This window comes from Aeromonas sp. 604282, from assembly GCF_049170575.1.
Classification (GTDB): Bacteria; Pseudomonadota; Gammaproteobacteria; order Enterobacterales; family Aeromonadaceae; genus Aeromonas; species Aeromonas veronii_A.
The window spans coordinates 1-230,686 of sequence record NZ_JAAKMV010000001.1; the positions used below are offsets into that span (position 1 = coordinate 1).

General features: G+C 58.1%; 201 protein-coding genes, 6 tRNA genes, 1 pseudogene and 1 other annotated feature (1 of these 209 cut by a window edge). Of the genes and pseudogenes, 113 read left to right on the plus strand and 95 right to left on the minus strand.

What is annotated here, in order from left to right:
- Window positions 1-247: 247 nt before the first annotated feature.
- Both G5367_RS00005 and yjjG read left to right on the plus strand, forming a co-directional pair.
- The gene (locus G5367_RS00005; RefSeq protein WP_421243516.1) at window positions 248-1,738 is read left to right on the plus strand and encodes a M17 family metallopeptidase; all 1,491 of its coding nucleotides are present in this window, start codon (window positions 248-250) and stop codon (window positions 1,736-1,738) included.
- Window positions 1,739-1,760: 22 nt separating this feature from the next.
- On the plus strand, window positions 1,761-2,444 hold the full coding sequence (yjjG, locus tag G5367_RS00010) for a pyrimidine 5'-nucleotidase (RefSeq protein ID WP_421243517.1): 684 nt from the start codon (window positions 1,761-1,763) through the stop codon (window positions 2,442-2,444).
- Window positions 2,445-2,518: 74 nt separating this feature from the next.
- On the opposite strand, the gene G5367_RS00015 is transcribed toward yjjG, so the two are convergent.
- The 3 genes from G5367_RS00015 to dusC form a co-directional block, all read right to left on the minus strand.
- Entirely contained in the window at window positions 2,519-3,226 is a 708-nt protein-coding gene (locus G5367_RS00015) for a substrate-binding periplasmic protein (protein ID WP_254204484.1), read from the minus strand.
- 158 nt (window positions 3,227-3,384) lie between these two features.
- Window positions 3,385-3,753 carry a TraR/DksA family transcriptional regulator gene (locus tag G5367_RS00020; protein ID WP_216978879.1) on the minus strand — a complete coding sequence of 123 codons (369 nt, stop codon included), beginning with the start codon at window positions 3,751-3,753 and terminating at the stop codon, window positions 3,385-3,387.
- A 97-nt stretch (window positions 3,754-3,850) separates the two neighbouring features.
- Window positions 3,851-4,795: a tRNA dihydrouridine(16) synthase DusC gene (gene dusC / locus G5367_RS00025; RefSeq protein ID WP_421243518.1), complete on the minus strand. Its 945-nt coding sequence runs from the start codon at window positions 4,793-4,795 to the stop codon at window positions 3,851-3,853.
- Window positions 4,796-5,013: 218 nt separating this feature from the next.
- On the opposite strand from dusC, the gene G5367_RS00030 reads away from it, so the two are divergent.
- The 5 genes from G5367_RS00030 (at window position 5,014) to nfo (ending at window position 10,430) form a co-directional block, all read left to right on the plus strand.
- Window positions 5,014-5,391: a YbaN family protein gene (locus G5367_RS00030; protein ID WP_421243519.1), complete on the plus strand. Its 378-nt coding sequence runs from the start codon at window positions 5,014-5,016 to the stop codon at window positions 5,389-5,391.
- A gap of 134 nt (window positions 5,392-5,525) precedes the next feature.
- A complete protein-coding gene (gene apt / locus G5367_RS00035; protein WP_005352403.1) occupies window positions 5,526-6,071 on the plus strand; it encodes an adenine phosphoribosyltransferase in 546 nt (181 codons plus the stop codon).
- 172 nt (window positions 6,072-6,243) lie between these two features.
- Window positions 6,244-8,823: a DNA polymerase III subunit gamma/tau gene (gene dnaX / locus G5367_RS00040; protein ID WP_337073822.1), complete on the plus strand. Its 2,580-nt coding sequence runs from the start codon at window positions 6,244-6,246 to the stop codon at window positions 8,821-8,823.
- Between the two features lie 114 nt (window positions 8,824-8,937).
- A complete protein-coding gene (locus G5367_RS00045) occupies window positions 8,938-9,267 on the plus strand; it encodes a YbaB/EbfC family nucleoid-associated protein (protein ID WP_041210739.1) in 330 nt (109 codons plus the stop codon).
- Between the two features lie 320 nt (window positions 9,268-9,587).
- Window positions 9,588-10,430, plus strand: coding sequence for a deoxyribonuclease IV (nfo, locus tag G5367_RS00050; RefSeq protein WP_216978875.1), 843 nt, complete (start codon window positions 9,588-9,590; stop codon window positions 10,428-10,430).
- A 96-nt stretch (window positions 10,431-10,526) separates the two neighbouring features.
- Here nfo and G5367_RS00055 read toward each other — a convergent pair whose 3' ends face one another.
- Window positions 10,527-11,432: a LysR substrate-binding domain-containing protein gene (locus G5367_RS00055; protein WP_335840825.1), complete on the minus strand. Its 906-nt coding sequence runs from the start codon at window positions 11,430-11,432 to the stop codon at window positions 10,527-10,529.
- 102 nt (window positions 11,433-11,534) lie between these two features.
- Here G5367_RS00055 and G5367_RS00060 point away from each other — a divergent pair, with 102 nt between their 5' ends.
- From G5367_RS00060 to G5367_RS00075, 4 genes are all read left to right on the plus strand, one after another.
- Window positions 11,535-12,527, plus strand: a complete 993-nt coding sequence (locus tag G5367_RS00060; RefSeq protein WP_216978873.1) for a TDT family transporter — start codon at window positions 11,535-11,537, stop codon at window positions 12,525-12,527.
- A 255-nt stretch (window positions 12,528-12,782) separates the two neighbouring features.
- The gene (gene lpxM, locus G5367_RS00065; RefSeq protein ID WP_337073821.1) at window positions 12,783-13,772 is read left to right on the plus strand and encodes a lauroyl-Kdo(2)-lipid IV(A) myristoyltransferase; all 990 of its coding nucleotides are present in this window, start codon (window positions 12,783-12,785) and stop codon (window positions 13,770-13,772) included.
- Window positions 13,773-13,921: 149 nt separating this feature from the next.
- Window positions 13,922-14,917, plus strand: a complete 996-nt coding sequence (locus tag G5367_RS00070) for a lauroyl-Kdo(2)-lipid IV(A) myristoyltransferase (protein WP_337073820.1) — start codon at window positions 13,922-13,924, stop codon at window positions 14,915-14,917.
- A gap of 195 nt (window positions 14,918-15,112) precedes the next feature.
- A complete protein-coding gene (locus G5367_RS00075) occupies window positions 15,113-15,973 on the plus strand; it encodes a PA4780 family RIO1-like protein kinase (protein WP_005346020.1) in 861 nt (286 codons plus the stop codon).
- A 143-nt stretch (window positions 15,974-16,116) separates the two neighbouring features.
- Here G5367_RS00075 and G5367_RS00080 read toward each other — a convergent pair whose 3' ends face one another.
- Both G5367_RS00080 and G5367_RS00085 read right to left on the minus strand, forming a co-directional pair.
- Window positions 16,117-17,349: a GGDEF domain-containing protein gene (locus G5367_RS00080; protein WP_337073819.1), complete on the minus strand. Its 1,233-nt coding sequence runs from the start codon at window positions 17,347-17,349 to the stop codon at window positions 16,117-16,119.
- A gap of 263 nt (window positions 17,350-17,612) precedes the next feature.
- Window positions 17,613-18,107, minus strand: coding sequence for a prolyl-tRNA synthetase associated domain-containing protein (locus G5367_RS00085; protein ID WP_421212381.1), 495 nt, complete (start codon window positions 18,105-18,107; stop codon window positions 17,613-17,615).
- A 166-nt stretch (window positions 18,108-18,273) separates the two neighbouring features.
- Here G5367_RS00085 and G5367_RS00090 point away from each other — a divergent pair, with 166 nt between their 5' ends.
- Window positions 18,274-20,700 carry a DNA polymerase II gene (locus G5367_RS00090; RefSeq protein WP_270904849.1) on the plus strand — a complete coding sequence of 809 codons (2,427 nt, stop codon included), beginning with the start codon at window positions 18,274-18,276 and terminating at the stop codon, window positions 20,698-20,700.
- A gap of 74 nt (window positions 20,701-20,774) precedes the next feature.
- Window positions 20,775-21,026: a DinI family protein gene (locus tag G5367_RS00095; protein WP_005333426.1), complete on the plus strand. Its 252-nt coding sequence runs from the start codon at window positions 20,775-20,777 to the stop codon at window positions 21,024-21,026.
- Window positions 21,027-21,203: 177 nt separating this feature from the next.
- On the opposite strand, the gene G5367_RS00100 is transcribed toward G5367_RS00095, so the two are convergent.
- From G5367_RS00100 to dcuC, 5 genes are all read right to left on the minus strand, one after another.
- The gene (locus G5367_RS00100) at window positions 21,204-22,067 is read right to left on the minus strand and encodes a DUF2927 domain-containing protein (RefSeq protein WP_421293775.1); all 864 of its coding nucleotides are present in this window, start codon (window positions 22,065-22,067) and stop codon (window positions 21,204-21,206) included.
- Window positions 22,068-22,093: 26 nt separating this feature from the next.
- Window positions 22,094-22,597: a M48 family metallopeptidase gene (locus tag G5367_RS00105; protein ID WP_421293776.1), complete on the minus strand. Its 504-nt coding sequence runs from the start codon at window positions 22,595-22,597 to the stop codon at window positions 22,094-22,096.
- A 125-nt stretch (window positions 22,598-22,722) separates the two neighbouring features.
- Window positions 22,723-24,366 (minus strand): hypothetical protein, encoded by a 1,644-nt coding sequence (locus G5367_RS00110; protein WP_421293777.1) that lies wholly within the window; start codon window positions 24,364-24,366, stop codon window positions 22,723-22,725.
- 186 nt (window positions 24,367-24,552) lie between these two features.
- Window positions 24,553-26,199, minus strand: coding sequence for a bifunctional metallophosphatase/5'-nucleotidase (locus tag G5367_RS00115; protein WP_421243521.1), 1,647 nt, complete (start codon window positions 26,197-26,199; stop codon window positions 24,553-24,555).
- Window positions 26,200-26,290: 91 nt separating this feature from the next.
- The gene (dcuC, locus tag G5367_RS00120) at window positions 26,291-27,643 is read right to left on the minus strand and encodes an anaerobic C4-dicarboxylate transporter DcuC (protein WP_158111151.1); all 1,353 of its coding nucleotides are present in this window, start codon (window positions 27,641-27,643) and stop codon (window positions 26,291-26,293) included.
- Window positions 27,644-27,838: 195 nt separating this feature from the next.
- Here dcuC and G5367_RS00125 point away from each other — a divergent pair, with 195 nt between their 5' ends.
- Together G5367_RS00125 and G5367_RS00130 are read left to right on the plus strand one after the other, a co-directional pair.
- Window positions 27,839-28,303, plus strand: coding sequence for a hypothetical protein (locus G5367_RS00125; protein ID WP_005345994.1), 465 nt, complete (start codon window positions 27,839-27,841; stop codon window positions 28,301-28,303).
- Between the two features lie 183 nt (window positions 28,304-28,486).
- Window positions 28,487-29,083 carry a DUF922 domain-containing protein gene (locus G5367_RS00130; RefSeq protein WP_337073813.1) on the plus strand — a complete coding sequence of 199 codons (597 nt, stop codon included), beginning with the start codon at window positions 28,487-28,489 and terminating at the stop codon, window positions 29,081-29,083.
- A 95-nt stretch (window positions 29,084-29,178) separates the two neighbouring features.
- Here the strand turns inward: G5367_RS00130 and mnmC are convergent, their stop codons facing one another.
- Window positions 29,179-31,197: a bifunctional tRNA (5-methylaminomethyl-2-thiouridine)(34)-methyltransferase MnmD/FAD-dependent 5-carboxymethylaminomethyl-2-thiouridine(34) oxidoreductase MnmC gene (gene mnmC / locus G5367_RS00135; protein WP_421243522.1), complete on the minus strand. Its 2,019-nt coding sequence runs from the start codon at window positions 31,195-31,197 to the stop codon at window positions 29,179-29,181.
- 90 nt (window positions 31,198-31,287) lie between these two features.
- Between mnmC and fabB the strand changes: the two genes are divergently transcribed.
- Complete coding sequence (gene fabB, locus G5367_RS00140) at window positions 31,288-32,499, plus strand: beta-ketoacyl-ACP synthase I (RefSeq protein ID WP_421212377.1); 1,212 nt, start codon at window positions 31,288-31,290, stop codon at window positions 32,497-32,499.
- A 300-nt stretch (window positions 32,500-32,799) separates the two neighbouring features.
- Here the strand turns inward: fabB and G5367_RS00145 are convergent, their stop codons facing one another.
- Window positions 32,800-34,485 (minus strand): aspartate:alanine antiporter, encoded by a 1,686-nt coding sequence (locus G5367_RS00145; protein ID WP_033115819.1) that lies wholly within the window; start codon window positions 34,483-34,485, stop codon window positions 32,800-32,802.
- A gap of 137 nt (window positions 34,486-34,622) precedes the next feature.
- Here G5367_RS00145 and G5367_RS00150 point away from each other — a divergent pair, with 137 nt between their 5' ends.
- Window positions 34,623-35,120 carry a hypothetical protein gene (locus G5367_RS00150; protein WP_005345978.1) on the plus strand — a complete coding sequence of 166 codons (498 nt, stop codon included), beginning with the start codon at window positions 34,623-34,625 and terminating at the stop codon, window positions 35,118-35,120.
- Between the two features lie 138 nt (window positions 35,121-35,258).
- Here G5367_RS00150 and G5367_RS00155 read toward each other — a convergent pair.
- Window positions 35,259-35,334, minus strand: a tRNA-Asn gene (locus tag G5367_RS00155).
- Window positions 35,335-35,467: 133 nt separating this feature from the next.
- Here G5367_RS00155 and uvrB point away from each other — a divergent pair.
- The 3 genes from uvrB (at window position 35,468) to G5367_RS00170 (ending at window position 38,560) form a co-directional block, all read left to right on the plus strand.
- Complete coding sequence (gene uvrB, locus G5367_RS00160) at window positions 35,468-37,480, plus strand: excinuclease ABC subunit UvrB (protein WP_421243523.1); 2,013 nt, start codon at window positions 35,468-35,470, stop codon at window positions 37,478-37,480.
- Complete coding sequence (locus tag G5367_RS00165; RefSeq protein ID WP_421243524.1) at window positions 37,477-37,734, plus strand: YkvA family protein; 258 nt, start codon at window positions 37,477-37,479, stop codon at window positions 37,732-37,734. Before uvrB ends, G5367_RS00165 begins: the two co-directional genes overlap by 4 nt.
- A 178-nt stretch (window positions 37,735-37,912) precedes the next feature.
- Window positions 37,913-38,560, plus strand: a complete 648-nt coding sequence (locus G5367_RS00170) for a DedA family protein (protein WP_040069761.1) — start codon at window positions 37,913-37,915, stop codon at window positions 38,558-38,560.
- A gap of 80 nt (window positions 38,561-38,640) precedes the next feature.
- Here the strand turns inward: G5367_RS00170 and dsbB are convergent, their stop codons facing one another.
- A complete protein-coding gene (gene dsbB / locus G5367_RS00175) occupies window positions 38,641-39,162 on the minus strand; it encodes a disulfide bond formation protein DsbB (protein WP_005336895.1) in 522 nt (173 codons plus the stop codon).
- Between the two features lie 98 nt (window positions 39,163-39,260).
- Window positions 39,261-40,841: a sodium/proton antiporter NhaB gene (nhaB, locus tag G5367_RS00180; RefSeq protein ID WP_042055887.1), complete on the minus strand. Its 1,581-nt coding sequence runs from the start codon at window positions 40,839-40,841 to the stop codon at window positions 39,261-39,263.
- Between the two features lie 333 nt (window positions 40,842-41,174).
- Here nhaB and fadR point away from each other — a divergent pair, with 333 nt between their 5' ends.
- The 6 genes from fadR to G5367_RS00210 all read left to right on the plus strand — a co-directional run bounded on the left by fadR (window position 41,175) and on the right by G5367_RS00210 (window position 46,736).
- A complete protein-coding gene (gene fadR / locus G5367_RS00185) occupies window positions 41,175-41,888 on the plus strand; it encodes a fatty acid metabolism transcriptional regulator FadR (RefSeq protein ID WP_026034983.1) in 714 nt (237 codons plus the stop codon).
- 265 nt (window positions 41,889-42,153) lie between these two features.
- The gene (locus tag G5367_RS00190) at window positions 42,154-42,294 is read left to right on the plus strand and encodes a TIGR02808 family protein (RefSeq protein ID WP_005345965.1); all 141 of its coding nucleotides are present in this window, start codon (window positions 42,154-42,156) and stop codon (window positions 42,292-42,294) included.
- Between the two features lie 188 nt (window positions 42,295-42,482).
- Complete coding sequence (locus tag G5367_RS00195; RefSeq protein ID WP_005336887.1) at window positions 42,483-43,040, plus strand: YaeQ family protein; 558 nt, start codon at window positions 42,483-42,485, stop codon at window positions 43,038-43,040.
- A 12-nt stretch (window positions 43,041-43,052) separates the two neighbouring features.
- Window positions 43,053-43,937 (plus strand): AEC family transporter, encoded by an 885-nt coding sequence (locus G5367_RS00200; RefSeq protein ID WP_005360972.1) that lies wholly within the window; start codon window positions 43,053-43,055, stop codon window positions 43,935-43,937.
- A gap of 215 nt (window positions 43,938-44,152) precedes the next feature.
- On the plus strand, window positions 44,153-44,617 hold the full coding sequence (locus G5367_RS00205) for a hypothetical protein (protein WP_421243525.1): 465 nt from the start codon (window positions 44,153-44,155) through the stop codon (window positions 44,615-44,617).
- Between the two features lie 283 nt (window positions 44,618-44,900).
- Window positions 44,901-46,736 (plus strand): sigma 54-interacting transcriptional regulator, encoded by a 1,836-nt coding sequence (locus G5367_RS00210; protein WP_421204961.1) that lies wholly within the window; start codon window positions 44,901-44,903, stop codon window positions 46,734-46,736.
- A 170-nt stretch (window positions 46,737-46,906) separates the two neighbouring features.
- Here the strand turns inward: G5367_RS00210 and G5367_RS00215 are convergent.
- The 7 genes from G5367_RS00215 to G5367_RS00245 all read right to left on the minus strand — a co-directional run bounded on the left by G5367_RS00215 (window position 46,907) and on the right by G5367_RS00245 (window position 49,280).
- A tRNA-Val gene (locus G5367_RS00215) sits at window positions 46,907-46,983 on the minus strand.
- A 38-nt stretch (window positions 46,984-47,021) separates the two neighbouring features.
- A tRNA-Val gene (locus tag G5367_RS00220) sits at window positions 47,022-47,098 on the minus strand.
- Window positions 47,099-47,124: 26 nt separating this feature from the next.
- Window positions 47,125-47,201 (minus strand) — tRNA-Val (locus G5367_RS00225).
- An 18-nt stretch (window positions 47,202-47,219) separates the two neighbouring features.
- Window positions 47,220-47,296 (minus strand) — tRNA-Val (locus G5367_RS00230).
- Between the two features lie 12 nt (window positions 47,297-47,308).
- Window positions 47,309-47,385 (minus strand) — tRNA-Val (locus tag G5367_RS00235).
- 159 nt (window positions 47,386-47,544) lie between these two features.
- Complete coding sequence (locus G5367_RS00240; RefSeq protein WP_005360967.1) at window positions 47,545-48,924, minus strand: MATE family efflux transporter; 1,380 nt, start codon at window positions 48,922-48,924, stop codon at window positions 47,545-47,547.
- A gap of 149 nt (window positions 48,925-49,073) precedes the next feature.
- On the minus strand, window positions 49,074-49,280 hold the full coding sequence (locus tag G5367_RS00245; RefSeq protein WP_005345813.1) for a YaeP family protein: 207 nt from the start codon (window positions 49,278-49,280) through the stop codon (window positions 49,074-49,076).
- 133 nt (window positions 49,281-49,413) lie between these two features.
- On the opposite strand from G5367_RS00245, the gene G5367_RS00250 reads away from it, so the two are divergent.
- Complete coding sequence (locus tag G5367_RS00250; protein WP_421243526.1) at window positions 49,414-50,037, plus strand: riboflavin synthase subunit alpha; 624 nt, start codon at window positions 49,414-49,416, stop codon at window positions 50,035-50,037.
- 174 nt (window positions 50,038-50,211) lie between these two features.
- Here G5367_RS00250 and G5367_RS00255 read toward each other — a convergent pair whose 3' ends face one another.
- The 4 genes from G5367_RS00255 to G5367_RS00270 all read right to left on the minus strand — a co-directional run bounded on the left by G5367_RS00255 (window position 50,212) and on the right by G5367_RS00270 (window position 53,630).
- The gene (locus tag G5367_RS00255) at window positions 50,212-50,415 is read right to left on the minus strand and encodes a CPXCG motif-containing cysteine-rich protein (protein WP_005336871.1); all 204 of its coding nucleotides are present in this window, start codon (window positions 50,413-50,415) and stop codon (window positions 50,212-50,214) included.
- 274 nt (window positions 50,416-50,689) lie between these two features.
- Entirely contained in the window at window positions 50,690-51,349 is a 660-nt protein-coding gene (hxpB, locus tag G5367_RS00260) for a hexitol phosphatase HxpB (RefSeq protein ID WP_047440653.1), read from the minus strand.
- Window positions 51,350-51,475: 126 nt separating this feature from the next.
- Window positions 51,476-52,654, minus strand: a complete 1,179-nt coding sequence (gene purT, locus G5367_RS00265; protein ID WP_421243527.1) for a formate-dependent phosphoribosylglycinamide formyltransferase — start codon at window positions 52,652-52,654, stop codon at window positions 51,476-51,478.
- Window positions 52,655-52,739: 85 nt separating this feature from the next.
- A complete protein-coding gene (locus G5367_RS00270) occupies window positions 52,740-53,630 on the minus strand; it encodes a DMT family transporter (protein ID WP_164461759.1) in 891 nt (296 codons plus the stop codon).
- A 225-nt stretch (window positions 53,631-53,855) separates the two neighbouring features.
- On the opposite strand from G5367_RS00270, the gene G5367_RS00275 reads away from it, so the two are divergent.
- A complete protein-coding gene (locus G5367_RS00275; RefSeq protein WP_042055909.1) occupies window positions 53,856-54,443 on the plus strand; it encodes an FMN-dependent NADH-azoreductase in 588 nt (195 codons plus the stop codon).
- Between the two features lie 168 nt (window positions 54,444-54,611).
- Here G5367_RS00275 and G5367_RS00280 read toward each other — a convergent pair whose 3' ends face one another.
- The 4 genes from G5367_RS00280 to G5367_RS00295 all read right to left on the minus strand — a co-directional run bounded on the left by G5367_RS00280 (window position 54,612) and on the right by G5367_RS00295 (window position 56,995).
- Window positions 54,612-54,791: a hypothetical protein gene (locus G5367_RS00280; protein WP_005336860.1), complete on the minus strand. Its 180-nt coding sequence runs from the start codon at window positions 54,789-54,791 to the stop codon at window positions 54,612-54,614.
- A 163-nt stretch (window positions 54,792-54,954) separates the two neighbouring features.
- Complete coding sequence (locus G5367_RS00285) at window positions 54,955-55,143, minus strand: DUF4250 domain-containing protein (protein WP_421243528.1); 189 nt, start codon at window positions 55,141-55,143, stop codon at window positions 54,955-54,957.
- A 2-nt stretch (window positions 55,144-55,145) separates the two neighbouring features.
- Window positions 55,146-55,610 (minus strand): MarR family winged helix-turn-helix transcriptional regulator, encoded by a 465-nt coding sequence (locus tag G5367_RS00290; protein WP_005345795.1) that lies wholly within the window; start codon window positions 55,608-55,610, stop codon window positions 55,146-55,148.
- A 170-nt stretch (window positions 55,611-55,780) separates the two neighbouring features.
- Complete coding sequence (locus G5367_RS00295) at window positions 55,781-56,995, minus strand: YecA family protein (protein ID WP_421243529.1); 1,215 nt, start codon at window positions 56,993-56,995, stop codon at window positions 55,781-55,783.
- Window positions 56,996-57,226: 231 nt separating this feature from the next.
- On the opposite strand from G5367_RS00295, the gene G5367_RS00300 reads away from it, so the two are divergent.
- Together G5367_RS00300 and G5367_RS00305 are read left to right on the plus strand one after the other, a co-directional pair.
- Window positions 57,227-58,105, plus strand: a complete 879-nt coding sequence (locus tag G5367_RS00300) for a CvfB family protein (protein ID WP_005345791.1) — start codon at window positions 57,227-57,229, stop codon at window positions 58,103-58,105.
- 1 nt (window position 58,106) lies between these two features.
- On the plus strand, window positions 58,107-58,418 hold the full coding sequence (locus tag G5367_RS00305) for a DUF1289 domain-containing protein (protein ID WP_005345788.1): 312 nt from the start codon (window positions 58,107-58,109) through the stop codon (window positions 58,416-58,418).
- A 55-nt stretch (window positions 58,419-58,473) separates the two neighbouring features.
- On the opposite strand, the gene G5367_RS00310 is transcribed toward G5367_RS00305, so the two are convergent.
- A complete protein-coding gene (locus G5367_RS00310; protein WP_005336851.1) occupies window positions 58,474-58,797 on the minus strand; it encodes an HI1450 family dsDNA-mimic protein in 324 nt (107 codons plus the stop codon).
- Window positions 58,798-58,944: 147 nt separating this feature from the next.
- On the opposite strand from G5367_RS00310, the gene G5367_RS00315 reads away from it, so the two are divergent.
- Window positions 58,945-59,073, plus strand: a complete 129-nt coding sequence (locus tag G5367_RS00315) for a hypothetical protein (RefSeq protein ID WP_019445852.1) — start codon at window positions 58,945-58,947, stop codon at window positions 59,071-59,073.
- A gap of 3 nt (window positions 59,074-59,076) precedes the next feature.
- Here G5367_RS00315 and mtgA read toward each other — a convergent pair whose 3' ends face one another.
- The 5 genes from mtgA to minC form a co-directional block, all read right to left on the minus strand.
- Window positions 59,077-59,868, minus strand: coding sequence for a monofunctional biosynthetic peptidoglycan transglycosylase (gene mtgA / locus G5367_RS00320; protein ID WP_419772922.1), 792 nt, complete (start codon window positions 59,866-59,868; stop codon window positions 59,077-59,079).
- Window positions 59,853-60,179 carry an HI1450 family dsDNA-mimic protein gene (locus tag G5367_RS00325; RefSeq protein WP_005352317.1) on the minus strand — a complete coding sequence of 109 codons (327 nt, stop codon included), beginning with the start codon at window positions 60,177-60,179 and terminating at the stop codon, window positions 59,853-59,855. The genes mtgA and G5367_RS00325 overlap by 16 nt, the downstream gene beginning before the upstream one ends.
- Window positions 60,180-60,374: 195 nt before the next feature.
- Window positions 60,375-60,644 carry a cell division topological specificity factor MinE gene (minE, locus tag G5367_RS00330; RefSeq protein WP_005345779.1) on the minus strand — a complete coding sequence of 90 codons (270 nt, stop codon included), beginning with the start codon at window positions 60,642-60,644 and terminating at the stop codon, window positions 60,375-60,377.
- A 2-nt stretch (window positions 60,645-60,646) separates the two neighbouring features.
- A complete protein-coding gene (gene minD, locus G5367_RS00335) occupies window positions 60,647-61,459 on the minus strand; it encodes a septum site-determining protein MinD (protein WP_005345776.1) in 813 nt (270 codons plus the stop codon).
- A gap of 18 nt (window positions 61,460-61,477) precedes the next feature.
- On the minus strand, window positions 61,478-62,197 hold the full coding sequence (minC, locus tag G5367_RS00340) for a septum site-determining protein MinC (protein ID WP_106843635.1): 720 nt from the start codon (window positions 62,195-62,197) through the stop codon (window positions 61,478-61,480).
- A gap of 107 nt (window positions 62,198-62,304) precedes the next feature.
- On the opposite strand from minC, the gene G5367_RS00345 reads away from it, so the two are divergent.
- Window positions 62,305-62,583, plus strand: a complete 279-nt coding sequence (locus G5367_RS00345) for a YcgL domain-containing protein (RefSeq protein WP_005360946.1) — start codon at window positions 62,305-62,307, stop codon at window positions 62,581-62,583.
- Between the two features lie 854 nt (window positions 62,584-63,437).
- On the opposite strand, the gene G5367_RS00350 is transcribed toward G5367_RS00345, so the two are convergent.
- From G5367_RS00350 to G5367_RS00360, 3 genes are all read right to left on the minus strand, one after another.
- Complete coding sequence (locus tag G5367_RS00350; protein ID WP_005336844.1) at window positions 63,438-64,808, minus strand: L-serine ammonia-lyase; 1,371 nt, start codon at window positions 64,806-64,808, stop codon at window positions 63,438-63,440.
- A 275-nt stretch (window positions 64,809-65,083) separates the two neighbouring features.
- Window positions 65,084-66,469 carry an L-serine ammonia-lyase gene (locus G5367_RS00355; RefSeq protein ID WP_407959417.1) on the minus strand — a complete coding sequence of 462 codons (1,386 nt, stop codon included), beginning with the start codon at window positions 66,467-66,469 and terminating at the stop codon, window positions 65,084-65,086.
- Between the two features lie 151 nt (window positions 66,470-66,620).
- Window positions 66,621-66,905 carry a pyrimidine/purine nucleoside phosphorylase gene (locus G5367_RS00360; RefSeq protein ID WP_167556500.1) on the minus strand — a complete coding sequence of 95 codons (285 nt, stop codon included), beginning with the start codon at window positions 66,903-66,905 and terminating at the stop codon, window positions 66,621-66,623.
- A 270-nt stretch (window positions 66,906-67,175) separates the two neighbouring features.
- Here G5367_RS00360 and G5367_RS00365 point away from each other — a divergent pair, with 270 nt between their 5' ends.
- On the plus strand, window positions 67,176-68,417 hold the full coding sequence (locus G5367_RS00365; RefSeq protein WP_421293778.1) for a dicarboxylate/amino acid:cation symporter: 1,242 nt from the start codon (window positions 67,176-67,178) through the stop codon (window positions 68,415-68,417).
- Between the two features lie 1,591 nt (window positions 68,418-70,008).
- On the opposite strand, the gene pfkA is transcribed toward G5367_RS00365, so the two are convergent.
- The 3 genes from pfkA to elyC all read right to left on the minus strand — a co-directional run bounded on the left by pfkA (window position 70,009) and on the right by elyC (window position 72,791).
- Window positions 70,009-70,980, minus strand: coding sequence for a 6-phosphofructokinase (gene pfkA / locus G5367_RS00370; RefSeq protein ID WP_005336840.1), 972 nt, complete (start codon window positions 70,978-70,980; stop codon window positions 70,009-70,011).
- A gap of 149 nt (window positions 70,981-71,129) precedes the next feature.
- Window positions 71,130-71,885 carry a triose-phosphate isomerase gene (tpiA, locus tag G5367_RS00375; protein ID WP_120414341.1) on the minus strand — a complete coding sequence of 252 codons (756 nt, stop codon included), beginning with the start codon at window positions 71,883-71,885 and terminating at the stop codon, window positions 71,130-71,132.
- Between the two features lie 135 nt (window positions 71,886-72,020).
- Entirely contained in the window at window positions 72,021-72,791 is a 771-nt protein-coding gene (gene elyC, locus G5367_RS00380; protein ID WP_421243530.1) for an envelope biogenesis factor ElyC, read from the minus strand.
- 101 nt (window positions 72,792-72,892) lie between these two features.
- Here elyC and cmoM point away from each other — a divergent pair, with 101 nt between their 5' ends.
- From cmoM to G5367_RS00410, 6 genes are all read left to right on the plus strand, one after another.
- The gene (gene cmoM, locus G5367_RS00385; RefSeq protein ID WP_421243531.1) at window positions 72,893-73,669 is read left to right on the plus strand and encodes a tRNA uridine 5-oxyacetic acid(34) methyltransferase CmoM; all 777 of its coding nucleotides are present in this window, start codon (window positions 72,893-72,895) and stop codon (window positions 73,667-73,669) included.
- 100 nt (window positions 73,670-73,769) lie between these two features.
- The gene (gene mukF / locus G5367_RS00390; RefSeq protein ID WP_421243532.1) at window positions 73,770-75,104 is read left to right on the plus strand and encodes a chromosome partition protein MukF; all 1,335 of its coding nucleotides are present in this window, start codon (window positions 73,770-73,772) and stop codon (window positions 75,102-75,104) included.
- The gene (gene mukE, locus G5367_RS00395) at window positions 75,085-75,804 is read left to right on the plus strand and encodes a chromosome partition protein MukE (RefSeq protein WP_005345759.1); all 720 of its coding nucleotides are present in this window, start codon (window positions 75,085-75,087) and stop codon (window positions 75,802-75,804) included. The genes mukF and mukE overlap by 20 nt, the downstream gene beginning before the upstream one ends.
- Window positions 75,805-75,807: 3 nt before the next feature.
- Window positions 75,808-80,235 (plus strand): chromosome partition protein MukB, encoded by a 4,428-nt coding sequence (mukB, locus tag G5367_RS00400; RefSeq protein ID WP_421243533.1) that lies wholly within the window; start codon window positions 75,808-75,810, stop codon window positions 80,233-80,235.
- Window positions 80,236-80,482: 247 nt separating this feature from the next.
- Entirely contained in the window at window positions 80,483-80,872 is a 390-nt protein-coding gene (locus G5367_RS00405) for a septal ring lytic transglycosylase RlpA family protein (RefSeq protein WP_216978845.1), read from the plus strand.
- A gap of 158 nt (window positions 80,873-81,030) precedes the next feature.
- Window positions 81,031-81,558, plus strand: a complete 528-nt coding sequence (locus G5367_RS00410) for a DUF6979 family protein (RefSeq protein ID WP_254204482.1) — start codon at window positions 81,031-81,033, stop codon at window positions 81,556-81,558.
- A gap of 36 nt (window positions 81,559-81,594) precedes the next feature.
- On the opposite strand, the gene G5367_RS00415 is transcribed toward G5367_RS00410, so the two are convergent.
- From G5367_RS00415 to G5367_RS00425, 3 genes are all read right to left on the minus strand, one after another.
- The gene (locus tag G5367_RS00415; protein WP_236348320.1) at window positions 81,595-82,221 is read right to left on the minus strand and encodes a heme-binding beta-barrel domain-containing protein; all 627 of its coding nucleotides are present in this window, start codon (window positions 82,219-82,221) and stop codon (window positions 81,595-81,597) included.
- Window positions 82,222-82,519: 298 nt separating this feature from the next.
- A complete protein-coding gene (locus tag G5367_RS00420; RefSeq protein ID WP_005345744.1) occupies window positions 82,520-82,723 on the minus strand; it encodes a hypothetical protein in 204 nt (67 codons plus the stop codon).
- A 479-nt stretch (window positions 82,724-83,202) separates the two neighbouring features.
- Window positions 83,203-84,441, minus strand: coding sequence for a lipase family alpha/beta hydrolase (locus tag G5367_RS00425; RefSeq protein ID WP_421243534.1), 1,239 nt, complete (start codon window positions 84,439-84,441; stop codon window positions 83,203-83,205).
- A 216-nt stretch (window positions 84,442-84,657) separates the two neighbouring features.
- Between G5367_RS00425 and G5367_RS00430 the strand changes: the two are divergent.
- Window positions 84,658-85,636: pseudogene (locus tag G5367_RS00430) on the plus strand (Wadjet anti-phage system protein JetD domain-containing protein).
- A 41-nt stretch (window positions 85,637-85,677) separates the two neighbouring features.
- Here the strand turns inward: G5367_RS00430 and G5367_RS00435 are convergent.
- Window positions 85,678-86,271, minus strand: a complete 594-nt coding sequence (locus G5367_RS00435; protein WP_106843647.1) for a hypothetical protein — start codon at window positions 86,269-86,271, stop codon at window positions 85,678-85,680.
- A 602-nt stretch (window positions 86,272-86,873) separates the two neighbouring features.
- Here G5367_RS00435 and ygeW point away from each other — a divergent pair.
- The 7 genes from ygeW to G5367_RS00470 all read left to right on the plus strand — a co-directional run bounded on the left by ygeW (window position 86,874) and on the right by G5367_RS00470 (window position 95,664).
- Complete coding sequence (ygeW, locus tag G5367_RS00440; protein ID WP_139429878.1) at window positions 86,874-88,061, plus strand: knotted carbamoyltransferase YgeW; 1,188 nt, start codon at window positions 86,874-86,876, stop codon at window positions 88,059-88,061.
- Window positions 88,062-88,198: 137 nt separating this feature from the next.
- A complete protein-coding gene (gene dpaL / locus G5367_RS00445) occupies window positions 88,199-89,398 on the plus strand; it encodes a diaminopropionate ammonia-lyase (RefSeq protein ID WP_421243535.1) in 1,200 nt (399 codons plus the stop codon).
- Window positions 89,399-89,538: 140 nt separating this feature from the next.
- Window positions 89,539-90,756 carry a YgeY family selenium metabolism-linked hydrolase gene (locus tag G5367_RS00450; RefSeq protein WP_040070003.1) on the plus strand — a complete coding sequence of 406 codons (1,218 nt, stop codon included), beginning with the start codon at window positions 89,539-89,541 and terminating at the stop codon, window positions 90,754-90,756.
- 114 nt (window positions 90,757-90,870) lie between these two features.
- Window positions 90,871-92,295, plus strand: coding sequence for a dihydropyrimidinase (gene hydA / locus G5367_RS00455; protein ID WP_421243779.1), 1,425 nt, complete (start codon window positions 90,871-90,873; stop codon window positions 92,293-92,295).
- Between the two features lie 95 nt (window positions 92,296-92,390).
- On the plus strand, window positions 92,391-93,323 hold the full coding sequence (gene arcC, locus G5367_RS00460; RefSeq protein WP_421243536.1) for a carbamate kinase: 933 nt from the start codon (window positions 92,391-92,393) through the stop codon (window positions 93,321-93,323).
- Window positions 93,324-93,494: 171 nt separating this feature from the next.
- Window positions 93,495-94,418: a DMT family transporter gene (locus tag G5367_RS00465; protein ID WP_421243780.1), complete on the plus strand. Its 924-nt coding sequence runs from the start codon at window positions 93,495-93,497 to the stop codon at window positions 94,416-94,418.
- Window positions 94,419-94,578: 160 nt separating this feature from the next.
- Window positions 94,579-95,664, plus strand: coding sequence for a calcium/sodium antiporter (locus G5367_RS00470; protein WP_421243537.1), 1,086 nt, complete (start codon window positions 94,579-94,581; stop codon window positions 95,662-95,664).
- 119 nt (window positions 95,665-95,783) lie between these two features.
- On the opposite strand, the gene yqeB is transcribed toward G5367_RS00470, so the two are convergent.
- Window positions 95,784-97,376, minus strand: coding sequence for a selenium-dependent molybdenum cofactor biosynthesis protein YqeB (gene yqeB / locus G5367_RS00475; RefSeq protein ID WP_421243538.1), 1,593 nt, complete (start codon window positions 97,374-97,376; stop codon window positions 95,784-95,786).
- A gap of 27 nt (window positions 97,377-97,403) precedes the next feature.
- Window positions 97,404-98,252: a selenium cofactor biosynthesis protein YqeC gene (yqeC, locus tag G5367_RS00480; protein WP_421243539.1), complete on the minus strand. Its 849-nt coding sequence runs from the start codon at window positions 98,250-98,252 to the stop codon at window positions 97,404-97,406.
- A 4-nt stretch (window positions 98,253-98,256) separates the two neighbouring features.
- On the opposite strand from yqeC, the gene mocA reads away from it, so the two are divergent.
- The 11 genes from mocA to xdhC all read left to right on the plus strand — a co-directional run bounded on the left by mocA (window position 98,257) and on the right by xdhC (window position 116,275).
- Window positions 98,257-98,916 (plus strand): molybdenum cofactor cytidylyltransferase, encoded by a 660-nt coding sequence (gene mocA, locus G5367_RS00485; RefSeq protein WP_421243540.1) that lies wholly within the window; start codon window positions 98,257-98,259, stop codon window positions 98,914-98,916.
- Window positions 98,917-99,391: 475 nt separating this feature from the next.
- A complete protein-coding gene (gene ygfK / locus G5367_RS00490; protein ID WP_421243541.1) occupies window positions 99,392-102,502 on the plus strand; it encodes a putative selenate reductase subunit YgfK in 3,111 nt (1,036 codons plus the stop codon).
- A gap of 30 nt (window positions 102,503-102,532) precedes the next feature.
- Complete coding sequence (gene ssnA / locus G5367_RS00495; RefSeq protein WP_064335991.1) at window positions 102,533-103,861, plus strand: putative aminohydrolase SsnA; 1,329 nt, start codon at window positions 102,533-102,535, stop codon at window positions 103,859-103,861.
- 80 nt (window positions 103,862-103,941) lie between these two features.
- Entirely contained in the window at window positions 103,942-104,718 is a 777-nt protein-coding gene (ygfM, locus tag G5367_RS00500) for a molybdopterin-dependent oxidoreductase FAD-binding subunit (RefSeq protein WP_064335992.1), read from the plus strand.
- A complete protein-coding gene (locus G5367_RS00505; protein WP_421293779.1) occupies window positions 104,715-107,612 on the plus strand; it encodes a molybdopterin-dependent oxidoreductase Mo/Fe-S-binding subunit in 2,898 nt (965 codons plus the stop codon). Before ygfM ends, G5367_RS00505 begins: the two co-directional genes overlap by 4 nt.
- Window positions 107,613-107,707: 95 nt before the next feature.
- A complete protein-coding gene (locus G5367_RS00510; protein WP_421243543.1) occupies window positions 107,708-109,231 on the plus strand; it encodes a nucleobase:cation symporter-2 family protein in 1,524 nt (507 codons plus the stop codon).
- Window positions 109,232-109,283: 52 nt separating this feature from the next.
- Window positions 109,284-110,600: a guanine deaminase gene (gene guaD / locus G5367_RS00515; protein ID WP_421243544.1), complete on the plus strand. Its 1,317-nt coding sequence runs from the start codon at window positions 109,284-109,286 to the stop codon at window positions 110,598-110,600.
- 390 nt (window positions 110,601-110,990) lie between these two features.
- Entirely contained in the window at window positions 110,991-112,292 is a 1,302-nt protein-coding gene (locus tag G5367_RS00520; RefSeq protein ID WP_162516894.1) for an NCS2 family permease, read from the plus strand.
- A gap of 311 nt (window positions 112,293-112,603) precedes the next feature.
- On the plus strand, window positions 112,604-114,922 hold the full coding sequence (gene xdhA / locus G5367_RS00525) for a xanthine dehydrogenase molybdenum-binding subunit XdhA (RefSeq protein WP_421293780.1): 2,319 nt from the start codon (window positions 112,604-112,606) through the stop codon (window positions 114,920-114,922).
- The gene (xdhB, locus tag G5367_RS00530) at window positions 114,915-115,793 is read left to right on the plus strand and encodes a xanthine dehydrogenase FAD-binding subunit XdhB (protein ID WP_421293781.1); all 879 of its coding nucleotides are present in this window, start codon (window positions 114,915-114,917) and stop codon (window positions 115,791-115,793) included. The genes xdhA and xdhB overlap by 8 nt, the downstream gene beginning before the upstream one ends.
- Window positions 115,790-116,275, plus strand: a complete 486-nt coding sequence (gene xdhC, locus G5367_RS00535) for a xanthine dehydrogenase iron sulfur-binding subunit XdhC (protein WP_421293782.1) — start codon at window positions 115,790-115,792, stop codon at window positions 116,273-116,275. Before xdhB ends, xdhC begins: the two co-directional genes overlap by 4 nt.
- A gap of 114 nt (window positions 116,276-116,389) precedes the next feature.
- Here the strand turns inward: xdhC and G5367_RS00540 are convergent, their stop codons facing one another.
- Entirely contained in the window at window positions 116,390-116,929 is a 540-nt protein-coding gene (locus G5367_RS00540) for a glycine zipper 2TM domain-containing protein (protein WP_031227576.1), read from the minus strand.
- Window positions 116,930-117,430: 501 nt separating this feature from the next.
- Between G5367_RS00540 and G5367_RS00545 the strand changes: the two genes are divergently transcribed.
- Window positions 117,431-117,619, plus strand: coding sequence for a hypothetical protein (locus tag G5367_RS00545; protein WP_005345660.1), 189 nt, complete (start codon window positions 117,431-117,433; stop codon window positions 117,617-117,619).
- 62 nt (window positions 117,620-117,681) lie between these two features.
- On the opposite strand, the gene G5367_RS00550 is transcribed toward G5367_RS00545, so the two are convergent.
- On the minus strand, window positions 117,682-119,208 hold the full coding sequence (locus tag G5367_RS00550) for a YfcC family protein (RefSeq protein WP_139432979.1): 1,527 nt from the start codon (window positions 119,206-119,208) through the stop codon (window positions 117,682-117,684).
- 666 nt (window positions 119,209-119,874) lie between these two features.
- Here G5367_RS00550 and G5367_RS00555 point away from each other — a divergent pair.
- Complete coding sequence (locus G5367_RS00555; RefSeq protein ID WP_319920233.1) at window positions 119,875-121,497, plus strand: acyl-CoA synthetase; 1,623 nt, start codon at window positions 119,875-119,877, stop codon at window positions 121,495-121,497.
- Between the two features lie 87 nt (window positions 121,498-121,584).
- Here G5367_RS00555 and G5367_RS00560 read toward each other — a convergent pair whose 3' ends face one another.
- Window positions 121,585-122,874, minus strand: coding sequence for a sensor domain-containing diguanylate cyclase (locus tag G5367_RS00560; RefSeq protein ID WP_421243547.1), 1,290 nt, complete (start codon window positions 122,872-122,874; stop codon window positions 121,585-121,587).
- A 354-nt stretch (window positions 122,875-123,228) separates the two neighbouring features.
- Between G5367_RS00560 and G5367_RS00565 the strand changes: the two genes are divergently transcribed.
- The gene (locus tag G5367_RS00565; protein WP_421293783.1) at window positions 123,229-124,695 is read left to right on the plus strand and encodes a KAP family P-loop NTPase fold protein; all 1,467 of its coding nucleotides are present in this window, start codon (window positions 123,229-123,231) and stop codon (window positions 124,693-124,695) included.
- A gap of 33 nt (window positions 124,696-124,728) precedes the next feature.
- On the opposite strand, the gene hisIE is transcribed toward G5367_RS00565, so the two are convergent.
- The 8 genes from hisIE to hisG are packed head-to-tail and all read right to left on the minus strand — an operon-like array spanning window position 124,729 to window position 132,000.
- On the minus strand, window positions 124,729-125,379 hold the full coding sequence (gene hisIE / locus G5367_RS00570) for a bifunctional phosphoribosyl-AMP cyclohydrolase/phosphoribosyl-ATP diphosphatase HisIE (RefSeq protein ID WP_421243549.1): 651 nt from the start codon (window positions 125,377-125,379) through the stop codon (window positions 124,729-124,731).
- Complete coding sequence (gene hisF / locus G5367_RS00575) at window positions 125,372-126,145, minus strand: imidazole glycerol phosphate synthase subunit HisF (RefSeq protein ID WP_270818196.1); 774 nt, start codon at window positions 126,143-126,145, stop codon at window positions 125,372-125,374. Before hisF ends, hisIE begins: the two co-directional genes overlap by 8 nt.
- Window positions 126,145-126,906, minus strand: coding sequence for a 1-(5-phosphoribosyl)-5-[(5-phosphoribosylamino)methylideneamino]imidazole-4-carboxamide isomerase (hisA, locus tag G5367_RS00580; RefSeq protein WP_421243550.1), 762 nt, complete (start codon window positions 126,904-126,906; stop codon window positions 126,145-126,147). The genes hisF and hisA overlap by 1 nt, the downstream gene beginning before the upstream one ends.
- 5 nt (window positions 126,907-126,911) lie before the next feature.
- Window positions 126,912-127,553: an imidazole glycerol phosphate synthase subunit HisH gene (gene hisH / locus G5367_RS00585; RefSeq protein ID WP_005345637.1), complete on the minus strand. Its 642-nt coding sequence runs from the start codon at window positions 127,551-127,553 to the stop codon at window positions 126,912-126,914.
- Window positions 127,553-128,683 (minus strand): bifunctional histidinol-phosphatase/imidazoleglycerol-phosphate dehydratase HisB, encoded by a 1,131-nt coding sequence (gene hisB / locus G5367_RS00590; protein WP_421243551.1) that lies wholly within the window; start codon window positions 128,681-128,683, stop codon window positions 127,553-127,555. The genes hisH and hisB overlap by 1 nt, the downstream gene beginning before the upstream one ends.
- Window positions 128,684-128,698: 15 nt before the next feature.
- On the minus strand, window positions 128,699-129,769 hold the full coding sequence (gene hisC, locus G5367_RS00595) for a histidinol-phosphate transaminase (protein WP_337072262.1): 1,071 nt from the start codon (window positions 129,767-129,769) through the stop codon (window positions 128,699-128,701).
- Window positions 129,766-131,091: a histidinol dehydrogenase gene (hisD, locus tag G5367_RS00600; protein ID WP_421243552.1), complete on the minus strand. Its 1,326-nt coding sequence runs from the start codon at window positions 131,089-131,091 to the stop codon at window positions 129,766-129,768. Before hisD ends, hisC begins: the two co-directional genes overlap by 4 nt.
- Window positions 131,092-131,103: 12 nt before the next feature.
- Window positions 131,104-132,000: an ATP phosphoribosyltransferase gene (gene hisG, locus G5367_RS00605; protein WP_421243553.1), complete on the minus strand. Its 897-nt coding sequence runs from the start codon at window positions 131,998-132,000 to the stop codon at window positions 131,104-131,106.
- Window positions 132,001-132,028: 28 nt separating this feature from the next.
- Window positions 132,029-132,153: a sequence feature (His leader region), on the minus strand.
- Between the two features lie 187 nt (window positions 132,154-132,340).
- On the opposite strand from hisG, the gene G5367_RS00610 reads away from it, so the two are divergent.
- The 7 genes from G5367_RS00610 (at window position 132,341) to rnd (ending at window position 139,973) form a co-directional block, all read left to right on the plus strand.
- Window positions 132,341-132,586, plus strand: coding sequence for a hypothetical protein (locus G5367_RS00610; protein WP_005336755.1), 246 nt, complete (start codon window positions 132,341-132,343; stop codon window positions 132,584-132,586).
- A 67-nt stretch (window positions 132,587-132,653) separates the two neighbouring features.
- On the plus strand, window positions 132,654-134,564 hold the full coding sequence (locus G5367_RS00615; RefSeq protein WP_421293784.1) for an ATP-dependent DNA helicase: 1,911 nt from the start codon (window positions 132,654-132,656) through the stop codon (window positions 134,562-134,564).
- Window positions 134,565-134,654: 90 nt separating this feature from the next.
- Complete coding sequence (gene tsaB, locus G5367_RS00620) at window positions 134,655-135,356, plus strand: tRNA (adenosine(37)-N6)-threonylcarbamoyltransferase complex dimerization subunit type 1 TsaB (RefSeq protein ID WP_180349466.1); 702 nt, start codon at window positions 134,655-134,657, stop codon at window positions 135,354-135,356.
- A gap of 118 nt (window positions 135,357-135,474) precedes the next feature.
- Window positions 135,475-135,990, plus strand: a complete 516-nt coding sequence (locus G5367_RS00625) for a Slp family lipoprotein (protein WP_041202708.1) — start codon at window positions 135,475-135,477, stop codon at window positions 135,988-135,990.
- Between the two features lie 8 nt (window positions 135,991-135,998).
- The gene (locus G5367_RS00630; protein ID WP_421243555.1) at window positions 135,999-136,877 is read left to right on the plus strand and encodes an alpha/beta fold hydrolase; all 879 of its coding nucleotides are present in this window, start codon (window positions 135,999-136,001) and stop codon (window positions 136,875-136,877) included.
- A 198-nt stretch (window positions 136,878-137,075) separates the two neighbouring features.
- Complete coding sequence (fadD, locus tag G5367_RS00635) at window positions 137,076-138,752, plus strand: long-chain-fatty-acid--CoA ligase FadD (protein WP_421243781.1); 1,677 nt, start codon at window positions 137,076-137,078, stop codon at window positions 138,750-138,752.
- Between the two features lie 108 nt (window positions 138,753-138,860).
- Entirely contained in the window at window positions 138,861-139,973 is a 1,113-nt protein-coding gene (gene rnd, locus G5367_RS00640) for a ribonuclease D (RefSeq protein WP_058059758.1), read from the plus strand.
- A gap of 804 nt (window positions 139,974-140,777) precedes the next feature.
- Here rnd and G5367_RS00645 read toward each other — a convergent pair.
- The 3 genes from G5367_RS00645 to selD are packed head-to-tail and all read right to left on the minus strand — an operon-like array spanning window position 140,778 to window position 143,594.
- Window positions 140,778-141,422: an MBL fold metallo-hydrolase gene (locus G5367_RS00645; protein WP_139408220.1), complete on the minus strand. Its 645-nt coding sequence runs from the start codon at window positions 141,420-141,422 to the stop codon at window positions 140,778-140,780.
- Window positions 141,423-141,444: 22 nt separating this feature from the next.
- Window positions 141,445-142,560, minus strand: coding sequence for a tRNA 2-selenouridine(34) synthase MnmH (mnmH, locus tag G5367_RS00650; protein WP_421243556.1), 1,116 nt, complete (start codon window positions 142,558-142,560; stop codon window positions 141,445-141,447).
- Window positions 142,557-143,594, minus strand: coding sequence for a selenide, water dikinase SelD (gene selD / locus G5367_RS00655; protein ID WP_139439055.1), 1,038 nt, complete (start codon window positions 143,592-143,594; stop codon window positions 142,557-142,559). Before selD ends, mnmH begins: the two co-directional genes overlap by 4 nt.
- Window positions 143,595-143,999: 405 nt before the next feature.
- On the opposite strand from selD, the gene G5367_RS00660 reads away from it, so the two are divergent.
- Entirely contained in the window at window positions 144,000-144,440 is a 441-nt protein-coding gene (locus G5367_RS00660) for a GNAT family N-acetyltransferase (protein ID WP_421243557.1), read from the plus strand.
- A gap of 34 nt (window positions 144,441-144,474) precedes the next feature.
- Here G5367_RS00660 and G5367_RS00665 read toward each other — a convergent pair whose 3' ends face one another.
- Window positions 144,475-145,659, minus strand: coding sequence for an acyltransferase family protein (locus G5367_RS00665; RefSeq protein ID WP_421243558.1), 1,185 nt, complete (start codon window positions 145,657-145,659; stop codon window positions 144,475-144,477).
- Between the two features lie 341 nt (window positions 145,660-146,000).
- On the minus strand, window positions 146,001-147,194 hold the full coding sequence (locus G5367_RS00670; RefSeq protein WP_201989465.1) for a class I SAM-dependent methyltransferase: 1,194 nt from the start codon (window positions 147,192-147,194) through the stop codon (window positions 146,001-146,003).
- Between the two features lie 293 nt (window positions 147,195-147,487).
- On the opposite strand from G5367_RS00670, the gene G5367_RS00675 reads away from it, so the two are divergent.
- Window positions 147,488-149,056: a flagellin gene (locus tag G5367_RS00675; protein WP_421212340.1), complete on the plus strand. Its 1,569-nt coding sequence runs from the start codon at window positions 147,488-147,490 to the stop codon at window positions 149,054-149,056.
- 126 nt (window positions 149,057-149,182) lie between these two features.
- On the opposite strand, the gene G5367_RS00680 is transcribed toward G5367_RS00675, so the two are convergent.
- Window positions 149,183-150,613 carry a methyl-accepting chemotaxis protein gene (locus tag G5367_RS00680; protein WP_421212339.1) on the minus strand — a complete coding sequence of 477 codons (1,431 nt, stop codon included), beginning with the start codon at window positions 150,611-150,613 and terminating at the stop codon, window positions 149,183-149,185.
- Between the two features lie 82 nt (window positions 150,614-150,695).
- Between G5367_RS00680 and G5367_RS00685 the strand changes: the two genes are divergently transcribed.
- Together G5367_RS00685 and G5367_RS00690 are read left to right on the plus strand one after the other, a co-directional pair.
- Window positions 150,696-150,968 carry an acylphosphatase gene (locus tag G5367_RS00685; protein ID WP_194496408.1) on the plus strand — a complete coding sequence of 91 codons (273 nt, stop codon included), beginning with the start codon at window positions 150,696-150,698 and terminating at the stop codon, window positions 150,966-150,968.
- 27 nt (window positions 150,969-150,995) lie between these two features.
- A complete protein-coding gene (locus tag G5367_RS00690) occupies window positions 150,996-151,742 on the plus strand; it encodes a CHAD domain-containing protein (RefSeq protein WP_421293785.1) in 747 nt (248 codons plus the stop codon).
- Between the two features lie 109 nt (window positions 151,743-151,851).
- On the opposite strand, the gene metG is transcribed toward G5367_RS00690, so the two are convergent.
- A complete protein-coding gene (gene metG / locus G5367_RS00695) occupies window positions 151,852-153,885 on the minus strand; it encodes a methionine--tRNA ligase (RefSeq protein ID WP_201932064.1) in 2,034 nt (677 codons plus the stop codon).
- 186 nt (window positions 153,886-154,071) lie between these two features.
- On the opposite strand from metG, the gene apbC reads away from it, so the two are divergent.
- The 4 genes from apbC to G5367_RS00715 all read left to right on the plus strand — a co-directional run bounded on the left by apbC (window position 154,072) and on the right by G5367_RS00715 (window position 158,400).
- Window positions 154,072-155,154, plus strand: a complete 1,083-nt coding sequence (gene apbC, locus G5367_RS00700; RefSeq protein ID WP_421243560.1) for an iron-sulfur cluster carrier protein ApbC — start codon at window positions 154,072-154,074, stop codon at window positions 155,152-155,154.
- A 110-nt stretch (window positions 155,155-155,264) separates the two neighbouring features.
- On the plus strand, window positions 155,265-155,909 hold the full coding sequence (udk, locus tag G5367_RS00705) for a uridine kinase (RefSeq protein ID WP_005345570.1): 645 nt from the start codon (window positions 155,265-155,267) through the stop codon (window positions 155,907-155,909).
- A gap of 63 nt (window positions 155,910-155,972) precedes the next feature.
- Window positions 155,973-156,554, plus strand: a complete 582-nt coding sequence (gene dcd / locus G5367_RS00710) for a dCTP deaminase (protein WP_005336719.1) — start codon at window positions 155,973-155,975, stop codon at window positions 156,552-156,554.
- 376 nt (window positions 156,555-156,930) lie between these two features.
- The gene (locus G5367_RS00715; protein WP_005345566.1) at window positions 156,931-158,400 is read left to right on the plus strand and encodes an inorganic phosphate transporter; all 1,470 of its coding nucleotides are present in this window, start codon (window positions 156,931-156,933) and stop codon (window positions 158,398-158,400) included.
- Window positions 158,401-159,395: 995 nt separating this feature from the next.
- Here the strand turns inward: G5367_RS00715 and rne are convergent.
- Window positions 159,396-162,491 carry a ribonuclease E gene (gene rne / locus G5367_RS00720; RefSeq protein ID WP_421243561.1) on the minus strand — a complete coding sequence of 1,032 codons (3,096 nt, stop codon included), beginning with the start codon at window positions 162,489-162,491 and terminating at the stop codon, window positions 159,396-159,398.
- Between the two features lie 413 nt (window positions 162,492-162,904).
- Between rne and rluC the strand changes: the two genes are divergently transcribed.
- Both rluC and G5367_RS00730 read left to right on the plus strand, forming a co-directional pair.
- Entirely contained in the window at window positions 162,905-163,849 is a 945-nt protein-coding gene (gene rluC, locus G5367_RS00725) for a 23S rRNA pseudouridine(955/2504/2580) synthase RluC (protein ID WP_005351815.1), read from the plus strand.
- Window positions 163,849-164,511: an HAD-IA family hydrolase gene (locus G5367_RS00730; protein ID WP_421243562.1), complete on the plus strand. Its 663-nt coding sequence runs from the start codon at window positions 163,849-163,851 to the stop codon at window positions 164,509-164,511. Before rluC ends, G5367_RS00730 begins: the two co-directional genes overlap by 1 nt.
- A gap of 100 nt (window positions 164,512-164,611) precedes the next feature.
- On the opposite strand, the gene G5367_RS00735 is transcribed toward G5367_RS00730, so the two are convergent.
- Window positions 164,612-165,193: a Maf family protein gene (locus G5367_RS00735; RefSeq protein WP_421243563.1), complete on the minus strand. Its 582-nt coding sequence runs from the start codon at window positions 165,191-165,193 to the stop codon at window positions 164,612-164,614.
- Window positions 165,194-165,311: 118 nt separating this feature from the next.
- On the opposite strand from G5367_RS00735, the gene yceD reads away from it, so the two are divergent.
- The 15 genes from yceD to G5367_RS00810 all read left to right on the plus strand — a co-directional run bounded on the left by yceD (window position 165,312) and on the right by G5367_RS00810 (window position 177,494).
- Window positions 165,312-165,833: a 23S rRNA accumulation protein YceD gene (yceD, locus tag G5367_RS00740; RefSeq protein ID WP_005345553.1), complete on the plus strand. Its 522-nt coding sequence runs from the start codon at window positions 165,312-165,314 to the stop codon at window positions 165,831-165,833.
- Between the two features lie 19 nt (window positions 165,834-165,852).
- Window positions 165,853-166,020 carry a 50S ribosomal protein L32 gene (rpmF, locus tag G5367_RS00745; RefSeq protein ID WP_005300935.1) on the plus strand — a complete coding sequence of 56 codons (168 nt, stop codon included), beginning with the start codon at window positions 165,853-165,855 and terminating at the stop codon, window positions 166,018-166,020.
- Window positions 166,021-166,029: 9 nt separating this feature from the next.
- Window positions 166,030-167,049: a phosphate acyltransferase PlsX gene (gene plsX, locus G5367_RS00750; RefSeq protein WP_005351844.1), complete on the plus strand. Its 1,020-nt coding sequence runs from the start codon at window positions 166,030-166,032 to the stop codon at window positions 167,047-167,049.
- Between the two features lie 7 nt (window positions 167,050-167,056).
- Window positions 167,057-168,016: a beta-ketoacyl-ACP synthase III gene (locus G5367_RS00755; protein ID WP_040065495.1), complete on the plus strand. Its 960-nt coding sequence runs from the start codon at window positions 167,057-167,059 to the stop codon at window positions 168,014-168,016.
- A 71-nt stretch (window positions 168,017-168,087) separates the two neighbouring features.
- Window positions 168,088-169,023, plus strand: a complete 936-nt coding sequence (gene fabD, locus G5367_RS00760) for an ACP S-malonyltransferase (protein ID WP_421243782.1) — start codon at window positions 168,088-168,090, stop codon at window positions 169,021-169,023.
- 13 nt (window positions 169,024-169,036) lie between these two features.
- Window positions 169,037-169,771, plus strand: a complete 735-nt coding sequence (fabG, locus tag G5367_RS00765) for a 3-oxoacyl-ACP reductase FabG (protein WP_005351850.1) — start codon at window positions 169,037-169,039, stop codon at window positions 169,769-169,771.
- 158 nt (window positions 169,772-169,929) lie between these two features.
- A complete protein-coding gene (gene acpP / locus G5367_RS00770; protein ID WP_005300909.1) occupies window positions 169,930-170,166 on the plus strand; it encodes an acyl carrier protein in 237 nt (78 codons plus the stop codon).
- A gap of 82 nt (window positions 170,167-170,248) precedes the next feature.
- Window positions 170,249-171,490 carry a beta-ketoacyl-ACP synthase II gene (gene fabF, locus G5367_RS00775; RefSeq protein WP_421243564.1) on the plus strand — a complete coding sequence of 414 codons (1,242 nt, stop codon included), beginning with the start codon at window positions 170,249-170,251 and terminating at the stop codon, window positions 171,488-171,490.
- A 68-nt stretch (window positions 171,491-171,558) separates the two neighbouring features.
- Window positions 171,559-172,365: an aminodeoxychorismate lyase gene (pabC, locus tag G5367_RS00780; protein WP_421243565.1), complete on the plus strand. Its 807-nt coding sequence runs from the start codon at window positions 171,559-171,561 to the stop codon at window positions 172,363-172,365.
- The gene (gene mltG, locus G5367_RS00785) at window positions 172,355-173,356 is read left to right on the plus strand and encodes an endolytic transglycosylase MltG (RefSeq protein ID WP_005333156.1); all 1,002 of its coding nucleotides are present in this window, start codon (window positions 172,355-172,357) and stop codon (window positions 173,354-173,356) included. Before pabC ends, mltG begins: the two co-directional genes overlap by 11 nt.
- Window positions 173,356-173,997, plus strand: coding sequence for a dTMP kinase (tmk, locus tag G5367_RS00790; RefSeq protein WP_407956251.1), 642 nt, complete (start codon window positions 173,356-173,358; stop codon window positions 173,995-173,997). Before mltG ends, tmk begins: the two co-directional genes overlap by 1 nt.
- The gene (holB, locus tag G5367_RS00795) at window positions 173,982-174,929 is read left to right on the plus strand and encodes a DNA polymerase III subunit delta' (protein ID WP_421243566.1); all 948 of its coding nucleotides are present in this window, start codon (window positions 173,982-173,984) and stop codon (window positions 174,927-174,929) included. Before tmk ends, holB begins: the two co-directional genes overlap by 16 nt.
- 25 nt (window positions 174,930-174,954) lie before the next feature.
- On the plus strand, window positions 174,955-175,734 hold the full coding sequence (locus G5367_RS00800) for a TatD family hydrolase (RefSeq protein ID WP_421243567.1): 780 nt from the start codon (window positions 174,955-174,957) through the stop codon (window positions 175,732-175,734).
- Window positions 175,735-176,107: 373 nt separating this feature from the next.
- A complete protein-coding gene (locus tag G5367_RS00805) occupies window positions 176,108-177,049 on the plus strand; it encodes a site-specific integrase (protein ID WP_265344088.1) in 942 nt (313 codons plus the stop codon).
- A 172-nt stretch (window positions 177,050-177,221) separates the two neighbouring features.
- Window positions 177,222-177,494, plus strand: a complete 273-nt coding sequence (locus tag G5367_RS00810) for a RepB family protein (RefSeq protein ID WP_407842925.1) — start codon at window positions 177,222-177,224, stop codon at window positions 177,492-177,494.
- 226 nt (window positions 177,495-177,720) lie between these two features.
- On the opposite strand, the gene rsmF is transcribed toward G5367_RS00810, so the two are convergent.
- The 4 genes from rsmF to G5367_RS00830 form a co-directional block, all read right to left on the minus strand.
- Window positions 177,721-179,151, minus strand: coding sequence for a 16S rRNA (cytosine(1407)-C(5))-methyltransferase RsmF (rsmF, locus tag G5367_RS00815; protein WP_421243568.1), 1,431 nt, complete (start codon window positions 179,149-179,151; stop codon window positions 177,721-177,723).
- Window positions 179,152-179,297: 146 nt separating this feature from the next.
- Complete coding sequence (locus G5367_RS00820) at window positions 179,298-181,850, minus strand: MlaD family protein (protein WP_421293786.1); 2,553 nt, start codon at window positions 181,848-181,850, stop codon at window positions 179,298-179,300.
- A 55-nt stretch (window positions 181,851-181,905) separates the two neighbouring features.
- Entirely contained in the window at window positions 181,906-182,508 is a 603-nt protein-coding gene (locus G5367_RS00825; protein ID WP_216978796.1) for a paraquat-inducible protein A, read from the minus strand.
- Window positions 182,492-183,118 (minus strand): paraquat-inducible protein A, encoded by a 627-nt coding sequence (locus G5367_RS00830; protein WP_005345516.1) that lies wholly within the window; start codon window positions 183,116-183,118, stop codon window positions 182,492-182,494. Before G5367_RS00830 ends, G5367_RS00825 begins: the two co-directional genes overlap by 17 nt.
- 147 nt (window positions 183,119-183,265) lie before the next feature.
- On the opposite strand from G5367_RS00830, the gene prpB reads away from it, so the two are divergent.
- Genes prpB through G5367_RS00845 form a run of 3 tightly spaced genes read left to right on the plus strand, consistent with a single transcriptional unit; the run spans window position 183,266 to window position 186,747 of the window.
- Window positions 183,266-184,153 carry a methylisocitrate lyase gene (gene prpB, locus G5367_RS00835; protein ID WP_201951410.1) on the plus strand — a complete coding sequence of 296 codons (888 nt, stop codon included), beginning with the start codon at window positions 183,266-183,268 and terminating at the stop codon, window positions 184,151-184,153.
- Between the two features lie 10 nt (window positions 184,154-184,163).
- Window positions 184,164-185,291, plus strand: coding sequence for a bifunctional 2-methylcitrate synthase/citrate synthase (prpC, locus tag G5367_RS00840; RefSeq protein WP_421243570.1), 1,128 nt, complete (start codon window positions 184,164-184,166; stop codon window positions 185,289-185,291).
- 10 nt (window positions 185,292-185,301) lie between these two features.
- Window positions 185,302-186,747, plus strand: a complete 1,446-nt coding sequence (locus G5367_RS00845; protein WP_139743056.1) for a bifunctional 2-methylcitrate dehydratase/aconitate hydratase — start codon at window positions 185,302-185,304, stop codon at window positions 186,745-186,747.
- An 86-nt stretch (window positions 186,748-186,833) separates the two neighbouring features.
- Here the strand turns inward: G5367_RS00845 and G5367_RS00850 are convergent, their stop codons facing one another.
- Complete coding sequence (locus G5367_RS00850; RefSeq protein ID WP_421243571.1) at window positions 186,834-187,562, minus strand: FFLEELY motif protein; 729 nt, start codon at window positions 187,560-187,562, stop codon at window positions 186,834-186,836.
- Window positions 187,563-187,822: 260 nt separating this feature from the next.
- On the opposite strand from G5367_RS00850, the gene G5367_RS00855 reads away from it, so the two are divergent.
- Both G5367_RS00855 and G5367_RS00860 read left to right on the plus strand, forming a co-directional pair.
- Window positions 187,823-188,155 (plus strand): polyhydroxyalkanoic acid system family protein, encoded by a 333-nt coding sequence (locus tag G5367_RS00855; RefSeq protein ID WP_216978792.1) that lies wholly within the window; start codon window positions 187,823-187,825, stop codon window positions 188,153-188,155.
- A gap of 255 nt (window positions 188,156-188,410) precedes the next feature.
- Window positions 188,411-189,841 (plus strand): wax ester/triacylglycerol synthase family O-acyltransferase, encoded by a 1,431-nt coding sequence (locus tag G5367_RS00860; RefSeq protein ID WP_216978791.1) that lies wholly within the window; start codon window positions 188,411-188,413, stop codon window positions 189,839-189,841.
- A gap of 115 nt (window positions 189,842-189,956) precedes the next feature.
- On the opposite strand, the gene G5367_RS00865 is transcribed toward G5367_RS00860, so the two are convergent.
- The 4 genes from G5367_RS00865 to G5367_RS00880 all read right to left on the minus strand — a co-directional run bounded on the left by G5367_RS00865 (window position 189,957) and on the right by G5367_RS00880 (window position 193,268).
- Entirely contained in the window at window positions 189,957-190,745 is a 789-nt protein-coding gene (locus G5367_RS00865; RefSeq protein WP_421243572.1) for a hypothetical protein, read from the minus strand.
- Window positions 190,746-190,770: 25 nt separating this feature from the next.
- A complete protein-coding gene (locus G5367_RS00870) occupies window positions 190,771-191,412 on the minus strand; it encodes a TetR/AcrR family transcriptional regulator (protein ID WP_201956796.1) in 642 nt (213 codons plus the stop codon).
- 1 nt (window position 191,413) lies between these two features.
- Window positions 191,414-192,601: a patatin-like phospholipase family protein gene (locus tag G5367_RS00875; RefSeq protein ID WP_421243573.1), complete on the minus strand. Its 1,188-nt coding sequence runs from the start codon at window positions 192,599-192,601 to the stop codon at window positions 191,414-191,416.
- Between the two features lie 94 nt (window positions 192,602-192,695).
- Window positions 192,696-193,268 carry a phasin family protein gene (locus tag G5367_RS00880; RefSeq protein ID WP_139462516.1) on the minus strand — a complete coding sequence of 191 codons (573 nt, stop codon included), beginning with the start codon at window positions 193,266-193,268 and terminating at the stop codon, window positions 192,696-192,698.
- 248 nt (window positions 193,269-193,516) lie between these two features.
- Between G5367_RS00880 and G5367_RS00885 the strand changes: the two genes are divergently transcribed.
- On the plus strand, window positions 193,517-195,490 hold the full coding sequence (locus G5367_RS00885) for an SDR family oxidoreductase (RefSeq protein ID WP_421211029.1): 1,974 nt from the start codon (window positions 193,517-193,519) through the stop codon (window positions 195,488-195,490).
- A 90-nt stretch (window positions 195,491-195,580) separates the two neighbouring features.
- Here G5367_RS00885 and G5367_RS00890 read toward each other — a convergent pair whose 3' ends face one another.
- Window positions 195,581-196,456, minus strand: coding sequence for an esterase/lipase family protein (locus tag G5367_RS00890; protein ID WP_204383173.1), 876 nt, complete (start codon window positions 196,454-196,456; stop codon window positions 195,581-195,583).
- Window positions 196,457-196,626: 170 nt separating this feature from the next.
- Here G5367_RS00890 and G5367_RS00895 point away from each other — a divergent pair, with 170 nt between their 5' ends.
- From G5367_RS00895 to fabA, 4 genes are all read left to right on the plus strand, one after another.
- Window positions 196,627-196,929, plus strand: a complete 303-nt coding sequence (locus G5367_RS00895) for a YebG family protein (protein WP_042055032.1) — start codon at window positions 196,627-196,629, stop codon at window positions 196,927-196,929.
- A 375-nt stretch (window positions 196,930-197,304) separates the two neighbouring features.
- On the plus strand, window positions 197,305-198,552 hold the full coding sequence (locus G5367_RS00900) for a tyrosine-type recombinase/integrase (protein ID WP_005345479.1): 1,248 nt from the start codon (window positions 197,305-197,307) through the stop codon (window positions 198,550-198,552).
- A gap of 1,496 nt (window positions 198,553-200,048) precedes the next feature.
- Window positions 200,049-202,025: a Lon protease family protein gene (locus G5367_RS00905; RefSeq protein ID WP_227342906.1), complete on the plus strand. Its 1,977-nt coding sequence runs from the start codon at window positions 200,049-200,051 to the stop codon at window positions 202,023-202,025.
- A gap of 76 nt (window positions 202,026-202,101) precedes the next feature.
- Window positions 202,102-202,662 carry a 3-hydroxyacyl-[acyl-carrier-protein] dehydratase FabA gene (gene fabA / locus G5367_RS00910; protein ID WP_124929438.1) on the plus strand — a complete coding sequence of 187 codons (561 nt, stop codon included), beginning with the start codon at window positions 202,102-202,104 and terminating at the stop codon, window positions 202,660-202,662.
- Between the two features lie 84 nt (window positions 202,663-202,746).
- Here the strand turns inward: fabA and rmf are convergent, their stop codons facing one another.
- The 16 genes from rmf to G5367_RS00990 form a co-directional block, all read right to left on the minus strand.
- Window positions 202,747-202,926, minus strand: coding sequence for a ribosome modulation factor (gene rmf / locus G5367_RS00915; protein WP_005315693.1), 180 nt, complete (start codon window positions 202,924-202,926; stop codon window positions 202,747-202,749).
- 158 nt (window positions 202,927-203,084) lie between these two features.
- The gene (locus G5367_RS00920) at window positions 203,085-204,998 is read right to left on the minus strand and encodes an ABC transporter ATP-binding protein (protein ID WP_201989435.1); all 1,914 of its coding nucleotides are present in this window, start codon (window positions 204,996-204,998) and stop codon (window positions 203,085-203,087) included.
- Between the two features lie 72 nt (window positions 204,999-205,070).
- Window positions 205,071-205,301, minus strand: a complete 231-nt coding sequence (locus G5367_RS00925) for a glutaredoxin family protein (protein ID WP_227342904.1) — start codon at window positions 205,299-205,301, stop codon at window positions 205,071-205,073.
- Window positions 205,301-207,496 carry a bifunctional 23S rRNA (guanine(2069)-N(7))-methyltransferase RlmK/23S rRNA (guanine(2445)-N(2))-methyltransferase RlmL gene (gene rlmKL / locus G5367_RS00930; protein ID WP_421243574.1) on the minus strand — a complete coding sequence of 732 codons (2,196 nt, stop codon included), beginning with the start codon at window positions 207,494-207,496 and terminating at the stop codon, window positions 205,301-205,303. The genes G5367_RS00925 and rlmKL overlap by 1 nt, the downstream gene beginning before the upstream one ends.
- A gap of 141 nt (window positions 207,497-207,637) precedes the next feature.
- Window positions 207,638-207,763, minus strand: a complete 126-nt coding sequence (ykgO, locus tag G5367_RS00935; protein WP_421243575.1) for a type B 50S ribosomal protein L36 — start codon at window positions 207,761-207,763, stop codon at window positions 207,638-207,640.
- Window positions 207,764-208,027, minus strand: coding sequence for a type B 50S ribosomal protein L31 (locus tag G5367_RS00940; RefSeq protein ID WP_005345445.1), 264 nt, complete (start codon window positions 208,025-208,027; stop codon window positions 207,764-207,766).
- 372 nt (window positions 208,028-208,399) lie between these two features.
- Window positions 208,400-208,936: a cell division protein ZapC gene (locus G5367_RS00945; RefSeq protein WP_421243576.1), complete on the minus strand. Its 537-nt coding sequence runs from the start codon at window positions 208,934-208,936 to the stop codon at window positions 208,400-208,402.
- A gap of 90 nt (window positions 208,937-209,026) precedes the next feature.
- On the minus strand, window positions 209,027-210,037 hold the full coding sequence (gene pyrD / locus G5367_RS00950; RefSeq protein WP_005336601.1) for a quinone-dependent dihydroorotate dehydrogenase: 1,011 nt from the start codon (window positions 210,035-210,037) through the stop codon (window positions 209,027-209,029).
- Window positions 210,038-210,114: 77 nt separating this feature from the next.
- Window positions 210,115-214,953, minus strand: coding sequence for an NAD-glutamate dehydrogenase (locus tag G5367_RS00955; RefSeq protein ID WP_421243577.1), 4,839 nt, complete (start codon window positions 214,951-214,953; stop codon window positions 210,115-210,117).
- 278 nt (window positions 214,954-215,231) lie between these two features.
- The gene (locus G5367_RS00960) at window positions 215,232-215,453 is read right to left on the minus strand and encodes a DUF2835 family protein (protein ID WP_407958945.1); all 222 of its coding nucleotides are present in this window, start codon (window positions 215,451-215,453) and stop codon (window positions 215,232-215,234) included.
- Window positions 215,454-215,521: 68 nt separating this feature from the next.
- On the minus strand, window positions 215,522-218,146 hold the full coding sequence (pepN, locus tag G5367_RS00965) for an aminopeptidase N (RefSeq protein WP_421243578.1): 2,625 nt from the start codon (window positions 218,144-218,146) through the stop codon (window positions 215,522-215,524).
- A 143-nt stretch (window positions 218,147-218,289) separates the two neighbouring features.
- Window positions 218,290-220,305: a carboxy terminal-processing peptidase gene (prc, locus tag G5367_RS00970; RefSeq protein WP_005345439.1), complete on the minus strand. Its 2,016-nt coding sequence runs from the start codon at window positions 220,303-220,305 to the stop codon at window positions 218,290-218,292.
- A gap of 8 nt (window positions 220,306-220,313) precedes the next feature.
- Window positions 220,314-220,952, minus strand: a complete 639-nt coding sequence (gene proQ / locus G5367_RS00975) for an RNA chaperone ProQ (protein WP_005345438.1) — start codon at window positions 220,950-220,952, stop codon at window positions 220,314-220,316.
- A gap of 102 nt (window positions 220,953-221,054) precedes the next feature.
- Window positions 221,055-221,513, minus strand: a complete 459-nt coding sequence (locus G5367_RS00980) for a GAF domain-containing protein (RefSeq protein ID WP_421243783.1) — start codon at window positions 221,511-221,513, stop codon at window positions 221,055-221,057.
- Between the two features lie 93 nt (window positions 221,514-221,606).
- The gene (locus G5367_RS00985) at window positions 221,607-222,068 is read right to left on the minus strand and encodes a hypothetical protein (protein WP_421243579.1); all 462 of its coding nucleotides are present in this window, start codon (window positions 222,066-222,068) and stop codon (window positions 221,607-221,609) included.
- A 110-nt stretch (window positions 222,069-222,178) separates the two neighbouring features.
- Window positions 222,179-222,358 (minus strand): hypothetical protein, encoded by a 180-nt coding sequence (locus G5367_RS00990; protein ID WP_148344940.1) that lies wholly within the window; start codon window positions 222,356-222,358, stop codon window positions 222,179-222,181.
- Here G5367_RS00990 and ccoN point away from each other — a divergent pair.
- The 10 genes from ccoN to uspE all read left to right on the plus strand — a co-directional run.
- Window positions 222,350-223,774, plus strand: a complete 1,425-nt coding sequence (gene ccoN / locus G5367_RS00995; protein WP_005336616.1) for a cytochrome-c oxidase, cbb3-type subunit I — start codon at window positions 222,350-222,352, stop codon at window positions 223,772-223,774. The genes G5367_RS00990 and ccoN overlap by 9 nt on opposite strands.
- Before the next feature lie 16 nt (window positions 223,775-223,790).
- Entirely contained in the window at window positions 223,791-224,405 is a 615-nt protein-coding gene (gene ccoO, locus G5367_RS01000) for a cytochrome-c oxidase, cbb3-type subunit II (RefSeq protein ID WP_108571825.1), read from the plus strand.
- A 10-nt stretch (window positions 224,406-224,415) separates the two neighbouring features.
- Window positions 224,416-224,595: a CcoQ/FixQ family Cbb3-type cytochrome c oxidase assembly chaperone gene (locus G5367_RS01005; protein ID WP_005336620.1), complete on the plus strand. Its 180-nt coding sequence runs from the start codon at window positions 224,416-224,418 to the stop codon at window positions 224,593-224,595.
- Window positions 224,595-225,575 (plus strand): cytochrome-c oxidase, cbb3-type subunit III, encoded by a 981-nt coding sequence (gene ccoP, locus G5367_RS01010; protein WP_421243580.1) that lies wholly within the window; start codon window positions 224,595-224,597, stop codon window positions 225,573-225,575. The genes G5367_RS01005 and ccoP overlap by 1 nt, the downstream gene beginning before the upstream one ends.
- 141 nt (window positions 225,576-225,716) lie before the next feature.
- Window positions 225,717-226,217: a FixH family protein gene (locus tag G5367_RS01015; protein ID WP_005345427.1), complete on the plus strand. Its 501-nt coding sequence runs from the start codon at window positions 225,717-225,719 to the stop codon at window positions 226,215-226,217.
- A gap of 68 nt (window positions 226,218-226,285) precedes the next feature.
- Window positions 226,286-228,670, plus strand: coding sequence for a heavy metal translocating P-type ATPase (locus G5367_RS01020; protein WP_421243581.1), 2,385 nt, complete (start codon window positions 226,286-226,288; stop codon window positions 228,668-228,670).
- 138 nt (window positions 228,671-228,808) lie between these two features.
- A complete protein-coding gene (gene ccoS / locus G5367_RS01025; protein WP_005336630.1) occupies window positions 228,809-228,997 on the plus strand; it encodes a cbb3-type cytochrome oxidase assembly protein CcoS in 189 nt (62 codons plus the stop codon).
- Complete coding sequence (locus G5367_RS01030; protein WP_421243582.1) at window positions 228,981-229,667, plus strand: sulfite exporter TauE/SafE family protein; 687 nt, start codon at window positions 228,981-228,983, stop codon at window positions 229,665-229,667. Before ccoS ends, G5367_RS01030 begins: the two co-directional genes overlap by 17 nt.
- Before the next feature lie 68 nt (window positions 229,668-229,735).
- Window positions 229,736-230,491 carry an FNR family transcription factor gene (locus tag G5367_RS01035; protein ID WP_005336632.1) on the plus strand — a complete coding sequence of 252 codons (756 nt, stop codon included), beginning with the start codon at window positions 229,736-229,738 and terminating at the stop codon, window positions 230,489-230,491.
- Between the two features lie 151 nt (window positions 230,492-230,642).
- Window positions 230,643-230,686 carry the 5' end (the start) of a universal stress protein UspE gene (uspE, locus tag G5367_RS01040; protein WP_245096637.1) on the plus strand. 904 nt of this gene lie beyond the right edge of the window, so only the first 44 of its 948 coding nucleotides appear in the window; its start codon is at window positions 230,643-230,645; the stop codon falls past the right edge of the window.

Sequence of the window (230,686 nt, forward strand, 5' to 3'; positions counted from 1 at the left end):
GCGGGGTGGAGCAGCTCGGTAGCTCGTCGGGCTCATAACCCGAAGGTCGTCGGTTCAAATCCGGCCCCCGCAACCAATTCTCTGAACGTTACCTTCCTGCATTGCCAATCATTGAACAATCCTTCTTGATGCTCGTCACCATCTGGTGATTGCTGCTATTTCTGACGCTTTTTCAAGACCAAAACTGGTCGTATCAACCATTTGTTGGGTATCATCAGGTATCTCTTCATGGATGAGGCTCTCGCCTGTGATCACACCCTTCACTTATCTTCCTCCTGCTATTGAAAGCCGGGATGCCACGCTGGCCGAAGCCCTTGCCCAGGGACTGCCGTTGCAACTGCTACTGATCGCCGAAGAGCAGAAGGAGGCATTACTGTCGTTACCAGCCCTGTCGGGGATCAACACCCAGTTGGCGCTTGGGCAAAAAGCACCCTTCACCCAGATGCATGGTTCCACCCTGTTGCTGGTCATATTTGTGGCTGGCAATGTGACGCGGGATCACCGTCTTTATAAGCAGGTCAGAGGCTGGATAGCCCCTCTTTCCGGGCTCAAGGTTGAACGGCTCGGGCTGCATCTGGAAGGTTTTTCCCCCTCCGAGCGGGTGATGCTGGCAGAATTGATGTTGTCCGCTCTGTTGGCCGCCAACCTTTCGTTGCCGACCAGCAAAAGCCGCAGCGGAAGTGGCTGGAGCTATCAGCAGTTGTCTGTTTCTCCTGCGGTGGTGCTGGATCTGGCTCGTATCTATAGCGAAGCGGGGGGCAATGGATTGGCCCGTCATCTGGCGGTGTTGCCCGCCTCCGAGCTGACGGCGGCCAGCTATCGCGAGTTTGTCAGCCAGCTTGCCCATGACGAAGGTTGGCAGTGCCATCACTATGATCAGGCACAGTTGGCCGAGCTGGGGGCCGGCGCCTTTTTGGCCGTCGCCCGTGGCTCGGAAGATAATCAGGGTGCCATGGTCAAGCTCAGCTACTACCCACCCAAGCCGGTGCGCCGTATTGCGCTGGTGGGCAAGGGGATCTGCCATGACTCCGGGGGCTATAACCTCAAAGTTTCCGGCAGCATGTATGGCATGCATCTCGATATGGGGGGTAGCGCAGTGGCGCTGGGTGCTCTCTACGCCATCAGCCGTGCTCAATTACCCTACGAGGTGCACTGCTGGCTGGCCATTGCCGAGAACCATATCGGCCCTCACGCCTATCGTCCAGGTGAAGTGGTGACCGCCATCAATGGCATCTCCATAGAGGTGGTTGATACCGATGCTGAAGGGCGAATGGTGCTGGCCGATACCCTGGTAATGGCGGCGCAGGATACCCCTGATCTGCTGATCGATTATGCGACCCTGACCGGGGCGTGCAAGCGGGCGCTGGGCAGCCGCTATAGTGGCGTCTTTACCAATCGCAGTGAATGGCTGGCATCACTGGTCAAGCTGGGTCAGCACAGTGGCGAGCGAGTTTGGCCCTTCCCGCTCGATGAGGATTACGATGACAACATCGAGAGCGAGTGGGCCGATCTGTTGCAGTGTGCACCAGGTAGCTCGCCGGATCATATCGATGCCGCCCGCTTTCTAGCTCACTTCGTGCCCGAGCAGACCCCCTGGCTACATTTTGATCTGAGCGGTTTTCGCAATAAGGGTGGGAACGGGGTGGTATCCAGTGAAGTAACCGGTTTTGGTGTGCGGCTCACGCTGGATCTGCTGGCTGGCCCACTGGGTCGAGTGGGACATTCAGCTTGCGAATAATCTAACTGATACAAGGATTTCTGTGAAACAACCAAGCTATGACTGGGTGCTGTTCGATTTGGATGAAACCCTGCTCGATTTCCCGGTGACACAGGCGCTGGAGCAGACCCTCTGCTTCTATGGCGTAGAAGTGGATGAGGCTGGCATGGCCGCCTATCACACTCTCAACCACGGCCTGTGGCAGCAGTACAACAATGGTGAGATAGACGCTACTGCGTTGCAAGAGACCCGTTTTTCCCGCTTTGCAGAGCAAGTCAATGTTGACCCGATGGTAATGAACAACACCTTTCTGGCGCAGATTGTGGCTTTGAGTATGCCCCTTGAGGGAGTGGTGGAGACGCTGCAGCAGCTGAAGGATAAGGTGAAGATGGGGATCATCACCAATGGCTTCAGCGTTCCCCAGCGGGGACGGCTCGGTAAACTGGGTTGGAGCGAATGGTTCGAGCCGCTGGTGATCTCCGACGAGATCCGGGTGACCAAACCAGCGCCAGCCATTTTCCAGCACACCCTCTCGCTGATGGGGGCTCCGGATCCTGCCAGAGTACTGATGGTGGGTGACAATCCCAAGACCGATATTGCCGGTGCGGCTGCACAGGGGCTTGCAACCTGTTGGTATAACCCGCGCAAGCAGGGTGACGAATGTGATGCCACCCACGAGATCCATCACTTCTCCCATCTAACTGACATCGTGCTCGGTCAGGATTGAAGATTAAGTTGTGCATGATGTGTCGTTGAAAGGAACCTGCTTAGAGAACAGGAGAGCCATCGGCTCTCCTGTTGTTATTCTGCGAGCGAGGTATGGGTGTAGCGGGTCAGGATCTGTTGATATTCTGGACTTTGCTTGAGTTGGTCAATCGCCTGATTGAGTCGATCCAGCTGTGCTTGCGATGTGCTCTTTTTGCTGAGCATAAGATGGACCGGGGTGCGCTCGATACGAAGCAGGATATGGAGCTGTTTCAAGGTAATGCCCTGATCTTTCCACTCTTGCAAGCTGTTCGGGTCGAGGATAAACCCCTGGATCCGCCCGCCATTGAGCATCTTGAGCAGTTGCTCCAACGTGAACCGTTCCTGCAGCCGAGTTTGAACTTTGGGGTCGGCGACAAGGCGGCGGAACGCCTCACCGTAGTCAAACCCCTTGAGCAGGCCGATATGAAAATCGGGAGTGTTGATCAGCTGCTCCAGAGTCGTGATCTTGCGCCAGCGCGGTTCATCCTCTTTGCGGATGATGATGACCGTTTCCTCTTCCCGATAGGGGTGGCTGAAGCGGGCATATTGCTGCCGTTCGATGGTGATGTTGGCTGACATGGCCAGTTGTACCGTGCCAAATTCTAATTCGTGCAGTACCCGGGTCCATGGCATTTCAATGAAACGGGGTTGATAGTCAGCCCGCTGCAGGATGGCGTTGAGCAGTTCGATATCCAACCCTTGCAACTGATGCTGTTCGTTGCGATAGCTGAACGGTTGCCAGTTGCTCCAGCCAACGACCAAAGACTCCTGTGCATTAACCTGGCAGCATAAACACCATAACAACAAGAGTCTGTACACGACTCATCCCCTCGAACCGGCTCATATAGTCGAGTATTGGACAGGAATGGGAGTGTCACCAGTGATACGGTAAAGAGAGGATGCACCGGCAGGTGCATCTTTCAGAGCTCGTGGGCGTGGAATCCCTTGCGATAACGGGCTTCGCAGCGCGGGCAGCGTTGCAGGGTCGGATCCTGTTCCAGCTGTTCAATGGCCAGCGGCTCTTCACAATCGGAGCAGAGGCCATAGAGGCCGAGATCCATCTGGCAGAGTGCTGCATCGATCCGCTTGAGGCGGGCCACGCTCTGCTCTACCTTCGGCAGATCAAGCCGACTGGTCAGTTCTACAAGTTGATCCTGCTCGCAGTGACCGACCTGTTCGGCCCATTCATCACGGCGGCAGGCTTTGAGCTGACCGATCAGCGTTTCTCGTTCTTGGGCCCAGTCGGACAGCAGGCGATTACGCCAGACAGCCAGCTGTGCTTGCGTCATTTCACACACATTATCCCCCACAGGACAGACAGCAGTTTCGGGGCAGTATAGGGATCCGATAACTCTATCAAGATGACATGCGTCAAGTTAAACGTGGTTAGCCGTGGCTTTTGGCCGCTTGCAGCAGGGCATCGCGGATGGGGTCGGTCTCTTTGAGTACCCTGATCTCCTGAAACAGCAGGTCCGCTTCGGGATATTCCCGCTTGAGATAGCTGAACCACTGCTTGATACGGCTGGGGTAGTAGTCGGCTTTTTCGCTGGCCAGATCCTGCTCGGTGTAGCTCACCATCAGCTGCAGCACCTCGGCCCAGCTCATGTGCGGGCAGCCGGTTTTCATCACGTTGGCCAGATTGGGCAGAGAGATGGCGCCGCGCCCGACCATCAGGGCATCGCAGCCGGAAACGCGGGCGCAGGCGAGGGCATCCTGATGATCCCAAATCTCGCCGTTGGCGGTGACGGGGATGGGCAGGGCGCGGCGAATGGCGTCCACATACTCCCAGTGGGCGGGGGCCTTGTACCCTTCGCGCTTGGTGCGGGCATGGACGGCCAGCTCGTTGGCACCTCCCTGGTAGACCGCTTGGGCGTTCTCCAGGTAAAGATCCTTGTCATCGTAACCGAGCCGAATTTTGGCGCTCACCGGCAGATGGGTTGGCACAGCGTCCCGCACCGCCTTGACGATGCGGTAGATGGTCTCGGGCTCTTTGAGCAGCACTGCGCCCCCCTTGCTCTTGTTGACCGTGGGGGCGGGGCAGCCGAAGTTGAGATCGACCCCGGGGGAACCGAGCTCGATGGCGCGCACAGCGTTCTCGGCCAGCCACTCGGGATGTTGCCCCAGCAATTGCACCCGCACCGGGGTGCCTGCGCGGGTTTTGCCATCTTGCAGCAGTTCAGGGCAGAGGCGATGGAACACCTTGGCGGGCAGCAGTTGGTCGACCACCCGGATAAATTCACTCACGCAGAGGTCGTAATCATTGACGGAGGTGAGTACCTCCCGCATCAGGTGATCCAGCACCCCTTGCATGGGGGCCAAAATAACGCGCATAACCGGTTCCGAAGGACAAACATAGAAAAAAGAGCGCAGATTGTAGTGGTAACGGGTCAGGTTGTCAGCCGTCACGCCATGGGAATGGGCAGGTTCAGGCCATTACTGGTTCACAAGCCCCGTGATCCGGGGCATCAGTTGCCGTGATAATGGGAGTCGTTGTCAACATGGGGGCGGATCCTGTTAGGATGGCGCAAGAGCATGCAAGAGGGGCTGCGATGAAACGTTGGTGTTTGATGGGGTTGGGCTGGCTGGCATTCGTAACTGGCATCATCGGCATAGTGCTGCCCCTGTTGCCGACCACGCCCTTCATGCTGCTGGCGGCGGCGCTATTTGCCCGCTCGTCCCCCCGTTTTCACCACTGGCTGCTGGCCCATCCCTGGTTTGGCCCACCCATTGCAGACTGGCAGCAGTATCGCGGTATTCGCCGTCATGCACGGCGGCGCGCAATTATCTTCATTCTGCTCACCTTCTCGGTGTCGCTGGCGGTGGTGCCGTTGTTATGGGTCAGGGGGCTGCTGCTTCTCATAATGGTGATCCTGCTCACCTGGTTAATGCGTCTGCCGGTGCTGGAGCCAGTTGCAATGGAGAAGTGAAGTCCCTAAGCTATTGCGGCAATAATGCTATGGAGTCGGCCTGTCATTCTTGCGTGACAGGCTTTTTTATTTCCCGCTGGCGGGAAGACTAAGATAAAACGGCCATCCTGGGTCGAAAAACAAACGGTCAAACCATGAATCCGGAAACCCTGAAATTTATCGAAGCGAGCATCAAGACCATTCCCGACTATCCGAAGCCGGGCATTCTGTTTCGTGACATTACCAGCCTGATCGAGAACGCCGAGGCCTTCAAGGCCACCATCGATCTGCTGGCCAATCATTATCGTGATCAAGGGATCACCAAGATTGTTGGCACCGAAGCTCGCGGCTTCATCTTTGGCGCACCGGTTGCCTACGCCATGGGACTTGGCTTTGTGCCGGTCCGCAAGCCGGGCAAGCTGCCGCGCGAAGTGATCGAGGAGTCCTATGCCCTCGAGTACGGCACCGATACTCTGCAACTGCACACCGATGCCATCGTGCCCGGTGACAAGGTACTGGTAGTGGACGATCTGCTCGCCACTGGCGGTACCGTCGATGCCACCGTCAAGCTGATCCGCCGTGCCGGTGGTGAAGTGGCCGATGCGGCCTTCATCATCTCCCTGCCCTCTCTGGGGGGGGATGCCCGCCTGACTGCCGCTGGCATCAAGGTGGTCTCACTGGTCGAACTGGCTGGCGAGTAATGCCTCTTCGGCCCGATCCTCTGCATCGGGCCTGCGTTGAACCGATGCCTATGTGGGCATCGGTTTGAAAATCAAGCGATCCCTCCCGCTCTGACCGATAGCCGATACAGCCAGCCCGCCATTTGTGTTAGCATCCGGCCTCAATGCCCTGTCTTCCCTGCATGATGGATTTATGAGCTATCAGGTTCTGGCGCGTAAATGGCGCCCCCATACGTTTGAACAAGTGGTTGGTCAGCAACATGTGCTGACTGCCCTGACCAACGCCCTGGATCAGGGACGGCTGCATCACGCCTATCTGCTGAGCGGCACCCGCGGCGTCGGCAAAACCACCATCGCCCGTATTCTGGCCAAGAGCCTCAACTGCGAGCAGGGGATCAGCAGCCATCCGTGTGGCGTCTGCGATACCTGCCGCGAGATCGATCAGGGCAACTTTGTCGACCTGCTGGAGATTGACGCGGCGTCCCGCACCAAGGTGGAAGATACCCGCGAGCTGCTCGACAACGTGCAGTACCGTCCGGCCCGCGGTCGCTTCAAGGTCTATCTCATCGACGAAGTGCACATGTTGTCGCGCCACAGCTTCAACGCGCTGCTGAAAACCCTGGAAGAGCCGCCCCCCTATGTGAAGTTTCTGCTGGCCACCACGGATCCGCAGAAGCTGCCCATTACCATTCTCTCGCGCTGCCTGCAGTTTCATCTGAAGAGTCTGGATCAGACCCAGATCGCTAAGCAGCTCGAATGGGTGCTGGATCAGGAGGGCCAACCCTTCGAACCGCGCGCCCTGCTGGCCCTGGCCAAAGCGGCTGACGGCAGTATGCGCGATGCCCTGAGCCTGACCGATCAGGCGTTGGCCCACGGTAACGGCAGCGTGCGCCTCGACAGCGTGCTGGCGATGCTGGGCACGCTCGATCACCGTCATCTGCACCAGCTTTTGGAAGCCATTTTGCGGCAAGATGCGCCGGCAACCATGGCCAAGATCACCGAGATCGCCACCCTTGGTCCCGATTTTGATCAGCTCCACGCAGAGCTGGAAGGCTTGCTCCATCGCATAGCCATGGCCCAGCTGCTACCTGCCAGCGTGCAGGAGCAGGGGGCGGATGCTGATGCCCTGCTGCAACTGGCCAAGGCGATGAGCCCGGAAGAGGTGCAGCTCTGCTACCAGATTGTGCTGGGTGGCCGCAAAGATCTGCCCTGGGCACCTGATGGCCGCACCGCGCTGGAGATGACCTGCCTGCGGATGCTCGCCTTCTCGCCAAGGCGCGATGCCCTGCATCCTGCCAGCCTCACCGCATTGCCCCCGTCAATGACAAGCAGTGCAACTCCGGTAGTCTCTTTGCCGGGAAAGCGCCCGGCCGCTGAATCGGCCGCTCCGGCACCGATCAGCGGCGCCGTGCCTGCACCGTTAGCCAGCCCTGTTGCTACCAGTGCTGTGCCCGTGGTGGATCTTTCCCTGCCTGCGATGACTGATGACACCGGCAACCTCGCAGACAGCGAGGAAGAGGCGCAAGCCGCCGAGCTGTTCAGTCAGCAGGATGAGCTGCTGCGCGAGGCGACCGGTATGGGTTATCAGGCCGAGTCGGCCACGCTCTCTGGCGTGAATAGCGGCATGGCGGTTGACGCTGCGAGTTGGGGAGAGAGGGCTGCTGCAAACCCGACACTTTCGGTACCAAGTGACGCCGCTCAGATGGCTGCAGGGGAGATGGCGCCTGTACAGATGAATTGCGCTTCGACTGCGCCAGCTCCGGAAGTGCTTGAGCCAGTCTCGGCGGTGTCGACCATGCAGAGTCTGCTGGGCAAGCGCAATATGCTGCGTAGTCGCCAACGTGGAGAGAGCAGCGCGCCAGCACCTGCGCCCCGTGCGGTGCCGGTTGTGCCTGTGCGTCAGGCTGCTGTCCCTGCGCCAGATGCGAAGCGTGCAGCGTCGTCTGCTATCAGTCAGGCTGCAACCCCAAGTGGCTCCGCCATGGGGCAGTTTGGCGAGCAGCCACCGGTGGATCTCTATACCGACAGCTACGACGAGTCCAGCGATAACGGGGATTACGAGGAGTACCTCAGCCAGAGCTTTATGGCCTCGCCAGTGCCGGATCCTGTTCGTAGTTCATCCAATCACACCACACCTACTGCGATCCAACCCGCGCAGCCGACCGATCTGCCACCCTGGGATCTGGAGGGGCAGCCTGCTTGGCATGATAGCGTTCGTCAGGAACCAGCACCGCTGGCACCAGCTCTACTGCCCCAGGTTCAACTCGAGAGTGAGCCTGCTCCTCCTCAGCCGGTGATGGAGACCATCGACTGGGATGAGCTCGAGAGCGACAGCGAGCCGCAAGAGGGGGAGGCGACCCGCCTTATTCCCTCCTCGTTGCTCAATGGTTGTGGTGACGCTTGGGCCGAGTTGATTGCTCACACCCAGGTGGGTGGTCGGCTGCGCCAGCTCGCCATCAACTCGGTGATGACGCGGGAAGGGGATAAAGTCCTGCTAACCCTCAAGCCCGAGCAGCGCCATCTGGTGAGCGACAAGGCGCGCGCCGATCTGGCCGAGATCATCGGGCCTGCGCTGGGGCAACCGGTACAGGTCGAGGTAACGCTCGGTGTGGTGCCTGACAAGGAGACTCCCCTTGAGATCGAGCATCGCCTTTATCTCGGGGTACGCGAGCAGGTGACCCGGGATCTGGAGCAGGATCCCAACGTACAGTTTTTAGTTCAGCGGTTTGGTGCCGTGCTCCATCACGAGAGCATCGAGCCCCTCAACCGCTAAATTCCGTGGCCGGGAGCTGGCTCCCGGTTGAAAAGCAGTTTGGCTGTCCCCATCTAGGACAGACAAGCCCACAGCCCGGCGCTGGATGCCGGATTTCAAGACGAGAGACGACATATGTTTGGTAAAGGTGGAATGGGTAACCTGATGAAACAGGCCCAGCAGATGCAAGAGCGTATGCAGAAGATGCAAGAGCAGCTTGCCCAGATGGAAGTGACCGGTGAAGCCGGTGCCGGCATGGTCAAGGTCACCATGACTGGTAGCCACAGCGTCCGTCGCATCGAGATCGATCCCTCCCTGATGGAAGATGACAAAGAGCTGCTGGAAGATCTGGTTGCCGCCGCTTGCAACGATGCCGTGCGCCGCGTGGAAGAGCAGAATAAGACCAAAATGGGCGAACTGACCGGTGGCATGCAACTGCCGCCAGGGTTCAAGATGCCGTTCTAAGGCGACTCTCCCCGCGCATTCTTGCTCCCTTGTCGCTAGCCATTCTGGCCATGGCAAGGGATACGTCCGAGGGACCCCAAAACGCAGCAGTTATCGCCCGTGCGATAGCGCTGCGTTTTTTATGCATGCTATGCAGGTATGGACCGGATGGATCAGCCCCCTTGTGGGGAGAGGTGGCCACCACACAGGTAAATTACGTCGTGAATTGCTACGCCTCGCAGAAGGGGGCGCTATTTGTCGATACCTGCTATCGGATATCCCGGTTTGGCCCGGAGGGGCGGGATCGGCATAATGGCGGCTTGCCGTATTGAGGAGATTGTATGAAATATATCGGAGCCCACGTCAGTGCGGCCGGCGGGGTGGAGAATACCATCGCCCGTGCCCAGGCCATCGGGGCCAACGCGTTTGCCCTCTTTACCAAGAATCAGCGTCAGTGGCAGGCGGCCCCCTTGTCGGATGCCACCATCCGCGCCTTCAAGGCGGCCTGTGACAAGGCCGGTTTTCTGCCGCAGCAGATCCTGCCCCACGACAGCTATCTCATCAACCTGGGCCACCCGGATCCCGATGCTCTGGCAAAATCCCGCGATGCGTTTCTCGATGAGATGAAGCGCTGTGAGCAGCTGGGGCTTTGCTATCTGAACTTCCATCCAGGTAGCCATCTCAAGCAGATCCCAGAGGCGGCCAGCCTCAAGCTGGTGAGCGAGTCGATCAACTGGGCACTGGAGCGCAGTGAAGGGGTAACGGCGGTGATCGAGAACACCGCCGGGCAGGGGACCAATCTCGGCTGGTCGTTCGAGCACCTCGCCACCATCATCGAGGGGGTGGAGGACAAGAGCCGGGTCGGGATCTGTTTCGATACCTGCCACGCCTTTGCCGCCGGCTACGATCTGCGCACCGCCGAGAGCTGTGCCGCCGTCTTTGCCGAGTTCGACCGCACGGTGGGTTTTCACTATCTCAAGGGGATGCATATCAACGGTGCCAAGTGCACCTTCGGCAGCCGGGTCGATCGCCATCACAGCTTGCGCGAGGGCAATCTGGGGGAGGCGGTATTCCACCACATCATGAATGATGATCGCTTCGATCGCATTCCGCTTATCCTCGAAACTATAGACGAGTCCATCTGGGGTGAGGAGATCAGCTGGTTGCGCAGTCTGGCGCAGTGATACCGAACAGGTGAATCAAAGAGAGGGAGCCGTGGCTCCCTCTCTGCTTTTTCCGTCATTGGCGGGCGGGCCGGCCAGCGGCGCTCCGAGCGGGCGTTACTCTGCGTGGCTCACCTCGGCATCCTTCACCTGAGCTCGGCAGAAGTGGATAAAGTGGCGCAGGGAGGTGGAGTGGTACTTCTGCTTGTGCCAGATAAGGGAGAGCTGGCGCGGGAAGCGACGGGAGAGGGGCAGGGCGATCAGTCGCCCATCTGCCAGGCGATCCGAGGCTGCCAGCCGGGAGATAAAGGAGATGCCAAGCCCCTTCTCCACCGCCAGCATCACCGCCTCCAGGGTGTTGAGTTCAAGCCCTGGTTGCCAGCGGGGCAGCTCGGGCTGGATCTGCTGGATAAATTGCTCGCGACTGCCCGATTGCGCTTCACGCAATACCCAGGTCTCGCCCCCCAGACGGGAGAGGGAGAGCTCCTTCTTGTTGGCAAGCGGGTGACCGGGTGGGGCCACCACCAGCATCTCGTCCTGCAGCCAGGGTTCGGCGAGCAGGTCGGGGTGGTGGTTCTCCCCCTCGATCAGCGCCATATCCAGCTCGAAGTTGGCCAGCGCATGACAGAGCAGGTGAGTGTTGTTGATGGTCACCTTGGGGGGGAGCCCCAGCTCCTGTTTGCTGCTGGCGAGCAGGGTGGGGAGCAGGTAGTTGCCGATGGTCTGGCTGGCACCAAGGCGCAACTGGCCGCTCGGCTCGGCATCGGGGCTGAACAGGTTCTCGATATCCTGCATCCGGGTCAGCAGCTCTTCGGCGGCCGGTTGCAGCAGGCGCCCCTCGTTGTTGAGCTGCAATCTGGGGTGAATGCGGTCAAACAGCGGGGTGGAGAGCTGGCGCTCCAGCTCCTGCAGCGACTGGGAGACAGCCCCCTTGCTCAGGCATAGCTCGTTGGCGGCAAGGCCAAGATTGCCATAGCGGGCAATGGTGGCGAACACTTTCAGCTGCTGCAGGGTCAGTTTCATTGTGTTTGGTTTTCCTGAATGATTGATTCAATTCATTTAGATATCGTAAACGATAAGGGGCCATTATCCTATCGCCATCGTCATCAATAGAAAGGTGTCATCATGATCGCAAGAACCCGTAAATCACTGGCTGCCGCCCCAACCCCTATGGCGGGTTTGGCGCTGGGCATCGCCAGCCTTGGTTGGTGTTGGGAAAATGCCGGTCACTTCGATGGCCGGATGCAGCTGCTGGGCGCCGCCATTGCGGCCGTGCTGCTGGTGATCCTGACCTTCAAGTTTCTGCTTCACCCCCGCCTGCTGTTGCAGGATCTCGCTCACCCCGTGGTGGGTAGTGTGGTACCGACCTATGCCATGGGCACCATGGTGGTCTCGAAAGCGCTGGGTATGATTGCACCGCAAGCGGGCGAAGCCCTCTGGCTGTTTGCCGTGGCAGTTCACCTGCTGTTCCTGGCCACTTTTATCTGGCATCGCGCCAAAGAGTTTGAAATCCACCACATGGTGCCGAGCTGGTTCGTGCCGCCGGTGGGGATCATCGTGGCTGACGTCGCCTTCCCGGGCGGTCAGTTTGCCCCGCTGGCCAACGGTCTGCTCTGGTTCGGGATCATCTGCTACGGCCTGATGCTGCCGCTGATGCTCTATCGCCTGATCTTCAGTCATGAAGTGCCGGATGCCGCCAAACCGACCATCGCCATTCTGGCTGCCCCTGCCAGCCTCTCTCTGGCCGGTTACCTGACCGTCAACCAGGAGCCGTCACTGCTGCTGGTGGCCGTGCTGCTGGGGATTGCCATTCTGATGACCGGTATCATCTATCTGGCTTTCATCAAATTGCTGCGTCTGCCCTTCTCGCCAGGTTATGCTGCCTTCACCTTCCCGCTGGTGATCGGTGCCACTGCCCTGTTCAAAGTAGCCCATCTGGTTGAAGGGTTTGCGCAAGGGAGTCACTACGTTGAGCAGATAAGATTGCTGGCCCACTTCGAGCTTGGGGTTGCTACCGTGATCGTCGGGTATGTGGCGCTGCGTTACCTGATGTTTTTTCTGCCGCAGCGTGATACCGAAATGAATAACGGCATTACCCGCCAGGGTGCTCACCGCTGACGCTTGACGATGTGATATCGAAAAATGGTCAAGCAGTGCGCTCCGAGAGCGACGGGATAAACGGCCAGTCATACGATGGTTGGACCAAGAGCCACCACTCTGGTTGTGTAACGAACAAAATGCCCCGTAGTGCGGGGCATTTTTTTGTGGTTCTTTGACCTCGCGCTCGTGCCGGGCTGCTGGCCATGGAATTAACTGGTATTACCTGTCAGGATGACTACAATGCAGCACAACTTTTTTGCTTGACCCCGAATCATGTCTCCCCAAGATCCCGTATTTAATTCCTCCTTTGAAACCCGTTTTCTGCATCCCCGTTACTGGTTCAGTTGGCTGGCCCTCGGCGTATTGATGCTGCTGGCGTTTGTGCCGGTACGATTGCGCGATCGTTTGGCCGATGCCCTGGCGCCGCTGGTGTTTCGCGTCTCTAAAAAACAGATCTATATCGCCAGAACCAACCTGGAAATCTGCTTCCCGGACAAGAGCCCGGAAGAGCGGGATGCCATTGCGCTGACCTCGATCCGGGTCGGCCTCAAGAGTTTGCTGGGATTTGGCGAGTTCACCATGCGCAGTCAGCGTTATCTGATGAGCCGGATGCAGGTGAGTGGATGGGAACACATCGAGGCTGAGCGGGTTGCCGGTCGGCCGGTGATCCTGGTGGTTCCCCACACCTGGCCGGTGGATGCGGCCGGTTATTGCTTCACCCAGCGTGGGGTGCCGATGTGCACCATGATGAAACGGGCGCGCAATCCGGTGTTTGACTGGCACCTCAACCGGGCGCGAGCCAAGAACGGTTGCCGCGTCTATGAGCGCAGCGCCGGGATCAAGGCGGTGATCCGAACCATCAAGAGTGGTCGCAGCTTCTTCTACTTGCCGGATCAGGATCATGGCCGCGAGAAGAGCATCTTTGCCCCTTTCTTTGGCCACCCCAAGGCGACCCTGCCAGCTTTGCCCCGTCTGGTGCAGGTGAGCGGCGCCAAGGCGGTGCCGCTACTCGCCTGCTATGACGAAGAGCACCACTGCTACCGGTTGGAGATAGATGCGCCGTTTGACAACTATCCCACCGAGGAGGTGATGGCCGATACCTGTCGGATGAACGATATGGTGCAACAGCAGCTGACGCGCCATCCGGGCCAGTACATGTGGTTCCTCAAGATCTTCGATACCCGTGAAGATCAGGAGGGGCCGGATGGCCTCTACGAAGCGGGGATCCAGCGGATCCGCAAGGGATTGTCGCCCCATGGTTGACCCTGACACCGGATTTATTGAAATGGCCCGTTGTGGGCCATTTTTTATGGTCACTCGTCTGATCAGTACCTGCTGATCGGCGGACAGCCTGCTCAGGGTAGAAAAAAATGTCAGGATAACTACAATAACCGCTTGTTTTTGATGACTTGATGGCCGCCATGTCCCCGTTAGATCCGGTATTTGATACCTCATTTCATATTCGCCTGCTGCATCCCAAATGGTGGGGCAGCTGGTGCGCGCTGGGCCTGCTCTCCCTTTTGGCATTTACTCCTGCAAGGCTGCGGGATCGTTTTGCCGATCTGGTCTCTCCAACCCTGCTGCGTTTCTCGAAAAAGCAGGCCTATATTGCCGACACCAACCTCAGGATCTGTTTTCCCGAGCTGGACGCCGCCGCACGGCAGGCACTGCTGCTCAAATCGATCCGGGTCGGTCTCAAGACCTTTATGGGCTTTGGCGAGCTCAGCTGGCGCAGCAAGGCTCGCCTGACCCGCCGCGTCAAGGTGAGCGGCTGGGAGCATGTGCAAGCGGAGCAGACCGCAGGCCGTCCGGTGATCCTGGTGGTGCCTCATACCTGGGCGGTCGACATGATTGGTCGCTACTTCTCCATGATGGGCATCGAGATGTGCACCATGATGAAGAGCCCGAAAGATCAGGTTTTTGACTGGTACATCAACCGCGAGCGGGCCAAAGGGGGCAAGGTCTATGAGCGCAGTGTCGGTATCAAGCCGGCGATCAAGTCGATCCGCGCTGGCGCCAGTTTTTTCTATCTGCCGGATCAGGATCACGGCCGCGAGGCGAGCGTGTTTGTTCCCTTTTTCGGCCGCCCCAAAGCAACCCTGCCGGCGCTGCCCAAGCTGGTGAAGCTGACTGGCGCCAGAGCGGTGCCCATCTTCGCCAGCTATGACGAGGATGAGGGGTGCTATCTGTTGGAGATCGAGCCGCCGTTTGACCCTTATCCCACCGCCGATCTGCTGGCAGACGTCAACGCCATGAACCGGGTAGTGGAGATGCAGGTGGCACGTCATCCCGAGCAGTACATGTGGTTTCTCAAGATCTTCGAAACCCTGGAGCATCAGGAGGGGGATGACGGACTCTATGAAGCGGGTATTCAGCGTATTCGTCAGGGCTTGCCGCCCGAGCCTTGAAAATTGGCCCGCTTGCGGGCCAATTTTGTTGGCATCGAGATCTTTCGTATGTGGTCTGTTGCCGGTGGTTTTTAAGGTGAACGGGTGGACAAAAACAGCGCAAACAGGGGATAACAGGGTGTCTTATGTCAGGGATAGGCAGGTGCGTGTGCGCGGAGCTATCTTCGAGAGCGGAAATAGGGTAAAAGGGCGGCCATGAAAATTCCAAATCGAATCCAACCTCTGGTTGATGACGGCCTGGTCGATGAGGTCGTCAGCCGGTTGATGAGCGGCAAAGAAGCCGATGTCTATGTGGTGCGCTGCGGCGACGAGATCCGTTGCGCCAAAGTTTATAAAGAGGCATCCAAGCGCAGCTTCAAGCAGGCCGTGGTCTATCAGGAGGGGCGCAAGGTGCGGGGCAGCCGAGATGCTCGCGCCATGGAGAAGGGCTCCAAGTACGGTCGCAAGCAGCATGAAGAGGTGTGGCAGAACACCGAAGTCGATGCCCTGTTCAAGCTGGCGGCGGCCGGTGTGCGGGTGCCACAGCCTTATATCTGCCTCGATGGCGTCCTCTTGATGGAGCTTATCACCGATGAGGATGGCAATGTCGCGCCACGCCTCAACGATGTGGCGCTCACTCCCGAGCAGGCGGTCATCGATCACCACAAGGTGATCCGCTATGTGGTGCGGATGCTCTGCGCCGGCCTTATTCACGGCGATCTCTCGGAGTTCAACGTGCTGGTGGATGAACATGGCCCTGTCATCATCGACCTGCCCCAGGTGGTGGATGCCGCCGCCAACAACCAGGCCAAGGCGATGCTGGAGCGCGACGTCAACAACATGCGCAACTACTACGGCATGTATGCACCCGAGCTGCTCAAGACCCGTTATGCCCAGGAGATGTGGGCGCTGTTTGAAGATGGCAAACTGACCCCCGAGAGCGAACTGACCGGTCACTTTGAAGAGAGCCGCGCCGCCATCGATCTCGATTCGGTGCTGCAGGAGATCGAGAGCGCCGAAGAGGAGGCCTATGCACGTCAGGCCAGGCTAAAGGCTGAGCAGGAAGACAGCTACTAACGGTTTTGCCACGTTCGCAAAAAGAGCGCCTCCGGGGCGCTCTTTTTATTGTGCTATCTGCCTGGTTGACTCCTGTCGGGGTGATGGCATGACAGAGAGTTGGCAATATGGTGGAGACATCTATTCTATCCGGCCAGCAGGGCTCATGAGAGAAGATGATCGGGCTGCAGTGGCTGCGGTTCGCTGTGGTGGGGCTCCTGCACACAGGCCCGTTGCCTTCCTGTCTGTTTGGCGGCGTAAAGCGCACGATCGGCCCGCAGGTAAGCGTGCTCGAATCCCTCGTCAGGATGCAGCGAGGTGAGGCCGATGCTGAGGCTGATGGGGCCACCGGCCAGCTCCCGCGTCGCATCGGCGATCTGTTGCTGCAGGGTGTGGCAGTAGTGAGTGAGATCCAGTGGCTGCGCGAGCAGCAGCGCCAGCTCATCGCCGCCAAGCCGACCGGCCACCCCCTCGGCAGGCAGGGTATTGGCGATCACCTGCCCCACGGCCCGCAGCATGTCATCACCGGCGGGGTGGCCGTGGCGGTCGTTGATCTGCTTGAAGTTGTCCAGATCGATCAGCAGCAGCTGGCAAGGGGATGTTGTGCCGCCGCGCTGTGCCACTTGTTGTTCGAAATAGTGGCGGCTGAACAGGCCGGTCAGTTCATCCTGATTGGCGCGCAGCTCCAGTTTGCGCTGAGCCTGCATTAACGCGTGCTGTTGGCGTGTATGAACCAGGCTCAGCAGCAGATAACTGCGGGCGATGGTAAAGAGCAGGCTGAGCAGTATCACCGGCCCGAGCAGGGGGTCGGTGAAGGTATTGGCCGCCAGTTCGGGGTACCAGAGGTGTTTGGCGATCCGCAGCAGTTGCAATAACAGTTGCAGGCCGAGCAACAGGATGGCAAAGCGCAGTACCCGATAGACAGGGACCAGCCGCTGGTAGCGCCAGAGCTGCCAGATAAGCAGCGCAATCTGCAGCGAGAGCACGCCGGAGAGTACGATGATCCGGCTGTGAACATCAGAGAGGGGGTGCTGCAGGGCGGTCAGGGCAAACAGGGCGAAACCGCCGAGGGTAACGGCGGGAAGCAGCCAGCCCAGCTGGTCCGCTTCACGTCGAAAGAAATGACGCATCCCCCTTTCATAGAGCGGGATTGTCGTCATCAATAGCAAGTTGGTGCAGAGAATATTGGCAAGGGAAGCATCTCCCTCAAGGGGGCGCAGCAGCAGGCAACTGAATGCCCCCGCGATTACAAGTTCCCCCGCAGACCAGTAGCTCAACGCTCGGATATGGCGATGGGAGTGCCACATGGCGGCGAAAATGGTGGCGACCCCCACATGTGACAGCGTGACAAACAGCACCAGACTCAACAACTGGGCCGAGGAAAACAGACTTGGCATCAAGGGGCTCTCTGGGAAGTCACCTGTGGACGAACGGGCGATGGGGTATCGCCCGCTGGCAGGATCCGATCACAACATGAATTCAACCTATGATCAATTGGTTAAATGGTCGAATCTGTTTGCTCTCTACTTCTTGCACGATGGCCACAGCTGACTCGATTTATCAGGGGATAAAGGGAGATCTTATTGTTTTATCGGGCAATTGTGCTGCGAGAAATATGGCCGTGTTGGCGACACTGTTGCCCCCACCGCCAGCCCTCGTGTTAATCGCAGGTTGCAGCAGGCAAGCGCATTACGATGGCCTCCCTGCCCAGATGGGTCAGCAGACGGCGCACGTCGTCGAGGCGGATGATCAGAGTGGCGGTGTTGACCAGCGGATGGCACTGCACCTGTTCGGCCTGCCAGATGGCTTCGTCTACCACCAGCTCTACCGCTTTTCCCCTATCGCGCACCATGGCGAGCAGGGTCACCGAGCCCGGGGTGAGGCCGAGCACCGCATCGAGTCGCTCGGGTGAGCCAAAGCTCAGCCGTTTGACCCCGAGCATGGCTGCCAGCCCCTTGAGGTCGACCCGGTTCTCCTCCGGACTCACCACCAGAAACAGCCGCTCGCTTTTCGGGTCGCGCAAAAAGAGGTTCTTGGTCTTGGCGGCGGGCAGGTCGGGCAGCAGCCTGCTCGCCTCCTCACAGGTATACACCGGGGGATGTTCAACACGCTGGTAGGGGATAGCCAGCTGATCCAGCAGGGAATAGATTGCCACAAAGACTCCTTTTGTCGGCGAAGAGTGGTCAGAACGGGATGGGCGGGAATAACGACCGGATCGAGCTTACCAGTTTGACTCCCGCCTCGCAGCCAGCGTGACGATTGCGAGCAGGTACTGTATGAACGTACAATGGTGCTATTCTCGGACAGCCCCTTTACGCTTCATGACTGCAACCCAGCCCACCGTACCCGCCACTCCGCCCCTCGACGGTTTTATCCTGACCCGCCACGGTCGGGACGTGCGCGGTCGCAACGGGCAGGCTGCAACCACCGAAATCGTGATGTGGCTCTGGAGCGCGCAGGGGCCGGTGCGGGTGGTGGTGCCGGGGCAGGAGCCGGTGTTCTTTTTGCCACAGAGCCATATGGCAGAAGCCGCCGAGCTATTCAAAGGGGCCGGGGTGAGCGGGCGGTTTCGCCGCCTGCCGATGCACACTTTCGATGGCCGCCCTGTGGTGGGCTGCTATTTCGCCACCCTGAGTGCCTTTCACCGCGCCATCGAGCTGCTGCTTATTCGCGGGCTGGAGCACTTTGAGGCGGATATCCGGCTGCCGGAGCGGTTTCTGATGGAGCGTTTCATCACAGCTGGTGTGCGTTTCGATGGCCGGGCGGTGAAGAAGGGAGGCAAGCAGGGCTACTGGGAGGTGAACGAGGCGCGCTGCGCGCCGCAGGCGGTGACGCCAACCCTCTCCTGGGTGTCGCTGGATGTGGAGTGCGCCATGGACGGGGCGCTGTTCTCGGTCGGCCTTTACAGTGAACAGGATGCGCGGGTCATCATGATCGGCACCCCGGAATCGGATGCCGAGAGCTGGGGCACTCAGGTCCAGTGGGTAGAGGACGAGAGCGCCTTGCTGAGTGCGCTGGAGAACTGGTTCAGCCTGCATGACCCCGACCTGGTGATTGGTTGGAACGTGGTCAATTTTGACTTTCGCCTGCTGCTACGCCGCGCCGAGCTTAACAAGCGGCGGCTGCGGCTCGGGCGGGGGCGCGAGCTCTGCTTCTGGCGCTCGTCACGGGGCGATCCCCAGACTGGCAACGTCATTATCCCCGGGCGCATGGTGCTCGATGGCATCGATACCCTGAAAAGCGCCACCTGGCAGTTTGCCAGCTATAGCCTGGATGCGGTGGCGAGCGAACTGCTCGGCCGTGGCAAGGATATCGAAGATGTGGCCAATCGGGGGGAGAAGATCACCGAACTGTTCCACTCCGACAAGGAGGCGCTCGCCCGCTACAACCTGGAAGATTGCAAGCTGGTGTGGGAGATCTTCGATTTCTGCCACCTCATCCCGTTTGCCATTGAACGCGCCTCCCTCACCGGCCTGGAGCTGGACAGGGTGGGGGGCTCGGTGGCGGCCTTTACCAACCTCTATCTGCCGCGGCTCCATCGCGGCGGCTACGTGGCCCCCAATCTGCCAGCCGACGGTGGGCTCGCAAGCCCAGGTGGCTATGTGATGGACTCCAAACCCGGTCTCTATCGCCATGTGCTGGTACTCGATTTCAAGAGCCTCTATCCCAGCATCATCCGCACCTTCTGCATCGACCCCATGGGGCTCATCGAGGGGCTGCAGCATCCCGAGCACGCTATTCCGGGCTTTCGCGGCGCCATGTTCTCCCGCGAGCGGCACTTCTTGCCGGAGCTCATCGCTACCTTGTGGGCGGCGCGGGATCGGGCCAAGGCCGCCAGCAACAAGGCGCTCTCCCAGGCCATCAAGATCATCATGAACTCTTTCTACGGCGTGCTGGGGTCGGGGGGCTGCCGTTTCTATGATCCGCGCCTTGCCTCATCTATCACCCTGCGTGGCCACAGCATCATGCAGCAGACCCGCGAGTGGATTGAGGCGAAGGGGTTCGAGGTGATCTATGGCGATACCGACTCCACTTTCGTTCATCTGGGGCGCGAGACCAGCCCCGATGAGGCGGACGAGATCGGTCAGCGACTGGCGCAAATGATCAACGATAACTGGGCTGCACTGATCAAGCGCGAGTTCGATCTGCCGAGCTATCTGGAGATCCAGTACGAGACCCACTACCGCCGCTTTCTGATGCCCACCATCCGCGGCTTGGAGAAGGGCAGCAAGAAGCGCTATGCGGGGCTGGTTGGCAAGGCCAGCGAGGGGAGTGAACAGCTGGTGTTCAAGGGGCTCGAATCGGTGCGTACCGACTGGACCATGCTGGCCAAGCAATTCCAGACCCGCCTCTATGAGCTGGTGTTTCACGATGAAGATCCCAGCGGCTATGTGCGCACCATGGTGGATGAGACTCGCGCCGGTCGTCACGACGATCTGCTCATCTACCGCAAACGGCTGCGCCAGAAGCTCGAGGAGTATCAGAAGAACGTGCCACCCCATGTGCGGGCGGCGCGGCTGGCCGATGAGGAGAACCTGCGTCGCGGTTTGCCCCTGCGTTATCAGCATCGGGGCTCCATCGCCTATCTGATGACCCTCAATGGCCCAGAGCCGCTGGAGTACCGGCGCAGCGCCATCGATTACGAACACTACATAGACAAGCAGTTGCGGCCCATTGCCGATGCCATTCTGCCCTTTATCGGCGAGTCGTTCGACCGGATCTGTGGTCAGCAGCTGGATCTTTTCTGATTGGTGCAAGATGGCACTTTACTTCCCATGAATACTGTATAAAAATACAGTTATAAATCATGGAGAAGTTTCCTATGCGTCTTGAAATCATCATCGACAGAAAACATCAGATCCCGACCTCGACCATGGAGGCGCTGCGTCAGGAGCTGCTCAAGCAGCTTGGTGAAAAATTCCCCGACATCCATGTGCGGGTCGCGCCGGGCAGTGCCATGGCTCTGACCGTCAGCCGTGCCAGTAAGGAAGACAAAGAGCTGGCCGAAGCCATGGTGCAGGAGGTGTGGGAGAACGCCGAGAGCTGGATGCCGGAAGAGAATGTCGCATCCTGATCCCGCTCGGTCAGTGGATAACACGGGCGTTGGATACATGGGCGGCGTATAAACGTGCATGCCCGATAACGCACCGTTGATCCTCGGATAACAAAAAACGCAGCCAGGTGGCTGCGTTTTTTGTGGGTGGTGAGAGGTTCGCGGTGGCTTGTCTGGCTCTGGGGTGAGCCAGGCCCGTTACAACCCCGCCCAGCTTTTCAGGCTCTGCTGCTGCACCCGGCGATTGGCTTCGCGGATCTCCCCTTTGGCGCGCAGATCCTTGATTGCGAGCGGCAGGGCTGCGCGTACCTCATCGCTGCTCATCCCGGCCTTGAGGGCTGGGTGATAGGCTAGCTTGAGCAGCACATAGTCGAGGCCGGTCAGGAAGCTGTCGATGCTGTTGTCATTGAAGATGGAGGGAAACACCTTGTCCGAGTCGTTGGGCAGCCCCATCACTTGGGTAAACTCCTCCACCACGCAGTCGAGAAAGCGCCCCTTGGCGCGGCTGTAATCAACCGGAATGATGATGGTGGCACTGCTGATCTCGTGCTGCTTGTTGGTCGCAAAGTGGCCGATGCAGAGCCCCTCCTTGAGCGCGGCGTTGACCGAAGGTGTGTTGCCCATGGTGCGGTTGGCCCAGCTTTTCATCCGCTGGTAGTCGGTCATGATGAGGGTGAGGTTGGGTTTGCTGGTCACCATGCTGATAGGGTGGCCGGTGATGCGGGCGAGGTGGGCGGCTTGTACCTTGACCACCTCCGCCTGCAGCGGCTTGTCCCCCGACTCGTTGATGAGCTGCAATCGCACCGGTTGCTGCCAGCGGGTGAAGCGCGGGTGAGCGGTTTCGTGATACTCCCGCTCCATGGCGATGGCCATAAAACTCTCGGTGAGATAGCTGTCGCTCTGCCAGCGCTCTGCTCCTTGTGAGAAGAAAGAGCAGAGCGTGAGCAGGGCCAGCAGCCCGTGTGACACGCACCGGGGAGGGCGGGCTGCGCGGCACAAATTGGCAATGACCACATTGGCAATAACGTGCGGGGCGCTAAAGGGGATAGCGGCAAATGACATGTTTCCTCCTTGAAACCACCGTCAACCTAGCGGTTGGCCTTGTCGATATCGCGCCAGGTGAGCCAGAGCCTCAGATCAAACTCCAGTTGATGATAGTCGGGCTCCATATGCTGGCAGAGCTGGTAGAAGCTCTTGTTGTGATCCTTCTCTTTGATATGAGCCAGCTCGTGCGCGACGATCATCTTGAGAAAGGGGGTGGGTGCCTCCTTGAACAGGGCGGCGATGCGGATCTCGTTCTTGGCCTTGAGCTTGTTGCCCTGTACCCGGCTGATGTAGGTATGCAGGCCGAGGGCATCCTTGATGACGTTGATCTTGCCGTCAAACACCACCTTTGACAGGGGGGCCGAGCTTTTGAGGTAGCGGTTTTTCAGCTCCATGGTGTAGGCGAGCAGCGCCTTGTCGCTCTGGATCTGGTGGCTCTCCGGATAGCGCTTGGCCAGCATCTCGCCAAGTTTGCCTGCCGCGATCAACTGTTGCACCTGCGCCTTGAGCGCTTCGGGATAGCCCCCGAGATAGGTCAGTTCCGCCATGTCTGTCACCCGTCACATCCAAAAGTGGGCCATTGTAGTCATCGCTGGCCTGCTTGCCTACCGGTGAGGAGTGAGGGGATGGAAAAAAGGCGGCCAAATGGCCGCCCTTTGCGTCTCAGCACTGGTTATCGGCGACGATAGAGACCCGGATCCACCTCTTCATAGTGGCTGGTCAGGTATTGATAGAAAGCGAGATGGGAGGGCGAGCTCGGCTTTTTCAGCTCCTCGCTCACCCGATCCGGCTTGGCGATGATGAATTTGGGGTTCTGGCGCTGGATGTCCGCCAGCACACGAGCCCGCACGTCATAAGGCGGGTTGACGTTGGCAAAGAAGAGATAGGCTGAGGCCGGCTGACGATCGGTCCAGAGATAATATTGCGGCTGGATACCATCGACCCAGATTTTGTCGCTCGGGCTGGTTTCGGCCTTGATGCGATCGACCCGCACCTGCGCGGCCGGGTTGAAGGGGCGCCCCTTGATCGTTCCTTCCCAGGCGTTGTTGATCATCAGCAGCAGCATGGCCAGGGTGGCGAGCCAGGGGGTAGCGCTGCGCACATCCCAGGCGCGCCACAGGGGCACCAGAATGAGTACCGGCAGGGCCCACAGCAGACTGGTGCCGAGCACCTCGTTAACCCGCTCGAGGGACCACTCCTTGGTGCTCCAGCCGAAGACCAGCTGCTGGGCCAGCAGCCAGCTGGCAGTCAGCACCACCAGCGAGATGCAGAGCAGGCCGAGGGCATCGGCCTTCTGCTCGCTGCGATCCAGCAGTACCGCCAGCGGCAGCAGAGCCAGCTGCAGATAGAGCACATCGTAGTGATCGAACACATGGCCGGAGACCGAGTTGGCGATCAGGGTAAACAGCACGCCAAACAGGGTTGCCAGCAGGGCGGGCAGATACCACTCCTGACGGCGGCTCAGCATTAGCAGGATGAAGGGGGGCAGCAGCATTACCAGACCGGTGCGCAGCAGGCCGACGGCGCCCACCATGGGGGAGAAGCCATTGCCGTAGCTGCCCTCGAAGAAGATGTCGAAGGCGTAGTATTTGAAGGCCGCCAGCAGATCATGTTGCTGGAAGTAGGCGTAAAGCGGGCCGCCAATCAGCGCCAACCCCAGCAGGCTGGAGATGAGCAGCAAGATGGCATCACGCCACTTTTCGTGCAGACACCAGTGGCAGAACAGCACCAGATACCAGGCCCCCCAGAAGGCGCCGTTGTTGGTGCGCATCCAGGCGACGATGGCGAAGGTGAGGGCCGCCACCAGCGCGGGCCACCAGCGAAATCCCTTGTCCAGCAGCAGGGTAATGAAGGCCCACTGGGCGATGAGGGCGAGGTGGAAGGTCCAGTCCTCGGTCATGTTGCCGTAGTAGTAACGGGTACCGTAGAGAGCCAGCACTGCCAGCATGGCGCCGAGCCGCGCCTTGAACGAGAGGCCAAGTTGGGCAAAGGCTTGCCAGCTGGCTAGCAGTCCGAGCCAGCATAGCACCCACTCCAGCGCCCAGATCCCGACAAAACCACCCATTCCATAGCCCAGCGCGTCGAGGGCGAAGATCATCGGCCCCTTGATGTCGATCATGTCGCGATAGAGCACACCCCCTTCGCTCCACATCTTGCCCATCACCGCGAACAGCGAGGCATCAAAGCCCGGCGCCATGGCGTAAACAAGCGGGTTGCGCAGACAGAAGAGCAGCGCCAGCAGGGCGGTCAGCAGCACGATGGCTGGCTTGATGCCCGGGTTGACGCGAGGGGGAGTGAAACGGATGGAGTGATTCATGAAGTCGCCTGTTCCTGCAGCTGGTCTTGAAAGCGGGCCTATCTTGCCGAGCTAGTGAGTACGATGCAATGGGGCGGGCCCGTGTGGGACAAATATTCTCGAAAAAGCCCGGTTCCTGGAGGGAACCGGGCGCTGGCTGCGGCAATATAGGCCATCAGGGGGATGTGGCAAAGGCATCCCCCGATATCAACTGAAGTACTCAACCAGAGGCGGCTGCGCTTCCAGCGCTGGCAGGTGGCGAGCCCAGCGGATAAAAGCATCGGCCAGGGTGATGCCGAGCTCCTGGTTGTGCTGGGTCAGGGTACGCGCCAGTGCGGTGTAACCCTCCTTGCCGGAGGCGGTATAGGCGCTCGACACCCCCCGATAGACCTGTTCGGCATTGACCGTTTGCCACTGGCCGGGGGCGGCTTCCCACTCCAGTCGGGTGATGCGCTGGCCCTTGGGCCGATTGGCCTGATAGGTGAATCGTATTCCCGCAGTGTAGGGGAAGCTGCCGTTACCATTGCCGACCACGCCGTTATTGGTGGCGTTGTCGATGGCATTCTCCAGTGCTTCCGCCAACTCGTGACCGTGCACCCGATAGAGGGTGAGGGGAATGGCAAAGGGCAGCAGGCGACCGGCGATATCCGCTTCGCTCAGGGGGCCAGGCTCCAGCGAGCAGCGCACGCCGCCAGCATTGTGCAGGGCAAAGTCTACCTCACCCACTTGTTCACAGGCGGCGGTCAGCATGGCGCGGGCCACCAGCGGGGCGAGTTGGCTGCCATGGGGCAAGGTGGCATCCGGCAGCCGCTGATGGTGCAGTGGCGCTGCCAGTCGGGTGACGATGCGCTGGCTCATGGTCTCGATCTCTGGCCGATAGCGTTTGGCCAGATGTTGTTCAAGCTGTGGATCCGGCTCGCAGAAGGTGAGCCCGGCGGGTGGCGTGGAGGCGAACGGCCAGGGTTGCCAGGGGAGCCACTCCAGCTGCCCCTCACTTTGTACGACACGGCCCGCCTTATCGAAGGTGAGCTCGCAGACGCCGAGGCAGAGGGCGCTGTGGCCTGCGTGCAAAATGGCCACCCCGTTGTTCATCAGCGGATAGCTGCCTTCGCTTGGCAGACCCAGCGGCGCGAGATCCCCCAGCAGGCTGTGGGTGTGGCCACCGATGATGAGGCTGAGCTCGGGGAAACGCTCGGCCAGCAGCTTGTCCTGATCCAGCCCGAGGTGGCTCAGCAGCACGATATGCTGGATCCCTTCGCTCTTTATCTCCCGCAGCACTTTGCTGAGGGTGTCAGCCACTGCGTGGAAACGGGTGTGGGGATCCGGGTTGGCGATGGCGGCCATCTGGGCGAGGGTGATGCCGAGCAGCGCAAAGGGAACCCCGTCGATCACCCGGCGATGCCAGGGCTGATGGGCATCGTAGAGGTGGGGGATATCCCACAGCCCGAGGGTTGTGTCGGCAGGCTCCTGGCTGTTGTCCAGATTGGCGGCCAGCACCGGAAAATCGAGCTGGCGCAAGAACTCCACCAGTGGGCCGTTGCCCAGATCGAATTCGTGGTTGCCAAGTACCATGGCATCGGGGGCCAGCATGGCGAGCAGGTCGGCGTTGGCGCGCCCTTTGAAGCGGTTGAAATAGAGAGAGCCCTGAAAGGAGTCGCCACCGTGCAGAAACAGAAAACGCTGGCCGGCTGCTGCGGCTTTGGCACGCAGTTGGGTCAGTCGGGTCAGGATCCGGGCATAACCGCCGCACTGGGTGCGCCACTGACTTTCACCGACAGGGGAGAAGCTCATGGGCGCGCCATCGAAGTGGGAGTGGCAATCACTGAAATGGGCAAGTTGAACCGTAATACTCATCTCGGTCCTCCTTAGCGGGAAAATGAGCACCGAGTCTACTGCAAAGGGGGGGGAGGATACCAGCCCGGCAGGGTGCCGGGCTGGTCTGCGATCAGGCGGGTACCATGATCTGGGTGGCGATGATCACCACCAGCAGGCCGACGGCGACCGGCATACTGGTGCGCTTGACCACCTCGAACGGCGAGAGTTTGCCCATCCCCGCACAGGCGACCACCACCCCGGAGACCGGAGAAATAGTGCGACCCAGGTTGGAGGCTTGCAGCATCGGGATCACCAGATAGGCCGGGTTGATGCCAAGGCTGCTGGCCAGGTTGGGGATCAGCTCCACGAAAGCGTAGAAGGGGGCATTACCCGAGCCGGTGGTAAAGGCTGCCAGGGTGGTGATCACCACCAGCGACAGCATCATGATCAGGCCGCCGGAGCCGAGATCCTGAGCGTGAGCCAGCAGGGTGTCGATAAAGCCGATGGTCATCAGACCCTGGGCAAATACGCCGGCACCGACCAGCAACATGACCACACCGGCAAAGGCGTCAGCCATGTTGCGCCAGCAGACCTGCAGACCGTCCAGCAGCTCCTTGCCATTGCGGATGCGGACAAGTTCCAGCAGGCTGGCCAGCACCATGCACATCACGATGATGGTGACGATGTCCAGCTGTGGACCCCATTTACCGTCAAACACCAGTACCCCGATGATGGGGGTGAACGGCAGGATGGCGTAGAAAGCGGGCGCAGTCGTCACCAGATCACCCGGGGCGACCGGCTCGTTGTGCTCACCGGATTTTTGATCAAGGTAGCGCTGCCAGAAGAAGTGGGTCACCGCCATGCAGGCGATCGCCACCAGCGAGATGGGCAGGGTCAGCTTGAAGGCAAAATCCAGCAGCGGCATGTTGGCGGCCTGGGCGGCCATCACCACGTCACCGGAGGTCGGTGCCAGAATGATGGCGGCTGGCGAGGCGCACACGGCGGCTGCCGCGCCACGGGAGATCCCCATGTTGACCATCAGCGGGAACAGGGTAGCCATCAACAGCACGCCGAGGCCGGTGGCGGAGCTCACCGCCAGCGACATGGCGCAGGCCACCAGATAGGCAGCCACCAGCAGGATATAGGGGGACTTGATGATGCCAAGCGGTTTGCTGGCCAGCTTGACCAGAATGGTGTTGGCGCCGATATGGCTCATGTAGCCGGCAAAGCCGCACAGCACCATGATCAGCATCCCCAGTCCACCGCCACGGTCATTGAGCAGGAAGCGGACGTATTCGAAGATATCGGTTGCGATATAACCGGTGCTGACTACCTTGCTCGGCAGCACCGGCTTGCCCATCATGGCGGTGATGACCAGCAGCAGCAAGCCGCCGCTCAGCAGCACCCCGGTCGCGGAGTATCCTTTGAAAATGGCACGGCCCACCACCAGGGTGACCAGGGTGCCAACGATGAGTTCCAGCATATGTTGCCTTCTGATTGGATGAGAGTGGAGGGAGTCTATTCCGATAGGGGTAGAGTGGCGACTGGAAACAGGATGTTGTGTGAACTAAATCAACGTTTAACCCCATGAACAGAATTAAAGAAAGGTAAAGGTACTTTACCCAGCGGGTTTGGCTACCTACCCTTGCCAGCCTTGGTTGTCTTTTGAGGCTTTTATATGGTGGTTGGTGATTTTTCAGGCATTAAACGCTCTCTTTTCCTGCTCGCGATGCTATTTTCACCTACTTGCGTGTTTGCAGTAACCAATGACGGTTTTCATCAAACCGGTCCTCATCAGGCGGTCGCCATGCGGCGTCTCATGGCTCCTCACTCTTACGGCGTACTGGTGGTTGCCGAGGGGAAGAAACCCCGTTTTGCCGCGCTGGCATCCAAAACCACCGAAGCAAACTGCCTGGCCCGTCATGCCATTCGGGTAGATGGGGTCGCGCTGCTGGTCACCCCGAGATTCTATGCCAAAGAGGAAAAACGGGGACTTTGCGAACTGTGGCTCAATGAGGGGGCAGATCAGGACTTTTTTGCCAATCGTCTTAAAAATGATCATTTTATTCAGATAGATGGTCATGACATCAATGTGAAAAACTATCACCTCAACTGGCAGCGCATCAGTCCTGCTGCTCAATAAAAATACAGTTTCATCCTTGTGCCATACTTTGCTCACGCAACCTGTGAGCTTGCTCTGATTTCTGGGCTCATCATTGTATTGCGCCGCCTCTTGGTCACACATAGGCTATACCCGTCATCTGTGTGGCGGTGGGTTTCACCAAGGTTGGTACTCCGCCCGTGCAATCAAGGAAGGTAGTCTGGCATGGTCAGCAAGGTTTATGGAGTAGTGGGGAGCGTGCTGTTGCTGTTACCCCTGATGAGTCAGGCTCAGCCGAGCCGGCCGCAAGTGGTGCCAGAGTCCCGCATCAATGTCCGTTTTTATGAGATAAGCGCTGCCCAGTCAGATCAACTGGCCCGAGCGATTGCCCAGAGTGCCCCCAAGGTGAATGGCAAGCCTGTTCTCGGCAAGGCGAGTTATCAGATGGAGTGGCAGTTGGAAACCGACCAGTTGCCGGGACGCTGCCAGCTCAAACGGGTTACGGTAACGACTCATGCCACCGTATTGTTGCCCCGCTGGCGTCAGAGTTCGGAGGGGAGTGACCCTGCTCGCCAACGCTGGGGGCGGCTGCTCTCCAGCATGTTTGACTATGAATCCCGTTTCAAAGAGATGGTGCTGCAAGGCGGAAATCAGGTGGGCGGGGCGATTGCGGCACTACCAGGCCATGCAGATTGCCAGGCATTGCGCTATGCCGCCTGGGCTGCGGGCAGTGGCGAATTGAACAAGGTTAAGGCAAGGGTAGACGATTTCCAGCGTCAGACTGGTTACGGCGAGCAGCTGGGTGTGCACTGGCCCAAGTGAGCGCTATCTCAAGACGCAATATCCAGCATCGCACGATTTGATAAATAGAATGGCCGCCCGATGGGCGGCCATTCTGTTTGTTTACAGAGTCCGGTTTAGACCAGCGCTTTGCCCTTGAGCAGCTTGCGTACCCAGTAACGGGCTGGGTGGAGCGCTTCCAGCAGATCGGCGGCCAGCGGCAGCGGAGCGCCGCAAATCTCGCTGGCGAGCAGCTCGCCACAAAGCGGCGCCGAGCAGAGGCCCCGCGAGCCGAGCGCCCCCAGCACATAGAGGCCGGGGTGAAGGGGGAGTGGCTGGGCATTGTGCTGATCATGCTGCAGCTGCGCATAGTGATCCGCCAGACCTTGCAATCTGGCCACTGGCCCCACCACCGGAAGGTGATCCCGACTGGCACAACGCACCCCTACGCGCGCCTCGTTGCCGCTCACATCCACTTCGGCGGGCCAGGTTTGCTCCGGCAGGCAGGCTTGCAACCGCACCTGATTCTGGATTTGCTCCTCGGCACGAAACTCAAGGCTGCTCTGGTTGCGGCCATAGCTGGCACCAATACAGTGTTGATCGTTGTGCATAGGTGTGAGGTAGCCATCGTAGCAGAGCACGGTCTCGAGCTGACGCAAGCTGGCCGAGGTCGGCACATGGCTCACCTGACCGCGCACCGGATAGAGCGGCAGCTCGGCAAAGGGGAGCAGTGCTGGCAACTTATGACCGGCAGCGACCACCAGATTGGGGGCCTGCCAGTGGCGGCCATCCTGGCTCTCTATGTGCCAAGCATCTGTCTGCTCGGCAATGGCAACCACCTCGGTGTTGAACACCACCTCAAGCAGGCCGCTGGCTTGTGCTTCTTTAATAGCGGCTCGGGTGAGATCGGCCGGACAGAGCCAGCCTCCCAGCGGATAGCTGACGCCGCTGTGGCCACAGGGCAGGCCAACCACCTGCTCTACCTCTGCTGTAGAGAGGGGATGCATCAGTTCGGACGGGAAGGGGCCCTGGCTCATTTTCACCAACTTGGCTGCCGATTTGTCGTCATAACCGAGCTGGGTCACTCCGCATAATTCGAAAGCGATAGGATGGCGTTCGGCCAACGCCAGCAGCCGTTGGCGGGCATAGCCAAAGGCGAGGGAATAGAAGCGTGACAGGGCATCGTGCTCGCCGTTGAGCAGCGGATAAAGCGCCCCCTGGCGGTTGCCGGAGGCGCCGGTGGCCTGTTCGCCATCTGCACACAGCAACGTCACCTTGCGACCCCGCTCCACCAGAGAGAGCGCCGTCATGGCCGAGGCGATGCCGCCGCCGATGATCACCACCTCGCCAGCGCGTCCGGCAGGACGGGCATACCAAGGGACTATGGTCTGCTGCGGCTGCTTGTCGGTGCGATCCCCCACCAGCATCTCCCGCTTGCTACCGTGGCCCTTCACCTTCTTCATGGCAAAACCGGCGGCAATCAGGCCGCGACGGACAAAACCGGCACAGGTAAAGGTGGCGATGGAGCAATCGGGACGGGCGAGGCGAGCGAGACCATCAAACAGCTCCTGTGTCCACATCTCCGGGTTCTTGGCCGGGGAGAAACCATCCAGATACCAGGCATCCACCAGCCCCTCTGCCCAGTGAGGCACTTGCGGCAGCATATCCTTGATGTCGCCAAACCAGAGATCGAGGCGAATGCGGCCATCCGCAAAATGCAGGCGGTGGCAACCGGAGACCGGCAGCGGCCACTGGGCGACAAGATCCTGACTCAAGTGGCCAAGTTCAGGCCAGGCGGCCAACGCCTTGCGCAGATCGTCCCGGGTCAGGGGGAATTTCTCGAAACTGATGAAGTGCAGACGGGAGCCGTTGCCGGATTGAGGCGCCTGTTCCAGGAAGGCTTGCATTGTCGCCAGAAAGTTAAGGCCTGTGCCGAAACCTGTTTCACCTATCACGAAACTGTCACTATCGTGGTGCGAAAATCGCGCAGGTAGCCGGTTTTGCTGCAAAAAGACGTAGCGGGTTTCACTTAGACCGTTATCATTGGAAAAGTACACATCCCCGAAGTCACTGGAGACAGGAGTTCCCGCTTCATTCCAGTCCAATCGGGCATGATGTAAGGATGTTTGACTCACGTTTTCCTCGGCTCGCGTCACAAAATCGCGGGCATTCTACGTGAAAGCAGACCAGTTTGGCAGCCGAAAGCGGGTAGACTTGGCGCCAGTTTTTCCAGACGAGATGAATTAATGAGAAGAGCAGTGATCACCGGTATCGGCGTCATCTCCAGTATCGGCAACAACAAGGAAGAAGTGCTGGCCTCCCTGAAAGCAGGTAAATCCGGCATCACCTATTCCGAGCAGTTCGAGCAGCACAACCTGCGCAGCCGTGTCTGGGGTAACATCAAACTCGATCCGTCTGAACTGATCGACCGTAAAGTCATGCGTTTCATGGGCGACGCTGCGGCCTACGCCTATCTCTCCATGCAGCAGGCCATTGAAGATGCCGGTCTGGCGGAAGATCAGGTATCCAACGAGCGTACCGGCCTGGTGGTCGGTTCTGGTGGTGCCTCCGGCAAGAATACCTCCGAATCAGTGGACATCGCCCGTGAGAAAGGGGTCAAGCGTGTGGGCCCTTACATGGTGCCGCGCACCATGTCTTCCACCACCTCTGCCTGTCTGGCCACCCCGTTCCAGATCAAGGGGGTTAACTACTCCATCAGCTCAGCTTGCGCAACCTCTGCCCACTGCATCGGTCACGCGCTGGAGCTGATCCAGCTTGGCAAACAGGATGTGGTCTTCGCTGGTGGCGGCGAGGAGCTGGACTGGTCCTCTACCATCCAGTTTGATGCCATGGGCGCGCTCTCTACCAAGTACAACGACACGCCGGAAAAAGCCTCCCGTACCTATGATGCGAACCGCGATGGTTTCGTTATCTCCGGTGGCGGCGGCATCCTGGTGGTTGAGGAGCTGGAACATGCTCTGGCCCGTGGTGCTCACATCTATGCCGAGCTGACAGGTTACGGTGCTACTTCTGATGGCTACGACATGGTTGCCCCGAGTGGTGAAGGTGCTGTGCGTTGCATGAAGATGGCAATGCAGGGTGTCGGCAAGGTTGATTACATCAACACCCACGGTACCTCCACCCCGGTTGGCGATACCAAGGAGCTGGAAGCTATCCAGACTCTGTTTGGCGCCAACGGTCCCAAGATCTCCGCCACCAAGGCGATGACCGGTCATGCGCTGGGCGCTGCCGGCGTGCACGAGGCTGTCTACTCCCTGCTGATGATGGAGCACGGCTTTATCGCCCCCAGCATCAACATCGAGACTCTGGACGAGAAAGCGGAAGGTCTGCCCATCGTGCGCGAGTACGAAGAGGCCGAGCTCAACACCGTCATGTCCAACAGCTTCGGCTTTGGCGGTACCAACGCTTCTCTGGTGTTCAGCAAGTTCAAAGGCTGATCATCCGGTTGATATGAAAAAAGCGCCTCAGGGCGCTTTTTTTGTTTCCGTGATCTGCCATCACTCATTGCAGAGCAGAGCAGAGCAGAGCAGAGCAGAGCAGAGCAGAGCAGAGCAGAGCAGAGCAGAGCAGAGCAGAGCAGAGCATCAACCATTGTGGGTAGGGGGCAGACAGCGCAGATGGTTGGTGTCAGGTGAGATCACACCAATGAGCCAGCTCCGCATCTTGGGAGAAAGGCAGATAGCAAGAAGGGAGCTTGAGGCTCCCTTCTTTGTTAGCGGTAACTTGATGGCAGTTGGTTAGAACCAGAAGCCGATGATAAAGGAGCCTGCCAGCGTCAGCATCACGTTGGCCACCGCATAGGTACCAGCGTAGCCAAGCGCCGGAATGGAGCTGTTGGCGGCCTCGTTGACCACATCCATGGCGGGGGCGCAGGTACGGGCACCTGTGATGGCGCCGAGCAGCAGGGCCGGGTTCATCTTCAATACCCAGACCCCGAACAGGTAGCCGACCAGTACCGGCAGGGTGGTGACCAGCATGCCGGAGAAGAGCACCACGGCACCCACTTCGCTCAGGTGGTCCAGAATGCCGCCACCCGCCTTGAGACCGGTGCTCACCATAAAGACCGCCAGACCAAGATCCTTGGCCAGTCGCAGGGCGCCCGGAGGCACGTAGCCGACCGTCGGGTGGTTGGCCCGCAGATACCCCATCAGAATGCCTGCCAGCAGCAGACCGACCGCGTTGCCGAGGCCAAATTCAATCTGGCCGAACACCAGCGAGACGGAACCGATCAGCAGCCCCAGCACAAAGAAGGTGGTGAACGCCACCAGATCCGTGGTCTGGCTGTGGATGCTGATAAAGCCGATCTTGTTGGCCAGCAGTTTGACCCGCTGTTTTTCGCCGCTGATCTGCAACACGTCGCCTTTTTGCAGCATGATGTTGCGATCGAACGGCATCTCGATTTGGGAACGCACCACCCGGTTGAGGAAGCACCCCTTCTCGGTCAGGTTGAGTTCCACCAGATGACGGCCGACCACGGAGTCGTTCTTTACCACGATCTCTTCGGTGACGATCTGCAGGTCGAGCAGGTTGCGATCAAACACCTCTTTACCGTTGCGGTAGTTAACGTCCAGCTTCTCGTGGCTCTCGGGATAGCCCACCAGAGCGATCTCATCCCCTTCCTGAATGACGGCATCGCCATCGGGACTGGCGAGAATGCCGTTGCGGCGGATCCGCTCCACATAACAGCCGGTGTGGGGGTAGATGCCGGTCTCGCGCAGGGTGCGGCCACCGATCCAGGCTGCCAATTCGGGGCCAACCCGATAGGCGCGGATGATGGGCAGGTAGGTCTTGCGACTGTCGCTGTCGGAGAGACCCCGCTCACGGGCAATTTTTTGCGCCTCGGTGTTGAGATCGAGCCGTGCCAGCGAAGGGAGGTATCGCACGACCAGCATCAGGCCAACCAGACCCACCAGATAGGTCAGGGCGTAGCCGATACCCATGTTGTCGAGCACCGCCTGCATGTCGGTTTGATGGGGCAGGTTGAGCAGACCGCTGCGCAGGGCATCCTGGGCACCGACCAGCGCAGGAGTCGAGGTGAGCGATCCCGCCAGAATGCCGGCCGCCATCCCGGGCCCCAGATTAAAGAACTTGGCCAGCCCTACCGTCAGAAAGAGGGCGGTCAGCAGGATCACCAGAGTCAGGGTGATGTAGTGGATGCCATCGCGCAGGAAGACGCTGAAGAAGTGGGGCCCGGCTTCGATCCCCACGCAGAAGATGAAGAGCATGAAGCCGACGTTCTCGGTCGTGGCGGTGAACTCGAAGCCCATCTGACCAAACAGCAGGGCGGTAAACAGCACACCTATGGTGTTGCCAATCTGAAAGTTGCCAATTCGCACCTTGCCAAGCAGCAGGCCAAAAGCCAGTACCACGAAGAGCAGCAGGGAGTCGCTTTGATGTAGCAGTGTCACAAAATCTATGGTCATGCCCGGAAAAACCGAGGAAAAAAGTGGGGCCGATATTGTGCCGGATCTATCCCCAATAAAGAAGCGCAAAGGGACGATTAATCGGTTGTTATTGGGCGCTATTTATGACGCTGGTGGCGTGATAGGGAGACACGCGAATGAAATCAGGGGATTTTTACTGCCATTGCCGATGTCAATTAGTGAAATATGCTGCCCGCTACCGAAGCTCTTTGGCGCAGGCAGATATTTTAGATTCTGCTGTCCAGCCGGTCGACAGGGATCAGTTTCAGCAGATTCAACCGATAGCAGTCATTGCTGGCAGAGGGCCAAATCAGGTTGATATCTACTCACCCGCCCTCGGGGAAAGGGTTGGCAAAAAGATACCTCCGAAAAGTGCCAATAGAGCCTGTCACCCCGCTGTTCCTGAGGGGGCAAAAAAACAGCATAAAATCAGGTTGGCCAGCAAAATGACTCTTCGTCGGGGGCTATCACGGGCAATCCCGCGTCCTGACAGGGTTTGCTGTACTTACCCACAGAATCTGTGGATAACCCTGTTTATGAATCTTGTTCATCGCCCTCAAAGCCGCGCCAGTACTGGGATGCAAGGGCTGTTCAAAAAATACCGGAAGAAAAATGTTTGCATAAAAATCAAATAGTTAGGTGTGACAGGAGAAAACTCTGTCGAGCCGGAACTGGTAACAAAAGGGAGCATCGGCAGCAAGAAGGAGCTTGTGCATTAAATTTGGCAGGAGAGGGCACTAAAGTGGATAACTTGCACCGAGATGGTGAGGAATTGGCTCCCCCGACTGGACTTGAACCAGTGACATACGGATTAACAGTCCGCCGTTCTACCGACTGAACTACGGGGGAACATCATGCAAGGAGGGGCATCATACAGAAGGTGTCCGAGGTGGTCAAGCCATTCGCGGGATGATGGCGCGGGTATACCGCTGCCAAACCCTCGGTTACACTGCTCCTCTGCTGTTTTGTGTCGGGAGTGTTCATGAGCAAATTGTTCAAGTTAGCCAGCCAGTTTAAACCCGCCGGGGATCAGCCTGCGGCGATTGCCCAACTGCTCGACGGCATCGAGTCAGGACTGGCCCACCAGACCCTGCTCGGGGTGACAGGCTCGGGCAAGACCTTCACCATGGCTAATGTCATCGCGACCCTCAACCGCCCCACCATGATTCTGGCGCCCAACAAGACCCTGGCCGCCCAGCTCTACGGCGAGATGAAGGAGTTCTTCCCAGATAATGCAGTGGAGTATTTCGTCTCCTACTACGACTACTATCAGCCCGAAGCCTATGTGCCGACCACCGACACCTTCATCGAGAAGGATGCCTCCATCAACGATCACATCGAGCAGATGCGATTGTCGGCCACCAAGGCACTGCTGGAGCGGCGCGACGTGGTGATTGTCGCCTCGGTATCGGCTATCTATGGTCTGGGGGATCCCCAAGCTTATCTGAGCATGATGCTGCATCTCAAAGTGGGGGATGTGATCAACCAGCGGGATATCCTGCGCCGTCTTGCCGAATTGCAGTACACCCGCAACGACATGGCCTTCCAGCGCGGTACCTTCCGGGTACGCGGCGAGGTGATCGACATCTACCCCGCCGAATCGGACAAGCTGGCGCTGCGGGTAGAGCTGTTTGATGAGGAGGTGGAGCGGCTCTCCCTGTTCGACCCGCTGACCGGCGCCATTGAGCAGACGGTGGTGCGCTACACCATCTACCCCAAGACTCACTATGCCACCCCGCGAGAGACTATCCTGGGAGCTATCGAACATATCAAGGAAGAGCTGCGCAGCCGCCGCGAGCAGCTGTTGTCCCTCAACAAACTGGTGGAGGAGCAGCGGATCAGCCAGCGTACCCAGTTCGATATGGAGATGATGCAGGAGCTGGGCTACTGCTCCGGCATCGAGAACTACAGCCGCTACCTTTCCGGCCGTGCGCCGGGGGAACCGCCACCCACCCTGTTTGACTACCTGCCGGGGGACGGCCTGCTCATCATCGACGAGTCCCACGTCACGGTGCCGCAGATCGGCGCCATGTTCAAAGGGGACCGCTCCCGCAAGGAGACCCTGGTGGAATACGGCTTTCGGCTCCCCTCGGCGCTCGACAACCGGCCACTCAAGTTTGACGAATTTGAAGCGCTGATGCCGCAGACAGTGTTTGTCTCGGCGACTCCCGGCCCCTACGAGCTGGAGAAGTCCGGCGGCGATGTGGTACAGCAGGTGGTGCGCCCCACCGGCCTGCTCGATCCGGAGATCGAGGTGCGTCCGGTGACTACTCAGGTGGACGATCTGCTCTCCGAGATCCGCAAGCGGGTTGCCATCGAGGAGCGGGTGCTGGTCACTACGTTGACCAAGCGGATGGCGGAGGATCTGACCGAATATCTGGCGGAGCACGGGGTCAAGGTGCGCTATCTCCACTCCGACATCGATACCGTAGAGCGGGTGGAGATCATCCGCGATCTGCGTCTCGGCAAGTTCGATGTGCTGGTGGGCATCAACCTGTTGCGGGAAGGTCTCGATATGCCGGAGGTGTCGCTGGTGGCCATTCTGGATGCGGATAAAGAGGGCTTCCTGCGTTCGACCCGCTCGCTGATCCAGACCATCGGCCGGGCGGCGCGCAACCTCAACGGCAAGGTCATCCTCTACGGCGATACCATCACCAACTCCATGAAGGTGGCAATCGAGGAGACCGAGCGGCGCCGCGCCTTGCAGCATGCCCACAACCTCAAGCACGGCATTACTCCCAAAGGGCTCAACAAGTCGGTGGGGGATGTGATGGACATGGGGGGCAGCCGCACTGCAGGCAAAGTGGGCAAGGGGAGTCGCAAAGCCGCCGAACCGCAAGGGGAGTACCATGTCCGCTCTGCCAGCGAGATTGCCAAAGAGATCAAGCGGATGGAGGAGCAGATGTTCCAGCATGCGCGAGATCTGGAATTCGAGCAGGCGGCGGCACTGCGGGATCAGATCCAGCGGTTGCGCGGCGAGCTGATCGAGTCATGAGCCGCAAACGCTGGGTTGTCTGGCAACGACTGTGTCGTCTCTATCATGGCTTTCGCCATCCCGCTACCCCCTGGTGGGCAAGGGGCCTGGTGATCCTTATCCTGCTCTATGGCATCAGTCCGGTGGATCTTGTTCCCGACGTGGTGCCCTTGCTGGGCTGGTTCGATGATGTGACCCTGCTGCTGGTGTTGCTATGGTGCTGGGAGCGTTGTTTGCCCCCCGCAGTGCGCAGCGATCTGGAACAGGCCTCCTAGTTCACCTTTTCAACACGGCGCTCGGCATATCTCCTTGTACTCCCACCCTCGAAGGAAGCAGAAAAACGGTTTCATTTGAAGGTGGGCTCTGCAGGATGAAAAAGAGGCTGGCCGGTGATTGTCGCCCGAATAGCATTGGCGTAGACTCCACGCCGTTCACTTTATGGGTATGGAAAAAATGGATCTGATCCTCTTTGCAATCGACTTTATCCTGCACGTTGACGTGCATTTGAAAGAGCTGTTCGAGAACTATGGCGTCTGGGTTTACGCCATCCTGTTTCTGATCATCTTCTGTGAAACCGGGTTGGTAGTGACGCCGTTCCTGCCGGGTGACTCCCTGCTGTTTGCCGCCGGTGCGCTTACCGTGGGCAGCGTGCTGGACGTTCATACCCTGGCGGCCGTGCTGATCATCGCTGCCGTGCTGGGCAACGTGGTCAACTACACCATTGGTCACTTCTTCGGCGAGCAGCTGTTCCGCAACCCGGACTCCAAAATCTTCCGCCGGGATTATCTGGAGAAGACCCACGCCTTCTATGCCAAGCATGGCGGCAAGACCATCATCATCACCCGCTTCCTGCCTATTGTGCGTACCTTTGCGCCGTTCGTGGCAGGGATGGGGGCCATGACCTATCCGCGCTTCCTGGCGTTCAACCTGGTTGGCGGTCTGCTGTGGGTACTCTCCTTCGTCTATGCCGGCCACTTCTTTGGCAATCTGCCGGTGGTGCGTCACAACTTTACCCTGCTGATCTTCGGCATCATCGGTATCTCCCTGTTGCCCATGGTAATTGGCGCGGTCAAGGCCAAGATGAGCACTGCCAGGGCGTAACCAGAAATACGGTCAGCCAGAACGAGAAAGGGGGGAGCCATCATGGCTCCCCCCTTTTTATCTCCACACGGGCATGATACTCAGTTGCAGCAACGCCCTTTCACCAGATTGCCGATGGCCACCACGGTGAAGACCAGCAGGTAAGCGGCGAAGATGACAACCAGCCACTGGGGCATGGAGTAACCGAAGAACTGCCAGGTGATCTGGGCACAATCCCCTTCCGGCATAAAGAGCCAGGGGAGCCACTGATCGAGCGGAGCCCAGCTCGGGAAGTCTGCAAACGGGCTGCAGACGTTGAACGGGGAGGGATTGACCTGATAGTCCACATGCTTGAGGGCCAGTTGGAAGCCGCGGAAGGCACTGTAGCCCCACAGCAACATGGCACTCCAGCGAACATACCACTTATCCGGCGCCACCATGCCGAGCAAACCGGCGGCCAGCACACCCAGGGTCGCCAACCGTTCGTAAACACACATCACGCACGGGGAGAGGCCCAGCACATGCTGGAAGAAGAGGGCGCACAACTCGAGGAACAGGGCTGATGCTGCCAACAGGCCCCAAGCCAGCCGATGGGCGGCGATACGGCGGAGAAACTCGATCATCTCATTGATCTCTCAGAAAAAACAGTGGCTGAATTAGAGCAGAGCGGGGCAGAAAAGAAAAGGGCCCTGAAAGGGCCCTCGGAAACCGTCGCAATGGATTAATGCAGCGCTGGCTGTACCGCTGGCAGCGCACTCTCCATCACCAGCCATCCGTGCTGATAGAACCACTCTGTGGCAGGGCCAAGCAGTAATTCGACAGAGAAAAAGCCGACCAGCCCCAGCACCAGGGTGTAGGGCAGCGCCATCCAGACCATGCGGCCATAGGAGAGGCGCAGCAGCGGAGCCAATGCCGAAGTGAGCATAAACAGGAATGCGGCCTGACCATTGGGGGTAGCGACCGACGGCAGGTTGGTACCTGTGTTGATGGCTACCGCCAGCAGATCGAACTGGGCGCGGTCGATGGCTCCATTGAGCAGGGCAGTCTTGACTTCGTTGATGTAGACGGTCCCGACAAAGACGTTGTCACTGACCATGGAGAGTAGACCGTTGGCTACATAGAAAAGCGCCAATTGTTGCTCTTGTTCCGCCGAAAGAACCCACTGGATCACCGGCTTGAACAACTGCTGATCGATGATGACGGCGACCACGCTGAAAAACACAGCCAGCAGGGCGGTAAAGGGCAGCGCCTCTTCAAAGGCCTTGCCCAGAGCATGCTCTTCGGTAATACCGGTGAACGAGGTTGCCAGCACGATAACCGAGAGGCCAATCAATCCTACCGCTGCAAGATGCAGAGCCAGGCCGACGATCAACCAGATGGCGATCAGAGCCTGTACCATCAGCTTGGCCTTGTCCTGCTGGGTGCGTTTGGCATTCTCATGCAGGTTGTACTCCTCCATGATGGCGCGCACCGACTCCGGCAATTTGGCGCCATAACCGAACCATCCCATCTTCTCGACCAGCACACAAGTCAGCAAACCGCAAATAAAGACGGGGAGCGAGACGGGGGACATACGAATGGCAAACTCGCCAAAGTGCCAGCCAGCCTGCTCGCCGATGATGAGGTTTTGCGGCTCGCCCACCAAGGTGCAGACACCACCCAGCGCGGTACCGATGGCGGCATGCATCATCAGGCTGCGCAGGAAGGCGCGGAACTGCTCGAGAGCCTGATAGTGGTCTTCCTTTACTTCCTGATCATGGGTGTGGTCATGTGTATGCCCAAATCCCTTGCCGGAAGAGACCTTGTGATAGATGGCATAGAAACCGGTGGCAACGCTGATCACCACGGCAATGACCGTCAGTGCATCGAGAAAAGCTGACAGGAAGGCGGAGACCAGACAGAAGGAGAGGGAGAGCAGGATCTTGGAGCGTACGCCGATTAGCAGCTTGGTGAAGACATAGAGCAGCAACTGCTTCATGAAATAGATACCTGCCACCATAAACACCAGCAGCAGCAGCACTTCGATATTGGCGACCAGCTCGTGTTTGACCTGATCGGCGGAGGTCATGCCGATCAACACGGCTTCGATCGCGAGCAGACCACCCGGTTGCAGGGGGTAGCACTTGAGGGCCATGGCCAGGGTGAAGATAAATTCAACGACCAGTAACCAGCCCGCAATGAAAGGATCAAGGTGGAAGGCGATCGGATTGATCACCAGAAATAGCAAGATGGCGTTTTTGTACCACTGTGGTGCATTGCCCAAGAAGTTCTTGGCGAATGCCTGCCCTAGGCTTATTGGCATGATAATGGGTCTCAACTTTGTTGTTAGGATCTGCTTCTATGCAGTCAAGGATGATTCGACCTGTGCCTCCGGATGTTGGCCTTTATCTGTCTGATTCCTCGTGATTTTAATCAAAAAGCGTGACGATTATAAATGATAGCCGATGGATCTTTGCCCATGTGTCTGTTTTATAACCACCTTGTCGGGGTTGGCTGGCTCCCTCGTGGCGATTAGATATATATTCCCAACACTATATTTGCCATATGTGAGCAGAGGACTGACCTTATGCTTGCCAGCCATCATCGCTTTGATATCATTCGTCAGCCTTTTTACGCATTACAACAGAGTCAATTCATGGTTATAAAAGCGCAGAGCCCAGCTGGGTTTGCCGAGGAATACATCATCGAGTCCATCTGGAACAATCGCTTTCCTCCCGGATCTATTCTGCCCGCCGAGCGTGAATTATCCGAGTTGATCGGTGTGACGCGGACGACCTTGCGCGAAGTGCTGCAGCGACTGGCCCGTGATGGCTGGTTGACCATACAGCATGGCAAGCCGACCAAGGTGAACAATTTCTGGGAAACCTCCGGCCTCAATATTCTGGAGACGTTGGCTCGTCTGGATCAGGACAAGGTACCTGATCTGATAGCTCAGCTGCTCTCAGCCCGTACCCACATCTGCACCATCTTTATCCGCGGGGCGATCCGTCACAATCCGGAGCAGGCCGCCGAGATCCTGCGTGGTGCCGATGGGGTCGAGAACAACGCCCAGGCTTATGCCGAGTTCGATTATCGCCTGCACCACCAGCTGGCGTTTGCTTCCGGCAATCCGATCTACGCTTTGATCCTGAACGGTTTCAAAGGGTTGTATAGCAGAGTCGGCAGCTACTACTTCTCCGACAAGCAGGCCCGCGAGACCGCAGATGCCTATTACAAGACCCTGCTCAATCTGGCGGAGACCAAGAACCACGAAGCCGTCTTTATGACAGTGCGTCAGTACGGTATCGAGTCCGGCAAGCTGTGGACACGTCTGCGTCAGGACATGCCAAGCGATCTGTGCGACAACTGATCCCTTGCCTGTGCTGTCCAAGAAACGCGCCATCCGGCGCGTTTTTTTATTCTGCCGTGTTCGTGTCTATCCTTGATTGCTGGTGGTAATTGCTTGAACTGCATGGATATTTGGCCAAAAAGCTTGATCCAGCGCAAATGAACCCTGCATTTATCACTTTGGTGGCATAGGACCCAACCGCTGATTGAGGTCAAATGGAGGCATCAAGAGCGGAGCCAATATCCGCCAGAAGGAACACACCTTTCACCGGATGAAGGACACAACAATGAGTCTTCTTGAACACACCATCTGGACAGTACTGGGATACGGGGCCATGCCCTTTATCTTTCTGAGCGGATTCGTGGCGGTGGCAGTGACCTGTTGCATGCTGCTGAATGCGTTCGGGGTACAGTCCGCCGAGAAGTGAGTCGCTTCTCCATGCCGCCAAATGCCAGTCTTCGGACTGGCATTTGTTTTTTGTGTTTTTTAAAGCACTTATCCCGGCAGGGAAGGGGAAATCTTTGGTCCGGATGGTCGAACCTGCCGCCGATTTTGATTACACTGGCGCCCGTATTTCCCACTCACCCTTCTCTTATCAGGTGTTCAAGGTTTTCTATGGCTCTCAAGGCAACCGTATTCAAGGCCCAGATCAGTTTGTCTGATATGGATCGCAATCTGTATCAGGACTTCTCCCTCACGCTGGCGCGCCACCCCTCCGAAACCGATGAGCGGATGATGATCCGGCTGGCGGCCTTTGCCTGGCACGCCGCCGAGCGACTGGAATTCACCAAGGGATTGAGCGCCGATGATGAACCCGAGCTCTGGTGCAAGAACTACTCGGACGAAATAGAGCTCTGGATCGAGCTGGGCCAACCCGATGAAAAACGGCTCAAAAAAGCCTGCAACCGCGCCCGTCAGGTGGTGCTCTACCTCTACGGCGGTCGTGGCACCAGCGTCTGGTGGAAGCAGAACCAGGGCAAGCTGAGCCAGCATGACAACCTCAGCATCATCGAACTCTCCGACAGCCAGACTCTGCCGCTCACCGCCATGGTCGAGCGCACCATGCAGCTCACCTGCACTATCTCCGATGGTCAGCTCTGGGTCAGTAACGGCGCACTGGAAGTGACGCTGGATCCGGTGGTGCTGATGGGCAAACCGGCCCGCGAACTGTAACGGACGCCGCCCATGTTCAGCGCCTTGCTCAATATCGTCATTCCGGTGTTCGGTGTGGTCGGGCTCGGCGCCCTCTACGGGCGATTGCGACCGGGGGCCGCGCTCGGTTACGTCAATCGGGCCAATATCGAGCTGTTTACCCCGGCGCTGGTCTTCTCCGCGCTGGTCAAGTATCCGCTGGCGCTGGCGGAGCATATGCCGCTGATTGCGGCGGGGGCGCTGGTTATTCTGTTACCCGGTCTGCTGCTCGCGCTGCTCAAACTCAAAGGAATTGAGCGGGCAGCCCTGATCTTGCCCGCCATGTTCCGAAATACCGGCAATCTCGGTATCCCCTTGATGGTGCTGGCATTTGGCGAGCAGCAACTGGGGGCCATCGTGATCCTCTTTGTGCTCTCCAATCTGCTGCACTTCTCGGTCGGCATGTTTATCCTCTCGGCCAATACCTCCCGCTGGCTGTGGCTGCGCAGCCCGGTGTTGTGGGCCGCGCTGGCCGGTTTGCTAGTGGCCAACCTGCATATCACGCTGCCGGAATATGTGGTGACCACGGCCTCGCTGCTCGGCCAGATCTCGGTGCCCCTGATGCTCTTTGCGCTGGGTATTCGCCTGATGGAGGGGGAGCTCGATCACCTTGGCCTCGCGCTCAAGTGCAACCTGCTCTATCTGCTGGCGGGGGGATTGTCGCTGCTGCTGGCGATCTGGCTGTTGCCGCTCAAGACGGAGTGGATCCCGCTGTTGATGTTGTCGGTTTCCTTGCCCCCTGCGGTCTTGAATTACATGCTCTGCGAACAGTATCACTGCCAGCCGGACAAGGTGGCCAGTATCGTGCTCGGCGGCAATGCCCTCTCTGTGCTGGTGATCCCGCTGGCGGTTTGGCTGGCACTTCATCTGCCCGGCTAAGTTAGATTGCATCGCTGCGGCGGTGCGACTCACTGGTCTATTGCTTGATCGAACCGAGCCGCAGTCGTTCGTATCTCATCCATGCCATCTCTGTCCATCATTGCCTCCGTAATATATCTGTCGTCCCCGTATCCGACCCTGAGCCTAACGGCGACAGCTATAGTTGAAAAAGAGCTGACTGACACTGTTTAACCAATGCCAGTGAGGGAAACCGGATGAGTACAAGTGAGCAATCTGATCCTGTGGGGCAGACAAAATCGCGCTATGACCCGACATTGCCTACCGGTTATGACTGGCGTAGACACCGCCGTTTTATCCTCAGTGGAGGCGGTTACAAGGCGGAATGTCGCCGTCGCAACTGGTTTCTGGAGCTGCTTAATCCGATACCCTATGTGGTGGTGCGTGATATAGCCATCGGCGGCATCGGCATTCTGGGGGCCATGCGGTTGAAAGAGGGGGATGAGCTGGTGATTGCCAGTCCCTCTGGCGAGATGCTGCGAGGTCTGGTCGTGAGATCCCAGCCAGACCCACTCTTTCCCAAACTCTATCGCACCGGTATTCGTCTGCATCGTTATCCGACGGCCGAGCTGTTTGCCCGCTGGCAAAGTTACATTCAGCCGCAAGATAAAGCGGATTTCGACCATGAGTGCCAAGTCCTGAAACAGGTACGCGGCGCGTGAACCAAATGCCATATCAGAGGTTGTTTTCCCCACATTCAGCATGATCCATCGATGGCGTCCGCAGATCAGCAGGCTTGGCTGTTCCGAGTGGTTTATCTTGCTGCATGTGTTTTCATCTTTATGTTTTTATTGAATTTTATCTGTACCTCTGAAGTCGTGGAGGATACGGATCATTTTCCCTTTTCGTGATCCCCCCCGAAGTAGTTCCCCCTGATATCCCTTAGTATCTGGCCAGCATGACTCCCTTTAGGGGGAAGATAACAAGAACAAAAAGGAATGATGGATGAGATCCGTGAGCAACCAGTGTCTGTTGATGCAGATCCAGCCGACCATCTTGCGCTTTGCCAAGATGCTGGCGAGTGTGCTGCAGCTTGAGGTCGAGATTGTGGATGCCGATATGGTTCGGGTGGCTGGCACCGGGCCCTATGGCAAGTTCTTCGGACGTCAGCTGGAGGGGGATTCCCGCCTGCTGCGCTATGTGATTGATAATCAGCGGGAGAAGATCGTTACCCACACCAGCGATGATCCCGTGTGTGACGGCTGTACCTGCAAGGAGAGCTGCCGTGAGCGCGCCTTCCTCGGGGTGCCCATCATGGTGGACGAGCGCTGCATAGGGGTGATCAGTCTGGTGGCCTTCAGCGACGAGCAGCAGGCGCGCCTCAACAACAATCTGCAGGATGTGTGCGACTATGTGCGCCACATCTCCACCATCTTTGTGGCCAAGTTGCTCGATTCACGCGGGCTGTCGGACGGGGTCAACAAGGTGTTCCTCAATCTGATGACCAATATGGATCAGGGTTGCCTGCTGCTCGATGACAAGAGTCAACTGCTCTACGCCAACGAGGCGGCACTCCATCATCTGGGTTGCCAGCAGGAACAGCTGCAGGGGCGCGAAGTGGGGATCCGCCCGCTCACCTTCTCCCAGCAGGGGCTGAGTGGTCATCTTCAGCACATCATCACTTTTGAAGGTCGTCAGGAGCTGATCATCGGCCAGCTACATCATGTGCAGGGCCAGCAGCTCTTTCTGATGGCGTTTCACCAGTCCCACTCCGGTCAGGTTCAGGAGCCGGATCCGGATGTGCGGATCGATCAGCTGATCGGCGAGAGCAAGCCGATGCGCACCCTCAAACGACTGCTGCACCGCATCGCCCAGAGTCCTTCCAGCGTGCTGATTTGTGGCGAGAGCGGTACCGGTAAAGAGGTGGTGGCCCGCGCTGTCCATCGCCTGAGTCCGCGGCAGGACAAGCCTTTTATTGCCATCAACTGTGCCGCCATTCCCGAACAACTGCTGGAGAGCGAGCTGTTTGGCTATGTGAAGGGCTCCTTTACCGGTGCCTCCAGCGGTGGCAAGCAGGGCCTGATCCAGGCAGCCCATCAGGGCACCCTGTTCCTTGACGAGATTGGCGACATGCCGCTCACCATGCAGGCCAAGCTGCTGCGGGTGCTGGAGCTGCGGGAGGTGACCCCCATCGGGGCCAGCCGACCGGTGCCGGTGGATATTCGCATCATCGCCGCCACCCACCAGCATCTCGATCAATACATAGCCGAGGGGAAGTTTCGCGAGGATCTCTACTACCGCATCAACGTCATCCCCCTCAACCTGCCGCCACTGCGGGAGCGGGAAGGGGACGTGGAGCTGCTGACCCACTACTTCCTTAACCTGCACACCAGCCGCATTGGCATTGTCTATCCCGGTCTGGCGCCCGAGGTGATGGCGCTGCTCAAGGGGTATCGCTGGCCTGGAAACGTGCGCGAGCTCAGCAACCTCATCGAATATCTGGTCAACGTCAGCCAGGCGGGCGAGGTGATTGACGCCAGCCTGCTGCCCCCCAACATCATCCGCAATCAGGAGCCCCATCGCGTCACCGCCCAGTCGATCCCGGTGACCAATCTGGATGCGGCGTTCAATGTGCCTGCCACCGCTCCGCTCGCCGCAATGCCGGAGAAACTGCCTGAACCCGCTCCGGGTGAGAGCGGCCTTGAGAGCATGGAGAAACAGATGATTGAAGAGACCCTGCAGCGGCTCGGCAACAAGAAACTGGCCGCACAGGCGCTGGGGATTGGGATTGCCACCCTCTATCGCAAGATAAAGAAGTACGAGATTGCCGTGCAGAGCTGAGGCGCTGGCGGCATCTATCCGGCCCGTGTCGTTCATCGGATGACACGGTTTTTTTATGGGAACAAGGCTTTGCGCCATTGCCGAACAGTGCTGAACGGATTGGCGGGGCAGGGGAGTGGCTGCATTGCAGAATGCAAAAAGCCCGCTCGATGAGCGGGCTTTTTATAATCTGGTGCGTCCTAGTGGATTCGAACCACCGACCCCCACCATGTCAAGGTGATGCTCTAACCAGCTGAGCTAAGGACGCAGGGTGCGCAATGCGACTTTTATTTCTTTATGCAGAAGTGGTGGGTTTAATTGGATTCGAACCAACGACCCCTACCATGTCAAGGTAGTGCTCTAACCAACTGAGCTATAAACCCACATCTGCATTTCTTTCAATGCTGAATGGTGCGTCCTAGTGGATTCGAACCACCGACCCCCACCATGTCAAGGTGATGCTCTAACCAGCTGAGCTAAGGACGCATAATCAGTATTCTGTAATGGTGCGTCCTAGTGGATTCGAACCACCGACCCCCACCATGTCAAGGTGGTGCTCTAACCAGCTGAGCTAAGGACGCATCACAGAAAAGTGGTGGGTTTAATTGGATTCGAACCAACGACCCCTACCATGTCAAGGTAGTGCTCTAACCAACTGAGCTATAAACCCACTTTCTCTTACTTCACTACGCCAGCGCTGCTGACGTGGTCGGCATACTACCCATGCCCCCCAAGGCTGTCAACAGGCCATATGCACAAAGGAGACTGTTTGCCCAGTTCTTGCGCAGCCTGTTGATTTTGCAGGCGAGTTGTCGCTTGCCAAGCCCTGTTACTGAGATCGCGACAGGGTAGTGCAGGCCTCCGGAGTGGCAAAACGGCCGTAGATGTAGCGCAATCTTGCCCCCAGCATCAGGGCCGCACTGGTGAGGCCGACGATAAAGCCGATCCAGAAACCCTGCGGCCCCATCCGTGGCACCAGCCAGTCGGTCAGACCCAGGATCATGCCGGTGGGCAGCCCCAGTCCCCAGTAGGCGACGATGGTGACGTAGAAAATCGCCTGGGTATCCTTGTAACCGCGCAGTGCGGCGGCCGCGACCACCTGTACCGAGTCGGAGATCTGATAGATGGCGGCGAAGAACAGCAAAATGGCCGCCAGAACGATCACCTGCTGATCATCGGTATAGATGGAGGCGATCTGCTCGCGCAGTAACACCGTCATGGCGGCAGTGGCAGCGGCAATGGCCATCCCCAGCATCAAGCCGGTGCGAGCCGCCACCCGAGCATGATGGGGCTGCCCTTCGCCGATGCTGTGACCGACCCGGATGGTGACACCCACCCCGATGGAGAGGGGCAGCATAAAGACCAGGCTGGAGAAGTTCAGCGCAATCTGGTGGCTCGCCACCGTCTCGGCGCCGAAGGGGGCCAGCATCAGGGCCACCACGGTAAACAGGGTCACCTCGCAGAAGATCGCCATGGCGATGGGGAACCCTAAGCGGAACAAGCGCCAGATCCGGCTGCCGTTGGGGCGAGCCAGCTGGGAGAAGAGCCGGATCTCGGTGAAGTGACGGGAGAGCTTCACATAGAGGATCATCGCCAGCAGCATGGCCCACAGCACGATTGCCGTGGCCACGCCACAACCCACCCCGCCAAGCTTGGGCATGCCGAAGTGACCGTGGATGAAGATGTAGTTGGCGGGAATATTGACCGCCAGCCCGACAAAGCCGATCACCATGGTGGGCATGGTGTGGGAGAGCCCCTCACTGAAGTTGCGCAGCACCTGGAACAGCACGAAGGCGGGCAGGCCCCACAGGATGGCGTGCAGGTAACCAGTGGTCTTGGCGGCCATCACAGGCTCCACATCCATGAACTGCAACGCCAGCGGGCTGTAATAGAGCGCAATCATCGCCAGCGGGGTGACGATCAGTGCCAGCCAGAAACCCTGATGAACGGCCGGGCGAATGGCTTCGCGTTTACGGGCGCCATTGAGCTGGGAGACGATGGGGGTGAGCGCCATGATGATCCCCTGCACCAGCAGGATCACCGGTAGCCAGAAGCTGGACGCCACCGACACGGCGGCCAGATCGACCGCACTCACCTGACCCGCCATCACGGTATCGACGAAGTTCATGGCGACCTGAGCCACCTGGGCGACCAGAATGGGGCTGGCTAGACGGACGAGCTGCTTCGCCTCGGACCAATAACGTTGCACTGACACCTCCGAGTGGATCAGATAAGAGTAAAAAAGAGCGGAAATCGGGAAGAGCCTTTGCACTTTCGGACGAAAGTGCAAAGGGTGGGGGAGGCATTCTAGCCTGAAATTCAGCCAGGACGAAATAGTTGCCACCCCAAGGGGCAGGATCAGGCGTCTTCGTGATCGCTGATCAGCAGGTTGGCAGCGGCATAGGCAGCCTGCTCGCGCAGCTCGGCGGGTACCCGCTCATCAGCGGCGACCGCGTTGAGGGCGCGGATAGTAGCGGCGATGGCGTTTGGCACATAGCCCTGCTCGCCGGAGCCAATCTGGTTATAGGCGATGCGGATCGCTTCACAACATTGATATACCTGCATTTCTTTTTTCCTTGTTTACCCGGATGTGAACGGCGTCACTATAGCGATCGGGCGCAAGCTTGTCAGCCTGTACCCTTGTCTCACCCTCTGCCCGAGGTTAACCTGCCCTTTTTGCCGTAGCAGGAGACGAGAGATGTTCACTGGCATAGTGCAGGGGACCGCCGAACTGGTGGCCATCGAGGAGCAACCCAACTTCCGTACCCATGTTATCCGCATGCCAAGCCCGGCGTGGGGGGAAGGGCTGGTCCTTGGCGCTTCGGTCGCCCACAACGGCTGCTGTTTGACCGTCACCCGGGTCGAGGGTGAGCTGGTCAGCTTTGATCTGATGCAGGAGACCCTGCGTCTCACCAATCTCGGCTTGTTGCAGGTGGGGGACAAGGTCAATGTGGAGCGGGCCGCCCGCTTTGGTGACGAGATCGGCGGTCATGCCATGTCTGGCCACATCATTGGCATGGCAGAGGTTACCTCGGTGATCGACACACCCAACAACCGTCAGGTGTGGTATCGCCTTGCTCCCGAGCTGATGAAATATGTGCTGACCAAGGGATACATCGGCATCGACGGCATCAGCCTGACCATAGGTGAGGTGCGCGAGCGGGAGCGGGAGTTTTGCGTTCACTTGATCCCCGAGACCCTGGCCCGCACCAACCTGGGTTGGGTCAAGGCTGGCTGGCAGACTAATATCGAGATCGATCCCCAGACTCAGGCCATCGTCGATACCGTGGAGCGGGGGCTGGCGGCGCGCGGGGGTCACTGAAAGGAAACGGCTCGGTTTCAATCGCCTCATAAGCAAGAGCCTGCAGTGTGCAGGCCCTTGTTATTTACATGGTGAAAATATCCACTCAACTTTCCATTACTCGCAGTCACAACATCTGCTCAACTCTTTGCGACTTGCAGGCAAAACAGCTGCTCGGCCTTTTGTGACTCGCAATCAAAACAGTTGCTCGTCGTCTGCATCCACAAACAACTGCAAACAGTCGCGGGCTTCGTCGCGGTGAAGCCGCAGGTGGATCGGATTGCAACAGGCCATGCAATCTTCGTAAAACTCCTGATCACCCTGGCTGGCATCCAGCTCGACCCGGGTATGGTGGCCGCAGTGGGGGCAGACGATGCGCTTGCTGGTGTACTCGATCATGATAACCTCCTCGGGCCCTGGGGCCGCCTATCTACCCTGATTCTAGTCGGGCTGCAGGGGGTTAACCGCGAGCAAACGCACGTTTATGACAGAGATCAAGCCTGAGGGATGGCAAGGTGCAACCGGTTGGACTGGTCGTGTGCGAGAGGAACAATCTGGTTGTGAATGACGAGTGAAAAGAGGAGGGATTGCCAACGGTTTTGTCTGGCAATAACAGGGGGCTGAAGCCCCCTGCGGGTATGAGGACGCGAGCGCAACAAGGCGCCGATAGGCGCTACTTGACCCAGCTGGCCAACATGTCGGCATTGAGCTCGGCCAGCGAGCTTAGCTGGTAGTTGGCGATGGCCAAACGTGGGTCACCCACTAAAGCCGGATCCGGCACGATCAGCGCGGTCATGGAGGCCGCCTTGGCTGCCAGCAGACCGGTAAAGCTATCTTCGATGGCCAGACAGTGTACCGGTTCCACCCCCAGCTTTTCGGCGGCGTGGATGTAGACATCCGGGTGCGGTTTGCCGAAACGCTCTACTTCAGCGGAGTGAACCGCCATAAAGCGATCGCGAATGCCGAGTTTGCCGAGCACCGCTTCTACCATCGCAAAGGGGGAAGAGGTGGCCAGACCCACTTTCAGGCCGCGGGCTTCGATAAGGTCGAGCGCCTCCAGCACACCGGCTTTGGCCTGACCTTCGGAGAGGATCAGGGCGTTGACCCGATCCAGAATGCGCTGTACTACCTCTTCCTGAGTTGGGCCGCTCCACGGGCGCAGGCGATACCAGTGGGCGACCAGCTGATCGATGCGCACGCCGATGGTCGATTCACAATCCTCGACGGTGTGGGGGTGACCCAGTTCGGAGAAAACGGCGATCTGGGCCCGTTGCCAAAAGGGTTCCGAGTCAATCAGAACACCATCCATATCGAAGATCACGGCAGCTAACATCTTGTACTCCTGACAAATTTGAAGAGGGGATTATAAGCCTGACGGGGAAATGCAAAAGGGGCATTGCCATGCCCCTTGCGCCCGATCACATCGGCAAACGTTTGTTTTGCTGTGGCAAAAAAGCCCTTAGAACAGTACTTCGACCTTGGCGGCCACGGCTTTGGCTTTTTCCACCGCATCCTGGCAATCCGCTGCGCGGGCCAGCGCCACGCCAAGACGGCGACGACCGGCGATCTCCGGCTTGCCAAACAGCCGCAGCTGGGCGCCCGGCACCAGCGCCAATGCCTCACCAATTCCCTGATAGCGGATGTCCGGGCTGTGCCCTTCGCGCAGTACCACGGCGGAAGCGCTCGGCCCATACTGGGTGATGGTGCCGACCGGCAGCCCCAGAATGGCGCGCACGTGCAGGGCGAACTCGGAGAGATCCTGCGAGATCAGGGTCACCATGCCGGTATCGTGAGGACGCGGCGAGACTTCGCTGAACCACACCTCATCCCCCTTGATGAAGAGTTCGACCCCGAATAGGCCGTAACCACCGAGGGCCTCGACCACCTTGGCCGCCACGGCTTTGGAGCGGGCCAGCGCCAGTTCACTCATCGCCTGTGGCTGCCAGGATTCGCGGTAGTCGCCATCTTCCTGACGGTGGCCGATAGGGTCGCAGAAGTGAATGCCATCGACGGCGCGTACCGTGAGCAGGGTGATTTCGTACTCGAAGGGAACGAAGCCCTCGACGATCACCTTGCCACGGCCGGCGCGGCCACCCTCCTGGGCGTAGGTCCAGCTCTCATCGATCTTGGCGAGATCGCGCAGTACGCTCTGTCCCTTGCCGGACGAGCTCATCACAGGTTTCACCACGCAGGGCAGGCCGATAGCCTCGACGGCGGCGACAAACTCCTCTTTGCTTTGGGCAAAGCGGTAGGGTGAGGTGGGCAGACCCAGGGTCTCGGCGGCGAGGCGGCGGATCCCTTCCCGGTTCATGGTGAGCTGGGTAGCGCGGGCGTTGGGCACTACCTTGACCCCTTCTTGCTCAAGGGCAGCCAGGGTATCGGTGGCAATCGCTTCAATCTCGGGGATGATGAGGTCGGGTTTAACCTCGGCAACCAGGGCACGCAGGGCGTTGCCATCGAGCATATCCAGCACGTGGGCTGCGTGGGCCACCTGCATGGCGGGGGCATTGGGGTAGCGGTCGGCGGCGATCACTTCGATCCCGAAGCGTTGCAACTCGATGGCGACCTCCTTGCCAAGTTCGCCGGAGCCCAGCAGCAGGGCACGGGTGGCGCCGGGGCGGGTTGCGGTTCCAAACATACGATCTCTCCTGATGTCGATGGTCATTGTTGATGATCGCTATCGCACGAATAGCGGACAAAAAAAGAGGCACGCATGGCGTACCTCAGGAAACGGGTTTGTGAGCGCGCTGCTCCAGATGGGTCAGCAAGGTAATGGCGCCAATGATGATGGCGGCGCCAAGCCACAGACGGCCGGGGGGCGCCCAGCCAAATACCAGCCAGCCCGCCAGCACGTTCATCGGCAGCTTGGCAAAATCGAAAGGTTGTACGAAGGAGGCCTCCGCCACGCTGTAAGCGCGGGCGATGGACATCTGGGCCAGTGCCGTCAGCACGCCGGAGGCGGCTACCAGCAGCCACTGGCTCTCGCTTGGCCACTGCCACTCCGGCAGGGCCAGCATGACGTTGAACGGGGTACTGAAAATAAGCAGATACACCACTATGGTGTGGGATGATTCGTTGGCCGCCTGATAGCGCACCATCAGGGAGTAGCCGGCCCAGAACAGCGCCGCTGCCACCGGCAGCAGGGAGGCCCAGTTGAATTCGTCAGTCCAGGGGGCGAGGATCAGCATGGCGCCGGCAAAGCCCGCCAGGGTGGCCAGAATGCGGGCGTGGCTCACCTGCTCCTTGAGCAGCAGGGCGGAGCCCAGGGTGGCAAACAGCGGTGAGGTCATCAGCAGGGCGATCCCCTGCCAGATGGGGACGGGGTACGCCAGTGCCCAGAGCCAGAGCTGGATGCCGATCACTGCCAACAATACCCGCAACAGGTGCAACCGGAACTGATTGGTCATCAGGGATTGGCGCAGGCCATGACGAACTAGCCAGGGCAGCAGGCAGATCAGGGCGATCAGGTATTGATGGAAAGCGACCTGGGTCGATGGGAGGCCGAGTTTGAAGCTGACATACTGGCTTAGGCTGTTGACGGCGGCGAAGCAGAGTCCTGCCACCATCATCCAGACTGCACCGGCCAAAGGAGAGTGCCTGCGCGAGGGTATCATGGGATCCTGGTCGCTGGAAAAAGTGCGGCGGATCATAACGGCAATCGTTTGTTCTGCCAAGGGTTGAAGCACGGCCGCAGGGCTGGCTGGCGAGGAAGTGGCCTTTCATCAAAAAATTTGAACAAGTTGAGCATCTATTTTCGCTATCAGCAAATAAGCACAATGTTTAGAGTGACCTCTATCGACAGCGCAGCTGTTCAACCGACAACCAAATGGAGTTTCACCATGGCCAATATCCTCGTACTCAAATCCAGCATCCTGGGTCAATATTCCCAATCCAACGCCCTGATCGACGGCTTCCTGGCTGATCATCAGGATGATGCCGTCACCGTGCGTGATTTGGCTGCCCTCAACCTGCCGGTGCTGGATGGCGAGCTGGCCTCCGGCCTGCGCGGTGGTGACAACCTCAATGAGCGTCAACTGGCGGTGATCGCCCAGTCCGACGAGCTGATCGCCGAACTCAAAGCGAGCGACTTGGTGGTGATTGCGGCCCCCATGTACAACTTCAACATCCCGACCCAGCTGAAGAACTGGATCGATCTGGTTGCCCGTGCCGGCGTCACCTTCCGCTATACCGAGACCGGTCCGGTCGGTCTGGTTGAAAATACCCGTGCGCTGGTGATCAGCCCTCGCGGCGGCATGCACGTTGGTAGCGCCACCGATCTGGTCACTCCCTACATGCGTACCGTGCTAGGTTTCATCGGTATCAAAGAGGTGGATTTCATCTACGCCGAAGGGATGGGGATGGGCCCGGATGCCCAGAGCAAGGGGATGGAAGCGGCTAAAGCGCAGCTTGAGGCTCTGGCTATTTAAGGGCTCTCTATCCCGTCAGGGGTTATCTCTTCAAGGGGTTGCCCCACCAGATACAAGAACGCAGCCATCAGGCTGCGTTTGTTTTTTGGCTCGATATGATTGTGACAGACGTTGCTGCTACAGAGAGTATCGCGGCAAGCGGTCGGTATGGACGCTCTGGCGGAGTCACTACTCCATCATAAAGCGGCGACAACCGCGCACCAGCAGCAGTGCCACCGCGACCAGCAGGCCAAGCAAGAGGGTGGTCAGCCACTGTTCGGTACTTTGCGGCAAGTGGGGCGTGAAGAGGCTGATCATCAACAGGGTGCAGAGCGTGATCAACAGGCTCTGTCGGGTCATCAGTATCATGGGGTCATCCTTGGTTTGCTCACCTGAAACGATTTTAATGCCCTCTTGTGACAGGGTGATGTATCCGTGCATCACCCTGTTGGGGCTCTTCAGACCATATCAGGTTTTTACCGCAGAGCCAGCGCCATCACTGGCGCTGTGATCCCGATCCCGCTAGCTCTCTTTATCTGAACTGTTTCTGCGCCGGCTGGTAGTGAAAATCGCCGCTGGCGAGCCGCGCTTTCAGTGCTGCTTGATCGATCTCCTGCGCCTTGCAGAGATCATCCAGGTCGTCATAGTGATCACGCAGCTGCATATTGACGACGCTCAACAGCATGTTGATATCCATGGTGGCGAACTTTTTCAAATCCATGATTATTTCTCCCGATCCAGTGATTGCAGCTGCTCGATGGCGGCGCTGACGCTGTGCAGATGCTGGCGGATCGCCTCGCGGGATTCGCTCGGCAGATAGTCGGTCAGGGTATGTTGCCAGCTGCCAGCTTCGCTCTTGAGCTGCAGGAAGAGTGCCTGGCCGGCATTGGTGAGGGAGACCAGGCTGATGCGTTTGTCCTGCTCGCTGCTCTCGGTGAAGATGATCCCTTTTTCGACCAGACGGCGGATCTCGCGGGAGATGCGCACCTTGTCCATGCCGCTCGCCTCGACCAGCTCTTTCTGGCTGATGGGGTAGTTGGGGCCGAGCACCATCATCAGGCGCCATTGCGGCACGGTCAGCTGGTAACGCTGTTCATAAAACTGTTCGAAGGTATCCCGTAGCATCTCGGCGGCATGTACCAACTGATAGGGCGGGTAGTGAGCGAGTAACGCTATGATTTTTGACATATTACACCCTGCTGTGACGGCTGCATCAGATGCAGTTTCTTTTGATACTTTGACATTGATGATACGAAACTCAAGCTGATTTGTCTGACCCGGTTGCGATGAAATGTGCGGTGGCGCACGCCCTCAAGGAAAAACCGGGTCTGACCGACGGGATTTTAAGCCAACGCTGTTCAGCCTTTACGCAACCAGATGAGGGCGTTCTGCTTGAGCCAAGCCTCGCGAGTGTGGATGGCGTAGAGCGCCGCCTCGTCACGGCTGCCCGCTTGCCAGCTTTGCGGCTCCTGTTTGGGCAGCTTGCGCTGACCCAGCAGGCAGGCAGGAATGTGCGGGTTGGCCTCGATGGCGACCAGCAGATGGGGCTTGGCTGCCTCGGCACCCTCGGTGGCAAAGACCATCAGCGCCTTGTTGTATAGCAACCAGCTGGAAGCTTCATCAAAGCGCACCAGCAGGGCGGCCAGCGCCTGCCAATCCCCTTGCAGTGCATAGAGAGTGGAGAGGTTGTAGCGGCAACCCAGCTCATCGGCCACGCAGATCGTCAGCAGATCCAGATACTCCGCTTTGGCTTCACCCAGCTTGCCAAGCCGCAACAGGCAGTCGGCGCGCCCGGCTCTGGCGGCCAGCAGGGGGCGCAGTTCGGGGGCACTCCAGCCGTGGCCAGCGATTTGCTGCCAAAAGGCTTCATCAAAGAGCGGAGTGGCATCGGCGATGATCTTCTCGAACCAGCCGAGGCGGGCCTGATGATCGCGGCAGCTGTCGGCCAGTTCGAACCAGGTCTGCCACTGTTGGGCCTGTTCGCCATTGAGGGAGACATCAGCGCTGGGAGCTGCCTGATACTGGTCGAGGTTGAGCAACTGGTTGAGGGCGGTTTTCATATTCTGGCGCTGTCGTTTGCAGAACTCGACAAAGGGGAGTTCGCTGGCGGCGGCGCTATAGAGCATCTGGGCCATCTGCTTGTCGCGAAACAGGCTCAGCTCGGCGGCCAGACTGAAGCGGTACTGGGTGGTCGGGTCGTTCAAATCCTTCGGCTTGGGCCAGGTGGCAAAGCCCTGGCTGAAACCGTAGCACCACTGACCGAGGGGATGGCTCTGCTCGAACACCTGCTCCGGGTTATCGCTGGGCAGGCGGCATTGGCTCGGCAGTGCCAGCTGGGCGTCGTCGGCCTGGGCTTCCAGCTCGGCGATCAGATGGTTGAGGGCTTCTGCGCTTTTTTCATCCAACTCGGCATCCTGTTCCAGCAATCCAGCCAGCGGGCGTTGCCAGTCAGGGGTCTCTGGCCCTACCAGACGGGCACAGAGAAAACCGTGCAGGGCCGGGTAGGTCATGTCTTGCTGGCTGTGGCTCTGGATCCATTGATTAAGATGGCGGGTACGAGTGGATGGGTTCATCGACAGTTCCTCTGGATTTGAACAGCCGCGAAGTCTACCTAAAAGTGGGGTTATTTGCAGCAAATGGCCGCCTGTTTGGCGATTTAATCACCATTGGCGGATAAGATAAGGGCGAAATGGCGGCCAGTGGTGGCTTGGGGACTAGGCCGGATCACCGCTCTTGAGGTAACATGCGCGCCCATAGGGGCCATGATCAATTGGCCCATCCGGGTAATGAGAAAAGAGAGCACCATGATACAGATTGGCAAGATGAACACCCTCACCGTTGTTGAACTCGAAGATCGCGGCGCCTGGCTTGCGGCCGATGAGTACGGTGAACTGCTGCTGCCCAAGCGTCAACTGCCGGAAGGGGTGAAAGAGGGGGATAGCGTGCAGGTCTTCCTCTATCTGGATGCCGATTGCGAGCCGGTGATCACCACCGACAAGCCGTTTGCCATGGTGGACGAATTTGCCGGTCTGAAAGTGGTCAATGCCAACAAGATTGGTGCTTTCCTCGACTGGGGCATGAAAAAGGATCTGTTTGTGCCCAGCCGCGAGCAGAACAAGCCGATGCAGGTGGGCCACGTCTATCTGGTGCGTCTGCAACTGGATAACGAAGGACGCATGGTCGGCACCAGCCGCATCGAGCGTTTCCTGACACCGGCCGGCAGCAACTTCAAGGTCGGTGACGAAGTGACCGCGCTGCCGGGGGAGCATTCTCCTCTAGGTATCAAGGTGATCGTCAACGGTCAGTATCCCGGCATGCTGTTCAAGAACGAAGTGTTTGGCCGAGTGATGACCGGTCGGCCGCAAACCGCCTGGGTCAAGCAGGTGCGCGAAGATGGCAAGCTCGATCTGACCCTGCAAAAGCCGGGTCTGGCGCGGGTCGATGATGCCGGTGAGCGCATTCTGAGCCGGATGAAAAAGCAGGGCGGCAGTCTGGCGGTGGGTGACAAGAGCGAACCCGAGCTCATCTACAAGCTGTTCAGCATGAGCAAGGGCACCTTCAAGAAGGCGATCGGCGGCCTCTACAAGCAGGGCAAGATTGTCATCGAAGATAACGCCATTACCCTGACCGACGCCGGTGCCGCGCAGGTACAAGCAGGTGAGCAGGCGCAGGATAGCGAATAAGATGCCGAGCCCCTGTGTTGGCCTCTGCAAGGCGAAAGACGGGCTTTGCCTTGGTTGTGGCCGCACCCTGAGCGAGATCGGCCACTGGTCGGCGATGGATAGCAAGGCCCAGCTGGCGGTGATGGCCGAGCTGAATGGCTCGAAAAGTACTCACCTCTGTCCGGGTTGTGGCGAACCGGCCTATTGCGCCGTCTCTGCCGGTCAGACCATTGCGCAGTGCTGGTGCAGCCAGTTGCCGGTTCTGCCAATGCAGGAGGCCAGTGCTTGCTGGTGCCGCCGCTGTCTGGCCAAGGCTATCGCGGCGCAGGATTAGCAGAGAACAGAAATAAAAGAGCATAGAAATAAGAAAGGCGCCGATGGCGCCTTTCTTATGCCTGCTGCTGGCGATGCCAGCGCACATGCACTTGATCTTCGGTCAGCAGACGGGGCAGCAGGAAGGTGGCGAAGATCACCTCAAACTCATCCTGATGATCCAGCAAACCGACCCACACTTCGACCCAGCGCTCCATATCGACCGGCTCACCCAGCTCGGTCGACCAGTCGGCATTGGGCAGTGTCGCCTCCACGGCGCCACGCTGCTCAAACTCCAGGGTGATGTCGACTATTTGTTCGGGGGCCAGCATATCGGCGGCCTGCTCAAGAAACTGATCATAGGCCCATTCGACCAGCTGATCCGGGGTACGCTGTTCCATGAAATCACTCCAGATACATCAAGGTTCGCTACTGTAACAATTATTGGCTGTGGCGGCCAGACCAGTGCGCCTGGGACGCCTGGCCTGTCCAAGTTGCCCTTGGGGGAGTATGGTTAAGGCGCGGATCAGCTGGCAGGGAGTGAGGGGATGAAACAGCGGGGACGGCGGCAACAGATCAAGCGACGGCGCGAGGCCTGGTGGTGGCACTATCTGCCGCTTCACCGCGAAACGGTAGGCGGCCATTTGGGCCCACCGGAGAAACCCGATGAGCCCTGAGGATCAGTCGGCCTGATGCACCCGATTGAGGGTGATCTGGCCAAGTTGCCCCATCTGACGGCGGATCCAGACCGAGCGCTTCTGCACATAGGGTGAAGGGGGCTTGACCCGATAGCGCCACGGGTTGGGCAGGGCGGCGGCCAGCAGGGATGACTCGTAGCGGGTCAAGCGGCTGGCCGGTTTGCCAAAGTAGGTGCGGGCCGCGGCTTCGGCGCCATAGATGCCGGGGCCGAACTCCACGATATTGAGATAGACCTCGAGAATGCGGGCCTTGTCCCAACCCAGCTCCATCAGCAGGGTAAACCAGGCCTCCAGCCCCTTGCGCAGGAAGCTGCGATCACTCCACATAAAGAGGTTCTTGGCGGTCTGCTGGCTGAGGGTGCTGGCACCGCGCACCCGTTCGCTGTGCTGGTTGTGCTTGAGTGCGGCGTTGATGGCATCCATGTCAAAGCCGTTGTGATCGGCAAAGCGCTGATCCTCGGCGGCGATCACCGCCAGTTGCAGCTCCTTGGAGATGGACTCCAGATCTACCCATTGATGGCGTACTTGGGTGATCTTGGCGGGCGGAAAGAGGGCCCGCTCGATACGCCAGCTCCACATCGGCGGATCGATAAAACGCAGCAAGGCGACCGAGCCGACCGAGCAGAGCAGCCCGGCCAGCGCGATCTTGCCTGCCCACCTCAACACCCGGCGCCCAAGGGATGCAGATGGGCGCACGGGGGCCACGGCAGCAGGGGCTGACTCCCACTGATAGTGGCTGGGATCATCGGGATCCGGAATTATTGGGGCAGCCATTCGATGTGGCAGAACTTCTCGTCAACACGGCGGGAGAGCAGCATGCGGGCAAACAGGTGCTCATACTCTTGTTCTTCATTGCCAAGGCCTACCCAGATCTCGGCATAGTCGGTGTCGCTCACCGCAAAACCCACGTCCGCTTCCCAGTCATCGGCCGGGTCGGTTTCGGCCAGCAGGCCGCGGTCGTTGAACTCCTGATTGAAACGGGCGATCTCCTGCTCCGGCAGGTTGTCAGAGGCCAGCTCCATAAAGAGTTCGAGGGCGGTATCGAGCAGTTCCTCGACGCTGTGCATTTCGTCATTCATAGACATAAGCGGTCTGTTCCAGAAAAGAGAAAAAGGTACCAGCACAGACACTGTCTGCGGGGCGGCGCTATTCTAGCTGTCGGCAGACCCCTTGGCGAGATGAGGCGAGCCGCTGTGACCTGTTTTTGTGCCAATAAAAAACCGGATCCTGCCAGGGGATCCGGTTTCATTGGGGGAAGGGGTCACGCATAGGGCGTCAGCTCATCCCTTCTTGTTGTCATCGGCGAAGGTGATGTTGAGCTCCAGCACTGACAGCTCATCACTCTTCTGATCCAGTTGAACGGTTATCTTCTCCGGATCAATGTTGACGTATTTGCGGATCACATCGAGGATATCCTGCTTGAGCTGGGGCAGGTAATCCGGCCCCCCTCTGGATGAACGCTCGTGAGCAACGATGATCTGCAACCGCTCTTTGGCCAGTTGTGCGGTGTTCTGTTTCTTGTTGGAACGAAAATAATCCAATAATGACATGTTTAACTCCCGAACAGTCGGCTAAAGAAGCCCTTCTTCTCTTCTTCCAGAAAACGAAATTCCTTGGTGTCACCGAGCAAACGGGAAACCGCATCGTCATAGGCCTGACCGGCATCGGACTCCTTGTCCAGAATGACCGGTTCGCCGGAGTTGGAGGCGCGCAGCACTGCCTGGGACTCAGGGATCACCCCGAGCAGCGGAATGGCCAGGATCTCCTGCACATCCTGCACGCTCAGCATGTCGCCACGGTTGACCCGGGTCGGGCAGTAGCGGGTCAGCAGCAGGTGCTCCTTGATGGGGTCTTCGCCACGCTCGGCACGGCGGGATTTGGAGGCCAGGATGCCGAGGATGCGGTCGGAGTCACGTACGGAAGAGACTTCCGGGTTGGTGGTGACGATCGCTTCGTCGGCAAAATAGAGCGCCATCAGCGCGCCCGCCTCGATCCCGGCCGGGGAGTCGCAGACAATGTAGTCAAACTTCATTTCGGCCAGCTGATCCAGCACCTTCTCGACACCCTCTTTGGTCAGGGCATCTTTATCCCGGGTCTGGGAGGCGGGCAGGATAAACAGGTTCTCGCAACGTTTGTCCTTGATGAGCGCCTGATTGAGGTTGGCTTCACCGTTGATGACGTTGACGAAGTCATACACCACGCGTCGCTCACAACCCATAATGAGGTCCAGATTTCGCAGACCGATGTCAAAATCGATGACCACTGTTTTGTGGCCACGCTGGGCTAAACCGGTACTCAGGGCTGCGCTGGTTGTGGTCTTGCCAACGCCACCTTTACCCGATGTAACGACTATGATTCGCGCCATTCTCGCTTCCTTGTAACTCTATTTGATACGGTCTATACGGAGTTGTTCATTATCCAGCCGGATATGAACCGGTTGCTGGATCAGGCCTGCCGGCAACGCATCGCTCAGCTGGAAGGTGCCCGCGATGGAGAGCAGTTCGGCCTGTAATTGCTGGCAATAGATCCGGGCTTGGGTGTTGCCCTTGGCGCCGGCTATGGCTCTGCCACGCAGGGTGCCATAAATATGAATGCTGTCATCGGCGAGCACTTCGGCCCCCGGACTGACGGATCCCAGCACTACCAACGAGGTGCCGGCGGCATAAATCTGCTGGCCGGAGCGTACTGGCCCCACATGTACCTTGCTCGGAATCAAGGGGGCGGGTTCGGGCTCACGAACTACCTCAGGGGCGGCTGGCGCGGGGGCTGGCTCGGGTTCCGGTTCGCTCTTGCGACTCTTGCCCGAGGCCATCACGGCCAATCCCACCGCCTTGGCGGCTGTCTTCATCTCTTCGCTGCGCGCACCCGTGATGCCGACCAGCACAAATTCTTCGGACTCCACCAGCTCCTTGAGCTGTTCGAAATCGGGAATATGTTCCAGTCGGGAAACATTGATCACCAGCGGCGCACAATTAAAAAAGTAGGGGGCCTGGGCCACTTTTTCGGCCAACAACTGACGTATCCGCTCAGGCTCGCCATCGCTGATATGCAACACAGAAATAGTGAAGGTGGTCCCTTTCAATTCGTTATCGCGCTCAACCATGAATCTTCCCCGAGGCAGAGATGCTAATCCGTTATTGTTATTCAATTCCTGATGTTATAGTTTGCCCCCATCAGAGGCAATAAACTCGTCGGATTATATCAATTTCCATGTTGTGTGCAGTCTATAAAAGTCGCAAAAAAGCCGAGACCTACCTTTTTGTTGAAAAAAGAGAGGATTTCTCCCGCGTTCCCGAGCCATTGCTGAGCGCATTCGGGCGTCCCGAGCTGGTGCTGATGACCAAGCTGGATCCGGCCAAGCCCTTGGGGCTGGCTGATGTCGGCAAGGTGATGGCCGCGCTGACCAACCAGGGGTTCTATCTGCAGGTGCCACCGCCCCCCGAGAATTTGCTGGAGCAGCACAAGGCCAGCCTGAAAAAACCATCCTGAATATCCAGCCCCGTTGTGCATTCTGCCGAGCGGGGCTAATTCTTTGTGACTCTGCATGACGCATTCCGGCCCCAGTGAGGTGGTGCGCGATAATCCTGTGACAGAAACTGGCCAAATTAAATCCCCCCTTTGGTGATATTCACTTTTCGCTGTTTAAATAGAAAGTCAATCTGCCCTCAACACCATATCGTCAACCTTTGCTGGCGCTCACAAAAATAGCGAGCAGCGCGCACTCATATCCTCCATTGCAGCGGCTATTGGCTCATTCATCGATTATTTTCTGCCTCTTACTTGGGATATCTTTTGGCCTCCACTGCGCAATGGGTTATCCATCGAATGGGGTTGTAAAGAGGGGGGGATCACTGCGCTAAAAGCAGTTTGTGCGATGCACTGCGGCCAAAATGATGAGCTAACCCCCTGTTTGTGTACTTGATTGTTTGCCCTGATCACGAAAGTGCCGAATAGGAGGCAATCAATGTGGCGGCGTGATAATCCGCAGGGTGAGCGGTAACCGCGTCTTGTCAAACAAGGGTATGACCAAAGGGGGATATTGAGATGAGGGGCCATCTCGATATCGATTAGTTGTGAAATCGTGGCTGGGGCAAGATAGCAGGTACAGGTTTCATGTAGGGGCGTAATGTCTCTCTCAATGCATTGAGAAGAGTTAATCAAGGTATGTAATTAGAGAGGTATGCAGACAAGGCAATCCGCATTGCGGTGGCGTAGCAGGGGTATATCAGCGACGCCCTACAGTGAAATGGTCGGTATGCCGGTATCAGTACCCAGCATCCCATTCGGGCAATAAAAAAGGCGGGATATCCCGCCTTTGTTCAAATGAGGGTCGCAAACCCTATTTATTCGCAGGCAACCTGCATCACCTTGATGGCCAGACCGCCACGGGAGGTTTCACGGTACTTGGAGTCCATGTCCTTGCCGGTGATGTACATGGTCTCGATCACCTTGTCCAGGGAGACGCGCGGCTTGGAGGTACGACGCAGGGCCATACGGGAGGCGTTGACCGCTTTCATGGCTGCGATGGCGTTACGTTCGATGCAAGGCACCTGTACCTGACCGGCAACCGGATCACAGGTCAGACCCAGGTTGTGTTCCATGCCGATCTCGGCAGCTTCGCAGACGTGCTCCGGGCTACCGCCCATCAGCTCGGTTAGACCGGCAGCGGCCATGGAGCAGGAGACACCCACTTCACCCTGACAGCCCACTTCGGCGCCGGAGATGGAGGCGTTCATCTTGTAGAGGATGCCGACGGCACCGGCAGCCAGATAGAAACGGGTGTACTCGTCACGGCCAACCGGCTGGATGAACTTGTCGTAGTAAGCCAGTACGGCCGGGATGATACCGGCTGCGCCGTTGGTCGGGGCAGTGACCACGCGGCCACCGGCAGCATTCTCTTCACTCACGGCCAGAGCGAACATGTTGACCCAGTCAACGATGTTCATCGGGTCGCTCGAGAGGTTCTCGTTGGTGTTGAGCTGACGGTAGAGCGGTGCGGCACGACGGGGTACGCGCAGCGGGCCGGAGAGAACGCCTTCGGTACGGCAGCCGCGCTCGATACCTTCGCGCATGGTGTTCCAGATCTTGCCGAACTTCTTGTAGATCTCTTCCGGAGTGTTGAAGCACTTCTCGTTTTCCATCATCAGGGCAGAGATGGAGAGACCGGTCTGGCTGCAGTGAGCAACCAGCTCGGCGGCGCTCTTGAACGGATAGCGTACGGACATGTCGCCGCTGTCAGCCTTGCCGAAGTTCTCTTCGTCAACGATGAAACCACCACCGATGGAGTAGTAGGTCTTGCTGTAAACCACTTCATCTTCGATCAGGGCAGTCAGCTTCATGCCGTTTTCGTGCAGCGGCAGGGCTTCATCGTGGAATACCATGGCGTCGCGCGGGAAGCTGACGGTGTGGCAGTGCAGGCCGATCGGCAGGCGCTCGGTCTGTTCAACACGGGAGATAAACTCGGGGATGGCATCGATATCGACGTTTTCCGGCAGGTTGCCAGCCAGGCCCATGATGATGGCGGTGTCGGTATGGTGGCCTTTGCCAGTCCAGGAGAGGGAGCCGTAGACATCGACATTGATCCGGGTTACATCGCGGATCTTGCCGCCCGCGCGCAGCTCGTCAACAAACTGTTTGGCCGCTTTCATCGGGCCAACAGTGTGGGAAGAAGAGGGGCCTACACCGATTTTGAAGATATCAAAAACGCTGATCATGTCACTATTACCTCAGGGTAGAAGGGGGCGGCATGCCCACTCACAGAAATTTGGGAGATCCATGGAACGCGCTGGTTTGCGCAGGTCACTGAACCAGATAACCGTAGTGTAACGGCTCACGACCTAAAAAAAGTTGAAACAGATCTATTTTTGTTGAGTTTGAGGCGCGAGTATAAAATTTATTTTGGTGCTTATCCATTTTGTTAAGCGTTTGCCCATAAAAATACCCGGCGATGCCGGGCATTTCGGAACCAAATGGAGTCAATTGCCGTTTTTTAACATTCGGTAATGTTAACGGCAAGGCCGCCGCGGGCCGTCTCCTTGTATTTGGTCTTCATATCATTGCCGGTCTCCCACATGGTTTTGATCACCTTGTCCAGTGACACCTTGTGCTCGCCGGTGCCGCGCAGGGCGAGGCGGGCGGCATTGATCGCTTTCACTGCGCCCATGGCGTTGCGCTCGATGCAGGGCACCTGCACCAGTCCCCCGATGGGATCGCAGGTGAGGCCGAGATTGTGCTCCATGCCGATCTCGGCAGCGTTTTCCACCATGGCTGGACTGCCCCCCAGCAGTTCGGTCAGCGCGCCGGCCGCCATGGAGCAGGCAACCCCAACCTCACCCTGACAGCCCACTTCGGCCCCGGAGAGGGAGGCGTTCTTCTTATATAAGATGCCGATGGCGGCTGCGGTGAGGAAGTAGCGGATCAGCGTCTCGTCATCCACCTTGTGAACGAAGCGATCGTAGTAGTGCAGCACGGCGGGGATGATGCCCGCGGCGCCATTGGTGGGTGCGGTCACCACTCGTCCGCCTGCCGCATTCTCTTCGTTGACCGCCAGCGCAAAGAGATCGACCCACTCCATCACCATCAGCGGATCCTTGTTGAAGTTAGTCTCGCAGCTTAACTGGCGGAACAGCCCCGGGGCGCGGCGCCGAACCTTGAGGCCGCCCGGCAGCACCCCTTCGCTCTTGCAGCCACGCTCGACGCAGCCTTGCATCGCCTGCCAGATCTTGCGCAGCCCCGCTTTTATCTGCTCATCGCTGCGAAATATCCGCTCATTGGCCAGGATCAGCCCCGAGATGGAGAGGCCGCTCTCCTGACAGTGGGCCAGCAGTTGGGCGCCGCTGTCGAACGGGTAGGGGACAGGGTGTTCGGCATCGGACTTGGCGGCCTCTTCCTTGGCGGTGGCAAAGTGGCTCTCTTCAATGATGAAGCCGCCCCCGATGGAGTAGTAGGTCTGGCTGAAGCGCAGGTTTTTCTCTTTATCAAAGGCGCGCAGAGTCATGCCATTGGTGTGGGCCGGCAGGGTCTTGCGGCGGTTGAAGATGATGGCACCGGTGCGGGGAAAATGGCTTGGTTGTTCGCCTGCCAGCGGCAGGCTCTGTTCCTTTTCCACTCGAGCCAGAATGGCGGGGATGGCATCGATATCGACCGATTCCGGTTCAAAGCCCGACAACCCCAGAATGATCGCCTTGCCAGTGCCGTGTCCTTTGCCGGTCTGGCCCAGCGAGCCGTAACACTCCACTTCGACCCGAGTGATCTGCGGCAGATGGCCTTGCAGCTTGAGCTGCTGAACGAAGGCATAGGAGGCACGCATGGGGCCGACGGTATGGGAAGAGGAGGGGCCAATTCCGATGGAGAACAGGTCAAACACGCTGATCATGACATCAATCCGGTGATGGTTTATGTCTGTTTATTCTAGGATTTTTGCCATGGATAGGAAGCGGGGATGTGCGGTGCTGTGACATGGACACAGATAATGGGGCTGGGGGGGCAATAAGGTTGAAGGGGCTGATCCCCTTCAACCGGCCTGATCAGTCGAGAAATTCGCACAGATAAGCTGTGGGGGTTTTCACTTCCAGTTTGAAGGAGGAGTGACCGGCCACCAGGAAGGATTCACCCTGGCTGTAGGTGTGCCACTCATCTTCATCAGCCAGCTGGATGGTGAGGGCGCCCTTGATCACTGTCATCCGTTCGGGGGCGGCGGTGTTGAACAGGTAGTCACCGACGTTCATCACCCCGACGGTTGATTTCTCGCCTTTTTGTTCGAAACCGATGGATTTTACATTTCCGTCGAAATACTCGTTAACTTTCAGCATCTTTACATCCCTGTGTGTACGTTTGTGCAGCCAAACTAGCACAATCTTTTGCCAGTTGTCATGGGGGATGAGGTAAAAATCGCCGAGACCGCTTTGAATCTTCACTTTTTCGCAAACTTATTAATAGCCAAGGTTAATGATTTGCTGATTTAAAACAGCAATTAAATGTGAGATAACACGCGCAAACAGGGGAATGGGCAGCCGCTCATTCCCCTGTTTGGTTAATTGCACTGGGAAAAGTGTGAATTTTGCTACATAAAGGAACATATTGTGTTAACTAAAGGACTCATTAAAAACATCGGCTTCCAGGTTGTGGTCGCCATGGTACTGGGCGCAGTGGTCGGCGCGTTCATGGGTGAACAAGCCACCGTGTTTGCACCGCTCGGTACCCTGTTTATCCAGCTGATCAAGATGCTGGTGATCCCGCTGGTGGCGGTAGCCATCCTCTCCGGCGCCGCCAATCTGGGCGCCAGCCCCGCTGCGGGCAAGATCGGCGCGGCTACGCTGGCCTTCTTCCTCGTGACCTCAGCGTTGGCCGTGTTGCTGGCACTGGTGATGGGGCAGATCTTCAAACCGGGTGTCGGGGTCGATTTCGCTTCCGTCGCTTCCATGTTTGGCGGTGACTATGCCGATAAAGGGGCGTTGCCGGATGCAGTCGCCACCTTGCTTGGCATGATCCCCTCCAACGTCTTCAACTCCCTCAACGAAGCGAACATCCTGCAGATCCTGGTGTTCTGCATGTTCCTCGGCATTGCGCTGGCCAAACAGCCGCGCGAGCGGGCCAAGCCACTGGTCGATGGGCTCAATACCCTGGTGGATGCCTTCGTCTGGATGATCAACAAGGTGATGATCATCGCGCCGCTCGGGGTGTTCGGTCTGATGGCGGAAGCCATCGGTACCTATGGCTTCGATGTGCTGACCCTGGTACTCAAGCTATTCGTGGTCTATGTGGCTGCCATCCTCATCTTCGGCTTCGTGGTCTATCCGCTGCTGGTGATGATGTTCTCCAACACGCCGGTGATGAAGTACCTCTCTGCCATGAAGAAGCCGCAGATCGTGGCCTTCTCCACCGCCTCTTCCATGGCGACCCTGCCGGTCAATATGGAGACCTGCGAGCATGATCTGAAAGTGACCAACGCGACCGCCTCCTTCGTGTTGCCGTTGGGTGCCACTATCAATATGAGCGGCAACGCCATCTATTACGGTCTGGTCGCCATCTTCTTCGCGCAGGTTTACAACATCGATCTGAGCGTCGGTGCCTGGGCAGCCATCATTGTGACCTCCACTCTGGGCGCGATCGGTCAGGCCGGTGTGCCGGGCCCAAGCTTCCTGGTGGTTGCCGTGCTGCTGGCGGCCGGGATCCCCATCGAAGGTTTGCCGCTGCTGTTCGCGCTGGACCGTCTGTTCGACATGATCCGCACCTCCCTCAATATCACCGGCGATGCGGCCTGTGCTGTCATTGTTGACCGCTTCAGCCCGGAATATGACCCAGAGCGCTGGAACAAGACATAACTGCTTTGAGCTGGGCTGAGATATAACAGCCTTAAGCTGACACTGCGTAACGCGAGCCCCTGCCATGATGGCGGGGGCTTTTTTATATCTGCCGGACAAGTATCAGAGCAAAGGTGTGCACAAGAGATTGCTGACGGATTTAGCTGTGTTGAATGGAGAGTACAGTAGGGGAAAACATCAGTTGTGGGCATGGGCCGTATGGCGTAAACCGGCCTGTTGTAGATGGCGGGGTAGGGGATTGTCAAACGGCGGGTAACAAAAAGGGGAGCCTTGCTCCCCTCGGATATGATCTGCTGCTGGTTCTACTCCATCAGGCCATATGGTTAAACCATCCTGGTTACACCCTTGTGGCGAAAGAAACAGCGTCAACGTGATGAAATCATATCTATGTTGACCATCTCGGCATTGTCACTGAAAAGCGCCAGTTGGTGGCGATTAAACAGACATGGCAAAGAGGGTCAGTCCGGATTGATGCCTCTCTATCCGGCTCAGAACTGTGACAGTGAGGGCAGAGAGACAGCAACCAGGGTGAAAAACACCGTGAAAACGGCAGTAACGACAAACTCTTTCATTTTTCTCTCCCTAAGTTGTTGGTTGATGTTGTCAAGATACCATAACAAGGGGGTAAAACAAGGTGTAAATTGATAAAATAGCCACTTTATGTTTTTGGTTGGTTGAAATGGCTGTTTTTGTCATATTGAGCTGATTTTATCACCTGTTCTGGCATGGTAGGCATTCAAGATTCTGTTTTTATGATTATTTCATTTAAATTCAATTGGTTGTTGAGATGCTGGTTGGCTTGGTGGTGGGTTTTGTATGGAGCCTTAGTGGCGTTTTATAAGTTTTCACCCTTGCAATAGTGCCATTGAGGCCATAAAAAGTGTGTAAGGCCATAGTTTGACGATTTCTGACGTAGATAGCTCATCCAAAAGAAGTCTATGGAGACAATCTGGTTGCCAGCCCTTGTCGCACCATCACTTTATCAGTCCGGAGTCTCCGCATTTTTACAGCAATACATGGGGGTATAGGGAGGAGAGCCGTGCATCGGGGGGATACAGAGTGGCAGCTGGCTGTTTTATCACCACCAATTTCCCCGTCGGCCTCGGAGTAGACATGGCCGCAGCAAGAGTGAGGTGCGCAATAGGCCAGAGGCGCACTCTCTGGCTGGGCGCGAGTAGCGATTTGCGTAGCCGGTGCATATGTGTGAGTCATGTGAGTGCAATACGAGCGCAGCGCCGGAGCATGGCTGGGGAAGATATCTGAATTCCTTCTACAAGATTGAGATATAAAAAGCGGCGTATGACGAGGAGGCTGAACAAGCTAGTTTCAGGGTCGACAGAGCACAGGTCAACGCAATCCGGTTTGCAGTGATAAAACATCCACGACAATACCGGAACTCTGTTCGTAGGCTGAAGCCGGTTGCTGTGAGGAGAGGAAGGCTAGTGATCAGTCAGATGGCGCAAGGGTTGGAATCAGGCAACCCGTATGGTGAGGGGCACACAGCGTGCCGATGCACCCGTTGTTGTAAGATATTAAAAAACCCTCCGATGGAGGGTTTTTGTCATCAACAGCCGGTTAAAAGCCGCGAGGCTTAGAACAGGGTGGTGGAGAGGTTGTAAAGCTCCTGATCGAACGGACGCTTCATGTTCTCGATGCAGTCGATGATGTCGTGGTGTACCAGCTCGTTGCGCTGGATACCGACGCAGCGGCCACCGTGGCCGGCCAGCAACTGCTCAACGGCGTAAGCACCCATACGGCTGGACATAATGCGGTCACGAGCAGTCGGGGCTCCGCCACGCTGGATGTGGCCCAGGATGGTGGCGCGAGTTTCACGACCGGTCAGGGCTTCGATGTCCTTGGCCAGCGCGTTCACGTCGGTAACGTGCTCGCAGATGGTGATGATGGCGTGCTTCTTGCCCTTGGCTTCGCCTTCCTTGATCTGCTTGAGCAGCTTCTCTTTGTCGAAGGCTACTTCCGGCACGATCACATACTCGGCACCACCGGCAACGGCGGCAGACATGGCCAGATCGCCACAGTGGCGACCCATGATCTCGACCACGGAGATACGGTGGTGGGAGCTGCAGGTGTCGCGCAGGCGGTCGATGGCGTCAACCACCACGTTCAGGGCAGTATCAAAGCCGATGGTGAAGTCGGTACCGGCGATGTCGTTGTCGATGGTGCCCGGCAGGCCGATGCAGGGGAAACCCTCTTCGGTCAGCTTCTTGGCACCCATGTAGGAGCCGTCACCACCGATGACGACCAACGCGTCGATACCGTGCTTTTTCAGGTTTTCGATCGCTTCGGCGCGCACTGCGGGGTCTTTGAAGGCAGGGAAACGGGCGGAGCCGAGGAAAGTACCACCACGGTTCACCACGTCGGAGACGCTGTGACGCTCTAGCTTGACGATGCGATCCTGGTGCAGACCGAGGTAGCCATCATAAATACCGTAAACTTCCAGGCCATGATGCAAACCGGCGCGAACCACGGCGCGAATGGCTGCGTTCATACCCGGTGCGTCGCCACCACTGGTCAAAACACCAATACGTTTGATTTGTTTGGTCATGAGTGCCTCTGGATCTGAGTTGTCAAATACGAATGTTTAAATAGACAAGCCACTTTTACTATATCGGCTTTCATATGGGATGCGGGGGCCACCATAGGAAAAGCGATACAAGAGAGGGGACGAGCCCCTCTCTTTGCCGTAATCAACGATTACTTGGCAGCGCCAGCGATGATCTGGGAGAAGTCGTCCACTTTCAGGGACGCACCACCGACCAGGCCACCGTCGATGTCCGGCTGACCGAATAGGTCGGCTGCAGTGGCGCCAGTGACGGAACCGCCGTACAGGATCTGTACTTTGGCAGCAACAGCGGCATCAAAACCGGCCAGGTACTGACGGATGTGAGCGTGAACGGACTGAGCGATCTCCGGAGTGGCAGTCTTGCCAGTACCGATGGCCCATACCGGCTCGTAAGCGATAACGGCGTTGTTGAAGGAGGCGATACCGCAACGGTCGATAACGGCTTTCAGCTGGGTCTCAACCACGTTCTTGGTCACGCCGGCTTCGAATTGCTCCAGAGTTTCACCGATGCACAGAACCGGGATCAGGCCGCCTTTCTGGATCGCTTCGTACTTGGCAGCAACCACGTCGTCACTCTCTGCGTGCAGGGTACGACGCTCGCTGTGGCCGACCAGAGAGTAGGTGCAACCAAAGGCTTTCAGCATGGAGGGGGCGTTTTCGCCGGTGAAGGCACCAGACTCGTGAACGTCAGCGTTCTGGGCACCGTAGGCAATCTTGCTGCCAGCGGTCAGTTGCTCAACCAGACCCAAAAAGATAACCGGCGGGCAGACGGCGACTTGCACAGAAGGATGAGCGGCAGCAGCCGGGGTCAGTCCTTTGATCAGAGCTTCTACAGAAGCTTTGGTGCCGTTCAGTTTCCAGTTACCCATTACCAGGTGCTGTCTCATCTTGTATATCTCCTAGGCATTTGATTGCGCGACATTATATGAATTGAACCGAGCCCAAGATAGCTGACCCGGCGGCAAATGACGTAATTTTTTTTCGCTTTCCTGATCCAAATCAGGAATGAAACGCTTGATCGCTCATTCGTTAACCTGCCCCCGCAAGCGAGCCCACCATACCCCAATCCATTCGTGGATGGCAGCTTCGGAATACATCAGATAACGCCCTTTGGGTAAATAACTGTAGAGGGGCTGGGGTACCTGGCTCTGCTTGGCGGTGTAGTCGGTGGGGGCCGGCACGGCATTGAGTCCCTGACCCTGATAGAGGGCCATGGCCCGGGGTAAATGGGTGGCCGAACTGACCAGCGCCACCTCTTTTCCCTTGAGGTGACGACTGATACTGACCGCCTCATCATGAGTGTCTTTGTTGTTTTCAAACAACGTCATCCGCGAACGGGATATGCCGAGGCTCTCGGCCATCCGGGCATTGACCTCGGCATTGGAGAGGGTATCCCCCGATACATAGCCGGAGAAAATCAGCTCGGCTTCGGGATAGGCCTGGGCGAGGCGAACCCCTTCGAGAGTCCGTGCCAGCGAGATATTGTTCTGCCAACTGCGCATCGGTACCGCCGGATCGCTGACATGGCCATTGCCGAGCACCACGATGGCGTCGATGTTGGGATGCTGGCTCACCTCGAACGGCGGGAAGGTCTGCTCCAGCCCGCGGGCCAGTTCGTAGCTCACCGGCCGCATTCCCAGCAGGGCGACCAGCAGCAGCGACAGAGTCGCCAGCAGCTTGCCGGTTTTCTGAAAACGGGTGAACCAGAGCAGCAACAGGGCAACCAGCAGCAGGGAGAGGGAGAAGGGGAGCGGCATCAACAGCTGACCAAGCCACTTTTTGAGCACAAACACGACAGACACTTCCTTGAGTTTTCAGCAAATTCGGGATGTGACAGAATACCTCTCTTTTTTGGGATGGCCACAACCCTGTGGCGCTAATGTTGAGTTTCTCCTTGAAGCACGATCAGAGTTTTGACGGGCGCGCCGACAAGTTCGCCCGCAACATTTACGACTCCACCAAGGGGCGCATCCGCACCACCATTGTCTGGAGCGACATCGAAGCCTGCCTGGCCCGCCTTGGCAACCGACCGCTGCGCATCCTCGATGCGGGGGGCGGGTTTGGTTATTTCGCCCAGAAGCTGGCGGCCATGGGCCATCAGGTGGAGCTGTGCGATCTGTCAGCAGAAATGCTGGAACTGGCCCGCAGCCAGATCGCCGAGAAGGGGCTGGAAGACAAAATCCATCTCATCCATTGCCCCATTCAGGATCTGAAGCAACACGTGACCGGTACCTTTGATCTGGTGCTCTGCCATGCGGTGCTGGAGTGGCTCGCCGAGCCGCGCCAGACCTTGCTGGGTCTGTTCCCTTTCGTCAATGCCGGGGGCATACTGTCGCTGCTTTTCTACAACCGTCATGGCTTGCTGTTCCAGAGCTTGGTGGTGGGCAATTTTGACTATGTGCGCCTTGGCCTTCGCAAGAAGCGGCAGACAGCGCTTACGCCCACCAATCCCCAATTGCCGGAGCTGGTCTATGACTGGATTGGTCGCGGGGGGCTGCGCATCATCGGCAAGACCGGGGTGCGGGTCATCCACGACTATATGCGTCACAAGCAGGATCAGGTGGAGAAGTTCGACGATCTGCTGGCCATGGAGCAGCAATATTGCCGTCAGGAGCCTTTTGTCTCCCTCGGTCGCTATATCCATGTGATGGCCCAGAAGCCGGCCAGCTGATTGCTCGCTGTTCACGTCGATGTGAACCATGTTTTCGATGCTACCGGATGTAGCCGCGCGCATGATTTTGCGCCCAATACAACAACGAGATGACAACATCATGATGAGTACATCCCGTACCCTGCCAGAGCGTTCTTTGCCGGAGCTAGTAGGGTGGGTCAGGCAGGAGGGGTTGGCGCTGAGCCTGCCGACCGACCGGCTGGCCTTTCTGATTGCAATCAAGACCCTGTCCGAAGATGAGTCGGACCTGTCGGAAGCGGCGCTGCACGATGCCTTTGGCTATGTCAGCAGCGCCTTCGGCCAGATGGACGAGACCCTCACCGGTCGCGCCAACAACGCCATCAACGATCTTATTCGCCAGCAGCTGCTGTCGCGCTTCAACACCGACATGGTGGCGGGGGAGAGCCTCTACCGTCTGTCGCGCCTGGGTGTGAGCATCGTCGACTTCTTTATGGATCAGCGTCAGGTTGACTCCATCAAGCTCTCCATTCTGCTCGAACACCTGGCTTCCGAGCTCGACACCGCCCGCAAGGCGGCGCTGGAAACCAACACCCGCGAGCAGTGGGATGCCGAGGTGCTGCCGCGCCTCACCTTCTCGCTGGAAGAGACGCTGGGGCGGATCGATCTCACCCAGCGCGCCATGGATGAGCAGCAGAATCAGGTCAAAAGCGAAATCGCGGCCCTGCTGACCCAGAACTGGGTCGATGCCATTCACAGCTGCGAAAAGCTGCTGCACGAGACCGGCCAGACCCTGCGCGAGCTGCAGGATACCCTTGACGCTGCCGGCCACCGCCTGCAGGCGGGTCTGCTCAATATTCAGGAAGCGGCACAGGGGCGCGATGACCTGTTTCACGTCGAGGAGCTGACTCACGCCTTGCAGGGGCGGCTCGACGTCATCACCAGCTGGGGTCAGCAGTGCATCGAGCTCTGGTCCCGCTACGACAGACACGTCCACAAATTTATCCGCAACGCCATCGACATGGACAAGAACCGCGCCTTCAGCCAGCGGCTGCGCGAGTCCATCCGCAATTTCGAGCAGCACAACTGGCAGCTGCGGGTGGCCGAAGAGCCCCGTCTGCTGGAGCTGCGCGACGAAACCATCGCCATCCACGACGAGGAGGTGACCGGTGAGGTGCCCCTCGAGATGGAGTACGTCGAGATGGTGGACATCAACCAGGAGCTGGCCGAGCGCATCGAGCGCTATCTGGCCCGCTACCCCGAGCAGGGGCAGCAGCTGGATCTGGCCGATGTGCTGCGGGAATACCTGCTGGACTACCCGGCTCATGCCCACTTCGATGTGGCGCGTCTTCTGATCGACCAGGCCGTGCGCCTGGGCCATGCCAGCGGCGAGCGCGAACAGCATCGCCAACCCGCATGGAAACCCATTAACCAAGCTGGATCCAAGGTTCAGGCCTATGTCATTGATCAATACTGAGTTTCCCTTGCCGCTGCGCCTTGCAGAGGCGATTGCCAACCCCTTGTTTCCGCGCATCGACACCGCCTTGCGCTCCGGTCGCCACATAAGTGCCGACGAGTTCGAGCAGCATTCGGCATTGGTCGAATATCACAGCGAGCTGGAGATCTTCTACGGCCGCTATCAGGTGGAGCTGATCAAGGCGCCGGAAGGCTTCTTCTACCTGCGTCCGCGCCCGAGCTCCGACATCGGCACCACTGTGCTCTCCGAGCTCGATATGCTGGTGGGCAAGGTGCTCTGCTACCTCTACCTGAGTCCGGATCGTCTGGCTTCCGAAGGGGTATTCGCCATGGCCGAGCTGCAAGAAGAGGTGCTGAGCCTCGCCGACGAGAAGCAGCTGCTGCGGATGGTCAACAGCCGCTCCGGCGGTACCGATCTCGACAAGAAGAAGCTGCTCGAAAAGATCCGCACCTCCATGCGCCGTCTGCGCCGCCTTGGCATGATCACCGCCCTTGGCAACGGAGATAAATTCCGGGTCAACGAATCGGTGTTCCGTTTCGCCGCGGATGTGCGCTCCGATGAAGATCCGCGCGCCGTCCAGCTGCGGATGATCCAGGAGGGTGAAGCCATCTTCCACGACGACGAAATGCCGAGCAGCGACTCGCTCTTTGATGACATCGAGGCGGATCTCGATGAAGAACAACTGGATCTGGAGGTATAACCGGTGCGAGGCAAGTTCAAATCCCTGACCATGGTCAACTGGAACGGCTTCTTTGCCCGGACCTTCGATCTCGACCAACTGGTCACTACTCTTTCCGGCGGCAACGGCGCGGGCAAGTCCACCACCATGGCGGCCTTTATCGCGGCGCTCATCCCCGACCAGTCACTGCTCCACTTCCGCAACACCACGGAAGCGGGATCGAGCAGCGCCTCCCGTGACAAGGGGCTCTACGGCAAGCTGCAGCGTGGCCACTGCTATTCCCTGCTGGAAGTGATGAACAGCCGCGAACAGCGGATCTGGGTCGGCGTGCACCTCGAGCAGGTGGCCAACCGTGACAACAAGGTCAACATCACCCCGTTTGCGCTGGTGGATGTGCCGGAGAATCTGGCGCCGACCGACCTGCTGCTGGAGAAGCTCGATGGCGGCAAGGGGCGGGTACGCGCCTTTACCGATCTGAAAGGGGCGGCCGCTGAGCTGGGGGCGCTGAAAGTCGCCAAATTCAATACGGTGACCGACTATCACAACTTCATGTTCGAGTTCGGCATCACCCCGAAGAAGCTGCGTGATCAAAAAGATCGCGGCAAGTTCTATCGCCTGATCGAAGCCTCCCTCTACGGCGGCATCTCCTCGTCCATCAGCCGTTCCCTGCGCGAATACCTGCTGCCGGAGAACTCCGGGGTGCGCAAGGCGTTTGCAGACATGGAGGCGGCCATCTATGAAAACCGCCGCACGCTGGAAGCGATCAAGGAGACCCAGGGTCAGCGGGATCTGTTCAAGAACCTGATCACCGAGACCACTCATTATGTGGCCGCCGACTATGTGCGCAACGCCGCCGAGAAGAGCCGTCTCTCCGAGCTGGCCCTCAAGGCGCGCCAGGAGCTGGCGGACAAGCGCCGCATTCTGGCCGAAGAGAAGCAGCGCGCCATCTATCTGGCCGACGAGGTGGAGCAGCTCACCAACCGTGAGAAACTGCTGACCGACGAGCTGGAGTCTGCCTCCGAGCATCTGGCCAAAGTGATGGCGGCTGTCAGCTTGCAGAAGAAGATCGAGATGTACCGCGCCGATCTGGCGGATCTCTCTGACAAATTCGAACAGCAGCAGGCAGTAGTGGAGGAGATCCACGGCCAACTGCTGGAAGTGGAAGAGCGCAAGGAGCTGGCACAGGCAGAAGTCGACAGCCTCAAGACCCAGCTGGCCGACTACCAGCAGGCGCTCGATATTCAGCAGACCCGCGCCATCCAGTACCGTCAGGCGGTGCAGGCGCTGGAGGCTGCCCGCGAGCAGTGCGAGCTGCCGGGGCTCACCGCCGAGCAGGCGAGTGACACCCTGCACCAGTTCCGCGCAGCCGAGCAGAGTCTCACCAGCCGGGTGCTGGGGGCCGAACAGCAATTGGCGCTGGCCAAGGCGGCAGTGGCCGAGCACGAAGCGGCGCTGGCGCTGCTTTTGAGCATCGCCCCCGAGACAGTGCGCGAGGCCGCCTGGCCTACCGCCCAAGCGCTGCTCAAGCGTCACATCGAAGACAAGGCCCGCATTGCCCAAGGGCAGGGGCTGCGCGCCGCGCTGGCTCGCCTCGAGAAAGAGAGCGAAAGCCAGAAGAGTCTCTTCAAGCTGCGTGACGAGCTGCAGCAGGCCTCTGGCCAGCTTATCGCCAGCAGCGATGAGCTGGAGATCTTCCTCGAAGCCCAACGTACCCGTCAGGAGGAGCTCTCCGAGCAGCAGGCGGAGGTGAACCAGCGCCGCGCCAGCCTTGAGCATCAGGGCGCCCAGCTCGGTCGCGATATCAGCGATCTCACCAAGCTGGCGCCGCGCTGGCTCAAATCCTTTGAAAAACTCGAGCAACTGCGTGAGCAGAGCGGTTTGCCGCTGACTACCGCCGAAGAGCTTTCGGCCGGTATGCAGACAGTGCTCGACAAGGAGCGCGAGTTCGAGCAGGAGAGCAACCGCATCGCGGCGCAGAAACAGGCGCTGGAGCTGCAAATTCGCAACCTGCAGCTGGGGGCTGGCGAGGCGGATCCCCGTCTTGCCCGCATCGCCGAGCAGGTGGGGGGCGTGCTGCTCTCCGATGTCTATGACGATATCTCCATCGACGATGCCCCTTACTACTCCGCGCTCTACGGCCCGGCTCGCAGCGCCCTGGTGGTGCTCGACCTCGAAGGCGCCATCGAGCGGCTGAAAAAGCTGGAAGATTGCCCGGAAGATATCTACCTGATTCAGGGTAACCCCGACTCCTTTGACGAGGATCTGGTGGAAGCGGACGAGCTGGGAGACGCCGTGCTGGTGCGCACCAGCAAGCGTCAGGTGCGCTTCTCCCGCTACCCCGAGCTGCCGCTGTTTGGCCGCGCCGCCCGGGAGAAACGGATTGAGCAGCTCGACCTTGAGCGAGAAGGGCTGATCGAGGGCTACGCCAAGGCCGCCTTCGAGCAGCAGAAGTACCACCGTCTCTACGGTCACTTCCGCGACTTTATCGGTCAGCATCTGGATATCGCCTTCCGCCCCGACCCCGAAGCCGAAGTGCAAGCCAAACAGGCCGAACTGCGCACGCTGCAAGGAGCCATCGGCGAGTGTGACAAGCAGCTGAGTGATGCCAAAGCGGCGGCCGCCCAGCTGACTCGCCATATCCAGCTGGTGCAGGGGATGCTGCCCTTTGCCCACCTGTTTGCCGAGACAGACCTAGCGGCCCGCCTCGAGGCGGCTCATGCCGATGTGGACGCCCTGAAACAGGCCGAAGCCTTTATCGCCAAGCACGGCAAGTCGCTGGAAAAACTGGAAACCATGGTGCAGGTGCTGCGTCAGGATCCGCAGGATCTGGCCGCGCTGCAGGCTGCCTATGATGAGGTGAGCGACCTGCTGGCCGAGCAGAAGCGCCGTTGCTACGCCCTCGATCAGCTGGTGGCCCGTCTGCCGCACTTTGCCTATCAGGATGCGCAAGATCTGCTGGGCAAGGCGTCTGAAATGAGCGAGCGACTCAAAGAGAAGCTGAAAGCGGCCGAGCTGGCGGCCCGCACCGCCGGTGAGCAGCACAAGCAGATTGCCCAGCGGCACACCGAGGCGTTGCAGCTGCGCACTGCGCTCAACTCCAGCGTCGAGGCCAAGCGCCAGACCCTGACCGAGTTCGAGCAGGAGCTGGCGGCCATGGGGCTGACCCTCTCTGACGATATGGAAGAGAAGGCGCGCGCCCACAAGAAAGAGATTGAAGAGCTGCTGATCCGCACCCGTTCCCGTCGCACCAGCGCCGAGGCCCAGTTGCAGGTCACCAAGCGAGAGATCGAATCCCTTGGCGGCCGTCTCAAGCTGGAAGGCAAGGATTACTACAGCGCCCGTAAATCTCTGGTGGGTCACAAGGCGAGCTGGTCGCGGGTGGTGCGTCTGGCGCGGGAGACCGACGTCGAGAAGCGCCTCAACAAGCGTGAGTTGGCGTATCTTGACAGCGACGAGCTGCGCTCCATGTCGGACAAGGCCCTCGGCGCCCTGCGGGTGGCGGTGGCCCACGACGAGGCCCTGCGCGATGCGCTGCGTCTCTCCGAGGGCAACCGCAGCACCGAGCAGAAGGTCGCCTTCTACGTGCAGGTCTACCGTTACCTCAAGGATCGCATTCGCAACGACATCATCCGCTCCGATGATCCTGTCGAGGCGATCGAGGAGATGGAGATCGAGCTGGCCCGTCTGGCTGATGAGCTCAAGCAGCGGGAAACCCATCTGTCGCTCTCCTCCCACGAGGTGGCGGCCAAGATCACCAACATCATCCGCCGCGAGCAGAACCGCATCCGGGTGCTCAATCAGGGCTTGCAGAACATCGCCTTCGGTCTGGTGCGCGGGGTGCGCCTCAACGTCAATATCCGCGAGGCCCACACCCGTCTGCTGACGGCGCTGGCCGATCAAACCGCCATGCACAACGATCTGTTCGCCGACAAGGAGCTCAGCTTCTCCGAGGCGATGGCCAAGCTGTTCCAGCGCCTCAATCCGCAGATCGAGCAGGGGGATCGTAGCTATCAGGTGATGGGCGACGTGCTGCTCGACTATCGCAACTATCTGGAGCTGGAGATCGAGGTGCAGCGCGGGGCCGATGGCTGGCTGCGTGCCGAGAGCGGCGCGCTCTCCACCGGTGAGGCGATCGGTACCGGTCAGGCTATCCTGCTGATGGTGCTGATCAGCTGGGAGGAGGAGTCCCGCCGTCTGCGCGGCAAGGATATCGCCCCCTGCCGTCTGTTGTTCCTCGACGAAGCGGCCCGTCTGGATGGCAAATCTATCGCCACCCTGTTCGAGCTGTGCGAGCGGCAGGATATGCAACTGCTTATCGCGGCACCCGAGAACATCAGCCCCGAGAAGGGAACTACCTACAAGCTCATCCGCAAGGTGCAGGGCAAGCACGAGCATGTGCATGTGGTGGGTCTGCGTGGCTTTGGCTTTAGCGATGACAAGCTGATTGCCTGAGAAGTCTCTGGCCCATCCCGACAAGGGATGACCGGTAACTAGTTGAAAGGGAGGCATTTGCCTCCCTTTTTGCATGGAAGATATGGCAAAGTAGCCGCGCGGTCGCTGTTGCCTGACAACAAGGCGAGTAACATGATGAGTGCCTTGGAGCTATGGCAAGGTGAGGTCTCCCGCCCGTGTCGCCAGCGTCACCGGCCGTATCGAAGAAGAAAAATTGCGCATAGCGAAAAGAAGAGAGGAGAGGGGAATGGTGCAATATATCCAGAAAGGGCTGCTGTTATCTCTTTGCCTGCTGCTGGCGGCCTGTAGCAGCCGTTATGACGAGAGCCACGGTGGCAGCTGGCGCGGTTATAGCGAGACCGGTTACGCCAGCTATTATGCCGACCGTTATCACGGCAAAAAGACCGCCAGCGGCGAGATCTATCGCAACAACCTCAACAGCGCCGCCCATATGGAATTGCCCTTCGGCGCTATGGTGCGGGTCACCAACCTCGCCAACGGCAAGAGCGTAGTGGTCAAGGTCAATGATCGCGGCGCCTTTAAAAGGGGGCGTATTATCGATCTCTCCAAATCTGCGTTTAGCACCATCGGCAATATTCGTGACGGGATTATCAATGTAAAAATAGAGGTGCTCTAGGCTGGGGGGACCTGTTTATACACGAAAATGGATGTTGATGAATGATATTGGGAGGCTGACATCGACCAGTCAGCCTTTCGGTAGATAAAGATATAACATTGATATGGATCAATATTTAATTCAGCTAAAAATGGATTTGTTATCAATGGAAAAACTCGATGGTCGTGATTGATATTTATTTTAGCCTATCTCGCCTGTTTGGCCTTACTATGTGGCAAACGGAGGGATTAGTGATGATTATCTATGGTAAATACGGTGGAGCAGCGCTGAGAGCTGTTCATCTGATGGTACAGAATAATTACGGTCATGTCACAGCCTGGGATATGGCTATTGCTGAAGCATTTGGTGATGATATCAGTACAGGTAAATTTAAAAATAATCCAAAGGTCACTTTTCTGACTCTTTGCAGTCTTGGTTGTATCAGTTGCATCATGCCAGTTCATTATGTAGCTGCGACCAAAACCAGAGCATATGTGTTGGCTGCCATTGATTTATTGTCACACAAGGATATTACCAAACCGATCAATCCCGAGCAGTTATGGCTGGAGGTGCTCTCGGCCTGTAAGAGCGGCAAGGTTGTGAAGCATAACAATCAGATGGATGTCATTCTGACACTCTGGTATGCCGGTGTACTCAATCCCGAGTGGGATAAGGATGCCATCAGGATAGACTATCGACGAATATAAAAAAGCCAAGATAATGAATACCTTGGCCATGAAACATCAATTGGTTCTGGTCAGGGATGCACTATCGGAGTGTGCGAATGGCTTGCCATACACCATCAGGTTGGTGGTTTGACTGTATTTGAGGAGATTTTTCTCTGAGAAGTCCAGAGTCATCGAGAAATCCGCGGTGGAATCATTAATGGTCATATAATTGCTTTCCGCAATACCGCGCTTGCCCGTCTTGAACTCGATTTTGTTACCCGCTTTGCCTTCAGTGACCACACAGACTGCACGAGGTATACAGTATGAGTTGTAAACAAGCTGATTGGTCTTGTCATAAATCAGATAACCGCGTTGGTCATGAAATTTCCCATTATCGCTTTTTCTGAATACTTCCTGCTTGTAATACATGGCTACCAGATATTGTTCGCTGGCATTTTTTGCATCGGCCGCCGGTTCAAAGGTGATGATTTCGTAAAAGGGTTCCACTGCTGGTCCCCCTTTTCCTACTTTGCTGCCCTCCTGGCCGGGTGCTACATCTACACCACCAGCATCGGTGCTTTTCCATGTGCCAGCCAACTGAGCTAATGGACCAAAATCCAGACCGTTGATAATAGTACTGGACTCTGCGTGAGCGAGCGTGGCACAGGTAATTAATGCTATGGGTAAGATAACTTTATTCATTGTGATAACTCCATCACTAATAATGACTTGCGAATAAATATGTTCAACAAAGTAATTGTTATAACGCACCAAGGGTGTGGTCAATGATATTGAGTGATGGTGATTTGTTTTTGTGAGGTATGATTTGTTTTTTCGTGGCTAAATAAATTTAATTTGATATAAGACAATGTTGGATTTTTTCATCGCGCTTCCTCAGATATATCGTGATAGAGATAAAGGAACGTTGACATGATGCGATGATTATTACGTCAACGGCGTGAATATTTCACCCAGCCCCATCAATTAAAGGCGATAGCCACTAACTCTGCGGTACCCTGACCCCTTTATCGAGATAGAGGCTGCTGTAGTGGGCGCGGTGGGTGACAAACATCACCTGATGGCGGCTGCCGTCGGAGAGGATAATAAAATCCCCCGCCTGAGCGGGGCTCTGCAAGGTAATCTCTTGCTCGGGGGCGGTCAGGCGATCGACATCTTCCCTGAAGGTGAGGGTGTAAGAGTACATATGGCGCTCCACTGCTGGCTCATATCAAACACTCAGTTGAAGGTAGTTGCTGGTAAGGATGGGCGCGGCGCCCGATTGGCGCTGTTAGACCAAATAGCGGTGATGAGAACGTGCGTGGTTTCAGCCGGGTTGTTTTGCTGATGTGCGCTTGAGGCGTTTACATCAAGGCCATTGGTATCAAAACGATGGTAAAGGGGCGAAAATCGGGATGAAAAAACCGCCAGCTGGCGGTTTTTCATATGCGGTGGGCCCTACTTCAGGGCCTTCTTCAGCTTCTTGATCTTGCCTTCATGCTTGGCAATTTTCTCAAGACGAGCGGCGATCTTCTTCTTGATCTCTTTCTTGCTTGCTTTGGCCATCGTGGCGCTCCTTTGCAGTGGGGACACATGAGGTATCAGTGTGGGTCTTCCCTTTGACGTCTCAGAGTGCCACAGGGATACCTTGTGAACCAGCACTCTGTTGCTTTAATAGCCAGCGCGTTATAGTTGCAAGGGGCTGAGCCAGCGCAGCAGTTGCTGGCCAACCTGCGGGCTGCCGAGCAGGGCCATATGACTGGTGTGATAGACTATCAAGGTATGGGCAGGAAGAAAAGTCAGCTGATGGCGCGCCTCGCTGTGCTGGCCGAGGGCGCTGCGAAGGGGCACCAGTCCATCGCCTATCAGCCGGTCGGCCAGCAGGCTGCGCTTGGCGGCAGTGGTCGCGGCAATGGCATAGCAGTTGACGCCACCGGGCAAGGGGAGTGGGATGCGGGGATCGCGCAAGGGCGCGGCGGGATCGGGTATGGCTACCTCATCGATCACCTTGCCGTGGCGCAGATCCCTGATGCCTGCACTGCGCAGCCGTGCCAGCCTGACGAAGGGCTCGCTGTAGGCGGTGGCGGGCAGCAACTGCTCCAGCCAGTGACCGACATGTTCGAGCGGCGCGCCGTGGTGTGGTGTGCCGAGAAATATCAGGTTGGCAAGGTGCGCAGGCCAGGTGAGCCCGGCCTGGCTGGCATGGTGGCAGGCGCTGCGGGCAACCAGTCCGCCCATGCTGTAGCCCATTATCGTTATCTCTTTGAGCTCTCCCGGCCAGTGGGCGAGCAACTGCTCCAGCAACAGGGCAAGTTGCTGCCCGTTTTGTACGATGGGCAGGCCCGAGTTGTAGCGCAGGTAAAGAGGCTGATAGCCAAGCGCGTTGGCAAGTTGCTCCCCGTGATTGACCGGCTTGCCTTGATGCTCGGTCTGCCACTGCCGATCGTTCATGCAGAGGCCATGGATCATCAGCAGCACCCGTCCCTCGCGGGGTAGATCCTTTGGCATCGCCTGCCAATCGAGGGGCTTGCCCTGATAGCGCAGGGTCATGGGGGTGGCGAGGGCATTGTGGTGCTCGACCAGCTTGTCCCCCAATACGCCGTTGAGGGTGGCGATCAGGGCTGCACGTTTCGGGGTTTCGGGGATCTGGTGGGGCGGCGGAGTGGCTGGCAGGCGGCTGAGCAGATGGTTGATACCGCTGCCCAGGGTGTTGGCGGTGCCGTGTACCCCCTTGTAGACCAGCCCGGTGATCCCGGCTGTTTTTCCCTCATCCCGTCCCTTGAGCCCCATACCGCTCAGTACCGCCTGATGTACCGCTTCGGTGATCTCTACCGCGGCGGGCAGCGCCAGAGTCAGCAGGTGCGCCAGCTCGCGGATATCCGAAAGCTGCCAGGAGGAGGGCGACTTATCGGCGGCATCGGGCATAAGCACTCCTTGCTGTGGTGGATAAAGTGGCCGGAGCCATGCTGCGAATGGTCTGCAGGCCAAACCAGCTTGCGCCCTTTGGCCTGTGTTTACCAGTTTCATCAAATGCATTGGCGGGCGCACAGGCGTTGAAAAGTTCTCTTGCGAAGCTGGTCACGGTAACAGCAAGGAAAATCACATCTACTTCCTCATATGACGCTGTCAGGGAGAGGTGAGATGTCGTTGTTTGATGAGATCCGGGTGCAGGAGCTGTGTGCAAGGTTGCTCGATAGCCGGAACGAAAAGGGCTGTTCTCTTGAGAGCAGACATGGTCGCGAGTTGAAGGAGCTGTTGCAGGCGGTGGGTGGGATCAGGCCGGTTGGACGTGGCGCACTCTATGTCTTGACCGATGATGGTCGGACGTATCTTGCCAGCCAGTTGGCGCAGGTGGTGCCACCGGAACCGAACAAGCGTGAGCAACTGGCGCTTCTTGGCGGGACGTTGCCGCGCGCTCTGGCATGGGGACAGCAAGCATCCGCGGTCAGCATCCCTTGCCGCGCCACTGCTTGCGGAATTGTCGCTCACGCAGGATGAGGTGATCCGCATCCGTACCCTCGAACCGCTCTCACTGGTCGATCTGCAGGGTCAGCAGCACGATATGACTGCAATGATGGCGTTGTTGGGAGAGTTGGCGTTGCCGGAGCGGACTCTGGGCATGCTGGCTGCCATCGGTTGGCAAGGGGAGCGGGTCATTACGGTGGAGAACAAGGGGGCCTTTGTCGACTACCCGCTGCAACCCGGGCAACTGCTGCTTTTTGCCCCCGGTCGCAATACCTCCCTGGCCAAACAGCTGATCCCGCTGCTGCCTGCGGGCGTGCAGTGGGCCCATTTTGGCGATCTCGATCAACGGGGTATCGATATTGCCATCGAGCTGGCGCGCGAGCTAAATCGACCGGCCATGCTCTGGCTTCCCTGTGAGCTGCAACCTTATCTGGATCACTATGCCCGTCCGGTACGCACCTTTGCGACGGACAGTGGCAAGGTGCTCTGGCGTGTGACTAAGCAGGCTGATCAGGTCGATAGTCATGGCGCGTTGGCAGGCGTTCCCTGGCTCGATAAACTGATCACAGACGGGACTTGGCTGGAGCAGGAGGTATTGATTCTGGCGCCTCGCTGGTGGAGCTGGTCATTGGAAGCGATGGGCAATCAGGTGTGAAACGGGGAGCCCGCGCTCCCCGTCATTTTGTGGTCAGCTGTTTACTTGGCGTTGATGGGCCCCTTGGTGCCGGCATCATTATCGACCCAGCCATCTTCACCCTTGATGCGGCGATCCCCCTGAATGGTGTAGATGACCATGCCATCCTTGAACACCAGCGCACCATCGGATTTCTTGGCATTGACCTTCTTGTCGTTGACCCACACCTGATCCTTGCCATCGATGCGGATATTAGCCACGGTGGCGCCGGTTTGGGGGAAGGTGGCGATCCAGTTGCCCGCATAGGGGCTGGCGCTGGTTGCCGCGGCCGGAGCATTGCCAACACCGGCAGCTGCGTTCTCAGCCTTGGTTTTGTTGATATCGCAGCCATTAAGCTCGCTCACCTGAGTGCAGCCCGAGCGCTCCAGCTTCTGCTCATAGCTGAGATTCAGACCGCCCTCCGCGGCTGGGGCGGCCGCGCTAAATCCCGCCTTGGCATTTTCCGCTTTGGTTTTGTGAATGTCACAGCCCTGCGCCTCGGTGACCTGGGTGCAGCCGGAGCGCTCCAGCTGCTCGGCATATTTGGCGCTGATGGCGTGGGCAGGGGCGATCCCGAGCAGGGTCAGGGTGATGAGCAGAGCAGCATTCCTGGACATAGATAATCCCTCAAAGATGTAAGTCATGCAGGTTCATCCGCGCAGTTGCGGTCGTGAACGTCGGCCTCTTCTGAGCATCCGATACAGATGCGCAGCTGGCGTATTCACGTTAGCACTTCGGGCCAACCTCGCCCAGAGATGTCACTTCGCGCCAGGTGATGCGGTGGGGAGTGCAGGGGAGGCAAGATGGCTGCAGTGTCACCGCAGGAGAGATCCCATCAAGAGAAAAGGTGCTGTACGGCATTATCATAATGATAACGGCAGCCGCAGTGATATCATTTCAGCCCCTGAAACTGACCTTTGATGATAATTCTCACCGACGTAGGGATATTGCCTCTAGTTATTATCAATCGGCTATTTTATGGCTTGGCTGATTCGTTCGCCTTTTTATGGAATAAATCGCTGAAATAGCCGCCGCTTTTGTGCTCTGCATCACATACTTTCGCCATTTATTAATATCTGCCTGCATTTTATTGGTTTGGCACGCTTATTGATTGCCTCATATCGACGCTAACCGATGAGCTCACCCACAACCGGGATGCTGGTGACATCGTGAGTGAAAGGGGAGCTATCCATATCTCATCCAATGATTGGGGCGAACGATGAAAGCAGTTAACGAATTAATCAAAGAGATCAGAGCACTCAAATCCAACCTGCATGAAAAAGATTTTCTGCTGACCTGGGAGCAAACTCCTCAGGAGCTGGAGCTGGTATTGAAACTGGCTGAATCCCTCAAGACCCTGCGTGCCGAAAATATTGCTACCAAACTGTTTAATAGCGGGCTCGGTATCTCGGTTTTCCGCGATAACTCCACCCGAACCCGCTTCTCTTACGCCTCTGCCCTGAACCTGCTCGGTCTGGCCCAGCAGGATCTGGACGAGGGTAAATCCCAGATCGCCCACGGCGAGACCGTCCGTGAAACGGCCAACATGATCTCCTTCTGCGCCGATGCCATCGGGATCCGTGACGACATGTTCCTCGGTGCCGGTAACGCCTATATGCGTGAAGTGGGCGCGGCACTGGATGAAGGGTTCGAGAAGGGGGTGCTGCCCCAGCGTCCGGCGCTGGTCAACCTGCAGTGCGACATTGATCACCCGACCCAGTCCATGGCTGATCTCGCCTGGTTGCAGGAGCACTTTGGCAGCCTGGAGAGCCTCAAGGGCAAGAAGATTGCCATGACCTGGGCCTACTCCCCGAGCTACGGCAAGCCGCTCTCCGTGCCGCAGGGCATCATAGGTCTGATGACACGCTTCGGTATGGATGTGACCCTGGCCCATCCGGAGGGGTATGACCTGATCCCGGACGTGATCGAAGTGGCCAAAGAGAATGCCAAGGCCTCCGGCGGCAGCTTCCGTCAGGTCACCTCCATGGAAGAGGCTTTCAAGGATGCAGATATCGTCTATCCCAAGTCCTGGGCTCCCTACAAGGTGATGGAGCAGCGTACCGAGCTGTTGCGTGCCAATGACCACGCCGGTCTCAAAGAGCTGGAGAAACATTGCCTTGAGCAGAACGCCAAGCACAAGGATTGGCACTGCACCGAGGAGATGATGAAGCTCACCAAGGGGGGCGAGGCGCTCTATATGCACTGCCTGCCGGCCGATATTTCCGGCGTCTCCTGCAAAGAGGGTGAAGTGACCGAAGGGGTATTCGAGAAATATCGTATCGCCACTTACAAAGAGGCGAGCTGGAAGCCCTATATTATCGCCGCCATGATCATGGCCCGTAAATTCTCCGCCCCGGCAGAAACCTTGGAAAATCTGATCAAAGAGGCACAAAAGCGGGTGAAATAAATAACGGCAGGGCAGGGTGAATATTCATCCTGCCCACACTGTCGAACCCATTATTTCGAGTTTTCTCCCCGCGGCATCTGAATAACGGATCTCCCGGCGAGGCAGCTCTTTGTCAGGTAACGCCTAGTGAGGTAAGCATGTCCCAATTTTCTTTGAAGATGGATATTGCCGATAACCGCTTTTTTACCGCCGAGCCATCACCGCTGTTTTCTCGCGCCGAAGCACAAAAGGCTCGCGCTTTTCATAAAAAACTGGCCGGTTATGAACCGACTCCCCTGTGCGACCTGAAAGATCTGGCCGCCTATATCGGGGTAAAAAATATTCTGGTCAAGGATGAGTCAAAACGCTTTGGCCTTAATGCTTTCAAGATGCTGGGTGGCGTTTACGCCATTGCCAACCTGCTCTGTGAAAAATACGGGGTGGCCGTCGAGGATTTCTCCTTCGATCTCATCAAGCGCACCATCAAGGAGCCGATGACCTTCGCCACCACCACAGATGGCAACCACGGTCGTGGCGTCGCCTGGGCCGCCAAGCAGGTGGGTCAGCATGCGGTGGTCTACATGCCCAAGGGCTCTGCCCAGGAGCGAGTTGATCACATTCTCAATCTCGGTGCCGAGTGCATCGTCACCGATATGAACTACGACGACACCGTGCGCCTGACCATGAAGATGGCCGAAGAGCGCGGCTGGCACATAGTGCAGGACACCGCCTGGGAGGGTTACACCAAGATCCCGACCTGGATCATGCAGGGTTACTCCACCCTGGCCGACGAAGCGGTCGAGCAGATGCAGGATATGGGCATCAAGCAGCCGACCCACGTGCTGCTGCAGGCCGGGGTAGGGGCGCTGGCGGGCGGTGTGCTCGGCTATCTGGTGGACTGCTTCGGGGCGAAAAACCTGCACAGTATCGTGGTCGAGCCGGATCAGGCCGACTGCATCTACCGCTCCGGCGTGGCGGGGGAGATGGTCAACGTGGGGGGCGATATGCGCACCATCATGGCCGGTCTTGCCTGCGGCGAACCCAATCCGCTTGGCTGGCCGCTGCTCAGGGGCTGCACTACCCAGTTCATCTCCTGCCACGACAAGGTGTCGGCACTGGGTATGCGGGTGCTCGGCAACCCCCTTGGCAATGACCCTCGCATCATCTCTGGTGAATCCGGCTCGGTCGGTACCGGTGTACTGGCGGCGGTGCGTCACCACCCGGATCGCGCGGCGCTGATGGCTCGCCTCGGGCTGGATAGCAACTCGGTGGTACTCATCATCAACACCGAAGGGGATACCGATGTGAAGCACTACCGGGAAGTTGTGTGGGAAGGCAAGCATCCTGCCTGCGAGTAATTCCGGCAGCGGGCCACTCCCTGCGAGAGCGGAGAGACGAATTGAAGAACTGATCGCGCCTCGCCAACGGGGCGCGGTAACGGGCACAGGGCGCTGCCGACGAACAGGCTGCGCACTCTCAGTTGTTATGGAGAATCACAATGAGCAAGCAAATTCCGTTTGAAATGGTGTTGGAGAAGGCCTACCAGTACAAGGCCGAGATGAGTCAGTTCCTGCGTGACATGATCGCCATCCCGAGCGAGAGCTGCGATGAAGAGCGCGTCGTGCTGCGCATCAAGCAGGAGATGGAGAAGGTTGGCTTTGACAAGGTCGAGATCGACCCCATGGGCAACGTGCTGGGCTATATCGGCCACGGCCCGCACCTGATAGCCATGGATGCCCACATCGATACCGTGGGCGTCGGCAACATGGCCAACTGGAAGTTCGACCCCTATGAGGGGATGGAAGATCACGAAATCATCGGCGGCCGTGGCGCATCTGACCAAGAAGGTGGTATGGCCTCCATGGTCTATGCGGGCAAGATCATCAAGGATCTGGGGCTGGAAGATCAGTACACCCTGCTGGTGACCGGTACCGTACAGGAGGAGGATTGCGATGGCCTCTGCTGGCAGTACATCATCGAGCAGAGCAAGATCCGCCCCGAGTTTGTGGTCAGTACCGAACCCACCGACTGCCAGATCTACCGTGGCCAGCGTGGCCGCATGGAGATCCGCATCGATGTGCAGGGGGTCAGCTGCCACGGCTCCGCACCGGAGCGCGGTGACAACGCCATCTTCAAAATGGGCCCGATCCTTGGCGAGCTGCAGGAGCTGAGCCACAACCTCGGCAATGACGACTTCCTCGGCAAGGGCACCCTGACCGTCTCCGAGATCTTCTTCACCTCTCCAAGCCGCTGCGCCGTGGCAGACAGCTGCGCCGTCTCCATCGACCGCCGCCTCACATGGGGCGAAACCTGGCAAGGGGCGCTCGACGAGATCCGCGCCCTGCCTGCGGTGCAAGCCGCCGGTGCCGAGGTCTCCATGTACCAGTACGACCGTCCGGCCTATACCGGTCTGGTCTATCCGACCGAGTGCTACTTCCCGACCTGGAAGGTGGAAGAGGATCACATCACCGTCAAAACCCTCTCCAAGGCTTATCGTGAGCTGTTCAACAAGGAGCCGGTGGTGGACAAGTGGACCTTCTCGACCAACGGGGTCTCCATCATGGGTCGCCACGGTATTCCGGTCATCGGTTTTGGCCCGGGTAAAGAGCCGGAGGCCCACGCCCCGAACGAGAAGACCTGGAAAGAGCATCTGGTCAAGTGCGCCGCCATGTACGCCGTGATCCCCATGCTCTATCTGGCCGAGCTGGACAAGTAAGGGGGCCGCCGGGTGGTGGCTGCCATCGCCGCCCGGCTGTTGCAAGTGTGGCAAGTGCCCCGTCTCCATTGAGGCGGGGCTTTGCTGTTTGAAGTGATGTTCGAGGTGGTGGGGATGAAACGGCTGCTCAAAAACGGTGTGCTGGTCGATGCACAGGGGGAATATCGTCAGGATCTGCTGATCGATAACGGGGTGATCCGCGCGCGGGCCACCGCTATCCAGCCCGATGGCGAGACCGACGTGATCGATGCCAGCGGCTGTTATGTGATGCCGGGTGGCATCGACGTCCATACCCACTTCAACATCGATGTCGGCATTGCCCGCAGTTGCGATGACTTTTTCAGCGGTACCCGTGCTGCCGCCTGTGGTGGCACCACCACCATCGTCGATCACATGGGATTTGGCCCGGCGGGGTGCAATCTGCATCACCAGCTGGCCCGCTATCACGACTATGCCGCCGATCAGGCGGTTATCGACTACAGCTTTCACGGCGTTGTCCAGCATGTGGATGACGCCATCCTCCACGAGATGGCCGCCATGGTGCAGGAGGAGGGGATCAGCAGCTTCAAGCTCTATCTCACCTACCAGTACAAGCTGGGTGATCACGACGTGCTGCGCGCCCTGGCCCGCCTCAAAGAGGTGGGGGCGCTCGCCACCGTTCATCCCGAGAACGATGCCGCCATCGCGGCGCGCCGGGCTGCCCTATTGGCCGCCGGTCACCATGAACCCTGGTATCACCCGCAAAGCCGCCCACTGGAGTGCGAGGCGGAGGCGATCGCCCGGATGATCAATCTGGCGGGGCTCGCTGGCAATGCGCCGCTCTATATCGTCCACCTCTCCAACGGCTTGGGGCTGGAGTATCTGAAACTGGCGCGCCGTCAGGGGCAACCGGTCTGGGTGGAGACCTGCCCGCAATATCTGCTGCTCGATGATTCCTGCTACTACCGGGAGAACGGGGTCGACTTCCTGCTCAGTCCGCCGCTGCGCTCACGCCGCGAGCAGGACAAGCTGTGGGTCGGTATCGCTGCGGGTGACATCGATACGGTAGCGACCGATCACTGCAACTTCTCCCACGCCCAGCGCATGACCCTCTCGGGCGGCGATTTCAGCCGCTGTCCCAACGGCTTGCCCGGGGTCGAAAACCGGATGCTGCTGCTGTTTGCCCACGGGGTATTGGGCGGACGCATCTCGCCGTCCCGCTTCGTGGCCCTCACCAGCGCCAACCCGGCGCGCCTGTTTGGCCTCTGGCCGCGCAAGGGCAACTTGCAACCGGGGTCTGACGCTGATCTGGTGCTGATGGATCCCCGTGGTGACACCCTCATTTCCCATCAACAGTTGCACGACAACGGCGACTACAGCCCCTACGAGGGGATGCGCTGCCCCGGCAGGATCAGAATGACCCTGAGCCGTGGCGAGATAGTCGCTCGCGATGGCGAGTTTCTGGGGCGGCGTGGTCATGGCCGGTTTTTGGCCAGAGCGCCCTTTGATCCGGCGTTGGCGCCGGAGCTGCACTCGCCTTGCCCCACAGTGGCAGGCTGACAATTCGTTCGAAATACGCAAATCAGCAAGGTTATGTGAACAACGAAAGGTGGGCCGGTATTGCGCCGGCTTGTCCCATCACTGGAGATAACAAGATGAAAAAGAGAATCGTACTGGCCCTTGGTGGCAATGCGCTGGGCAACAACCTGCCCGAGCAGATGAAGGCGGTGCAGAGCACGGCGGGCACCATTGCCGACCTGATCGCCCAGGGGCATGAGGTGGTGGTGACCCACGGCAACGGCCCGCAGGTAGGGATGATCCAGCAGGCGTTCGAGGTGGCGGCCCGCCACGACCCCAAGGCGCCCCATCTGCCCATGTCGGTCTGCGTGGCCCTGAGTCAGGGTTATATCGGTTATGACCTGCAAAACGCCCTGCGCGAGGCCTTACTGGCGCGTGGTATTCACAAGCCGGTTGCCACTTTGGTGACCCAGGTGGAGGTGGATAAAAACGATCCCGCCTTCCTCGACCCGAGCAAACCCATCGGCGGTTTTTTCAGCAAGGAGGAGGCCGAGGCGTTGATGGCCAAGGGCGAGCGGCTAAAAGAGGATGCCGGCCGTGGCTATCGCCGGGTAGTGGCATCCCCCAAACCCGTCGATATCATCGAGAAAGAGACCGTCTCTGCCATGCTGGCTGCCGGTCAGGTGGTGATCACCGTCGGTGGCGGCGGCATCCCGGTGCTGCGGGAGGGCAATCACCTACGCGGTGCCAGCGCGGTGATCGACAAGGATTGGGCCAGTGCCAAGCTGGCGGAGCTTATCGATGCCGACATGCTGATCATCCTTACCGCAGTAGAGAAGGTCGCCATCAACTTTGGCAAGCCGGATGTGCAGTGGCTCGATCAGCTGAGCGTGGCCGATGCCAACAGCTTTATTGCACAGGGGCAGTTTGCCAAGGGTTCCATGCTGCCCAAGGTGGAGGCGGCGCTCTCGTTCGCGACCTCTATGCCGGGGCGCAAATCCCTGATCACCTTGCTGGAGAAGGCCGCCGACGGCATTGCCGGCAAGACGGGAACCCTTATCAGCCGCTAGGCGTTCCAGCTCGGGTTGAGTGTGATTGCGGGGGCCGTCGGCCCCCTTGTTCATTTTGGGGCAGTCATGGTCAGCGGACGATGAGCGGCGTAAGATGGCCGCCTTCAAGCGCGGGCAAGACGCCGAGAGCAGACCAGGCGCAATGAGTGACAAGAGGTGAGTAGCAAACAAATGAGCGGAAAGATCAATATGGCGGCGCTGGTGGGATTGATCCTGCTCACCGCCATCTGGAGTTACAGCTGGATCGTGATGAAGCAGGTGATGCTCTACGCGGGGGCGTTCGAGTTCACCGCCCTGCGCTGCCTGTGCGGATCTCTGGTTCTGCTGCTGGTATTGGCCCTGCGCGGGCGCCGTTATCTCAAACCCACCCCGTTTCGCTATACCCTCGCCATCGCCCTGTTCCAGACCTGCGGCATGGTGGGGTTGGCTCAGTGGGCGCTGATCAGCGGCGGGGCGGGCAAGGTGGCTATTCTGAGCTACACCATGCCGTTCTGGGTGGTGATTTTCGCGGCGCTCTTTCTCGGCGAGCGGATGCGCAAGCTCCACTATCTGGCGGTCGGGGTGGCCGCCTGCGGCCTGCTGCTGGTGATCCAGCCCTGGCAGCTGCATCTCGATTCCATGAAGAGTGCGCTGCTGGGGATTGCCTCCGGCATCTGCTGGGGGATCAGTGCCATCATCGCCAAGCGGATGTATGCCCGCCACCCCGCGGTGGATCTGATGTCCCTCACCACCTGGCAGATGATCTACGCCACCATGGTGATGGCCGTGGTGGCGGCGCTGGTGCCGGAGCGACCCATCGACTGGCAGCCCTATGTGTTTGGCGCGCTCGCCTACAGCGCCATCTTCGCCACGGCACTGGCCTGGAGCCTCTGGCTGTTCGTGCTGAAAAAGCTGCCTGCCGGGATCGCCAGCCTCAGTACCCTGGCGGTGCCGGTGAGCGGCGTGCTGCTCTCATGGTGGCTGCTTGGTGAAAATCCGGGGCCGGTGGAGGGGAGCGGCATCGCCCTTATCGTGCTGGCGCTTATCGTCATCAGCCGCAAGGGCAAGCGCTCTGTGGTGTCGGTGGCGGGGGAAACCCGTATCAAGCACGGTTGAGTGGTGACTGGGCTGCCAGTGGCACGATAAACAGCACTCAAAAGAGCCCGCGACAGGGGACCAGCCCCTCGTTACAATGGCGTGGTCTGACTGTGCTGGAGCACAGGTATCTGATTTATTGTGATTATTTCAACGAACCTAACGGCAAGGATGAGACCGTATGATGACGCTGGTGTGGTTGGCTGTAGGCCTGGTGTGTCTGGTGGTGGGGGCCGAATCTCTGGTGCGGGGCGCATCTCGCCTCGCCACCATGATGGGGATATCGCCACTGGTGGTGGGATTGACCATAGTGGCCTTTGGGACCAGTGCTCCCGAGCTGGCGGTGAGCATCCAGTCTGGCCTCGAGGGGCAGGCAGGGATAGCGGTGGGGAACGTGGTCGGCAGCAATATTTTCAACGTGCTGTTTATTTTAGGTATTTCGGCACTGATCGTACCGTTGACCGTCTCCCAGCAACTGGTACGTCTCGACGTTCCCTTGATGATAGTGGTCTCTTTTCTGGTGTTGTTGCTGGGCTACGATGGCCGTATTGCGCCACTGGAAGGGGCGCTGCTGTTTGCCGGCATCATCGCCTACACCGGGTTTCTCTTTGTCCAGAGTCGACGGGAAAACAAAGCGGTGCAGGCGGAGTACGAGCAGGAGTTTGGTACCCGTGAAGCGAGTACGGCGGGCAACTGGTTGCGCAATCTGCTCTTTATTGCCGCAGGTCTGGGTCTGCTGATCCTCGGCTCCCGCCTGCTGGTTGGCAGTGCAGTGGAGATTGCCCACTACTTCGGGGTGAGCGATCTGATCATCGGCTTGACCATAGTGGCGGCCGGTACCTCCTTGCCCGAAGTGGTGACCTCCATCGTCGCAGCCCTGCGCGGGGAGCGGGATATCGCTGTGGGGAACGTGGTGGGCAGCAATATCTTCAATATCCTCTGCGTGCTGGGGCTCACCTCCATCGTCACTCCCGGTGGGCTTGAAGTGTCGGCCACCGCCCTTCAGTTCGATATTCCGGTAATGATTGCGGTGGCGCTTGCCTGCCTGCCCATCTTCTTTACCGGTTACACCATCGCCCGCTGGGAAGGGGCGCTGTTTCTGGCCTACTACATCGGCTACACCTGCTGGCTGATCCTCCACGCTACATCCAGTCCGCTGCAAAGTCAGTTCAGCGCAGCACTAACCGGTTTTGTATTGCCGCTCACCGCCATCACTCTGGTTGTGCTGGCGGTGCGAGCCTGGCGATTGCAACGAACCCGGTCGTGATGCAGGTTCCCCTGATGTAAAGGAGCTGCATCAACCGACAGGACGAAAAAAGCCCCACCATCATGGTGGGGCTTTTGCTTGGTGCTGAACTTGGTGCTGAAGAGGGACGCGAAGGGCCGTTATCTGCGCTGGGCCAGATGCATCATGGCTTCCAGCACGGCGCCGCCGATGGCGCGAGCCTTGTCCGATACCGTAGTGGCATCGGCCCGCTCGCCTCTGGGGTCGATGTCACCGATCTTGAAGCCGACGGTCACCTCGATGCCATCGCTGAGCAGACCTCGCACCATGCCGGAGAGCGGCGCGATAATGGGAGCGTCCCCCACATGGGCGATCACATCCCCCTCCTGCACCAGATCACCGAGCTTGATAATGCTCTTCATCACCCCGGCGACAGGGGCGCGCACCACCCGGCGGGCGGAGTGCCCCTCGATGACCCCGGGAATGCCGGTATTGGGCTGGGCAGGGCCCTGATAGATGACCCGGCCCAGATGATGACCGCGGTTGGTCTCAATGACCGCATCGCAGTCGCGCCCCGCCTCAAATCCCGGGCCAAGGGCCACCGTAATGGGGGCCATCTCCTTGTGGGTGCCGAGATTCTGCTTGGCGAGGATGGCATCCACCAGATAGCGGGGCTTGAGCTCGGCGAGGGTGGCACAGTCGGGGTCGACCAGCAGCGGAATGACGCCCCGATCCAGCTGCTCGAACGCTTGCTCAACGCTCTCGACCCGCTTGGCGCGCACACCCTCGACACTGGTTTCGCCGTCAAACATCCCTTGCGCGAAGGCGACGGTGCGACGGATCACCGTGGGCTTGTCGAGATCCAGCATCACCACCTTGAAGCCGGCATTGTGCAGGCGCAACGCCACTCCGGTGGCGATATCGCCGGAGCCGCGCATCACCACCAGTTGATCCCGCTTGAGGCGCACGTCATCCTGCATTAGCCCACCCGATTTGCCGTTTTTCACCTGCAGCAGTTCGGCGAGGATGCTGATGGCGATCTCCTCGGGGGTCTCGGCACCTATGTTGTAGCCGATGGGGGCGTGCAGCCGCTGCAACTGCTCCTGACTCACCCCTTGCTGGCGCAGCGCCTGGGTGAAGGTCTGCACCTTGCGCTTGCTGGCGAGTAGCCCCAGATAGGCGAGGGGACGACTGATGAGCCGATCCAGCGCCTCCTTGTCCTGATGGTTGGTGGCGATGATGACGAAGTTGGCGGGCTCGATGGCCAGTTTTTCGATCACCGCGCTGATGGTATCGGCCTGTTTGAGGTGAGTGCCGGTGGGGAAGTGATCGGGATTGAGGCTCCCTTCAAAACAGTCGCCCACATGGATATCAAAACCCAGCGGTGCGGCGGCATGGGCCAGCGCCCGGTTGACGTGACCGGCACCGATCAGTACCAGCCGTGGTCGCAGACCATAGACATCGATATAGACCGACATGGCGCCGCCACAGTCCGACCCGACCGCATGTTCGCCGTTGCGGGCCATCCGGCCGTGGAAGATACGCGGCTTGCGCACGGCAATGGCGGCCATGGCCTCTTCGATCACCAGCCGCTCGATCATGCCGCCGCCGATGGTGCCGAGGATCTGGCCATCGGCCATTACCAGCATCTGGGCCTGATGGCGGGGGGTGGAGCCACGGCTCTCGATGATCTGGGCCATGGCAAAGGGAATGTTCTCCTGTTCCAGTCGGGCAGCGTGTGCAAACAGATTCATAAGGTACCTCTTCTTATCCTTAAACCATCATGGGCGAGGCGGCTGAGCCTCATCCTGAGCGAAGTAACCGAGTGCGTGGCGAATGGGCTGTGGTTCGCGAACCGCCCCCTGCCAGATGGCGTTGATCTCGGGGTGGCGGCTATGCAGCTTTATCAATTCATCGAGCCACGACGCCTCATTTTGATAATCCCCATTGATAAACCAGATCCGGCGCGCCCCGGGCGGAGTGCCTTTGAACAGCCCCTCGGGGTGGGAGAGCAGCTTGTGAAACAGCGCCCAGTCGAGGGGGTCACCGGCCTCTATCCCGCACAGGGCTTGGAATTCGGCCCAGCGGTGGATCTGCTGCGGGTCGGCCTTGGTCCCCACCATGGCGCCGCCCGTCAGGGCGATCACCCAATCACTGTGCTGAGGAATGCAAGGTTCGTGCAAAGCGGGCACTTTCAATAACTTGTGATGAGCGCCATCCGCTTCGACCAGGATAAGATCGAAGCGCTGCTGTCCTTTGAGCAGGTCGATTTGGCGCAGATCCGGCCCTGCAACCTTGCCGGTGCGCTCATCGAGATGGCTGAACAGGGCAACCAGAGTCGGGCCATCCGGCAGCGCCTGACAGCGGGTAAGTTGACGAACGGGATCCGTCTCGATAATCAATTCCCGATAGTGTGACGGGGCTGGCAGAAACATCCGGGTGGTGGTGGTAATTAGCACCCTTTTACCCTGCTTATAAAAATATTCCGCCAGCCAGAACAGGGTGCTGGTTTTTCCGCCGGCACCACAAAGGCTAATTAGCGTGGTATGGTTGTCACTATTTTCAAGCAGTGGATTTAAAAGCGAACCAATATCCGGAAACGCGTGAATAACAGAGTGTGGCAAGGACATGGCAATGACCGAAATAAATAGCGAGGTGAATGAAAAGGTGCAGGCTCGGGGGCGTGAACAGTGTGACTGTATAATTACCGCAGCAGGTTTGTCATCCCGCATGGGGGCATGGAAAATGATGCTACCTTATGGCTCGGGGACAATTCTTGATGCAAGTCTCAAAAATGCCCTGGCCTTCTGCTCCCGGATTATTTTGGTCGTGGGTCATCGCGGGGCCGAACTCGCTGCCTGTTATGGGAATCGCCCCGACATTCTCATCGTCCATAACCCTGACTATGAGTTGGGGCTGGGCAGTTCCATCCGCTGCGCTCTGGCGGCCAGCAATGCTGACTACCTCTTTATCAGCCACGGGGATCTGCCCTGTATCCCGTGCGAGGTCTATCAGCAGTTGTGGCAGGCGCGCGGAGAGCTCGCCCTGTTCCCGAGCTTTGAGGGGGAGGCGGGTCATCCGGTCTTGCTGCCAAAATCCCTCGCAAGGGCGCTGGCTGCCGCGCCGGCACAGGGTTCGGTGCGCCGCTGGTTGCTGCAACGCGCACACCGAAGCATACCGGTCGAGAGTCCTGCCATCCTCTTTGATATCGATACCCCCGAGCGCTATCAGGCGCTGATCCGCGGCGAGCAGGATCTGCGTTCTGCCGACGCGCTTACGACCGAGCAGGGCTGAGTCGTATCGTTGGGGCCCAAGCCCCTCTGTGTGTAATGGCAGGCAGAGGGGCGGTAACGCCGAGCCATCTCGCAGCCTTTGGATAAACCGAAATAGCGACGACTGCCTTTTATATGGCAGTGACTTTTAAGCCAGCCCCGACCATATTGGCCGGGGCTGGCTTGCGATAATGCTGGATGATTTTTAACCCTATCAAAGTGATATTTATCGCTGCCGATTTGATACTTCTCTTTTTTTCTCTTGCATTGCCTTGAATAAATTTTCAAGTGAGTGAGAACCACTCTCATCAATCATAATGGCGACATGCCAAACAGCCTTCATTAATTCGAGCCATCTCACGCTTTTACCCTAAAAAATAGTTTTGCCGATGGAGTGGCCTGATAGTTGCTCCTCTCCTTGCCAAGGGGTAATGCCCGTGCGGGATACCCCATTTATTCATGCTGCCAATGCGCAGAACAGCTGCAAGGAGATAGCCATGGGCGATATTATGCGACCCGTTCCCTTCAAGAACCTTCTGACCCGTATTTTTGCGGAATATAAAGAGAGTCAGAGCATTTTCGGTATTCCCGCCGCACAATTTTATCGCAAGCAGGACGAGCGCAAGATCAAGGTGTTCGGTGAAACCTGCGAGACTCCCATTGGCCCGGCAGCCGGCCCCCATACCCAATTGGCCCAGAACATCGTCACCTCCTGGCTGACCGGCGGGCGCTTTATCGAGCTCAAGACGGTGCAGATCCTGGACCGTCTCGAACTGGAAAAGCCCTGTATCGATGCCGAGGATGAGTGCTTCAACACCGAGTGGTCCACCGAGTTCACTCTGCCCAAGGCATTTGACGAGTATCTTAAAGCCTGGTTTGCCCTCTACCTGTTAGAAGAGGTGTTCGACCCGCGGCTCGACGGAGAGGCCAAGTCCTTCATCTTCAACATGAGCGTGGGTTACAACCTCGATGGCATCAAACAGCCGCCGATGCAGCAGTTTATCCACAGCCTGATGGATGCAAGCCAAAGTCCGAAGTTTGCCGAGTACCAGCAGGTGCTGCGCGAGCTGGTGGTCGACGAGCAGTTTATCGCCGAGCTGGGGCTGGGGGCGCGGCGTGATCGTCTGCAACAGCTGGTGGATCGCATCCCGGCCAATCTGGTGCACGGTGTCACCCTCTCCACCATGCACGGCTGCCCGCCGAACGAGATCGAGGCCATCTGCCGCTACATGCTGGAAGAGAAGGGGCTCAACACCTTCGTCAAACTGAACCCGACCCTGCTGGGCTACCCGCGGGTGCGCGAGATCCTCGATACCTGCGGCTTTGATTACATTGGTCTGAGCGAAGCGTCGTTCGATCACGACCTCAAGCTGGATCAGGCCAAGGCGATGCTGACCCGCTTGATGGCGCTGGGGGCCGAGAAGGGGCTCACCTTCGGGGTCAAGCTGACCAACACCCTGGGCACCATCAACCGTAAGGGGGCGCTGCCGGGTGATGAGATGTATATGTCCGGCCGTGCGCTGTTCCCGCTCTCCATCAACGTGGCGGCCGTGCTGTCCCGCGCCTTCGATGGCAAGCTGCCCATCTCCTACTCGGGCGGTGCCAGCAAGTTCAACATCGCCGAGATCTTCGAGACCGGTATCCGTCCCATCACCATGGCCACCGACCTGCTCAAGCCGGGTGGCTACCTGCGCCAGATTGAGTGCCTCAAAGAGATCGACGCCTCTGACAGCTGGGGCATGAGTCAGGTAGATGTGGCCAAGCTGGAAGCGCTTGCCGCCAAGGCGCTCACCATGGATTACACCCAGAAGGAGTGGAAGTCCGAGGATCGCATCGAAGTGGGTGGCGGCCTGCCGCTGACCGATTGCTACGTGGCGCCCTGTGTCACTGCCTGCGCCGTGCATCAGGATATCCCCGAGTACATTCGTCTGATGGGCGAGGGAGAGTATGTGGCAGCCCTTGAGCTGATTTATCAGCGCAACGCCTTGCCTGCCATCACCAGCCATATCTGCGATCACCAGTGCCAGTACAACTGCACCCGTCTCGACTACGACAGCGCGCTCAATATCCGCGAACTGAAAAAAGTGGCGCTGGAGCGCGGCTGGGAAGGGTACAAGGCCCGCTGGCACAAACCGGCAGGCAGTGGAGACAAGCATCCGGTGGCGGTGATTGGCGCAGGCCCGGCCGGTCTCTCCGCCGGTTACTTCCTGGCCCGTGCCGGCCATCCGGTCACCGTGTTTGAGCGCGAAGCGGATGCCGGTGGCGTGGTTAAACACATCATCCCCGAGTTCCGCATTCCGGCCGAACTTATCCAGCATGACATCGACTTTGTCGCCGCCCACGGGGTCAAGTTCGAGTTTGGCTGCGATCCGGCGCTCACCGTCGACAAGCTGCATGCCCAGGGCTTTAGCTATGTTTTCGTCGGCATCGGTGCCGACAAGAATGGCGGCATGCGCCTCGAGGGGGGTCACGAGCGGATTTACAAATCCTTCCACTTCCTGCGCAGCTTCAATCAGGGCAAACCGCTGCCGCTGGGCCGCCATGTGGCGGTGATCGGTGCCGGCAACACCGCCATGGACTGTGCCCGGGCCGCCCTCAAGGTGCCCGGTGTCAGCGATGTAACCGTGATCTACCGTCGCAGCGAAAAAGAGATGCCCGCCTATCGCGAGGAGTATCTGGAAGCGGTGGAGGATGGGGTGCGTTTCTGCTTCCTCACCAATCCGGAGCGCTTTGACAAAGATGGCAAGCTCACGGTGCGGATGATGGCGCTGGGGGAACCTGACGAGCAGGGCCGCCGCCGTCCGGTGCCCACCGAGCAGACCGAAGTGATGCAGATGGATGCCCTGATCACCGCCATCGGCGAGCAGCCTGATTGCGACGTTTTGAAAGCGATGGGCATTCCCTTGGGCAGCGATGGCTGGCCCGAGGTGGACAGCCAGACCGGCGAAACCAGCCGTCGCAACGTCTTCCTTATCGGTGACGTGCAGAGCGGCCCGTCCTCCATCGTCGGTGCCATCGGTGGTGCCCGCCGCGCCGCGGATCTGGTGCTCTCTCGTGAGCATATCGCCAGCCAGCAGAGTGAAGTGACCATCCAGCCGTCGGGCAAGGATGAGATCTACCGCCGCAAGGGGAGCATCGCCGTCACCATGGTTGACAAGAGCGAGCGCGATGCCTTCGTGGCGCAAGAGGCGCACCGTTGCCTCGAGTGCAACTACCTCTGCAGCAAGTGCGTGGATGTCTGCCCCAACCGGGCCAACGTCGCCATCGCGGTGCCGGGCTTCAAAGACCAGTTCCAGACCCTGCACCTGGATGCCTACTGCAACGAATGTGGCAACTGCGCCCAGTTCTGCCCGTGGCAGGGCAAGCCCTATCAGGACAAGGTCACCATCTTCAGCCTGCCCGAGGACTTCGACAACAGCCGCAACCCCGGTTTCTATCTGGCTGACGGTGGCGAACTGCGGGTGCGTCAGGATGGCGAGACCTATCGCCTGACCATAGATGCCCAGAGCCGGATCAAGGATGCGCCAGCGGCCCTTGGCGACATGTGCCGGATCATCAGCCATGTCCATGCTCATCACCACTACCTGCTGGGGGCCGTCGAGGCCTGAGCGAACCACGAATAAGCGAAGGAGCAAACCATGTTTATTCTGAAAAACGTCACCGCTGTCCAGTTGGAGCCGACCCGGGTGCTGGAAGGGGTGGATATCGCCATCGAAGGATCGCTTATCAAAGCGGTGGGGCCCAATCTGCGGGCCCTCTACCCGGAGGCCAACTATCGGGAGATGGGGGGCAAGCTGGTGATGCCGGGCATCGTCTGTGCCCACAACCACTTCTACTCCGGCCTGTCGCGGGGGATCATGGCCAATATCGCCCCTTGCCCGGATTTTATCTCCACCCTGAAAAATCTCTGGTGGCGGCTCGATCGGGCGCTCGATGAGGAGTCCCTCTACTACAGCGGTCTCATCTGCTCGCTGGAAGCGATCAAGAGCGGCTGCAGCGCGGTGATCGACCACCACGCTTCGCCCAACTTCATCAAGGGCTCCCTGAATGTGTTGCGCAAAGGGTTTATGGAGGCGGGCCTGCGCGGCATGACCTGCTTCGAGACCACGGACCGCAACGGCGGCCTTGCCGAGCTGCAGGCCGGGGTGGAGGAGAACATCCTGTTCGCGCAGGCCATTGATGCCGCCAAGGCCAAGGGGAACGAACCCTATCTGGTGGAGGCTCATATCGGCGCCCATGCCCCCTTCACCGTGCCCGACGAGGGGCTGGCCATGCTGCGCGAAGCGGTGCAGGTCACCGGTCGCGGGCTGCATATCCATGTGGCGGAAGACCGTTACGACATGGCCCACGGCCACCACCACTATGGCAAGGAGCCCATCGCCCGGCTGGACGAGTTTGGCCTTGTCGACAGCAAGACCCTGATCGCCCACGGCATCTACCTGAGCCCGGCCGACATCGAGCTGCTCAACAGCCGCGATGCCTTCCTGGTGCATAACGCCCGCTCCAACATGAACAACCACGTGGGCTACAACATGCACCTGCCGGAGTATCGCAATCTGGCGCTGGGCACCGATGGTATCGGCTCCGACATGCTCGAAGAGCTCAAGTTCGCCTACTTCAAACACAAGGATGCCGGCGGAGCGCTCTGGCCCGACAGCTTTGCCCGGTTCCTCTGGAACGGCAACACCCTGCTGGAGCGCAACTTCGGCGCCAAATTTGGCCGCCTGGAGCCGGGTTACAAGGCCGACCTCACCATCTGCGACTACGCCGCACCGACCCCGCTGGCGCCGCGCAACCTCGGCGGCCATCTCGCCTTCGGTATGGGCTCATCCTCGGTCAACAGCGTGATGGTCGAGGGACGCATGGTCTATCAGGATCGCGAGTTCGCCTTTGACGTCGAGCCCATTTATCAGCAGGCCAGCAAGGTGGCGAGCCGCCTGTGGCAACGGATGGATCAGCTGGCCTAGGGCCACCCTCCACAGTTTTGGACCGGATTGCCCGCCCTGTGGATCTCCCCGGCGGCGGGCTGCAAGAGTAAGGACGACACATGATTGAGCAATTCTTCCGACCCGAACAACTGGGTCAGGCTTTGGAACTCAAGGCCCGCTTTGGCAACGACGCCGTCTACATGGGGGGCGGCAGCAAGCTCAACGCAGCCCCGACCCGCACCGACAAGAAGGTCGCCATCTCGCTGGACAAGCTCGGACTTGGCCAGATTGAGCAACAGCACGGTCAACTCCACATCGGCGCCACCGTCACCCTGCAAGCCCTCAAAGATGACCCCCGTACTCCGGCCGCCCTGTGCGAGGCGCTGGGGTTTGTCTACTCCCGCCATCTGCGCAATCAGGCCACCATTGGCGGCGAAATTGCCTGCCAGCAGCAGGACTCCCCGCTGTTGCCGGTACTGCTGGTACTCGAAGCCGTGGTGGTGCTGGAGAACAATCAGTTGCAACCCATCGATGCCTATCTGGCGGGCCAGCGCAAGGAGCTGGTGCTGGGGGTGGTGCTGCCGGAGCCCGCGCTGCGCTGCGCCACCCGTCGCATCAGCCGTAACGCCGATGGTCTGGCGGTGATGACTGCCGCAGTGGCCCTCGACGCCCTTGGCGAGATGCGGGTCGCCGTTGCTGGCGTTACGCCGCAGCCGATGCGCCTGCGTGATGTGGAGCGCCGCGATCTGCACGATGCCGCGCTGGAGGCGGCCGTGAGCGAGCTGGTTGCACCGCGCGAGGATCTCGGCGGCAGCGTGACCTACAAGCGCTATATCAGCGGGGTAGTGGTGGCGGATCTGCTGGTCGAGTGCCAGCAGCAGGAGGTACAGGCATGATGGAACTCAACTTCACACTGAACGGTGCCCTGCGCACCGTCATTACCCCGGCTGGCGAGAATGCCCAGCGGGTGCTGTTCAACCAGTGCCGGATGCACTCGGTGCGCAACAGCGACGACGGCTTTGGCTTTGCCGGCTCAGATGCCATTCTCTTCAACGGCAAGGTGATCAACGCCTCCCTGCTGATCGCCGCACAACTGGATGGATCAGAGGTGCGCACCGCCGAGTCGCTGGGCAGCTGGAACCAGCTCAGTCTGGTACAGCAGGCGATGGTAGATGTGGGCGTGGTGCAGTCCGGCTACAACGATCCGGCTGCGGCGCTCATCGTCACTGACCTGCTTGATCGCCATCCCAGCCCCAACCGTGATCAAATCGACGACGCGCTCTCGGGCCTGTTTCACCGGGACGGCGGCTACCAGCAGTTCTATCAGGCCATCGAGCTTGCCAGTTCACGGATGAAGGATCCCGATTATCTGTGCCAGATCGCCCCGGAGTTTCGCGACGATCTGCGCCATATCGGTAAGAGCTGCCCAAAAGTGGACGCCGCCAAGATGGTGCAGGCCAAACCCTGCTACGTGGAGGATCGGGTCACCGAGGATGCGCTGGTCATCAAGATGCTGCGCAGCCCCCATCCTCATGCGGTGATCACCAAACTCGACGTGAGCCGCGCCGAAGCCATGCCGGGCGTCGTGCATGTGATCACCCACCTCAACTGCCCGGATATTTACTACACCCCGGGTGGCCAGAGTGCGCCCGAGCCGTCACCGCTGGATCGCCGCATGTTTGGCCGCAAGCTGCGTCACGTAGGTGACCGGGTGGCCGCCGTGGTGGCCGAGAGCGAAGCCATCGCATTGGCCGCGCTCAAGCTCATCGAGGTCGAGTATCAAGTGCTGCCGGCGGTCATGAGCATTGACGAGGCGATGGCCCCCAATGCACCGCTGGTGCACGACGAGCCCATCGTCTACATGGCCGGGGCACCGGCGGATCTGGAGCAGCAGAACGCCTGCTCGGTGCGCCGCGGCGACGAGCACATGATCATCAACTTCCCCATCGGTTCCCGCCCGCACGAGAACCTGGCCGCCAGCGTCCATGGCCAGATCGGCGATGTGGCCAAAGGCTTTGCCGAGGCGGACGAGATTGTCGAGCGCACCTACGAATCGACCCAGGCCCAGCAGTGCCCGACCGAGCCACACATCTGCTTCACCTACATGGATGGCGATCGTCTGGTGATCCACGCCTCCACTCAGGTGCCGTGGCACGTGCGCCGTCAGGTGGCGCGCATCGTCGGCATGAAGCAGCACCAGGTGCATGTGATCAAGGAGCGGGTAGGGGGCGGCTTTGGCTCCAAGCAGGATATCCTGCTGGAAGAGGTGTGCGCCTGGGCGACCAAGGTCACAGGCCGTCCGGTTACCTTCCGCTACACCCGTGAAGAGGAGTTCATCAGCAACACCTCCCGCCATGTGGCTAAGGTGAAGGTGAAAGTGGGGGCCAAGAAAGATGGCACCATCACCGCCATCGAGATGGATTTTCGTGCCAACACCGGTCCTTACGGCAACCACTCCCTGACGGTGCCGAGCAACGGCCCTGCGCTCTCCCTGCCGCTCTATCCGTGCGACAACGTGCGCTTTACCGTCAACACCTACTACAGCAACATCTGTCCGACCGGCGCCTATCAGGGCTACGGTGCGCCCAAGGGCAACTTTGCCCTGACCATGGCCATTGCCGAACTTGCCGAGAAACTGGGCATCGATCAGCTCGACATGGTGGAGCACAACCGGGTGCATGAAGGGGACATCCTCAAGGTGCTGGGTGCCATCGGCGAGGGCAAGATGCCTACCTCGGTGCCCCACGCGGCCAGCTGCGCCCTCGAACCCATCCTCAAGCAGGGCCGCGAACTGATCGCCTGGGATAGCCCCAAACCCGCCGACGGGGATTGGCGCATCGGTCGTGGCGTCGCCATCATCATGCAGAAATCGGGGATCCCGGATATCGATCAGGCCAACTGCATGGTCAAGCTGGAATCGGACGGCACCTTTATCGTTCACTCCGGTGGCGCCGATATCGGCACCGGCCTCGATACCGTGGTGGCCAAGCTGACTGCTGAAGTGCTGCATTGCCCGCTCGGGGATGTGCATGTCATCTCCGGCGACACCGACCATGCCCTGTTCGACAAGGGGGCCTACGCCTCGTCAGGTACCTGCTTCTCCGGCAACGCGGCCAAGAAGGCGGCCGAGAACCTCAAGGAGAAGATCCTGTTCCACGGCGCCGCCATGCTGGGCGAGCCGGTAGCCGATGTTGAGCTGGCGTTCCCGGGCGTGGTGCGCGGCAAGCTGGGGGAGGTGAGCCTCGCCAAGCTGGCCCACAAGGCCGAGACAGGTACCGGCTTCGGTATCCTCGTGGGCACTGCCAGCTACATCACCTCTGAGCTTGCCTTCCCGTACGGGGCCAACTTCGCCGAGGTGGCGGTCAACGTCAGAACCGGCGAGATCCGGCTCGACAAGTTCTACGCCCTGCTCGACTGCGGCACCCCCATCAACCCGGAACTGGCGTTCGGCCAGATCTACGGGGCGACCATGCGGGCCATCGGCCACTCATTGACCGAGGAGATCTGCTACGACGGCAAGGGCATTCCGCTCACCCGGGATCTGAAGAGCTATGGCGCGCCCAAGATTGGCGACATTCCGCGCGACTTCCGGGCCTTCCTGGTACCGAGTGACGACAAGGTCGGCCCTTACGGCGCCAAGTCCATCTCGGAGATCGGGGTTAACGGCGCGGCGCCCGCCATCGCCACCGCCATCCATGACGCCTGTGGTGTCTGGCTGCGCAAGTGGCACTTCACGCCGGAGCAGATCCTGCGCGAGCTGGGCAAGCTGGAGCAAAAAGTGTCGGCATAACAAAATAAAAGGTGAGGGGCGGGCGCAAGCTCGCCCCCAGCGCCTGACGGCGGAATGAGTATTCCGCCTACATTCTGTGTGATGGGACAAACACGATGTCTAAAACAACACGCAAGCACTCGGATCTCATTTACGAGCTGGAAGACAAACCCCCGTTTTATCAAACCCTGATGGGTGCAGTGACCCATCTGCTGGCCATTTTTGTCCCCATGGTTACCCCGGCGCTGATCGTCGGCGGCGCCCTGGGTCTCTCCACCGAGATCACCGCCTATCTGGTCTCCATGGCGATGATCGCCTCCGGTATCGGCACCTGGCTGCAGGTGAACCGTTATGGCCCCATCGGGTCTGGGCTGCTCTCCATCCAGTCGGTCAACTTCTCCTTCGTCACCGTGATGATCGCGCTCGGCGGCGCCATGAAAAAAGATGGCATCCATGAGGAGCTGATCGTCTCGACCCTGCTCGGGGTCTCCTTTGTCGGTGCCTTTCTGGTGATGGGCTCCTCCTTTGTGCTGCCCTACCTCAAGCGGGTGATCACCCCGACCGTGAGCGGGGTAGTGGTGCTGATGATTGGCCTGAGCCTTATCAAGGTGGGGATCATCGACTTTGGCGGCGGCTTCTCCGCCATGAGCAGCGGCACCTTCGGCAAATACGAGAACATCGGGCTGGGGCTCTTGGTGCTCTGCGTCATCATCGCCTTCAACTGCAGCCGAAGCCCGCTGCTGCGGATGAGCGGCATTGCCATCGGCCTGATGGTGGGTTATGCGGTGGCCCTGATGCTCGGTATGGTGGATTTCTCCGCCCTTGAGAACCTGCCGCTTATTACGGTGCCTATCCCGTTCAAGTACGGTTTCTCCTTCGATCTGCACGCCTTTATGTTGGCGGGCACCATCTATCTGTTGAGCGTGCTGGAGGCGGTGGGGGACATCACCGCCACCGCCATGGTCTCCCACCGGGATATTCAGGGGCCTGAATTTCAAAAACGGCTCTCCGGCGGCGTGCTGGCTGATGGTCTGGTCTCGGTCATTGCCTCGGCACTCGGCTCTTTGCCGCTCACCACCTTTGCCCAGAACAACGGCGTCATCCAGATGACCGGGGTGGCCTCACGCCATGTGGGCAAGTTTATCGCCGTCATCCTGGTGCTGCTGGGGCTTTTCCCCGTAGTAGGGCGCTTCTTTACCACCATACCGTCACCTGTGATGGGGGGCGCCATGGTCATCATGTTCTCGATGATCGCCATCGCCGGTGGTCGCATCATCATCAGCCACGGCTTCGATCGGCGGGAGACTCTGATTGTCGCCACCTCGCTTGGCCTTGGGCTCGGTGTTTCCTATGACCCGAACGTCTTCAAGGTGCTGCCTGCGGGTATCTACATGCTGGTGGAGAATCCCATCTGCGCCGGCGGCATCACCGCCATCATCATGAATCTGGTGCTGCCGCAAAGCCGCAAACGCAAGGCGGCCGTCAGGGATGCCGAGGCGGTGGAGGTGATCCAGCTGAGCGACAAGCCGGATGTGATTTTTACCGCCCGCAGCGCGGGCCTGTCATCGGCCAGCAAGGGGGAGGGTTCACCAGAGCCAGTGCCCGGGCAGGCGGTGGCGCCACAAGTGGAACGGATCTGACGGTTAAACCGGCAAAAAACGTCAACAGAACAAGAAAAACAGGGAAACGGTTATGAAAAACGACAACTCTGTCAAAGCGGTACGCGGCAGCTTCTTCGATATCACCCGGGTGGTGGAGCAGCCCGAGGAGATTGAGTCCAACGCGCGCCTTATCGAGGATGGCCTGCTGATCATTCGCAACGGTTGCATCGACTGGTTCGGTGAGTGGGAAGAGGGGAAAGATCGCATTCCGGCCGAAGTGCGGGTGCGGGATTACCGCGGCAAGATGATAGTGCCGGGCTTTGTCGACACCCACATTCACTATCCCCAGAGCGAGATGGTGGGGGCCTATGGCGAGCAGCTGCTGGAGTGGCTCAACCGCCACACCTTCCCGGCCGAGCGGCGTTACAACGATCTCGAATATGCCCGCGAGATGTCCACCTTCTTTATCAAACAGCTGCTGCGAAACGGCACCACCACGGCGCTGGTGTTTGGCACCGTTCACCCCGAGTCGGTGGATGCCCTGTTCGAGGCGGCCAGCCGCATCAATATGCGGATGATCGCCGGCAAGGTGATGATGGATCGCAATGCACCCGATTATCTGCTCGATACCGCCGAGAGCAGCTATGTGCAGAGCAAGCAGCTTATCGAGCGCTGGCACGGCAACGGTCGACTGCTCTATGCCATCACACCACGATTTGCACCCACTTCGACATCCGAGCAGCTGTCGATGGCGCGGCGACTGCGCGAAGAGTTTCCCACCACCTATCTGCACACCCATCTGTGCGAGAACAAGGACGAGATCGCTTGGGTGAAATCCCTCTTCCCGGAGCACAAGGGTTATCTCGACGTCTATCACCAGCATGGGCTGACCGGTCACAACTGCGTGTTTGCCCACTGCGTCCATCTGGAAGAGCAGGAGTGGGATTGCCTGAAAGAGACCAATTCCACCATTGCGTTTTGTCCCACCTCCAACCTTTATCTCGGTAGTGGCCTGTTCAAGTTGCACAAGGCGTGGCGCAAGCAGGTGAAAGTGGGGATGGGCACCGACATCGGCGCCGGTACCACCTTCAACATGCTGCAGACCCTCAACGAGGCCTACAAGGTGATGCAACTGCAGGGCGAGCGTCTTTCTGCCTATCAGGCCTTCTATCTGGCGACCCTGGGCGGTGCCCATTCGCTCGGGCTTGATGAGAAGATCGGCAGCTTTGCGGTAGGCAAGGAGGCGGATTTCGTGGTGCTCGACCCGGTCGCCACCCCGCTGCAGCAACTGCGTTATGACAACTCCACCACCTTGCGCGACAAGCTCTTTGTGCTGCTGACGTTGGGGGATGACAGAGCCATCTACCGTACCTATGTAGATGGTCAGCTGGTCCACGAACGGGGTTAGGGAGAATAAACCGGGCAGGGCAGCAAGAGCGCTGCTCTGCCACGAATACGGAAGCTGGCGTGCCCGCTCGGGGCGCCAGCGCCGCGATACATCAGGGCGACCCCCTGATGACCAACCTGAAATGGCCCGGTTTTTTGATCAGTCAGGCAAACGTTTGAGTCAATTGCTGCCTCCTTGGTCAGTCGGTCTCTTTACACCAGCACATAGTGTGTTGGCGTGAGACTTGAAGATCCTGTTGCCATTTCGTGATGAAACACTCAGGCGCTTGTGAAGGAGTTGGGTATGACCCAAACAAACAGCAGGACAAACAGCGTGGAAGGGCTGGCCAATAGTGATGCCGGCAAGACCGCATCACAACAGCAACCGCTCACCGCTCTCGATCGCTATTTCATGATCAGCGAGCGGGGTAGCAACGTCAGACAGGAGGTGCTGGCCGGGCTCACCACCTTTCTCGCCATGGTCTATTCAGTGATCGTGGTGCCCGGCCTGCTCGGCAAGGCCGGTTTTCCACCGGGCGCCGTCTTTGTTGCCACCTGTCTGGTGGCGGGATGTGGTTCATTGTTGATGGGGCTCTGGGCCAAGCTGCCGATGGCTATCGGCTGCGCTATCTCGCTCACCGCCTTTACCGCTTTCAGCCTGGTGCTGGGGCAGCAGATCCCCATTCCGGTCGCGCTCGGTGCCGTCTTCCTGATGGGGGTGCTGTTTACCGCCATCTCGGTGACCGGGGTGCGTAGCTGGATCCTCGACAACCTGCCGATGGGGATTGCCCATGGCACCGGCATCGGGATCGGCCTCTTCCTGTTGCTGATCGCGGCCAACGGGGTAGGGCTGGTCATCAAGAACCCGCTGGAGGGACTGCCGGTCGCGCTGGGGGCCTTTACCTCAATGCCGGTCATCATGACCCTGCTCGGTCTTGCAGTGATCTTCGGTCTGGAGAAGCTCAAAGTCCCGGGCGGGATCCTGCTGGTGATCATCGCCATCTCCATCTTCGGTCTCATTTTTGACCCGGCGGTGAAGTATCAGGGATTGTTCGCTCTGCCGAGTCTCTCCGACGATCAGGGCAAGTCTCTCATCTTCAGCCTGGACATCATGGGGGCGCTCTCGCCGCTGGTGCTGCCGAGCGTGCTTGCGCTGGTGATGACTGCGGTATTCGATGCCACCGGTACCATTCGCGCCGTGGCGGGGCAGGCCAATCTGCTGGATAAGGATGGCCATATCATCAACAGCGGCAAGGCGCTGAGTGCCGACTCGGTGAGCAGCATCTTCTCCGGTCTGGTGGGGGCATCTCCGGCCGCCGTCTATATCGAATCGGCGGCGGGCACGGCGGCGGGGGGCAAGACTGGCCTCACTGCCACCGTGGTTGGCGGCCTCTTCCTGCTGATGCTGTTCCTGGCGCCGCTCTCCTATCTGGTGCCGGCCTATGCCACCGCTCCGGCACTGATGTATGTGGGTCTCCTGATGCTGAGCAACGTCACCAAACTCGATTTCAGTGACTTCGTCGGGGCCATGTCCGGTCTGCTGTGCGCCGTCTTTATCGTGCTCACCTGCAACATCGTCACCGGTATCATGCTGGGCTTCAGTGCGCTGGTGATTGGCCGCATCTGCTCCAAGGAGTGGCACAAGCTCAACACGGGCACCGTCATCATCGCCCTGGCGCTGGTGATTTTCTATGCTGGGGGGTGGGCTATTTAGGGATAACCCGCCCGTTTCGGGGCTGCCATCGGCAGCCCCGCTTTTCTTTGCCAAACCTGCATGTTTCTTTGATTTTCACCCCGTACCATTTTGATAAATCCCCTTACCAGATTGATAGCGCAGCGGGCTCTGGTTGCATCGGGGGCTGCAGATTCGTCTTCGGCAGGCACCTTGCCGGCCAGAAAAAGGGAGACAGATGGGATCCTCTTCACACTTCTTCCCATCGCCGGGGAGAGAGGGGGAAACAGGCGCATATCTTGCTGTTTTTTATCCCGGTTCTGGATTTTTCTTCCCTGAAAAAGGACTTGATCATGTCCATAGGATTACCGCTCAAGCGGGTGGATGCCGAGGCCAAGGTGACCGGCAGTGCCCGTTATACCGATGACAACATCATGCTCGGCATGCGCCACGCCAAGTATGTGCGAAGCTCCATCGCCCACGGCAAAGTGCTTGCCATCGACGCCAGCGAGGCGCTGGCGCTGCACGGGGTCGAAGCCGTGTTTACCCACGAGGATGTGCCCACCACCTGTTTTCGCACTGCCGGCCACGCCTGGTCCCTCGATGAAGCCAAGCGGGATGTAAAAGACCGCCGTCTGCTCACCGACCATGTGCGCCACTTCGGCGATGGCGTCGCCATCGTGGTGGCGCGCGATCCGCTGGTCGCCGAGAAGGCTGCCGCCCTGGTCAAGGTGACCTACGAGCCGCTGCCGGTGATGACGGATGCCCACAGTGCGCTGGCCGAGGATGCTTATCCCATCCATCCGAATGGCAACCTGCTGCGGCAAAGCCAGATCCGGGCGGGTGAGCCGGAACAGGCAATCGCAGCAGCGGATCTGCAGTTCAAGGCGCACTATCAGACGCCGGTGGTACAGCATTGCCATCTGGAGACGGTGACCTGCTACGCCTATATGGATCAGCCGGACCACATCATAGTGGTCAGCAGTACCCAGATCCCCCAGATTGTGCGCAGCCGGGTAGCCAAATCCCTCGGTCTACCCTGGTCCAGCGTGCGGGTGATCAAGCCCTACATGGGCGGCGGTTTTGGCAACAAGCAGGATGTGCTGGAAGAGCCGATGGCGGCGTTTCTGAGCTACAAGCTTGGCGGTGTGCCGGTCAAGGTTACCTTGAGCCGGGAGGAGTGCTTTTTTGCCTCCCGCACCCGCCACGGCTTTGCCATCGATGGCAAGATGGGCCTCAACCGCGATGGCACCCTCAAGGGGTATCAGCTCGACGTGCTCTCCAACACCGGCGGCTATGCCTCTCACGGCCACTCAATCGCCAGCGCAGGGGCCAACAAGATCAGCTACCTCTATCCGCGCAGCGCCTTTGGCTACGACGCCAAAACCTTCTACAGCAACCTGCCCACCGCCGGTGCCATGCGCGGTTACGGCGCACCGCAGGTGGTGTTTGCCCTCGAATGCATGCTGGATGATGCCTGCGCCGAGTTGGGTCTGGATCCGCTCGATGTGCGTATCGCCAACGTGGCGCGGGAAGGGGATGTCAATCAGGTCAACCAGAAGACCATCTACAGCGCAGGGCTCCCTGAGTGCCTGCGCCGGGGCGGCGAGCAGTTCCAGTGGGAACGGCTCAAGGCCGAGTGTCTGGCGCAGGATCCGGCGAGTCGGGTGCGCCGTGGCATCGGGGTGGCGTGTTTTAGCTACGGCTCCAACACCTACCCGGTGGGGGTCGAAATTGCCGGCGCCCGCATGCTGCTCAATCAGGATGGCACTGTCAATCTGCAGATCGGTGCCACCGAGATAGGGCAGGGGTCGGATACCGTCTTTGCCCAGATGGCGGCCCAGACGTTAGGCATCCCGTTTGAGCAGATCCGGGTCATTTCGACCCAGGATACCGACATTACCGCCTACGATCCGGGCTCGTTCGCCTCGCGCCAGAGCTATGTGGCAGCCCCTGCCATCCATCAGGCGGCGCTGCAGTTGCGGGCCCGCATTTTGTCGCTGGCAGCCCAGCTCTGCCATCAGGATGTGGGATCGCTGACCCTGATCGATGGCTACGTGGTGCTGGCCGGTGCGCCGGACAAGGTGCTGATCAGCGTGGCCGAGGTGTCGGTCAACGCCTATTACCACCTCACTATCGGCGGCCAGATCACCTCCGAGGTCTCCCACAAAACTACCACCAACCCGCCCAGTTTCGGCTGTACCTTTGTCGATCTCAGCGTCGATATCGATCTCTGCAAGGTGACCATCAATCGCATCATAAACCTGCACGATGCGGGCAAGATCCTCAATCCGCAGCTGGCGGAGGGGCAGGTGCATGGCGGCATGGGGATGGGGATCGGCTGGTCCCTGTTCGAGGAGATGATCATCGACGCCAAGACCGGCGTGGTGCGCAACCCCAACCTGCTCGACTACAAGTTCCCCACCATGCTGGATTTGCCCGAGCTCGAATGCGACTTCGTGCAGACCTATGAGCCCCAGTCGGTCTATGGCCACAAATCACTGGGGGAACCGCCCATCATCTCGCCGGGCCCCGCCATCCGTAACGCCATTAGAATGGCGACCGGGGTGGCCATCAACGAGTTGCCCATCACCCCCAAAACCCTGTTCCGGGAGTTTGTCGCGGCGGGTTTGATTGGCGAGGGATCAGGGGAGGAGCAACACCATGTTTGATATTGCCCGTTACTACAAGGCGCACAGCGTGGCCGAGGCGGTCGCCCTGCGTCAGGCCGACCCCGAGGCGCGCCTGCTGGCTGGTGGCACCGATGTGATGATCCAGCTGCATCACCTCAACGCCGCCTATCGTCATATCGTCGATATTCACGACTTGCCCGAACTCAAAGGGGTGAGCGAGCTGGCTGACGGTTCTATCCGCATCGGCTCCGGCACCACCTTTACCGAGCTCATCGAGAACGAACTGGTGCAGCGCCGCCTGCCGATGCTGGCCGAGGCGGCCGCTACCATCGCCGGCCCGCAGATCCGCAACGTCGCCACCTATGGCGGCAACATCTGCAACGGCGCCACCAGTGCCGACTCGGCGGCGCCTACCGTCGCGCTGGAGGCCGAGCTTGCGATTGCTGGTCCTAACGGCACACGCCGCATCCCCATCGCCGGTTTTCATACCGGCCCTGGCAAGGTGGCGCTGCAACCTGCGGAGATCCTGGTGGCGTTTCATTTCGCCCCGGATACTCACCCCCAGGTGGGCTCCCACTACTTCAAATACGCCATGCGCGATGCCATGGATATCGCCACCATCGGCTGCGCCGCCTACTGTCAGATTGAGGATGGTCACTTCAAGCGTCTGCGGCTGGCCTACGGGGTAGCGGCCCCGACCCCGGTGCGCACGCCTCACGCGGAAGCGGCAGCCGAAGGGCAACCGCTGACTCGCGCCACACTGGCCGCCATTGCCGAGGCGGTGGTGGCCGATGTGGCGCCACGATCCTCCTGGCGGGCAGAGAAGGAGTTTCGCCTGCACCTTATCAAAACCCTGGCGCAGCGGGTGGTCGCCTGCGCAGTCGAACGTGCCGGAGGGAAGATCCTATGATGCAACCGCAAAGCTGTCCCGCCGTGGAGATCCAGTGCGAGATCAACGGCAAGTCTTACTCCTATGCAGTGCCGCCCACCATGTCGCTGCTCCACTTCCTGCGTGGGCAGGGGCTGATCAGTGTGAAAGAGGGGTGCTGTGTCGGTGAGTGCGGCGCCTGTACCGTGCGGGTGAATGGCACCGCTATCGACAGTTGCCTCTATCTGGCGGTGTGGGCCGATGGCAAATCCATTCGTACCGTGGAGGGGGAACGCAAAGGTAACGAGCTCTCCGACGTGCAGCAGGCCTTTATCGACGAGGGGGCGGTGCAGTGCGGTTTTTGTACCCCGGGCCTCGTGATGGCGAGCGCAGCATTGCTCGACAAGACCGAACGCCGTCCGCTGACCGATGCGGAGATCCGCCGCGGGCTGTCGGGCAACCTCTGCCGCTGCACCGGCTATCAGAACGTGGTGCGGGCGGTGAAAAAGTGCTGCAAGGGGTAACTGACTGGGCGTAATTACCCTGAGTGCTGTTGTTTGAAAAAGGAAACAAGCCGCCCAAAAACACAGGCCCGTCTCGAAAGAGACGGGCCTGCTGCTGAGTGGGGCCAGGAGAGATCACACTTTTGGCTGATCGATCACCAGTTTGCCATCCTTGACCGGAATGGTGGCGCCGGGGGCTTGCTTCATGCGGATCACCCCCTCCTGACCTGCGAGGCGATAGGTCACGTCATAACCAATGGTGTTGACGCTCGTATCCTGCACGGTTTTGCAGCGCTGCTCGGTGGTGGTGTAGGTATCGCCCGCCTGCATATTGCCCTGCACCTGATTACCGGCATAGCCCCCCGCGACTGCCCCGGCTGCGGTGGCCACCTTCTTGCCGCTGCCACCGCCAAACTGGTGGCCGACCACGCCACCCAGCGCTGCGCCCACCACGGTGCCGAGGATCTTGTGCTCATCCTGTACCGGCTTGCGATGGGTCACGGTGACGTTGCGACACTCCTGTCGGGGAGTCTTGATGCTCTCGGTGATCGGCTTGCTGGCGATCACCTCGGCAAAGGTGGGCTGGGGTGTAAAGAGGGAGCCACTGGCCGCCGCCGAGAGTGCCAGGGCCGAGGCGATGCCAATACCGATACCTGCCATCATGGATCTGTTCATCTTGTTCTTCTCCTGCATACCCATACGGGCTGTTCCAATCTGGCGCCATCTTGTCACAACCGGCTGGCCGGACAAGGCGAGGGGGATGGGTCTGCGACAGGCGCTGGCGAGGTCAAAAAATAGCCACCATGAAAAAGTGTCTGACTTTGGCGACAACGGACTAAAAGTGACCGGTTTCCGGCGCATGGTGGACTGTGCCAGTGTAATAAGGAGCAATTCGAGTCGCGATTTGCAAGGCGGGCGGTGAGCAGAATGCCAGAGTGGCAAAGTGCTGACGGGGGCAGGTCAAGGGAGAGGTTTTGAACGGCGTGCTGTTCTTTGAGATGGCCACGCAAGTGGTTGATAAATGGCTCCAGCCCCATCGGATGTTGGCCGATAAGAGATCACGGCAAGCATTTTGCTTTGATTGGGTGAAGCAGAGGGTGAACGGGTCGGCAGACAACCGCGTAAGACCTGAAATGAAGACTTCACCCGAGATCACCGGATCAACGAGGGGGAGATATGTCAATGTTACCCAGCTGGATCACCCCGGCCATCCAGGCCAACATCATTACGGTGCAGCAGGCCGAACGTCTGCTCTCATCCCTCTACCGGCCCCTGGCCGAGCAGGGAGAGGAGCTTCCCGCCGATATCGCCGACATCAGCCTTAAACTCTACTGCTTCCGCCAGCAGGGGCGGGTGCGTCACTAAGGCTGACAAAAGAACACCCCGTGCCAGGCTCGGGGTGTTGTCACTCATGTATCACAGGCCTATCAGGCCAACATCACTTGCGCCACCAGCATCAGGGCGCCAAATCCCAGCACAAAGCCCACCATGGGCAGCACGAACTTGACCCACTTGTTGAATTGGATGCCGAGCATCTGCAGGGTGACCAGCACCAGTCCGGTGGGGGCCAGAAACAACATGGCGTATTGGCCCCAGTTGTAGGCCGATACCACGATATAACGGGGGATCATCACGGTATCTGCCAGCGGCGCCATGATGGGCATGGAGAGCACCGCGAGCCCGGAGGAGGAGGGCACCACCAGCCCCAGCAGGGTGAACACCAGCATCTGCGCCACCGCGAACACGGCGCCATGCATGCCGGAGACCAGATCGGAGGCGTAGGCCAGAATAGTGTCCGAGATCATCCCCTGATCCAGCACCAGATTGACCCCTCGTGCCAGCCCGATGATGAGGGAGACCGCCACCAGCTCCGATGCGCCCTGGGTGAAGGCTTCGACCGCCTCTTTCTCTTTGAGGCCCGAGATAAAAATGATGATGATGGCGATGGTCAGGAAGGAGGCCGCCATCTGCGGGAACCACCAACCCGCCATGGAGACGCCCCACACCATCAGCGGGAAGGCGAGGATAAACAGGGTCAGAATGATCTTGCGGCGCAGGGTGAAGGGCACCCCTTCGTCCATAGAGCCCTCTTTGAGAAAACGGGCGCGAAAACTCTCTCTGTCCTCATAGGTGTAGGAGAAGGCTGGATTGGCCTTGATCTTCTTGCAGTACCAGTAGAGATAACCGATCACCACCAGGGTGCCCACCAGACAGCCAATGGCGCGAAAGATCAGCCCCTCGGTAAAGGGAATGCCGGCGGCATTGGAGGCGATCACCACCGAGAAGGGATTGATGGTGGAGAAGGTGGTTCCCATGGAGGCGGCGAGGAAGATGGCCCCTACGCAGACGATGGAGTCATAGCCGAGCGCCAGAAAGATGGGTACCAGTATGGGGTAGAAGGCGACCGCTTCTTCCTCCAGTCCGCAGGTGGTGCCTCCCAGCGCCATCACGAAGCAGACCAGCGCCACAAACAGGAACTCGTTGCCCCGGGTCTTGTGTGAGAGGGCGACCAGCCCCGCACTGAATGCGCCTGTCTTGTTGATGACGCCGATCAGCCCCCCGAGCACCAGAATAAAGACGATGATATCCGCCCCCTCGATGGTGCCCTTGACCATGCTGACTGCCACGTCACCGAGCCCCTTGGGCGCTTGCTCCAGCCGTGCATAGGTGCCGGGAATGGCGATGGGCTTGCGGATGGTGCCGTTGGTAAATTGCTCTACCGCAATATTGATATTGAGTTTTGCCAAGGCATCCTGGGTTGCGGGAAGTCGGCTTATTTCCCCCTGTGGGCTATTGACCATCAGACTCTCACTGGCTGGATTATAAGAGAGTTTGGCATAGGCGCCAGCTGGAATTATCCAGGTCAGCGCAATGGCCAGCAACATAATAAGAAACAGAATGGTAAATGCAGTAGGGAATTGTCTGCGTGGTGTGGTATTCGGCACGGCACACATAAAATGCTCCTTGATAAAGCAGGTTTGGGCTCGGCGGAATATCGGGTCGATAGGGTTTCTGCGTCATACATCTAAGGTACGCAAACCCACTGTGGATTGCGTAGTGATTGGCGAGAAATCTGGCCTGATATTGAACATCCGGTAGATTGTTTCACGTTGTAACCGTAACCCGTGCGTGGCTGGATGAACATGGCGCCATGCTCGCTTTATGGGATGGCTCACAGAATTTATTTGTCATGGATTTAACAGCTGATATGAAATAAAAGTTATTATGCAATAACTATTTCAGTTTTCGCTTAACGTGGCTTGTCTTTAATAAAAGACATGAAAATAGTGCGCACCGAAATGAATGGAATGACATATAGAGCAGCTTTGGCGGGATAATATTCCACTATCGTCATTTTTCGTTATTCGCCAAAAACAGCCTGTGAAAAAAATGGCACGCTTTTCCGTAACAAAATATTTTTTGAAACGAAAACAGGGGACCCCTGTTGGCAGCAGGCTGTCCCTGTCTAAGACGTTTTGCTAATACCTGCCGCCACAGGCTCACTGTTAGGCTGTCATCCCCATAAGAGACCAGTGACGGGAAGGATGCCCATGTCGCTTGCTGATCTCTGAATCATCCCGAAACTGCCCGTTTTGTGCCACTTGTGAGGAAGGAACCCGATGACAGAGCAGAACATCTATCAGCGCGATCTGGAAAAAAATCCCGCCAATTACGAGGCGCTGACCCCCATCAGCTTTCTGGGACGGGCTGAGCGGGTCTACCCCGACTATCCGGCGCTGATCCACGGCCCGCTGCGCCAGAGCTGGGCTCAGACAGCCCGCCGTTGCCGCCAGCTGGCCTCGGCCCTGCGGCTTCACGGTATCGGGGAGGGGGATACCGTCTCCATCGTCGCGCCCAATATCCCGGCGATGTTTGAGGCTCACTTCGGGGTGCCGATGAGCGGCGCCGTGCTCAACACCATCAATACCCGGCTCGATGCCGAGTCGATGGCCTTTATCTTCCAGCATGCCCAGAGCAAGGTGGTGCTGGTGGACAGGGAGTTTGGCCCTGTGGTGCGCAAGGCATTGGATCTGCTGGAGAACCAACCGCTGGTCATCGCCATCGACGATCTCCTCTACCGGGAGGGGGCGCTGATCAGTGAGCTCGACTATGAGGCGTTTCTTGCAGAGGGGAATAGGGATGAGCCTGGCTGGTTGCCGCAAGATGAGTGGCAGGCCATCTCCCTTAACTACACCTCCGGCACTACCGGCAATCCCAAGGGGGTGGTCTATCACCATCGTGGCGCCCACCTCAACGCCATCAACAATGTGCTCTCCTGGGAGCTACCCAAACACACCGTCTATCTCTGGACCTTGCCGATGTTTCACTGCAACGGCTGGTGTTTCCCCTGGACGCTGGCTGCCACCGCCGGGGTGAGCGTCTGTCTGCGTCATGTGCAGGCGTCCGCCATTTATGAGGCGCTGCATGAGCACAAGGTGAGCCATTTTTGCGCAGCGCCCATCGTACTCAACATGCTCAACAACGCCGATCCGGCCCTCAAGCGCGGGCTGGATCACCCCATCAAGGTGATGACCGCTGGCGCTGCGCCGCCCGCCACCGTGATCGCTGGCATGGAGGTGATGGGGATAAACGTGACCCACGTTTACGGCCTCACCGAAACCTATGGCCCCTGCGTGTTGTGCGAACCGCAGCAGAGCTGGCAAGGGCAGGATGCCACCACGCTGTCGCGCCTAAAGGCACGGCAGGGTGTCGCGTCACCCCTGCAGGGGGAGATGCGGGTCATCAACCCGGTCAGCGGCGAGCCGGTGGCCAAAGATGGCAAAACCATGGGCGAAATCGTGCTGCGCGGTAATGTAGTGATGAAGGGGTATCTCAAGAACCCTTCTGCCAGCGCCGAGGCGATGGCCGAGGGGTGGTTTCGCAGTGGCGATCTGGCGGTGTGGCACCCGGACGGTTATGTGGAGATCAAGGACAGATCCAAGGACATCATCATCTCCGGCGGGGAGAACATCTCCAGTCTGGAGGTGGAAGATGTGCTCTATCGCCATCCCGATGTGGACGAAGCGGCAGTGATCGCCATGCCCGATGAGAAGTGGGGGGAGGTGCCCTGCGCCTTCGTGAAATTGAAAGAGGGGCGAGAGACCACCCAGGCGGAGCTGATCGCCTTTTGTCGCGAGCAGATGGCCCACTTCAAGGCGCCCAAGCGCATCATCTTCACCCCGTTGCCGAAGACCTCCACCGGCAAGGTGCAAAAGTTTGTGCTGCGCAAACAGCTGGGCTAGGCGCTAATCGGGCGTGAGTGAAAGCAGCGTGTGCAATATGGGATAAGTGCAAACAAAGGCGGTGGGAGAGCCTGACTGGTCAGCCAGCTATCGCACCTTGCACGCGACGCAGTTGCGGCCGGTCTGTTTGGCCTGATAGAGCATCTGATCAGCGCGGGCGTAGAGGCTCTCCATCAGCTCCCCCTCGCCATTTTCCACCAGTCCGGCACTGATGGTGATGACCAGCTCATCCCCATCGGGCAGGGGCAGCGTGCTTTGCATCACCTGCAGGCGCAGCCGTTCGGCCAGTGATGCGGCGGCCTGGAGGGAGGTGTTGGGCAGTAAAATGGCGAATTCGTCGCCGCCGATACGAGCCAGCACATCTTCGCTGCGCAGCACCGATTGCATCACCCTGCCCAGATGAACCAGCGCCCTGTCCCCCAGGGGATGGCCGAAGCGATCGTTGATGCACTTGAACTGATCCACATCCAGCACCATCAGCACCGAGGTGAGGTGGTGGCGCATGTCCAGACTGAGGTTCTTCTCGCACATCTCGAAAAAGAAACGGCGGTTGTAGAGACCGGTGAGGCCATCGCGCACCGACTGTTGGTGCAGCTGCTCCTTGAGCTGGTGCAGTTCGGTAATGTCGGAGGATATACCGATCAGGGTGGGGGTGCCATCCCCCAGCAGAAAGGGCACCTTGACCGACCAGTAGTAGTGCTGATTTCCTTCGGGATCGGTCAGCATCTCTTCCCCGGCTTGCAGCTCGCCGGTTTCGAATACCCGGTTGTCCAGTCGCCACAGCTGGCAGGCGCTGGCAGCCGGGATCACCTCATCATCGCGCCGATTGATGATCTGCTCGGCAGGAAGGCCCAGCAGATCGGCGACCTTTTGGTTGACGTAGAGAAAGCGGTGCAGGCTGTCCTTCATATAGATATGGGCATCCACGTTGGCGAGGATGATTTCCAGCAGCTGATGCTGCTCCGCCAGCCGCGCCTCGATCAGCTTGTGTTCGGTGATATCGGTGGAGATGCCGCATAGGCCGATCAGGTTGCCATCCCTGTCATACATGGGCTTTTTGACAGTCCAGTAGTAGCGCTTTTCCCCGGTGGTTTTGAGGTAGTTGACCTCCTCTTGGGCGAGGGCAAGCTGCTGCTCCAGTACCAGTTGATCGTTGCGCTGAATCGCATCCGAGAATTCGAGATCAAAAAAAGCCCGATCATCCTGTCCCTGCAACTCGGCGAGGGTGCAGCCAAAGAGATCCAGCACCGCCTGATTGGCATAGGTGTAACGGCCCGCCAGATCCTTGGTGAACATGTAGGCGTCCGTCTCGTTGAAGATGGCTTTGAGGTGATCCAGCTCATGCTGTAACTGGACAGAGAAGGGTTCATCCTTCATGGAGTTAACCATCCTTGGTTAAGGGCGTCGTTGTATACAGCGCTAATATATGTACCAACTGTTTAAATTAAGCACTTCACAGGCCATATTTCGCGTTTATTTCCGCAGGTTCTGCGCCATGTCACACGATTGTCATCGTTGGTGTGGTCAAAGGAAATCAACTGAGTCCGTTGCTATTCAGATAACCGTCCCACTCATATCGGCCCGGCATCGTGGGCCAGCAGCAGAGAAATTACCCGGCAATCAAATGCGCCACTCCGAGCGGTAGAAAGGGCAACAAACAGGTCTTTAATCAAACTATTTTCACTATGCCCCTGATATCATCCTCAGCAACGCAATATGGAGAGATACGAGATGGCAGTGGCACCGTTTAATTGGGATGACGCAGTTCAGTGGGACGGGCCGGGGGCCATTGCGGGTAGCGAAGAGATCTTGAGTGCCGATCGGCTTGATCGTGCCCGCTATGCCGAATTTCTGACCAACTACTTGGCCGCCGAAGGCAAGCAGCGCAACTATGTGCTTAACCTCAATGCCGAATGGGGGGCGGGTAAAACCTGGTTTATCAAGCGCTGGTATATGGAGCTGAAAGCGCACTATCCCACCGTCTATATCGATGCCTGGCAGCAGGACTTTTCCGATGATCCTTTATTGACGGTAATTTCGTCGATTATCGACCAGTTAAAAATGATTGCGGGAAAAGAAAACCCGATTCCAGAAGGAATGCGTCAGCGGCTGCTTGGATTATTTAAGGTCGGCGGCAAACTGGCGCTGAAAGCGGCAATCAAGAAGGCTGGATTGGAAGAAGATGATTTCTCTCTGGAAGGTGAGGAGGCCAATCAGCTGGTCGATGCTTTGTGTAGCAATCAGAAAGAGCGTTATGAATCTATCCAGTATCTTAAACAAGAGATACGGCAATGGGTTGAGGGAGCTGTTGGTTTAAGTGAAGGAGAACTGGACTATCCCGCCTTTATTTTGATTGATGAGCTGGATCGTTGCCTCCCCTCTTATGCAGTAGAGATGCTTGAGACCATCAAGCATATTTTCGATATTCCCGAAGTGGTATTTGTACTGGCCACGGATACCGAGCAGTTACAGCATTCTATCAAGGTCATTTATGGTGAAGGATTTCATGCATCTGCTTATCTAAGACGTTTTTTCAGGCGGCAATTTGCCTTAAAGGAAATATCAAAAGCGTCATTTATTGAAAGCTACATGAATCATGATGATGCATTATTTGAGTACCTTTTTCCAAGATTTAAAACAATAGGCGAATTTTCATTGTTGCTATCTGTGCTCGCAGATGCCTTTAGTCTTCAGCTTAGAGATATTGAACAATACATAGACAAAGTAAAGGCTGCAATATCAAACTTTAGTGATGGTTTTGATTTAGTAATTTTCTCCATACTTCTTTTAGCCAAAGAACGTGAGCCTGAGCTATATAGACAAATAGTTAGTTTAGAATTATCACTTAGAAATGATAGTAAAAAATCAGTCTCCAATATTGGGTTCTACGAGCGATTTAAATCTAATAAAGAATTAGGTTTTTATTTGCCTTGGGAGAACAATAGCTCAGAGCTTTTAAAAGCTGAAGTATGTATATCAAAATACATAGGTTGTTTCTTTTTCTCCATCAAAAACAAAGCTCAATTAGTTGCCGCAAAGGAAGCCATTTCGATAGGGGGAGTATTGGGTAAATATTCAATAGATTCGTTTTCCGAGGCTAGACATGAAGAAGCGCTACTGGCATATTATTTGGCAAATCAAAATGTCAACATTAATGATTATCAAGATCTTGTTGAGCTAGCATGCAATTTAAAATAGAAATGGGCATAAGCCCATTTCTAAACATGAATATTATTTTTGATGCCGCTCATAAAGCCGCTGAACGACATCCTGTAATCCCAGCCCTTCATTTTGCAGCAGTACGGTCAGGTGGTAGAGCAGATCGGCGGATTCGTTGATGAGCTCCTCCCGATCCTTGGCCATGGCGGCCAGTGCCACTTCGACACCTTCCTCACCGACCTTCTGGGCGATACGCTTGGTCCCTTTGCCGTAGAGGCTGGCGGTATAGCTGGTGGCCGGATCGGCCCCTTTGCGGGCGGCCAGCACCTGCTCCAGCTCTGCCAGAAAACCGAGGGGTGGCACTGGGTGGCCGTTAAAGCAGGAGGTTGTGCCCTTGTGGCAGGTGGGGCCGACGGGGTTGGCGGCGATCAGCAGAGAATCCTGATCGCAGTCGGTGCTGATAGCCACGAGTTGGAGCACATTGCCCGAGCTTTCACCCTTGGTCCAGAGCCGCTGTTTGCTGCGGCTAAAGAAGGTGACCTGACCGGTAGTCTGGGTCTTTTCCAGCGCTTCACGGGTCATAAAGCCCTGCATCAGCACCTCGCCGCTGGCGGCGTGCTGGACGATGGCGGGTATCATGCCGTCACACTTTTCCCAATCGAGCTGCTCGGCGAGGGGGCGCGAGTTGGCGGTTGTTTGTGCATTTTCAGAGAAGTTATTCACGGATGGCGACTCCTTCGGTTTTCAGCCAGCGTTTCAATTCGGGAATGGGGATAAGGCCCTTGTGGAACACAGATGCGGCCAGCGCCCCATCCACATCGGCGAGGGTAAAGGCATCGCGAAAGTGCGTCATGGCACCGGCGCCGCCGGAGGCGATCAGCGGCACCTTGCAGACGCTGCGCACCAGCTTGAGCTGGTCGAGATCATAACCCTGACGCATGCCGTCCTGATTCATCACGTTCAGCACGATTTCGCCCGCGCCGCGCTTTTGCACCTCCTGCACCCAGTCGAGTGTGTGCCAGGCGGTGGTGCGGGTGCGACTCTCGTCACCGGTAAACTGTTTGACCTGATAGTGGCCCGTCGCGGCGTCGAAGTAGGAGTCAATGCCCACCACCACGCACTGCACGCCAAAGCGCTCGGCCAGTCGGCTGATCAGAGTCGGATCGGCCAGCGCCGGAGAGTTGATGGAGACCTTGTCGGCGCCAAATTCGAGGATCTGGCGGGCATCCTCCACGCTTTTGATGCCACCGGCGACGCAGAAGGGGATATCGATCACCTCCGCCACCCGGCTCACCCAGCTCTTGTCTACCACCCGGGCATCGCTGGAGGCGGTGATGTCATAGAACACCAGCTCGTCAGCGCCCTCTTCGGCGTAGCGGCGTGCCAGTTCGACAATGCCGCCCATCACCTCGTGGTTGCGAAACTGCACCCCCTTGACCACCACGCCATCTTTCACGTCGAGGCAGGGGATAATGCGTCTTGCCAGCATCAGTTGCCTCCTGTGGTAACGGCCGCGGGGGCTTGCCAGCAGGCGATGGCGTCACCCACCGAGAACTTGCCCTCCAGCAGGGCGCGGCCAAGGATGATCCCCTTGACGCCGGAGCCCTTGAGCGCCTCGATATCCGTGATGCCGCCAATGCCGCCGGAGGCCTGAAAGGCGACGCTCGGGTAGCGGGCGCAGAGATCCCGATAGAGCTCGACGTTGGTGCCAGCCAGGGTGCCGTCACGGCTGATGTCGGTACAGAGCACATGCTTGAGCCCGGCGGGGAGGAAACGCTCGATCAGCGCTTCAATGGTCACACCGCTGTTCTCCTGCCAGCCTGCCACCGCGATATGGCGATTGCCCTGCTCATCGATGTTGACGTCCAGCGCCAGCACGATCTGCTCGGGGCCATATTTCTCCATCCAGCTCGCTACCAGATCCGGGGATTTGACGGCGGTGGAGCCAATCACCACCCGGCTGGCACCGGCGGCCAGCAGATCTGCCACATCCTGCTCCGTGCGAACGCCGCCGCCGACTTGAACCGGCGCTTCGGTGGCCGACAGCAGTTGGGTCAGCAGGGGCAACTGGCGTGCCTTGGCATCCTTGGCACCGTCCAGATCCACCAGATGGAGCTGCACCGCTCCCTGAGAGACATATTCATCGAAGCGGGCCTGCGGGCTGCTGCTGTATTCGGTCTTCTGCTCGTAATCCCCCTGATAGAGGCGAACTACCTGACCGTTGATAAGGTCAATTGCGGGAATGATCATGCTAGTCACAGCTCCAGAAAATTTTGCAGCAAACGGGCACCGGCTGCGCCTGAGCGCTCCGGGTGGAATTGGGCACCGAAGAAGTTGCTGTGCTCTGCAACCCCACCGACGATGGCGGTAAACGGCTTGCCGTAGTCGCAGGTCGCCAGCGTCGCCTCGGTCACCTCTAGCGCATAGGAGTGCACGAAGTAGAAGTAGCTGCCGCTCGGGATCCCCTTGAGCAGAGGATGGGTCTCGTCATGCTCAATCTGGTTCCAACCCATATGGGGCAGGCGCAGATTACCCACCTCCATCAGCCGGATCTTGCCCGGCACTATGCCAAGGCAGTCGATAAGCCGCTCTGACGAGTCATCCGTACCCATGCTCTCTTCGGAGGCCTCTGCCAGCATCTGCATGCCGAGGCAAAAGCCCAGCAGCGGCTGTTTGGCGGCGCGAATAAGGGGCACCAGCCCGCGCTCGTTGAGGTTTTTCATGGCGGCCACCGCGGTGCCGACACCGGGCAGGATCAGCTTGTCGGCCTGCTCGATATCGGCTGCCAGGCTGGAGACCAGCGGCTGCACGCCGAGGCGTTCGAACGCCATTCTGACCGAGGCCAGATTTGCACAGCCGGTATCGATAATGACCAGCTTCTGCTTGCTCACATCCATCACAGCACTCCTTTGCTGGAGGGGAGCTCGCTCCCTTCCACCCGAATGGCCTGACGCAGGGCGCGGCCAAAGCCTTTGAACAGCGCTTCCACCTGATGGTGGGTGTTGCCGCTGCCCACCTTCATCTGCAAGGTGATGGCCATGGCGTCCGACAAAGAGCGGAAGAAGTGGGGCACCATCTCGGTGGCCATCTCGCCCACGTTGTCGCGACCAAAGCCGCTTGGGCAGTCAAACACGAAGTAGGGACGACCGCTCAAATCCAGCGCTGTGCTCACCTCCTGCTCTGTCAGCGGGGTCTCTTCATCCGCACGCGGGCGGCCATCGATCACCGCCTGCACCTCGTCCATCGCCAGCACAAAGCCGAAGCGGCCGATGCCGCGCTTGTTGCCAAGGGCCTGACGCAGCGCCTGACCCAGCGCCAGCCCTACATCTTCTACCGTGTGGTGATCGTCGATGTGCAGATCGCCGCTCACGTTCAGCTTGAGCTGGAAACCGGCGTGGGTCGCTATCTGATCCAGCATGTGATCAAAGAAGCCGATACCGGTGGCGATCTGGTTGCCGCCGCTCTTATCCAAGTCAACTGCTACCTGAATGCGGGTCTCCTTGGTGTTGCGCTCAACCGAGGCTACGCGGCCCTTGGAGAGCAGCTGATCACGGATGGCGAGCCAGTCGTGATCTTGCGGGTGGTAGCGAATACCGCCAATGCCCATATTCTCGGCAAGCTGCAGATCGGTCTGGCGATCGCCAATCACGAAGGAGTTGGCAAAGTCGATGCGACCGGAGGCGAGGTACTCCTTCACCAGCCCGAGGTGGGGCTTGCGGCAGCTGCAGCCGTCGGTGGGGAAGTGCGGGCAGATCAGCACCTGCTCCCACTTCAACCCTTGCGATTCAAACAGATGCATCATCAGATCGTGGGGGGGCTGGAAGTTCTCCAGCGGCAGGCTGGCGGTGCCCAGCCCGTCCTGGTTGGTCACCATCACCAGCACGTAGCCGGCGGCCTGCAACTCGCGCAGCACCGGAATGACCATGGGCTCGAAGCGCAGCTTGGCGAGGCTATCCACCTGCTTGTCGGTCACCGGCTCTTCAATCAGGGTGCCGTCGCGGTCGATAAACAAAAACGGGGTCTTCATCGCTACATCCTTGTCTTAAAAAGAGGGAGAGGGCAGGTCACGCAATACCGCCAGCACGGCATCCATCTCGCCCTGATAGCCGATGGTGACGCGAATGCTGTTATCAAGTCCGGGTTTGGTCGAGAAATCCCGCAGTATGATGCCGGCGGCCTTCATGGCGTCAAAGACGGCGGCGCCATCCACAAAGCGCACCAGCACGAAGTTGCCCTTGTCCTCGAATACTTCCTTCACGCAGGCAAGCTTTGTCAGCTCTGCCTTGAAGGCGGCTTTTTGCTTGTTAAGCTCTACCACTCGCTCGCGCATCAGCTCCAGTCCCATGGGGGAGAGGGCCTGCGCCGCGATCTGGGCGATGGGCTCGGGGATGGGATAGGGGGCGATCACCTTGGCCAGCATGGCGATCACCTCTGGGCTTGCCAGCGTAAAGCCGCAGCGGATCCCCGCCAGGGCAAAAGCCTTGGAGAGGGTGCGGGTCACCACCAGATTGGGGAAGCGGGTCAGCAGGTCTACCACGGATGCCTCGGGGCAGAACTCGATATAGGCCTCGTCCACCACCACGATGGCGCGATCCCGGGCTTTTTCCAGCAGAGCGATAAGGCCGTCGCGACCCACCAGATCCCCGGTGGGGTTGTTGGGGGAGCAGAGAAACACCAGTTTCACATCGGAGAGGCGATCCGCGATGGCGGGCCAGTCCGGCTGGCGGCTGGCGGTCAGCGGCTGTTCGACGATGCCAACGCCACAGGTCTCGGCGCTGATGGCGTACATGCCGTAGGTGGGCGGGCAGATGAGGATCTGATCTTCACCCGCTTCGCAGAAGGTGCGAATAAGCAGCTCGATGGCCTCGTCGGCGCCACGGCTCACCAGCACCTGATCGGGATTGACTCCAGCGTAGGCGGCATAGCCGTTCACCACCTCGGCCGGTTGGCACTCGGGGTAGCGGTTGAGGCGGCTTCCCTCGATGGTGAAGGGATAGGCCTGTGGCGCCTCGTTGGCGTTGAGCCAGACGTGGCCCTTGCCGCCGATGCGGCGAGCGGATTGATAAGGGGTGAGGGCCCGCACCACGCGGCGCGCCAGATTGGCAATGCTCATGACAAATCCTTCTGCTGTGCTGTTGGTTGGGGCGCGGCGGCCAGGGCGTTCAACCTGAGGGTGACGGCGTTCTTGTGGCCATCAAGCCCTTCGGCCTCTGCGATGCGCTCGACGATGGGGCCAAGGCCCTGAATGCCGCGCGCGCTCAGCTCCTGCACCGTGTAGCGGCGCTGATAATCGGCGAGGCCAAGGCTGGAGCAGGTGCGGGCATAGCCATAGGTAGGCAGAGTGTGGTTGGTGCCGCTGGCGTAATCGCCGACCGATTCCGGTGTCCATGCTCCCAGAAAGATGGAACCGGCGTTCTCGAGTTTATCCAGCAGATCGCGGGGGGCGCGGGTCTGCACGATCAGGTGTTCCGGCGCGTAGGCGTTGGAGATGGCACACGCCTCGGCCAGATCGTCACAGAGGATCACCAGACTGCTGCCGAGCGCTTGGGCGGCGATATCGCGGCGGCTCAACTTGGCCAGCTGGCTCTTGATCTCCCCTGCGATGGCATCGGCCAGCAGCGGCGAGGTGGTGACCAGCACCACCTGACTGTCGGGGCCATGCTCGGCCTGGGAGAGCAGGTCCGCCGCCACGAAGGCGGGGTTGGCGCTCTCGTCGGCAATCACCAGCACCTCGGAGGGGCCGGCGGGCATATCGATGGCGGCGCCGCGCCAGTCGCGGGATACCTGCCCCTTGGCTTCGGTCACATAGGTGTTGCCCGGGCCGAAGATCTTGTCCACCTTGGGAATGCTCTCGGTGCCGTAAGCCATGGCGGCGATGGCCTGGGCGCCGCCGATGGCGAACACCTTCTCGACGCCGCAGGCGCGGGCGGTAAACAGGATCTCGTCGCTGGCCGGAGACGGGGTGCAGAGCACCACTTCACGGCAACCGGCGATCGCCGCTGGAATGGCCAGCATCATCACGGTGGAGGGGAGCGGCGCGCTGCCACCCGGCACATAGAGGCCGACCCGGCTGATGGGCTGGGTACGCAGCTCGCACACCACCCCGGGCTGGGTTTCCACCCGTACCACAGGCTGCACTTGGGCGGCGTGGAAGGTGCGAATATTGGCAATCGCCGCTTCGATGGCATTTTTGATGTCGTCATCCAGCCGCGCGCAGGCGGCTTCAATCTCTGCCTCGCTAACGCGCAACTGCTCACGGGGGGCGCGCTCGAAGCGCTGGCTCAGCTCGCGCAGGGCCTCATCGCCACGGCTACGCACTGCAGCGATGATGTCCCGTACCACGAGGCCGATATCGGCCTCGTCATTGAGGGCAGGGCGGGTCAGCACATCGGCTTGCTGGGCGGGGGAGAGGGTCTTCCAGATCAGGGTCTGCATGATTTCCCTTCCTTATTCCATCATCTTTTCGATGGGCAGCACCAGAATGGAGCTGGCACCCAGAGCCTTGAGCTGCTCCATGGTCTCCCAGAACAGGGTCTCGCTGGAGACGACGTGCAGGGCCACCTGATTGGTGTCACCGGCCAGCTGCATGATGGTGGGGCGCTCGGCACCCGGCAGCAGATCGGTGATGGCATCGAGCTTGTCTTTGGGGGCGTGCAGCATGATGTATTTGCTCTCGCGCGCCTGCTGCATCCCCTGAATACGGGGCAGCAGTTTGTCGATGAGTTGCTGCTTGGCATCGGACAAGGGGTTGGGGGACTGTACCAGTACCGCTTTGGAGCGGTAGATCACCTCTACTTCTTTGAGGCCATTGGCTTCCAGGGTTGCACCGGTGGAGACCAGATCGCAGATGGCATCGGCGAGACCCGCGCGGGGCGCCACTTCCACCGAACCGCCCAGCATCACGCTCTTGAAATTGAGCCCTTTTTCGTCAAAGAAGCGCTTGAGCAGCCCGGGATAGGAGGTCGCGATGCGTTTGCCGGCAAGGCTAGCTGGCCCTGTATAGTTCACATCTTCCGGCACCGCCAGCGAGAGGCGGCAGCCACCAAAGTCCAGCTGCTTGAGGGTTTTGACCTCGAAAGGCAGTCCCTGTGAGGCGCGAATAAGCTGCACCTCTTCCAGCACGTTCTCGCCGATGATGCCAAGGTCAACCACCCCTTCCATTACCAGCCCCGGGATGTCGTCATCACGCACCCGCAGGATATCGATGGGCATGTTCTCGACATGGGCGATAAGGCGCTGCTCGCGCAGGTTGATCTTGAGGCCACAGCTCTTGAACAGGGCTTGGGAGTCCTGGCTCAGACGACCGGACTTTTGCATGGCGATACGTAGACGTTGTGTTTCCATTGCTCGATTTCCTTCTAGTCAAAAACGAAAAAACCCTCGGAAGTGGGTGCTTCCGAGGGTTTATGAATCTTGCGGTCCTTTTGGAAGTCACCAGTTAAGTGTCCTCCAGCAGTCAACCTCCTGAAAGACTAGTCGGGATGATGATGGTGGTGATGAGTCTTCAGGGTGGTGAACTTCATGTAATCAATCCTTTACAAAATAAGATGTCGTAATTGACGCCTGATTTAAACTACCTGCCTTGACAGAAAATGCAACCCGAAATTGTGATTTGATCGATTAAAGTGGCGAAAACGGTTTTCTGGTCGATAACTAGACAATAACCCCTGCAGGAGTCGCCATCATGCCCAGCCAGGACCTGTTGTTCCCCATTTTGCCCCGGGCGCCCGCTGCGCCCGGCAGCGAAGAGATCAAGCGGGAAGTGAACCAGATCAGCAAAAAGCACCAGCTGCGCAAGACCAGCACTGACAACAGTGACTCCCAGCAGCGCCAGCAGGCGTATAGCACGCCAGCCAAGCGTGATCAGCCCAAGGCGGAGGAAGGTGATCACAAGCCGGACCCCGAGCATCAGATCGATCTGTTCGTCTAGGCAGATTATCTGTCCCGCTTTTGCCGCGCTTTTGGCATAATGGCCGCTTTTGCTGCGGGACGCCCTTTTGACCATCCAGACCCTGTTCAAGCCAGATGGCCCTCTGGCCAGCCATATCGACGGTTTCAAAGCCCGCGCTCCCCAACTGGAGATGGCCGAAGCGGTCGCGCGCGCCATCAAAAGTGGTGGCCGTCTGCTGGTGGAGGCGGGGACCGGTACCGGCAAGACCTACGCCTATCTGGTGCCAGCGCTGGAGTCCGGCAAGCGGGTGGTGATCAGCACCGGCTCCAAGAACCTGCAGGAGCAGCTCTTCTATCGGGATCTCCCGACCATCACAGGGGCGCTCTCCTACACCCCGCCGGTGGCCCTGCTCAAGGGGCGCAGCAACTATCTCTGCATCGAGCGGATGAACCGGCTCTTGAGCGAATCTCATCTGCAAAAGCCTGAAATCCTGAACGATCTGGTGAAGGTCAAATCCTGGTCCACTGCTACCGATAACGGCGATGTGGGGGATATTCCGGGATTGCAGGAGAACGCCGAGATCCTCGCCCACGTCACCAGCACCAACGACAACTGCCTCGGTCGAGACTGCCCCTATTACGACGACTGCCATCTGGTGGTGGCTCGACGCCGTGCCATGGATGCCCAAGTGGTGGTGATCAACCATCACCTCTTCTTCGCCGATATGGCGGTGAAAGACACCGGATTTGGCGAGTTGGTGCCGGAAGCACAAGTCTATGTGTTTGATGAAGCCCATCAGTTGCCGGAGATCGCCACCAACTACTTCGGCAAGTCGGTGGGTAGCCGAACCATTCAGGATCTGGCGCAGGATATCCAGCTGGCCTATCGGGCAGAGGCGCATGACATGGCCCAGCTCGGCAAGGCGGCGGACCGGCTCGCTATCGCCAGTCAGGATCTGCGTCTGGCCTTCGGGGTGGATGGCGGTCGCGGCAATACCCGCGACATGTTGCGCCAGCCGCTCTGGGGGCAGGCCTTGGCTCGTCTCAGCGATGCCATCGGGCTTTGCTACGAAGTGCTGAAACTGGCTCTCGGCCGTGGCGAGCAGCTGGATCACGTCTTCGAGCGTATCAGTGAACTGCGCACCCGCCTGGGTGAAGTGCTGGCGGTCAACCAGACCGGTTTCTCCTACTGGTACGACTGCTCACGGCTTCATTTCACCCTCAATCTGACGCCGCTATCGGTGGCCGAGCGATTCAGTGCCGAGGTGCAAAGACCGGAAGTGGCCTGGGTCTTCACCTCCGCCACCCTGACGGTGGATATGCGCTTTGATCACTTCAAGGCCGAGCTAGGGCTGGCGGGCAGCGCCGAGCTGATCCTCGACAGTCCGTTCGACTATGGCGAGCAGGCGCGGCTCTGTGTGCCCCGTTATCTGCCGGAGCCCAACGCCTTTGGCCGTGGCGAGCAGCTGGCCAATCTGATGATCCCGCTCATAAACAAGACGCCGGGGGGCTGTTTCTTCCTCTGCACCAGCCATCAGGTGATGCGTCAGGTGGCTGAGGTGCTGCGCCGGGAGATTGGCCGCACCGTCTTGTTGCAGGGGGAGGACAACAAGCAACGGTTGCTCAAGGAGTTTGTCGAGAATGGCCGTGCCGTGCTGGTGGCGACCAGCAGTTTCTGGGAGGGGATCGACGTGCGAGGGGCGGCGTTGTCGTGTGTTATCATCGACAAGCTGCCGTTTGCCAGCCCCGATGATCCGCTGCTCAAGGCGCGGGTGGATGATTGCAAGCTCAAGGGGGGGGATCCCTTCGCTGAGCTGCAGTTGCCCAAGGCGGTGATCGCCCTCAAACAGGGGGTGGGGCGGCTTATTCGTGATCGCAGTGATCACGGGGTGCTGGTGATCTGTGATCCACGGATGGTCAACAAACCTTACGGCGCCACCTTTATCAAGAGTCTGCCCGCCATTCCTCGCACCCGGGAGTTGGGGACGCTGGGGAGCTTTTTCGATCGCGGTGAATAAGTTTGCCGCCAGCTAACAGATTTGAACAACGGGTGAGCATATCTCGCTTGCCGGTTATGTAATTGACTGATTTTATAGAGATTGGAAAGCATGAACGAGTTGAAGATCCTGGCCGTTGATACCGCCACCGAAGCCTGCTCCGCCGCCTTGCTGGTGGGTGACAAGCTGTTCTCCCGCTGGGAGGAGGCGCCACGGGATCACACCCGAAAAATCCTGCCCATGGTTCAGGCTGTGTTAGAGGATGCCGGGATAAGTTTGAGTGACCTCGATGCCATCGCGTTCGGCCGCGGCCCGGGCTCCTTTACCGGGGTTCGGATCGGCATCAGTGTGGCGCAAGGTCTGGCGTTTGGTGCGGGTGTGCCTCTGATTGGCATCTCGACTCTGGCCGCCATGGCGCAAGGCGCCTATCGACTGGATGGCGCCCAGCAGGTGCTGACCGCCATCGATGCTCGGATGAACGAGGTCTATTTCGGCCGCTATGAGCTCATTGATGGCCGCATGCAGCTGGTGGGGGACGAGGTGGTGAGCGAGCCCGCGGCACTGGTTGACGTCCGTGGCAAGCTGGCGGGCCCTGTGACCTGCGTCGGCACCGGCTTTGAAACCTATGGCGAGACCCTGAGTGGTTTGGCTGATGAGCTGGCGGTGAGCCAGGTGCGTTTCCCGGCGGCAGAGGACATGCTGCCGCTGGCACGCGCCGCCTGGCTGGCGGGGGAGGCGGTGCCTGTGGAGCAGGCGACGCCGGTCTATTTGCGTGACAAGGTGACCTGGAAAAAACTGCCGGGTCGCGAATAAGGGCAGGAGCGCTGACGTCATGTCGCTCTTGCCGCTCATCAGCTGCAACACAAGCGGATGGCCCGACGGGCCACGCTGGCAACAGGAGAGTGACATGATGCGTAATAACAGAAGCGATATGATGAAACGCGGGATGGTGGTCGGGGCGCTAGCCCTGCTGCTTGGGGCCTGTAGCTCGGTTCCCAAGGAGCTGGCCTATGAGCCAGAAAACCAGCTGGTGGCCTATCAGCCCGCCCTTGGCGGGATGGAGGGCAAACCGGCCCGCTGGAGCGGCGTTATCTCGGCGGTGCACAACAAGGCAGATCAGAGCGTTATTGAAGTGGTCTATCTGCCGCTCAAGTCCAACGGTGTGCCGGAGCAGACCGAGCAGAGCCCGGGCCGTTTTCTGGCCATCATGAAGGGTTTTGTCGATCCGACTCTCTACGCCAAGGGGCGCAGCCTGACAGTGCTTGGCACCATAGGCAAACCGGTGGATAGCCAGATTGGCGAGCACAAGTACCGCTTCTCGGTGCTCAATGTGACGGGCAGCAAGCTGTGGCCGCCAGTCAAGGAGGTGGAGGTGCGCTATATGGACCCCTACTTCTACGATCCCTTCTATGATCCCTTCTGGCCGAGACGGCCGTTGCGTCGCTAAGGCTTGCCATGATCAACAGCATCAAAAGCACTCTGCACGAACGTCTGCTCACCTTGGCAGATGGGCGGCGGGTAGCCCTGCTGGATAACCAGTCTGCGGAGCATGATCAGCAGGGCAAACCCCTGCTGATTGCCCTGCACGGCTGGCTCGACAACAGTGCCAGCTTCTTGCCGCTGGCGCCGCATCTGGGAGATTTTCACCTCATCTGTGTCGATCTGCCGGGGCACGGTCACTCCGATCACAAGACCACCCCTTATGTTTTTGTCGACTGGCTAGACGATCTCTACCAGATCGTGCAGGCGGCAGGGTGGTCGCGCTTCACTTTGCTCGGTCACTCCCTCGGGGCGTTGATCGCCTCGACCTATGCCGGGGTGTTTCCCGAACAGGTGGAGCGGTTGATCATGCTGGAGGGGCTGGGGCCGCTGAGCCAGCCCGATGAGGAGGTAGCTGCCCAGCTGCGACGTGCGATTTTAAACCGCAGTCGCACCCGGGAGCGCAGTGCCAACGGCTTTGCCTCCATCGATGAGGCTGTCGCCGCCCGTTGCAAAGTGGCGGATATCACGCCGCAGGCGGCGCGTCTTATCTGTGAGCGGCAGCTTGAGATGAGGGCAGGGCGCTGGCACTGGCGCAGCGACCCCCGCTTGCGGGATCTTTCACCCCTGAGAATGAGCGAAGGGCAGGCCCGGGCATTGATGGCGGCTATCCGTTGTCCTGTGCTGTTGATTCAGGGGGAGCAGGGCTTTGCTGCACTTGAAGCCCAATGGCAGGCCCGTCAGGATGCCTTCCAGCAGATCGAGCGGGTCATATTGGGTGGGAACCACCATTTTCATATGGAAAATTCGGTTGATACGGCCGTTTGTATCGTAAAGTTTTGTCAAGTTCGGTAGAATCGCCAGCTTTCAATAATTCCAGGTTTGTTTTCTCCCTCACATTTTTCTGTTGTTAATTTGCTGTTAATTGATGTTGCGCTGTGTAAATATGTGCGGCATTAGAGCATCAGCTTAAAACAACCGATTAAAATGGATGTGAACCGGGACGGAGGCAACAGAGTGAGCGCACAGGTGCTAGTTATGCAGGAGAAGTTTGTGGAAAAAGTCTGGCTGAAACGTTATCCGGAAGGGGTCCCCGCCGAGATCAATCCAGACCAATACAGCTCCCTGGTCGAGATGTTCGAATCCTCGGTAACCCAGTTTGCCGATCAGCCTGCCTTCGTCAACATGGGCCAAACCATCACCTACCGCCGGCTGGAAGAGCAGTCCCGCGCCTTTGCTGCCTACCTGCAAAACGAGCTGAAGCTGGAGAAAGGGGATCGGGTTGCGGTGATGATGCCGAACCTGCTGCAATACCCCATCGCCGTATTCGGCATCCTGCGCGCCGGCATGATCGTGGTCAACGTAAACCCGCTCTATACCCCGCGCGAGCTGGAGCATCAGCTCAAAGACTCCGGTGCCAAGGCCATCGTCATCGTCTCCAACTTCGCCCATACCCTGGAAAAGGTGGTCTACGACACCCCGATCAAGCACGTTATCCTGACCCGGATGGGGGACAACCTGGGGCTGGCCAAGGGCACCCTGGTCAACTTCGTGGTGAAATACGTCAAGAAGCTGGTACCCAAATACAACCTGCCGCACGCCACCACCATGCGTCAGGCCCTCTCCAAGGGGCGTTTCCTGCAGTACATCAAGCCGGAGATCACCAACGACGATCTCGCCTTCCTGCAGTACACCGGCGGTACTACCGGTCTCTCCAAGGGGGCCATGCTGACTCATCGCAACATGATTGCCAACGTCGAGCAGTGCCTCGGCGTCTATGGCCCCATGCTGGAACGCGGCAAGGAGTTCGTGGTCACCGCATTGCCCCTCTATCACGTCTTCGCCCTGACCGTGAACTGCCTGCTCTTTATGCGTATCGGCGGTTACAACCTGCTGATCAGCAACCCGCGCGATATCCCGGGTTTTGTCAAAGAGATCAAGAAGTATCCCTTCACCTGCATTACCGGGGTTAACACCCTGTTCAATGCGCTGGTCAACAACGAAGAGTTTCAGGGGATCGCCTTTGACAAGCTCAAGCTCACCATCGGCGGCGGCATGGCGGTGCAGCGAGCGGTCGCGGAGAAGTGGAAGACGCTGACCGATACCCCGCTGCTGGAAGGCTATGGCCTGACTGAGTGTTCGCCACTGGTGAGCGTCTGCCCCTACGATCTGACCGATTACAACGGTTCCATCGGTCTGCCGGTCTGCTCTACCGAGATCCGTCTGGTAGATGACAACGGTCAGGTGATCCACGCCCTCGGCACCCCCGGCGAAATGCAGGTTCGTGGCCCGCAGGTGATGGTGGGCTACTGGCAGCGCCCAGAGGCCACTGCCGAAGTGATGCAGGATGGCTGGCTCTGTACCGGTGATATCGCGGTGTGCGACGAGCAGGGCTTCTTCAAGATCGTTGACCGCAAGAAGGACATGATCCTGGTCTCCGGTTTCAACGTCTATCCGAACGAGATCGAAGATGTCGTTGCCCTGCACCCGAAAGTGCTGGAAGTGGCCGCCGTGGGTGTGCCGCACAAGGTCTCCGGTGAGCTGGTGAAGATCTTTGTGGTCAAGAAAGATGCAAAATTGCATGAGGACGAGATTATTGCCCACTGCCGCAAACATCTGACTGCCTATAAGGTGCCGAAACTGGTAGAATTTCGTGACGAACTTCCCAAGACCAATGTGGGCAAGATCCTGCGCCGCGTACTGCGCGACGAGGAGATTGCCAAGGAATAACCGGACTGCGGCTGCAGAAGCCTCTGCAAACCAGCACCGTCGTTATGCAAAACCGTGGGTCATCCCACGGTTTTTTCTTTTTGGCCCTGATCAACCGCGCAGGCACAGATGCACTATCAACTTATCACTCAGCAAGACGAACTTGAGCAGTATCTCGCTTCTCTGGCCGACGTTCCCCTGGCTATCGATACTGAATTCGTTCGCACCCGTACCTACTACCCCCAGCTTGGCCTGTTCCAGATCTATGACGGCGAGCATCTGGCGCTGCTGGATCCGCTGACCCTGGATCTCTCCGCCCTCTGGCAGCGACTGGGCAGGGAAGGGCAGATCGCCATCCTGCACGCCTCTGGCGAAGATCTGGAGCTTATCCAGCATCAGGCTGGCCACCTGCCCAACCAGATGCACGATACCCAGCTGGCTACCGCCTTTCTCGGTTACGGCGTCTCGGTCGGCTTTGGTGCGCTGGTGAATGAATTCCTCGGGGTCGAGCTGGAAAAAGATCAGGCGCGAACCGACTGGCTGGCCCGCCCGCTTACACCGCGTCAGCTCGAATACGCGGCAGCGGATGTCTTCTACCTGATGCCGCTCTACGAGAAGGTGATGGCCAAACTGCGGGAAAGCGGCAAGTTTGCCTGGTTCGAGCAGGAGTGCCAGAACCACTCCGCCCGCAAGACCCAGGGTAGTGATCCCCGTCAGGCTTATCTTGACATCGTCAACGCCTGGCAGCTGGGTCGCCGCGAGCTCGCCATTCTGCGCGAGCTGGCCGCCTGGCGCCAACAAGAGGCGGTGCGCCGCGATCTGGCCCTTAACTTTGTGGTGAAAGAGCTGCACCTGTTCAAGGTGGCAGAGCGTCGTCCTGCCTCCCTGCGGGATCTCAACGAGCTCGGCCTCTCGCCCATCGAGATCAAGATCCACGGCAAGCGGATGCTCGATATTGTCGCCAAGGCGCAGCAAAGCGATCCTGACAGCTGGCCCGAGCCCATTCGTCGGCTGGTCGACTTCCCCCAGTACAAGGCCGAGCTCAAGCGCATCAAGGCCATGGTGGAAGAGAAGGCCAAGGCGAGCAATATTCCGCCCGAGCTGATTGCCAGCAAGAAGATCATTCACCAGTACTTCACCTGGAGCTGGCGGATGAACGACGAAGAGCGGGCCCGCAGCGACAAGCCGATGCTGCTGCAAGGGTGGCGTCATGAGCTGGTCGGTCACCTGCTGGCACAATAAGCCACCAGATGGTTGTACCGATAAATCAATCCTCACCCTCGGGTGGGGATTTTTATTTTCAGGGGGAATTTATGATTTAAAATGTCAGAATCTCTTGCGGTCGCTTATCAAATAATTGTGGCTCAAGAACAAGAGATCGAAATAAACGAACTTATTTTTCGTGACTGTGTTGGCAATAAAAAGCTATATATTATTAATTGTCTTGTTGAACTTGATAGTGAAAATTCTTACAAGATAGATAGAGGTAAGTCCGCTACCAATAAGACTGCAAACATGCAGATAGGGTGATGCTTCAATAATTCCATTTCGCATGGCAGATGGGCATACTATAAAAATAGTCAACAAGAAGCACATGGGGATATTGATTGTATGCTGTCTATTTATTGCATTTCTATCATCTGGCCATATGAAAAAACCATATCTATATGCCATAACTAAAAAAATGGTGATCAACAATAGGTAGTATATAACTTGAGGCAGTACATAGGTTAGTAAGCTGCTGTAACTGACCTGAATGGGGACAAACTCAGCTCTATATATTATTTCAAATGCAATATTAACGAGTAGTATTATTATCCCATGAATGATTGTTGGGCGTTTGTAATCTCTGATTCTATATCTGGCTCGTGATTTCTTCAGGAAAAAAATAAATAACAATATGGCAATAGCTAAAGCAAGATACATTTTTGTTCCCAAGTTTGGATGGTCGAGCCAAATCATGGTGAATTATAAAGACTCGCTTGTACCTATAGCAATGAGGACTTCAGAAAAAAAGGCAGCGACTAACACCGCTGCCTTTTTTGATCACCAGATAGGCTGGGTCAGGTAGGGGTTGCTTGCCTTCTCGCGGCCGAAGGTGGAGCTGGGGCCGTGGCCCGGGATAAAGACGATCTCGTCACCCAGCGGCAGCAGGGTCTCGGTGATCGACTTGATCAGCGTGCCGTGATCGCCACGGGGGAAGTCGGTGCGGCCTATGCTGCCGGCAAACAGCACATCGCCAACCCAGGCGAGTTTTTCGGCCTGACTCAGCAGCACGATATGGCCCGGGGTGTGGCCGGGGCAGAAGTAGACCTCCAGTTCGCACTGGCCAAGCTGCACCTTGTCACCCTGCTCAAGCCAGCGATCCGGCGTGAAGGCGGAGGTATGGGCGAAGCCGAACATCTGGCTCTGCTGGGGTAGCATGTCGAGCCAGAAGGCGTCCTCCTTATGGGGACCGGTAATGGCGACGCCGGTTTTTTCACGCAGCTCGGCGGCAGCACCGACGTGATCCAGATGACCGTGGGTCAGCAGGATGTGGGTCAGGGTCAGGCCGCGTTTGGCGATGGCCGCCAGCAGTTTGTCCGCTTCGCCGCCCGGATCGATCAGGGCGGCCTGATGGGTTTCGTCACACCAGATGAGGGAGCAGTTCTGAGCGAACTGGGTGACCGGGATCACCTCGAATTTCAACATAGAGTTCCTCTCTTGGGATGGGTCAGCCGCGCAGCGCGCTGGCATGCTGCTCGGCGAAATAGTCGAGACAGGCCTGTTTATCACCGCGAAACACGATGCGCTCCTGCTTGTTGCCAAGCTGATAGAGATACATGGGGTCGTAGTAGCGGGTCAGCAGCAACGTGATCCAGGCCAGATGCAGCGCGGTATCACCGCTCTTTTCCTGCTCGGTCAGGGCGGTCTGCATCAGGGCATCCAGCTCGCGGTGGGCCAGATCGCCAAGACGGCGCTTGAGACGGGCCAGCGCATCGGTGAGGTAGGCGGCAAACAGTGGCCAACCGGCTTCCTGGCCATATATGGCTTGATAGCGCAGCCAGAGATCGTGCACGTAATCTTCGCGGATCTGCTCGGCCCGATCGATTTGCGGAACATCTACCACCACCAGCGGTGCCTGACTCATGGCCTCATGGAGGGAGAGGGGCAGGCAGCAGCGGCCGATCAGGCGACTCTCATCTTCGACCACGAAGGCATGCTCGCCCTGATGGCGGCGCTTGAGCAGTTCGATGGCCATGTTGTTTTCAAAGTTGATGTTGCTGGGCTGGCCGCCGGGCAGCTGACCAAACGACGAGCCCCTGTGATGGGCGTGTCCTTCCAGATCGAGCGCCTGGGCCACATGGTCCAGCATATGGGTCTTGCCGGAGCCGGTCATGCCGGTCAGCACACTCCAGTGACACTCTGCAGAGGCCTTGTCCTGGGTGTCGATCAGGAAGCGGCGCAGCTCCTTGTAGCCACCGGCGACGCGGGGGCGAGTCACCCCGGCATCAGCCAGCCACTGTTGTACGGTTTGCGAGCGTAGGCCGCCGCGAAAGCAGTAGAGCAGGGCATCGGGCTGCTGGCGCAACTGCGCCAGCCAGCCTTCGAGTCGTTCGGCACGCACTGCTCCCCCCACCAGCTTGTGTCCAAGCTCAATGGCGGCGGCCTGACCCTGCTTCTTGAAGCAGGTCCCCACCTGGGCGCGCTCATCGTCTGTCATCAAGGGCAGGTTGGTCGAGCAGGGGAAGGCCCCCTCCTTGAACTCGATGGGGGCGCGCACATCAATCAACGGCACATCGCCTAAAAAAATCTGGGCGTAGTCCGTGGCCAGTGGCAATTCACTCATTGGACAATCTCGATAAAGCGGGAGCCCTCAAGGGGCTTGATCTGACCGATGGGGGAGAGCGCAAGGCCTGCTTCGCGCGCGATGGCGAGCAGCTCGGCTTCGCTCTCTTTACCCACGGCGACCAGCAGGCCGCCGCTGGTTTGCGGGTCGCACATGATGTTGCGGGTGCGATCGTCCATGGCATCCAGCTTGTGGCCGTAGGAGTCGTGGTTGCGCAGGGTACCGCCCGGAACGCAGCCCTCACTCAGGTAGTAATCCACCTCATCCAGCAGTGGCAGCGCCTTGAAGTCGAGGCGGGCACTGACATTGGATCCTTCACACATCTCCAGCAGATGGCCAGCCAGACCAAAACCGGTGACGTCGGTCATGGCGTGCACACCCGGCAGCTCGGCAAAGCGCTGGCCAATCTTGTTGAGGGTGCACATGGCGTTGGGGGCCAGCTGCTCGTGTTCAGGTTTGAGCTTGCCCTTCTTCTGGGCGGTGGTGAGGATACCGATACCAAGGGGCTTGGTCAGATAGAGGGTGTCACCCACCTTGGCGGTATCGTTCTGCTTGATGGCGTCAAGGGGCACGATACCGGTCACCGCGAGGCCGAAGATGGGCTCGGGGGCATCGATACTGTGGCCACCGGCCAGCGAAATTCCCGCTTCATGGCACACCTGACGGCCGCCGTCGATCACCTGCTGGGCCACTTCGGCGGGCAGGGTATTGATGGGCCAGCCGAGGATGGCGATGGCGACGATGGGCTTGCCGCCCATGGCATAGATATCGCTGATGGCGTTAGTGGCGGCGATGCGGCCAAAGGTGAAGGGGTCATCGACGATGGGCATGAAGAAGTCGGTGGTGGAGACAATGCCCTGACCGTTGCCGATATCGACCACGGCCGCGTCATCTTTGCTGCTGTTGCCAACGATCAGGGTCGGGTCGTTGAAGCCCGGGATCTGGCTCTTGAGGATGGTGTCGAGTACCTTGGGAGAGATTTTGCAGCCGCAGCCAGCGCCGTGGCTGTATTGGGTCAGACGAATGGAAGACATACTTACCCCTTTTATTTGCAAACAGAGCAGAGGCTCTGTGGAGCCGTCTTGGTCAATGGGCGGCCTTGTAGTGAGGAAGACAAGAAGCCGCAAATATGGGTGGCCTCGGTGCCAACAGGGGCAGCGATGACTGGCAGTTATGAAAGACCGCCAGGCCGGACGGGGAAGAAATGGGCGACAAGGTACGCCAGCGCAGCCCCGCCAAGGGCCACAGGACGGGGCATTATGCCACATTTGCCCCTTGGGGTTCGAACAGGAATTCACATAAACAGCAGGGAATTGCCCGCACTTGCCTGTCATCGGTCTGGATCCGGCGCTGGCTGATTGATTGCAGTACAGATGCAGCAAAAAGAACGCCAAAGAGACCAAAAGCACGCAACCGCCGATCTACAACAGGAGAGCTTAGTGTCCACCACATTTTTGGTTAACCACCCCATCACCACGCCGCAGTTTGCGGCGTTGTTGGCGCAGACCTCGCTGGGGGCGAGACGGCCGCTGGACCATCCGGACACCCTGCAGGGCATGCTGGATAACGCCAATTTGCTGATCACCGCTTGGCAGGGCGAGACCCTGGTCGGGGTGGCTCGCTCGGTGACCGATTTTCATTTTTGTTGCTACCTCTCGGATCTGGCGGTAGCTGAGTCAGTGCAGGGGCAGGGGCAGGGGCAGGGGATTGGCAAAGCCCTTATTCGCGAGACGTTTTTACAATTGCAGCCCGGCTGCAAGCTGATCCTGCTGGCCGCGCCGCAGGCGGTGGCGTACTACCCCAAGCTCGGATTTAGCCAGCACCCGAGCGCCTGGGTGATGAGCAGTCTGGATGAACTGGTACTGGATGAGTTGGCATAAAGCCGTCAACTCATCCAGACAGGGCGAGATTAGCTTATCCGGCTTGCTCCAGCACCGGCTGGCGAGCCTTGCCCCAGCGGCGCAGGCGCCGTTGCAGTGGCCGCTCCAGCAGGTTGTAGCTCAGCGCCGAGAGCCCGATCAGCACCGCCAGCATCAGTAAGGTTGCCACAACCCCCAGCAGCGGGTTGGTCTGGCCATACCACCACTCGGTGAGCCCCGGTGCCAGATAGTGGATGAGCTCGCAGCCGGTGAGCAGCACCAGCGCATGGAGCAGGTAGATGGAGTAGGAGAGATCCCCCAGCCAGTTGGTGAAGCGGTTATCCAGGAGGCGCAGCAGCGTGCTTTGGCGATTGCCTTGGCAGGCGGCAATCCAGATCAGCAGCACGTAGGAGGCGATCAGCAGCAGTGTCAGTGGTGGCGTCATGGTGAACTGCATCAGCGCGAAGGGCAGCACAAAGGCGACCAGCAGCGGCAGATCTCGCTTCATCATGGGCACGCCTTGCGCGGCCTTGACCCTCGGCAGCAGCCAGAGGCCGAGCACAAATTCACTCACCCCGCGCCCCACCGCTAAGGCGCCGCTGGTGACATCCAGGGTGCCGCGACTGTGCACGATAAAGGCCAGCACCGTCAGCGCCAGCAGGGGGGCGAGATGGCTCCAGCGACTGCGGGTGACTGCGAGGGGAATCAGCAGCGGGAACAGCAGGTAGCTGATCCACTCCACGCTGAGCGACCAGGCGGCGAAGTTCCAGGTCAGCCCGTGATCGGTCATCACCTGCAGCAGCAGGAAGGCGCTCGGCAGCGCCTCGGCCGGGGTGAAGGGGGAGCCGAAGGGGAGCATCCCTTCCCACTCCCACATCTTGAACAAGGGGCCGGCGTAGAAGCCCACCCCGTGCTGCGCCTTGTAAAGCTCCCAGCCGACCAGCAGCAGCAGGGTCACCAGATAGAGGGGGTAGACACGGGTCAGCCGCAGCCAGAGAAAACGGCCATAGCTCACGGTGCGGGGCGTGCGGGTGAAGGCCTCGCCATAGACATGGGCCAGCACCACGCCGCTCAAAATAAAGAACAGGTCGACCCAGAGGTAGCCATTCTCGATGAGCTGGGTGTGGCCTGCGATCGACTCCATCCACTGGGGAAAGAGCAGCAAGCGGGCATGGAACAGCACCACCATCAGGGCAGCGATGCCCCGCAGCGGCGTTAACAGCGGCAATGATTGATTCATAACGGGATCCCTTGTGATGTTCAGCTTGGCCTGACATCGGTTTTTGTTGTTGTACCGTCCATCAATCCTGATGGGTCGGTTGCCCCGGCTTGGCTGCCGCAGGCGGGATCACACTACGGGAAAGAGAGTCATTCGGGTGTGATTTAAATCATAAATGCGCAGTTTTTGTGCAAAAAAATTTAAACAGATAAAGACGTGGATGTTGGCAGGAGGAGAGAGAACACCCATAAAGCAGAGAGGGTTGTCATCGGGATGATGTCAGGCTCAGACCTATACGGCGCGAGCAAAACAATCAGGCCCGCAAGGGGCCTGATTGATCACAAGGGGAGGGTGGTTGCCGATCAGCGGGCGCGAACCACCAGACCCTTGAGGTAGAAGCCTTCCGGATAGGCGGTACCGATGGGGTGATCGGAGGCCTGGGAGAGCAGCTCCAGGATCTGGGCATCGCGACCGGCATCGAGCGCCGCATCGGCAACGATCTTCTGGAACAGGCTCTGCTCCATCAGGCCGGAGCAGGAGTAGGTCAGCAGCACGCCACCCGGCGCCAGCAGCTGGAACGCCAGCATGTTGATGTCTTTGTAGCCACGGCAGGCACCAAGCAGCTGGGCCTTGCTCTCGGCGAACTTGGGCGGATCCAGCACGATGACATCGAACTTCTCGCCCTTCTCGCGATATTCCCGCAGCAGCTTGAATACGTCGTGACGGACAAACTGGGTGTTGCTGGTATCCAGCCCGTTCAGCTCGGCATTCTGGCGGGCAATATCCAGCGCATTCTGGGAGAGATCGACGTTGACCACTTCTTTGGCGCCGCCCTTGAGGGCATAAACGCCAAAACCGCCGGTGTAGCAGAAGCAGTTGAGCACCCGCTTGCCTTCGGTGTACTTGGCGGCAGCCTGACGGTTGTCCCGCTGATCCAGATAGAAACCGGTTTTGTGGCCGTTGCGAATATCCACCAGGATCTTGACGCCACCGTTCTCTTCGATGACCACCGGCTCGTTCGGGGTCTCGCCATAGATGACGCCGGTGCGCTCTTTCAGCCCTTCCTTCTTGCGTACCGCCACGTCGGAGCGCTCATAGATGCTGCACTCGGGGTAGAGGGTACGCAGTGCCTGCTTTATCAGCTCGCGCTGGAACTCGGCACCGGCAGAGAGAATTTGGCACACCAGAAAATCGGCATAACGGTCGATGGTCAGACCCGGCAGGCCGTCGGATTCGGCGGCGCAGAGGCGATAGCCGGTGAGGCCCTGACGCTTGATCAGCGGATCGCGAGACTCCTGCGCGTATTTGAGACGACGGATAAAGAAGTCGAGATCGACGGTCTCATCCTTGTCGAAGGTCCAGACCCGGGCACGGATCTGGGAGCTGCCTGACCAGGCGCCACGGGCGAGCCACTTGCCATCGTTGGCATAGATCTCGACGGTATCGCCGTCAATGGGGTTACCCTGAACCCGCTCAATCCCCTTGGAGAAGATCCAGGGGTGGCGACGCAGCAGGGATTTTTCGCGGCCTTTGACGAGATAGATGGAAGCGCTCATGGATGTTTGCCGATGGTAGAAAGAAAAGGGGCCACATTCTATGTGTAATAGGGCGGCTAAGCCAGCCTTTGCTGGTATATGGCGGAGTGACGAATTGTACGTCTGGACAACGACCGAGTGTTGCATATGCAGGATTTGCAGAATCTCAATGTTGGCGTTTCACGCTGCTTATCTTATATGCTACAGCTGGTTATGCTTGTTTTGCGTTCAATAGTGGTTGTCATGTGCGCAAAATGTAGTCATTAAAGCGTTTTAACCTTACTTTATAGTGATTTTCGCTAAAGAGTCATTTGATGATGTCGATAGTGGGGAAGACCATTTTGAATCTTTCCTGTATCGAGCTGTCCATGTCCCTCTCCATCGCTACCAATATTTCTGCCGTTAATGCTTCTCGCCATCTTGGTCAATCATCCAACACGCTGGATTCGGTATATCGACGACTCTCATCCGGCTTGCGCATCAACAGTGCCACCGATGATGCAGCCGGCTTGCAGATCAGTAATCGCCTCACCAGTGAAGTGAACGGGGTCAACACCGCTATTCGCAACGCCAACGATGGGATCTCGGTGATCAACGTCGCCGATGGTGCGCTTGATGAGTCGATGAACCTGATGCAGCGGATGCGCACCTTGGCGCTGCAGTCGGGAAGCGGTGCCAATACGGCAGAGGATCGTGTTGCTCTTAATGCCGAATTCAAGCAATTGCAGTTGGAGATGGACCGGATTGCCACAGGCACCCGGTTTGCCGGGCAGGATCTGCTGGCGGGGAGTTACAAAGGCATCTTCTCGGTTGGTGCCTATGCAGGGCAGAATACCGTCATTACCGATCTCAATGCCCAGACCAAAAATCTGGGGGAGATGGAGTGGCAAGCGCGCAGTCCGGCAGGTAGCAAACCGGGGGCATATGAGATTGCAGATCTCAAGCTGTCATCTCAGCCGGTCACCCTCAATGGCGTGACCTTTGACAAGGACTATTCCACCCTGGAAGCGTTCGTGGCAGATATCAACGGGACTACTTTCCCCAATAATCAGGGGCCGGTAAAAGCGCAACAACTGCCATTTTCAGTCGCCTCCGCAGTCGATTTATCCGCATTACCCTCCTATATCGATGTGGCGGGCCACTCTGTGGATTTGACCACGGGCATTGATATGACCGGATGGGATCCGGTCAATCCTACGCCCGAAAACGGCGATCTGATGAGGGAGGTGGTTCGGCGTATCAACAATACTGCGCAATCGGCAGGACTGGGTTTTTATGTGAGTGCCTCCAACAACAGCAATCCCGCCAACAATGAACTGACCATACATAGCTCTCAGGGAAACAGCCTTGCACTGGCCAATGGCACAACCCCTCCTGCGCAACCCGCACCACCGGCGCCTCCGGTGATCAGCAATTCCTCTCTAACCTCTCTGTTGCCCGACGTCACACCGACGACATATATCGGTCAGATGGAGCTTCGTTCATCAGGCGACAAGTATTCCAATATTGACATGCAGGGATCGAGTTTGAATGCGCTTGGTTTTTATCAAGAGGACAAGAAGAAATACACCGTTGATAACATTGATGTCCTGAGTGACGACAACGCCAGCAGGGCCATCAAAACCCTGGATGTGGGTATGAAACAGCTGGGTATTCAGCGTTCTCGGCTCGGGGCCCAAGCCAACGCGCTGGATTCAAGGGTACGCAATCTGGCTAATGCCAATGAGAACCTCAGCGCTGCCCGCTCAAGGATCCGGGATGCCGACATGGCGGTAGAATCGGCGCGTTTGGTCAGCACTCAAATCTTGCAGCAGGCGAGCTCTTCGATTTTGAGTCAGGCAAACAGTCGCCCCAATGCGGCCCTGAGTTTGCTGCAATCCTGAGCGGTGCTGCCAGCCAGCATAGTAATTGGTCGCCATCCATTAGCACCATCAATAAAGAGAAGAGGCCACCCAGCGGGTGGCCTCTTCTCACATTGCCGCTTTTTACCGGACTTATTGTGGCAAGCGTCAGAGAGTGATCCCCTTGAGTGCCTGGGTCAGCTCGGTGGCGGTGGCTTTCAGTCCCTGAGTACCGGCTACCGAGGCGCTGGCAGACTCTTCCACCTGCGCCGCTTCATGGCGTACCTGATCGAGATTGTGGGTGATCTCGGCGGCCACCGAGCTTTGCTCCTCGCTGGAAGTGGCGATCTGGGTGCTCATCTCCAGCACCGCATCGCTGTGGTTGCTCAGTTTTTCGATATCCAGCCCCACCTCGCTGATGAGCTGCTGGCTACTAGCCGCGCGGCCCACGGTTTTTTCCATGATCTCGTTCAGCGCCCCGGTACCGGTTTGCAGCTCTTCGATCATCTGCTGGATCTCCACCGTCGCCTGCTGGGTGCGGCTGGCGAGGGTGCGCACCTCGTCCGCTACCACCGCAAAGCCGCGACCCTGCTCACCGGCCCGGGCCGCTTCGATGGCGGCGTTGAGCGCCAACAGGTTGGTCTGCTGGGAGATGGCGTTGATGACGTTAACTACTTCGTTGATCCGGTTGGCGTTGTGGGTGAGCCGTTCGACCGCGCCGGAGGCGTTGCCAATCTCGTCGGCTAGGGTACGGATCGCCTCTATGGTGCGTGCTACCCGGTTGGCGCCATTGGCCGCCTCTTCGCTCGACTGACGGGTCTGCTGCAGGGTGTCGTTGGCATTGCGCGCCACTTCGCGGATTGCCGCCGACATCTGCTCCATGGCGGTGGCCAGTGAATCCATGTGCTGGCGCTGGGAACGCGCCATGGTCTCGCCTTCGCGGGCATGGTCACGAAACTCGTCGGCGGCCATGGTCAGCGCCTCGGCAGACTCTTCGACCAGCTTGACGATCTGGTGCTGGCGGTCAGTAAAGCGGTCGATGCTGCCCGCCAGGGTAGAGAACTCGTCCCGTACCGGGAAGAAGTTGAGGCGGAAGGTGAGATCGCCGTCGGCCACGGTTTGCAGCGCCTTGTTGGTGGAGTACAGGGCGCCGGAGACAAAGGTCATCATGTAGTGGATCACCAGTGCCATCAGGGCAGCCAGCGCCCCAATCATGGTGAGCGTGGTGCCCTGATCATCCCACATTGAGGAGGTACTGGTGTCGAGCTCGCCGGTCACATAGCCAGCCTGACCCGCTGGTGCGGTGAAGCGGTAGCGATCGCCCTGTTGTTCGAGTCCGCTCACCCCTTGTGGCTGAATGCGCAGATCGGCTGGCAGAGTGAGCGTTGGCTGCTGGTTGACCAGTTGTGCCGTGGTCTCGACCCGCTGCTGCAACTGCTCAACCTTGAGTTTTATCTCCTGCTCGTGGCTGTTTGCCAGCAGATACCAGCTGAGAAAGGCGATGATCAGCAGGGGAAGCCAGAAGGCGATGTGGAATTTTTCACTGATGGTGAGGTGAATGAGATAGCGGTCAACCCACCGGAATTTAACTTCTTTCATAATGGAGCTGCATCCTGCAGAGATAGAGTGTCGGGCACATTATCATCTCGGGAATTTTTTTCTTAAGCAGAAGGTGTGAGAAATGGGAGAGCAATCGTTTGTCATTCGGGTGTGGGGGCAGGTGCAAGGGGTCGGATTTCGCTACTTCACCCGTGAGCGAGCCTTGCAGCTGGGGCTGCGCGGCCATGCCTACAACCTGGAGGATGGCTCGGTGGAGATCCTCATCAGCGGGCCGACGCAGGGGGTACAGATGATGCTGGGCTGGCTGGAACATGGCCCGCGCACCGCTCGGGTGACCCGGATGGAATATGAAGAGGCGCTACCGCCCACCGGTCAGGGATTTCATACCAACTGAGCTGCCGGGGACATCATGGTTGCCAATATGCTTGATCCCTTGCTGGTGCAGGCCCGGGTACTGGTTGCCAGCTACCGCCATGCCGCTCGCGCAGTGTGCCGCGAAGCGAGCGAACCCCATGTCCATGGTTACCGCATCGCTGCGCGCCGTATGCAGGCACTGCTCGCATTGTGGCGACCCGCCCTTTGTCATCCAAAACTGGAACGACGGCTGCAGCGGGCCATTGGCCGACTCTCGGCCCTGCGCGATGCACAGGTTTACGCCGCGCGCTTTGTCGCGTCATCCACAATCGTCTTGCCCAAGGTGACGGTTCCCCTTTTTTCGGGCCTGCTTGCCCACTGGCTGTATGAATTAGAGCAAATTCCCGATACCTCAGGGCTGGCTCGTCACTACCGACGCCAACTTGCCCGCCGCCTCGATGGGGCATTGAGCCGACTTGATGAGAACCAAGTTGGCAACGTCTCCCATCGCCAGCAGCTGCGTCGCTGGCATCATCTGCGCCTTGAGATAAAACAGGCGCGCTACGGCGCCGAGTTACTGCTGGAGCTGGGGGCGGGGGAGGCACAGTGGGTCAGCGCCTTTAGTCATTGGCAGGAGCGGCTCGGGCAGTTGCAGGATTGGCGTCAGTGGCGGCGCGCCCTGAAAGGAAACAAACAGCAACGCAGAGTAAGGCGCAAACTCAAGCGCAAGATAGTGACGCAGTTACGCCGCCTCGATTGCCAGCAGGCTGAACTGGTGGGGCTCAAGGTGGCGATGCTGAATAGCCCGCTCTAACCATCCTGCTGGATGGTCAATGGGAGCAATCCGCAGAGTCGCAGAGACGAAAAGAGTGCAGAGACAAAAAAAGAGGCCCAGAGGCCTCTTTTTTATCGGTTCGATGCGCTTACTTGACGCGCATGCCAGGCTGGGCGCCTTCCTGCGGCTCCAGGATCCAGAGATCCTTGCCGCCCGGGCCTGCAGCCAGCACCATGCCTTCGGACATGCCGAAACGCATCTTGCGCGGCGCCAGGTTGGCCACCATCACGGTCAGCTTGCCTTCCAGATCTTCCGGGTTGTAAGCGGACTTGATACCGGCAAACACCTGACGGGTTTCGCCGCCGATATCCAGTTGCAGCTTGAGCAGCTTCTCGGCTTCCGGTACCGCTTCGGCCTTCTTGATCAGCGCGACGCGCAGGTCAATCTTGGCAAAATCGTCATAGGTGATGGTTTCGCTGATGGGGTCATCAGCTAGCGGACCGGTCACTTTCGGTGCCTGCTCCTTGGCCAGGTCTTCCTTGGATGCCTCGATCATGGCTTCAATCTTCGCCGGCTCGATGCGGGAGAAGAGGGCCTTGAACGGCGCAACGGTGTGATTGACCAGCGGCATCTCGATGCCATCCCAGCTGAGGGTTTCGGCCAGGAAGGCTTCGGCACGTTCGGCCAGCAGCGGCATGACGGGCTTGAGGTAGGCCATCAGCACGCGGAACAGGTTGATGCCGACCGAGCAGACCGCCTGCAGCTCGGCGTCAGCCCCTTCCTGCTTGGCGATAACCCAGGGCGCCTTGTCGTCCACGTAGCGGTTGGCCTTGTCGGCCAGCGCCATGATCTCGCGGATGGCGCGGCTGAATTCGCGGCTCTCATAAGCCTCGGCAATGGCGGTACGAGCATTGGCGAATTCGGCGTAGAGCTCGGGTTCGGCGCAGGTTGCCGCCAGCTTGCCGCCAAAACGCTTGGCGATAAAGCCGGCGTTGCGGGAGGCAAGGTTGACCAGCTTGTTGACCACGTCGGCGTTGACGCGCTGCACGAAATCTTCGAGGTTCAGGTCCAGATCGTCGATGCGGCTGTTGAGCTTGGCGGCGTAGTAGTAACGCAGGCACTCCGGATCCAGGTGGTTCAGGTAGGTGGATGCCTTGATGAAGGTGCCCTTGGACTTGGACATCTTGGCGCCGTTGACGGTCACATAACCGTGCACGTTGACCTTGGTCGGCTTGCGGAAGTTGGCACCTTCCAGCATGGACGGCCAGAACAGGCAGTGGAAGTAGGCGATATCCTTGCCGATGAAGTGGTAGAGCTCGGCGTCGGAGTCCGCTTTCCAGTAGCTGTCAAAGTCGATATCGCCACGCTTGTTGCACAGGTTCTTGAAGGAAGCCATGTAGCCGATGGGGGCATCGAGCCAGACGTAGAAGTACTTGCCCGGGGCGCCGGGAATTTCGAAACCGAAGTAGGGGGCGTCACGGGTGATGTCCCACTGCTGCAAGCCGCTTTCGAACCACTCCTGCATCTTGTTGGCCATCTCTTCCTGAATGGCGCCGGAGCCGCGCACCCACTCAGAGAGCCATTTTTCAAACTGCGGCAGGTCGAAGAAGAAGTGCTCGGAGTCCTTCATTACCGGAGTCGCGCCGGAGACGGCAGATTTCGGATCGATAAGCTCAGTCGGGCTGTAGGTGGCGCCGCAGCTGTCACAGTTGTCGCCATACTGCTCCGGAGATTTGCACTTGGGGCAGGTTCCCTTGACGAAACGGTCCGGCAGGAACATCGATTTTTCCGGATCGAACAGCTGGGAGATGGTGCGGCTCTTGATAAAGCCACCATTTTTCAGGCGGCCGTAGATCAACTCCGCCAGCTCGCGGTTTTCGTCGCTGTGGGTGGAGTGATAGTTGTCAAAGCTGATGTTGAACCCGGCGAAGTCGGCCTGGTGCTCCTTGGAGACTGCGGCAATCATCTCTTCCGGGGTGATCCCCATCTGCTGTGCCTTGAGCATGATCGGGGTGCCGTGGGCATCATCGGCACAGATAAAGTGCACCTGATGACCGCGCATTCGCTGATAACGAACCCAGATATCGGCCTGGATATGTTCCAGCATGTGGCCAAGGTGAATGGAGCCATTGGCATAGGGGAGGGCGCAGGTTACCAGCATTTTACGAGGATCAGTTGCCATATTACGTTCTTGATGTGCTTGTTGGGATGATAGAGTGCCGTGCATGTTACCCGAATTGGGGGTAGCCTGCCTAGGGTTGTGGCTGTGCCGGGCTTGGCCGGATACACCATCTGTACTGCAGGCAAGCCACTGATTTGTGTGCGGTAACCGTTCACCTCAAGATAATGACAACATAATGAGGAGTTAATGGTGATTGATTCAGTAAAACAGATCCTCGCCGAATTTAAGCCGGCAGGCTGGAGCAAGGATCTGGTGGATGCCGGATTCGTTCGCGAGATCATCAATCAGGGTCAGGGGCTTACTATCCGGCTGGTATTGCCGTTTGCCGGTCTCTCGCTGCTCGATCAGCTTAAAGAGAACTACGATGCCAGACTGCGCAGCGCCACCGGTGCTGCCCGTATCGACTGGGCATTGGAGATTGACGTCGCCAGCATGCCGCGGGCGCAGGGCCTCAATGCCGTGCAGGGCATTCGCAACATCATCGTGGTTGCTTCCGGCAAGGGGGGGGTAGGCAAGTCCACCACCGCGGTCAATCTGGCGCTGGCGCTGCAAAAAGAGGGGGCGCGGGTCGCTATTCTCGATGCCGATATCTATGGCCCCTCCATTCCCACCATGATGGGCACCCTCAAGGAGCGTCCCGTCAGCCATGATGGCAAGCTGATGCAGCCGGTGATGGCCTGTGGCCTCAAGAGCAACAGCATCGGCTATCTGGTCTCCGAGCAGGATGCCACCATCTGGCGCGGCCCGATGGCGAGCAAGGCGTTGGCGCAGATCCTCCATGAGACCCGCTGGGGCGAGGTGGATTATCTGGTGGTGGACATGCCGCCGGGTACCGGCGATATCCAGCTCACCATGGCACAGCAGGTGCCCACCTCGGCCGCGGTCATTGTTACCACCCCGCAAGATGTGGCGTTGGCCGATGCGCGCAAGGGGATCGCTATGTTCAACAAGGTCAATGTGCCGGTGCTTGGCATCATCGAGAACATGAGCTACCACGTCTGCAGCGCCTGTGGTCATCATGAGCCGCTGTTTGGTACCGGTGGCGGCCAGAAGATGGCAGAGCAGTATCAAGTGGCACTGCTTGGTCAATTACCGCTGCACATTGATATCCGCCAACACATGGATGATGGCTGTCCGACGGTGTTCGGTGCACCGGAAGGAAGCTTGGCTCAGGCTTATTTGAAGCTGGCGCGCAGGGTAGGGGCTGAACTCTTTTTCAGGGCAAAACCGATTGCGACCCCTCTCTATGCCATGGCGCTGGATGAATAATCGGCGGTCGGTCACTTGAAAGGGAATTGAGGGTGGGCATGACCCACCCTTTTTTATATAATGGATCGGTTTAAACCATCCCCACTGCTCTTCTCTTTTAGGTATTTGTCATGTCTGATACTCAACATTCGTGTGTGATCATCGGTATTGCGGGCGCATCTGCGTCTGGCAAAAGTCTTATAGCCCAGACCATTTATGAAGAGCTGGTGGCCGAACTGGGCGCAGGTCAGATTGGTGTGATCACCGAAGATTGCTACTACCGTGATCAGACCCACCTGACCATGGAAGAGCGGGTCAAGACCAACTATGACCACCCCAACGCGCTGGATCACGACCTGCTGGTACAGCACCTTAGCCAGCTGGTCAAAGGTGACGCGGTTGCCATTCCCCAGTACTCCTACACCGAACACACCCGGATGAGCGAAGTGACCCCGTTTGCCCCGCGCCGGGTGATCATTCTGGAAGGGATCCTGCTGCTGACCGACAGTCGTCTGCGGGATCTGATGGACGCCTCCATCTTTATGGATACCCCGCTCGACATCTGCTTGCTGCGCCGTCTGGTGCGTGACGTGCAGGAGCGTGGCCGTACCATGGACTCCGTGCTCAAGCAGTATCAGAAGACGGTGCGTCCGATGTTCCTGCAGTTTATCGAGCCGTCCAAACAGTATGCCGATGTGATCGTGCCCCGTGGTGGCAAGAATCGCATCGCCATCGACATGCTCAAGGCGCGTATTCGCCACATGTTGATTGGTTAAGATGAAACAAGCCGGGTGATGCCCGGCTTTTTTAAAAGCACAATTTGTCAGGAGAGTCGCCCAATGCGTCTGTGTGATACCGATATTGAACGCCATCTGGATGAAGGCAAGATTGTCATTGAGCCACGGCCCGGGGTAGAGCGGATCAGTGGTGTCAGTGTCGATGTGCTGCTGGGTAACGAGTTTCGGGTGTTTCGCGATCATACCGCGCCCTATATCGACCTGAGCGGCCCGAGCAGCGAGATGGCCGATGCCATCGATCGGGTGATGAGTGACGAGATCCACATCCCCGATGGCGAAGCTTTCTATCTGCACCCGGGTCAGCTGGCGCTGGCAGTGACCTACGAATCCGTCACCCTGCCTGCCGATATCGTCGGTTGGCTGGATGGCCGCTCTTCATTGGCGCGCCTGGGTCTGATGGTGCACGTGACGGCGCACCGGATCGATCCGGGTTGGTCCGGTCGTATCGTGCTGGAGTTCTACAATGGTGGCAAACTGCCGCTGGCGCTGCGCCCGAAGATGAAGATTGGCGCCTTGAACTTCGAGATGCTCTCCGGTGTTGCGGCCCGCCCCTACAACAAGCGGGAAAATGCCAAGTACAAAAGCCAGCAGGGCGCCGTTGCCAGCCGCATCAATCAGGACTGATGACAGACGGCACTGCAACGATTCAAGGGAGCACAAGGTGCTCCCTTTTTGCATCTGGAATCAAATGGATATGGGGTTAATGGTAATGGTCGGATGAGATGGGAGGGGTGGGTTGTTTTATCACCACTTTTTCCCGTTTTTCTGTCATAAAAGCGTCATAAAAATGAAATTATTGGTTTAATTGTCAGCTAATTTTGCCATTTCCTGCAATCATTGATGGCTTTAATTAATCGATGGCAAGCCGCATGAGGACTGGCTCTAGGATATTTTTTTCCAAAAAGCTCTTTTTTTTTATGGCTGAAATATTTCAATGGTGGCTATGGTGTTGGCCGCCATCTGGCATAATCCGCCGCAACTCATAAACAGGCTTTTTTTTATGTTTGAAATGTTTAGTGGTTTGGGTTTGTGGTGGTCAATCGGTTTAGTATTGGCCGTTTTTTTTGTGCTTGCCTATGAATTCATCAACGGCTTTCACGATACCGCCAACGCGGTAGCAACGGTTATCTATACCAAGGCGATGCCCGCTCACCTGGCGGTCGTTGCATCGGGGATCTTCAACTTTTTTGGCGTCATGTTCGGCGGTCTGGGTGTGGCCTATGCCATTGTCCATCTGCTGCCCATCGACCTGCTGCTTGGGATGGACTCCACCCAAGGGTTGATCATGGTCTTCTCCTTGCTGTTTTCCGCCATCGTGTGGAACCTGGGCACCTGGTTCTTCGGGATCCCGGCCTCCAGTTCACATACCTTGATCGGTTCCATTCTGGGGGTAGGCGGCGCCTATGCCTGGATCACCCATAAACCGGTGACAGAAGGGATCAACGTGGGCAAAGCGATCGACATCATGCTTTCCCTCATCATCTCTCCCACCATAGGTTTCATCATCGCGGCACTGCTGCTGCTGGCAATGAAACGCATCTGGACCAGCAACAAGATCCACAAAACACCGGAAGAGCGTCAGCTGGTGGATGGCAAGAAGCACCCGCCGTTTTGGGCGCGTCTTACCCTGGTGGCCTCGGCCATGGGCGTCAGCTTCGTGCACGGCTCCAACGATGGCCAGAAGGGTATCGGTCTTGTGATGCTGGTGCTGATCTGCATGGCGCCCGCCTATTTCGCGCTGGACATGAACAGCCGCTCCTATGATCTGGATCGGACCCAGGATGCCAACCAGCGCATCATGGAGATCTACCAGCGAAACCAGTCAGCCCTCTCAGGTGTCATCAACTTCTCTGCACCGGTAACGGCTCAGGAAGAGCTGATGACCCACTGTTCCGCCGATGGCGTGCTGCAGGCGATGGCCACCCTGGATGCCCGTCTGGGGGCCGTGCGTACTTATGATCAGATGAGCCTGACCGACCGCCGTGAAGTGCGTCGTCTGCTGCTCTGTATCGATGACACCGCCCGCAAGGCAGCCAAGCTGCCACTGCCAGCCAAGGAGCTGACCGATCTGGCCAAATGGCGCAAGGATCTGACCGCGACCGCTGAATACGCACCGACCTGGGTGATTGTCTCCATCGCGCTGGCGCTGGGTTGTGGCACCATGGTGGGCTGGCGTCGTATCGTTCATACCGTGGGCGAGAAGATCGGCACCACAGGCATGACCTACAGCCAGGGCATTGCGGCCCAGATCACGGCTGCAACCTCCATCGGTGTCGCCAGTCTGACCGGTATGCCTGTGTCTACCACCCATATTCTTTCTTCTGCGGTGGCGGGTACCATGATTGCCAACAAATCCGGCCTGCAGAGCCAGACTATCAAGACCATCCTGATGGCTTGGGTGCTGACTCTACCGCTGACAATGTTGCTCTCTGGCGGTCTCTTTATCGTCAGCAATCATCTGTTTGGCTAAATGCCAATACCATTTTCGATAAAGGGCCTACGGGCCCTTTTTTTGTGCTTCTATATCAGGTTGTAAATTATCGATTTGATACCTGGCTGGACAGGGCAAGGGCCACTGAATGGTATGAGAGCGCATCATGAATGCGATAGTCAGGGCTTGTTTTTGAAATATTTTCACACATCTCACACTCACCAGATTGTGTGAAACAAGGATCTTTATTTGGTATGACGACAGCGGTGATCTCCACATACCTGTTATCGGCAAAATCCATATCGCAGCCGAGTCAGTAGCAAGTAAATCATGAAGATGGGTAGATCTATCAGTTTTTGCCGCGGGTCATCAATCATCAGCAGGCTCCCTTTTAGAATGAACAGGGATTGAAATGCTGACTAACCCAACTCCTGAGAGTTTGAGCAGTATTGCCGCGGGGTAATACAGATCAATCCTTGTTTGTATTGCGTATCCGCTGAATCGCATTCGGCCTTTATATGCCAACAAACTTATTGTTGAATTTAATTTTTAATGTATTCGAAGATAACGAGAAAATCTTGATAGGGCTTGGCAAAAGAGAGCCAATTCTTGGCGATACTGACCTTGCTTGCAGTCGCCAGGTCCGCCAGTGCAAGCAGAGGGGCGGGTCATGAGCCAATCTGTGGTGCTGTTACTTCTATGTATCTTGTTTGTCTATTCGCCCGCATCCACAAGAGTCGAAGGCTAACTTTCACCATCGTTACCCGATATGGTTGGCTATAAAGCTCTGAGGCATGGTTTAACCTGGCTGGTGGCGAGAAACATATCTGGTTAATCACTATCTCAAGCCAAATATGGTGTAGAGGAGGATATCTGAGGCATTACCTAACTGAGCAGAGTGCATTTAATGGGATATTTTCATTAGGTTCCTAATCCAAACTCCTTATTGATGAGGCGTTATCAACCGATGTCATGGAGATAAAAAAAGAGCCACACAATGGTGTGGCTCTCAATTTAGTCGTTACCGGTGGATATCAGGGGCGACCCGCTGGGCAGGTGGCCACGTCGACGGCGGCAGTGCTGCCACCATGACGACCTGATGTGCTCACTTCGTTGCGTACCAGCGGCGGGTAGTTAACCGGCTCACGAGTAGGCAGGGCAGGAGCTTCGGCAGGGGTTGCCATCGGCGCGGATGCTTTGCGGGCACGAGCCAACAGGCCAGCACCGTGAGCTACCTGTTTTGTAACGACCGGAGTCTCTTCAATCGCAACGGCAGCGACAGGTGCCGGGGCTTCGACAACATCAGCTGGCATTTCGACTGCAGCCGGTACAGCTTCCACGACAGGAGTGTTGACAGCAGGAGCTTCTTCAACAACCGGAGCAGTTTCAACGACTTCAGCAGCCGCCATGTCGGCAACCGGAGCGGCGACAACGGCAACTTCCGGCTCTGCTGCAACCACGACTTCTGCGACAGCTGCAACAACCGGGCTAGCGGCTACATCGGCTTGAGTTGCTTCAACCTGGGCAGCAGCCTGCTCGGCAGCTTCTTCAGCAACGGCTTCGACAACCACATGCTCGGTCAGTGCTGCAGAGGCTTGCAGGGCAGCAGCGACGGCTTCAGCGCTCGGGATGGTAACAACAGGCACTACCGGCTCTTCAACCTGCGCTTTGGCAATATCTGCCTGGGCTGCGGTGGTCAGAGTGGTGGTATCTTGCTGTTCTTCGTCACGCTGGCTGCGGGCATCTTCGTTGATGCGCTTGCGGCGCTGACCTTCGATACGCTGGCTGCGCGGAGTGCGGCGTGAACGGCGCTGGCCTTCACTCTGCTCTTCCTGCTCGTTACCCACGGTGGCATCGATCACGTCAGCTTGCGTTGGTACTTCGTCAACCGGCAGGGCAGGGGTGTCAGCGGCGGCGACATCGACGCGGATCTGCTTGCGCAGTTGGCGACGTTCGCGGCGCTCGGCCACTTTCTGCTCTTTCTCCTGACGTGGCTGGACGGCAGTTGCATCAACGGCGTCTACCGCTTCAACAACGACTTCGGCGCGCGGCTCACGGGGAGCACGAGGTTCACGGGCTGGACGTGGCGCACGTTCCTGGCGCGGCTCGCGAGGTTCGCGCTCCTGACGGGGTTCACGTTCCATGCGATGTTCGCTGCGCACTTCGCCACGAGCTTCACGCTCCTGACGAGGCTCGCGCTCTTTGCGGGGACGGCGATTGCGGTTTTCACCAGCTTCGCGGTTGCCACCTTCACGCTTCTCGCCTGCTTCCGCATTGTTGCGGTTGCCACGATTGTCATCACGACGAGGACGCTGACCACGGCCACGGCCTTCTTCGCGCTGATGACGTTGACCCTCTTCCTTGCGTGCTTCACGAGCAGCCGGTTTCTCGGCGTGCGCTTTAACTTCGGCAGGGGCTGCATCGCTGCTGAACAGGCCGGTAATGCCCTTGATCAGCTTGCTGAAGAAACCTGCTTCGGCAGGTGCAGGTGCAACGGCCGGGGCTGTCTGCTGCTGAGCTGCAACCGGCGCGGGTTGAGTCGGCTGGGCAAAGCCTTGCAGCAGCGGTTGTTCACGCTCGATCACCTGAGCTTGCTTCGGCTGGTAGACCGGCTTGGCAATCTCGGTTTTCAGCTCGTAGCTGGCCGCTTCCGGGATCTCGTTCTGACGAATACGGGTCACTTCGTAGTGCGGGGTTTCCAGATGCTGGTTCGGAATGATGTAAACACGCACATCATTGCGCTGCTCCAGACTGGCGATAGCTGCGCGCTTCTCGTTAAGCAGATAGGCGGCAACATCCACCGGCACTTGGCCGTGAACCTGCTCGGTGTTGTCCTTCATGGCCTCTTCTTCGATGAGACGCAGGATGGACAGGGCGAGGGACTCGTTGTCACGGATCACGCCTTGACCCTGGCAACGGGGGCAGATATGGCTGCTGGACTCGTTGAGGGAGGGGCGCAGACGTTGGCGAGACATCTCCAGCAGACCGAAACGGGAGATCCGGCCCAGCTGGATGCGAGCGCGATCCTGATGAACCGCTTCACGCAGACGGTTTTCCACTTCGCGCTGATGGCGAACCGGCGTCATGTCGATGAAGTCGATAACGATCAGGCCACCCAGGTCGCGCAGACGCAATTGACGGGCAATTTCATCGGCCGCTTCCAAGTTGGTTTGCAGCGCAGTCTCTTCGATATCGCCGCCCTTGGTGGCGCGGGAGGAGTTGATATCGATGGAGGTCAAGGCTTCGGTCGGATCGATAACGATGCTGCCGCCGGAGGGGAGGCGCACTTCACGCTGGAAGGCTGATTCGATCTGGCTTTCAATCTGGAAGTGGTTGAACAGGGCTACTTCACCCTTGTACAGCTTCACACGGTTGAGGAAATCGGGACGTACCAGCTCTATATGGGCCTTGGCACGTTCGAAAATCACCGGATTGTCGATCAGGATCTCGCCCACATCGCGACGCAGATAGTCACGGATGGCACGCACGATGACGTTGCTTTCCTGGTGGATCAGCACCGGTGCCGCGCGCTCCTGGGAAGCCTTGTGGATGGAGTCCCAGTGATTGAGCAGGACGTTCAGATCCCACTCCAGCTCTTCTGGCGACTTGCCCACACCGGCGGTGCGCACGATCAGACCCATGCCTTCCGGCACGGTCAATCCACTCAGGGCTTCTTTCAGTTCAGTCCGCTCATCACCCTCGATGCGGCGGGAGATACCACCGGCACGGGGGTTGTTGGGCATCAGTACCAGGTAGCTACCTGCCAGGCTGATAAAGGTGGTGAGGGCTGCACCCTTGGTGCCACGCTCTTCCTTGTCGATCTGGACGATAACTTCCTGACCTTCGCGGACCACTTCTTTGATGTTGGGACGACCCTGATAGGAGTAACCGGAGGGGAAGTAATTGCGGGCGATCTCCTTCAACGGCAGGAAACCGTGGCGCTCGGCGCCGTAGTCAACAAAAGCAGCTTCAAGGCTGGGTTCTACGCGGGTGATCTTACCCTTGTAAATGTTCGCTTTCTTCTGCTCGTGTCCCGGACTTTCAATATCCAAATCGTAGAGCTGTTGTCCGTCAACCAGCGCTACGCGCAACTCCTCTTCTTGAGTTGCGTTGATAAGCATTCTTTTCATTGAGTTCTCATTATTGTGTCATTTTGATTTCCTCCATCTGGGTCCTGCCAGCGCCGGCCTCGGGTCTTCAGCATACTGGGGCAACCTCCCGGTTGGGGTATGCATGAGGCGCAAACTAAGGGCGTTCTGGTCATCACTTCTCGAGAAGGAATGACTAAGGATGCCGAAATGGAGACAAATAAACGGTGATGTTTGTGTTCTCCATGCGTTGTACCTCGCCCCCGGGAACCGTCATGTTCTTGTATACACGGTGTTTCGGGATTGGGTGGCATACTTTTTGGCCACTTAGTACAAGGCTTGAACACAATGACAAAACCTTGTTTATTATCCCATTTAAACCTCTTTTATAGCAAGGCGCCATTTTTCAACAAACCATGCAGCCAAGGGGCGCTGGCAGTGTTAAAATCCGCGCCATGACACAGATACAACAACAAGTGCAGCTGCTCACCATCGAAGCTGAGCATGACGGGCAGCGCATCGACAATTTTCTCAAGACTCAGCTAAAGGGCGTCCCCAAGAGCCTGATCTATCGCATCCTTCGCAAAGGCGAAGTGCGGGTAAACAAAAAGCGCATCAAACCGGAGTACAAACTCTGCGCAGGTGACGAGGTGCGGGTTCCTCCCGTGCGAGTTGCCGAGAAGAATGAGCTGCCTTCGGCAAACCTCGGGGTTATCCAGCGTCTGGAGAGCCAGATCCTGTTCGAAGACGATGCCATGATCGTGCTGAACAAGCCCTCCGGCATGGCCGTACACGGTGGCAGCGGCCTGAGCTTTGGCGTTATTGAGGGGCTGCGAGCCCTGCGTCCAGAAGCCCGTTTCCTCGAGCTGGTGCACCGCCTTGACCGCGACACCTCCGGCGTGCTGCTGGTCGCCAAAAAGCGCAGCGCCCTGCGTAGCCTGCATGAGCAGTTGCGCGTCAAGACCATGCGCAAGCAGTATCTGGCGCTGGTGCGCGGCAAGTGGCAGGCCCATGTAAAAGTGGTCAACGCACCGCTGCGCAAGAATGATCTGCAATCCGGTGAACGGGTAGTGCGGGTCAGTGCCGATGGCAAGCCCTCCGAAACTAGGTTCCGTATCGTGCGTCAATTTGCCGAAGCGACCCTGGTCGAGTGCAGCCCCATTACTGGCCGTACCCACCAGATCCGCGTGCACACCCTGCATGCCGGTCACCCGATCGCCTGTGACGATAAGTACGGTGAAGCGGCGTTTGACGAGAAAATGCGCAGCCAAGGGCTAAAACGGCTCTTTTTGCATGCCTGGAAGCTCAGCTTCACCCATCCGGCCGATGGTCGCGAGATGCAGGTCGAAGCGCCGTTGGCACCTGAGCTCGACAACTTCCTCAACGGCTTGCCACGCTGATGCAGGATATCCGGCTCGCCATTTTCGATTGGGATGGTACCCTGATGGATTCGGTGGGCCGGATTGTGGCCTGTGTGCAGGGGGCCGCCAGAGATTGTGAGCTAGCGGTTCCTGCTCCAGCCCAGATCCGGCAGATCATCGGGTTGAGCCTCGATGTCGCCATGTCCCGTCTGTTCCCCTTATGCAGTGACAGTGGCGCTACCAGAGATGAGCGCCAGATTGCCGCACTCATCAATCGCTATCGTCATCACTATCTGCACGACGCTACCCCCAGCCCGCTGTTTGCCGGGGCAGGGGAGTTGCTACATGACTGGCAGTCACGGGGACTGCAACTTGCTGTCGCTACCGGGAAATCGCGCCGTGGGCTGGATCGGGTATTGGATGAGACCGGGCTGCACCCGTTATTTGTGACCAGTCGTGGGGCCGATGAGGCTCGCTCCAAGCCTGATCCGCTGATGCTTGAGCAGATCCTGGACGAGCTGGGGCTGTCACCCCGGCAGGCCGTAATGATCGGCGACTCTGTTCACGATATGGCGATGGCCGAGGCAATTGCCATGCCGCGCATTGGCGTTACTTGGGGTGTAGATAGTAGTGATGCTCTCAGTCGTCACGAACCTGTAGCGGTGGTGGACTCCATGACGGCTCTTCGCGGGCTGTTGTAGACGCTTCTCTTTAAGAGACATCAATCTGATTGATATAAAAAGCCCGGTCTATTGATCGGGCTTTTTATATCCTCGATCTAGCTTATCTATTCGTCCGCAATCAGGGCAGGGCAATACCGTGGCGCTCCAGCAGTTCGATCAGGCCGATCAGTGGCAGACCGATCAAGGCGTTAGGATCGCGCCCCTCCAGCCCCTTGAACAGCACGATGCCCATACCTTCACATTTGAAGCTGCCAGCACAATCGAGGGGCAATTCTGCCTCTACATAGCGGCGAATGGCGGCTTCATCGAGGTTGCGAAAATGGACAGTGAAGGGTTCCACCAGTTGATGAGCCTCATTGGTTGCGGCATTCACTACGCACAGGCCTGTGTAGAAGGTGACACTGCGCCCCTGGGCCGCCATCAGCTGGGCGATGGCATTGTCGATGGTGCCCGGTTTGCCGAGGATGTGACCATCGCATACACACACCTGATCAGAGCCGATAATCAAGCCGTGATCACGTTGCCCGGCGATGGCATCAGCCTTGGCATGGGCCAGCCTAGCCACCAGCGCCTCGGCGGATTCGCCAGCCACTGGTCGCTCATCCACATCGGGGGCGGCACATTCAAAGGGGAGTCCGAGCTTCTCCAGCAAGGCTTTGCGATAGCGAGAAGTTGAGGCGAGGATCAGATTCTGTGGCATAATCAGGTACCGATGAAAGCGAGTACCGGCATTCTAGGGACTTGTGACGTTAAAATCATCGGCGGTAAGGACTTTTTCCTTTGACTATCAGTTGTTGGACCTATATTATTCGCGCCCTATGCAAAAGGTGAAGTTGCCCGTTAAGGTTGATCCAGTCCGTAGTGCCTTGAAGCTGCTCGATTACATCGGGATAGTGGAAAAGTCGCAGATGCCCAGGCTGGAGGAATCAACCGCTGGCTTGCAGAGTGATATCGAGGTATCACTGCACTTTGGCAAAGATGTCCAGAAGTTGACCGTTATGAAAGGCACTGCCCATGCCAAGGTTGACCTGGTTTGCCAACGTTGCGGAGAGACATTCGAACACCTCTGTGAAGCTGAATTTATCTACACTCCGCTGTTCGAAAGAACAAACGAGGAAGAACTGCCGGAAGCTTATGAGCCCATTGAGTTGGACGAAAACGGCGAGATAGATCTTCATCAAATCCTGGAGGATGAACTCATCCTCTCGTTGCCTCAAGTCGCAATGCATTCTCTGGATGCATGCCCGAGAGGAAACATGGAGATGACTTGGGGTGAAATCGAACCTGCTGATGAGCGGCCGAATCCCTTTGCAGTTCTTGAAGAGCTTAAACGTAAGTGAATTTAGGAGTTAGCCTACAATGGCCGTACAACAGAACCGTAAAACCCGTGCCAAGCGTGGCATGCGTCGTTCCCACGATGCGCTGACCACCGCTGCCCTGACTGTTGATCAGACCAGTGGCGAAATTCATCGTCGTCACCACGTGACTGCCGATGGTTTCTACCGCGGTAAAAAGGTAATCGCTTAAGGATTGCCTTTGTCTACGCAAACTGTCGCGCTAGACATCATGGGGGGAGATATTGGCCCCTCGGAAACAGTGCCTGCCGCCGTGCAGGCACTGTCTCTTTTACCCCAGCTAAAACTGATCCTGGTCGGCGACCAGCACCAGACCTCTTCTCTGCTGCAGCAGCATGGCTTGCTGAATCATCCCCGCGTTCGTTTCGTACATGCATCCCAAGTGGTTGGCATGGGCGATAAACCGATCGTGGCGCTGCGTACTCTGAAAGACTCCTCCATGCGGGTGGTACTCAATCTGGTGAAAGCCGGTGAGGCCGATGCCTGCGTCAGTGCCGGCAATACCGGTGCGTTGATGGCGATGGCCAAGTGCGTGCTCAAATCCCTACCCGGGGTAGACAGACCCGCCCTCATCAAGGCGTTGCCAACATTGAGTGGCAAACGCACCGTGATGCTGGATCTCGGCGCAAACGTCAGTTGCGATGCCGATACCTTGCTGCAGTTTGCGGTGATGGGCTCTGTCGTGGCCGAAAAGGTAGAAGGCATTGCATCACCCCGTGTTGCCTTGCTCAACATCGGCGAGGAGGAGATCAAGGGCAACGATCTGGTGCGCCACAGTGCCGAATTGTTGCGTCAGTGCCACGCGCTCAATTATGTCGGGTTTGTCGAAGGGGATCGCATCTTCAGCGGCGACAGCGACGTGATCGTCTGCGACGGTTTTGTCGGCAATGTCGCCCTCAAGACGGCAGAAGGGGTGGTGCGGATGATGGCCCAGCTGGCCGGATATCCCCGCAAGAAACGCACTTTTCTTGGCCGGATCGCCGGATTTATGTTCAAACGGCGTTTTTCTTACCTGAACCCCGACCAGTATAACGGGGCAAGTCTGTTAGGATTGCGTGGCATTGTGGTAAAAAGTCATGGGCGGGCCGAACGGCGCGCTCTGTGTAATGCGATCCTGCTGGCCGCACAAGAGGCCAAACATCAACTTCCACTGCAAATAGCAGATCGCCTTGAAGCTGTCTTCTCTGACAGGGATCTATAAGAACTCTATGCATAGCAAAATTCTGGGTACTGGCAGCTACCTGCCGAGTTCAGTGCGTACCAACGCCGATCTCGAGCAGATGGTTGAGACCAGTGATGAGTGGATCGTGGAACGCACCGGTATCCGTGAGCGCCGTATTGCCGGGGCTGACGAGACCGTTGCCACCCTCTCTTACCAGGCCGCCCTGCGCGCCCTGGATGCAGCCGGTTTGACCGCTGCCGATCTCGATATGATAGTGCTGGCCACTACCAGTGCTGAAAATGCTTTCCCGGCTGCCGCCTGCGAGCTGCAGGGGCTGCTCGGCGTACCGGGCATCCCTGCCTTTGACGTGGCAGCTGCCTGCGCAGGCTTCACTTATGCGCTCTCCATTGCCGATCAGTTCGTCAAATCCGGCGCCGCCCGCCATGTGCTGGTCGTCGGGGCCGATGTGCTCTCCCGCATGTGCGATCCGCAAGATCGCGGCACCATCATCCTGTTTGGCGATGGGGCAGGGGCTGTGATTGTCGGTGCCAGCGAGACGCCGGGCATCCTCTCTACCCATCTCCATGCCGATGGCCGTTATGGCGAGCTGCTCAAGCTGCCTCATCCCCGTCGCGGCATGCCGGGTGCCGAGCTCGAAGCCTACATGTATATGAAGGGCAACGATGTCTTCAAGGTCGCGGTCACCCGTTTGAGCGAGATCGTAACCGAAACCTTGGCCGCTGCCGGTATCGAGCCGAGCGAGCTGGATTGGCTGGTGCCGCATCAAGCCAACTTCCGCATCATCAGTGCCACCGCCAAGAAGCTGGGTATGAGCCTCGATAAAGTGGTACTGACCCTCGACAAGCACGGCAATACCTCTGCCGCTTCTGTTCCGGTTGCCTTCGACGAAGGGGTGCGGGATGGCCGGATCAAACCGGGTCAGCTGGTTCTGCTGGAGGCTTTTGGCGGCGGTTTCGCCTGGGGCTCGGCGCTGGTTCGCCTTTGATCTTCGGCGGGATGGTGTCTCCATCATTCCGTCACCGATTTCATTTTTGTCTTATCTAAAAGGAATCAATGATGACCCAATTTGCCATTGCCTTCCCGGGACAAGGTTCCCAGTCCGTAGGCATGCTGGCCGAGCTGGCCGAACAACATGCCGTGATCAAGGAGACCTTCGCCGAGGCGAGCCAGGTGCTGGGTTATGACCTGTTTGCCCTGGTGATGGATGGTCCGGTTGAAGATCTGAACAAAACCTGGCGCACTCAGCCTGCGCTGCTGACAGCCTCTGTCGCCCTGTGGCGCCTGTGGCAACAGCAGGGTGGGGCAACGCCTGCCATGATGGCGGGTCACAGCCTGGGTGAGTACTCCGCGCTGGTTTGCAGCGGCGCACTCGATTTTGCCGATGCGGTCAAACTGGTCGAGCTGCGTGGTCTGGCCATGCAGGAAGCGGTACCGGAAGGCACCGGCGCCATGGCGGCCATCATCGGCCTGGATAACGAATCCATCGTCGCCAACTGCGAAAAAGCGGCAGAAGGGCAGGTGGTCTCTCCGGTCAACTTCAACTCTCCGGGCCAGGTGGTTATCGCCGGTCACAAAGAGGCCGTTGAGCGCGCCAACGTGCTGATGAAAGAGTCGGGCGCCAAGCGTGCGTTGCCGCTGCCAGTCTCCGTACCGTCTCACTGCGCGTTGATGAAACCTGCCGCAGAAAAACTGGCAGCTGCGCTGGACGGGATCGAGATCAAGGTTCCAACCATCGCTGTCATCAATAATGTCGACGTATCCTGTGAACAGGATCCGGCCGCCATCAAGCAAGCGCTGGTACGTCAGCTGTTCAGCCCGGTTCGTTGGACCGAGACTGTCGAGCGGATGGCCAACGAGGGGGTTACCCTCGAGATCGAGATGGGACCGGGCAAAGTGTTGACCGGGCTCGCCAAGCGTATCGACAAGCGCGTGGAAGGTATTCACGCCAACGATGCCGCCTCTTTCGAGCAGGCGCTGGCCCAGATCAAGTAAACAGGAGCAAGTGATGAGCTTTACCGATAAGGTTGTGTTGGTGACCGGTGCCAGTCGTGGCATCGGCCGTGCGATTGCCGAAACATTCGTGGCCCGTGGCGCGAAAGTGGTCGGTACGGCGACCAGCGAGAGCGGTGCCGAGGCGATCAGCGCCTATCTGGGTGACAATGGCTGCGGCATGGCACTGAACGTGACCAGCCAGGAATCCATCGAAGCCGTCTTCGCCGCCATCAAGGCGCGCTTTGGCGACATCGACATCCTGATCAACAACGCGGGGATCACCCGTGACAACCTGTTGATGCGGATGAAAGATGACGAGTGGAACGAGATCATCGATACCAATCTGACCTCGCTTTACCGTCTGAGCAAACCGGTGTTGCGTGCCATGATGAAGAAACGTCACGGTCGCATCATCAGCATTGGCTCCGTGGTGGGAACCATGGGCAATGCCGGTCAGGTCAACTATGCTGCCGCCAAGGCCGGTCTGGTTGGTTTTACCAAATCGTTGGCGCGGGAAGTGGCATCCCGTGGTATCACAGTGAACGCGGTTGCTCCCGGTTTCATCGAAACCGACATGACCCGTGCCCTGAATGACGATCAACGTGCCGGCATCATGAGTCAGGTGCCTGCCGCCCGTTTGGGTGATCCAAAAGAAATTGCCGCAGCTGTGGTATTCTTGGCTTCTGATGAAGCAGCCTATATCACCGGCGAAACCCTGCATGTTAATGGCGGGATGTACATGGTGTAATCAATTTGTCGTAAGATCTGTTCAAATTTGCGATAGTACGCCGAAGTTTGGCACATTTCGTGGTTTGACCAGCGGCAAGCTACTTGCAAACTCACGTCAATTGAATAAACTACCCCAACCAGACGCAAATAGCGTATTTTTAAAGGAAAATTCAGGTCATGAGCAACATCGAAGAACGCGTAAAGAAAATCATCATCGAACAACTGGGTGTTAAAGAGGAAGACGTTAAGAACGCTGCCTCCTTCGTCGACGACCTGGGCGCTGACTCTTTGGATACCGTTGAACTGGTAATGGCGCTGGAAGAAGAATTCGATACCGAAATTCCTGATGAAGAAGCCGAGAAGATCACCACTGTTCAAGCGGCTATCGACTACATCACCGCTAATCAGGAATAAGTTCCTGTTCTGAAAGAAGCGGCCCAAGGGCCGCTTCTTTTGTATTTGTTCCTTTTCAAAACACCTCTCGGAGACTACCTCAGTGTCAAAACGCAGAGTCGTGGTGACCGGCTTGGGGATGCTTTCCCCGGTGGGTAACACTGCCGAATCCAGCTGGCAAGCACTGCTCAACGGGCAGAGCGGCATTTCCCTTATCGAACATTTTGATGCCAGCGAGTTTGCAACCCGCTTCGCAGGTCTGGTCAAGGATTTCGATCCCGAGCAGTACGGTATCAACCGTAAAGACGCTCGCAAGATGGATCTCTTCATTCAATACGGCATCGCGGCCGGGATGCAGGCGCTGGATGATTCCGGCCTGACCATCAATGAAGAGAATGCCGAACGTGTCGGCGTGGCGATTGGCTCCGGTATCGGCGGTCTGGGTCTGATTGAACAGAACCACGACAGCTTGGTCAACGGCGGCCCGCGCAAGATCAGTCCCTTCTTCGTTCCGTCCACCATCATCAATATGGTGTCCGGTCATCTTTCCATCATGAAAGGTCTGCAAGGGCCGAACATCGCCGTGACTACGGCTTGTACCACGGGTACCCATGCCATCGGTATGGCTGGCCGGATGATCGCTTACGGTGATGCCGATGTGATGGTCGCTGGCGGTGCCGAGAAAGCCTCCACCGCGATGGGGATGGGTGGCTTCGCTGCCGCCAAGGCACTCTCCAACCGCAACGACGAGCCGCAAAAAGCGAGCCGTCCGTGGGATAAGGATCGCGACGGTTTTGTGCTGGGTGACGGTGCCGGGGTACTGGTGCTGGAAGAGTACGAACACGCCAAGGCCCGTGGCGCCAAGATCTACGCCGAGCTGGTCGGTTTTGGCATGAGCGGTGACGCGTACCACATGACTGCGCCTCCCGCAGATGGTAACGGTGGCGCTCGTGCCATGAAAAATGCCATCAAGGATGCCGGCATTGCCCCCGAGCAGATTGGTTACATCAACGCGCACGGTACCTCCACCCCGCTGGGTGATGTGGCTGAACTGCGTGGCATGAAGTCGGTGTTTGGTGAGCACGCCAAATCCCTGATGGTCAGCTCCACCAAGTCCATGACCGGTCACCTGTTGGGCGCCGCCGGTGCCATCGAGGCGATCATCACTGTGTTGGCCCTGCGTGATCAGGTGGCTCCGCCCACCATCAACCTGGACAACCCGGATGATGAGTGCGATCTGGATCTGGTACCCCATGTGGCCAAGCCAGGTAGCTTTGAGTACGCCCTTTCCAACTCGTTTGGTTTTGGCGGCACCAATGGCTCACTGATCTTCAAACGCGTATAATTTGCCGCAGGGCAAAGACACAGGCCCGATACTGCCGGTATCGGGCCTTTTTTATCGGAGGGATCCCTTTGCTTATCAATGGCATGAAGCTTGATACCATCTCGGCCCATGATCGGGGGCTGGCCTATGGTGACGGTCATTTCACCACCATGGCGGTCAGGGAGGGTCGCGTGTTGCAGTGGCCTGTCCATCTGGCACGGTTGCAGCTGGCCAACAACCGGCTGGGATTGGTTGAACCGGACTGGGATCTCTTGACCCGGGAGGTTGAAGAGATGGTGGCTGACCAGCCACAATGCGTGGCCAAGGTGATCCTGACCCGCGGCGAAGGGGGGCGGGGCTATGATGGCAGCGGATGTCAGCACACAACCCGGATTGTCATTCTGGCGCCATTTCCCACTCACTATGGCCAGTGGCAACAGGAGGGGATCGAGATGGTGGTGTGCCGCCAGCGGATCGGCGATGCCCCCATGCTGGCCGGGCTTAAAACCTTGAATCGTCTGGAGCAGGTATTGCTGAAAAGCGAACTTGTCAGCCGAAATGCAGTCGAAGGGATAGTACTTAACAGTCGCGGTTTTCTGATTGAAGGGGTCAGTGCCAATCTGTTTTGGCGTCGGGGCAAGACGGTGTTTACGCCCGATCTCGCCCGCGGTGGTGTCGATGGCATCATGCGCCGCCAGGTGATGGCGATGTTGAAACAGATGAGTATTGAGTTGCGTGTGGTAGAGGCTCCGCTGGAGTCACTATGGCAGGCGGAAGAGGTGTGGCTCACCAATACCCTGATGGGGGTCGTGCCGGTCAATGGCATCGAGGATATTCACTATCCCCCAGCGGTATTGAGTCGCCGTTTACAGGAGCGTTTGGTCATTGAAGTTTAATCGGCTTTACACCCTGCTCGCGGGGGCGGCACTGACGGTAGCCGCTGCCGGGGGCTATGTACATTACAAATGGCAACAGGTAGAGACGCTCACCAACAAGGGGCCGACCCGGCTCTTTACGGTGGAGAAGGGCGCCCATGCGGCGCGTCTCATCGCCGAACTGGGGGAGGGTGAAACCAGCCCCTGGGCGGTGCGGCTCTGGCTGCGCAGCCATCCCGAACTGGTGGCCATCAAATCGGGTACCTACGAAATCAAGGAAGGGGCCCCTCTCAAGGAGACCCTCTCTCTGTTCGCATCGGGCAAGGAGTTTCACTTCAGCCTCACCTTCGTCGAAGGTTCCCGTTTCGAGGATTGGCAGAAGCAACTCTCCAGCGCCCCATACCTTGAGCGGTTGACCGTCGAGCAATCCGAAGCTGACCTGGCGCAGGAACTAGGCATCGAGAATGGCAAGCTGGAGGGGTGGTTCCTGCCGGAAACCTACGCCTATACCACCCATGCCAGCGATCTCTCGATCTTGCGCCGCGCCCATCAGGATATGGAAACTTTCCTGCAGCAAAGCTGGGAGAAACGTCAGGCCAACCTGCCTTACAAGACCCCCTACGAGGCGTTGATCATGGCCTCCATTATCGAGAAAGAGACCGGCCAGCCGGACGAGCGGGCGCAGATCGCCTCCGTATTCGTCAACCGTCTGCGTCTGGGCATGAAGTTGCAGACTGATCCCACCGTCATTTACGGGGTGAAGGATCGCTACGACGGCAACATTCGCCGCAGCGATCTGACCGACAAGAATCCCTACAACACTTATGTGATCGACGGTCTGCCGCCCACGCCCATCGCCATGCCGGGCAAGGCCTCCATCGAAGCTGCGCTTAACCCCAAATCGACAGATTATCTCTATTTTGTCGCCAAGGGGGGCGGTGCCCACTATTTCTCCAAGACCCTCGATGAACACAATCGGGCGGTTCGCGAATACATATTGAAGAAACCCTAATGTCTAAATTTATTGTGATCGAAGGATTGGAAGGGGCAGGGAAGAGCTCGGCCGTTCGTTATGTGACCGACTATCTGCAGCGCCACGGCATCAACCGGATCGAGTGCACCCGCGAGCCGGGTGGTACGCCACTGGCCGAGCGGATGCGGGCCATCGTCAAAGAGGTGCACGACGAGCGCCTCACCATCGAGGCGGAACTGCTGCTGATGTATGCCTCCCGGGTACAACTGGTGGAGACCCGCATAAAACCCGCACTGGCCGACGGTGTTTGGGTGGTGGGCGATCGCCACGATCTCTCCTCCCAAGCCTATCAGGGTGGCGGCCGTGGTATCGATGCCCAGCTTATCGGAGCCATCAAGCAGGCGGTGCTCGGCAACTTCAAGCCGGATCTCACCCTCTATCTCGATATCGAACCCGCCCTTGGCTTGCAGCGCGCCCGCCATCGCGGCGAGCTGGATCGCATCGAACTGGAGCAACTGAGCTTCTTCGAGCGTACCCGAACTCGTTATCTCGAACTGGCCGCCAAGGATGATTCCATTGTGGTGATCGATGCGGCGCAAACGCCGGAACAGGTCAAAGCTGCCATCGAACGTGCATTGGATCACTATCTGTCGAACGAGCCCCTATGTATCCCTGGCTGATCCCTGACTGGCATGCCCTGAGCCAGACGGCCCAGTCAGGTCGTCTCGGCCACGCCTGGTTGTTGCTGGGCGATCCCGGTCTTGGCAAGGAGCAACTGGCCGAGCGGCTGGCACGTTTGCACCTTTGCCAGCAACCGGATCGCGGAGAGCCGTGCGGTCAGTGCCACTCCTGCCAGCTGTTTGACAAGGGCAACCACCCGGATCTCGGCACCATAACTCGCGACAGCAAGACCATCGGGGTTGAGGCTATTCGCGAGATCTGCTCCCGGCTGCAGGGATCTGCCCAGCTTGGCCGTGGCAAGGTGGTGATTATTCCTGATGCGGAGCGGATGACCGAATCGGCGGCTAATGCCCTGTTGAAAACCCTGGAAGAGCCGGCCGGCGACAGCTTGCTGTTGCTGATTGCCTCCCAGGTTTCCCGGCTGCTTCCTACCATTCTTAGTCGCTGTCACAAACATGTCTGTCAGTTGCCTGCAGAAGGGGAGACAGTACGCTGGTTGGCCGAGCAGGGTCATCAGGCCACGTTGGCTCAGGTGCGGATCTGTCAAGGGGCCCCGCTGCGGGTACTCGACTATATCGAGCAGCAACAGGACGGTACTCGCCGTGAATTGCTGGAACAGTTTGTCGCCCTGAGTCAAAGTCCGGTCAAGGCGACGGCACTGTGCAGCCAGCTTGGTCAGGAGACGCAGGTCAGGTTGCACTGGTTGCAGCTCTTCTTGTGTGATGCCCTGAAAACCCAGGCCGGATGTGGTCACCATCAGCTGGCCATGCCTGATCTGGCCATCTTGAGTCAACGGTTGGCGGAGCAGCACTCTAGCGAAAAACTGCTGGAGGCAGAACAAGATCTGGTTGCCCTGAAAGCCGCATGTCAGCCGGGTCAGCTCTCCAATTCCACCATCCATCTGATGAACTGGCTCAGTCGCTGGTTATAAGTACCGACAAGCAGAAAGGTTTTATATGTTACTCGTTGATTCCCACTGTCATCTCGATCGCCTCAGCTATGGCAGCAAGCAGACCAGCATGGCTGATGTACTTGCCAAGGCCGCGAAACTGGACGTGGGATATTTTCTCTGTGTCAGTGTGACTCAGGCACAGTTCCCGACCATGCTCGAGGCGATCGCCCCCTATCCCCAGGTGTTTGCCTCCTGCGGGGTACATCCGCTCAATCAGGAACCCAGTGTGGATGCAGCCTTGTTGCTGACACAGGCTGCTGACGAAAGAGTGATCGCCATCGGCGAAACCGGACTCGACTACTTTTACTCGCCCGAGAACAAGGAAGTTCAGCAAGCCTCTTTCCGCGAACATATCCGGGTTGCCCGCGCGTTGAACAAGCCGCTGATCATCCATACCCGCGATGCCCAGCAAGATACCTTGCAGATCATGCGTGAAGAGGGCGCTGATCAGGTTGGCGGTGTGCTGCACTGTTTCACCGAGTCTCTCGAGATGGCGCAAGCCGCGATGGCGATGGGGTTCTATATCTCCATCTCGGGGATCGCCACCTTCAAAAATGCGTCTGCCCTGCAAGAGGTGGCCAAGGCTCTGCCCCTCGACAGATTGCTGGTCGAGACCGACTCGCCCTATCTTGCACCTGTTCCGCATCGGGGGAGGGAGAACGAACCTGCCTTTGTGCGAGACGTTGCGCAGTTTATTGCCGATCTGCGTCAGATCCCGCTTAATGAATTGGCAGAAGCCACCAGCCGGAATTTCTTTGAACTATTCAAACTGGCGAAAAAATAACACAGAAGCCCCGTTGCTCGGGGCTTTTTATATTTCAAATGCCAAGCTGATTACCCACCTGAATATCAACACTGTACCGTGTTATCTCTCACTTCACCCGACCAATGTAACCTGTTCATCCATATAAACCCGAGTTGAATGATATTCCGATGTTTCGTTTATCTAATGTGGCCAAAGGATATAAAAACATCAGGCTTTAAGTATCGATAATATTCATTATCGATACTTGATGTATGGGAAGGATCCTGTAAGATCCTCTCAAACATCATATGAATCATAGGGTTCCGTGGCATATCCATCCTTGTCCAATCCGACTCATCAGTCACTGCAGACTGTTTTCGATGCACAGCTAAATAGTCGGGCACGCCGCTTTTTGCGCAGTGCAAAAGCGGATTCCACCCTCAATGCCTATCAGGCAGATACCCGTATTTTTGTCTTCTGGTGCCAATTGCACGGACTGGATCCGCTACAAACAACCCATCACGACATCATGAACTTTCTTGCTGATCAGGCTGACGGCGTATTGGCAGACTGGGTATGGCTGGATAAAGAAGAGGGAAAAGGGGAGCTACGCAACGGTGAACCTCGTAAACCGGCAACCCTGGTGAGACGGCTTGCCGGGATCCGTTATGCCTTCAAGCAGAAAGGCATTCATCCCATGCCCACCGAACATCCCGAAATCAAGGAGATGATGCGCGGTATTGTCAGATTGGGGGATAATCGCAAACGCAAAACCGGCGCCCTGACGCTGCAGCCATTGACCCAGGTGCTCGATGGCATCGACACCGGTGATCTGGCTGGCTTGCGTGATCACACCCTGTTGCTGTTGATGTTCAGTGGCGCTTTGCGCCGCTCGGAAGCGGCCCGAATTGAGGTGAGCGATCTCGATTTTGTGGGGCAGGGGATCCGCCTTCGTCTCAAACCGAGCAAGCATCAGCTTCATGAAACCGAGATAGCCCTGATCCCGGGCAAGCACTATTGCCCCGTATCGGCACTGCAAAAGTGGCTACACAAAAGCCGGATCAGCGAGGGGCCGCTATTTCGGCGCATGAACCGCTGGGGTCAACTGATGGCCGAACCACTCGGCCCACAAGGCATCAATCTGATGATCAAGCGGCGAACCGGTCAAGCCATTGACGATCTTTACGTCAGTGGCCACAGCCTGCGGCGCGGATTTATCACCTCAGCGGTGACTGCCGGCAAACCGATGAACAAGATCATCGAGGTGACGCGCCACAAGGATATGCGAACCCTGCAGGAGTACTTCGATGACGCCCACAAATTCTCCGATCATGCCCTTGATGGCTTGCTTTGACACAACTGCGTCACTTCGTTTTTTATGTTAAATGATATCTTGTTGATCTGATGATATATTTGCCGTGCAGCCAACAGCCCAAAGGGGAAGGGCATCTTCCAATGGATAATGGCATGTGATGAGAGATAACAAACTCAGAAACGTAATATCGCAAGGACATATGAGCCAAGAAATGACAGGGCGTGAAGAGCAAGAAGCGGCCCCCCAAAACAATGCCGAGCGGCAGCGCCAACATGTAAAACGCAAGCAGGAGACCCATACCCGATTGCAATGCTGGATCAGCAATCGCCACGCCGAGCGATTGGCCGCTCTGGGTATCCATCTCGAAGACAGTCAGGCATCACTCATCGAGCAGGCGATCGATCTGCTCTACCAACATGAGCTGGGTAGAGAACCTCCGTTTGAAAACAGAGTCGCCACACAGCTCGAAGAGACCGTCGAATAGAGCCAAGAGTGAAGTAACAGCGATACGTGAAGAGATAAAAAAAGCCAGGTACGAATTCCTTGTACCTGGCATAGGGGAATTGGCTCCTTGCAGAGCCGTGCGCTAACTGGTGTTCGGATTGCCTTAAGCTTAGACAAGGCTCAAGGCTTTTCAAGAACCGAAGAAAAGTTCAACCAGAGTGTGGGTATTTCAGACTCGTTCAAGTGCTGATGCACCGAACGATCCACTACGCATTGAACAGATTGTTGTCACGCACCAGCTCGCGGGGGAGGGCATTCTTGACCCGACTCCCCACCCATTTCCCCATGCCCAAGGTATACCCCTGATAGCGGACGATCACCTCGCCAGTGCCCGCATCCTGCTCTGGCCAGACATCTCGCCCCATCATGAATTCCCGCGCATTGGTGCAATCCAGCTCGACCACGCCCTTGCTCGCTTTATCTCCATAGGCCAATGCCCACTCATGAGTGAGGCGATAACCTTTCTTGAAGGTCTCGGCCAACTTGATGCCGATGCGATCGAAGCGCAGCTTGCCCTGCACCTGATCAAACTGCTGGGGGAAAAGCCAGATCTCGTCATTGCGGCCAAACAGCTGACCCTGCGGTGCCACTCCGAAGTTTGCTTCAATCTCGCGCAGCATGGGCTCTGACTCTTTTGCTGCCAGTGGCAGGAAGGGGAATTTACCCAGCTTGCCCGGCTTGAACATGGTGTTGGGCACCGAGTGATGCTTGCGCAATCTGGCGACGAAAAAGCCTTCACTGTCGAAGATCTGGGGCCAAACGTGCAGGTATCCTTCGGATGTACAGGCCTGCTCTGCATGGGGGAACAGGTCAGCCAGCGAATCAAAACTCAAGGCATCGCCAAACTTGTCCAGCAAGGATTGGCAGACCGCCTGATTCTCCTGCTCACTCAAGGTACAGGTGGAGTAGACCAGCACACCGCCCGGTTTCAAGGCATGGAAGGCACTCTCCAGCAACCCTTGCTGCACCGCCGCAATCTCGTCGATGCTCTCGATGCTCCAGTTGCGCAGTGCATCTTCATCCTTGCGCACCGTACCTTCACCTGAGCAGGGGGCATCGAGCAGGATGGCATCGAAGGTCTCCGGCAACCACTGGCCAAATACCTTGGCATCAAAATGGGTCATCCCCACATTGGTCACGCCGCAGCGCTGGATATTGGCGCTAAGCACTTTCAACCTGCTGCTGGAAAACTCGTTGGCAACCAACATCCCCTGATTGTTCATCAAGGCGGCTATCTGGGTGGTCTTGGAGCCGGGGGCCGCCGCCGCATCCAGCAACATGCCATCCGCTTTGATCTTGTCGCTGGCAAAGAGTGCCGTCACCGGCAGCATGGAGCTCGCTTCCTGAATATAGAAGAGCCCGCTCAAGTGCTCGGCGGTGTTGCCAAGTGGGACAGTTTCATCGCTGCGGGTGAGCCAGAAGCCGGTATCACACCAGGGGACAGGGTCAAGCTGCCAACCCAGTGGCTCCATCAGGGCGACGAAATCCGAGACGGCGATCTTCAAGGTGTTGACCCGAATGCTGCGGCGCAGCGGACGTCGACAACTGGCCACAAACTCATCCATCGAGAGATGGGCCGGCATGATGGCCGCAATGTGGCGTAAAAAGTAATCGGGAAGGAAGGTGTTGTCGTGCACTGTGCCGTCTCGTTGACCGAAAAAGAGGGGCGATATCCTACCACAAGGCTAAGAATATTCTGAATCTGAACCCTATCAACAGGTACCGGAATATAAAAAAGCCCGGCACTGTGCCGGGCTTGGATGAGGTACGTAAAGGGAAGAGATCAGGGCTGGATACGCGGACTCCACTCCAGCCACTCTTTCTCGGCCTTGCCGTAGAGCGGATAGCTGTGGCCAGCCTTGACGGTTGGCCCCATCTCTCTCTCCGGCGTATTGAAAGCAATACCGCCGGCCAACAGACTCTGCACCGTCTCTACTTCGATAGTGCCGCCGGTCAGCCCGATATCCGCCTTGACCCCGGAGACATTCCAGAAACGGGAGTTGGCCCGCACCAGATGGGCATACTCCTGATCCACGTTGACGTCGATCACCACCTCGCTGCCATCCCGAGCCAGCGCCACCTTGGTGACACTGCCCACCACCATCTTGCGAAACAGTAGCGGACTGCCGACGCTCAGGCCATTGACGGATGGGCTCTTGAGGGTCAGGGCCAGACCCACCGGGCCGACTTGACTCAAGGGGAAGCGATCTTTGCCAGCGCCTTTACCCGGTTGTGCCTCCACAAACGCCCCCTTGATCAGGGTATCGAGGTGCGCAACACCGCCCAGCCCCAGCTTGGCCTGCACCAGAGTAAAGCGGGCGCCGGACTGCAGGAAACGCTCGGCATAGTGGCCATCGAGTTCGGCCTTGAAGATCACCTGACCCAGAGACGGCTCCAGCTCGATCTCTTCAATTTTGCCGATATCGACCCCACGATAGCGGATCGGGCTGCCAATCCCGAGCCCCGGATTGCTCTCTGCTACCAGTGACAGCTGGCGCACCTTGGCCTTGGCTTGCTCCCTGGAATCGAACAGTTGATGACTGCTGCGGCCATTAGCCAACCGATCGAACTCGATGGCGCCACGCAGCAGGGTACCGAGGTTGCCCACCTTGACCTGCACACCATCGACCCGCACCTTGGTGTCGATGGCCGGTTTTTTCCAGAATTGGGGTTGCTGGGCGAGCAGAGGCGCATACACCCCATCAATCTCGAGCTCGATCTCGACCCCCTCTTTGGCGGCGCGCAGCTGTTTGACCTTGCCCGCTTCCAGCCCCAGATAGAGCACAGGCGAGCCAATGCCAATGCCATCGGCCTGATCTGCCTTGAGCAACCAGCGCTGCGGCTTGGCATCACGGGTGCCGAGCAGTGCCAGCTCCTGACTGGGGTAGAGACGGTTAATCCGCTCGCCACTGCTGGCTTGTACCAGCTTGATCCCGCCCCCCAACCAGGCACTGGCCGGACTGGTTTCTACTTTGATGCCGCTCAGATCGGCATCGATCTGCAACGGGGCGGCGCGATAGAAGCGGGCACGGTTGAGCAGATGGCCATAGTTCGGCGCCATCACCAGCTCAATGCTGGCATTGCCGCGCGCATCCAGGGTGAGCTGGCTGATACGGCCCACCTGCAATCCCTTGTACCAGACAGGTGCATTCTGATTGAGCCCCGCCAGATCGTCAGCCTGCAGCGTCACCTTGGTACCGCTCTGGGGGGCGCGATCGGTCAGGGTCATCTTCTGTACCGGTTTGCCCGCCACATAGTCGAGGCGAATGGCCGGGCCGGAGAGCAGGCGATCTGCATGCTGCACACCGGTCGCGGAAAGGGAGATGCTCTCCCACACCAGCTGGCTCTTGTCGGTAATGCGATAAGCCTGCTCCGGGTTGATCAACGCTGTGACCACACGGCCTTTGTCGGTAAGGCGAATGGGGTCGATACGACCAATCTCGATCCCCTCATAGAGGATGGGCATCCCCTCCTTGACCGGAAGATCGCCAGCCGCAATGTCGATACGCTCGCCACGCGCCGCTTCCGCCAGCCCTTTATAGAGGACGAAGGTCTGTCCCTTCTCCGGCTCCGGTGAATCTTTGGGCGAGTCAAAGGCAATGCCGCCGCTCAGGATGGAGGTAAGGCTGCCAGCCTCCACGCTCACCCCGGCCAGACTGAAGGAGCCCTTGATGCCGCTGATATTCCAGAAGCGGGTATCAGCTTTGACCAGATGTTCGAAACGCGGCTCGATCACCAGGTCCAGAATGACGTTCTGGTTGTCCTGACCCAGGCGGGTATTGATGACGCTGCCCACCTCGATGCCGCGGAAATAGAGCTTGGCGCCAATCCCCACCGAACCCAGCGAATCGGCAGTCAGGTGCAGCATGCGTCCCTGTGCCTGATAGCCGGGGGGAGGGCCTTCCAGTGCATCGAAGGTCTCCTCCAGCGGATTGCTTTCACGCCCCGGTTGCAGGTTGATGTAATTGCCGGAGACCAGAGTATCGAGGCCGGAGATCTCGGTCAGCGATGCCTTGGGGCTCACCAGCCAGAAGTCGGAGCCTTTGCGGATCAACGGCCGGGCACGGCTGTCAATCTTGGCCATCACCGCAATCTTGCGGCCATCTTCAGCCAGCTCCAGCTCTTGCACCACGCCGATGGCCACCCCCTGATAACGTACCTGGGTTTTGCCCGGCAAAATGCCGTTGCCCTGGGCGAAGTTGATCTGGATAAGCTGGCCACGGCTCAATACCTGCTGATAGAGAAAGCCACCTGCCAGCAGCAGGGCTATCAGGGGTAACAGCCAGACCGGTGATAACCAGCGACGCTTTTCAATGACGGGTTCAGCCCCGATCATAGTGACTCCTTATTGGCTGGATTAAACAGCACATCAGACAAAAACAGAGAAATCATTAACGAGCCGCCTTGTCCCACAGTAAGCGGGTATCGAGCATGCGGGCCGACATCATGGTCAGCACCACCACACCGGCAAAGGCGGTGGCCCCCGGGCCTGCGCGGACACTCAGCAGAACACCCCGATCGACCAGTGCCACCATCAGCGAAATCACGAACAAGTCCAGCATTGACCAGCGACCGATAAAATCGATCACCCGATACATCACCAGCTGGCGCTTGCGCCGTACCGGTTTGGCCCGCTGCAACTGCCAGCAGATCCAGCCCAGCCCCAATATTTTGCCCACCGGCACCAGTATGCTGGCGGTAAGGACGATAGTGGCAATCCCGCCCATTTTGCTGCGATAGAGCATCATGATACCGCTGAAGATGGTATCTGACTGCAGTAAACCCTTGTTGTAGAAATGGGTAATAGGCAACAGATTGGCAGGCAACAACATGAAGGTGGCAAGTGCCAGCAAGCCCCACGACCAGGCAAGGGAGCGGGGGATGCGCACCTGCAACTTGCTGCTGCAACGGGGGCAGGCTGCCCCGGCTTGATAACGCACCAGCAGACCGCAGGTATGGCAGCGGCAGAGCCCCATCTCACGGGCGCTGGTCATGTTCCGGCTCCTTTAACGGGATCCGCGCCCAGTAGGGGGCGGGGTCAAACAGGATCAGCAGGGTCATGTTGAGCAGCATCAAAATACCGAGGCTGAGCAACCCGCCACCGAGGCGCACATCGGCGATGTCGATCAGTTTGAACAGGGCAACCAGCAGGCTGACGATATAGACCTCCAGCATGGCCCAGTGGCGAAACACCTCGACCAGCTTCAAAGTGACGGGAAGAATGTGCCAACGTTTGGCCAGACCCGAAGCCAGCACAAAGATCCCCGCCAATAATCCCACTGGCGCCAACACGGCGCACCAGAGCACCAGGCTGGCCACCCACCATTCGCCCTCGCCAAACAGCACCAGAATACCGCGCAGCAGGTCGGCGTCGGTATTGACCCCAGCCAGGCGCAGATAGATCAGCGGTTCAAAAAAGGCGGAGGGCAGCAGCAGAAATCCGGTGATGGTCAGGGCCATCAACTGGGAGGGACGAAAGGCATAACGGCCATAGAGATGTTGGTGACAACGCGGGCAGTGGGCATGGCGACGCAGCGGCAGTGCTTTGCGCTGGATCAGCAAGTCGCACGCCGGACAGACAATCACGGAACCGGGCTCCATCATACAATTCAACCTGTTGAAGGAATTGGTGAAATTTACCCTAAAACCGGTTTCCTGTCTTGCCTGCGGCCAGAATGTTACGAAAGTATAATTGACGTTGACGTAAACGTGATATTAGATAGCCAGACTAGACAGGTGAAAGGAGTCATGATGTCCAGTTTGTCCCCCTCGGCAGGCCTGCGCTTTCGCACCGCCCTTGCCAATGAACATCCCCTGCAGATCGTCGGCACCATCAATGCCTATATGGCGCTGATGGCCGAGCGCAGCGGTTTTCAAGCCCTCTATCTCTCCGGCGCCGGAGTGGCCAATGCCTCCTATGGCTTGCCGGATCTCGGCATGACCTCCCTCAACGACGTGCTGATCGATGCCGAGCGGATCACAGCGGCGACCCGAGTGCCGCTACTGGTCGATATCGATACCGGCTGGGGCGGGGCATTCAATATCGCCCGCACCATTCGCGCGTTCGAGCGAGCCGGAGTTGCCGCTGTCCATATGGAAGATCAGGTTGCCCAGAAGCGCTGCGGTCATCGCCCCAACAAAGCGGTGGTGTCGCTGGAGGAGATGTGTGATCGGATAAAAGCAGCAGTGGATGCCCGCGAGAATAGCGAGTTCGTCATCATGGCCCGCACCGATGCGTTGGCGGTGGAGGGGATGGAGTCGGCTCTTGAACGCACTGCCGCCTATGTGGCCGCCGGTGCCGACATGATCTTCGCCGAGGCGGTGACCGAGCTTGCCCAGTACGACCAGTTCAAGCAGGCGGCCAAAGTGCCGATCCTCGCCAATATGACCGAGTTCGGCAAAACCGAGCTGTTTGACAAGGAGCTGCTCGCCGCCCACGGTGTCGACATGGTGCTCTATCCATTGAGTGCCAACCGCGCCGCCAATCAGGCCGCCCTCAACGTCTATCACCATATTCGCCAGGATGGCCATCAACGGGCCGTCGTGGAGACCATGCAGACCCGGGAGTCGCTCTACGACTTTCTCGGATATCACCACTACGAGCAGACACTGGATCGTCTGTTTTCAGCCAAGGAATAGGAGGCAGCTTATGGGACAACAGAAACCGTTGGGCGGGGCTGGTCTGCGCGGCCAAAGCGCAGGAGAGACCAGTATCTGTACCGTGGGCAAGAGTGGCACCGGTCTTACCTATCGCGGTTACGACATCAAGGAGCTGGCCGATAGCGCCCAGTTCGAGGAGGTTGCCTATCTGCTGCTCAAGGGTGAATTGCCGAGTAACCAGCAACTGGCCGACTACAAACGCGAGCTGCGCCGCTTGCGCACGTTGCCGGCGGCGCTGCTCGAAGTGCTGGAGCGCATTCCCGCCGATGCTCATCCGATGGATGTGCTGCGTACAGGCTGCTCCATGCTCGGCGATCTGGAGCCGGAAGATGGTTTCGAGCATGAACACGAAGTGGCGGATCGGCTGCTGGCCGCCTTCCCGGGCATTCTGATCTACTGGTACAAGTTCAGTCACGAGGGCGTTCGCATCGCCCTCGACAGCGACGAGGAGTGTATCGGTGGCCACTTTCTGGCGCTGCTGCACCAGAAAGCGCCGAGCGAGCTGGAGCGCCGGGTGATGCATGTCTCCCTTATCCTCTACGCCGAGCATGAGTTCAACGCCTCCACCTTTGCGGCGCGAGTCTGCGCATCGACCCTTTCCGACATGTTCTCCTGCATCACCGCGGCCATCGGCACCCTGCGTGGCCCGCTGCACGGCGGCGCCAACGAGGCAGCCATGGTGATGATCGAACACTGGCAGGATGAAGCGCAGGCAAGACGCGAACTGCTGGCCAAGCTGGCGGCCAAGGAGAAGATCATGGGCTTTGGCCACGCCATCTATCGCACCTCGGATCCGCGCAACGTCATCATCAAGGAGTGGTCGGCCAAACTTGCCGAGGCGGTGGGTGATGATCGCCTCTACCGCGTCTCCTGCGAGGCGGAGAAGGTGATGTGGGAGGAGAAAGAGCTCTTTCCCAACGCCGACTTCTTCCACGCCAGCGCCTATCACTACATGGGGATCCCGACCAAGCTGTTCACCCCCATCTTCGTCTGCTCACGGGTCACCGGCTGGTGCGCCCACGTGATGGAGCAGCGCGAGCACAACCGGATCATCCGTCCGAGCGCCGATTATGTCGGCCCGGCCCCCCGTCACTTTGTCTCTCTACAACAACGATAAGGAAATCACGATGTCCGCCAACGTCGACGTCAACCACAGACCCGAGCCCGATCAGGTACTGGTAGATATTGCCGATTATGTCTGCAACCACCCCATTACCAGCTCTGCGGCTCTCGACACCGCCCGCTACTGCCTGATGGATACGCTCGGCTGTGGCCTGCTGGCCCTGCGCTTCCCCGAGTGCACCAAACACCTTGGCCCCATAGTCCCCGGTACACTGGTACCCCATGGTGCCCGGGTGCCCGGTACCCAGCTTTGCCTCGATCCGGTCAAGGCGGCCTGGGATATCGGCGCCATCATCCGCTGGCTCGATTACAACGACACCTGGCTGGCCGCCGAGTGGGGTCACCCATCCGACAATCTGGGCGGTATTCTCGCCACCGCCGACTGGCTCTCCCGTACTCGCGTGGCCGAGGGCAAGGCGCCGCTCACCATGGCCGATGTGCTGGTGGCCATGGTCAAAGCCCACGAAATTCAGGGTGTGCTGGCGCTGGAGAACTCCTTCAACCGGGTGGGTCTCGATCACGTGGTGTTGGTCAAGGTCGCCAGCACCGCCGTGGTGACTCATATGCTGGGTGGCACCCGCGATCAGGTGATTGATGCGGTCTCCCAGGCCTGGGTCGATGGCCAGAGCCTGCGTACCTACCGTCATGCCCCCAATGCGGGGTCGCGCAAGAGCTGGGCAGCGGGGGATGCAACCTCGCGCGCGGTGCGCCTCGCCCTTATCACCATGAGCGGCGAGATGGGCTATCCAGGCGTACTGAGCGCCCCCAAGTGGGGTTTCTACGATGTGCTGTTCAAGGGCAATCAGTTCGCCCTGCATCAGGGATACGGCAGCTATGTGATGGAGAACGTGCTGTTCAAGATCTCCTATCCCGCCGAGTTCCACGCCCAGACTGCTGTGGAGTGCGCCATGAAGCTGCATGGGCAGGTGAAGGGACGGCTGGAGGAGATCGACCGTATCGAGCTCACCACCCATGAGTCGGCCATTCGTATCATCAGCAAGGTCGGTGCCCTCAACAACCCGGCCGATCGGGATCACTGCCTGCAGTACATGGTGGCGGTGCCTCTCATCTTCGGTCGCCTGATCGCCGAGGATTATGAGGACGATGTTGCCGCCGATCCCCGCATCGACGCGCTGCGTAGCAAGATGGTGGTGCAGGAGGACAAGCGTTACAGCCGCGAGTATCTGGAGGCAGACAAGCGTTCCATCGCAAACGCCATCCAGATCTTCTTCAAGGACGGCACTCACACCGCCAAGGTGGAAGTGGAGTATCCGGTCGGTCATCGTCGCCGGCGGGAGGAGGGGATCCCGCTGCTGGTGGAGAAATTCCAGCACAATCTGGCCACCCGCTTCCCGGCCAAACGGGTCAGCGACATTCTGGCCCTCTGTCAGGATGGGCCGCGCCTTGCCGCCACCCCGGTACATGCCTTTATGGATCTGTTGGTGATCTGACCGATATCTACAGGCAAACAGCGATAAACGAAAAGCGGGCCCATCGGCCCGCTTTGTTATTCCGGCGGCTGATCCCTCGATAAGCCTTACCTCAGCGCACTGCTGTCGCCGTTAAAGAGCGCCGTCATGATGGCCGTCTCGCGACTGGCGATGGTCTCGAGAAACTCGTTGGCACGCCCCATCTGATGACACACCTGATAGCCGCGCTCGACAAAGGAGAAGAGTTCGCCAAGCCCCGCCAGATGGGCGGGCCCTGACACCAGTTTGAGGGTCGCCCCCAGCAGCGGCTTTCTCGCCAGTCTGTCCAGCGTCATGCCAAGCTCACTCACCAACGCAATCTGATGTTCCCGTCGCGCCTGTTCACCCACGGCACGATAGGCGATGGTGTAGTGGTCCGGCGTGATGGGATCAATACCATCAATGCGCCGCAGCGCCACCACCATCAGGTAGTCCAGCTCTTCGGAGAGGGCATCGAGCTCGATCGCCTGCGCCAGCACCTTGAGGCCGGACTCCGGCAACAACCGCTCGGCGGTCGGCATCACCCGCATCACGTCCGCATCGCGGCGGGCACAATCCCCCGGGCCATAGAGATCGGTCAGGAAAAACTCGGCGGCGGGGCCGTAGCGGTCACTCTCCAGCAGATCCCTGTGGGTGCGCCCCAGCCGGTCGGCCTGCCACTGGCGTAGCCGATCCCGATCCTGCTGATCTTCCGGATGAGCACGCATCTGCTCGCGCAAGGCTGCAACCCGCTTGAGCTGGCGGTAGAGCCGACCCAGGGTACTATCGTCGTCGTGGGCATGTTCTTGATGCGTCATCTACAGCTCTCTGGCCTTGGGGCCCATTGATGGGGATTGGGTGATACGAAGATACAAGTGAATGAAAAACAAGCAGCTTTTGCTGAATGTTACGTGACAAGTGTAGCGCGCAAAGGATAGGGAATAAATGCCATGCCCCGCTGATGGCCTTCATGCCTCTCGACTCTGTTAAGTGAGTCCCATTTATGTGAACGGCCCTTTCACTTGTTGTGAACATGTGTTTAATATCAATAAATATCTTCTGACCCAGAGTAACAACCATGTTCTTCAACTCGCTCGCTGGCACCAGCGCACTCTCTATCATTCAGATCAGCCGTCAGCATCCACTGGGATTGGCCGCCGCCCGGCTCGCGGCCGAAGCCATCGCTGCTGACATGAACGAGAGCTATCAACTCGATTGCGAATGGGCAGATGAAGAGGAGACCGAGCTTCGTTTTCGCGGCTCAGGGGTACATGGCACTCTCACCCTGGACGAAGATACCCTGGAACTGGAAGTGCATCTTGGTTTGATGCTGTTGCCGGTACGCAGCGTACTGGAGCAGGAGATCCTCGATTATGTCGACAATCGCTTACCTTGCCCCAAACGTGTTTGAAACTCTTCGTTGCACCGGTTTTAAATAAACCAGCTGTAAACGATGGCTGTTTGAAATAAGTTGGCAAGCCATATGGTTTGTCAGGATTATTATCCGGCAAGGTCTCGATTCTATTTTTCAAGTAATCTTTCATCTTTATTTCATATTTCGAGTCGGCACTCATTAATGTCATTCTGATTGCATCAAGCCTTCATCCGGATATGAGGACTTGAGCAATTTGCCGCCTCGGTAAATTCATTTTGTAGGGAAACAACCATGCCACTGAGTGAATTTATCTCCTGCGTCGATACCGCCTGGTTACGCATGGACAGACCCAACAACCTGATGCAGATCATCGGTGTTCTGATGTTTGAAGGAGAGCTTGATGAAACGCGTCTGCGGGCCGGATTGCGCCACACCATTTCGGTGCAACCCCGCTTCCACCAGCGGGCCGTGCTGGAGGGGGGCTCCTACTACTGGCGTCATGATCCCGATTTCGATCTCGATCAGCACCTCAAGCGAGTGATCCTGCCAGGTGAAGCAGGCAAGCTGGAGCTGGAGAAGCTGGTGGCCGATCTCGCCTCGACGCCGCTCAACCACCAGCGCCCCTTGTGGGATATGCACCTGACCGACACGTCGCTGGGTGGGCAAGCGCTGGTGGTGCGCATTCACCACGCCATGGGCGATGGCTTCTCGCTGGTTCGGGCCATGCTGACCATGATGGATAACACCCCGGAAGGGGCGCCGCGACCACCGTCACCGGAGCCACTGGATGACAGAGATGACGAGGATGAGGAGGATTGCCACCAGGGCAGCCGTCTGGTGCGGGCCGGTCTCAAGCTGACCGGTAGCCTCTGGTCCAAATATGTCGAAGTGGTCACCCATCCCACCAAGGCGGTGGATTACCTCAAGACCGGGCGGGATGTGGCGAGTGAGCTGTGCAATATCGCCACCCTCGGTGATGATTCACCCTGCCGCCTGCGTGGCAAGACCACCAGCACCAAGCGGGTGGCCTGGTCGGAACAAATTGATCTGCCGGATATCAAGGCCGTGGGCAAGGTGCTGGGCTGCTCGGTCAACGATCTGCTGATCGCCGCCACCGCAGGGGCGTTTCGCCACTACCTGCAGGAGAAGGGGGATGATGCCAACAAGGTCAAGATCCGCGCCCTGGTGCCAGTCAATATGCGTGCACCGGACGATGAGGGGGCGCTGGGCAACCGCTTCGGGCTGGTGGCCCTGGACTTGCCACTGGATGTTGAACACCCGTTACAGCGGCTCTATACCGTGCGTGACCGGATGCAGGCGCTACGCACCTCGCTACAACCCGTAGTAGTGCTCAACCTGTTACATGCCCTTGGCATGGCCCCCAATGCGGTGCAACAGCAGGCCGTCGAGCTGCTCACGGCCAAGGCCAGTGCGGTGATCACCAATGTGCCTGGCCCGCAGCAGACCCTCTATCTGGCTGGAGCAAAATTGCGTCAGCCGCTGTTCTGGGTGCCGCAATCGGGGGATATCGGCGTCGGCGTCTCCATCCTCTCTTACGATCACAAGGTGCAGCTGGGCCTTATCACCGACAAGAAGCTGGTACCGGATCCGGATCGGGTGGTCGAGCGGTTTGCGGTGGAGTTCGAGCAACTGCTGTTGCTGGTGCTGATGGAGCCGGAGCTATTGTTTGACCCCAACGGACTGGATGCGCTGCTCGGTTGAGCGAGCATTTGAGCGACCAGTGACGGCGTAGCCAACCGGACTGCACCCATCATAAAAGAGGCCAACCCGCGGGTTGGCCTCTTGTTTTGTTGTCTATCCGTGGCAAGAGTGGCGGTTAATCCTCCAGCTCTTCCCGCGCCGCCTCCACATCGAGGCGCTCCATGGCATCCATGGGTTCGCATTCGGCCGCTTCGGCATAGAGGGCTTCGGCCGCTTTCAGGCGGCTCTTGCCGTGCAGCATCACCTGAGCGTTGGCGTACTCCATGCGGGCGATAGCCGATTCGGGGATCAGCGCCAGCGCCTCCTTGAAGTGACGCTCGGACTCCTCCTTCTTGGCACCATAGGTGAGGCCGCCGATCATGGCACCCAGCTTGTCGACGATCTCGGCGTGCCAGGCGCCAAAGGCGATATGGGCCTCAGCGTGATCTGGCGCCAGCTCCAGCGCCTTCTCCAGGCTTGCCTTGATCTTGTCGCCAATCCCTTGCGAGAGGGCCTTGGAGATGGAGATCACCTGACTGTATCGCCCGAGTGCCAGAGCGTGGAAATACCAGGCGTTGGCGTTCTTGGGCTGGCGCTTTTGCAGCTGCTCGGCATGGCTGGCCGCCCGTTCGAAGGCGGCGCGCTTGGCATACTTGTCCTCCAGCAGGTAGCTGGCGTGGATCACCAGCGCCTTGTTTGCCACATTGAGGCCCGCCTCACCGGCCGCTTCGCCAAGGGCGACAGCTCGGGCAAAATCCCCGGCATGATAGGCCCGCCAGGCATCCTGTACCTGCTCATCCTCGGGCCAAGGTTCGGCATCCCCCTGATGGAGACGATCCCAGTTGTCCGCCAGCTTCTGGCCAGCATAGTCATAGGCCGCATCCGCGTAGGGGAAGGGGACAAATTCGAGTTGTGAAGTGGTCATGCTTGTTCTCCCTGTAGCATGTGAATCAAACCTTGTCGGTGTAGTGATGGGCGAGGGCGCCCAGATGAGCGCGGGCATCGGCCCGCAAATAGGGTGCAACCAGCTGCATCACCTGAAAGACGCCGAGGGCGATATCGGCGTCCGCCTTGGGGTGCAGTGCCCGCTGGTAAGAGATCCAGAATGTGCCCACCAGCGCCACATTGGCCGCCAGCGTGCGCATCTGTTGCGTCGTGCCCTCCATCAGCCCGACCGTTTGCAGATGGTTGCAAATGGCGATGGCGGTCTGCTCCTTGCGGCGCAGCAGGGCGGAAAAGCGCTGTTCCACCTGATGATAACCACTCATCAGGGTCGCGATATCGTAGTAGAGGAAACGGTACTGCCAGACGGCTTCAAACATCAGGTGGAGAAAGAGCCAGATATCTTCGGGCTCATCGGACGGGGTGCTGACCGCCTCCAGCAGGCGATCCATCTGCTGTTCAAATTCGCAGAACAGGGCGTTGACGATCTCCTCCTTGTTGTGGAAGTGGTAGTAGAGATTGCCCTGGCTGATCTCCATCTCGGCCGCAATGGCCGAGGTGGTGACGCTGGGTTCCCCTTGTCGATTGAAGCAGGCGAGGGCAGTGGTCAGGATCCGCTCCCGGGTACGACGTTTGGGTTTGCGATCCATGCTACTCCTTTGGTGATGAACGGCGCACGCCGTGGCGATAGCGTTTGGCAAGCCAGTGCTGCAACTGCTCCAGCGACTTGTCGAGGGCGGCGACCGAGCCAATGCCGGGGGCCAGCAGGGTGCGATCTTCATCGGCCAGCGCGGCCAGATTGAGCTCGAGGCCATGCTTGGCCAGCACCGGCGCCAGCTCGTCACGGCGCTGCCAGAGATCGCGGCGGGTATGCTGGTAAGCGTGCTCGCAGAGGCGGCGGCGATCCCGATAACTGAACACATTGGTGAAGAACATCTCGCCATCGGCAGAAGAGGGCTCAAACAGCAGGGCGTCGGCCTCCGGATATTGGTGTTTGTAGCGATCCATCCCCACATGCATGCGGGAGTGGATGATGGCGCGAAAGGTCTGGGCCAGCACCACCGGCAGACCGCTGTCCACCAGATTGGTGGGCGCGCCGGCGGCCATGTCCGCATCATAGGGCACCAGCGGATTGATGCAGAACACCAGATCCGCCCCCTCTTCCAGCGCTACCGAAGCGTGCAGAGTCTTGATCAGCGCCCCGTCCACATAGTAACGCCCGTTAATCAATGAAGGGGGAAAGAGGCCGGGCAGGGCGGCCGACGCCTGTACCGCCGCCGAGATGGGCACGTCATCGAGCCCCGGGCTGCCGAAGGCGACCGGATGGCCGGTATCGAGTTCGGTAGCGACCACAAACAGTCGGCTGCGCAGCTGGCGGAAATCGTTGCTGCGGCCGGGGCGAGAAAAAAACTGGGTCAGGGTGCGATCCACCCCGCGATTGTCGAACAGTCCGGTCGGAATGGCCTTGGAGAGTCCCTGCAGCGATTCAAACAGGCTTCGCTTCCAGGGCGCCGCCAGATAGTAGGTCAGGCTCTGCCACGCCAGTGGCGGGATCGAGGTCAGGCGGTCGGCATATTCACGAAAAGCGGGTCGCAGCAAGGTGGCCGGGTCAAACATCTCCCCCGAATCATCGCTGAGCAGGATCCGCACCAGCTTTGCCGGCGAGATGCCGTTGGCCAGCGCTGACGCCACCACGGCCCCCGAACTGACGCCAACATAAATATCGGCATGGTCAAGGCGCAAGCCGTTGATGCTGTCAGAGAGGGCTGCGCAGGCACCGATCTCGTAGATGCCGCCGAGCGGCCCGCCGCCAGCAAGGGCAATTGCGATGGTACTCATAGCGTCGCCTCTCTATCCATGACATTCACCATGACAAGACCGGCCCAGCGCAGGGCATAGGCCGGTATCAATCACCTTCCGTCACCGCGAGGGATCAGGGCAGGACGCTCTCTGCTTTGGCCTTCACCTCTTTCACCGCATCTTCAGCGGCGGAAAGGAGATCGGCGGCCTGCTCAACCACGGCCTCTTTGGCCTTGGCTACCGGAGCCTTCTTTACCGGAGGCTTGCGGGCAACGGGCTTTTTGGCGGCAGCCGGTTTGGCTTCAGCGGCAGGGGCCTCCTCTTCCTGCGCATCCAGCAGTTGCTGGACCACGTCGGTCAGCTCGGCCATGCGCTTGGAGAGCTTGTCGATATCCTTGCGGGTCGGAATGCCGAGGCTGGCCACAGCGCGGGCCACGCGATCTTCAAAAACCTGCTCCAGACGGCCCCAGGTATTGGCGGTCTTGTCGGTCACAGCTGCAATCTTCTCATCTGCGCTCTGACGGGTTTTTGCTTGCAGCGCTTCACCTTCCTGCACCAGGGCTTCAAAGATCTTGCCACCCTCTTCCTGCGCCTTGGCATAGGCGCCCAGACCGGCCAACCAGATCTGCTGGGTAGACTCCTTGATGGTGGAGGTGAGTTGGTTGTCGGTCACTGACCCTGCCAGCGCTTTCAATTTCTTAGCCATGATCTTCTCCTTGAATAACGACTGTTAAATGTAATGGCGACAACGAAACTGCAATCGGGTTGTGGCATTACTGATTTTTCAACTTCAGTCTAGGGACAAAAAATAGAGGGTTCTACCTAATAACGGAACAGGAACACCACCGAAATTAGGGTTTGCTCACGAACCGACAATCAAATTGCGGATTCCCATATGAATCGTGATATATCTAACAACCTAGTAACACCCTAATCAGTAGCAGGATTCTCTTTATGAACTATTTCATTACTGGCGGTAGTGGTTTTATCGGGCGTCGATTGATCAAAAAGTTATTCCAACAGCATCCCGACTGTACCGTCTATTTTCTGATGCGCGCCTCTCATCAGGAGAAATTGTCAGAGTTGTTCTCATTCTGGAATATGGATGAATCGCGCGCAGTCCCTGTTTTTGGCGACATGACGCAACCGCTGCTGGGGGTATCGGCCGAGATGCAGGAGCAGTTGATCGGCAAGATCGACCACTTCTTCCATCTGGCGGCCATCTATGACCTCAACGCCAAGGCAGGGATCCAGCAGCAGGTCAACACCGAAGGGACCCGTCAGGCTGTTCAACTTGCCGAGCGGCTGGGGGCGGGGCAGTTCCACCACTGCAGCTCCATCGCTGCTGCGGGCCTGTTTGACGGTCTGTTTCGCGAGGACATGTTCGATGAGGCCGAGCACCTCGACATGCCTTACTTTCAGACCAAGCACGAAGCGGAAGGGATTGTGCGAAACGAGTGCACAGTTCCGTGGCGAGTCTATCGACCGGGGATCGTCGTCGGTGACTCCAATACCGGCGAGATGGACAAGATCGACGGCCCTTACTACTTCTTCAAGACCATCCAGAAGCTGCGCCGTCTGCTGCCGCCCTGGATGCCGGCCATTGGGGTGGAAGGGGGCCGTATCAATATCGTGCCGGTCAACTTCGTGGTCGATGCCATGGTGCATATCGCCCATCAGGAGGGAGAGGAGAACAAAACCTTCCACCTGACCGACCCCAACCCGATGCGGGTCGGCGACATGCTGAGCACCTTCTCCCGCGCCGCCCATGCGCCAGAGCCTGCGATCCGCATCAACGCCTCTCTCTTTAACTTCATTCCCCGCCACCTGACTGCCATGCTGATGACCATGGCGCCGGTGCGCCGCATCCGCGATGCTGCCATCGCCGATCTGGGTCTGCCCAAGGATGTGTTCCGCCTTATCAGTTATCCCACCCGTTTTGACAGTCGCGAAACTCAGCGGGTACTGAAAGGGACTGGCATCGAAGTACCGCCCCTGCACAGCTACGCCTGGCGGTTGTGGGATTACTGGGAGCGTCACCTCGACCCGGAGCTCTTCATCGATCGCTCCCTGCGTGGTCGGGTAGAGGGCAAGGTGGTGCTGGTGACCGGGGCCACCTCCGGCATTGGCCGAGCAACCGCACGCAAGCTGGCGGGAGCGGGGGCCAACGTCGTTACCATCGCTCGCGACGAGCAGAAGATTGCCGAGACTAAAGCTGAATTTGCCGAGCTGGGGTTGACCATCGAGATCTATCAGGGGGATCTCTCCAATCTGGCACAGGCCGAGGAGATCACCGCTCGCATCGTGGCCGATCACGGCGGCGTCGATATTCTGGTCAACAATGCCGGCCGCTCCATCCGCCGCTCCATCGAGGACTCCTTCGATCGCTTCCACGATCTGGAGCGCACCATGCAGCTCAACTACTTCGGCGCGCTCAAGGTGATCATGGGGGTGCTGCCCACCATGATCGAGAAGAAGAAAGGCCACATCATCAACATCTCCTCCATCGGGGTGTTGACCAATGCGCCGCGCTTCTCCGCCTATGTTGCCTCCAAATCTGCCCTCGATGCCTGGGTGCGGACTGCCGCCTCCGAGTTTGCCGATAAAGGGGTGAGCTTCTCCATCATCAATATGCCGCTGGTGAAAACGCCGATGGTCGCACCGACCAAGGTCTATGAGCAGGTACCGATGATGACGCCGGAAGAGGCGGCCGATCTGGTGTGCGATACCATCATCAACAAGCATGTTCGTCTGGCCACTCGCCTCGGGGTATTTGGTCAGGTGGTTCACGCTCTGGCTCCGCGTGTCGCTCAGGTCATCATGAACACCAGCTTCCGCACCTTTGCCGATCCCAAGGATGGCGACAAATCCAAGGCCACCGCCGATCAGGTTGCCGTCTCGACCCTGATCAAGGGGATACACTTCTAACCGGGTGATGGGATAAAGAGATCAACAGGGGCCTGAGCAATCAGGCCCATGTTTTATTTGGAATAGCAGTTGAAGAACGGTTAAGGAGGGTCAGACTCGGGACAGCAGATAAAGCAGCAGATCAGTCGTGCGGCGCGAGTAGAGCAGAGAGAGATGGCCAATGGCAGGCAACTCGATATCTTCCATTCCCGCCAAGCGTTGCCGCTCCTGCGGCATCACCACATTGTCGTGACTGGTGCGCACCGAGATACCGGGTACGCAGAGAGGAACCGAGGCGAAACGCTGCAACCAGCCGGAACCGGGCTCCATCTCACGGGCATTGGCCCCAAGCCCAAGGGCGGCAAGCTGACTGCCCTGATGGGGGGTGGCCAGGGTGATCAGGCACTCTACCTTGTCACCACCATGGATAGCCAGATAGTCGCGGCAGACCAGCCCGCCCATACTGTGACCGACCAGCACCAGCTTGTCAGCCCCAGTTTGCGCGAGCACATCGTCAATTCGCTTGGCCAGTAGCGGCACCATCTCATCGATATGACCAAATGGTGGCATCAAGGTAATGGTGGCGACCACATGGCCTGCGGTCTCCAGTCGGGTGCGCTGGGTACGCCAGATCCCGCGACTGCAACCGTAACCATGCACCAGCAATACGGGGCGCTGGCACGGACGCAGCCGATCGGGTGCCATTAGCAAAGGCTCGAACGGTAGCAACAAGGTGAAGGTGTAAAGGTAGGCCAGCATCTCCTGCGCCATCATCTTCACCCTGCGCCAGGGGCCGATAGCTGGGGAGGGGTAGAAACGGGTAAACAGCCAGCTGCTGAGCACCACCAGACAGCGCAATCCAAGCAGGGCAAACACGACAAACAGCAGGGTCAGTAACCAGGGGAGTCCCACGACCAAATGGGCGATACTCCCGAGGAGCAGCACCTCTACCATCAGCAGGATAAACAGGTGTCGTACGATCGTCATAAGGCCATGATCCGACCAGTTTGGCGTGGAAGTCAAATGGCACTTTGAGACAACTTGATCCAACGCGGCTTTTGTCGCTGAACCCCGGCGAACTCTTTTCCGGTGAGGTTATTTGCAATACTGTATATCCATACATATACTCTATCCATCATCACCAAGAGGAGGCCATCATGGCTGTCGAGATCAAATATGTGGTTGTTCGTGGGGGAGTGGAAAAAATGACCTTTGCCAGCAAAAAAGAGGCCGATGCCTATGACAAGCTGCTGGATACGGCCGACGAGTTGATGACCCTGTTGGCTGGCGCCCCGATCGAGCTGGCGCCAGAGCAGCAAGAGAGTCTGGCATTCTACCTGGCAGAGCAGCGCGATGTGCTGCAAACCCTGCTGCGTGGCGGCAAGGTTCAGGCTGGCACGAAAGAGGAAGAGACTCCAGCAGCCAAGCGCAAGGAGAAGCCACTCAAACAGGTTGCCTGATTGCACAGACCTGCTATTTCTCGGGATAAATAGCTCACACCATTCACTTTAATTGCATTTAAATCCATTTCTACGGCTATTTATCCCGAGAATTTTTTAACAAAGATGCATATCCCATGCATAACTGAATAGCGTACACAACTGAGCGAAACCAGCCAGATCTATGAGGAAATAATGAGCAAACATTGGAGAGATCGTTATCCAGATCGCTCCCGGTGACCTCAATCAGCAATAACAAGAGACAGAACAAAAACTAGCAGAAGCCGCATTCATCTATCACGAGCCCTTTTTTATCATCTCGGCTCACAGGCACATATCGATTCATCATCAACAAGCAACACCATGACTCAACACCCATTATCCTTGCCGCCGGCCATGCCGCTGTTTGACAGTCTTATCTATCTGGAAGCTGGCAACCCGCAGGTCAATCAGTACCTTGCCAACCTCAGCCTCAACGATGTGCCCGATGCCGGGCTGGTTTACGAGCTGGCGGTCGATTGGTTGCTGGAGCAGCGCAACAGCGAAAACAACTACAAAACCTATCGCAGCGAACTGACCACCTTTTTGCACTGGTGCTTTTGCGAGGCGGCCATCAGCCCGAAAGATCTCACTCGCCGCATCATGATCCGCTATCTCGACTACTGTCAGTCGCCACCTGAAGAGTTAATCGCCTATCGCAACGTGGCGCAATTTGTCCTAGACAAGGAGTGGGGGGAGCGGTTGCCCAATCCGCAATGGCGACCGTTTTTGGGCAAGCGGGAACTGGGCCGCACCTTGCCCTACCGTCTTAGCGAGCAGGCGATGAAGACCAAGCTCGCCATCCTGTCGGCCTTCTTCCAGTTCCTGATCCAGGAGGAGTACATGGACAGGAATCCCGCTCTGCTACTGCAGCGGGTCAAACGGCCGCAACAGCAGGAGGCCGATGATCAGGTGCAGGCCTTCAGCGAGTTGCAGTGGTCATACGTGATGCAGGCCGCCGATACCCTTGCCAACGACCATCCGGAGCAGCACGAGCGCAGCCGTTTTCTCACCATTCTGATGTACGCTTGCTATCTGCGGATCTCTGAGGTTGCAGCCCGGCCGGGCTTTACCCCTGTGATGGGGCAGTTCAGGCGGGATCGCAAAACCGGCGTCTGGGGTTACTACATACCCAGTAGCAAGGGGGGTAAGCGCCGCACTGTTGCCGTTTCACAGGCGCTGCTTCAAGCACTCGAACGTTATCGCACGTTTCTGGGACTCTCGCCCTTGCCGGCACCCAACGAGCAGACTCCGCTTTTTATCCGTCATAAAGCGGCAGCCCACGGCCGGGAGCAGGGAGAACTTAATGCCAATTTAGGGATACGTCAGCTGCGTGAGCTGATACAAGCGGTGATAACCAAAGGTGCCGAGCTTGCCGAGCTGGATGGCTTTTATCAGGATGGTGCCGAAATGCGGCAACTCTCTCCCCACGCTATTCGCCACACCGGGATCACTCATGACATCAACCTCAACGGCCGACCACTTTCCCACGTACAAGCTGATGCGGGCCACGACAGTATCGACACTACCTCCAAATACCTGCACACAAGCCAAAGCGAGCGCCATGAGAGTGCACAGCAAAAACCGCTCGACAGATTGCGATAAAAGCACACCAGTGAGAGATAACGAAGAGTGAAGAAATGGAATGGCATCACCTTTGAACCACGTCATTTTACAACATATCCCTGTCAATCGGAGTGAGTGCAATGGCTGCCCACTGTGAAAAGGGGAGCCCAATACACATATTGTTCAAGCATTTTAATAGTGAACGCTTGTCTCAAAATACGACATTTGTGGTTTCAGAATATCGACCAATGGGAGGGGGCGATTGCTATATCTTGTTATCTCTACAGCTCACCCCCACCATGCTCACGCAAACCAAAGGGGAGGGGCATTATCTCTCACAAGGCAAGGTTGTTATCATTGAGTTTTTTTTCGCCAAAACCGCATCAATATCCGTATGAAGCATGGTGCTCAAACAGGGGATGCACGTGGCAAAGAATATTCGTGGTAACAAGATGGGAAGAACGGCGAAAACCAAACCTACACCATTCCTGGGCGGGGGACTGGCCCTCGTAAAGGCTTATTGAAGATATACACGAAGGAAAACATCCTGACTTTCATATTTATAAGCGTAATGGGGTCAGGTTCGTGAGAGCCGCTCCAGATAGCTCAGAGCAAAACAACGTTGATAAGGACTAGGATGGTGATGCCGATAAATGGGGTTATCGGCATAATTTGTGAAACCAAGGTTAAAATTGACCTTCAACATGTCTCACAGAGTAGGCCCACACCAGAAGAGAGAAAAAAATATATGGGAGAACGTTCACCATTTCGGGTCGCAACCCTCGAGGAGCTTATGGCCAAGGGGACGTGCTGAGTCTGGCCGATCTGGTGCGACGGGTCAGCCCTGGAAAAATGTCTGATGTCCTCCATGCTGCACATCGCGAGGTTGCGTCGATAGACTATGGCTAACATAGCCATCCAACCAGGCGAGCAATTTTAGGGCTGCCCAAGAGAAACTACAGCGCGTTCCGGAAGAACTTCGTGGTAATAGCATCTCGCACGCTGCATTTCTCCGGCCAGCGCTGATCTTCTTAGTGGCAAGCCTTATGGCATTCTGTAAAGGTTCATTGCTTGCTGTATTGTCATTTTGATACTGATTAAGCTAGAGCTATTAGCGTAACAAAGCGTAGTAATGCAAAGATTCCAATACTTCTCAAGTTGTGACACTTTCAGGCGGTGATAACCGTCAAGCCGCTGAATGATGAGGAGAGCAATGATACCTGCTGCGTATGGTTCAATCCCGAACTGGGCGGAAAGCCCGTAGAGTGGACCTTCTCAAGTATCCTGCTGAAACTGAAAGAAAATCAGGAACTATATGGCTATGGCCGAACATTGTTTAAACTTGGTGATAATGCTCGTGGCGCTATAGACTGCCGTGATTTTGAATTGGGGGCCTTCCGGCCCCTCTGTTTTACCCTTAACTAACACTGCGCATAATGTATATTATGTTAAATTTGGTATCTTGTTTCCTGTCACCTCTTATTGAACTGTGTATAATGGCAACAATTGATCCTATCTTCGACCGGACGTCTTAAGTGGCTGAATTAACATCAGAACAATTAAAACCCGCTTTTGCGATTGAACAGTTCCCTAAGCTAAGTGAGCTTGACCCCATCCCCTTTGCCGCTCTGCAACCCAGAGCAATCTCCGGTATCAAACGCCTGGCCAGTTTTGATGGTGATTGCCCGGTTATGCTGCTCAACGGGTTCCCGGGTGCAGATTATGAAGATGTGTGCCGCACTCTGATTGCCGAATCCAATGGCAAGGATGGCGATCTATTCGACCTCTGCTATACCGAGAATCTCAACAACCCGTTCAAACCTATCTGGCTGAGACTGCAACCCGGTACTGGCGTTGAGTTCTGTGAAATGGTTGGCGAGCTGCTCAAGCTGTTGAGCCGCCATCTCGATGCCGAACGCATTGTGACCAGGATCATGCGCAAGCAGAACAATGATCCGAAGATCGATGACTTTCTCTCGGATCTGGCGGCCCACGTTGCATTGGGACTGGAGTTTCAGCATCCGGTGCTCATCAACCTGCTTATTCATCATGAAGAGCAGGAAGCACCGGTAATTTACGGTCGTGATCTCAATTGGGATACTCTGTTTGGCTCCATCAACTACCAGACCGAACAAGGCTCTGTCTATGCTAACCAGCACCTTTTGGAGCCCGGCTTGCTGCGGGAAGCCAATGGCGGTTACCTCATCTTGCAACTGGATGAGCTGCTCGACCAGCCTCACCTCTGGTTCAAACTGAAAAATGCCATGCAAAAAGGCGAGCTGGACTGGAACGCCTATCAGGAAGGGAAAACTCTGACCCCCTTCTTCGCGCCTGAAGCGACCCCCATCAAGCTCAAGCTGATCCTGGTTGGTGACCGACTGGACGTGGCCGAGTTCCAGATGCTGGATCGGGATATGTCCGAACGCATCTTCCTGCGCGCGGATCTGGTGTCAGAGGTCAATATTGAAGAGGATCTGCAGGAATTTCTGCAGTACCTGGCCTGGCTGCGCCAGCGCTGGAGCCTGCTGGACTTCACGCCAGCCGCCCTCGCCGCCCTTTGTCGTCATGCCAGCCGCCTCTGTGACCATCAGGAGTGGTTGTCGCTCTCCGAAGTGCAACTCTCCGCCATCATGCGGATGGCTGACAGTCTGGCCCGGGAGCTGGAATCTGATGTGGTCACCGACGAGCATATTCGCGGCGCACTGGAAGAGCAGGATTACCGCCTCAACTATCTGGTTGAGCAGTCCGATCAGGGGGTTATCGACGGCCAGATCCTGCTGCAAACCGATGGCGAAGAGATTGGCCAGATCAACGGCCTGTCTGTCATTCAGGTCTCCGGTCACCCTTATGACTTCGGCGAGCCGGTGCGCCTCACCGCGACCGTACACCTTGGTGATGGCGATGTGGCGGATATCGAGCGCAAAGCGGAGCTGGCCGGTCATATCCACGCCAAGGCGATGATGATTATCCACGGCTATCTCTCCAACAAATTTGGTGCAGAGAACCCCTCCCCCCTGTCGGCGAATCTGGTGTTCGAGCAGTCTTACCACGAAATTGATGGCGACAGTGCCTCACTGACCGGCTTGTGTGCCCTGCTCTCTGCCCTCGCCCGCCAGCCTATCTATCAGCACTTCGCCGTGACCGGTGCGGTCGATCAGTTTGGCAATGTGCAGGCCGTTGGTGGCGTGAACGAGAAGATTGAAGGCTTCTTCCGGGTGTGCAAAATCCACGGCATCACCGGTAAGCAAGGGATCATTTTGCCGGGCACCAACATCCAGCAGCTGAACCTCTCTGACGAGGTGATTGCAGCGGTTGAAGCAGGCCAGTTCCACATCCACCCGGTGGATCATGTGGAAGAGGCCATCGAGTTGCTCACTGGCTGTGTCGCCGGTGAGCCTGATATGCCCGATACCCTGTTTGGCCGTATTCAGGAGCGGTTGGACGAGTTGAACGGCTCCACTGCCAAAGTCGGACTGCTGCAATCCCTGCTGGGGCGCCTGTTTGGCCGCTGATGAAGTGATCGGAGTTGTTTAGCGAACAACTGTAAGCTAAATTGGCGCAGCTTTACTCATTTGAAGGAAACTCAGCGTGACCGTAGACAATTCGACCCTGGAAGCCCGCCTTTCCCTGTGTGAACAGGGCAAGAACTCTTTTACCCGTGAAGAGCTGCTGGCTTGCAGCCGTGGCGAACTCTTTGGTGAGGGTAACAGTCAGCTGCCCGCCCCCAACATGTTGATGATGGATCGCATCGTCAAGATCAATGACAACGGTGGCGAGCACGGCAAGGGCGAGATCCTGGCAGAGCTCGACATTACCCCCGATCTCTGGTTCTTCGATTGCCACTTCCCGGGTGATCCCGTAATGCCGGGCTGTCTCGGTCTGGATGCCATGTGGCAGCTGGTTGGCTTCTTCCTCGGCTGGAAAGGCGGCCCGGGCAAAGGCCGTGCTCTGGGCGTAGGTGAAGTGAAATTCACCGGCCAGATCCTGCCGACTGCCAAGAAAGTGACCTACAAGATCACCTTCAAGCGCGTCATCAACCGCAAGTTGGTGATGGGCATTGCTGATGGTGTGGTCGAAGTTGACGGCCGTCCGATCTACAGCGCCACCGACCTGAAAGTGGGCCTGTTCAAAGATACCACCGCATTCTGATCTCTCTGATTGGTGGTAAAACAGCACTAACGCAAAGGGGCCACAACGGCCCCTTTCCTTTTGTAATGAGTGATGAAGTACCTGCTACTTCATGAAGAGGCCTGAGCCCCGCCCTTCCATGGCATCTCGCCAACCACCAAGCCAGTGCCCACGGGCATCCAGACATTGATACGGACACGCTTCTTTCTGTTTGCCGACCACGCCAGCCTGATAACCACGAGCACGAGCTCTTTCCAGACGGTCCCGTTTCTGTCTCTTCATCATCTACGACCCTCTTCGTGGAACAAAAAAAGCGACCAATTCTTCATCGGTCGCTTTCATCTTTACTCCTGCGAGCGCACTCGGTCAAACAAAAACTTCCACCCTAACCGGGCTATGTGACACAAGGCACTGAACTGGATTAAGTTTTAATTACAGGGAACTTACTCCTGATTTTTGAGTCCTTCCAGCTCTTCCCAGCGAGCAAATGCCTGCTCCAGCGCGGCTTCAGCGGCATTGAGCGCATCCAGTTTCGGCTGGGTTTTATCTGCCGGCAGCGAGAAGAACCCGGGCTGGTTGATCTCGCTTTGCAGCGCATCCAGCTCGGCTTCCAGCTGCTCAAGACGAGCAGGCAACCCTTCCAGTTCAAGCTGCAGCTTGTAGGAGAGCTTCTTGCTCTTCTTCGGCGCTTCTGGCGCGGTGGCAACGACCGGCTCGGGCGTCTTGACCGGTGCACTCCTGGCCTGTTGCTGGGCATTCTGCTGTTCGCGGGTCGCCATCATATCGGCGTAACCACCCACGTAATCGCTGATGCGGCCATCCCCTTCAAACAGCCAGCAGCCGGTCACTGTGTTATCGATGAAGCGACGATCGTGACTGACCAGCAGCAGGGTGCCGGGGTAGTCGGAAAGCAGCTCTTCCAGCAGCTCCAGAGTCTCGACGTCGAGGTCGTTGGTGGGTTCATCGAGGATCAGCAGGTTGCTCGGCTTGAGGAACAGCTTGGCCAGCAGCAGACGGTTCTTCTCGCCACCGGAGAGCGCCTTGACCGGCGTACGGGCCCGCTTGGGCTCGAACAGAAAGTCCTGCAGGTACCCAAGAATGTGACGGGAACGGCCACGCACCATCACCTCCTGCTTGCCCTCCCCGACGTTGTCCACCACGGTCTGCTCGGGATCAAGCTGCTCGCGGTACTGATCGAAGTAGGCCACCTCCAGATTGGTGCCCCCCTTGACGGTGCCACGGGTTGGCTCAAGCTGACCCAGCAACAGCTTGATCAGGGTCGATTTGCCGCAGCCATTGGGGCCGACCAGCGCTATTTTGTCGCCGCGCAGTACCTGCAGATCGAGCCCCTTGAACAGGGTGCGATCGCCAAAATCCAGCCCCAGCCCTTCGGTCTCGAACACCAGCTTGCCGGAGCGATTAACCTCGTCCAGTTGCAGCTTGGCCTTGCCCTGCAACTCGCGACGCTGGGAGCGCTCCATCCGCATCGCCTCAAGGGCGCGCACCCGACCTTCGTTACGGGTACGGCGAGCCTTGATACCCTGACGCACCCACACCTCTTCCTGGGCCAGTTTGCGGTCGAACTCGGCATTTTTCAGCTCTTCGACCCGCAGCCACTCCTCTTTCCCCTGCAGATACTCGTCGTAGTTTCCCGGCCAGGAGGTGATGGCGCCGCGATCGAGATCGATGATCCGGGTCGCCAGTTTGTGGATGAACTCCCGATCGTGAGAAATAAAGACGATGGCGCCGCGAAAATCCTTGAGGAAATCTTCCAGCCAGTTGATGGCTTCGATATCCAGGTGGTTGGTCGGCTCATCGAGCAGCAACAAGTCGGGATCGCAAGCCAGCGCACGGGCCAGCGCCACTTTGCGCAGCCAGCCACCGGAGAGGCTATCGAGGGTCACGTCAGGATCCAGCCCCAGCAGGGTCAACACCTGACTGATGCGGGTCTCGAACTGCCAGCCGTTCTGATAGTCGAGCTGCTCTTGCAACTCGCTCATCTTGCGAATGTTGGCATCTGACGGATCGCTCGCCAGCTCCATGGAGATATGGTGATACTGTTTGAGCAGCTCCCCCACCCCCGCCAGCCCTTCGGCGGCATAGTCAAACACCGTCAGCTCGCTGGAGGCCGGTGGATCCTGCTCAAGGCGGGTCACTTTCAAATCTTGTTGCAGCACCAGGCGGCCGTCGTCCAGCGGCAATTCACTTGCAATGACCTTCATCAGGGTGGACTTGCCCGCCCCGTTGCGGCCAACCAGACAGAGGCGCTCGCCCCGCTCGATGGTCAGTTCGGCATTGTCGAGCAGCGGGAAATCACTGAACGACAGACATGCGCCGTGCAATGTTAAAAGAGCCATGTGTGTTCCTTATTTCATATGAAAAAACGGGCAGCAGACTGGGTCTGCCCCCGTTTTATCGTCAAATTACTCTCACCCCTGACGGGCGGCCCAGCTTTTGAGTTCGGCCAGTGTGAAGGGCCAACCGAGCTCGCGGCCTGCTGCGTCACGCAGCACCGGAATGCGCACCCGATAGGCGGCAAGCCACTGCTCATCATCCATGATGTCGCACTGGCGGGTGGCGGCGGCAAGACCTGCCTCTTCCACCAGCCCCCACGCCTGCTCGCACAGGTGGCAACCGTCGGTATGAAACAGGGTCAGCATCACGCCTCGCCTTGCTCCGGCGCATGGGTGATGATCCAGCAGTTGTGGATGTGCTGGTTACGTTCGAAATCCTTCGGCCGCGTCTTCTGGGTGATGTTCTGGGCCTTGAAACCTGTGGCCTCGAGACCGGCCAGATCCATCTTGAAGTGACGCTTATTGTTGGAGAAGACCAGGGTGCCATCGGCCGCCAGCAGGCGCTTCAGGTGCTGCATCAGCAGCAGGTGATCACGCTGTACGTCGAAACTCTCGTCCATCCGCTTGGAGTTGGAGAAGGTGGGCGGATCGATGAAGATGAGGTCGTAGTTATCATCGGCTTCAGACAACCACTTCAGGCAATCTGCCTGGACAAACTTGTGCTGACGGCCCACCAGCGAGTTGAGACGCATGTTGTCCTGTGCCCAGTTCAGGTAGGTATGGGACATGTCCACTGTGGTGGTCTCGCTGGCACCGCCAAGACCTGCGTGCACGGTGGCACTACCGGTGTAGGCAAACAGGTTCAGGAAGCGCTTGCCCTTGGCCATCTGACCCAGCATGCGGCGAGTCTGACGGTGGTCGAGGAACAGGCCGGTATCCAGATAGTCGTAGAGGTTGACCCACAGCCGGGCGCCGTACTCCTGGACTTCCATCCGGTGCTGCTCTTCGGAGAGCTTCTGGTACTGCTGTTTACCTTCCTGACGCTCGCGCACCTTCAGGATCACCTTCTCGCCGTCCATCCCGGTCACCTTGATGGCTGCCTGAACCATGTCGAGCAGACGCTGACGGGTCTTCTGGGCGGGGATGTCCTTGGGCGCGGCATACTCCTGCACCACCAGATAGTCCTGATAGCGGTCGATGGCGGCGTTGTATTCCGGCAAGTCGGCATCGTATATACGATAGCAATCGATGCCCTCTTTGTTGGCCCACTTCTCGAGGGTTTTCAGATTCTTGCGCAGACGGTTGGCAAAGTCCTGTGCAACCTCTTTTTGAGAAGCCACGGAGTCCAGTGCGATTTGATAATTGCGCAGCTGACACTCGAGGGCACCGTTGAACAGGCGATATTGCTTGTCGGCACGCAGACGCAGACAGCTGAGCAGTTCGGGGGATGCGGAAAGAATGGAGACTTTCCAACCCTGGAAGCTGCGACGCAGGGCATCGCCGAGGGCCTGATGCACTTCCAGCAGTGCCGGGAACTCGCCAAGACGCTCGCCATAGGGCGGGTTGGAAATGAGCATACCGACCTGGCGGGCCTCCCCTTGACCTTCTTCCCCTTCAACAGGGGCAGGCATCGGCAGCGGGTTTTCCAGCTTGGTGACGTCGGCCTGCTTGAAGGTGATAAGGTGGGCCACACCGGCCGCTTTGGCGTTATCACGGGCTTTGAGCAGCACACGCTGGTCGGCATCACAGCCAAATAGTTTCACTTCGCAACGCTGCATGCCTCGTTTGGCGCGCACTTGCGCTTCCATCATCAGACTCTGCCACAGCTCACTATCGTGCTGCAGCCAGCGATCGAAACCGAAGCGCTCGCGGCGCAGCGCCGGCGCCATGTCGGCGGCGATAAAGGCCGCTTCAATCAGCAAAGTACCGGAACCGCACATGGGGTCCATCATGGGCTCACCGGCCCAGCCGCTACGGGCAATCATGGCGCAGGCCAGGTTCTCTTTGAGCGGCGCCTCACCTGTGCCCTGACGATAGAAACGCTGGTGCAGCGCCGGGCCTGACAAGTCCAGCGTGATATTGGCCTTGCCTTTGCCCAGGTGCGCCATGATGCGGATATCCGGCGACTTTTTGTCCACGTCAGGACGCACGTGACCGCGCTTGGTGAAGCGGTCGACGATGGCATCCTTGATCTTCAGCGCGCCATATTGGGTATTGCGAATGGCGGGGTTGGTGCCGGTAAAGTCCACCGCAATGGTAGAGGTACCGGAGAAGTGCTCTTCCCAGGGAATGGTGTGGGCACCGAGATAAAGATCCAGATCGTCGTTCATCTGGAATTCGGAGAGCACCAGCACGATACGGGAGGCAAAACGGCTCCATAGGCAGGCTTTATAGCCAATCGCCAGTTCGCCTTTGAAGTGGACGCCAGCCACGGTCTCACGGACCTGCTCTGCGCCAAGATTGGTCAGCTCATCGGCCAACAGGTTTTCCAGCCCCTTGGGGCAGGTTGCAAAAAATTCTTTCATCACGCTCACGGGGAACCCATAAAAATAGTCCAGCATTATACCTCATCAGGCGGGCTGGAGCATGCAAAAGTCGGCGCAAACAGCAGGATGGAAACAGATTGATAGGTGGCGAATAAAGGTAAAAGACCCCATGACTACCCGATGGCGAGATCATGGGGCCAGACATCATTTAGCGGGTCACTTCATACGAGCCTTGAAACGGGGATTGCTTTTGCAAATCACGAACAATTTTCCCCGACGACGCACCAACTGACAATCGGGATGACGCCCCCGTGCGGATTTGAGCGAACTGACGACCTGCATTCAGGACTCCTTCTTACTTGAAAATGCGCCAAAGCGCTTGTTGAAACGGGCCACACTCCCCTCGCTCGATACCTGCTTCTGCTTGCCGGTATAGAACGAGTGCGACTGGCTGGAAACATCGAGCGATACATAGGGATACTCCTTCCCGTCTTGCCACGTATAGCGGCGCTCGCTCTTGATCGTTGAACCAACCAGGAAAAAGGCATCTGCCGCCGTGTCATGGAACAGCACCAAACGATAATCCGGGTGAATATGAGGCTTCATGGCAACTCCATTTTGTTATGTTATAACAAAATGTAAGTGAGAATAGCTCTCGTTTCAAGCATAAAATGTCGTATGAAGAAAATCGCTTCAGTGAGTGATGTGTTGATACTGAGGTGGAGGCACTACGCCAGCGGAAAGAAACAAGAGGGAGGCTCCATACTTGCCGCACGGAAGGCCAAGACACTGCGTGGGTCAAAACACAAGGTGCAAGTGAGTGTAACAAGCCTCAGGAGAGGCTGAATCATAACCATCAATGAGAATAGGCAAGATGTTCGCGGTTCAATAAGATATCAGAAACGAGATGCTACAGAGGTGAAAACAGTAAAAGAGACACGGTGTAATAACAGAGATGAAACGATTGATGAAATTATATCAACTGACCTTACGGTATTGCTCGGTCACGGTAATACGCGGTTTCATCCGGTTATTCATCACCTTGATCACCCCGAAACGCGGCAAGGTTTTACTGGTGGTCAATACCAGATCGGCAGTGAGGTTCAAACAGACGCTGGCCTGCTCCCCAGCCTCAATGACCATAAATTCACCGTTGCCATGGGGTGTATTCATCAAGACCAGCTCACCGTTTTGCGGGATCACTTGCGGATGCTGTTCACTAAAAAACCAGCTTTGCGGCATCAGGGGTTTATAAAAACGACTGACCGCGATGGCATTAAGCACCAGCTGTACCTGATGGGGAATACTCCACTCGAGTTCGGCTGCTTTATCCATCAATTGATAATAGAGGGCTGCATCATCGACACAAAAAGGTTGGGTCGCAAACGAGCCGGGCACCAATTGTCGCCCTTTATACTCGGTCGCAAATAACATGTTATCAGACAGGTCCAACATCAGACGGTCATTCTGGGCATCATAGTGCCATTGCCAGCTATCGGTCGGTTGAATAAACATGTTGGAGCCCTTACTTGATAATTACCAGTTGACTTTATTCCATATGCAGGAAATCAGCAACGTCAAATAAAGGGCTCCTCCATCTATTTCTTAAATATTGGTCACAATCTCTTTGACCAGCCCCGGCCCTTTATAAATAAAGCCGCTATAAATTTGTACCAGACTGGCACCGGCAGCCAACTTTTCACGGGCAGCCATGGCACTATCAATACCACCCACCCCGATAATTGGCAGAGCACCATTGAGCGCCTTGGCCAGATGACGGATCACCTCGGTACTCTTGTGCTGTAGCGGACGACCACTCAGGCCACCCGCTTCACCGGCGTGGGGCATGTCATAAATCATTTCACGCTCGAGGGTGGTATTGGTGGCGATAACCCCATCAATACCATTCCGTACCAGCGAAGCGGCCACCTGATCTATTTCTTCAAGGCTTAAATCCGGGGCAATTTTAACCGCCAGCGGCACGTACTTTTTATATTGGGCGGCCAGCTCTTGCTGACGCACCTTGAGGGCTGCCAGCAACTCATCCAGCGCCTCGCCATATTGCAGCGAACGCAACCCCGGGGTGTTGGGGGAAGAGATATTGACGGCAATATAACCGGCATGATCATAAACCTTGTCCATACAGATCAGGTAATCATCCTTGCCCTGCTCGATGGGAGTGTCTTTGTTCTTGCCGATATTAATGCCGATGACCCCCTGATATTTGGCCTCTTTTACCTTGGCCACCAGATGATCCACCCCCTTGTTGTTGAATCCCATCCGGTTGATGATCCCCTCTGCCGGAATAACCCGGAACAAGCGGGGCTTGTCATTGCCACTCTGGGGTCTGGGGGTGACGGTACCGACCTCGATAAAACCAAATCCCATAGCGCCCAGCGCGTCAATGCACTCACCATCTTTATCCAGACCGGCCGCCAATCCCACCGGATTGGCAAAAGAAAGCCCCATGACAGTGACGGGGCGTTTCGGCAAATTCTGGCGGAAGAAACAATCGAGTGGCGTACCGAGAAGGCGGGGCAAATATTTCATGGAGAGATCGTGAGCCTGTTCCGGATTGAGCTTGAACAGGAAATGCCTGGCGATGGGGTACAACATCTTTGCTCCTTAAAGAAAGCCCCGGCAACTGGCCGGGGCTTTGGGTGTAATGTCGGTGTCATGCCTTAATCTGGCAATTAAAGTGCCCGACAATTCAACTGGAGCAGGTTCAACTCTCGCAAGGCCACCGAGAACTTGGCGAACTCGTGAGTGCTGGTGGTCTTGAAGTCGGCCAACATATGGGTCCAACGGGACAAGAGTTGCTCATGCTCCGAAATCCAGTCGGCCAATATGGTAGCGCATTCTCCCTGATCTTTGCACCCTTCCAGTACCACAGAAGTGAGACTGCGTTGCTGCCAGTCCAGATCTTCGCGGAAGGAGGCTCGCGCCATCGCCTGCCAGTGGTTGCCAACCGGCTGATGGTTGATCTGGTCGAGGAACCAGTGCAGATCCAGTTTGGCACCGAGGCGATAGTAGACATTGGCGGCGCGCAGGATATCGGTCTTGTGCTCCGCGGCAATCTGCGCCAGATCCAGGCTGGAGAAGAGGCTGCTCATATGGGCTACCTGACGGGCAATGGCCTCCGGCACCTGTTTCTCCATCCACTTGGCTACAGCCTGACGATGCTCGGCCACTTCGCTCTCATCCATGACCTCGTAGAGGTGTTGACCGAGGGTTTCGAACGCCGGACGGAAGAAGGCGATGTTCTCGCTGATGCTCCAGCTGCGATTGCGGGCGCGCAGGAACCAGCGGGTGGCACGGCGCACGATCCGGCGGCTGTAGAACATCAGCTCGAGCTGAGTCTGGGCATCCACCAGGTTGTCGCACCCTTCGATATCGCGCCACAGCTGGTTCATGCCAAACACTTCGCGGGCCATGGCAAAGCAGCAGGCCACTTCGGCGACCGAGGCACCGGTTTCGTCCTTCATCCGGCTGGCGAAGTTGAGCCCCATGTCGTTAACCAGCATGTTGGCAACACGGGTAGCGATGATCTCGCCGCGTAGCGGGTGATCGGCCAGCTGGGCACCAAACTGCTGCTGTACCTTGGCCGGGAAGCTGGTGACCAGCATGTTGGCGAGGAAGGGCTCGTCGGTCACTTCCGGGCAGTTGAGCTGCTCTTTCAGTACCATCTTGCCGTACGCCACCAACACCGCCAGTTCGGGGCGGGTCAGCCCCTGCCCTGCCGCCATCCGCTCGGAGAGCTCCTCATCGGATGGCAGGAACTCCAGTGCACGATCGAGCTTGCCTTCCCGCTCCAGCCCCTGAATGAAGCGCTGCTGCTCTTTAAGTTGTTCAGAACCGCGGAAGCTGGTGACCGATATGGACTGGGACTGGCGATAGGCATTGGTGATCACGATCTGCGCCACGTCGTCGGTCATCTCGTAGAGCATCTGGTTACGTTGCTTGAGGGTCAGATCCCCTGCCGCAACCAACTGGTTCAGCAGGATCTTGATGTTCACCTCGTTGTCGGAGCAATCCACACCGCCGACGTTGTCGGTAAAATCGGTGTTGATGCGACCGCCCTGACTGGCGTACTCCACCCGACCGAGCTGGGTAAAGCCGAGGTTGCCCCCCTCACCCACGATACGGGCCCGCAGATCGCGGCCGTTGACTCGCAGTGCGTCGTTGCTGCGATCCCCAACTTCCCCATCGCTCTCGCGAGCGCTCTTCACATAGGTGCCGATGCCACCGTTCCACAGCAGATCGACGTTGAGGCAGAGCAGCGCTTTGATCAACTCGTTCGGTGCCATGCTGGCCTTGTCGGTACCGAGCAGGGTTTGTATTTCCGGGCTCAGCTTGATGGACTTGGCCGAGCGCAGGAAGATGCCGCCCCCCTGTGATATCAGCTCGCGGTTGTAGTCATCCCAGCTGGAGCCCGGCAGATCGAACAGGCGCTGGCGCTCGACAAAACTCTTGGCCGCATCCGGAGCGGGGTCAACAAAGATGTGCATGTGGTTGAACGCGCCCACCAGCCGGGTGTGCTCGGAGAGCAGCATGCCGTTGCCGAACACGTCTCCCGCCATGTCGCCGATCCCGACGCAGGTAAAATCGGTGGTCTGGCAGTTGACGCCAATTTCACGAAAATGCCGTTTGACCGACTCCCAGGCGCCACGGGCGGTGATGCCCATCTTCTTGTGGTCGTAACCGACCGAGCCACCGGAGGCAAACGCGTCGCCCAGCCAATGGCCATATTCGAGGCTTATTTCGTTGGCGATGTCGGAGAAGGTAGCCGTGCCCTTGTCGGCGGCCACCACCAGGTAGTAGTCATCCTCGTCGTGACGCACCACGGATTTGGGCGGGATCACCTCGCCGCCGATGATGTTGTCAGTCACATCGAGCAGACCGCGAATAAACAGGCGATAACAGGCCTTTCCCTCCTCCTGAATGACGGCGCGGGTTGCCCCCACCGGCATCTGTTTGCAGTAGAAACCGCCCTTGGCCCCCACCGGCACAATGACGGTGTTCTTGACCTGCTGGGCTTTCACCAGACCCAGTACTTCGGTGCGGAAGTCCTCTTTGCGATCTGACCAGCGCAGACCGCCACGAGCTACTTTGCCCCAGCGCAGATGTACCCCTTCCACTCGCGGCGAGTAGACGAAGATCTCGAATTTCGGCAGCGGCAGCGGCATGTCGGTGATAGTGGAGGGAGCCAGTTTGAAGGAGATGTAGGGCTTGATGTTGCCCGCCTTGTCCAGCTGGTAGTAGTTGGTACGCAGGGTAGCGTCGATCATCTCCACATAGCGGCGAATAATGCGATCGTCGTCCAGGTTGGCCACCTGATCCAGCTTGGTGGCAAGCTGCTCGTGCAACTTGGCCTGTACCTTGACGTCCTGCTTGCCGGCCGGATCCAGGCGCTGTTCAAACAAGGTGAACAGCAGCTGAGCAATCTCCGGATAACGGGTCAGGGTCTCTTCAATATAGGACTGGCTAAAAGAGACGCCGGTCTGACGCATGTATTTGGCATAGGCGCGCAGCACCGACACCTGGCGGCCGGTGAGACCCGCCCCCAATACCAGCCGGTTGAAGCCGTCATCTTCCAGCTGCTTGTTCCAGATGGCGGCAAAGGCTTGCTGGAAGCGTTGCTGACTCTGGGCCAGATCAAAGGGCTGCTCGCCGTGTAGCAACATGGAGAAGTCGAGGATCCAGAACAGATCGCCACCCGGAGTGCGTACCTGATACGGGGTCTCACCGATCACCCGCAGTCCCATGTTTTCCAGCATCGGCAGTACATCGGAGAGGTGAATGGGCTCGGTGCGATGGAACAACTTGAGCCGTACCCGACGATCGTTCTCCTCCTCCTGCGCGCGGTAGAACAGCATGCCGAGTGGCTCGGCTTCGCTCAGGTTATCGAGCGCCATGATGTCGGCCACGGCCGAGCCCGGCAGCACATCTTCCTTGTAAGCGCGAGGGAAGGCAGTGCTGAAACGGCGGCGCAACTCATTGCCACGGGCCTCGCCATAGTGGGAAAGCAGCACGGAGTCGAGTCTGTCGTCCCAGCTGCGGGCCGCTTCAATCAGGTTGTTCTGTACTTCGTTCACATCCACATCCACGTTATTGTTGTTGACCCGCACTATGTAGTGGGTCCGCGCCAGCACGCCTTCGGTGAAGTAGACGTTGAACTCCACCTCTTCATTGCTGCCAAAATATTTCTGCAAAATTTGCTGGGTCTTGATGCGCAGCGCCGTGTTGTAGCGCTCCTTGGTGACATAGACCATGCAAGAGAAGAAACGACCATAGACATCCCGGCGCACGAATAGCCGAAGCATGTCCCGTTCCTGCATCTCCAGTACGCCAAGGCCGGTAGCCAGTAGTTCCTCTTCACGGGCCTGGATCAGCTCGTCACGGGGATAGGTTTCCAGCACGTTGAGCAGCGCCTTGTAGGCGTGGGAGCCCTTCTCGTGACCGGAGGCAGCCATGATGCGTTCGAGACGATGGCTGATGAGCGGGATCTGGGTCGCGCTGGTGTTGTAGATGGAAGATGCGTAGAGACCTATGAAGCGATCTTCCCCGATCACCTTGCCATGCTCGTCAAAGCGCTTGATGCCGATGTAATCCACATAAGCCGGACGGTGCACCCGGGACTTGCTGTTGGATTTGGTGAGGATCAGCAGGTCAGAACTCAGAGCGGCGTGACGTGCGCTGGCTGGCATGTTGCCAAGGCGCTGGCCCACCTCCTTGATGGAGTTCTTCATCAGCCCCAGGCTGGAGCTGGCCTGCGGCAGGATCTCGTGATCCCCCTCCACCGCTTTGACGTCGTAGCGACGATAACCCATCAGGGTGAAGTTGTGGGCAGCTACCCATTTGAGGAAGGCAACGCAGGAGGCCACCTCCTCCTTGCTGGCCGGACTCTTGCGTTTGGGAAGCTCGTCGATGATCTCATTGAGCTTGGCCAGCATCGGCTGCCAGTCGCCCACTGCCAGCGCCACTTCACCGGCCACCGAGTTGAGCTCGGTAGCCAGCGCGGCCATCTGCTCCTCGCTGGTGAGGTGATCGATCTCGATAAGGAATGCCGTTTCAACCGAGGTCTGCCCGTCGGTGTTGTCGAGCTCCAGAATGGCGTCAATCTTGCCATCCGCACCACGAATGAGGTGCAGCGGTTGGTGCAGCATCATGTGGGCGGTGATATTGAGTCGCTTGAGCGCCATCCGGATGGAGTCCACCAGGAAGGGCGAATCCTGCAGGATCACCTCGACGATGGTATGGGGCGATTGCCAGCCATGACGGGTCAGCTCGGGATTGTAGACCCGGATGTAGGGATCGGTACCGCTGCGCTGATTGAGGGCATTCCACAAGCTAAGGGCCGCGCCATAGAGATCGCTGTCATTACGATCGTGCAGGTCGGAGCTCGCCATGTTGCCGTAGAACTTGGCAACGAAGCGCTCGACCAGAGAGGCACTGTTTTTGGGCAACTTCTGATGGATCAGGCTGAGAACGTTTTCGAGCAGAACTGAGGTAGGGGCGTCTTTCAATGCCATTTTTATATTCCTTATCGGACGACATTAACCACCGACGCAGAGGCAACCACCCTGGTTACCCGCTGGTGCAGAGTTGTTGCGAAGTGTAATGGCTTGGATAAGGGAAGGCGAGGAAAGGTGATAACGAGATGTTAAAAACAAGGTACAGATCACGGCTTAAACTGTGAGAAATTTTGCAAATAACCAAAAATACAGAAATTCCCACTACCTTTATGCCAGTTTACCGGATAGATAGTGACGCAAAGCAGATAAACAGTCGGTAATCTGTTCGATTTTTGTTAATTTATGCGTTCGAGACTGATAAAGCGGTAATCGTCCTGGGTTTTCAGCCGAAAGTAGCCATGCACACCATTGATGGCGACAAAGGGCCGTATTTTTTCTATACCAAGTTCCAGGGTCAATCCCTGTTCGCTACGCACCACCAGCCGTCTGACGTGGCCCTGATACATCAGCATCACCTCATCGCTCTTCAATGAGAGCCGAAAAGTAAACTGCTTCACGCTTGCTCCTGATCACACGACAAATCACACAATGGGGCAGGAGCGTAACGCTCCTGCCCCATCGACACTTACTGCTGCAGCGCCTTGCTGACCTTCTCGAACAGATCCCGTGCCAGCCCCTCAAGGTTGGCAAGACGGGCCAGCTCGGCGCGGATCAGCGCCTTGCGCGCCTCATCCAGTCGCTTGAACTGGATAAGCGGCGTGATGAGGCGGGAGGCCACCTGCGGATTGACTTCGTTGAGCTCGATCAGCAGATCAGTCAGGAAGCGGTAACCGCTGCCATCCACCGCATGGAACTGCACCTGATTGCTCATGGCGAAGCTGCCGATCAGCGCCCGCAGCCGGTTCGGGTTGCGAATGCTGAAGGTAGGATGATTCATTGCCTGCTTCACTTCGCCGAGCACATCGGCAGCCGGCTTGCTGCCAATCAGCCGCAGCCAGTTGTCCAGCACCAGTCCATCCTTGGCCCACTTGCCCTCGAAGTCGGCCAGCAGCGCAGCGCGGCATGGCAGCAGATAGCCGTTGGCCACCTGCAACGCCGCCAGGGTGTCGGTCATGTTGTCGGCGGTTGCGTACTGCTCGCGCACCAGCGCATCGGCATGCTCCGCATCCAGCGCAGCCAGATAGCCGAGCACCACCCCTTTGAGGGCCCGCTTGGCCATATCGGCGTGCACCACCTGATAGCCGCTCAGACGCAGGCTCTGATAGGTAGCCGCCAAGCGCGCGCCAAAGGCCTCGGCAAGACGGGTGTGGATCGCGTCGCGCACCTGATGGATGGCATCGATATCGGCCACCTCGAACAGCTCGGCCAGGGTCGCTTCACCTGGCAGCGCCAGGATCTCCGCCTTGAGGGCCAAATCCAGCTCGCTGTCGTCCAAAACGGCGACGAAGGCGGCCAGCAGGGTTTGGGAGAGCTCAACCCCCTGCCCGTGTTGCACCCGCGCCACCCCGTCGATGACCGCTTTGTTGATCAGCATCTGGGCGGCATCCCAGCGGGCAAACTCGTTGCGAGCAAAGCGCATCAGGAAGGCGAGCGCTTCATCGCTGTAGTCATAGTACAGCTTGACCGGCGCGGAGAAGTCCCGCAGCAGGGAGGGAACCGGCTTGACCGGCACCTGATCGAATTCGAAGGTCTGCTCCGCTTCGAGCACATCGAGCACGTTGCCGATGGCCTTGCCCTGATATTGCAGCGCGATGACGGCACCTTGCTCGTCATAGAGCTCGATATCGAAGGGGATATGCAGCGGCAGCTTCTGCGGCTGATCCTGAGTCGGCGGGGTGTGCTGGCTCACATGGAGGCGATAGATACCGCTGGCGGCATCGTACTCGTCGGTGACGGTCAACTCGGGGGTACCGGACTGGCTGTACCAGCGGCGGAAACGGCCGAGATCCACACCGGACGCATCCTCCATCGCCTGCACGAAATCATCGCAGGTGGCGGCCGAGCCGTCGTGACGCTCGAAGTAGAGGCGCATACCGGCCTGGAAGGCCTCTTCACCTAGCAGGGTGTGCATCATGCGGATCACTTCCGCCCCCTTCTCATAGACGGTCAGGGTGTAGAAGTTGTTCATCTCGATCACCACATCCGGGCGGATCGGATGCGCCATGGGGCCGGCATCTTCGGCAAACTGCGGGCCGCGCACGGTACGCACGTTGTTAATGCGGTTGACGCCGCGGGAGCCCAGATCGGAAGAGAACTCCTGATCCCGGAATACCGTCAGCCCCTCTTTCAGGCTGAGCTGGAACCAGTCGCGGCAGGTGACGCGGTTGCCGGTCCAGTTGTGGAAATATTCGTGACCGATCACCCGTTCGATACCGTGGTAGTCGCTGTCGGTGGCGGTGGCCGGGTTGGCCAGTACGAACTTGGAGTTGAAGATGTTGAGCCCCTTGTTCTCCATGGCGCCCATGTTGAAGAAGTCCACCGCGACGATCATGTAGATGTCGAGATCATACTCGAGGCCGAAACGCTGCTCGTCCCAGCGCATTGAGTTGATAAGGCTCTCCATGGCAAAACCGGCGCGATCGAGGTTGCCCTTGTCGACGAAGATCTCGAGGGCCACTTTGCGGCCGCTCTTGGTGGTGTAGTGGCTGCGCTCCACATCGAAATCACCGGCCACCAGCGCAAACAGGTAGCTCGGTTTGGGGAAAGGATCCTGCCACTGCACGAAGTGACGGCTGCCATCCAGATCACCGCTGTCGACCTTGTTGCCATTGGAGAGCAGGAAAGGATATTTGGCTTTATCGGCGGTAATGCGGGTGCTGTAGCGTGCCAGAATGTCGGGGCGGTCCAGATAATAGGTAATGCGACGAAAGCCCTCAGCTTCACACTGGGTACAGTAGGCATCGCCAGACTTGTAAAGCCCTTCGAGTGCGGTGTTGGCGGCCGGATCCAGCAGGGTGACAATGGTCAGCACACATTCGGCAGGCAGGTTGAACAGGGTCAGACTGCTCTCGCCTTGCTCGTAGTGGTCACAGGGAATGCCATCGATGGCAATGCTCTTGAGGGTCAGCTGCTCGCCATCGAGGACCAGCGGCGCATTGTGCTCGCTGTTGCGGCGAATGCGGGTGATGGCAGTGACCTGGGTCAGTGGTTCCTGCAATTGGAAATCGAGGTCGATAGTGTCGATCCAGTAGAGCGGCGCCTGATAATCCTGGCGATATTTGGCCGTCATGGCCTGGGAGTGATCGGTCATTATTGTCTGCTTCCACGCTTGTTAAAGGCGAGAAAGAGGCTGTCACAACCAACTGGCGGGGTCAAACGATTTGCATGACATCAGATGTGCCAGATAAAAAGAAAGGGCGACCGCAGTCGCCCTTGTGCATGATGGGTTGCCTGTCAGCTGCGTTTGCTGTCCATAGCCAGATCCGCCGTGATATTGGCCGCTTCGATGAGATACTCATCGGGCGCTTCAAAATCAGCGGGCAGTTCGTCCAGGCTCTTGACTGCCGGCTTGCCAAGACGTGCCAAGCGCTCATTGGTACGTTTAAGCGCTTTCTCATCCTGTTTCGCCTGCTCTGCAACACGCTCCGCCTCGTTGAGGGAGACCGACTTCTTGTCTTTCTCCTCCTTGTAGTCAGCGATGTCCTGCATCACATAGGCAAACTCGGGATCCTTGGCGATCCGAGCATCGTGCGCCGCCTGCAACTTGGGCAGCAGACTGGTGAAATTGCCGAGTTTCTCGTAGTTGGCTGAGGCTATCTTGTCCCAAGGCAACGCATTAAACTCGCGGCTTTCGCCCGTCTCTTCCGGCGCAACCGGTGTCGGGAAGCTGATATCCGGCGCAACGCCCTTGTTCTGGGTACTGCCACCATTGATCCGGTAGAACTTGGCGATGGTGTACTGCACGTGACCCAGCGGCTGCTCGTAGAAGTCATAGACCTTGGCGAGGCTGCGATGTTGTTGCACCGTCCCCTTGCCGAACGAGTTTTCCCCCAGGATCAGGGCGCGACCATAATCCTGCATGGCGGCGGCGAAGATCTCGGAGGCAGATGCACTGTATCTGTCGATCAGCACCGACATGGGACCGCCGTAATAGACGTTGCCATCATCGTCACCGTTGACCGTGATACGACCCATATGATCCCGGATCTGAACCACAGGACCGCTGCCAAAGAAGAGACCGCTCAGGGCAGAGGCTTCGGTCAGGGCTCCGCCGCCGTTTCCGCGCAGATCGATGATCAAACCATCGATCTTCTGCTTGTTGAGGCTGGAGAGCTCCTTGATCACATCATCGTGCAGATTGACGTAGAAACTTGGAATCTCGATGACACCGATCTTCTTGCCTTCGGCGGTGATCACCTTGGACTTGGCTGCCCGGTCTTCAAGGCGCACCTTGTCACGGGTCAGCTCGATCTGTTCGGTCTTGGCGGTAGCGCCCTTGCCGCGCTGAATTTCAAGCTTGACCTTGCTCCCCTTGGGTCCCTTGATGAGCTCGACAACGTCATCGAGACGCCAGCCGATCACATCAACAATCTTGCCATCTTCCTGTCCCACCCCGGTGATCTTGTCATCAGGCTTGAGGTGGTTGGATTTGGCAGCAGGACCACCGGGTACCAGGGAGCGGATGACTGTAAAGTCATCTTCCGCCTGCAACACGGCACCGATCCCTTCCAGCGAGAGGTTCATCTCGGTGTTGAAACGATCGGCACTGCGCGGTGAGAGGTAACTGGTGTGGGGTTCGATGGCGCGAGCGAAGGAGTTCATGAAGAGCTGGAAGACATCTTCGCTCTCGGTCTGGGACATTCGCTTGATGGCGTTGTTGTAACGCTTGCCAAGCAGCTCCTTGATCTCGGGCCACTCCTTGCCGCTGAGTTTGAGGCTCAGGGCATCGAACTTGACTCGCTGACGCCACAGCTCGTTGAGCTCTGCTTCATCTTTGGGCCAAGCCGCACCTTCTCTATCGAACACATAGTTGTCGGGCTGGGTGAAATCAAAGGGAGTGTCAAGCAGTTTGAGGGCGTATTCGAACCGCTCATAACGCCGTTGCTGACTCAGGTTGAACATCTCGTAGGCGGGTGCCAGACGGCCTCTTTCGAGGTCGGTGTCAAAACCGTTACGGTATTTTTCAAAACGGCTGATATCAGAGGCCAAAAACAGGTTGCGACTGTAGTCCAGATTCTCCAGATATTTATCGAAAATCACGGAGGAAAAGGCATCATCCAGCTTGAACTGTTTGTAGTGCGAGCGGGTAAACAGATTGGTAATTCGCTTGCTGGCCGTAGCATGTTGGCTCTCTTGAGCCAACACAGGCAAATCACTCTCCTTGAGCACCGGCTCGATGGCCTGTGCAAGCCCGGCAAGCGCCAGGCTACAGGCAACGAGGGAAAAACGAATTACGCCATGCTTCAACATTTGTCTCCTTAGAGAACCAAGTGCTCTGATTTGACCCGCACCATCATGCCGGTCTGCAGTTGGACCTGTACATCGTCCTTGGTCACTTCCTTGATGGTTGCCGGAACCGGGAATTTACCCATAACGACGCGCACATCCTGGCCCACTTTCAGCGTAGCGGCATCCACTTTAACAAGCGGAGCTTCAGCAGCGGGCACTTTGGCGGCAGCCTTCGGCTTGGCAGCGACATCAGCCTTCTCGGTTTTGCGCACAGCAGGGCGACGAGGCTTCTTGGCCTTCTCATCCTTCTCTTTGGTATTGGTACGACGGCTGGCGAATACACGCTCTTTGCTCTCTTTCAGAGCTTGCTTGGCGTGCTCGATGTGCTCTTCGGTCAGCAGTTCACCCGGATTACCATCCAGATCAACGCGAGCCTGGCCAGCTTTGAGTCCGTGCAGGTAGCGCCAGCTGGAGGTGTATTGACGCAGTGCGGAGCGCAGCATGGTCTTGGAGACTCTGGCATCGTCAGCAAGACGCTCGGCCAAATCCTGGAAGATGCCAATCTTGAGCGGCTTGGCCTCTCCTTCAGCAACGAAGCAGGCCGGGAATTTCTCGACCAGGTAGGCAACGATCTCTTTACTGTTCTTCAGCTTCTCAGTGTTTTCCATGTATAACCTTGGCTTTCATATAAACGCACGGGCACGTCCCGAGCACAACAAAGGCCCCATTATAGAGAGCTTGGGGCCTTTTGCGAACCATCTAGCAATGACTTAGAGCATGCTTTCCAAAATTTGCACTGTTTCTTCAAGACCAATTCGATCTTGCTGGTCGAAACGGTTAAAAACTGGACTATCGATATCGAGTACCCCGATGATCTCGTCACCGCAGCGCACCGGGATCACGATTTCCGAGTTGCTCGCGCCATCGCAAGCGATGTGACCGTCGAACTGGTGGACATCATCAATGAGCTGGGTTTTCCCCTCAGCCACTGCTGTGCCACACACCCCGCGGCCGACCGGGATCCGCACACAGGCCGGTTTGCCCTGAAACGGCCCCAATACCAGAGTCTCGCCCTGCAACAGATAAAAACCGACCCAGTTGATCTCCGTCAGCTCCTGATTCAGCAGCGCAGACAAGTTGGCCATATTGGCAATCAGATCGGTTTCGCCCTCCAGTAGTGCCTTGGCCTGCTGGTTGAGGGTGCGATAAAATGGTTGTTTTTCAATCATGATTAAATGCACTTCACTCCCTGATGGTTTGGGGAAGGTAACGCCTGCCAGGGAAATTTCAAATATTTTTTCCACTCTGCCACCATTGAACGATTATTCACGGGCAACAGAGAGGGCCAATTGCTGGCGTTGGCCATTGCTCCATTCAATATTGAGCAACCAGACCATGACCAGAGAGGTACAGCTTCCTACCAGTGTTGTACCCTGCCATCCTCCCGCGACTTGTTCAAAGTTCACCGGAATGGTCCCCATAAACATATCTCGCCCTTCCAGCCAGGCTTTTAACGGCTTGATTTCCGGGTCGCCCCCTTGGATATCTATTGCAAAGTCATGTTCGGCACGTAGCGGTAACACCTTGATGGCCACCGTTAGTGGTTTGTTACCAATCAATGCGCTGCAAGGTGTGTGGGAAAGATCACAAATCTGATCTTTTGTCTGGCCAGCAGTCATGCTGTTATCGGCCGAAAACCAGGTGCGATAGGCCACCAGCGCCAATAGCAGCGCCAATACAAGTGCAAGGTGCAGTACTTTACGTGCGGTAAGTCTCTCTTTCATCAAAAAACGTCCGTTTAAGATGCAATTAAAATGTTTTTTGTGATCACGAACAAGGTAAAAAACGGCCAGAACGATACCGGACGGAACCAAATATATCACTGTTTATACTGTTATTTTACCTGTCGCTTCAGTATCATTCCCATGCAGTTTTCATTTAGCCATCTTTTGCTTTTCCTTTCGTTAACAGGCGTTAACAACTGGTTGGCGGTGGCTTGATGGAGCCAGTCCGGTTTTCCGGATAAAACATCAAACAACAGCAGCATCGGAAGCGGAATATAACGATGAGCCATACAACTAACCATCCTGAGTACAACTACACCGTTGTTCGCCAGTTTACCGTCATGACGATTGTCTGGGGAATTGTCGGCATGTCGGTTGGCGTACTGATCGCAGCCCAGTTGATCTGGCCTGCCCTCAACTTCGAAACCCCCTGGCTGACTTACAGTCGTCTGCGGCCCCTCCACACCAACGCAGTGATCTTCGCCTTTGGCGTCAGTGCCCTGATGGCCACCTCGTTCTACGTGGTACAGCGCACCTGTCAAACCAGACTGTTTGGTGGCCCGTTGGCAACCTTCGTCTTCTGGGGCTGGCAAGCCATCATTCTCTCTGCCGCCATCTCTCTGCCGCTGGGTTACACCTCCGCCAAAGAGTATGCCGAGCTGGAGTGGCCGATTGATATCGCCATCACTGTGGTATGGGTCGCCTATGCCATCGTCTTCTTCGGCACACTGATGAAGCGCACCACCTCCCACATCTATGTGGCGAACTGGTTCTTCGGCGCCTTCATCATCACCGTTGCGGTGCTGCACATCGTCAACAACATGGAAGTGCCGCTCTCCGGCATGAAGTCCTACTCCATGTACTCCGGCGCCATGGATGCAATGGTGCAGTGGTGGTATGGCCACAACGCGGTAGGCTTCCTGCTGACCGCCGGCTTCCTCGGGATGATGTACTACTTCGTGCCCAAGCAGGCGGGTCGTCCGGTTTACTCCTATCGCCTCTCCATCGTGCACTTCTGGGCGCTGATCTCCCTCTATATCTGGGCCGGTCCGCACCACCTGCACTACACCGCACTGCCTGACTGGGCTCAGTCGCTGGGCATGGTGATGTCCCTGATCCTGTTCGTACCCTCCTGGGGCGGCATGATTAACGGCATCATGACCCTCTCCGGTGCCTGGCACAAACTGCGTTATGACCCTATCCTGCGCTTCCTGATCGTCTCCCTGTCGTTCTACGGCATGTCGACCTTCGAAGGCCCGATGATGGCGATCAAAACCGTTAACGCCCTCTCCCACTACACCGACTGGACCGTCGGTCACGTTCACTCCGGTGCGTTGGGCTGGGTTGCCATGGTCTCCATCGGTGCTGTCTATCACCTGATCCCGAACCTGTTCGGCCAGGGCCGGATGTACAGCGTCAAGCTGATCAACGTTCACTTCTGGCTGGCGACCGTTGGCACCGTGCTCTACATCGTTGCCATGTGGATTTCCGGCGTGATGCAGGGCCTGATGTGGCGTGCAGTCAACGAAGACGGCACCCTGACCTACAGCTTCGTTGAAGCGCTGCAGGCATCCTATCCCTTCTATTTCGTGCGCTTCCTGGGAGGTTGCTTCTTCGTCACCGGCATGTTGCTGATGGCTTACAACGCCTATCGCACCATCACTGCGCCCAAAGGTTCTCTGGAACCTGTCGCCCAGCCAGCATGATTGAAGAGGTCAACCCATGAGCAACAATAACCGTCACGAAATATTTGAAAAAAGCGTTCCCATGCTGGTGGTCGGCATCATCTTCGCCATCAGTCTGGGGGGCCTGGTTGAAATCACTCCGCTGTTCTTCCAGAAGCAGACCACAGAGCCGGTGGAGGGCCTCAAGCCTTATACCGCACTGCAGATGGAAGGGCGCGATATCTTCATTCGCGAAGGCTGCACCAACTGCCACAGCCAGATGATCCGTCCGTTCCGTGCCGAAACCGAGCGTTACGGTCACTACTCGGTTGCTGGCGAGAGCGTCTGGGAGCACCCCTTCCTGTGGGGCTCCAAGCGTACCGGTCCGGATCTGGCTCGCGTAGGTGGCCGCTACTCCGATGCATGGCACCATGCTCACCTGATCAACCCGCGTGATGTGGTCCCCGAGTCCAACATGCCTGCCTATCCCTGGCTCGACACCAACGTACTGACCGGCGAGATGACTGGCAAAAAACTGGCACTGTTCCGCGATCACTTCGGGGTGCCATATACCGATGCGGATATTCAGGGTGCAGGGGAAGCAGTTAAAGGCAAGACCGAGCTGGAAGCCCTCATCGCCTATCTGCAATCACTGGGTCATGCCCTGAAATAAGGAGGCGAAGATGGACTACGGCACATTTCGCGGCCTGTACACCCTGCTGTTGATGGCAATCATGATTGGCATCATCGTCTGGGCCTACAGCAAACGCCGCAAGACCTCTTTCGACGAGGCTGCCAATCTGGTTTTTGCCGATGATGAGCAACCCGGTGCTGATAAAAAGAACGCAGGAGCGAAACAATAATGAGCACTCTGTTTAGCATATTTGTAACTGTCATCAGTCTGGGTACCATCCTCGGCTGCTTCTTGCTGTTGATGTGGTGCCGCAAGGACAAGATGGGTGTTGAAGAAGGCAAATCGATGGGCCACTCCTTCGATGGCATCGAGGAGATCAACAACCCGCTGCCGAAGTGGTGGACTTACATGTTCCTCTTCTTCATCGTCACCGGTCTGGTCTATCTGATCGCCTTCCCGGGCCTTGGTAACTTCAAAGGCCTGTTGGGCTGGCAAAGTTCCAACCAGGACGTGCGCTCGCTGGCCGAGTCCAAGGCTGCAGCCGAATCGGCAAAAGCCGAAGGTCGCGCGGTGGAGTATGACCGCGAGGTCGCCAAGGCTGACGAGATCTATGGCGCCAAGTTCCGTGAACTGACCTATGAGGCTGATGGCAAGACCTACCGCGCCATTACCGAAATCGCCAAGGATCCGGAAGCCCTGAAAGTGGGTCAGCGTCTGTTCCTGCAGAACTGCTCCCAGTGCCACGGCTCCGATGCCCGTGGTGGCCGCGGCTTCCCGAACCTGACCGACAGCGAATGGCAATGGGGCGGCCAGCCTGATCAAATCAAGACCACCATCATGGGCGGTCGTCAGGGGATCATGGCTGCCTGGGGTGAAATCCTCGGCAAAGATGGCGTTCAGGAAGTGGCCTCCTATGTGCTGAGCCTCTCCGGTCGCAAGGTTGACCTGGTGGAAGCGAAGAAAGGTGAAGCCCGCTTCGCCATCTGCGCAGCTTGCCACGGTGCCGATGCCAAGGGCGGTATTGCCGTCGGGGCGCCAGATCTGACCAACAACACCTGGCTCTACGGTGGCTCCCGCGAAGTGGTGGTACAAACCATCACCCACGGTCGTCACGGCGTGATGCCAGCCTGGAAAGATATTCTGGGTGAGGACAAGGTTCACCTGCTGGCCTCCTACGTTTACAGCCTGTCCCATCAGCCTGCTAAATAAAGGTCGCTCACATAAGTCGTAACATGTGATAAACACGTGATTACACAGCAAAAAGCCTCGACTCCTCGAGGCTTTTTGTTATCTTGTGTTACGTAAAAACCATCTTCCACGTTAATCATTCGTTTCATGGCAGTAGCAATCATGACCCAACCTCTATCCAAACCGTGGTATCGCCAATTCTGGCCCTGGTTTATCATCGCCCTCCCCACTGCCGCCGTTGTTGGCAGCATCGCCACCGCCATCATCGCCAGCAAGGATGGGGTCAATCTGGTAGCCGAGGACTATTACAAACAAGGGAAAGAGATCAATCAGGACTTGAGCAAGTTTGACCGCTCCGAAGCGCTCAATATCCGCTTTGGGCTGGAGGTTGACGGCAACGAGCTGACCCTCAAACCCATCAGCGGTGACATTCCTGCCGGGCAAGCTCTCTATCTCTCATTGTTCCACCCGACCTTGGCCGGTCAGGACAGTGAACACATGATCACCGCCGATGCGAGCGGTACCTATCGCCTCCATTTCGACAAGCCGCTGGTCGGCAAGTGGCACATTCGGGTCGATGCCTTTGATCACCAATGGCGATTGCAAGAGACCGTCCAGCTGCCCACCCTGGCCCCTGTCGAACTCGACCCGAAAGGACGCTAAGCCATGACCGGCTGTTCTCACTGTGGCGAGCCTGCTGCTTGCATTCTGCATTCAGGGAGGCATAACGCATGACCCCCTGCTTTCACTGTGGCGAGCCGGTACCCGCCAATAGTGGCTATTCCCTCGAGATAAAGGGGATTGTTCGCCCCATGTGCTGCCCCGGCTGTCAGGCTGTGGCAGAAACCATCATGGAGTGCGGCCTCGCCAGTTACTACGATCACCGCACCGCTCCCGGCACCAAGGGCGATCTGGTGCCCGAGGAGCTGGCCGCCCTCACCCACTACGATCTGGCAGAAGTACAACAGGATTTTGTCACCGACAACGGTACCCTTCGCGAAATCCAGCTGACAGTTGAAGGGCTCACCTGCGCCGCCTGTGCCTGGCTTATCGAACGTCACCTAATGACCCTTGGCGGCCTGCGCTACATCAACGTCAACACCACCACCCACCGGGCCCGCATCAAGTGGGATCCGGGCCAGCTCTCCCTGAGTGACATCCTCAAGGGATTTGCCCAGATCGGCTATCGCGCCTATCCGTTCCAGACCCACAGCCAAGAGGCGCTCTACGCCAAAGAGGTGCGCAGCTATATGTTCCGGCTGGCACTGGCAGGGCTTGGCTCGATGCAGGTGATGATGTGCGCCGTGGCTCTCTATATGGACCTCTTCATCAGCGTTGAAGATGAGTTCATGGTCTACTTCAAGTGGATAAGCCTGCTGCTCTCCACCCCCATCATGATCTACTCGGCCCAGCCCTTTTACGTGGGTGCCTGGCGCAGCCTTAAACAGGGTCACCTGTCGATGGATGTGTCGGTGTCGCTGGCGCTGATCGGGGCTTTTATCGCCTCCATGTGGGCCACCGTGTTCAATACCGGTGAGGTTTATTACGACTCCATCACCATGTTCGTCTTCTTCCTGCTGCTGGGGCGCTTTCTCGAGTTGCGGGCCCGACGCAAGGCGTCGGAATCAAGCTCCAACCTGGCGCGACTGGTGCCCATCATGGCGACCCGCATCGATGATGAAGGGGAGCATGAGGTAGCGGCCAAGACCTTGCAGGTCGGCGATCGGGTACGGGTGCTTGCTGGCGCCACCTTGCCGGCGGATGGCATCATTGTCGAAGGGCAAGCCAGCATCAACGAATCCATGCTGACCGGTGAACAGCTGCCCCTGCTCAAACAGCGCGGTGATCAGGTCTATGCCGGCACCATCAACACGGATGCGCCGCTGCAGATCCGGGTCAGCCACCGTATCGAAGAGTCGCGGATCGCCCAGATCATGCGGCTGCAGGATCACGCCCTCGATGATAAACCGGCCATCGCCCAGATGGCAGATCAGCTGTCACGCCACTTTATTCTGGTGCTGCTGATCATTGCCGCTGCGGTCTGGACCTTCTGGCATTTCCATCAACCGGATCAGGCGTTCTGGATCACCCTCGCCGTGCTGGTGGCCACCTGCCCCTGTGCCCTGTCGCTGGCCACCCCGACGGCGCTGACTTCGGCCACCGCCAATCTGACCCGCAACGGCATTCTGCTGCGCCGTGGTCATGTGCTGGACGTGCTGACCAAAGCCAACCGGATCGTGATGGACAAGACCGGTACCCTGACTACTGGCGAGATCAGTCTGACGCAGACTCAAGCGTTGGCCGACCTTGACGTGGCCCACTGCCTCGCCATCGCCCGGGCCATGGAGGCGCAATCCGAACACCCCATTGCCCGCGCCTTCCGGCTGCCTACCGATAACATTACCGTTCTGCCATCCGCCCGCGAGATCACCCCGGTCATCGGTCACGGCATCACGGCGCTGGTGAATGGCGTACGCTACCGCATCGGCAGTGCCCGCTGGCTTGGGCTGGATCCGGCGCAAGAACGCGGCCGCGGTCTGGCTATCTATCTAGCCGACGAGCAGAAGGTCTTGGCCCGCTTCAATCTGGAAGATACCCTGCGCCCCGATGCCAGGGCGCTGATCGCGGCATTCAAGGCGGCCGGTCTGCAAACTACCGTGCTGACTGGCGACAGCTCTTTGCAGGCAGACGAGATTGCCCGCGAGCTAGGAGTGGATGAGCTGGTCAAGGGGGTCTCGCCCGATGGCAAGCTGGCCTACCTCAAGGCCCGGGAAGCCCAAGGGGATATCAGCATCATGGTGGGCGATGGCATCAACGACGCCCCGGTACTGGCTGGCGCTCACGCCTCGTTTGCCATGGCTGGTGGCACCGATCTGGCGAAAAACAGCGCCGATGCCATCCTGCTGGCCGATGACCTGAGCCGACTGCTCGAGGCCAGAGTGCTGGCAATGCGTACCCGCAAGATCATCATCGAGAACTTCGCCTGGTCCATCGGTTACAACCTGCTGGTGCTGCCGCTGGCGGCCTGCGGCTGGCTGCCCCCCTATCTGGCGGCGGCGGGCATGTCGCTCAGTTCACTCATCGTGGTAACCAACTCGATGCGCCTCAACCGATGAGACCGGTGGCGGAAAATAGCTGAAAATGTGGCCTGCCTCCAATGCAGGCCACATTTCTCAATGATAGCGGCTGGCCCCCTGCCCAAACAGGGTTACCATAGGGGACACTTGCCAAGGATGAACGCCAAGGTACCTCTCATGAATATAATTTTTGTCCTGATCCCCATCGCCATCCTGTTTGTGATCATCGCCGGGGTCGTCTTCTTCTGGGCCATTCGCTCCGAACAGTTTGAAGATCTCGACCGGCAGGGTTCCAACATCCTGTTTGACGAAGAGCAACCTGCCCACAAACCCGTAAAGCCTGCTGACCATGACCCACAACCTTGATCTGGCCGGCGCCCTGCTGGTCGGACTGGCAGGCTCTGCCCACTGTATCGGCATGTGCGGTGGCGTCTCCGCCGCGCTCTCCATGGCGATCCCCGCCAACAAGCAGCACTTCTGGGGGCGGCTTGCCTATCTGCTCAACTACAACCTCGGCCGGATCCTGAGCTATGTGATTGCAGGTGCACTGGTGGGCGGCCTGCTCGCCACCACCAGCGAGCTGGGCGCAGGCAAACACGCTATTGCCGGCTTACGCCTGGTGGCGGCGTTATTGATGATTGCGCTTGGTCTCTATCTGGCGGGCTGGTGGCAAGGGATCTTGCTGCTGGAGCGGCTCGGCGCAAGACTTTGGCCCCGTATCAAACCGCTGGCGGGCAAGTTTCTCCCCTTCACCTCACCTGTGCAGGCACTGCCCTTTGGCATGATGTGGGGTTGGCTGCCCTGCGGGCTGGTCTACTCCATGCTGACCTGGAGCGCAGCGGCCGGTTCGGCCAGTGGCGGGGCGCTGATCATGCTCTTTTTTGGTCTCGGCACCCTGCCCACCCTGTTCGCGTTGGGCGGGCTTGCCGATCGCCTGAGATACTGGCTCACCCTGCGCAGTTTGCGCCTTGGCGGTGCCCTGCTGCTCATTTTGTTCGGGGTGCATACCTTCTGGATTGGCATTGCTTCCTTTTGAAACCCTATCCAAAACGGATGAGTTGATGGTAAACTTGTTTGATATAAATCAATTATTCGTATGAGCCTATGATCCCGGAAAAGAAACCTGGCAGACGTATCCAGAGCGGTGGCTGTGCAATTCATTGCCAGGATTGCAGCATCAGTCAGCTCTGTATTCCCTTCACTCTGAACGACAACGAGCTTGATCAGCTGGACAGCATCATCGAGCGCAAGAAGCCGATCCAGAAGGGTGAAGAGCTGTTCAAGGCTGGCGATGAGTTTAAATCGCTCTATGCCATCCGTTCCGGGACCATCAAGTCTTACACCATCACCGAGCAAGGGGATGAGCAGATCACCGCGTTCCACCTCGCGGGTGATCTTGTTGGTTTCGATGCCATCCACAAACAGGCCCACCCCTCCTTCGCCCAAGCGCTGGAAACCGCCATGGTGTGCGAGATCCCCTTTGAAGTGCTCGACGATCTCTCCGGCAAGATGCCCAAACTGCGTCAGCAGATCATGCGTCTGATGAGCAACGAAATCATGGGCGATCAGGAGATGATCCTGCTGCTCTCTAAAAAGAATGCCGAAGAGCGCCTCGCCGCCTTCCTGCACAATCTGTCGGTACGCTTCTCCGAGCGCGGCTTCTCCGCCAAGGAGTTCCGTCTCTCCATGACCCGTGGTGACATTGGTAACTATCTGGGACTGACCGTCGAGACCATCAGTCGTCTGCTCGGCCGTTTCCAGAAGTCCGGTCTCATCAGCGTCAAAGGCAAATACATTACCGTGCTGGATCAGGTCGCGCTGGGCATGATGGCCGGTGCCACTCGCCCGCCCTGCGGCTGATTTTTCCGCTTACCCTCTCGCTTTTCTCCTGCTTTCCCTGCCGGATCCTTTCCTCTGGAATGTGATCCGGTACGTTCCCCATACCCTCCTCCTGCGCTAAGCTGTAATGGCTAAGATTCTGCTGTCATTGGACTTTTCCAAGGAGGAGAAGATGGTCAAATATCAGAATATTCTGGTGGTTATCAATCCAGAAGA

Bases quoted from the DNA above. Each gene is read 5' to 3' on its own strand.
- mukF (WP_421243532.1), top strand. From the start codon at position 73,770: ATGATGAGTACATCCCGTACCCTGCCAGAGCGTTCTTTGCCGGAGCTA.
- G5367_RS00755 (WP_040065495.1), top strand. From the start codon at position 167,057: ATGCATAGCAAAATTCTGGGTACTGGCAGCTACCTGCCGAGTTCAGTG.
- G5367_RS01035 (WP_005336632.1), top strand. From the start codon at position 229,736: ATGATCCCGGAAAAGAAACCTGGCAGACGTATCCAGAGCGGTGGCTGT.
- G5367_RS00980 (WP_421243783.1), bottom strand. From the start codon at position 221,513: ATGATTGAAAAACAACCATTTTATCGCACCCTCAACCAGCAGGCCAAG.
- G5367_RS00645 (WP_139408220.1), bottom strand. From the start codon at position 141,422: ATGTTGAAATTCGAGGTGATCCCGGTCACCCAGTTCGCTCAGAACTGC.
- G5367_RS00825 (WP_216978796.1), bottom strand. From the start codon at position 182,508: ATGACCAGCGCCCGTGAGATGGGGCTCTGCCGCTGCCATACCTGCGGT.
- G5367_RS00690 (WP_421293785.1), top strand. From the start codon at position 150,996: ATGCTTGATCCCTTGCTGGTGCAGGCCCGGGTACTGGTTGCCAGCTAC.
- hisD (WP_421243552.1), bottom strand. From the start codon at position 131,091: ATGCAGACCCTGATCTGGAAGACCCTCTCCCCCGCCCAGCAAGCCGAT.
- G5367_RS00735 (WP_421243563.1), bottom strand. From the start codon at position 165,193: ATGCCACAGAATCTGATCCTCGCCTCAACTTCTCGCTATCGCAAAGCC.
- G5367_RS00800 (WP_421243567.1), top strand. From the start codon at position 174,955: ATGTTACTCGTTGATTCCCACTGTCATCTCGATCGCCTCAGCTATGGC.
- G5367_RS00275 (WP_042055909.1), top strand. From the start codon at position 53,856: ATGGCCAATATCCTCGTACTCAAATCCAGCATCCTGGGTCAATATTCC.
- tmk (WP_407956251.1), top strand. From the start codon at position 173,356: ATGTCTAAATTTATTGTGATCGAAGGATTGGAAGGGGCAGGGAAGAGC.
- G5367_RS00830 (WP_005345516.1), bottom strand. From the start codon at position 183,118: ATGATGGAGCCCGGTTCCGTGATTGTCTGTCCGGCGTGCGACTTGCTG.
- G5367_RS00350 (WP_005336844.1), bottom strand. From the start codon at position 64,808: ATGATCAGCGTTTTTGATATCTTCAAAATCGGTGTAGGCCCCTCTTCT.
- G5367_RS00555 (WP_319920233.1), top strand. From the start codon at position 119,875: ATGACAGAGCAGAACATCTATCAGCGCGATCTGGAAAAAAATCCCGCC.
- G5367_RS00355 (WP_407959417.1), bottom strand. From the start codon at position 66,469: ATGATCAGCGTGTTTGACCTGTTCTCCATCGGAATTGGCCCCTCCTCT.
- G5367_RS00540 (WP_031227576.1), bottom strand. From the start codon at position 116,929: ATGAACAGATCCATGATGGCAGGTATCGGTATTGGCATCGCCTCGGCC.
- G5367_RS00130 (WP_337073813.1), top strand. From the start codon at position 28,487: ATGGTCAGCAAGGTTTATGGAGTAGTGGGGAGCGTGCTGTTGCTGTTA.
- rlmKL (WP_421243574.1), bottom strand. From the start codon at position 207,496: ATGCTGGACTATTTTTATGGGTTCCCCGTGAGCGTGATGAAAGAATTT.
- G5367_RS00415 (WP_236348320.1), bottom strand. From the start codon at position 82,221: ATGAATAAAGTTATCTTACCCATAGCATTAATTACCTGTGCCACGCTC.
- G5367_RS00610 (WP_005336755.1), top strand. From the start codon at position 132,341: ATGCCCAGCCAGGACCTGTTGTTCCCCATTTTGCCCCGGGCGCCCGCT.
- guaD (WP_421243544.1), top strand. From the start codon at position 109,284: ATGAAAAACGACAACTCTGTCAAAGCGGTACGCGGCAGCTTCTTCGAT.
- G5367_RS00410 (WP_254204482.1), top strand. From the start codon at position 81,031: ATGGTCGTGATTGATATTTATTTTAGCCTATCTCGCCTGTTTGGCCTT.
- purT (WP_421243527.1), bottom strand. From the start codon at position 52,654: ATGTTTGGAACCGCAACCCGCCCCGGCGCCACCCGTGCCCTGCTGCTG.
- G5367_RS00890 (WP_204383173.1), bottom strand. From the start codon at position 196,456: ATGACGATCGTACGACACCTGTTTATCCTGCTGATGGTAGAGGTGCTG.
- xdhA (WP_421293780.1), top strand. From the start codon at position 112,604: ATGTCCATAGGATTACCGCTCAAGCGGGTGGATGCCGAGGCCAAGGTG.
- ygfK (WP_421243541.1), top strand. From the start codon at position 99,392: ATGGGCGATATTATGCGACCCGTTCCCTTCAAGAACCTTCTGACCCGT.
- yqeC (WP_421243539.1), bottom strand. From the start codon at position 98,252: ATGTCCTTGCCACACTCTGTTATTCACGCGTTTCCGGATATTGGTTCG.
- G5367_RS00945 (WP_421243576.1), bottom strand. From the start codon at position 208,936: ATGTTTATTCAACCGACCGATAGCTGGCAATGGCACTATGATGCCCAG.
- G5367_RS00955 (WP_421243577.1), bottom strand. From the start codon at position 214,953: ATGGCATTGAAAGACGCCCCTACCTCAGTTCTGCTCGAAAACGTTCTC.
- xdhC (WP_421293782.1), top strand. From the start codon at position 115,790: ATGATGCAACCGCAAAGCTGTCCCGCCGTGGAGATCCAGTGCGAGATC.
- G5367_RS00305 (WP_005345788.1), top strand. From the start codon at position 58,107: ATGCCGAGCCCCTGTGTTGGCCTCTGCAAGGCGAAAGACGGGCTTTGC.
- G5367_RS00270 (WP_164461759.1), bottom strand. From the start codon at position 53,630: ATGATACCCTCGCGCAGGCACTCTCCTTTGGCCGGTGCAGTCTGGATG.
- nhaB (WP_042055887.1), bottom strand. From the start codon at position 40,841: ATGCCAATAAGCCTAGGGCAGGCATTCGCCAAGAACTTCTTGGGCAAT.
- prpB (WP_201951410.1), top strand. From the start codon at position 183,266: ATGTCCAGTTTGTCCCCCTCGGCAGGCCTGCGCTTTCGCACCGCCCTT.
- G5367_RS00560 (WP_421243547.1), bottom strand. From the start codon at position 122,874: ATGAAGGATGAACCCTTCTCTGTCCAGTTACAGCATGAGCTGGATCAC.
- apt (WP_005352403.1), top strand. From the start codon at position 5,526: ATGAATCCGGAAACCCTGAAATTTATCGAAGCGAGCATCAAGACCATT.
- mukE (WP_005345759.1), top strand. From the start codon at position 75,085: ATGTCATTGATCAATACTGAGTTTCCCTTGCCGCTGCGCCTTGCAGAG.
- G5367_RS00510 (WP_421243543.1), top strand. From the start codon at position 107,708: ATGTCTAAAACAACACGCAAGCACTCGGATCTCATTTACGAGCTGGAA.
- G5367_RS00680 (WP_421212339.1), bottom strand. From the start codon at position 150,613: ATGAAAGAAGTTAAATTCCGGTGGGTTGACCGCTATCTCATTCACCTC.
- G5367_RS00470 (WP_421243537.1), top strand. From the start codon at position 94,579: ATGATGACGCTGGTGTGGTTGGCTGTAGGCCTGGTGTGTCTGGTGGTG.
- G5367_RS00285 (WP_421243528.1), bottom strand. From the start codon at position 55,143: ATGGATTTGAAAAAGTTCGCCACCATGGATATCAACATGCTGTTGAGC.
- G5367_RS00060 (WP_216978873.1), top strand. From the start codon at position 11,535: ATGATCGCAAGAACCCGTAAATCACTGGCTGCCGCCCCAACCCCTATG.
- G5367_RS00295 (WP_421243529.1), bottom strand. From the start codon at position 56,995: ATGAACCCATCCACTCGTACCCGCCATCTTAATCAATGGATCCAGAGC.
- G5367_RS00030 (WP_421243519.1), top strand. From the start codon at position 5,014: ATGAAACGTTGGTGTTTGATGGGGTTGGGCTGGCTGGCATTCGTAACT.
- G5367_RS00990 (WP_148344940.1), bottom strand. From the start codon at position 222,358: ATGGCTCATCGTTATATTCCGCTTCCGATGCTGCTGTTGTTTGATGTT.
- pepN (WP_421243578.1), bottom strand. From the start codon at position 218,146: ATGACCGATCACTCCCAGGCCATGACGGCCAAATATCGCCAGGATTAT.
- G5367_RS00150 (WP_005345978.1), top strand. From the start codon at position 34,623: ATGAAATCAGGGGATTTTTACTGCCATTGCCGATGTCAATTAGTGAAA.
- G5367_RS00550 (WP_139432979.1), bottom strand. From the start codon at position 119,208: ATGTGTGCCGTGCCGAATACCACACCACGCAGACAATTCCCTACTGCA.
- G5367_RS00865 (WP_421243572.1), bottom strand. From the start codon at position 190,745: ATGACCACTTCACAACTCGAATTTGTCCCCTTCCCCTACGCGGATGCG.
- hisG (WP_421243553.1), bottom strand. From the start codon at position 132,000: ATGGAAACACAACGTCTACGTATCGCCATGCAAAAGTCCGGTCGTCTG.
- G5367_RS00730 (WP_421243562.1), top strand. From the start codon at position 163,849: ATGCAGGATATCCGGCTCGCCATTTTCGATTGGGATGGTACCCTGATG.
- ykgO (WP_421243575.1), bottom strand. From the start codon at position 207,763: ATGCAGGTCGTCAGTTCGCTCAAATCCGCACGGGGGCGTCATCCCGAT.
- G5367_RS00250 (WP_421243526.1), top strand. From the start codon at position 49,414: ATGTTCACTGGCATAGTGCAGGGGACCGCCGAACTGGTGGCCATCGAG.
- ccoS (WP_005336630.1), top strand. From the start codon at position 228,809: ATGAATATAATTTTTGTCCTGATCCCCATCGCCATCCTGTTTGTGATC.
- G5367_RS00195 (WP_005336887.1), top strand. From the start codon at position 42,483: ATGGCTCTCAAGGCAACCGTATTCAAGGCCCAGATCAGTTTGTCTGAT.
- G5367_RS00125 (WP_005345994.1), top strand. From the start codon at position 27,839: ATGGTGGTTGGTGATTTTTCAGGCATTAAACGCTCTCTTTTCCTGCTC.
- G5367_RS00520 (WP_162516894.1), top strand. From the start codon at position 110,991: ATGATCAGCGAGCGGGGTAGCAACGTCAGACAGGAGGTGCTGGCCGGG.
- G5367_RS00685 (WP_194496408.1), top strand. From the start codon at position 150,696: ATGGGAGAGCAATCGTTTGTCATTCGGGTGTGGGGGCAGGTGCAAGGG.
- G5367_RS00670 (WP_201989465.1), bottom strand. From the start codon at position 147,194: ATGAGCGCTTCCATCTATCTCGTCAAAGGCCGCGAAAAATCCCTGCTG.
- G5367_RS00505 (WP_421293779.1), top strand. From the start codon at position 104,715: ATGATGGAACTCAACTTCACACTGAACGGTGCCCTGCGCACCGTCATT.
- G5367_RS00095 (WP_005333426.1), top strand. From the start codon at position 20,775: ATGCGTCTTGAAATCATCATCGACAGAAAACATCAGATCCCGACCTCG.
- prpC (WP_421243570.1), top strand. From the start codon at position 184,164: ATGGGACAACAGAAACCGTTGGGCGGGGCTGGTCTGCGCGGCCAAAGC.
- fadR (WP_026034983.1), top strand. From the start codon at position 41,175: ATGGTTATAAAAGCGCAGAGCCCAGCTGGGTTTGCCGAGGAATACATC.
- G5367_RS00325 (WP_005352317.1), bottom strand. From the start codon at position 60,179: ATGTCTATGAATGACGAAATGCACAGCGTCGAGGAACTGCTCGATACC.
- hisC (WP_337072262.1), bottom strand. From the start codon at position 129,769: ATGAGCATTGCCAATCTGGCGCGCCGCGTGGTGCGGGCCCTCACCCCT.
- G5367_RS00070 (WP_337073820.1), top strand. From the start codon at position 13,922: ATGGCCGCCATGTCCCCGTTAGATCCGGTATTTGATACCTCATTTCAT.
- G5367_RS00895 (WP_042055032.1), top strand. From the start codon at position 196,627: ATGGCTGTCGAGATCAAATATGTGGTTGTTCGTGGGGGAGTGGAAAAA.
- G5367_RS00290 (WP_005345795.1), bottom strand. From the start codon at position 55,610: ATGTCAAAAATCATAGCGTTACTCGCTCACTACCCGCCCTATCAGTTG.
- G5367_RS00405 (WP_216978845.1), top strand. From the start codon at position 80,483: ATGGTGCAATATATCCAGAAAGGGCTGCTGTTATCTCTTTGCCTGCTG.
- hydA (WP_421243779.1), top strand. From the start codon at position 90,871: ATGAAACGGCTGCTCAAAAACGGTGTGCTGGTCGATGCACAGGGGGAA.
- arcC (WP_421243536.1), top strand. From the start codon at position 92,391: ATGAAAAAGAGAATCGTACTGGCCCTTGGTGGCAATGCGCTGGGCAAC.
- minC (WP_106843635.1), bottom strand. From the start codon at position 62,197: ATGGTTGAGCGCGATAACGAATTGAAAGGGACCACCTTCACTATTTCT.
- G5367_RS00310 (WP_005336851.1), bottom strand. From the start codon at position 58,797: ATGGAACAGCGTACCCCGGATCAGCTGGTCGAATGGGCCTATGATCAG.
- G5367_RS00820 (WP_421293786.1), bottom strand. From the start codon at position 181,850: ATGATCGGGGCTGAACCCGTCATTGAAAAGCGTCGCTGGTTATCACCG.
- ygfM (WP_064335992.1), top strand. From the start codon at position 103,942: ATGATTGAGCAATTCTTCCGACCCGAACAACTGGGTCAGGCTTTGGAA.
- mocA (WP_421243540.1), top strand. From the start codon at position 98,257: ATGACCGAAATAAATAGCGAGGTGAATGAAAAGGTGCAGGCTCGGGGG.
- rnd (WP_058059758.1), top strand. From the start codon at position 138,861: ATGCACTATCAACTTATCACTCAGCAAGACGAACTTGAGCAGTATCTC.
- G5367_RS00090 (WP_270904849.1), top strand. From the start codon at position 18,274: ATGACTGCAACCCAGCCCACCGTACCCGCCACTCCGCCCCTCGACGGT.
- lpxM (WP_337073821.1), top strand. From the start codon at position 12,783: ATGTCTCCCCAAGATCCCGTATTTAATTCCTCCTTTGAAACCCGTTTT.
- G5367_RS00940 (WP_005345445.1), bottom strand. From the start codon at position 208,027: ATGAAGCCTCATATTCACCCGGATTATCGTTTGGTGCTGTTCCATGAC.
- yqeB (WP_421243538.1), bottom strand. From the start codon at position 97,376: ATGAATCTGTTTGCACACGCTGCCCGACTGGAACAGGAGAACATTCCC.
- proQ (WP_005345438.1), bottom strand. From the start codon at position 220,952: ATGGAAAACACTGAGAAGCTGAAGAACAGTAAAGAGATCGTTGCCTAC.
- hisH (WP_005345637.1), bottom strand. From the start codon at position 127,553: ATGGATGTGAGCAAGCAGAAGCTGGTCATTATCGATACCGGCTGTGCA.
- pyrD (WP_005336601.1), bottom strand. From the start codon at position 210,037: ATGTTGTACCCCATCGCCAGGCATTTCCTGTTCAAGCTCAATCCGGAA.
- acpP (WP_005300909.1), top strand. From the start codon at position 169,930: ATGAGCAACATCGAAGAACGCGTAAAGAAAATCATCATCGAACAACTG.
- G5367_RS00885 (WP_421211029.1), top strand. From the start codon at position 193,517: ATGAACTATTTCATTACTGGCGGTAGTGGTTTTATCGGGCGTCGATTG.
- G5367_RS00205 (WP_421243525.1), top strand. From the start codon at position 44,153: ATGAGTACAAGTGAGCAATCTGATCCTGTGGGGCAGACAAAATCGCGC.
- G5367_RS00165 (WP_421243524.1), top strand. From the start codon at position 37,477: ATGAGCCGCAAACGCTGGGTTGTCTGGCAACGACTGTGTCGTCTCTAT.
- mnmH (WP_421243556.1), bottom strand. From the start codon at position 142,560: ATGAGTGAATTGCCACTGGCCACGGACTACGCCCAGATTTTTTTAGGC.
- G5367_RS00465 (WP_421243780.1), top strand. From the start codon at position 93,495: ATGAGCGGAAAGATCAATATGGCGGCGCTGGTGGGATTGATCCTGCTC.
- G5367_RS00255 (WP_005336871.1), bottom strand. From the start codon at position 50,415: ATGATCGAGTACACCAGCAAGCGCATCGTCTGCCCCCACTGCGGCCAC.
- G5367_RS00665 (WP_421243558.1), bottom strand. From the start codon at position 145,659: ATGAATCAATCATTGCCGCTGTTAACGCCGCTGCGGGGCATCGCTGCC.
- dusC (WP_421243518.1), bottom strand. From the start codon at position 4,795: ATGCGCGTTATTTTGGCCCCCATGCAAGGGGTGCTGGATCACCTGATG.
- G5367_RS00200 (WP_005360972.1), top strand. From the start codon at position 43,053: ATGTTCAGCGCCTTGCTCAATATCGTCATTCCGGTGTTCGGTGTGGTC.
- G5367_RS00860 (WP_216978791.1), top strand. From the start codon at position 188,411: ATGCCACTGAGTGAATTTATCTCCTGCGTCGATACCGCCTGGTTACGC.
- G5367_RS00080 (WP_337073819.1), bottom strand. From the start codon at position 17,349: ATGCCAAGTCTGTTTTCCTCGGCCCAGTTGTTGAGTCTGGTGCTGTTT.
- G5367_RS00115 (WP_421243521.1), bottom strand. From the start codon at position 26,199: ATGAGTATTACGGTTCAACTTGCCCATTTCAGTGATTGCCACTCCCAC.
- G5367_RS00425 (WP_421243534.1), bottom strand. From the start codon at position 84,441: ATGCCCGATGCCGCCGATAAGTCGCCCTCCTCCTGGCAGCTTTCGGAT.
- yceD (WP_005345553.1), top strand. From the start codon at position 165,312: ATGCAAAAGGTGAAGTTGCCCGTTAAGGTTGATCCAGTCCGTAGTGCC.
- G5367_RS00630 (WP_421243555.1), top strand. From the start codon at position 135,999: ATGATCAACAGCATCAAAAGCACTCTGCACGAACGTCTGCTCACCTTG.
- G5367_RS00075 (WP_005346020.1), top strand. From the start codon at position 15,113: ATGAAAATTCCAAATCGAATCCAACCTCTGGTTGATGACGGCCTGGTC.
- prc (WP_005345439.1), bottom strand. From the start codon at position 220,305: ATGTTGAAGCATGGCGTAATTCGTTTTTCCCTCGTTGCCTGTAGCCTG.
- hxpB (WP_047440653.1), bottom strand. From the start codon at position 51,349: ATGTTAGCTGCCGTGATCTTCGATATGGATGGTGTTCTGATTGACTCG.
- hisB (WP_421243551.1), bottom strand. From the start codon at position 128,683: ATGAAGACCCCGTTTTTGTTTATCGACCGCGACGGCACCCTGATTGAA.
- ccoP (WP_421243580.1), top strand. From the start codon at position 224,595: ATGAGCACTCTGTTTAGCATATTTGTAACTGTCATCAGTCTGGGTACC.
- hisA (WP_421243550.1), bottom strand. From the start codon at position 126,906: ATGATCATTCCCGCAATTGACCTTATCAACGGTCAGGTAGTTCGCCTC.
- mtgA (WP_419772922.1), bottom strand. From the start codon at position 59,868: ATGGCTGCCCCAATAATTCCGGATCCCGATGATCCCAGCCACTATCAG.
- dcd (WP_005336719.1), top strand. From the start codon at position 155,973: ATGCGTCTGTGTGATACCGATATTGAACGCCATCTGGATGAAGGCAAG.
- ygeW (WP_139429878.1), top strand. From the start codon at position 86,874: ATGAAAGCAGTTAACGAATTAATCAAAGAGATCAGAGCACTCAAATCC.
- G5367_RS00435 (WP_106843647.1), bottom strand. From the start codon at position 86,271: ATGTCCAGGAATGCTGCTCTGCTCATCACCCTGACCCTGCTCGGGATC.
- G5367_RS00545 (WP_005345660.1), top strand. From the start codon at position 117,431: ATGTCAATGTTACCCAGCTGGATCACCCCGGCCATCCAGGCCAACATC.
- fabG (WP_005351850.1), top strand. From the start codon at position 169,037: ATGAGCTTTACCGATAAGGTTGTGTTGGTGACCGGTGCCAGTCGTGGC.
- ssnA (WP_064335991.1), top strand. From the start codon at position 102,533: ATGTTTATTCTGAAAAACGTCACCGCTGTCCAGTTGGAGCCGACCCGG.
- tpiA (WP_120414341.1), bottom strand. From the start codon at position 71,885: ATGAGACAGCACCTGGTAATGGGTAACTGGAAACTGAACGGCACCAAA.
- G5367_RS01020 (WP_421243581.1), top strand. From the start codon at position 226,286: ATGACCCCCTGCTTTCACTGTGGCGAGCCGGTACCCGCCAATAGTGGC.
- G5367_RS00870 (WP_201956796.1), bottom strand. From the start codon at position 191,412: ATGGATCGCAAACCCAAACGTCGTACCCGGGAGCGGATCCTGACCACT.
- G5367_RS00360 (WP_167556500.1), bottom strand. From the start codon at position 66,905: ATGCTGAAAGTTAACGAGTATTTCGACGGAAATGTAAAATCCATCGGT.
- selD (WP_139439055.1), bottom strand. From the start codon at position 143,594: ATGTCTTCCATTCGTCTGACCCAATACAGCCACGGCGCTGGCTGCGGC.
- minE (WP_005345779.1), bottom strand. From the start codon at position 60,644: ATGTCATTATTGGATTATTTTCGTTCCAACAAGAAACAGAACACCGCA.
- G5367_RS00625 (WP_041202708.1), top strand. From the start codon at position 135,475: ATGATGAAACGCGGGATGGTGGTCGGGGCGCTAGCCCTGCTGCTTGGG.
- G5367_RS00675 (WP_421212340.1), top strand. From the start codon at position 147,488: ATGATGTCGATAGTGGGGAAGACCATTTTGAATCTTTCCTGTATCGAG.
- dpaL (WP_421243535.1), top strand. From the start codon at position 88,199: ATGTCCCAATTTTCTTTGAAGATGGATATTGCCGATAACCGCTTTTTT.
- fabB (WP_421212377.1), top strand. From the start codon at position 31,288: ATGAGAAGAGCAGTGATCACCGGTATCGGCGTCATCTCCAGTATCGGC.
- holB (WP_421243566.1), top strand. From the start codon at position 173,982: ATGTATCCCTGGCTGATCCCTGACTGGCATGCCCTGAGCCAGACGGCC.
- rne (WP_421243561.1), bottom strand. From the start codon at position 162,491: ATGAAAAGAATGCTTATCAACGCAACTCAAGAAGAGGAGTTGCGCGTA.
- G5367_RS00925 (WP_227342904.1), bottom strand. From the start codon at position 205,301: ATGCTGACCCTGTTTCATACCGACGGTTGCCACCTGTGCGAGCAGGCG.
- G5367_RS00875 (WP_421243573.1), bottom strand. From the start codon at position 192,601: ATGAGTACCATCGCAATTGCCCTTGCTGGCGGCGGGCCGCTCGGCGGC.
- G5367_RS01030 (WP_421243582.1), top strand. From the start codon at position 228,981: ATGACCCACAACCTTGATCTGGCCGGCGCCCTGCTGGTCGGACTGGCA.
- G5367_RS00210 (WP_421204961.1), top strand. From the start codon at position 44,901: ATGAGATCCGTGAGCAACCAGTGTCTGTTGATGCAGATCCAGCCGACC.
- metG (WP_201932064.1), bottom strand. From the start codon at position 153,885: ATGGCAACTGATCCTCGTAAAATGCTGGTAACCTGCGCCCTCCCCTAT.
- G5367_RS01015 (WP_005345427.1), top strand. From the start codon at position 225,717: ATGACCCAACCTCTATCCAAACCGTGGTATCGCCAATTCTGGCCCTGG.
- G5367_RS00880 (WP_139462516.1), bottom strand. From the start codon at position 193,268: ATGGCTAAGAAATTGAAAGCGCTGGCAGGGTCAGTGACCGACAACCAA.
- G5367_RS01005 (WP_005336620.1), top strand. From the start codon at position 224,416: ATGGACTACGGCACATTTCGCGGCCTGTACACCCTGCTGTTGATGGCA.
- rpmF (WP_005300935.1), top strand. From the start codon at position 165,853: ATGGCCGTACAACAGAACCGTAAAACCCGTGCCAAGCGTGGCATGCGT.
- hisF (WP_270818196.1), bottom strand. From the start codon at position 126,145: ATGCTGGCAAGACGCATTATCCCCTGCCTCGACGTGAAAGATGGCGTG.
- G5367_RS00170 (WP_040069761.1), top strand. From the start codon at position 37,913: ATGGATCTGATCCTCTTTGCAATCGACTTTATCCTGCACGTTGACGTG.
- G5367_RS00850 (WP_421243571.1), bottom strand. From the start codon at position 187,562: ATGACGCATCAAGAACATGCCCACGACGACGATAGTACCCTGGGTCGG.
- rmf (WP_005315693.1), bottom strand. From the start codon at position 202,926: ATGATGAAGAGACAGAAACGGGACCGTCTGGAAAGAGCTCGTGCTCGT.
- G5367_RS00315 (WP_019445852.1), top strand. From the start codon at position 58,945: ATGAAACAGCGGGGACGGCGGCAACAGATCAAGCGACGGCGCGAGGCC.
- G5367_RS00105 (WP_421293776.1), bottom strand. From the start codon at position 22,597: ATGGCGGAACTGACCTATCTCGGGGGCTATCCCGAAGCGCTCAAGGCG.
- G5367_RS00055 (WP_335840825.1), bottom strand. From the start codon at position 11,432: ATGAAACTGACCCTGCAGCAGCTGAAAGTGTTCGCCACCATTGCCCGC.
- G5367_RS00920 (WP_201989435.1), bottom strand. From the start codon at position 204,998: ATGGCTCTTTTAACATTGCACGGCGCATGTCTGTCGTTCAGTGATTTC.
- G5367_RS00420 (WP_005345744.1), bottom strand. From the start codon at position 82,723: ATGTACTCTTACACCCTCACCTTCAGGGAAGATGTCGATCGCCTGACC.
- G5367_RS00110 (WP_421293777.1), bottom strand. From the start codon at position 24,366: ATGAATCACTCCATCCGTTTCACTCCCCCTCGCGTCAACCCGGGCATC.
- G5367_RS00565 (WP_421293783.1), top strand. From the start codon at position 123,229: ATGGCAGTGGCACCGTTTAATTGGGATGACGCAGTTCAGTGGGACGGG.
- dcuC (WP_158111151.1), bottom strand. From the start codon at position 27,643: ATGCTGGAACTCATCGTTGGCACCCTGGTCACCCTGGTGGTGGGCCGT.
- dnaX (WP_337073822.1), top strand. From the start codon at position 6,244: ATGAGCTATCAGGTTCTGGCGCGTAAATGGCGCCCCCATACGTTTGAA.
- minD (WP_005345776.1), bottom strand. From the start codon at position 61,459: ATGGCGCGAATCATAGTCGTTACATCGGGTAAAGGTGGCGTTGGCAAG.
- G5367_RS00715 (WP_005345566.1), top strand. From the start codon at position 156,931: ATGTTTGAAATGTTTAGTGGTTTGGGTTTGTGGTGGTCAATCGGTTTA.
- uvrB (WP_421243523.1), top strand. From the start codon at position 35,468: ATGAGCAAATTGTTCAAGTTAGCCAGCCAGTTTAAACCCGCCGGGGAT.
- tsaB (WP_180349466.1), top strand. From the start codon at position 134,655: ATGAACGAGTTGAAGATCCTGGCCGTTGATACCGCCACCGAAGCCTGC.
- apbC (WP_421243560.1), top strand. From the start codon at position 154,072: ATGGTGATTGATTCAGTAAAACAGATCCTCGCCGAATTTAAGCCGGCA.
- udk (WP_005345570.1), top strand. From the start codon at position 155,265: ATGTCTGATACTCAACATTCGTGTGTGATCATCGGTATTGCGGGCGCA.
- G5367_RS00020 (WP_216978879.1), bottom strand. From the start codon at position 3,753: ATGACGCAAGCACAGCTGGCTGTCTGGCGTAATCGCCTGCTGTCCGAC.
- xdhB (WP_421293781.1), top strand. From the start codon at position 114,915: ATGTTTGATATTGCCCGTTACTACAAGGCGCACAGCGTGGCCGAGGCG.
- ccoO (WP_108571825.1), top strand. From the start codon at position 223,791: ATGAGCAACAATAACCGTCACGAAATATTTGAAAAAAGCGTTCCCATG.
- G5367_RS00985 (WP_421243579.1), bottom strand. From the start codon at position 222,068: ATGAAAGAGAGACTTACCGCACGTAAAGTACTGCACCTTGCACTTGTA.
- G5367_RS00345 (WP_005360946.1), top strand. From the start codon at position 62,305: ATGTTGTGTGCAGTCTATAAAAGTCGCAAAAAAGCCGAGACCTACCTT.
- G5367_RS00900 (WP_005345479.1), top strand. From the start codon at position 197,305: ATGCCGCTGTTTGACAGTCTTATCTATCTGGAAGCTGGCAACCCGCAG.
- G5367_RS00280 (WP_005336860.1), bottom strand. From the start codon at position 54,791: ATGATACTGATGACCCGACAGAGCCTGTTGATCACGCTCTGCACCCTG.
- G5367_RS00450 (WP_040070003.1), top strand. From the start codon at position 89,539: ATGAGCAAGCAAATTCCGTTTGAAATGGTGTTGGAGAAGGCCTACCAG.
- fabD (WP_421243782.1), top strand. From the start codon at position 168,088: ATGACCCAATTTGCCATTGCCTTCCCGGGACAAGGTTCCCAGTCCGTA.
- G5367_RS00810 (WP_407842925.1), top strand. From the start codon at position 177,222: ATGACAGGGCGTGAAGAGCAAGAAGCGGCCCCCCAAAACAATGCCGAG.
- G5367_RS00190 (WP_005345965.1), top strand. From the start codon at position 42,154: ATGAGTCTTCTTGAACACACCATCTGGACAGTACTGGGATACGGGGCC.
- G5367_RS00145 (WP_033115819.1), bottom strand. From the start codon at position 34,485: ATGACCATAGATTTTGTGACACTGCTACATCAAAGCGACTCCCTGCTG.
- G5367_RS00245 (WP_005345813.1), bottom strand. From the start codon at position 49,280: ATGCAGGTATATCAATGTTGTGAAGCGATCCGCATCGCCTATAACCAG.
- G5367_RS00855 (WP_216978792.1), top strand. From the start codon at position 187,823: ATGTTCTTCAACTCGCTCGCTGGCACCAGCGCACTCTCTATCATTCAG.
- G5367_RS00045 (WP_041210739.1), top strand. From the start codon at position 8,938: ATGTTTGGTAAAGGTGGAATGGGTAACCTGATGAAACAGGCCCAGCAG.
- nfo (WP_216978875.1), top strand. From the start codon at position 9,588: ATGAAATATATCGGAGCCCACGTCAGTGCGGCCGGCGGGGTGGAGAAT.
- ccoN (WP_005336616.1), top strand. From the start codon at position 222,350: ATGAGCCATACAACTAACCATCCTGAGTACAACTACACCGTTGTTCGC.
- G5367_RS00100 (WP_421293775.1), bottom strand. From the start codon at position 22,067: ATGTCATTTGCCGCTATCCCCTTTAGCGCCCCGCACGTTATTGCCAAT.
- G5367_RS00300 (WP_005345791.1), top strand. From the start codon at position 57,227: ATGATACAGATTGGCAAGATGAACACCCTCACCGTTGTTGAACTCGAA.
- G5367_RS00845 (WP_139743056.1), top strand. From the start codon at position 185,302: ATGTCCGCCAACGTCGACGTCAACCACAGACCCGAGCCCGATCAGGTA.
- pfkA (WP_005336840.1), bottom strand. From the start codon at position 70,980: ATGACCAAACAAATCAAACGTATTGGTGTTTTGACCAGTGGTGGCGAC.
- rluC (WP_005351815.1), top strand. From the start codon at position 162,905: ATGACACAGATACAACAACAAGTGCAGCTGCTCACCATCGAAGCTGAG.
- dsbB (WP_005336895.1), bottom strand. From the start codon at position 39,162: ATGATCGAGTTTCTCCGCCGTATCGCCGCCCATCGGCTGGCTTGGGGC.